Origin of the sequence: Microbispora sp. H11081 (genome assembly GCF_012999535.1) — a bacterium.
Classification (GTDB): Bacteria; Actinomycetota; Actinomycetes; order Streptosporangiales; family Streptosporangiaceae; genus Microbispora.
In genome coordinates this window covers 115,344-343,502 of the sequence record NZ_JABBWV010000006.1, presented here as the reverse complement: position 1 = coordinate 343,502, position 228,159 = coordinate 115,344, and the positions used below count along the sequence as shown (strand labels likewise).

The window sequence follows — 228,159 nt, the reverse complement described above, 5'->3', positions numbered from 1 at the left end:
CTCCTCCCCCAGCTCGGGGATCGGCAGCGTCTTCTCCGACAACACGGTGATCAGCGCGTCCTGCACGTCGGACGGCATGCGGGTGAGCTCCTCGACCCTGGCCAGCCGTCCCTCCGTCATCGCGCGCATGACCGGGCTCGGCGTCAGCGCCGCGCGGGACGGGCCCTCCGACAGCAGCCGCGCGTAGTTCCACCCGTAGCGGACGGCCTCCTCGGACGTGCCCGCCGTGCCCTGCACGAGCAGGGCCGAGTCGCCGCTGATCGCCGCGGCGAGGTGCTCGGACAGCCAGGTCTTGGCCGTGCCGGGCACGCCGAGCAGCAGCAGCGCCCTGTCGGTGGCGAGCGTCGCCACCGCGACCTCGACGATCCTGCGCGGGCCGACGTACTTCGGCGTGATCTGGCCGCCGTCCCCCAGCACGTACGTCGTCACCGCCCAGGGCGACAGCCGCCAGCCCGGCGGGCGCGGCCGGTCGTCGGTCTTCGCGAGGATCGCCAGCTCGTCGGCGAACTGGTCCTCCGCGTGCGGGCGCAGAACGGTGGTCACTGGAGCTCCTTCAGCATGTCGAAGCGGAACCGCAGGGTCTCGGCCAGTTCCGGGACCTTTCCCGCGTGCTCGTGCATGGCGGGGTCGAACCGCTCGCCGGCCAGCCGGGTCAGCTCGCCGGCGTTCCACGGCTGCGTCCGGAAGGTCTCGGCGATCCTCTCGAGCACGGCCACGGCCAGCCGCCGCCCCCACGGCCGTGGCACGCCGCCCAGCATCATCACCATCTGGCCGTCCACGGGATGGCCCGCCACCAGTTCGGCCGCCCGGCGGGACCGCTCGCCGGGCGGGAGCACGGTCAGCAGATCGGTCAGCGGCTCGATCTCGAACAGGGCGCGCGCCCACGTCGGGTCCCGCTGCAGGATCGCGGCCCGGGTCCAGCCCATGCGGACCTCCCGCTCCCACGCGCCGATCCGGGCCCTGACTATCTCGTCCGGCCGCATCGCGAGATGATCCGGCCAGAACGACAGCGGCGTGTGCGCGACGACCTGCTGCAACCACCACCCCCGCGTCTCCATGCCGGCCGGCGGCCTGGCCCTGACGCCGTCGCGCTCCATCGCCGTGTCGCAGGCCGCAGGCGGCTCCGCCCGCAACCGGCCGCCGTGCCCGGTCACGGACCGGCGCGCACGCGCGGTCATCCGGAGCGCCAGGCGCGAGCCGGGCAGGCGGGTGAGCAGGTCGGCGGCGGCCTGCCGCACCTCGCGGCGCCGGTCGTCCAGCACCGCCTCGAGGAACGGCTCGTCGGCCATGCCGAGCCCGTCGGCGAGGATCGCCACGAACGCGGCCCTGTCCTCCGGCGTCTCCGCGTCCCAGCCGCGTTCGAGCAGTTCCCTGGCGGCCGCGGGGTCGGCGCGGCGCAGCGCGGTCAGGAAGGCCCGCCTGTCGCCGCTCGTGCCGAGTTCCCACACCTGGTCGGGGGGCACGTGCGCGGGCTCGGCCAGCAGGTATGCCCAGCGGGGATTGAGACCGGCGAGCCAGCGGCCCCTGGCTCCGGTGACCGCGCCCAGGTGCGCACGGATCGAACGGTCCCGCGCCCCGAGGTCGAGCAGGCCGGGAACCAGCGCGGCGGGGACCCGCACCCGCCGCGCGGCGGCGGTCTCCAGCCACTCCGTCAGCAGCCTGCTCTGCTGTCCTGCGAGCATCCGCGCCAGCCGCTCCGCGGCCGCGGCGGGCACGGGCGGCAGCGTCTCCTCAGGGGCGACGGCCGGCAGCCCGGCCCTGCCCGTCCGCCGTCCCGCGCGCATCCGCACCACCTGCTCGGCCGCCCGCTCCAGCAGGATCTCCGGCGGGACGGCCCGGCGTCCCGCGCCCACCAGCGCGGTGGACACCAGCTCCTCCCACGGACCGCTCATCGGCGCCACCCCTCATGACCGCGCACCGGGCGTGACCGCACACCGCTCACAGCCGCACCGCCCCGCCCCGCTCGTCCCAGACCGTCAGGGGGAGCAGCCCGCGTGGCGTCCATTCGGCGGCGACCGTCACCGGCCGCCCGCCGGAGACGGCCAGCAGCCGCCAGGGGACGCCCGCGGCCGGGTGCAGCGGCAGCGCGTTCCCCTCGCCGTCGGCGACGCCGTCCATGCCGGGGACGGCCCCGGCGAGCACCAGCGGCCACGAGTCGGTCCAGGGGTCGGCCGCGAGCACCTCCGCGATCAGCGCGGGCGCCTCGGAGACCGCCGTCCCCGGGGGCGGGCCCGCGTCGACGGGTCCTCGCTGCCCCGCCACCAGGGCCCGCAGCGGCGACGCCCCGGGATAGAAGGCGAGGTCGGCGTCGATCGTCGCGCCAGGCGGCGGGAACGGCTCGGCCGGCTGCCCTGCGGGCGAGAAGGACAGCACCATCGCGCGCCGGCCCGTCGTGCGGCCCGCCAGCCACACGCGCCGGGCGACCAGCCGCTCCTGCTCCTCGTCCCGGTCTCCGACGACGTGCCAGTGGTCGCGAACCGCCGGGGTCGCGAGCACGGACTCCCTGGTGACGGGGAAGCCGACCCGCGCCCGGACGGTCTGCCGCAACGGCTCGGGCAGTGCGGCGGAGCGGCGATGGGCGACCGCGAGCAGATGGAGCAGCGCGTACTCCCCGAGGAGAAGGCCCGGCCAGTCCTCGGCGCCGAGCACCCGCGAGAGCCGGGTGACCGTGCCCGCCACGCCGGGCGCCTGTGCGTCGACCAGCCGCCTGGCCAGGTCGTCCCAGTCGGACGGTCCCGTCTGCCGTGCCTGCGCGATGCCGTGCCCGACCTGGTCGGCCAGCCACCGCTCAAGCTCGGACAGGCCCGCGGCGACCCTGCTCTCCCGCCGCTCGGCATGGGTGCGCCTGTCCGCGGCCCGGCCCGCGGCGTCGGCGCCGGTCCCGTCGCGGCCCGTCCCGGCGTCGCCCGTGCCCCGGATCGCGGCCTGGCCCCACCTTTTCGTCACCCGCCGCACAGTAGCCAAGCGCTCCGACATTCGGCCTCGCCCGCGGAGCCGGGAACCGTCCGCCCGGTCCTGGCGGGACGGCGCCGGTCATGAGAACGCTCCGGTGCGGCGGACACCGCCGCACCGGAGCTCATTGGTGACGAAGGGAATCAGGAGGCAGAGACGGCCGGGGTCACCGCCGCGTCAGCTCCGTGTCCACTTCTGGTTGTTGCCGCCCCAGCACGAGTACAGCTGGAGCTGGGTGCCGTTGCCGGTGCCCGAGTTGACGGCGTCCAGGCACAGCCCCGACTGGACATTGGTGATGGTGCCGTCGGAGTTGACGCGCCACTTCTGGTTGCTGCCGCCCCAGCAGCTGTAGATCTGGACCCTGGCGCCGTTGCTGCTGCCCGCGGCGTCGAGGCACTTGCTGCCGTAGACCCGCAACTCCTGGTCGGAGGTGGAGTTCCACTGCTGGTTGCTCTGTCCGTTGCAGTCGTACAGCTGCACCTGGGTGCCGTCGGAGGTGCTGGCGTTGGGCACGTCGACGCATCGGCCGGAGGCGACGCCCTTGATCGGCCCGCCACCGCCGCTCGGGGGAGGCGTGGAACCGCCGCCGCCACCGTCGCCACCGCCACCACCGGTGGAGCCGCCGATGGTGATGTTGGAGTTGCCGCTGCTCTGGTAACCCTCGGTCGCGAGGATCATGTAGTCGTGGCTGCCCAGGCTCATGCCGGCGCGGGCCCAGGCGTCGAAGTGGTTGCCGGAGGTGATGGTGCCGCCGGTCTTCTTCTGCTGCCGGACGCTCCAGTACTGGTTGAACGTCTTGGTGCCCTCGATGGACGGGGCGTTGTACCGCGTCGTCTGGTAGATGTCGTACGTGCCGCCGTCGCTGGTGACCGTGCCCTTGTAGGTGCCGGTCGGCCGGTAGGTGCCCCAGTTGTCGACGATGTAGTACTCGACGAGCGGGTTCCTCGTCCACCCGTAGAGGGTCAGGTACGCGTTGCCGGACGGGTTGAAGCTGCCCGAGTAGCTCACGGTCCTGCGGCCGCCGGTGCTCCACCCCTTGCCGGCGACGAAGTTGCCGGTGTTACGCCACGAGGTGCTGTAGTTGCCGCCGGACCCCAGCTCCATGGAGACGGTCCCCTGGCTGTCGGTCCAGAACGAGTAGAAGTACCCGTTGTTGTTGCCCGTCTGGTTCGTCGTCACGGCCGCCTCGGCGACGCCCGGGAGCATCGCCACGGCCGCCGCCAGCGCGACGGCGCAGGCGCGGGCGATGAGCACCCTCATGCCTCCGCGTCTGCGGCCCTTCCAAGGTACGGGGGCATCGATCATGTGCGCGCTTCCTCCTCATGAAGGCCTGCGGGGCCGGATGTGGCGGTGCGTCCGAAGCGGCGGCCACCGCACCTAGGCGTCCGCTTCGCCGAAAGTATCGGCGAGATGGCGAAAGTATCGGACCACCTGACGTCAGCGTCAATGGCCTGTGAAACATCGCGGAAACACATCGCCCGCCCCGGACCTAGCGGGAGGCCGTGTTTCGCCTGATGGACGGACCATCCCGCAGGGTGGGCCCTGCCCTGTTCAGATCATGTTCCGCTGAAAGTTGCACGGCCCTCCCCCAGGCGCGTCGGGGGCCGGGCGCGGCGGTGCGCGGTCACCCTTCGGGCGTGAGAGCGTTCCGTTTCTGTCAGGGCCGCGTGTCATACTCACCTGCGTGGTCGCACGAACGCCCCAGAAAGCGCTGATCGGGCGTGCCGCCGAGCTCGATCGGCTCGCGGGCGTGCTCGACGCCGCTGCGGGCGGCCTGGCGGGGGTCGCGCTGGTGGGCGGCGACGCGGGGATCGGCAAGACCCGGATCGTGACCGAGCTGTGCGGCCTCGCGCAGCGGCGGGGGTTCGTGACGCTCGTCGGCCAGTGCGCCGAGCTCGGCGACGCGCTGCCCTACCTGCCGCTCTCCGACGCCCTGCGCGGCGCCGCCGCCGACCCGGACGGCCCGGTGGGCGCGGCGGCGGCCGCCCGTCCCGCGCTGCGGCGGCTGCTGCCCGGCGACGAGGCCGGCCCGGCGGAGGCGACCACCGGCGGGCTGGCCCAGCAGCGCCTGTTCGGTTCCGTGCTCGACATGCTGTCCGAGGTGGCGGGGCGGCAGCCGGTCCTGTTCGTGTTCGAGGACCTGCACTGGGCCGACCGCTCCACGCGGGACCTGCTGGTCTTCCTCACCCGGATGCTGCAGAGCGAGCGGGTCTGCCTCGTCGGCACCTACCGCACGGACGACCTCCACCGTCGCCACCCGCTGCGCCCGGTGCTGGCCGAGCTGCGGCGGCTGCCGCTGGTGACCTCCGTCGAGCTTCCGCCGCTCGCGGACGAGGAGATGGCGGAGTATCTCGGCGTTCTCGACCGGTCCGGCGAGGGCCCGGCTGAACCGGGGTCGGGGCGGGGCATGACGACCGTGATCGAGCGCGCGGGAGGCAACCCGTTCTTCGCCGAGGAGCTGCTCGCGGCGGGCGCGGAGCGGGCGCGGGTGCCTGGAACGCTCTCCGACCTCCTGCTGGCCCGGGCGGAGACGCTGTCGGACACCGCCCGGCAGGTGCTGCGCGTCGCCGCCGTGGCCGGCCGCAGGGTCGGCCACGACCTGCTGCGCGACGCCACGGGCCTCGGCGACCTGCCGCTGGAGGAGGCGCTGCGCGAGATCGTCTCGCGCGGGCTGCTCACGGCGGGCAGCGACGGCTACGCCTTCCGGCACGCGCTGCTGCAGGAGGCCGTCTACGACGACCTGCTGCCCGGCGAGCGGACGCGTCTGCACGCCACCTTCGCCGCACTGCTGGAAGAACGCGGCGGCTCCCCCGCCGAGTTGGCCCATCACCATCTCGCCGCGCACGACCTACCGGGCGCGCTGAGGGCGTCGGTGGAGGCCGGGCGGCTGGCCGCGGGGCTGGGCGCGCCGGCGGAGGCGCACCGGCACTTCGAACGGGCGCTGGAGGTCTGGGAACGCGTGCCGGAGGCCGAGCGGCTGGCCGGGGAGACCCGGGCGAGGATCGCGCTGGACAGCGCGGCGGCGGCGGCCGCGAGCGGCGACTACCACCGCGCGGCCGAGCAGCTGCGACGGCTGCGGCGAGCGGCGAGCGACCCGGCCCTGATCGCCGAGACCGGCGAGCGCCTGTCCTACTACCTCGCGGACGCGGGCGGCGACGAGGCCGAGGCGATCACCGTGGCCCGGGAGGCGGTGGACATCGCGCCGCACAGCCCGCTGCTGGCCAGGACCCTGGCCACCTACGCCCGCGCCCTGTTCCGGCAGTACCGCTACGAGGAGGCGGCCGCGACGGCGTCCAGGGCGCTGGATGTGGCCCAGGCGACCGGCGCGCGCGACGCGGAGGCCAGTGCCCTCATCACGCTCGCCCTGATCGAGGAGGAGTCGGCGAGCCGCGTCGAGCGCGCGGTCGACCTGCTCACCCGTGCCACCCGCCGGCCCTCGGGCGACCTGTCCATCGACCTGCGGGCGCACTTCAACCTCGCCCGCGTCCATTACGAGAACGGCGCCCTCGCGGTGGCCGCCCGCATCGCCGAGGACGGCGTACGGCTCGCCGGGGAGACCGGGCTCACCTGGAGCACGTACGGCACCGACCTGCGGTTCCTCCACTACCTCGCGCACTACGCGGGCGGCGACTGGGACACCGCCGAACGGCTGGCCGGAGGGTTCGGCGTCCGGGTCGGCACCCTGGCGGAGGCCCGGCTGTCGTCGTTCGCCCTCTTCGTCGAGGTGGGCAGGGAACGGCCGGGCGCCGACGAGAGGCTGCGGTGGCTGACCCGGTTCTGGTCCGACGAACTGGTCGGCTACATGGCGCGCGGCATGGCGGCCGAGCAGGCCCTGTGGCGCGGCGACCCCCAGGCCGCGCTCGACCATGCCGGCGCGGTCATCGCGACGCTCGATCCGTTCGACCCCGGGGTGATCCGCATTGCGGCCACCGGCCTGTGGGCGCTCGCCGACCTCGGCCGGACCGGCGAGCCCTGCGACGACCTGCTGCGCCGGGCGCGGTGGGCGGCGCAGAACGGGCCGAACGGCCCGCGCGCCCGGCTGGGACCGGAAGGCGGCGCCTGGCTGGCGCGGGCGGAGGCCGAGTGGCACCGCGCCCACGGCACTGCGGACCCGGAGGTCTGGCGGCGCGCCACCGACGCCTTCGGCTTCGGCTTCGTGTACGAGGAGGCGCGGTCGCGGTGGCGGCTGGCCGAGAGCCTGCTGCGGGCGGGCGATCGAGCGGCGGCCCGCGCCGAGTGGGAGCACGTGGTGCGCGTCGCCGCCACTCTCGGAGCCCGGCCCTTCCTGGAGACGCTCAGGTCGGTCGGCGCGCGGGCGGGCTTCCCTGACCCCGCCGCGACCGGCACGAAGGACGTCACGAAGGGCGGCCCGGCCGTCCCCGCTACGGAGGTCCTCGCCGCAGACGGGACCTCCGCTCCGGCCGCCCCCGCGGGCCCGGAACCGGGCCGGCTGGCCGCGCTCACCGCGCGCGAGCGCGAGGTGCTGGTCCACGTCGCGGACGGCCTGGCCAACCGGGAGATCGGCGAGCGGCTGTTCATCTCCCAGAAGACGGTCAGCGTGCACGTCTCCAACATCCTGGCCAAGCTGGGAGTGACCAGCCGCACCCAGGCCGCCGCGGTCGCCCACCAGGAGGGCCTGTCGCCGGGCGCCGAGCCTGGAAATACTGTGTAATCGAGGCTCGGCACCAGCAACACTTCCGGAGGTCATCGGTGGCTCGGCAGATCGTTTCCGTCGTCGCGGGTGAGGAGCTCTCCTCGGGCACGCCGTACGAGTCGGTGAACCCGGCGCGGCCCGCGGAGACCGTGGCCACCGTCCTGCTCTCGGACGCGGACGGCTTCGCCGGCGCCTGCCGCGCCGCGGCGGCCGCCCAGCGGGAGTGGGCGCGCGTCCCCGCCCCCGTGCGCGGACGGGTGATCGCCTCGATCGGCCGCCTGGTCGAGGCCAACGCCGAGACGCTGGCCCGGCTGGTGACCGAGGAGATCGGCAAACCGTACGCCGAGGCGCTGGGCGAGGTCCGCGAGATCGTCGACACCTGCGACTTCTTCCTGGGCGAGGGCCGCCGCCTCTACGGGCAGACCGTGCCGTCGGAGATGCCGGACAAGACCCTGTTCACCTTCCGGGTGCCCGTCGGCGTCGCGGCCGTCGTCACGGCGGGCAACTTCCCGGTGGCGGTTCCCTCGTGGTACCTGGTGCCCGCGCTGCTGTGCGGCAACGCGGTGGTGTGGAAGCCCGCGGAGTACGCCGCGGCGTCCGCGCACGCGCTCTACCGCCTGTTCGCGGCGGCCGGCCTCCCCGACGGCGTGCTCAACCTCGTCTTCGCCGACGGCGACCAGACGTACGCGGGCCTCGACCGGGCGCTCGGCGAGGGCACCGTGCAGAAGGTCGGCTTCACCGGGTCGAGCGCGGTCGGCCGGGCCGTCGGCGAGCTGTGCGGCCGGCACCTGCAGTCGCCCTGCCTGGAGCTCGGCGGCAAGAACCCGATGGTCGTGATGCCGGACGCCGACCTCGACCTCGCCGCCGAGGGCGCCCTGTTCTCCGGGTTCGGCACCGCCGGGCAGCGGTGCACGTCCCTCGGCACGGTCATCGTCCACGAGGATGTGCACGACGAGTTCCTGCGCCGGTTCACCTCCGCCGTACGCGACGCGAAGATCGGCGATCCGAACGGCGACGTGCTGTACGGCCCGCTGCTCGACCACAGGTTCGCCGAGCGGTACGAGGAGTACCTGGGCTGGATCCAGCCGCACCACACCGCGCTGCCCGGGCCGGTCGGGCGGATGGACGGCGACGGCCTCTACTACCACCCGGTGGTCGTGGACGGCGTCCGCCCGGACGACCGGCTCTTCCTGGAGGAGACGTTCGGCCCGATCGTGGGCGTGACGACGTTCTCCACCCTCGACGAGGCGATCGACCTCGCCAACCGGCCGGGATACGGCCTGTCGTCGTCCATCTACACCACCGACCCGAAGGCGGTGTTCCGCTTCCGCGAGGGCGTGTCGGCCGGGATGGTCAGCGTCAACAACTCCACCTCGGGCGCGGAGGCCCACCTGCCGTTCGGCGGCAACGGCAAGTCGGGCAACGGCAGCAGGCAGAGCGGCATGTGGGTGCTCGACCAGTTCACCCGCTGGCAGGCGATGAACTGGGACTACTCGGGCCGCCTGCAGAAGGCCCAGATGGACGTGACCGAGATCACGCCCGATCCGGGCTTCCGGCTCTGACTCCGGAGCGCCGCCGTCCCGCGCGGGGCGGCCCACCGGGGATCGGTGCGGTGACTCACGCCTCGGGACCTCGCCGGCCGTCGTAGCCGAGGAGCCGCATCGCGACCTCGGGGTCCATGGCCGCCGCGAGCAACTGGGCCCGGTCCGCCGCCCGGTCCCTGGCCTCCTCCGCCCGCCGCCGCCCCGCCTGGTGGGAGCGGACCAGCAGGATCGCGACGGCGATGCCGCCGATCACCGCGACCAGCGCGACGGCCAGCAGCACGGCCGTGCCCGCGGGCACGGCGCCGACCGCGGCCGCCCCGGGGGCGCCCTGCGGCGGGGTGAGGACCAGCGCGCCCAGCAGCACGAACAGCACCACCGCCACGACCGTTCCGAAGACCGCCCACAGAGCGCCGCGCGACCTGCGGGGCGGCGCCGCGGGCGCGGCGGCGTAGTGCGCGGCCGGGGTGACCGGTGGCGACGCGCCGCCGCTCCACGGCACGAAGTCGGGCGGCGCCGGCGGCGCCGGCTGGACCGCCGTGGCGTGCCCGTTGCCGCCGGTCACACCGTTCGGCGGCGGGGCGACCAGCAGCGGCAGGGCGCCGCCGCCGGTGGACGCCGTCACGACCGACGCCTCGATCACCCGCGTGTGCGGCAGCGGAAGCTCGACCGGGACCGCGCTGTGCGCCTTGTGCGCCGCCACCGCGGCCGTGTGGTACGCCTCGATCTCCTCGTAGAACTCGTCGGAGGTGTAGACGGTGCCGTCGATCAGCGGGCCCGTCCTGCCCTCGATGACGGCGACCACGTCGTCGCCGTTGAGCGTCTTGTGCTGTTCGAGGGCGTGCGCGACCGACAGCACCTCGCGGCGGTTGTCCCGCAGCAGTTCGGCCGTCTTCTCCAGCAGCCGGCTGAGGTTGAACTCGATCCGCTCGGGGAGCATGTCGGGCATCATCTCGTCGCGCCGGCCCGCCGGTGTGCCGGTGAAGCCGATGCCGCCGCCCCCGGGCTGCGGCTGGGCCGCCTTGCCCTCGCGCAGGCCGAGCTCCTGGAGCGCGGGCAGCGAGGCGACCCCGATGCCCATGCCCCAGTGGGCCTCCATCAGGCCGGTGATCGCGGTGGCGCTCTGCAGGTCGCCGGAGACGCCGGAGGAGTTGTCCTCGCCGAAGAACATCCGCTCCCCCGCCAGCGAGGCGAGCGAGACCATGATGTCGGCCTCGTACTCCGACTTCCACCGGGTGAACTGGTCCTCCGGCTTGATGCTGGCCACCATGCCGAGGTAGTCGGCGCCCTTCTCGATCGTCGCCAGGTCGATCTCCAGGTGGTGGCGGGTGCGGTAGGCGGCGACCGCGTGGCACGCCTCGTGCACCGCGACGGCGTGCCGTTCGCGCTCGATGTACTCGACGTCCTCCGGCGGCCCGAGCTGCTTGAGCCGCTTGGCCCGCATGACGTCCGACCAGGTGATGGTCTCCCTGCCGTCGCGGATCGCGGTGATCAGCGACTCGTTGACCAGGTCCTTGATCGTCGCGCCGGTGGCGTACGGCGTGATCGTGGCGAGCTTGTCGATCTGGTCGTCCGTGAGCTCGTGACTGACCTTGTCGAAGTAGCCCCGGTACGTACGGATCCGGCCCGCCTTGGAGGGGTAGCCGACCTTGTAGATGCGGTCGATCCGGCCGGGCCGCAGCAGCGCCTCGTCCAGGGCCTCGGGCAGGTTGGTGGCCATCATGATCAGGATGCGGTACTTCGGCGGCGGCTTGGGGCGCATGCCGAGCAGCCTGCGCACGTGGCGGTTGACGAAGCCGCGCGGCTTCTTCAGCCCGGAGATCTCGGTGAGCAGCGCCTCCAGCGTGCCCATCCCGCCACCGCCGCCCATGCCCCCGCCGTACATCAGGCGGTTGACGAACGCGCCGGTGCGGGGCATCCGCGCGGGCGCGGCCTCGGAGGCCGGGCCCGCGGCGTGACGGCCGAGCACGGTGCGGGTGTGCGGGTCGAGGTAGGCGAAGCCGTTGCAGCCCGCCCCCTCGAAGGGCGCGGGCGCGGAGCGGCCCCAGCCTCCCGGACCGCCCTGCGCGAGCGCGCCGCGGTTGCCGAGCGAGTCGGCCTCGTCGAAGAACACGATGACGCCGCCGTACCGCAGGGCCAGCTTGCGCAGCTTGCGGAACAGCGACTTCACCTTGAGCACGCCGACGCCGAAGAACATGTTGATGAACGCCCCCGGGTCCACGAACACGTACGGCTTGCCCGTGGAGCCCGCGACCGCCTCGGCCATCAGCGTCTTGCCGGTGCCGGGCGGGCCCCACAGCAGGATGCCGCTGGGCACGTAGCCGCCCCTGGCCTCGATCTCGTCCGGCTTCTCCAGGAAGACGATGTTCTCCTTGACCCGCTCGACGACGTGGTCCTGTCCCCAGACGTCGGCGAACCGCGTCTTGATGTCGTCGGGGTAGTAGACGTCGACGCCGCCCCGCGAGAGGAACCAGAAGATCGCCACGAACTGCCCCACGGCGACCACCATGATCAGCATGAGCTGCAGGACCATGGGGAGGAAGCCCCACACGGTGGCCGGCACGCTGAACAGCGCCTGCAGCGGCGAGACCTGCTGCACCTTGCCGAGCACCAGCGCGATGACCGCGATCCAGACGGCCCACTTGATCGCGCGCGAGATGCGGTAGCGGTTCCAGTCGTTGAACCTGCGGTGGGTCCACCGGTTCCAGCCGCCGAAGACGGTGCGGGTCCAGAACCGGTGATAGCCGGCCGACCGCTCGCTGATCAGGAAGTGGATCTGCCTGAGCAGTTCGGCGCCCGCCAGCCACAGGACCCAGGAGGCGTTCGTCACCGTGAGGACGACCGCGTCGTACGGCGAGATGATCCCGGAGAACGTCGCGATCTCGTTCCACACCAGCACGCCGAAGGCGACGGCGAGCAGGATCAGGAACTTCGTCCTGTCCCACAGGGGGAGACGCTTCCTGGTGAGAGGGTCGCGGTCCACGGGACCCGACCCCGGTTCGCGAAGCCCCTCATGGTGCTTCGGAGGGAGGGCCGTGCTCATATGAGGGGCTCCTTCACGGGTTGATGGGGCGCTTGACCTTGAAGGACTTGACGACGGTGTCGATCTCCGCGGCCCGCTGGCGGTAGCACGCGGGCGAGCAGCGGATCAGGAGGGTGGAGACCGTGGTCCCGTCGGCGGACAGGTAGGCGGTCTCGTCGAAGGTCTGCACCGGGCCCCCCAGCAGCCGGTAGTTGAACACGCTGCGCACCCCGCGCACGCCGTCCGAGACGGGCAGCACCTCGTCGGCGAGCAACTCGAAGCCCTTGTAGACCGTGGACTCCTCCATCTTTTTGCGCGTCTCCTCCGACACGGCGACATAGAGCCCGCTGGAGTTGCGGAGTTCGTTGAGCGACACCGCGTTCTGCGCGTCCTCGGTCAGCTTCTCCACTTTGGCGAAGACGAACGGCTGGTCCTCGTCTCCGGGCGACCCCTGCAGCAGATGCCCGGCCGACGGCCGGGCGTGGGCGTCGAATGCCGTCGTCCACACGAGCTGTTTCACGGCCTGCGCGGTGGCCGACTCGGTTTCGCCGTAGACCGCCTCGTCGAGCGTCTTCTGGTCGATTTGCCGCCACGACGCCGGGACCTTGAAATAGGTGCCGCCTGTCTCGTCGCGGACGTACGTGTATTCGGGGCCGGCACAGCCGGACAGCAAGGAGGCGGCCATCGCCGCCCCCACGACCGTGCCTATCGCCCCAGCCCCAACCCGCGGTTTTTCCACCAGGGCCCAACCTCCGCTTTGCGGGCCTACGAGGGAGTAGTGCCTGTTTCCACCCTGTCCATCTCACGGTAAGACGGCGACACGCCAGAAAACTAGACCAAATCTTTTCCGAATTCTGATTCCCCTTGTTACGCGGAGGTTGCATTTCCCCCAGCCGGCCGCGGCACCGGAACTCCGGCGGCGGCGCGCTCCTCCGCTCTGGCGATACCCAGTGGAGGACCGCCGGAAGCGCACGCCGCGCATCGGACGGCCATGCCGGATGAGCGGATGATGTAACGCCTGACTGCCTGGAACACGACAACTTGATGCACGACGTCAGGAATCGCCGTGGGAGAGGCTGGGGGACATGAAGCAGGTCGACGAGGAGGACGGCGCCGGCGAGGGGCCGGACGGCTTCTTCGGCTCTACGGCGGAGCGCATGTTCTCCGAGGTGTGGTCCCGGCAGGTCCTCACGGTCAGGGAACGGCGGTTGCTGCTGCTCGGCCTGCTCGTCGGCCAGGACATGGAGGACATGCTCGTCCTGCACCTCGACACCGCCCTGCGCTCGGGCGAGCTGACCCCGGCCGAACTGCGCGAGACGGTCGTGTTCCTCACGCTCTACGCCGGGTGGCCCCGCGCCGCCCGCCTGAACGCGAAGGTGGAGGAGCTGATCAGCCAGACCACGGAGGCGTGACGCCCGGCGGCCGGACGGACGGACCCGCGCGGTCGGTACGCTGCCGTCATGCCCACCGCACTCATCACCGGCGCGACCGCCGGCATCGGCGCCGCCTTCGCGCGCCGTCTGGCCGCCGACGGATTCTCCCTGGTCCTGCTGGCCCGCGACGGGGAGCGGCTCGCCGCGTCCGCCGAGGCTCTGCGCAAGCGGTACGGCGTGGCGGTGGAGACGCTGCGCGCCGACCTGACGGAGGAGGAGGGGCTGGCGGCGGCCGAGGAGCGGCTGCGCTCCGGGATCGACCTGCTGGTCAACAACGCCGGGTTCGGGCACCCCGGCGGCTACCTGGACACTCCCGTCGAGGACGAGGTGCGGATGCTGCGGCTGCACTGCGAGGCGGTGCTGCGGCTGACCCAGGCCGCCATGCCGTACATGATCTCCAAGGGGAGGGGCGGGGTCGTCAACGTGGCCTCGGTCGGGGCGTTCCTGCCCGGCGGCACCTACAGCGCCACCAAGGCGTGGGTGGTGACCTACAGCGCCTCGGCGGCGAACGAGGTCAACGAGCACGGCGTGCGGGTGATGGCGCTGTGCCCGGGGTTCGTGCGGACCGAGTTCCACGACAGGGCCAGGCTCGACATGTCCGGGCTGCCGCGCTTCGCGTGGCTGACGGCCGACCGGGTCGCCGCCGACGCGATGCGCGACCTCGCCCGCGGGGCCTGGGTGAGCGTGCCGTCGGCCCGTTACAAGGCGGTCGCGGCCCTGCTCAGACTGCTGCCACCCAAGCTCGTCGGCCGCCTGGCGAAGTCGCGCCACCGCTGACTCAGAGGCGTTCGACGTTCGGGCCGCGGCACAGGCCCCGGGTGTCGAAGACGAACCTGCTCGCCCGCTGGACGAGGTCGTAGTCGTAGCAGTCCTGCCCGCCCAGCACGACCACCGCGTCGGCCCGCGCCAGCTCGGCGGCGTCCGGCTCCACGATCTCGACCCCGGCCGGTACGACGAGGTCGGGGGCGCCGCAGTCGTCGACGCGGGGGTCGGCGGCCCGCACCCGGGCGCCGAGCCGGCACAGCGTCTTGGCGACCTCGACCGGCGACAGCCCGAGCAGCAGGATCCTGCTGCCCCTGATCGAGCGGCACCTCCGGTTGAGCGCGAGACCCAGCCGGTCGACCACCTGGGCGGGCATGTGCGCGTTGACGTCGTTGGCCGCCTCCACCAGGCGGAAGGTCCGTCCCACCGAGCGCCTGATCCCCCACGGCAGGTACGCCACGTCGAGCGGCAGGCAGGGGTCCTCGGATCCGGGGCCCGGCGTCATGGCGGCATGGCCGAAGGGCGTGGTGGCCGCGGCCCCGAGCGCCTCCCACACGTCGACGCCGAGTTGCGCGGCGAACATCGACAGTTCGTTCGCCAGGGCCGCGTCGACGTGCGCGCGGGCGCTCTCCAGCAGGGCGCACAACTCCGACACCCGAGGCGAGGAGACCGGGACGGTCTCCCGCACCAGCCGGCCGTAGAAGTCCGTCACCGCACGCAGCGAGGCCGCGTCGACGCCGGAGACGACCTTGGGCGTGTTGCCGACCCGCCAGCGCGGGTTGCCTGGCGCGGCCCTGCGCGGGCTGTGGCCGAGGTGGAAGTCGTCTCCCGCGCACAGCCCCGATCCGTGTTCGAGCAGTGGCCGCAGGAACTCCTCCGTGGTGCCGGGGTAGGCGACGCTCTCCAGCACCACCGTCGCACCCGGCCGCAGGAACGGGGCCGTACGGCCGGCCGCCGTGCCGAGCGGGCCGAGGTCGGGGGCGCCGTTCCGCACGGGCACGGGCACGGTGAGCACGCAGACGTCGAAACCGGACGCGTCGGCCACGTCGGCGCTCGCCGTGTACCGGCCTGAGGCGTGCGCGGCGGCCAGCGCGCCCGCGCCGACTCCCTCGACGCAGGGCTCCCCCGCGTTCAGCCGCTTGACCCGCCACTCGTCCTCGTCCAGGCCGACGACGCGGAACCCGGCCTCCACGGCACGCATCGCCAGGGGCAGCCCGGCCGCGCCCTGGCCCACGACCACCAGCTTCTCCGCCACGCTACGACTGTAGGGACGACCCCGCCGTCACCTGCGGGATTGGCGTACCGGTCCGCTTTAAGGCTTGGGTACGGATTGGGAAAAGTCTCTTCCGGCGGCGTCCGCGCACCCCGTCGGCGGTGGGAACAGGGGCTAGCTTCTCCACATGATCAGGGAGGAGCCAGCATGAAACCGGACGACCGGATTCGTGTCATGGAGATAATCGCCCGGATGAACGTGAGCGGTCCCGCCACCCAGGTCACCGGGCTCTGCGAGCGGCTCAGCGCGGTGGACTTTGACCACCGTCTGTACACCGGCTACGTCGACGGCGGCGAAGGCGACCACCTGCAGCTTCGCGACGCGACGATCCCGGTCCACCGGGTGCCGGGCCTCGGCCGCGCGATCAAGCCGGCCGACGACTACCGCGCCCTGTTCAGGCTGACGAACGCGATGCGCGAGTTCCGGCCGCACATCGTGCACACCAGGACCACCAAGGCGGGCACGCTCGGCCGCCTCGCGGTGCGGCTCTCCGGTGTCGGGGCGGCACGGGTGCACAGCTACCACGGCCACCTACTCGACGGGCAGCTGTCCCGTCTCCGGCGGGCCGTCTACGTCCGCATCGAGCGCGGGCTCGCCAGGATGACCGACCGCATCGTCACGGTCGGCGCCCGGGTGCGCGACGACCTCCTCGCGGCCGGCATCGGCCGGCCCGAGCAGTACGTCGTCATCCCACCCGGCACCGGACTCGGCCCGCTGCCCGAGCGCGCCCCGGCGCGCGCCGCGCTGGGCGTCCCGCTCGACGCGCCCGTCGTGGCGTACATCGGGCGGCTGAAGAAGGCCAAACGGCCCGACCGGTTCGCGGAGGTGGCCAGGGCGGTGCTCGCCCGGCTGCCCGGCGCCCGGTTCCTCGTCTGCGGCAGCGGCGAGCTGAAGGAGGAGGTGGAGCGGGCCGTCATGCCGATGTGGGACTCCTTCCGGCTGCTCGGCTGGCGCCGCGACGTCGAGACGGTGTACGCCGCGGCCGACGTCGTGCTGCTCACCTCCGACAGCGAGGGCACGCCGCTCGCGCTCGTGGAGGCCGGCATGGCGGGCCTGCCGGTGGTGGCCACCCGGGTCGGCAGCGTCCCGGAGATCGTCATGGACCGCCGCACCGGGTTCCTGACGGATTTCGACCCCGACGAGATGGCCGACCACGTCGTCCGCCTGCTCGTGGATCCGGGCCTGGCCCGGAGGATGGGCGAGGCGGCCCGCGCGTGGACCGGGCGCGCTTTCAGCACGGACCGGCTGGTGGCCGACACCGAGGCCCTCTACCGCGCGCTGCGCGGCGCGACGCGGTCGGAGGTGGGGAGCCTTTGACACCCGTTCCGGCGCTGGCGCCCGTGCTCGCGGGCGCCACCGCCTGCCTGCTCGCCACCGTGGGGCTGCGCCCGGTCCGCCGTACGATCCCCTATCTCGGCGGGATGACGCTGGTGGCGGCCACGGCGGGCGCCGCGATGGCGATCCTCGGCCTGCCCGACCGGCGGGTGAGCGCGGTCCTGCTGGCCGCCGCGGCGGTGGCGCTGCTCGGCCTCATCGCCGACGTCGGCACCCTGCCGCTCGCCACGCGGCTCATCGTGGAGTCGGTGGCGGCGGGCGGGGTCGTGCTGTGCGGCGTTCAGGTGACCTTGACGGGCGACTGGCTCGACGGGCCGGTCAGCGTCATGTGGATCGTCGCGATGACCAACGCGTACGGCCTGCTGGACCGGCTCGGCGGCGCGCTGGCCGCGGTGGCCGCGGTCACCGGCGCGTTCCTCACCGGGACGGCGCTCGTGCTGGGCGACCCGTTCCTCGCGGTGCTCACGGCCGCGCTCGCCGGGGTGCTTCTCGCCGCGCTGCCGTACGGCAGGACGCCGGGCAGGGTCCGGCTCGGGCCGTCCGGCTCGCTGTTCGCCGGGTTCGTCCTGACCTGCACGGCCGCCGCGCTGACGGCGGGGCGGGGCACCGCCGTGATCGCGGCCGGGCTGCTGCTGCCGGCGCTCGCGGCCGTCGTGGGGGCCTCGGCCTACGCCGTCCGGCGGCCGTGGCGGCCCGGGCAGGCGCGCGGGGCCGCGCCCGCCCTGTGCGGCGTCGCCGCCTGCGCCGGGACGGCCGGGCTCGCGGTCGCGCTCGGCTGGGTGCCCGCGGGGCCGGCGGCGACGGTCACCGCCGTCACCTCCGCCGCGTTCCTGTCCCACGCGTGCCTGGCGCGCCGCATGCGCCGCGATGGCTCGCGGGCGCTCGATCGGCGCGGCCTTCATGCCCACCCCCGGCGCGACGAGGTCGCACGCGGGACGCCGGTGGGGGTCTCCGGGCGGGCGCCGTCCGGAGACGCACGAGAGCGCGGGCGCGTGCCGCGCCCGCGCTCCGCGGGAAATCCCCCGCCGCCACACGTGCGGCGGGGGTGACCGGGGTCAGCGGCCGATGTTGGCCTCGTGCCCGATGGACAGGCCCGAGTCGACGTCGAAGAAGTGCAGGTTGTGCGTGTCGACGACCAGCTCGATCTCCTGGCCGGGACGGACGTGGCTGCGGGCGTTGACGCGCGCGGTCCACAGCGACTTGTCGCCGGTCAGCGGCAGCGTCGTCTCCTCGTCGTCCCCGTCGTTGGCGGCGGCGACGGTGTCCTTGTGCTCGACCGGCGGGGCGTCGATCGTGAACAGGACGTTGATCTCGGAGCCCAGCTCCTCGGTGACGTTGGCGCGTACCGGGATGCGCACCCACCCGGAGCTGTTGCCGCTGGCCGAACCGGCGTCCTCGAAGTCGGACGGCCGGATACCGAGGATGATCTTGCGGCCGATGTAGCGGTCGAGGCCCGGCTTCTCGGCGAAGCTCGAGTCGGGAACGGGGAGGCGGTAGCCGGCGAAGGCCACGGCCGCGCCGCCGTTGTCGCGGACCAGCTCGGCGTAGGTGAAGTTCATGGCCGGGGAGCCCATGAAGCCCGCGACGAACAGGTTGACCGGGTTGTCGAACAGGTTCTGCGGGGTGTCCACCTGCTGGAGCACGCCGTCGCGCAGGACGCAGACGCGGTCGCCGAGGGTCATGGCCTCGACCTGGTCGTGGGTGACGTACACGGTGGTGACGCCGAGGCGCTCGTGGAGCTGGTTCAGCGAGGCGCGCATCGAGACGCGGAGCTTGGCGTCCAGGTTGGACAGCGGCTCGTCCATGAGGAAGGCCTGGGGCTCGCGGACGATGGCGCGGCCCATGGCGACACGCTGGCGCTGACCACCGGACAGGGCGGCCGGCTTGCGCTTGAGGTACTGCTCCAGGCCGAGCATGCGAGCGGCGTCGTTGACGCGCTTCTGGATCTCCGTCTTGGACATCTTGCGCAGCTTGAGGCCGAAGGCGAGGTTCTCCTCGACCGTCATGTGCGGGTACAACGCGTAGTTCTGGAAGACCATCGCGATGTCGCGGTCCTTCGGGGGAAGGTGGTTCACGACGCGGTCGCCGATGACGATCTCGCCGCCGCTGATGTCCTCCAGGCCGGCGATCATCCGCAGGGCCGTGGACTTGCCACAGCCCGACGGGCCGACCAGAACCATGAACTCGCCGTCCCTGATCTCCAGGTTGAGGCCGTTCACGGCCTTGACCCCGCCCGCGTAGATCTTGTCGACGTTGTTCAGAACGATAGAAGCCATGCCAGTCCTTCGCGCTTCCGGGACAAGAGGAAGTGGATACGTTTTCATGACTGTCCCGTGAAATGCCGCCTATTGTCAAGATTTAGGCGACTCAGGGCATGGAACTATGGTGGAATCGTTTCCATGAACGGTCCAACGCAGCGGCGGATAACGATCAAGGAAGTGGCGGAGGCGGCGGGGGTCGGGGTGGCCACCGTGTCCCGGGTCCTGTCGGGCGGCTCGGCGAGCGCCGAGACCCGCGAGAAGGTGCTGGCCGCGGCGGCGCGCCTCGACTACCGGCCGAGCGCGCTCGGCCGCAACCTGAGGCGCCAGCGGACGGGCGGCATCGGCCTGCTGGTCCCCGACATCACCGACAGCTTCTACGCGCGGCTGACCGACGGCGTGCTGGCGTGCGCCCGCTCGTACGGCGAGCCGGTCACGGTGGGGGTCACCGGCGACGACCCGGAACGCGAGGCCGAACTGATCGGCACGCTCATCGAGCAGAGTATGGACCGGCTGATCGCGGTGCCGTCAGGAGACGGGGACATGTGGGCGCCGGCGCTGCGCGCGGGGCTGAACGTGGTGTTCGCCGACCGGCGGGTGCGGCCGGACGTGCCGAGCGTGGTGCCCGACGACCGGGCGGGGGTGCTGACGGCGGTGGAGTATCTGGCCGGGCTCGGGCATCGGAAGATCGCCTACCTCGGCCGGCACGGGCAGTCGCAGCGGATCGCCGCCTTCACCGCCGCGCTCGCCTCGCTGAAGCTGCCCGCCGACCGCGAACTGGTCGTGCAGGCCCGGTCGAGCCGTGACTCCGCCTACGCCGCCGCCGCGGGGCTGCTGCAGAACCGGCCGGACGTCACGGCGGTGATCGCGGGCGGCAACGTGCTCGGCGAGGCGGCCGTCCTGGCCGCCAGGGAGCTGGACGTGCGGATTCCCAGGGACGTGTCGCTCATCATGTTCGACGACGTGCCGTGGGCCGAGCTGTGCTCCCCGCCGCTGACGGTGATCGCCCAGCCGGCCCAGGACATCGGCTACCGCGCCGCCGAACTCGTGCTGCGGCACGGCAGACGGCCCCCAGCCGTCACGCTGCCCACCCAGCTCGTCGTACGGGCGAGTTGCGGGCCCAGGGTCGCGACCTCTAGGAGATGACCTTCTCGATCGCCTCGACGACCTCCGGGGCCTCGGGGACGACGCGGGGGCGGAATCGGGCGACGACCCGGCCGTCGGAGCCGACCAGGAACTTCTCGAAGTTCCACTGGACGTCGCCCGCCTCGCCCGCCGCGTCGGGGACGGCGGTCAGCTCGTCGTAGAGAGGATGCCGTCCTGGGCCGTTGACCTCGGTCTTCTCCAGCAGCGGGAAGTCGGCGCCGTACGTCGTGGAGCAGAACTCCTTGATCTCCTCGGCCGTGCCGGGCTCCTGGCCCCCGAACTGGTTGCAGGGCACGCCGACGACGGTGAGGCCCCGGCCGGCGTACGCCCGCTGGAGGGCGGCCAGGCTCTCGTACTGCGGGGTCAGCCCGCACCTGGACGCCACGTTGACGACCAGGGCGGCCCCGCCGCCGAGCAGTGCGCCGAGGGTCGTGCCCTCTCCGTCGATGGTGGTCACCGGAATCTCGAGAACACTCATGTCCGCACCCTAAACGAGGGCCCTTCGCGCACTCGCCGCGGGGCGCGCCGGGCGGCCGCACGGTAACCCGAGCCTCCGAGGAGGGTCGGCGTTGGGGGGTGGATCGGCAAAGAACCGGCCGCGGTGTGTCGCGATGCCACCGGCGGAGCCGCCGTCCGTATTTCAATCCGCGTGAGGACCCGTCGCGGTGCCCGCCGGAAGTTCTTGATGATCCGGTGCGGGCCGAGCGGACGGCGGCGCCCACGCCATGGGCGCGGCCGGACGGAGGGCGCCACGCGCGCCCGCTTCCGCACGCGACCCGACGACAAGGACCGATTTGGACAGCAGAAGCGTTCTACGCAACACAGTCGCCGCCCTGGTCGCGGTCACCGTGACCGCCGGCGGAAGCGGAGTGGCGTTGGCCGGCGAGTGGACCGCCCCTGAGCGGCCCCAGGAGACCGGGTGGCCCGGATGGCCGGAATGGGCCGGCTGGGCCGGGCAGACCGCGTCGGCCGGGGACACCGCGTGGACCGGCCGGCCGGAGTGGGCCTCCGAGGCAGAGCGGACCGCTGACACCCAGCGAACCTCTGACACGCAGCGGACCTCTGACATCCAGCAGACCGCTGACACCCAGCGGACCGCGGAGACCGCGCGGACCGCGCGGAGCGTCCGGCCTGTCACCCACGTGGGCACCTGGACGACGCGGGCGGCGGCACAGCCGCCCAGGGTTCGCCGGGCCCCGGCGAAGATACGCAGCAAGGCGTACGCCTTCCGGCTCGTCACCCGCCGCACCTGGTCAGGCCAGCAGTTCCAGTGCCTGGACAGCCTGTGGACGAGGGAGAGCAACTGGAACCACCGGGCCTACAACCACGGCTCGGGCGCCTACGGCATCCCGCAGGCGCTGCCCGGGCACAAGATGGGCTACGAAGGCAGCGACTGGAGGTTCAACCCGCAGACCCAGATCAGGTGGGGTCTGCGCTACATCAAGGGCCGCTACGGCTCGCCGTGCGGCGCCTGGGGCCACTTCCGGTCCCACAACTGGTACTGAGAACCCGGTGCGGGTGACCGGCGGCCTGCCGCCCGTCGCCCGCACCGCCGGTTCCGACCTCCTGGAGGACGCGGCCCACTCCCCTCGCCGCCATGGGCGACCGGCCGGTTCACGCCGGTGGCCAGGACGTTCCCGATGCCCCGCCGCACGCCGAATTCGGGATTGGCGGCGATTGCCCCGCCTGTGCGGAATCCTTGCCATACTCCTGTCTTCGTGACAGTGGAGTTGCCGCCGAGCGGCCGCAGGCCTCGCCGCCGGATCGCGGTAGGGGTGATCGGCCTGGTCGCCTTCCTGCTCGCCGGCCTGGGGGCGTACGCCGTCGCGCGCCACGACCGCCTCCAGGACACGAAATACTGCGGCCACGACTGCGTTCCCGGCATCGGGATCGGCACCGTGGTCGAGGCGCTGCAGGGCCGGGGGCACACCTGCGTGGACAACAGGCAGTTCTGGTCGTGCCGGCTGAGCATCGGCAGAGTGCGCTTCGAGGCCGACCTCTTCCGCTCCGTCAGCGGGGCGGATTTCTCCGAGTACATCAGCAAGGTCGAGGCCAGGATCGTCAATCCGGACAGCACCACGGCGGCGGCCGGGCTGGATTACACGTCGTGGTTCGCGGCCCTGCCGCACCGTGACGATCCCTCGACAGCCGAGAAGGTCCGTGGCTGGCTGACCGAGCAGATCACCGGCGACGGGGACGTGACGTTCATCATGGACTGGGAGTACACGCTGGAGCGCGAGGCGAACACCAGGTCCGTCGAGCTCACGATGAGCAGGAGGCACTGATGGGGGCGCCGCCCGGCCGGCCGTACTCGCCCGACGGCAGGTTCTGGTGGGACGGCGCCTCCTGGCAGCCGGTGCAGCCGCCCCCAGGACCCCCGGCCCAGCAGGGCCCCGGCGTGCCACCTGCTCCGGCGCCTCCCGGCATCGCCCCCGCAGGACGCCGCGGCGGAACAGCGGTGTTCGTGCTGGTCACGGTGGGCACGCTGATCGCGGCGCTGGCGCTGGGCGGCGTCACCGGCGCCGCCGTAGGCCTGACGACCACGGAACCGGTGACGGACGCCGCCGCGCCCGCCTTCCCCGAGAGGTTCCCGGCGGGCAGGCAGCGCTACCTGCCCAAGGCGACGGTCACCATGGTCACGGTGGACTGGCTGCGGGCGGCCGGCTCCTGGAGGTGCGCGAAGACCGCGGCGCCCGACCCGCTGACCGGCGCGAAGACGGGAATGATCTGCCGGCCCGGCGACGCCGCCGGCCGCCGGATGTCCGTCTTCATCTGGTACGACGCGCCCGACCGGCTGGTGTCGGTGAAGGCCGACTGCAAGCTCGGCCCCGGGACGAAGACGTGCGCGAACCTCTTCGCGAAGATGGCGGGCACACTGCTGTCCCCCGACCCGGCCCTGCGCGCCAAGGCGGAGGCCTGGGCCGGCGAGAACGCGGACAGGGCGGCGGTCACGGCCATCGGCGGCATCCGGCTGCAGACGAGCACGCGCCCGCACAGCATGGAGGCCGTGCCGGCGATCTGAGAGCTCCTCCGTCGTGATCCGCCGGTGCGATGCCGCTCCTCCTCACCGCGCGCGGGCGACGGCCCGCTCCCGGTCCGGCGGCCGGGGGCAGGGTCACCCGGCCAGGGCCAGCACGAGAATTAGCGCCGCCACGGCGACGGCCAGCGCGCCGGCCCAGGCGACGACCACGTCCAGCCGGTGGTCGAGCGGGTGACCATGCCTCAGCGCCCGTTCGAGGCGGCTGTGGCGCGTCCCGGTGCGCACGAGCAGGACGGCCCCGGCCAGCCCGGCGGCCGCGAAGAGGGCGGCGGAGCCCGGCCGATCGTGCCGTACGGCGAGCCCCGCCATGACCATGCCGGAGCACGCCATGGTCATGGCGGTGCGGACCCAGGCCAGCCGGGTCCGCTCGCTGTGCAGGCCCGGCCTCTGCGCTTCGCCCACGGGAGCGGTCACCTCGCCAGGAGGACCAGGACGAGGGCGAGTACGGCGACCGCCGCCACGCCGAACCCGAACACGGGGGCCAGGGCGGGCGGCGGAAGCGCGCGGTCCTGCCGGAGCGCCCGGTCGATGTGCCGCCAGCGGGGATAGGCCGAGCCTGCGGCCACGGCGGACAGCAGCACGAGCACGACGGCGAGCAGAGTGCGCACCCACGGCACGAAGACGTGTTCGGGGACGACCGCGATGCCGATGCCGCCCGCGCTCAGCGCGAGCGAGGTGGTGATCCAGGTGAGAAACGTACGCTCGTTGGCGAGGACGAAACGAGGGTCTGGTTCGTTCTCTTCCATACGAGAACGCTATTTTCGCCCCTTTTCCCCTCGCCTTGTCGGGGTTGCCATTACCGTCTCCCCGGCCCGTGGAGGCTAGAGGCAGGCCTCGCCGGCCTGGCGCAGATAGGTCGCGCCGTCGGTGGCGACCTTCTGCGCCGCGTCCACCGCCGCGTTGGCGTCGTCGACGTTGAGCTTCTGCAGACTGTCGGCGAGCCCCTGGAGCGCGTCCCTGAGCGTGGTGTCGGCGGCCTTGTTCGCCATGTCCTCCAGCCCTGTCGCGCCCTCCTCGATCTTCCGCTGCATGGTGGCGGGGTCGCTGACGGCCTTGCCGATCTCGCTGACCGTCCGGCTGATCAGCTGCGTCGCCTCTGCGCACGACTGGGCCTTGTCCACGGTCGCGCAGCCGGAGGCGAGCAGGACGGCGGCCGCGCCTGCGGCGGCGAGCGGGAGGAGTCGCATGCCGATCACCCTACCCAACCACCGCCCGCCGCCGCGGAATCCGGAACCGGGCTCCCGTTCACGGCCCTCCGCCCGCTGGTTCCGGAACCGGCTCCCTCCGCCCGCGCCGCCGGAAACCGGAGCCGAGTCCCCTCGCCGCCGGAAACCGGAGCCGGGCCCCCTCGCCGCCGGAAACCGGAGCCGGGCCCCGCGCCGTCCCCTCCCTCACCGCGCCATGACCTCGGCGACGACCCCGCGGAAGTACCCCGCGACCTCGCGGACGAAGGCGGTGCGCGACACTCCCGCCGCGCGCAGCGCGTCGCCGTGGCCCAGCACGACGACCGTCAGCACGCCCGCCAGCAGCCACCACCACACGGCCCTGGCGACCGTCCGCGGTAACGGGGACGATCTCAGGAAGGACCGCCGCAGCCGGTCCCGGTGGAAGGGCACGTGGCGCAGTTCGTCGGCGAGGATCCGGCCCGCGACCTCCGAGGCGAGGAGGTCGCCGACGCCGTCGCGCACCGCGCGGTAGTAGCCGAGCGCGACGACCTCGGCGAGCATCAGGACCATCAGCTCCGTGCGCAGCCCGAGGAGCCGCCGCAGCCGGACGAAGACGGCGTCGGTCCAGTGACCGGAGATCGTCGTGGCGCCCGCCGACTCCAGGAGCAGGCCGAGCAGGCGGGCGTGCTCCCGCTCCTCCGCCACGAACAGGCGGACCGCCTCCGCGTACACGGGGTCGCCCGCCCGGCGCGCCTTGTCCAGGAGGCGGGCGCCGTCGCCGTCCTCCCCCACCTGGAACCGCTGAAGGCTGCGTACGAGGGCGGGCGCCAGCCGCGCTCCCGCGCTCCAGTCCGGGTCGCCCCAGGTGCGCCGCAGCAGCGCCGCGCCCTCGAAGTCGTGCAGCCAGGAGGTGAAACCGCCGGTGTGCGCCATCGTCATGGCCCATCAACCTACGGAGGCCGTGTGCAGATTCGGATGGGCACTTCGTAGAGGTTCGGTGCGAGCGGCCCCGCGACCGGGAGGCGCCGGTCACCCGGCCGAGCGCCGTAGCATCTGCGGCATGGGTAACTGCGAACACATGCTCGTGACCACCGACCACGAGCCGCTCACGCCGGAAGGCTGCCAGGAGTGCCTGGAGCGCGGCATGCGATGGGTCCACCTGCGCAAGTGCCTGGAGTGCGGTCACATCGGCTGCTGCGACTCCTCTCCCGGCAAGCACGCCACCGCCCACTTCAAGGAGACCGGCCACCCGGTGGTGCGCTCGTTCGAGCCGGGCGAGGACTGGCGCTGGTGCTTCGTGGACCAGCGCCTGGGCCAGACCGTGTCCTGAGCGTCCCGAGCGTCCTGAGCGTCCCGAGCGTCCTGAGCGTCCCGAGCCCGATCAGCCGCGTTCGAGTGCCGCCTCCTCGAAGTCGAGCTCCTGCATGACCCGGTGGAGCACCTCGTCGTCGATGCGCCGCTCGTCCCGCATCCGTACGAACACCTCGCGTTCCGCGGCGAGCATCTCCCGGCGCAGCCGCCGGTAGAGCGAGGCGGGCGTCTCCTCGCCCTCGGGGCCGGTGCCGCCGCCGAGCCTCTCCCAGGCGTGCATGGCCCGGCGCTCGGCGCGGCCGCGCAACTGCTCGACCACCTCTTCGTGCACGTCCAGCACGCCGTCGGCGGTGAGCTCTTCGAGCCGCGCCAGGGCCGCGGCCGCCGCGGCCTGCTGGGCGCCCGCCTCCGCGAGGTCGTCGCCGTAGCGCTCCGCGGCGGTGGACACGCCCAGCCGCCTGATCAGCCACGGGAACGACAGGCCGTGGACGATCAGCGTGCCCACGACGATCGTGAACGTCAGGAACAGCAGCAGGTTGCGCTGGGGGAACTGCTCGGGCAGCGCGAAGGCCGCGGCCAGCGACACCACCCCGCGCATCCCCGCCCAGCTCGTCAGCGTCACGTTCTGCCAGGACGGGGTCTTGGGCTCCCGTGCGCGCACTCTCTTCGACAGCATCCGGGGCAGATAGGTGCTGGGCGGCACCCAGGCGATCCGCACGAGGACGACCACCAGGAACAGCACGACCGCGTACGTCGCCAGCTCCGCGGGCCGCTGACCGTCCAGCCCCGCCACGATCGGGCGCAACTGCAGTCCGATCAGGGCGAACACGATCGACTCCAGCACCATGTCGACGACCTTCCAGACCGCGCCCGACAGCAGCCGCGTGCCGTACGTCGTCCGGCTGAGCTGGTGGCCCAGATAGATGCCGACGATCACGACGGCGATCACGCCCGAGGCGTGCACGGCCTCGGCCGCGAGATAGGCGGCGTACGGCACGAGCAGCGAGACGCCGTTGGCGATCAGCGGGTCGCCGAGCCGCCGCAGCGCGAGCCCGGACAGGTAGGCGATGACGAGGCCGATCGCCACGCCGAGGCCGGCGGCCAGGAGGAACTGCCCGCCGATGTCGAGCAGTCCGGCGGCGGCGCCGGCCACCGCCCCGACCGCGACCCGGTAGGCGGTCAGCGCGGTGGCGTCGTTGAACAGGCTCTCGCCCACGAGGATCGTCAGCGCGCGTCTCGGCAGGCCGAGCCTGCGCCCGATGGCGACCGCCGACACCGCGTCGGGAGGCGCGACGATCGCGCCGAGCGCGAAGGCCGCGGCGAGCGGGAGATCGGGGATGATCGCGTGCGCGACGAAGCCGACCACCACCGTAGTCACCAGGACGAGACCGACGGCCAGGAGGCCGACGGGCCTGGCGGCGTCGCGCAGCCGCAGGTACGAGCTGTCCAGTGCCGCCGAGTACAGCATCGGCGGCAGGAAGACCACCAGGACGATGTGCGGATCGAGGCTGTAGTCGGGAATCCCCGGCAGGTAGGACGCGGCCAGCCCGGCCAGCACCAGGAGCAACGGGGCCGACCAGCCGCGCCACGCGGCCAGGGCGGCGACGCAGAGAGCGCCGGCCGGGAGTAGGAGGAACTGCAGTGCTGTTGACGTGTCCATCAGACAGCGAGATTACTTACAGTTGGAACCCCACTTGACCGGAGCCTCTCACCAGCCCCGGGAACCCTCCCAGCCGTCCCCGTTATCGTCCGCCCAGGGGATCGGAGAGTCCGGGGCTGGCTGTGCCGCCCGGCGCCCCGCGCGGCGCTCGTGCTCCGCGCGCGGGTCGGAGGCCTGGCCGCCCGGCCACTGGTCGGGCCGCAGGCGCTCGCCCGTGGTGTAGATCGGCGGCTCGCCGCCGTAGGCCTCGTTGCCGTAGACCTCGTTGGGATAGGCCTCGTGGGGATAGGCCTCGTTGGCGTGATGCCGGACCCCGCCGAGCCCGAGCGGGTCGCTGGGGTCCACCGGAACCTGCTGCGCGGCGGAAGGGTACGGCGCGTGGGCGCCGGTCTGGGGACCAAGGTGGGGGGCCGACGACGCGACGAGGCGGTCCTGGGTGGGCGGTGTGCCGCGGGCCACGAGGACGTCGTTGGGGCCGAGCGCGGCGGGCGCGGGGTAGGCCTCGGGGGCCGGGGCGGGCGGCGGCACGGGCGGGCGGGCGTACTGCCCCGTCCCCGGGTAGTCCGGATAGTCCGGGTAGTCCGGGTACTCGTGGTCGGCGTGCCCGGCGGGCTCGGGGAACCCGGCGTCCCGCCTCCCGCGACCGTAGCCGTCGTCCGCCTGCGCGTAGCCGTTCTCCCCGTACGCGTACTCGTCGCGGGCCCTGCCGTAGGCGTCGGGGGCGGAAGCGTGGCCGTCGGCGGCGTACCCGTCCCTGGCCTGGCCGTACGGGTCCTGGGGCGCGCCGCGGGGCGTGCCGTAGGGGTCCTGGGGCGCGTACCCGTCACCGGGCTGCCCGGCGTAGGCGTCCTGGACGCGCGCCGGGTACCCCTCAGGGGTGTCGGCCGCGTACGCGTCGTGGACCTGCGTGGCGTACGGGTCGTGGACCTGGGTGGCGTAGGGGTCCTGCGCCTGGTCCTGCGGAGGCGCGGGGTAGGCCGCCTGAGGGGCGTAGCCCTCCTGGCCCGCCGCCCCCTGCTGGGGGAAGGGACCCGTTCCCGCGTCCTGCTCCGGACCACCCGCCTCGGCGAAACCCTCGTCCAGGGTGTCGATCAGCCGTCCCACGTCGTCCATGGGCATGCGGAAACTCGCCGTGCACATCTCGCCCCGCCACAGGCTCAGCACCAATGTGCCGTCGTGCCACGTGACCCGGAGCACACGGTCCTGGCCTCGCGCGTCGAAGAACACCTCGCCGAACGATGGCAGTGGGACAACTTCCGACATGGCAGACATAGTGCCTTTACCTGCCCTTTTCCGTCCACTCGATCTCGGGAAACCCTCGCGAAATATCCCGTTTTGTCCCTTTTTGACCTCAATGGGTAGATCGCTGTTGACCTTGAGAGCACTGACACTCCAGTGTGCCACGCGAGCCGGGAGGGAGTTTCTGGAACGCCAGGATGTGGTGGGACGGACACGCACCGGATGTCGGTGGCAGCGGGTAGCGTTCTTCCGTGCCCAAGGACCGTCCGGAACTGCCGCCAGTCGAAGAGCTCCTCGCCACCGCCGTGACCGCGCTGGGCGGCGTCGAGCGGCCGGGCCAGGTCAAGATGGCGCAGGCGGTGCGCGACGCCGTCGAAAGCGAGGAGCACCTCGCGGTGCAGGCGGGCACCGGCACCGGCAAGTCCCTGGCCTACCTCGTGCCCGCGATCAGGCACGCCGCCGAGAGCGGCGAGGCCGTGGTGGTGTCCACCGCCACCATCGCGTTGCAGCGCCAGCTGGTGGACCGCGACCTGCCCCGGCTCGCCGACGCGCTGGAGGGCCTGCTGCCGCACCGCCCCGAGTTCGCGATCCTGAAGGGCCGCCGCAACTACCTGTGCCGCCACAAGATGGCCGCGGGCATGCCCGACGACGAGGAGGACCAGCTCTTCGACCCCCGCGAGGTCAGCGCCACCGGCCGGATGGTGCAGCGCGTCCAGGAGTGGGCCAACGAGACAGAGACCGGCGACCGCGACGAGATCGTGCCCGGCGTGAGCGACCAGGCCTGGCGGCAGTTCTCCGTGACGGCCAGGGAGTGCCTGGGGGCGCAGCGGTGCCCCAGCGGCGCCGACTGCTTCGCCGAGCTCGCCCGGGAGCGCGCGGGCGAGGCCGACGTCGTGGTGACCAACCACGCGCTGCTGGCGATCGACGCGATGGAGGACTTCGCGGTCCTGCCCGAGCACGACGTGGTCGTGGTCGACGAGGCGCACGAGCTGGTCGACCGGGTGACCTCGGTGGTCACCGGGGAGCTGTCGGAGAGCACGGTCGGCCTCGCCGTACGCCGGGTGGGCAGGCTCGTCGAGCAGGGCATCGCCGACCGCCTGCAGGAGGCCGCAGAGGACCTGCGCGCCCTGCTGGCCGCCGCGCCGCCCGGCCGGATCGACACGCTGCCGCAGTCGCTCGGCCTGACCCTCGCGCTGGTCAGGGATGCCGCGTTCGCCTGCATCACCGCGCTCGGGCCGCGCAACAAGGACAAGGACGACCCGGAGAACGCCGGGTTGCGCAAGGCCGCCTTCACCGCGCTGGACGACGTGCACGACACCGCCCAGCGGATGCTCGACGCCTTCGGCCCCGCGGCCGCGGACGAGACCGAGGACACCGATGACGCCTCCGCGGCGGACGCCGGGCAGGAGGAGGTCCACCGGGCCGAGGTGGTCTGGCTGGACGAGGGGCGCGGGCGCGTTCCCCCCACGCTGCGGGTCGCGCCGCTGTCGGTCGGCGGCATGCTGCGCGACAAGCTGTTCGGCGACAGGACCGTCGTCCTCACCAGCGCCACGCTCGCGCTCGGCGGCTCGTTCGACAGCCTGGCCCGCCAGTGGGGCCTGCGCGCGGGCGAGTGGACCGGCCTCGACGTCGGCTCGCCGTTCGACCATCCGCGCCGCGGCATCCTCTACGTCGCCACGCAACTCCCCCAGCCAGGACGCGACGGCCTGCCCGAGGCGTACGTCGAGGAGATCGCCGAGCTCGTCGAGGCGGCCGGCGGCCGGACGCTCGGCCTTTTCTCCTCCATGCGGGCCGCCAAGGCCGCCACGGAGGCGCTGCGCGAGCGGCTGGACGTGCCGCTGCTCTGCCAGGGCGACGACTCGACCTCGCAGCTCGTCAAGCAGTTCGCGGCCGACCCCGCGACCTGCCTGTTCGGCACGCTGTCCCTGTGGCAGGGGGTCGACGTGCCTGGCCCGTCGCTGACGCTCGTGATCATCGACAGGATCCCGTTCCCTCGCCCCGACGACCCGCTCGCCTCGGCCAGGCAGCGGCATGTGGCGGCCACCGGAGGCAACGGCTTCATGGCGGTGGCGGCCACCCACGCCGCGCTGCTGCTGGCGCAGGGCGCGGGCCGGCTGCTGCGCTCCATGGACGACCGGGGCGTGGTCGCCGTGCTCGACCCGAGACTCGCCACCGCCCGCTACAGCGGATTCCTGCTCAACTCGCTGCCGCCCTTCTGGCGCACCACCGACCCCGCGAAGGTCCGCGACGCGCTGCGCCGCCTCACCGCCGGCTCCTGAGCGAAGCCGGCGGGATCACATCCTCGTGACGGCTCCGAAGGTCTCGCCCGAGTCCAGCCTGGCGTGCAGTTCGACGTGCGACATCTCGTGGGAGGCGATCACCGGGTCCACGCCCGCGGGCGAAAGCATGACCGCGCGATTCAGCACCGCGACGCCCCGTTCGCCGCCACCGCCGATCCGGCGGGAGCAGCGGTCGCTGAGGCAGGCGAGGATCCGGGGAGAGGTTCGCCTGCCGCCGTAGAAGGCGCCGACACGCCGCTCCGCCTCCTCCACCGCGGACAGCACCTGCCGTCCCCGGGACGGCGGCAGTCCCGATTCCGCGTAGACGCCGGAGGCCAGCCGCTCCAGCCCGTAGCAGCCAGGGCACGTCGCCGCGGCCGATACGCCGGCGTAGTAGCCGGATCGGCGCGGGACCGGGTCAGGGAGAGGGAATCGGGGGCAGCGGGCTGAGGCCAGGGCGCTTGGGCGGGAGGCCGTCGCCGGACGACGTGCCGCGAAGGCGCCGCCCGATCCACGGGCCGAAGTGCTCCCTGAGCCACTGCACGTCCTCGCGCCGCTTGGCCCTCGGGTCCACCTTCTCCCGTGGCGGCCAGGTCTTGCGCCAGTCGTCCTCGCCGGGCACGCCCAGCACGTGCAGGACGCGGGCGGCGACCAGGCGGTGGCCCTCGGCGTTCATGTGCAGCCGGTCGCCGCTCCAGGCCCGCCAGTCCCGCAGCCCCTGCATCGACCACATGTCCACCAGATGGCAGCCGTACAGGTCGGAGATCGAGCGGATGTGCAGGTAGAAGATCGCGAACTTGCCCCGCACCCGGCGCATGATCGGGGTGTCCCGGGGGTCGGTGCCGGTGAACAGCACGACGTCCGCGCCCGTGGCCCGCAGGTCGCGTACGGCGGCGGCCAGCGTCTTGGCCATCTCGTCGGGGTCGCTGCCGGGGCGGATGAGGTCGTTGCCGCCGGCGCAGAAGCTGATCAGGTCCGGCTTCAGGCCGACGGCCACGGGCACCTGGTCGGCGACGATCTGGTCGATCAGCTTGCCCCGCACCGCGAGGTTGGCGTAGCGGAAGTCCGGCTCCAGCGCGGCGAGCCGCTCGGCGACCCGGTCGGCCCAGCCCCGGTAGCGCACCGCCTCCCCCGGCGCTGGAGGGGGCGCGTCCGGGAGGGGGTCGTTGAGCCCTTCGGTGAAGCTGTCGCCGACCGCCACGTACGACCGGTAGCCCATGGTCCCTTCTTTCGTCACTCGCCCATGTCCGCGATCGCGCGCAGCGCGAGCTCGTACGACCGCATGCCGAACCCCGCGATCGTCCCGGTGGCCACGGCCGCCACGACCGAGGTGTGGCGGAACTCCTCCCGCGCGTTCGGGTTGGAGATGTGCACCTCGACCAGCGGGGCCGTACGCTGCGCGATCGCGTCGCGCAACGCGTACGAGTAGTGGGTGAAGGCGGCGGGGTTGAGGACCACGGGGGTCCTGCTGTCGGCCGCCTCGTGGACCCAGCCCACCAGCTCCGCCTCGTCGTCGGTCTGCCTGACCTCGACCGACAGGCCCAGCTCGCGGCCCGTCTCGCGGCACAGGGCCGCCAGGTCGTCGAAGGTCTGCGCGCCGTAGACGTCGGGCTCCCTGCTGCCGAGACGGCCCAGGTTGGGCCCGTTCAGGACGAGCACCTGCCTCATCGGGCGACCTCCCGGTACGCGGCTTCGAGCAGTTCCTCCGACGGGTTCTCCAGGCGGGCCGGCCTGCCGATGTCGTCGAGCACGACGAACCGCAGCACCGCTCCTCTCGCCTTCTTGTCCACCCGCATGTGCTCGCGCAGCCGCGGCCAGGCGTCGGCGCGGTAGGAGGTGGGCAGCCCGACGGACTCCAGGATCGAGCGTGTCCGCTCCACGACGTCGCGCCCGACCCGGCCGTCGAGCCGGGACAGCTCCGCGGCGTAGACCAGCCCGATGGCCACGGCCTCGCCGTGCCTGATGCGGTAGTCCTCGACCCGCTCGATGGCGTGGGCGAGGGTGTGGCCGTAGTTCAGGATCTCCCGCAGGCCGCTCTCGCGCAGGTCCGCGCCGACGACGTCGGCCTTCACCCGGACCTTGCGCTCCACCAGCTCGCGGGTGTGCTCGCCCTCGGGCGTGCGGGCGGCGGCGGGGTCGTCCTCGATCAGCATGAGGATCGTGGGATCGGCGATGAACCCGCCCTTGATGATCTCGGCCAGACCGGCGACGTAGTCCTCGCGCGGCACGCTCGCCAGCGTGGCGAGATCGCACAGCACGCCCCTGGGCGGGTGGAAGGACCCGACGAGGTTCTTGCCTTCCGGGGTGTTGATGCCGGTCTTGCCGCCGACCGCCGCGTCCACCATGGCCAGCAGCGTGGTGGGCACCTGCACGACCTGCACGCCGCGCAGCCACGTCGCGGCGGCGAAGCCGGCCAGGTCGGTGGTCGCCCCGCCGCCGACGCCGACGACCGCGTCGGAACGCGTTATGCCGTACCGCCCGAACGCGGACCACAGCTCGGCCGCCACCTGGACGGTCTTGGCCTCCTCGCCGTCCGGCACGGGCAGGGCGACGACCTCCAGCCCCGCGCCTTCGATCGTCTCCCGCACCGGCCTGGCGATCTCGGGCAGCCCGGCGGGGTGGATCAGGGCGACGGTGCGCACGCCCGCGTCCAGCAGGCCCGGCAGCTCCGCCAGCACATCGGTGCCGACGACCACGTCGTACGGGCTCTCGCCCCGCACGGTGATGCGCGTCGCGGTCACAGCGCCGCCTCGATCTCGGTCACGACGTCCTCGGGCTCGCGGCCGTCGGTCGCGACGGTGATCGCGGCCAGCGCCTCGTAGACGGGGCGGCGCTCCTCCATCAGCTGCCTGAGCCGGCTGCGCGGGTTGAGCACCAGCAGCGGCCTGGCCGACCCGAGCCCGACCCGCTTGACCGCCTGGTCGAGGCCGACCTGGAGGTACACGACCCGATGGCCGGCCAGCAGCTTGCGCGTGTGCTCGTGCAGGATCGCCCCGCCGCCCAGCGAGAGCACGCCGGGGTGGGTCTCCAACGCGTCGCGCACGGCCTGGGCCTCCAGCTCGCGGAACCTCTCCTCGCCGTCGTCCACGAACACGTCGCTGACGCTCTTGCCCGCGACGGCCTCGACGTCGGCGTCGGTGTCGCGGAACGGCAGACCGAGGCGGTCCGCGAGGAGCCGCCCGACCGTGGACTTGCCCGAGCCGGGCGGGCCGATGAGGACCGCGGCGGGGCCTTTTGACGCGGATTGCATGATCACGAACCTTATTACTTGACGACCAGGGACGACAGGTAGCCCGCTAGGTTCCGCGCGACCTCTTCCACGGAGTCGCCGCCGAACTTCTCGACGGCCGCGTCCGCGAGCACGAGCGCCACCATCGCCTCGGCGACGATCGCGGCGGCCGGGACCGCGCAGACGTCCGAGCGCTCGTGGTGCGCCTTGGCCGCCTCGCCGGTCAGCACGTCGATCGTGGCGAGCGCGCGGGGCACGGTGGAGATGGGCTTCATCGCGGCGCTGACCCGCAACGGCTCGCCGTTGGTCATGCCGCCCTCGACGCCGCCGGCCCGATTGGTGATCCGGCGCACGCCCTCGGAGGTGTTCTCGATCTCGTCGTGCGCCCGCGATCCTGGGCGGCGGGCGGTCTCGAAGCCGTCGCCGACCGCGACGCCCTTGATCGCCTGGATGCCCATGAGCGCCCCGGCGAGGCGGGCGTCGAGGCGCCGGTCCCAGTGGGTGTAGCTGCCGAGGCCCGGCGGCAGGCCGTAGACCACGACCTCGACCACACCGCCGAGGGTGTCGCCGTCCTTGTGCGCCTTGTCGATCTCGGCGACCATCGCCGCGCTCGCGGCCGGGTCGACGCAGCGCACCGGGTCGGCGTCCACCGCCTCCATATCGCCGGGACCCGGCAGCACGCCGGCGGGCGCGCTCGCCTCTCCGATGGAGACCACGTGGCTCACGATGTCGACGCCGAGCGCCTGCTTGAGGAAGGAGCGGGCGACCTGTCCGAGCGCCACCCGCGCGGCGGTCTCCCGCGCGCTGGCCCGGTCGAGCACCGGCCGGGCGTCGTCGAAGCCGTACTTCTGCATGCCGGCGAGGTCCGCGTGGCCGGGCCGGGGGCGGGAGCGCGGCGCGTTGCGCGCCTGGCCCTCCAGCACCGCCGGGTCCACCGGGTCGGCGGCCATGACGGTCTCCCACTTCGGCCACTCGGTGTTGCCGACGCGGATAGCGATGGGCGAGCCGAGCGTACGGCCGTGCCGTACGCCGCCGGAGATCGTCACCACGTCCTGCTCGAACTTCATCCGCGCACCGCGGCCGTATCCGAGACGGCGTCGGCGCAGCGCCTCGGCGAGGTCGGCGGTGGTCACCTCCACACCGGCGGGCAGGCCTTCCAGGATCGCGAGAAGCTCGGGGCCGTGTGACTCCCCGGCAGTCAACCAGCGCAGCATGGTGACAAGTCTTCCATGTTCGTCCCAGTGCGCCGCCCCCTGACACCCCCTTTACCCATTCGCGGGTGCCCCGCACCGGGAAACGGGCCGTCCTATATATCCGGAAAAGCCAGCGCCACGAGCGCGCCCGCCAGCATGAACGGGCCGAAGGGGAACTCGGTCGTACGGGTGGCCCTGCGCGCCAGCAGCAGCCCGACGGCGTACAACGCGCCGAGGACCTGGCCCGCCATCCCGGCGGCGATCGTGGCCTGCGCGCCCAGCGCGCCGGTGACCAGTCCGATGAGACCGGCCAGCTTCACGTCGCCGAGCCCGAGGCCCGTGGGGCGGGCGAACCACAGCACCGCGTAGACGGCGCAGAGAGCGCAGCCCGACGCCAGCGCGGGCAGCAGCCGGCCCGACGGCGCGAGCAGGGCCAGCAGGATCGGGTACGACGGCAGCGTGATCGCGTCGGGCAGCCGCCACGTCCTCCGGTCGATCTCGGCGAGGGCCGCCCCCACGACCACGGCGTACAGCCACGCGGCGAGCACCCAGCCGTCGTGGACACGCCAGGCCACCAGCGCCGCGGCCAGCGCGGTCGCGCCCTCGACCACGTACGGCGGGCGGGGCAGCGGCACGGTGCGGGCCGCCGCGGCGAACGCCCGTGGCGCCTCCCCGAGAGGGTGCTGGGGCTCGGGGCCGAACCCGGAGGCGAGCGCACGCGCGTAGGCCCCGGCGATCAGGCCGAGGACGGCGGCGGCGAGGACGACGAGGGACACGCGGCCGACCCTAACGCCCGTGCGCCGCCGCGACCCGTGCCTCGGGCGCACCTGTGGACGACCACTCCCCTGTGGACGAACGCGCTCTTGCGTCCCTGGGCTTATGGGGACGGAACCCGCGGCGGGTCAGGAGCGGCGGCGCCACCAGCGGCGCTTGTCCCCCGTGCTCCCCGGACGGCCGGCGGTTCCCAGACGGGCCACCGTGGCGCCCGGCACCTCGCGCGCGAGCCGGTCGACGGCGGAGGCGTCCCGCTTGGCCTCCTCAACCGTGGCGAGTGCCTGCAGCATGCCGCCCTCGATCACGAACGGGACCGGCCCGGCCACGTCCACGACCACGGCGGCGGCGCTCTCGTGCCGCGCCGCCTGGCAGATCTGCGGAGCGGTGGCCTGAACCGGCCGGGCGTCCGCGCGCCATCGGCGCATCGGCTCCACCCCGGTGAAGGCGAGCACGGCCTCACGGCCGTCCTTGCCGACCAGTTTCGGGAGAGCCATCTCGCTCTCCTTCTCCTGGCGCAGGCCGTGCTCCCCCACTTCCGACTCGGTCAGCAGCGCGACCACGGGCACCAGCAGCCTGGTCCCGGCGAGCGCCGCCAGGACGTCGGCCGCCGTCGCCGTGCCGGCCTGGAACGCCGCCAGCGCCGCCGCGACGGGCGCGTCGGCGCCGCCGTCGTCGTCGGGACGCAGTGGCTGGGGAATCGTTGGCACGTCTCCCGACCCTACCGCCAGCGGCGGCCGCCTCCGGACTGCAAGGTCACGAAGGACATCGCCGCAGGCGGGGGCACGTACGCCCGGATTTCTGCATGATCACTAAAGCTTCACGCGCAGGCCGGGCGGCACCGATGCGACAAACTACAAGATCACGCGAGGTCGGCGATGGCGATGACGGGGCCGCCGCCGGAGGGGCCCTGGTGGACCGCCGCCACGGAGACGAACACCGCCGGGTCACCGGTCACGCTCGCCGCCACCCCGCCGACGGTCGCCTTGATCTGGCGGTGCCAGTGGACGTCGGAGTCGTCGAGCATGATGTTGCGCCGCCCGCGTACGCGGCCCGACGGGTCGGCCTCGCACTTGATGAACAGGTTGACCAGCCGGTCGCCGAGGTCATCGGGGCGCGGGCGCTCGGGCAGGTCAACGCCCGCGCCGCGGATGGCCTCCCAGATCCCGTCGGTGTCGAGGGCGTCCTTCATGACCGAGTGGCCGGCGCGGTAGCGCCCGCCGATCCCGCGCACGTTGCCCACCACGACGATCTGGGCCCGGTCGAGCTCGACCCCGCTGGAGCACGAGGCGACCGACGAGTAGAGCGACAGGTCCTTGTGTATCCGCTCGGCCGACGGCATCTCGATCTCCCCGAGCGCGACCGCGATGCCGAGCGCCGTGGTGGAGTTGGAGATGTCCATCGACTTCAGCGTGTCCTCGGTGACGACCGTCTGACCGCGTTCCTTCGCGTCGGTGATCGTGGACAGCGTCAGCAGCGGCGTCTTGGTCTGCACATAGTGGACGTCGGCGGGGTCGTCGATACCGGCGGTCTTCATCGCCTCGCGCACCCCGGCGGCCACCTTCTCGACCATCGCGGGCCTGCCGATGTCCTCGGGGAGGATCACCTCGCTCATCGCCACGCCGACGCTCACCCGCGGCTCGTCGGTGCGTACGGCCGTCGCCGGGTCGATCGTGGCGAAGATCGTCGCATGCGGGCTGAGCACGCCGTCGGTGCCGCCCGACCACACCAGGGGGACCTGCGCGACCTCCTCGGCGGTGCGGGTGCCCCTGGCCATGAGCACCTCGCGGAAGGCCCGGTCGGCCAGGATCCGCGTGTAGTCGTTCACGCCGCCGTTGCCCTCGGTCTTGCCGATCACGGCAAGCACGCGGTCGGCCTCGATCACGCCGTCGTCGATCAGTTTCGCCAACCCGGAGGCGTCGGTGACGCTCTCGATGGGGACCTTCCGTACCTCGATCGGATCCGGCACTATGCCTCCACCCCTCTGTACACCCTTGTACCGACATTTCCTGACAGCGCGGCACCGATGTGGCGCAGCGAGGTGATCACCGCCCGTCCCCCGCCGGCCTCGGCGAAACGCAGAGCGGCGTCGATCTTGGGACCCATGCTGCCCTCGGCGAAGTGGCCCGCGGCCCGCAGCTCGCGCAGGGCGGCGACCTCTATCTCCCCGATCGGGCGAGCGTGGGGCGTGCCGAAGCCCACGACGGCGTTCGGCACGTCCGTGGCGATCACGAGGTCGGTGGCGCCGACGGCGGCGGCCAGCGCGGCGGCGGCGAGGTCCTTGTCGATCACGGCCTCGATGCCGGTCAGCGTCCCGTCCGCCTCGCGCACCACCGGCACTCCCCCGCCCCCGGCGGCGACGACGGTGAATCCCGCCTCGATGAGCGCGACGGCCGCGGGGGCGTCCAGGATCTCCACGGGCCGCGGCGAGGCGACCACCCTCCGCCAGCCGCGCTCGAAGCGCCGCCAGACCTGGCCGTGCCCCTCGAAGCGGCGCGCCTCGTCCTGCCCGAAGTACCGCCCGATCGGCTTGACGGGGTCCTGGAACGCCGGGTCCGCCGGGTCGACGAGCGTGCGGGTCACCACGGTCGCGACCCGTGCGTGCCCGAGTTCGCGTTGCAGGGCGTTCATGACGAGCGTGCCGATGGTGCCCTGCGTCTGCGCCACGCACCAGTCCAGCGGGACGGGCGGCACGACGTGCGCGGCGAGCTGGTTCTTCAGCAGGATGTTGCCGACCTGGGGGCCGTTGCCGTGGGTGAGCACCACCTCCTGCCCGGCCCTGATGAGCGCCGCCACGTGGCGCATCGCCTCGCCGATCGCCCGGTGCTGGTCGGCCGGGGACGCGCTCCCGTCCGGAGCCGTCATGGCGTTGCCGCCCAGTGCGATCAGTACGCGTCCGCCCACATCCGGAAACTATCCAGCTCTACCCGGGGCTTCATTGGCGAGTCTCGCCCACCCCTGTCACATCCATGGGCACATTTCACCCAAGCTCGGCACCACGCGGCACGGTCCGGACGGTCAAGAAGCGGTGAAGCCGCGCAACACGCTCGCGATCTCGTCGACCTCCGTGAGCTTTCCCGACGCGACCGCGATCACCAGGTCGTACGCCGAGTCGTCGTCCGTATCCACTTCCACACCGTTGTAGGCGAGGAAGACCACGGTGGAGACCCAGGCCACTCGCTTGTTGCCGTCGATGAACGGGTGATTGATCGCCAGTGAGTGCAGCAACGCGGCGGCCTTGGCGAGGAGGTCGGGGTACGCCTCCTGGTCGAACATCCGGGCTTGAGGCCGATGCACGGCCGAATCGAGCAGCCCGAGGTCGCGAAGCTGGGGTGTGCCCTCGACGGCCAGTTCGGCCAGATCCAGAACCTGCTCGACCGTCAGATAACGGGTCACTGGGCGAGGCGGTCGAGCACCGGCTTCCAGCGCCGCACCGCCTCGACACCCAGGCGGTGCACTTCCTCATCAGCGGTGTGCCGGGCGAGGTACTCCTCCACCGCGGCGACCACGATCTGCTGCATGCTGCGGCCTTCCTTCTCGGCGCGCCGCCGGAGGGCCTCAGTCTGCTCGTCGGTCAGTCGAAGCGTCATGGCCATGCCTCCATGGTACGGCGCGGTATCATGGTGATACCACCAACGGAGAGTATACGACCGGTAACACCTCGTCACGAACGAGGTTTCGTTCAGCCGGCGCCCAGACGGCGCAGGCGGGTCACCGCCTCGTCGATGACCTCGTCCCGCTTGCAGAAGGCGAACCGCAGGAAGTGGCGGCCACGCGCGGGGTGGTCGTAGAAGACCTGGGTCGGGATGGCGACCACCCCGGCCAGCTCGGGAAGCCGCCGGGCCAGCTCCAGCCCGTCGTCGAAGCCGAGCGGCCGGATGTCGGTCTGCACGAAATAGGTGCCCGCCGGCCGGAGCACGTCGAAGCCGGCCTCGGCCAGGCCGGTAACGAGACGGTCCCGCTTCCCTTGCAGGGCCTCCCGCTGCGCCGCCACCCAGTCCATCTCCTCCCGCAGGGCGTACGCGACCGCCGTCTGCCAGGGGGCGTTCGCGGTGAAGGTGAGGAACTGCTTGACGGTCTGGACGGCGCCGGCGAGGGGCGCCGGGGCGCACACCCAGCCGGTCTTCCAGCCGGTGACGCTGAAGGTCTTGCCCGCCGAGGAGATCATGACCGTGCGCTCGCGCATGTCCGGCAGCGTGGCGAGCGGCACGTGCTCGACGTCGTCGAAGGCGAGGTGCTCGTAGACCTCGTCGGTGACCGCGATCAGGTCGTGCTCCCGGCAGACCCGGGCCACGTGCTCCAGTTCCTCGCGGGTGAACACGGTCCCGGTCGGGTTGTGCGGCGAGTTCACCAGGATTGCCCGGGTGCGGGGCGTGACCGCGGCCTCCAGTTCGGCCGGGTCGAAGGTGAACCGCCCCTCGTCGACCCGGAGCGTCACCGCCCTGCGTACGGCGCCCGCGAGCGCGATGGCCGCGGCGTAGGAGTCGTAGTAGGGCTCGAAGACGATCACCTCGTCGCCCGGTTCGCAGAGCGCGAGTATCGCCGCGGCGATGGCCTCGGTGGCCCCGACGGTGACGAGGACCTCCCCGTCTGGGTCGTAGGCGAGGCCGTACCACTGCTTGCGGTGCTCGGCGACCGCCTGCCGCAATTCGGGGATGCCCGGACCTGGCGGGTACTGGTTCAGCCCGCTCCGCACGGCCTCGACGGCCCGCTCCAGCATGCGCTCAGGCCCGTCCGTGTCCGGGAAACCCTGGCCCAGGTTGATGGAGCCCGTCTCCACGGCCAGCTTCGTCATCGTGGCGAACACGGTCGTGCCGAACTCCCGCATCCGCCGCACCAGCGGCTCGCTCACAGCCGTCACCTTATCGGGCGCCCCCGGTCCCCGGCCCCGCGCCGGACGGCGGGTGGGGCGTTTATCGTGATTTCGCAAAGCCCGGGGAAACACGCCGGTGCGACCCGGCTCGCGAAGGGAATTACGGGTGAGCGAACCGCGGGACCGGATCCGGCGGGTTGACGCGCTGCGCGGGTTCGCCGTAAGCGGGATCATGCTCGTGAACGCGTGGCAGCAGACGGTGCGGCGGACGCCGACCTCCATCGACTGGGTGATGGCGAACCTGTTCCAGAGCCGCTTCTACCCGATGTTCGCGTTCCTGTTCGGGCTGTCCTTCGCGCTCTTCCTGCGCTCGGCGCGGCGGCGCACCCGGCGCCCGCGCCTCGTCATGCTCCGGCGCCTGGCCGTGCTCGCCGTGATGGGCGCCGCGCACATCCTGATCGACCCGGGCGAGGTGCTGCTGCCGTACGCGCTGCTCGGGGTGTTCGTCCTGCTCCCGGCGAGTTTCCTGCCCCGGTGGGCGGTGCTGCTGGCGGGCTGCGGCACGCTGGTCGCCGCGGTGCTCGACGCCCGCCCGTACGTGCTGATCACCGCGCTGTTCCTGCTCGGCCTGGCCGCCGCCCCCGTCTCAGAACCGGGGCGGGGCAGGACGCGGCTCGGCGGAGCGGACGGCCTGGGCAGCGGGCCGTTCCTCGGCGTCGTGTGCGGGGTCTCGGCGGTGCTCTCGGTCTGGCTGACCTGGTGGTGGAACCACGCGCCGCCCGGCGGCGGGGTCTACCAGGCGGCGGCCCTGTGCGGGGCGGTCGCGTACGCGACGGCGTTCCTGCTCGTCGCCGGGCGCGCGGCCGTGTTCGAGACGCTGGGGCGGACGACGCTGACCAACTACGTGACGGGCACGACGGTGATCGTGGTGGCGATGCCGCGGCTGGAGGCCGACCGTACGGGAGCCGCCGTCGTGGTGCTCGCGGTCGTCACCGTCGTCGCGCAGGCGGTCTTCTGCCGGTGGTGGCTGGCCCGGCACCGGCACGGCCCGCTGGAGTGGGTCTGGCGCACGCTCACGTGGTGGGGCACTTCCCGGGGCACCTGGTGGGGTGTGGCGACGACCGGGCAGACTGTGATCCGTGACCCGCGTAGCGCTGTGCCAGATCCCCGTCGCCCACGACCCGGAGACCAACCTCGCGACCGTGCGTGACGCCCTCGCGCGGGCACGGGGAGCGGACCTCGCCGTGTTCCCGGAAGCGACGCTCACCCGGTTCGGCCCGGGGATCCTTGAGACGGCCCAGCCGCTCGACGGCCCGTTCGTCACCGGCCTGGCCGAGGCCGCGCGCGAGCACGGCACCGCGATCCTCGCCGGCGTCTTCGAGCCCGCCGCCGACGGCAGGGTCTGGAACACCGCGGTCGCCCTGCGCGAGGACGGCTCGCTCGCCGCGGCCTACCGGAAGATCCACCTGTTCGACTCCTTCGGCGCGAAGGAGTCGAAACTGGTCGCGCCGGGGGACGCGCCGGCGGTCGTGGAGCTGGCCGGGCTGCGGATCGGCCTGATCACCTGTTACGACGTCCGGTTCCCCGAGTTGGCCCGCGCGCTGGTCGACCAGGGCGCGGACACGTTCGCGGTGATCGCCGCCTGGGGCTCGGGACCGCTGAAGGAGGACCACTGGACGACCCTCGTCAGGGCGAGGGCCATCGAGAACACCACCTGGACCATCGCGGTCGGCCAGGCGCCTAATCCCGCCATACCGGACGGGTTCGGTGTCGGCCGCAGCATGCTCGTCGACCCGATGGGGGTCGCCCGCCATGACCTGGGCACGGGCCCCGGCGTGCTGCTCGCGGAGATCGACGCGGCGTGGACCGAGGCCGCTCGCGCCACCCTCCCCTCACTCGAACACCGCCGGCTCGGAGTCCACAGATCGTAAACTTGGCCCCATGAGTGAGCCGGGACACAGGACGCGGATGCAGAAGGTGGTTCCGCCGCGGCTTCTCGTGCCCTACCTGTCGGGCCGTAGGACGATCATCTCCGGATACGTCTACCGCGTGCAGGACTGCGACCGCCTCACCACCCCCGCCGCGCTCGTCGAGGCCCTCGACCTGTGCTTCGACGGATCGGAGCTGACGCCGGACGTGCCGGAGTTGTACATGATGCGCTGGGACGCGCGGGACATCGACACCTACGTCGTCCCCTACGGGCCGCACATGGGCGGTGATTGGAGCGATGCACCGCCCTTCACCGGGAACGGCTTCACAGCCTCCCGCGAGCAGGTGGTGCCGCAGTTCCACACGATGCCCATGCCGATCCCGGCGGGCGCGGAGATCGTGCACCTCACCGCGGCCGGGGAGCGCCCCTTCGCCGGATACGACGGCCTGACCTGGCGGCCGGCCCGATGAGCGAGATCGAGCCGGTCGGCCTGGGATTCGTCGCCCGCTATCGCGACCGTGACTACGCCGCCGCGGTCGGGCCTGACGGCGACGACGTGGTGCTGTTCAGCGAGACCCCGCAGGAGGGGTTCACCGCCGCCGGGGGCTACTGGCGGCTGCGGGTGAACCGGTCCACGCTGGATCGACTCACCCTACTGCGCACGGTCGGCGCGTTCGGCGGCGAGCCGTGCCTGGTGCTGGACGAGGACGACGGCGGCGACGGCGGGGAAGGCGGCCTGCACATCGCCTACACCGGCCACAACGGCCTCAAGGCCGAGGCGCTCGGCTACTGGCTGGTGGACCACGGCGCGTACGAGGTGGTCGTGCCCCGTGACGAGGTGCACGCGATCCGGGTGGAACGCGTGCCCGTGCCGCTCACTCCTGACCGGGTGGACGGTCAGGAGAGCTCGTAGCAGCACAGCGGGCGGTAGCGGGCGAACCGGACCGCCGGGACGAGGTCGTCGCGGTCCGGCCCCCGTGCCCCCCCCTACCGCCGTGCCAGGTCAGTGGTGGATGCGACGGCCGCGCCACTGGTCCATCAGCCGGCGGAGCCGCTGCTGGTGCTGCGGATCACGCGCCATCGTCTTGACCTTCTCGACGTTCTCCCGGCCCTTGGGGGTCTGCAGGTAGTCCCTGATGCGCTGGACAATAGACGCCATTTGCAACTCACCATCCCTTTTGGTCCGTCACTGTTCGGCTACCCACGGACACCGCCGCCAATCACCGGTGCGGAAGCGCGGCGGAACGGTACGGTGCGCCCCGGGGACGACCTGCGGAGCCGGTACGCGACCTTGGGGGGCGAGACGTGGGATCGGATGCGCCGGGCACGGGCCCGCTGTCACGGGACTTCAGCGGCATATCCCCCGAGCCCATGAACCGTTTCGTGAAGGAGCTGGAGCACGCCCGCGGGGTCATCGGGGAACGCACCGAGGTCGTCCGGCGGGTGTTCGCCTCGATGGGACTGCCCGCCGCGGCCCTGAGCCCCGTCAGCGAAATCCAGCGGTGGATCGACGAACGCCTGCCCGACCTGCGCCGCCGTCACCGGCTGGCGGTGCGCCTGGATGACGCGCCCGGCTGGTCTCCGGGCTCGCTGGTGCCGTACGACGAGAAGAACCTTCTCGGGGCGGCCGAGGCCCGGCGGCTGGGCGGCGCGCTCGCCGCGACGTACCTGGACGTCGATCCGGACGCGCCGTTCGACTTCCACCTGGTGGACAAGTACAGAGAGCTCGTGGAGGACCTGGCCGCGCACGCCGACGACTCCGAGTTCACCGCCGCCCTCTTCGCCGGCATCGGCGTACGCCGGACCGTCGAGCTGCCCCGGCGGCTGCGCCAGGTGCTGCAGGAGAACGTGGACGAGGCCGTACGGACCGTGAGCCGGGCGTTCGGCTCGGCGGTGAGCGGAGGGTCCGCGGTCCCCGGCTTCGCGGCCGTCGCCGCCGCCGCGCGGACCAGAGCGGACGACGAGGAGGACCGCAGGGGCATCGGCGAGTTGCTGTCGGCGGGGCGGCTGCCCACCGAGTGGCTGACCGAGGTGGTGACCACACAGGTCTTCCTCCCCGGGGAGAAGACGAGCGGCGCGACGCTCGCGCCGTACCTCGAAGCGCTGGCCGCCGATCCCGCGGCGGCACGGCTCGCGATCGCGCTGGCCACCAGAGACAGCCCTCTGCCGAGGGACACCGCCGGCCTGCTCCCCCGCCCGGGTCTGCTTCCCCGTGACCGGCGGCCCGACCTTGTGACGTTCCTGCGGGACCTGAATGACCGCGCGGCCGTGGACGCCACCTCTGCCGGCGCGTTCGGGCGGATGCTCGCCGCCGCATCCGGCGCGTACGACGAGAGGGACGGAGCCCACAGCGATGTCGCGGCAAGGTTCGCGTTCGCCGTCGTCACCGGGACAACGGGGTTCCGCTTCGCCCCGCCCACCCGTGTCCACCTCGCCGAGATCGCGGGCGCGTACGCCACAGAGATGACCGAGGGCGCGAACCTCGGTGACTCCAACCACCTGCTGCCCAACGCGTTCGGGCCGGTCGAGTCGCGGATTGCGGGACTGTCGCCGGCGTTCCGGCTGAGCCCCGAGGACACCTTCCGGTTCCTGCTCGCCTTCGCCGGCGACGAGCGCGACCGCAGGCCGTTCGACGAGGGCATGGGTGACCTCGCCAAGCGCCTCATCGGCGTGAACGTGCCGCCGATGCTCAAGGCCGCGGACCCTTCCCGCCTCGACGACGTCTTCGCCGCGCTGGGCAATGTCCGCGGCCTCTCCTCAACGCCGGGTTCCCCGCGATCGTGTCGCCGAAGGACTACCAGGCCGCCTGCCCACCCGGTGTCGCCATCGCCGACGGAGAGGGCGGCCTCCGTCCCTTCCCCGAGATCGCGCAAGCAGGCAACCGCGGCCTGCGCGCCCTCGACCAATGGTTCATCACCAACGGCCTCGACAGCGGGGACGATCTTTCACTGGGAGAGTCGTCACAGCGCTGGGCCGACCGCTTTGACGGCAACAAGCAACGCGCGCAGACGCGCGCAAAGCTGTTCGCCGGCTAGGAAATGAAGAGGCACTGGGTCTCCCCCTGCACCTGATATAGACCTTTCTCGCTGGAGCTCAGCCGCAGAATGGTGTGCGTAGACCGATTGATCACTACCACCGGACTTTGCGCGCCGGATGTCTCCGATATCTCATAGTCGCCCACGCGTTTCAAAGCGCCGACAAGCATGTCGTTGAGCGCAGCGGGTTCCGTGCCTGGCCAGTTGTCTTCTCCTACGGCGGCGAAAGTCTGCTTGGCCTTGCCGTCGCCGCAGGGGATGTTCCTGCCGCCGGGGTCCGTGATGCTTACGTTCTGGGCGTTGCGCTCCTTCAATAGTTGAAGGACGTGCTTTTTTAAGGTTTGGCCTGCTTGTGCTGCCGTGGGGGAATCATCTGATGTGCAGGCGGTCGAGGTGACAAGCCCCAGCAGGAGTACGGCAGCGATGGGGCGTAGCCGTACGGAAAAGGGCGCGCCGGGCATCGAATCCGCCTCCGTGTCTCGCCGAAACCATATCCGGCCACATAATCTCAAGGGCTAGCACGGCACGACCACCTTTCTCCACTGCCACAGAAAACGGGAGCCGCAAACGTGCCCACGGACGACGACCTGGTGCCGAACCCGAAGTACGACGACCTGCGGGCCGCGCTCGATACGGTCCGGGAGCACGTTCACGTCCTGGAGACGGCCCTCGACGGGGCCTGCGCCCAGTTCGGCGGCGAACCGGTATGGGTGGGCCCGGCGGCTCGCGCGTTCGCCGAGGAACTCAACGGCCGCCGGGCGCGGCTGAGGAGCGCCGTCCAACACGTGATCGCCGAACTGGAGGCGGAGTTGCGCGTCACACCCGCGAAGGTCTCCCGCTCCGCCGCCGTGAGCGGCTGAGACGAAGAAAGGCACTCCCCGGCCTGCCACGCGGCGCACGTCCGGACGGCTGTGCGCTCCCCGGCGAGGCCGCCCACCGAACGGCGGCCTCGCCCTCCTCGCACGGGGCACACGCGGGACGATCCTCGGCGGCGCGTGTCAGAGGGTGTCGACCTCCGCGTGCGGGAGGCCGCCGGAGAGTTTGGGATACCCCGGGCCTCGGTCGAAGAACGCGGCGGGGCGCGTCTCGCGCAGCCGCTCCCGCAGGCGCTCGGTCGCCTCCACGTCGACCGCGACGTCGTCGCGGCCGCCGGTCAGCACGACGCCGTAGTCCTCCCGCGCGCCCTCGAACGACACCTTCCCGTCCCGTACGTCGGCGGCCACGGTCTCGGCGGGCCGGTCGTACGGCGAGCCCCAGCCGCCTCCGCCCGTCGTCCGGACGCGGATGATCTGCCCGGCGCGTACGGGGAAGTCGTCGACCAGGCCCTCCATCTCCACACCGTCCACGGTGACCTGGAAGGGACGGCCCGCCCGGCCGCCGTTCACGCCCCAGCACGACAGGATCGAGCGGTCGGCGATCGACATGAAGGAGGCGTCGCGCAGCATGCGGATGTGCTTGTCGTAGCCGAGCCCGCCGCGGAACTTCCCCGGGCCGCCGCTGTCGACGGCCAGGCCCAGCCGCTCGACCCGGAACGGCCAGCGCGCCTCGGCGAACTCCACCGGGATGTTGCGGCTGTCGGGCACCACGTGGATGGTGTCCTCCCCGTCGGCGTACCAGCGCCCGCCCGATCCGCCGCCCAGCACCTCGCGCATCAGGTAGGGCCCGTCGTCCGACTCGCCGTACACGCCGGTGTAGCGGATGGTCTCCTGGTCGGCCGGCATCCGGCCGCCGGTCGCCTTGGCCAGCACGCCGGCCAGGACGCCCAGCAGACGCAGGATCACGAACGTGCGGGCGTTGGTGGGCGCGGGGAAGATCGGAGTGAGCAGGGTGCCCTTCTCAGGGAAGACCATCTTGATCAGCGGGACGACGCCCTCGTTGACGTCGAGCTCGGCCATCCGCTCGGGGGTGTCGGCGAGGTTGCGCAGGATCGGCGCCAGCCACTTCTTCAGGAAGACCCCGTCGGCGTAGTCGCCCGCGTGGTTGATCGGCCCCTTGGCCTGCGGCGACGTCCCGGTGAAGTCGAGGGTGAGCGGCGGGTCCGCCGAGTGGTCCACGGTGAGGGTGATCCGCTGGGCGTGCAGGCGCGGCTCGTCCACGCCGTCGTGTTCCGCGTAGTCCTCCCAGACGTGCACGCCCTCCGGGATCTTGGCGAGCAGCTCGCGGCGGAACGTCTCCGTCGTCTTGCCGATGATGGCGTCGAAGCACGCCTCGACCGCCTCCCTGCCGTACCGGCCGAACAGCTCGCCGAGCCGCCGCGCGCCCATCAGGCAGGCCGAGCACTCCGCGTCGAGGTCGCCGGCGAGGCTGTCGGGCATGCGGGAGTTACGGGTCATGATCGTGAGCGCGGCGCGGTTGGGGACGCCCTGGTCCCACAGCTTGATCGGCGGGACCATCAGGCCCTCCTCGAACGCGCTGCGCGCGTGCGACGGCATGGAGCCGGGGACGGCGCCGCCGATGTCGTCGTGGTGGCCGAACGCCTGGACGAACGCGACGACCTCGCCCTCGTGGAAGACCGGCACCGTCACGCACAGGTCGGGCAGGTGGCCGATGCCGCCCTCGGACAGGTAGACGTCGTTGTGGAAGAACACGTCGCCGGGCCGCATCGTGTCCACCGGGAAGTCGCGGACGACCGGCTGCACCAGCGCCGAGTAGGAGCGCCCGGTCAGCTTGCGCATCCGCACGTCGTGGATGCCGGCGCGGAAGTCGTGGGCGTCGCGGATCATGGGCGACCTCGCGGTGCGCGCGATCGCCGTCTCCACCTCCTTCTCCACCGAGGCGAGCGTGCCTTCCACGATCTCCACGAGCACGGGGTCGGCGGTCCTACCGGTCATCGCTCACCACCACGAGGTTGCCGTAGTCGTCCATGGTCGCCGTGAAGCCGGGATGCACCGGGAGGGTCGAGCCGTACTCCTCGATCACGGCGGGGCCGCGCACGACCGCGCCAGCGCCGAGGTCACCCCTGCGGTAGATCACGGTCCTGCCCCACCGCTCGTAGTGCACGTCGCGGGTCGCGACCGGGCTCGGCTCGTCTTCCTGCCGCGGCCTGCGCGCGATCTTCGGCCGTACGATCGGGCCGATGCCGGAGACCCGGAGGTTGACCCACTCGACGGCATGCCGGGGATCGTCGCGGTAGCCGTACCCGTAGAGCCTCTCGTGCTCGGCGTGGAACCGCTCGGCGACCGCGCCGAGCCACGCCTCGTCCACGGGGCCGTCGGGGGCGGGCACCCGCACCTCGTACGCCTGGCCGTAGTAGCGCAGGTCGGCGCTGCGCGCGTACACGTGCTCGGCGAAGCCCTCCCGGTCGAGCGCGGCGGCGGCCTCCGCCTCCAGGTCGCGGAGGATCTCGGCGACGGCCTCGCGCGAGGGGTCGCGGGCGACGTACGTGCGGACGTAGTCGTTCTTCACGTCGACGGTGAGCAGGCCGAACGCGGAGACGTTCCCGGGGTCGGGCGGGACGATCGCGGCCCGCAGTCCGAGGATGTCGATGAGGCGGCAGGCCAGCAGCGGCCCCGAGCCGCCGAAGGCGACCATCGGGAAGTCCCGCACGTCGAGGCCGCGCTGCACGGTGATCCGCCGGATGGCGTTCGACTGGTTGAACGCGCTGATCTCCAGGATCCCGGTGGCGCAACGCTCGGGGGTCAGCCCCAGCCGGTCGGCCAGCGCCGTCACGCCCGCCCGCGCGGCGGCGACGTCGAGGGGGATCTCACCGCCGAGCAGATGCGGGGGCACCCGGCCGAGGAAGACGTGCGCGTCGGTCACCGTCACCTCGGCGCCGCCCCTGCCGTAGCAGAGCGGGCCGGGGTCCGCGCCCGCCGACCTCGGGCCGACCTTCAGCGTCCCCTCGGGCGAGATCCAGGCGATCGACCCGCCGCCCGCCCCGACCGTGACGATGTCGATCATCGGGATCTTGCACGGATAACGGCCGATGCTGCCCTCGGTCGTCAGCGACGGCTCCCCGTCCACCACGACCGCCACGTCCGTCGAGGTGCCGCCGCCGTCGAGGGTGATGACGCTCGGATGCCCGGCGGTCCCCGCGACGAGCGCCGCGCCGAGCGCCCCCGCCGCCGGGCCGGACAGCACGGTCGTGATCGGCTGGTGCACCACCTCGGCCGCCGACAGCACGCCGCCGTTGCTCTTCATGACCGAGAACGGCCGGCCGAGCCGCTCCGACAGGTTGCCGATGTACCGCCGCATGGTCGGCTTGACCGCCGCGTCCACCAGCGTGGTCACCGAGCGCTCGTACTCGCGGTACTCCCGCAGCACGTCGCTCGACAGCGACACCACCGCCTCGGGGTGCTCGCGCTCCAGCACCTCGCGCATCCGCCGCTCGTGCCCGGGGTTCGCGTAGGAGTGCAGGAAGCACACCCCCACCGCGGTGACGCCCTGCTCCCTGAACCATCGGGCGACCCGTACGGCCTGGTCCTCGTCGAACGGCCGGACCTCCCCGCCGAGGTGGTCGAGCCGTCCCCCCACGGTCCGCACCCGGTGCACGGGCACGATCCGTGGGGGTTTGACCCAGAAGTAGGAGTTGCCGTATCCGTCCGGCACGCTCTGCCTGGCGATCTCCAGGACGGACTCGAAGCCCTCCGTGGTGACGAACCCCAGGTGTGAGGTGCCGCCCGGACGGTCCTCCAGCAACTGGTTGGTGGCGACGGTGGTGCCGTGGACGAGGGCGGAGACGGCGTCGAGGGCGTGACCGCCCGTGTGGGCCTCCAGCACCTTGTGCACGCCTGCCATGAACCCGTCGGCGGGATTGGCGGGAGTCGACGGAGTCTTGGTCGTCACGATACGGCCGGACTCCTCGTCGACGAGTACGACGTCGGTGAAGGTGCCGCCCGTGTCGACCCCGATGCGGACGCTAGGCATGCTCCGTGTCTACCGATCGCCGCGGATCGGAAGAACCGGCGCACTCTGCCGAAGAATCGCCGTCCTGTCGTCAGACCCTGCCCGGACGGGCGGCTCAGACCGCGCAGGCGCCGTCCTCGCCCGCCGTTTCGGGCGCCCTCCGGTCCCCCGCCGTACGCGCCTCGACCTCGCGCAGGGCGGCCACGAGCGTCTCGACGGGCTGCGCGCCTGAAACGGCGAACTTCTCCTCGAACAGGAACAGCGGGACGGAGCGGACGCCGAGCGCGCGGGCCCGGGCCAGGTCGGCGCGCACCTCGTCCGCGCCCTCCCCGGTGTCCTCGACGCCGGTCTCGGCGGCGAGCCTGCCCAGCGTGGCGGGGTCGCCGATGTCGAGTCCGTCGGTGAAGTGGGCGCGGAAGAGCCGGTCGGCCATCTCGGCGTCGCGGCCCGCGCGCCCGGCGAGCCAGATCAGCCGGTGTGCCTCGAACGTGCCGGCCGCGATGGCGCGGTCGAAGCGGAGGTCCAGCCCGTCCTGCGCGGCCACGCCGGCGACGCGCCCGGTCATCTGCGCCACCTGGGCCTCCCCGCCGAACTTGCGCCCGAGCGCGCTCAGCAGCGGCTCGCCGCTGGAGACGCCGTCCGGGTCGAGCTGGAACGGGCGGCGGGCGACCTCGACGTCCCCCTCGTACAGGCGCACGGCCTGCTGGAGCCGGTGGTGGCCGATGTAGCACCAGGGACACACGACATCGGAGAAGATCTCTACTTTCACGCCATGTCCAACCGGTGTCACCGGCGGCCGATTCCCTGGCGCCGGCGGCTAACGGCGGCGGCTCTGGCGTCCGAGGAGCCAGCCGATGGCGGCGCTGCCGAGCGCCACCCCCGCGCCGGTCCCGAACGCCGCGAGCATCGTCCAGGCCGGCACGCCCTGCCGGGGTGCGGGCCGGGTCTCGCGGGTGAACACCCTCGGCGCGGCCTCCCCTGTGACGGGCGCAGTAAGGGGCGCAGTGACGGGCACTGTGACGGGCGTCTCGGCGGCGGCGGGCTCGGCGAGGGCGGCGGGGGCCGACAGCAGATGCCGCTCGACGGCGGCGAAGAACTCGCCCGCGGTCCTCTTGGCGACCGAGACGAGCATCCGCTGCCCCACACCGCCGATCATGCCGCCGACCACGGCCTCGGCGTCGTAGTCGATCCGGGTGCCGCCTCCGGCGTCGCTGAGCCGTACGGCCACGGTCGCCTCTACCGTGCCGGGGGCGCCCTGCCCGCGCGCCCCGAGGGTGAACCGGTCGGGCTCCTCCTGGTCGCTCAGCGCGACCTCGCCCTGGTAGACGCCCTTGATGGAGGCGACTCCCGCGGTCACCGTCATCGCGTACACGTTCTCGCCGGTCGTCTCCAGGCGCTCGCAGCCGGGGATCGTCCGCACCAGGACGCCGGGGTCCTGGAGCGCGTCCCAGACCCGCTTGCGCTCCGCGGCGACCAGCGCGCTGCCCGAGACCTTCATGAGCCACCTCCGATGCCGAGCACCCTAGACAACCACCTGTCCGGCGAGAACGGCAATATCTGCCCCGGCGCGGCGTGATCTCTCGGCAGGTGTCGCGGCGAGCGCCGTACGCCGGCAACCGGGTACGGCCACGCGGCCGGGCGGGGCCCGATGGACACCCCGGGACGGCACGCCGGCGCGGGTGACGAGGTGGCTTCCGCCCGTTGCTCTCAACCGCGCGGCGTACGGGCGAATCAGCCGAGCGGCGGACGCGCCGCACGGCGACATCCGGCCATTGTTGACTCCATGCCTCCGCAGGGGGCGCTCCGGGCGGGACGGGACAGACGTCCCCGGCCGCCGGGACGATCCGGCCGCGCCCGCCGGTGCCGCGAGAACGGGGTCACGGCCCCGCGATCCGGGATCCGGGCGGCCTGCCGGACGGTTGTGACGAAGATCGCACATCGCGAGGCCCTAATGCTCTACAGCTTGTAGTACTACTGGCTATAGAGCTACGAGCCGCGGGGCTCCGTCATGGGGGAGACATGGACGCGCTTGACCTGGCACGGTGGCAGTTCGGAGTGACCACCGTGTACCACTTTCTCTTCGTACCCCTGACGATCGGACTGGGCGTCTTCGTCGCCGGGCTCCAGACCGCCTGGCTGCGTACGGGCAAGGAGCACTACCTCAGGCTGACGAAGTTCTTCGGCAAGCTCTTTCTGATCAACTTCGCCATGGGCGTCGTGACCGGCATCGTCCAGGAGTTCCAGTTCGGGATGAACTGGAGTGAGTACTCGACCTTCGTCGGCGACGTGTTCGGCGCGCCGCTGGCGCTGGAGGCGCTGCTCGCGTTCTTCCTGGAGTCGACGTTCCTCGGACTGTGGATCTTCGGCTGGGACCGGCTGCCCAAGCGAGTCCATCTCGCCTGCCTGTGGGCCGCCGTCATCGGGTCCAACCTGTCGGCGTACTTCATCCTCGCGGCCAACGCCTGGATGAAGCACCCGGTCGGCTACGAGGTCGTGGACGGCAGGGCCAGGATGACCGACCTGTGGGCGGTGCTGACCAACTCGACGGCCCTCGCCCAGGTGCCGCACGTGGTCGCCGCCTCGTTCGTCGTGGCGGGCGGCTTCGTGGTCGCCGTCGCGGGCTACCGCATCCTGCGCGAGCGCGGCCTCGGCCTGCTGCCCGGACGCGAGAACAGGCGCGGGAACGGCCTCGGGCACGACCGTGTGAACGGCCTCGGGGCCGCCCAGGACGTGACCGTGCCGGTGCGCCGCGGGCCGGACATGTGGCGGACCAGCCTGCGCGCCGCGCTCGTCATGACGGCGATCGCGGGGGTCGTCGTCGCCGGGAGCGGCGACCTGTCCGGCCAGCTCCTGCGCGAGCAGCAGCCGATGAAGCTCGCCGCGGCGGAGGGCCTGCGCCACGACACCGCCGGCGCGCCGTTCTCGATCGCGCCCGGCGTCGAGGTGCCCGGCCTGCTCAGCCTGCTCGCCGCGCACGACCCCGCCGCGACGGTCCAGGGCGTCGACGACATCCAGGCGCGGTACGAGCAGACCTTCGGGCCCGGCGACTACACCCCGAACCTGCCGGTCGTCTTCTGGTCGTTCCGCGTCATGATCGGCTTCGGCATGGCCACGGTGGGCCTGTCCGTGCTCGGCCTGTGGCTGACCCGGAGCCCCCGGCGCCGGCGCGGCGGCCCGGCCCGGCCGGTGCCCGGCTGGTTCGCCCGCCTCTGCGTGCTGGCGCTGCCGCTGCCCACCATGGCGATCATCGCCGGCTGGCTGCTCAGCGAGATCGGCCGTCAGCCGTGGACCGTCCAGGGCGAGCTCATGACCGCCGCCAGCGTGTCGCCCGGCGTCTCGCTCACCGAGGTCGCGATCACCCTGGCCGTCTTCACGGTCCTGTACGGCGTGCTCGCCGTGGCCGAGGGCGTGCTGCTGGTGCGGCACGTCAAGGCCGGCCCAGAACTGCCACCCGCCGTCACGGACCCCGCCGGCGTGGCGCCCGACCACTCCGACGAGACGCGGCTCATGCCGACGCTCATGTACTGAGGAGTCACGAGATGACGACCTTCTGGTTCATCGTGATCGCGTTCCTCTGGACGGGTTACTTCGTCCTGGAGGGGTTCGACTTCGGCGTGGGCGCGCTGCTGCCGCTGCTGTCGCGGTCGGAGGCCGAGCGCAGGCAGGTGCTCGGCACCATCGGGCCGGTGTGGGACGGCAACGAGGTGTGGCTCATCACCGCGATCGGCGCCATGTTCGCCGCCTTCCCCGCGTGGTACTCGGGCCTGTTGAGCGGCTTCTACCTGGCGGTCTTCCTCGTCATCACCGGCCTGGTCGTCCGCGGGGTGGGCCTGGAGTGGCGGGGCAAGGTCCGCTCCAGGCGCGAGGTCGCGCTGTGCGACGCCGGGATCGTCACGGGCAGCGTGCTGCCGGCGTTCCTGTGGGGTGCGATCTTCGGTCACCTGGTGTTCGGCACGGCGCTGGCGACCGTGCTCGGCGGAGCCCTGTCGCTGTCGGTGGCCGTGCTGCACGGCGCGGTGTTCCTCGCGCTCAAGACGACCGGCGCGATCCGCGCCCGCGCCCGCAGGGCCGCTCTGCTCGCGGCCGTCGGCGCGCTGCCGGTCGCGATCGGCACGCTGCCGTCCGTGCCGGGCAGGGGCCCGGCGTGGACCCTGGGGACGGCGCTGCTCGCCGCGTCGGCGCTGGCCGCCGGGGTGACGCTGGTCTGGGGCCGCCGGGAGGGCTGGGCGTTCACCGCGACCGCCACGTCGATCGCCGCGACGACGGCCACCGTCTTCGGGGTGCTGTGGGCGGCCCCGCTGCCCGGGCTGACGCTGGCGGAAGCGGCCTCGGCGCCCTACACGCTGACCGTGCTCACCTGGATCGGCCTGCTCGCCCTGCCGGGCGTCATCGCCTACCAGGCCTGGACCTACTGGGTCTTCCGCAAGCGCCTCACCGCCCAGGTCCTCTGACGGCAGGCGGGAGAAGAACTCGCCTTCCGGGTCGCTCAGATGATCGGGCCATGACGGTGGTCACCGCTCCAGGCGCAGGTGGTGGAGGTCGGACGGGGAGATGGGCATCCGGTCGATCGCGATGCCCTCGGCGTCCTCGACCGCGGAGGCGATGACGGCGGAGACGGGGATCACCCCGGCCTCCCCCGCGCCCTTGATCCCGAGCGGGTTCAGCGGCGAGGGCGTCTCCAGGTGGGCCGTCTCGATGTGCGGCACCTCCGTGGCGTACGGCATGAGGAAGTCCATGAACGAGGCGTTCAGCAACTGACCGTGCTCGTCGTAGGCCATCTTCTCGTACAGCGCCCCGCCGACGCCCTGGGCGACCCCGCCGTGGATCTGCCCCTCGACGATCATCGGGTTGATCAGCTTCCCGCAGTCGTGGACGACGGCGTACCGCAGGATCCTGATCTCGGCGGTGTCGGGGTCGGTCTCCACGATCGCCGCGTGCATGCCGGCCGCGAAGGTGGACCTGACCGGCGAGTAGTAGTCCCTGCCCTCCAGCCCCGGCTCCTCCCCCTCCGCCACGGGCGGCCGGTCGTCGGAGCCGGCCCCGGCGAACTGCGTGGCCCGCCTGGCCTCCTCGTCGAAGGCGTACCGCAGCGGGTTGGACAGCACGGCGACGGTCGCCAGCGGGATCGACGCCGACGGCACGCCCGCGACGTGGACCGTCCCGTCGGTGATCTCCAGGTCGCGCGGATCGGCCTCCAGCGCCTCCGCCGCGATCCGCAGCGCCTTCTCCCTGACCTTCCGGCAGGCGAGCGCGATCGCGTTGCCGCTCATCACGGCCGCCCGTGAGGCGAAGGTCCCCACGGCGTAGCCGAAGCGCCGGGTGTCGCCGGTGACCACCGACACCTTCTCGATCGGCACGCCGAGTTCGGTCGCGGCGATCTGCGCGAACACCGTCTCGTGCCCCTGCCCCTGCGAGGTGAGCCCGGTCGAGACGTGCACGCGGCCGTCGGAGGTGATCTGCACGTGCCCGCCCTCGTACGGGCCCACGCCGGTGCCCTCGACGTAACAGCCGACGCCGATGCCGATCCTGCGCCCCTCCGCCGCCGCGCGGGCCTTGTCCTCCGCGAAGGAGTCCCAGCCGATCAGCTCCTTGAGCATGCGCAGCGCCTCGGGGTAGTCGCCGCTGTCGTAGATCAGCGGACGCCCGTCCTGGAACATCAAGCCCTGGTCGTACGGGAACTCGCCGGGCTGGATGAAGTTGGCCGCGCGGACCTCGGTGCGGTCCTTGCCGAGGTACGCGGCGATCTTGTCCATCGTCCGCTCCATGCAGAACACGCCCTGCGGGCGGCCCGCTCCCCGGTACGGCGTGACCTGCACGGTGTTGGTGTAGAGCGAGGAGAACTCGACCCGGTAGGCCCCCACCTTGTACGGCCCGAGCAGCTGGGTCGAGGTGATGATCGGCACGATGATCCCGTACGGCGTGTAGGCGCCGTGGTCGTGCAGGATCTCCACCTCCAGGCCGAGGACGCGCCCGTCGTCGTCGAACCCGGCCCGCACGCGCTGGACCTGGCCGCGCTCGTGCGACGAGGAGACGAAGTGCTCGCGCCTGTCCTCGGTCCACTTCACCTCGCGGTTCAGCAGCCGCGCCGCCCACGGCACGAGGATCTCCTCGGGCCACGGGTGGACGATCTTGACGCCGAAGCCGCCGCCGACGTCCGGCGCGACGACCTCCACCTTGGGCAGCGGCAGCCCGAGCTTGGCCGCGATGGCCATCCGCACGCTCGTGGAGGTCTGCGTGGAGGAGTAGATGCGCAACGAGCCGTCGTCGGCGTCCCAGCGGGCGTACACGCCCTTCCCCTCCAGGGGGGTGCACGCGCTGCGCTCGATGTCGAGGCGGAACTCCAGCCGGTGCGGGGCCGCGTCGACCGCCTCCCGCGCCGGCACGCCGCCGTGGCCGGGCACCTCCTGGACGAGGTGCGCGCCGACGTTGCCCGGCACGTCCTCGTGCACGAGGTGGGCGCCGCCCGCGGCCTCCTCGATGCCCACGACCGGCTTGAGGATCTCGTAGTCGACCCGGATCAGCGCGCAGGCGTCCTCGGCGAGGTAGCGGTCGGGGGCGACGACCATGACGACCGGCTCCCCGACGTGCCTGACGATCTCCTTCGCCAGCGGGTACGCCGTGCGGCCGTGGGTGAGCGCGGGATGCGGGATCAGCAGCGGCAGCGGTTCGGCCAGCGCGCCCGGCAGGTCCTCCCACGTGTAGATCGCGACCAGGCCCTCCACGTCGAGGGCGGCCGACACGTCGATGTCGAGGATCCGCGCGTGGGCGTGCGGAGACCGCACGAAGGCGGCGGCCAGCGCGCCCGCGCCGAGGTCGTCGAGGTAGCGGCCGCCGCCGGTGACGAGCCTGGCGTCCTCCCGCCGCTGGACCGGCTCGCCGAACAGCCTCGTCGTCATGCCCCGCCCTCCTCCGCCTGGATCTCGGCCGCCTGGATCTCCGAGGCCTGGATCTCGGCGGCGCGGTGGACGGCCTTGAGGATGTTCTGGTAGCCGGTGCACCGGCACAGGTTGCCCGACACGGCCTCCAGCGCCTCCTCCTCCGACGGGGCGGGGTTGTCCCGCAGGAACGCGGTCACGGCGCACAGGAACCCCGGCGTGCAGAACCCGCACTGCAGGGCGTGGCACTCGGAGAAGGCCCGCTGCACCGGCGACGGCTCGCCGTCGCCGCGGGCCAGGCCCTCCACCGTAGTGATCTCGTGGCCGTCCGCCGTGACGGCGAACATCAGGCACGACCGGACCGGCTCGCCGTCCAGCAGCACCGTGCAGGCGCCGCAGACGCCATGCTCGCAGCCCACGTGGGTGCCGGTGAGGCCGAGGTCGTGACGCAGGCAGTCGGACAGCAGCCGCCGCCCCGGCACCGTCGCCTCCCGCACGACCCCGTTGACCTTCAAGGTCACCCGATGGCGCGTCTCGTTCACGCTTCCTCCCCGTGGGCCGCCGCGGCGGCGTCCCGCAGCGCCCGCACGGCGAGCACCCCGGTTAGGTGCCGCCGGTAATCCGCGGTCGCGTGGATGTCGCCCTCCGGCTCGATCCGGTCCCGTACGGCCGCCGCCGCGGCCTCCCAGCCGGCCGAGCCCGCCGGGCGCGGGCCGCACGCCGTGGTCACGTCCACGACCACCGGGACCGGTCCCACGCTCACGCAGGCGACGCGGGCGGCGGTGACCCTGAGGTCCTCGTCCAGCGTGACGGCGGCGGCCACCCCGGCCACCGCGTAGTCGCCGTGCCGCCTGGACACCTCGTGGAAGGCCGTGCCCGACCTTCCCGGCAGCGCGGGGAAGAACGCGGACACGGCCAGTTCGCCCGGCCGCAGCGCCGACTCCATCGGTCCTGTGAAGAAGTCCGCGGCGGCCACCTCCCGCTCGCCGCCCCTGGCTGCCAGCCGTACGGACCCGCCGAGCAGGGCGAGCACGGCCGGCATCTCGGCGGACGGGTCGGCGTGCACGAGGCTGCCCACCACCGTGCCGCGGTTGCGGATCACGGGGTGGGCGACCAGTCGCAGCGCCTGGCGCAGCAGCGGCAGCGCGGCGGCCTCAGGCGAGCGCTCCACGGCGGCGTGCCTGGCCAGGGCCCCGACGCGTACGCCGTCCTGCCCGGCCTCGATCCCGTCCAGGCCGGGCACGCGGTTGACGTCGACGATGTGCGCGGGCGCGGCCAGGCGCATGTTGAGCAGCGGGATCAGGCTCTGGCCGCCCGCCAGCACCTTCCCGTCCGGCCCGGCCTCGGCGAGGACGTCCAGCGCCTCGCCGAGGGTGACCGGGCCGTGGTAGTCGAACGGGGGCGGCTTCACCGCGCCGGCGTCCGGGGGTCCCGCCGTACGGGCCGCGCCCGCACGTCAGACGGCGGCGTCGCGTTCGAACCCGATCTCCCCACCGGAGACCTCCTTCGCTGGTCTGCCCGCGATGGCGCGGAGCAGGTGATAGCCGGCGAGCACCACGATCGTCCCGAGCGCGATCCCGGCGAGCGAGAAGTCGCCGGTGATCTGGTGGGTGACCGGGCCGATCGCGAGGATGATGCCCGCGCCGACCGGCACCATGTTCACCGGGTCGGCGAAGTCCACCCGGTTCTCCACCCAGATCTTCGCGCCGAGCAGACCGATCATGCCGTACAGGATGACGGTGACGCCGCCGAGCACGCCGCCGGGCGTGGCGGCGACCAGCGCGCCGAACTTGGGACAGAGGCCGAACAGGATCGCGATGACCGCGGCGATGTAGTAGGCGGCCGTCGAGTAGACCCGCGTGGCCGCCATGACGCCGATGTTCTCCGCGTACGTCGTGGTGGGCGAGCCGCCGACGGCGGTCGCGACGGCGGTGCCGACGCCGTCGGCGATGACCGCCTTGCCCATCTGGGGGTCGACGTCGGTGCCGGTCATCTGGCCGACCGCCTTGACGTGGCCGACGTTCTCCGCGATCAGGGCGATCACGGCGGGCAGCACGACCAGCACGGCCGACGGCTGGAACGAGGGCGCGTGGAAGTGCGGCAGCCCGATCCAGTCGGCGTCGAGGACGGCCTGGAAGCTCACCCGGGGGTGCGTGTCGACCTGCCCGGTGCCCGCGTTGAAGGCGGTGATGTCCCCGAAGACCCGGTCCGCGAGCCAGGACAGGACGAACCCGAAGACGAGCCCGAGCAGCACGCCGATCCGGCCGAGGAACCCGCGGAACAGCACGATGAACACGAACGTCGCGACCATCGTGATCAGCGCGATCCACGGGTCCTGCGGCCAGTAGACGTCGGCCACGACGTACGCCAGGCCGAAGCCGATCAGCATGACCGCCGCGCCGGTCACGACCGGGGGGAAGACCCGGTGGATGATCTGCACGCCGAGCACGTGGATCGCCACGCCGCACAGCGCGAGCACCAGGCCCGCGACGAGGATCGCCCCGGTCACGACCTGGTCGGCGCCGGGGGTGTCGCCGCCGAACGCCGCGCGCACCGCCACCACGCCGCCGACGAACGACGCCGAGGTGCCCAGATAGCTGGGGATCCGGCCCTGGGTGAAGAGCAGGAACAGGATCGTCGCGACGCCCGACATCATCACGGCGGTGTTCGGGTCGAGCCCCATGACCAGGGGGAAGACGAAGGTCGCGCCGAACATGGCGATCACGTGCTGCGCGCCGATGCCGACCATGCGGGGCCAGCTGAGTCTCTCGTCGGGTTTGACGACGTCCCCGGGCGCCAGCCCTCTCCCGTCGCCGTGCACTGTCCATTTGAAAGCCATTAACGCCCCTCTTGCTACCGGGCCGTGGGCCGGTCGGCCACCCCGCAGGCGTCCCTCCGCGGCGCTTCTAGACCGTTTGGGGCACTTTAGGACTGGCGTGCGCGACAGACATTGTCATGATCTGCCAAAGCGGCGGACTCCTGGGCGTCACACCACGCGGATCGTGTACCCGTCGCCCGCGACGACCTGCCCCGCCCGGATTTTGCAGGCCTTGCGCAGCTCCACATGCCCGTCGACGCGCACCAGCCCTTCGGCGACGAGGTGCTTGGCGGCGCCGCCGCTGTCGGCGATCTGGCAGAACTTGAGGAGATCGCAGAGCGGGATGTGGTCGCCGTCCAGCTCGAAGGTGATGACAGGGGCCTTCGCATCGTTCACGCCGCCAGCTTAGATAGCCGGGGAGCGTCCCGGGGACTCGCCGTGGCGACCGCGGCGGGGATCCGAGGGAACGATCTAGATGCCCCTCATGCGCAGCACGTGCAGGGCGAGGGTGAGGTTGAGCCGCAGGTGCGCGTCCTCGGTGAAGTTGCCCAGCATGCGCTCCAGCTTCCCGATCCGGTAGCGCAGCGTGTTGTAGTGGAAGTGCAGCCGTCGCGCGGTCTCCGCGACGTTGAGGTTGGTCTCCAGCAGCGCCTGGAGGGTGCGCCGCAGGTCGGCGTTCTCGGCGTCGTCGTCGCCCGCCAGCGGGCCGAGGGTCTCCCGGACGAAGGCGTGCAGCTCGTCGGTGTCGTTCACCAGCGAGAGCAGCCGGTAGACCCCCAGCTCGTCGAAGTGGGCGACCGCGCCCGCCCCGTGGAGCTGGCGGCCCACCCGGGCGGCCTTCAGCGCCTGGCCGTACGCGCCGGGCAGGGCGTCGGCGCCGGCGGCGACCCGGCTGAGGCCGGTGGAGAACGTGCCGTCGGACACGGCGGCGAGCGCGTCCCTGGCCACCCTGGCGGGGTCGGCCGCCTCCCCGACGATGGCCACGACCTCGTGCGAGTAGCCCGCGACCGCGCCGCGCGGATCGTGCTTGCGCACCGACGCCTGCCAGGCCGCGAGCATGCGGTCCTGGACCGGCCGTTCCTCGGCTTCCGGGTCGATCTCGGCGACCAGCACGCTCACCGGGCGCTCCAGGTCCCAGCCGAACGCCTGGGCGCGCTCGGCCACCCGCAGCCCGCCTCTGCCGGTGAGCACGTCCCGCAGGAAGTCGGCGCGGTACTTGCTCTCGACGGCGGTGACCGCCTCCTGCTTGGTGATCACCAGGGCGGCGACGGTCGCGGCGCGCTCCAGGATTCCGACGTCGCTGGGGGTCAGCGTGCCGTGGGCGCTGTAGACCGAGATCCTCCCGTGGTGGTGCCCGCCCGCGACGATCGGCACGGCGGCGTGGTGGCCGTCGCCGCCCCGCGGGACCGCCTGCGACCGCGCGAGGGCCGCGTCGGCCTCCCGCAGCCGGGCCACCTGGGCGGGCTCCCCCGCCGTGGCGAGGAAGTGGCCGGCTGCGTCGGTCGCCCCCACGGCCACCTTGAGCAGCCCGGCCACCTCCGCCGTGACCTCTCGCATCCCGCCGCCGGCGAGCACGATCTGCACGAGCGCCCGGTGCGCCTCCTCCGTGCGCGCGAGTATTGCCGCCTGCCGGTTGAGGATGTCGGTGAGCACCTGGTTGAGGATGTCGTCGAAGCCGACGTGGTTGGGCAGCAGGATCAGCGGGAAGCCCAGCCGGTCGGCCTGCTCCACCATCTCCCCCGGGAGCTCGTCCAGGTAGCGGCCGAGCTTGATCGCCAGAGCGGCCAGGCCGCGCTCGTCCAGGTCGGCCACGAGCCGGTCGAGCGACTGCGGCGTGTTGCGCAACGGGTAGCCCGTGGTGAGCAGCAACTCGTGCGGCTTCACCCAGGCGAGGATGTCGGGCACCTCCATCACGTTGAGCCGCTGCACGATGCGGTCGAGGCCGCCCCGCCCGGCGATCAGGCGGGCGTCCGCCAGCGTCGAGACGCCGAGCACCTCGCCCACCGACACGCCGTGGAGGATCGTTCCGGTGCTCGCCAGGCGCATCGTCGGCGGGGCCGGGTCGTTGTGCATTCCGTCTCCGGTCCCTGCTCGCTGGACAGTGCTCTCCGAACTGGCGTCACGACGTCCCGGTGTCATCGGTCGCTCACCGCTCCTCGCTCGCCACGCGGGCCGCCCGTACCTCGCGGACCACTGCGCTCAGGGCGTCGGGCTCGCTCCGGGGACGTCTCACGCCGATTGTGCCCGAGCACCGGTCCTGTCAGGAAGAGCCAACCATTCGACGGACTGTTGGCATCTTTCTCCGTACGGAGGGGGGAGACCTGGCCTTAGCGTCGGCAACGACTGGCTTCGGGAGGTCCGGTGACTGTTGGCACGCGCCCGAGAGCGCGGCGGGCGGCCGCTCCCGCGGCCCGACCCCCCGCGGACCCCGCCTACGTGGGCGGCGCCGCGAGTGTGGCCGTACGGCCCGCCCTGGAGGCGCCCCGCCGCCCGGCACGGGTGCTCGCGGCCTTTCCCCTCGCGCTCTACCTGGAGATCAGGAGCGAGACCGAGCCGTACGTCGTGGCCGTGGTGACGGGGGAGGCGACCCGGCTGCCCAACTCCGTGGTGCTCGCCGGGCCCGTCGAAGGGGTGTCCGCGGGCGACGACGCCTGGGTCGGGGACGGCTCCGTCGAGGTCGGCGGCCTGTCGATCCGCGTGCGCCGCTGGTGGGACCCCGCTCCCCCGCTCGCCTCCGCCGACCCTGTCAGGCTCAAGGCCGCGTCCGGTCTGCTCGGCCGTGCCCGCGCGGGCTCGCCCCGGCGGCCGGGGCTGGACCCGGACGGCGCCCCCGCCCTGCTGGAGCGCGGCTGCCTGGCGGGCTCGCTGCTGGAGAGCATCACGGCGGCCGAGCGGCTGATCGGCCTCGGCCCCGGACTGACCCCGAGCGGCGACGACATGCTCGCCGGCCTGCTGGTCGCGCTGCGGCGTCTCGGCGCGGCGGCGGACGTGCCGCGCGCCGTCTGGCTGGCCGACTGGCTGGCCGCCGCGGTCACCTACGACGCCCGCAGCAGGACCACGCCCGTCTCGGCCACCCTGCTGCACTGCGCCGCGAGGGGCGAGGCGAGCCCCGAGGTCACGGCGGTGCTGCGCGGCGTGGCCGGGCACCAGCCACTCGAACCGGCCGTGCGCCGCCTGCTCCGCCTCGGCCACACCTCGGGCGCCGACCTGGCGTGGGGCGTGCAGATCGGCCTGTCCGCGGTCCTCGCCCTACGGGAGGGACGTTGAACGACCTGGTCGAGGTGCGCCCCGGGGTCTACCGCGACTCGGTGACGCTGATGCGGGTGAGCCGGGCGATCACCGATCTGCCGGGGGTGACCGTCGCCGTCGTCGCGATGGCCACGGAGCTCAACACGGCGCTCGCCCGCGATCTCGGCTTCGCGGTGCCGCCCGCGACCCCGGGAGACCTGCTGGTGGCGGTGCGGGCCGCCTCCCCCGCGGTCCTGGAGGGCGCCGCCGCCGAACTCGGCCGGCAGCTCGCCGCGCGGGCGCAGGCGAGCGGTACGGGGGACGTGGCGCCGCCGCGCACCACGCGGTCGGCGGCGCGGGGCTTCGAGGCGACGCTGGCGCTGGTGAGCGTGCCCGGCGAGCACGCCTTCGCCGAGGCGCTCGACGCCGTGGAGGCCGGGCTCTCCGTGATGATCTTCAGCGACAACGTGCCGGTGGAGCAGGAGATCCTGCTCAAGGACCTCGCCGCAGCCAGGGGCGTGCTCGTGATGGGCCCCGACTGCGGCACCGCGGTCGTCGGCGGAGCGGGCCTGGGCTTCGCCAACGTCCTGCGCCCCGGGCCGGTCGGCGTCGTGGCCGCTTCGGGCACGGGCGCGCAGCAGGTGACGAGCCTGCTCGACCTGGCCGGCGTCGGCGTGTCCCACGTGCTCGGCGTGGGCGGCAGGGACCTGTCCGCCGAGGTCGGCGGGCGCTCGGCCGTGCAGGCGCTGCGCGCGCTCGACGAGGACCCCGCGACCGAGCTGATCGTGCTGGTCTCCAAGCCGCCCGCTCCCGAGGTGGCCCGTGCCGTACGGGACCTCGACCTGGCGACGCCGGTCGTCGCCGCGCTGCTCGGGCCCGGGCAGGACGACCTGACCACCGCCGCGGAGAAGGTGCTGCGCGCGCTCGGCCGCGACGTGCCCGAGTGGCCCTCCTGGCCCGCCCCGCCCGCGCCGCCCGCGCCGCCCGCCCGGCAGGACGCGGCGGACGAGGCGGCCCCGCGCGGGCCGCTGCGGGGCCTCTACGCGGGCGGCACGCTGTGCGCGGAAGCCGCCCTGGTCGCCGGCGACGGGGAGTTCACCGACTTCGGCGACGACTCCTACACCCGCGGCAGGGCCCATCCGATGATCGACCCGGCGCTGCGCCTTGACGCGCTGCGCGGCGTCGCGTCCGGCGTCGTGCTGATGGACGTCGTGCTCGGGCACGGCGCCGACCCCGACCCCTCCTCCTCGCTCGCGCCCGCCGTCCGCGAGGCCGTGGCCAGGGGCGTGGACGTGGTCGTCGCCGTCGTCGGCACCGACGGCGACCCGCAGGGGCTGCGCGCCCAGGCCGCCCGGCTCAACGAGGCCGGAGCGGCGGTCTTCACCTCCAACGCCGCGGCCGCCAGGCACGCCCGCCTCCTGGCGGGCGGGTGACGGGCCGGGCCGCGCCGACCTGGATCGGAGCCAGATGACCCTTTCCATGCTGTACGGCGAGCCGCGGGTGATCACCGTGGGGGCGCAGGTGCTGGGCGAGGCGCTGGACCTCCAGGCCGTGCCGCGGTGCGAGGTCGACTGGCGTCCGCCGCTGCCGGGCACCGCCGCCGCCCTCGCCCGGGTGCTCGCCGACCCCCGCCGCGAGAGCGCCAACGCCACCGCCGTCGGCAGGATGCTGGCGGCGCGTCCCATGCTGACCGGCGTGCGCCCGGCGCACGCGGTCCTTGGCCTGCGGGCCGGGGAGTTCCTCCACGCCGGTCCGCCGATCACCTGGGAACGCGCCTCGGGCCCGATGCGGGGCGCGCTCGCCGGGGCGATGCTGTTCGAGGGCCTCGCCGGCACCCCCGAGGAGGCGGAGCGCCGCCTGGCCTCCGGCGCGGGGATCGGCCTCGACTCCTGCCACCACCACCGCACGGTCGGCCCCATGGCGGGCGTCGTCAGCCCTTCCATGTGGATGCTGGAGGTGACCGACGCCGAGCACGGCGGCACGGCGTACTGCTCGCTGAACGAGGGGCTGGGCAAGGTCCTGCGCTACGGCGCGTACGGACCCGAGGTGATCGAGCGGCTGCGCTGGATGGGCGAGGTGCTCGGGCCGGTGCTTGCGGCGGCGCTGGAGCGCTGCGGCCCGCTCGACCTGCGCACGCTCATCGCCCAGGCGCTGCAGATGGGCGACGAACTGCACAACCGCAACCGCGCGGCGACCTCCCTGCTGGTGCGCGAGATCGCGCCGGCGATCGTGGAGGCGGCCCCTGACCACGCGGCCGAGGTGCTGCGTTTCATCAATGGAAATGATCATTTCTTCCTGAACGCGGGAATGGCCGCGGCGAAAGTCAGCGCCGACGCGGCCCGCGACGTGCCGGGATCGAGCCTGGTCGTCGCCATGGCGCGCAATGGAACGGATTTCGGAATACAGGTGTCGGGTCTCGGCGACCGGTGGTTCACCGGCCCCGCCGGGGTGCCCGACGGCCTCTACCTCGGGGGGTACGGCCCGGACGACGCCAACGCCGACATCGGCGACTCCACGATCACCGAGACCACCGGCCTGGGCGGCTTCGCGATGGCGGCGGCCCCCGCGATCGTCCGGTTCGTCGGCGGCGAGGTGTCCGACGCCGTCGCGGCCACCACGACGATGTACGAGATCACGATGGCCGAGCACCCTGCGTACCAGATCCCCGGGCTGGGCTTCCGCGGCACGCCGGCCGGCATCGACGTGGCGCTCGTGGCCAGGACCGGTTCGCTGCCCGTCGTCAACACCGGGATCGCCGGCAGGATCGCGGGAACAGGGCAGGTGGGAGCGGGTCTGGTGCGTCCTCCCGCCGAGGCCTTCACCGCCGCGCTCGACGCGCTCGCGGGTGGATGAATTCCCTTTGACCGTCATCAGACCGTAATATCGTCGTCAACCTCAGATATCCGATGCAATTCGCACGGTCCGAGCGGGGGATCCTGCGGATCGAGCGTGAATTGGGGACCTTATCTATGACGACGGATCACCTGCTCGGTATGGTCCCCCCTATGCCAGAGGGTCAGGGGCCCATGGGCCGAGCCCCCTCCGGGGGCGTGCCCGAAGGGCAGGGACGTCTCGTCGGCCGGCGCTACCGGCTGCTGTCCCCGGTGGGGCGCGGCGGCATGGGGATGGTCTGGCACGCCCACGACGTGCTGCTCGACCGAGACGTCGCGGTCAAGGAGCTGCTCCTGCCGTTCGGGCTCGACCACTCGGGCGCGCAGACCGCGCATCGGCGGATGCTGCGTGAGGCGCGTTCGGCCGCCCGGCTCAGCCATCCCGGCATCGTCACCGTCCACGACGTCGTGGAGGAGGACGGGCGGCCGTGGATCGTCATGGAACTGGTCCGCGCCTGGTCCCTTGAGCAGGCCGTGCGGCAGAGCGGGCCCCTGCCGGTCGTGCAGGCCGCCGAGATCGGCATCCGGGTGCTCGACGCGCTGCGCCACGCCCACGCCGCCGGCATCCTCCACCGGGACGTGAAGCCCGGCAACGTGCTGCTCACCGCCGACCGCGTGGTGCTCACCGACTTCGGCATCGCCGCCATCGAGGGCGACGTGACGATCACGCAGACCGGGCTGCTGATGGGCTCTCCCGCGTACATCCCGCCGGAGCGCCTGCAGGGCCGCCCGATCACCCACGCCGCCGACCTGTGGTCCTTCGGCGCGACGCTGTACGCCGCCGTGGAGGGCCGCCCGCCGTACGAAGGGCCGGACGCGGTCGCCGTGCTCGGCGCGGTGCTGACGCAGGAGCCCAACCGGCCGCGCCGGGCGGGGGCCCTGCTGCCGGTCATCGAAGGGCTGCTGCGCAAGAACCCGGCGGACCGGCTTCCGGCCGCGCAGGTCGCGGAGATGCTGGAGCGCGTGCTGCACAGCCACGGCGCCGGGCTGCCCGGCCGGGCGGGGACGCCGTCCACGGTGCCGACCCCGCAGGACTCCACGCCCGCGGGCCTGCTGCCGCCGCTCGACTTCCCCTCGGGGCCGGTGCCCTCGCGCATCATCGAGACGCCCTCAGGGCCGGTGCGGGTGCCGCTCACGGCCGAGAGCCTGCCCGGCGGTGCCGCCGCGCGCCCCGCGGAACCCCACTCGGTGGGCGTCCGGCCGGACGAGCCCGCGTACGAGCCTCCCGGCGCTTTCGGGCCCGCGTCCGCCTTCGGGCAGGCGCACTCCCCCGACGCGGCCTTCGACCCGCTGTCGTCCCCCTCGGGGTCGACGCACGCGCCCGAACGGCCGAGGGAGGCCATGTGGCCGACGCCCACCTCGGGCGACATGCCAGGGGATCTGGGCGCGCCCGCGCAGCCGCCACGGCGGCAGGGGCGGTACGCCGCGCCCTCCCAGCCGACCGGCCCGTCGCAGGCGGCCGGCCCGGCACCCGCGGCGGAGACCACGGGCCCGCACCGGCCCGGGGTGGGGCGCAGGCGCAAGGAGCGGGCCGACGACGGCGCCGGCCGCGACGGCCGGTCGAAGCTCCTCCCCATCGTCGCCGGCGTGGCCGTCGTCGCGGTGATCGTCGCGATCGTGTTCGTGCTGCTGCCGGGCGGCCCTGACGACGACACCGCCGCCGCCCGGCCTGACGCCACGAGGTCCGCGGCGTCCTCGTCGGGCAGCCGTACGGCCGAGCGCCCGGCCGCACGCGTGCCCGAGGGCTACCGTCAGGTGACCGAGGGCGGCGTGTCGCTGGCGGTGCCGAAGACCTGGTCCTCCGCCCAGGACGACGGGGTCGTCAGGCTCACGGGCCCGAAGGACAGCGGGCAGAGCATCACGATCAAGAGGATCCCGGACGGCGGCCTCTCGGCGCTGCGCGCCGCCGAGCGGAACCTCGACATCAGGGACTTCACCGACTACACGCAGATCCAGTTGCGGCAGGTGGACTACCACTACCCCGCGGCCGACTGGGAGTACACCTACACCAACGCCGACGAGGTCACCGTCCACGCCGTCATCCGCTATCTGGAGACGGACGGCGGGCGCGCCTACGCGGTCATGTTCGCCTCGCCCGACTTCGACTGGAACGAGTCCGCCGCGGCGGTGCGGCAGGCCCTCTGGAGCACCTTCCGCTCCGTCTGATCCCCGAGGCCGGGCGGCCCGCTCACTTGGCGTCGGCGTAGCAGCCCACCGCCACCGCCTGCATCGGGAAGCGGACCTCGGTGTCGCCGAACAGCAGGCGGGTCGCCTCCTCCGCCGCGCGCCCGACCGCCTCGCGGACCTCGTCCGCGAGGCCGAGCGGGCAGTGCACCATCACCTCGTCGTGCTGGAAGAACACCAGCCTCGCCTCGCCGGGCAGGAGCCCCCGCAGCACCGCGAGGAGCGTCAGCGCCCACTCCGCCGCCGTGGCCTGCACGACGAAGTTGCGGGTGAACCTGCCCCGGTCCCTGGCCGCCCTGGCTCCCTCGGGACCGGCCACCAGGCGCCGCCACCGCTCCGACGGGGGCGGGCAGGTGCGGCCGAGCCACGAGCGCACCAGCCGCCCCTCCTCCCCCGCTCGGGCCGCGTCCTCCACGAACGCGTACGCCTTCGGGAACCGCTGCCGCATGACCGCCAGCAGCATGGAGGCGTCGCCGCTGGTGCCGCCGTACATCGCGGACAGCATCGCGATCTTGGCGGACTCGCGGGCCCCGCCGAACGCCTGGGCCAGCGCGGCGTACAGGTCGATCTCCCCGGCGGCCCGCGCGAGCCCGCGGTCGCCGGACAGCGCGGCCAGCACCCTGGGCTCGAGTTGCGCGGCGTCGGCCACCACGAGCGTCCAGCCGTCGTCGGCCACCACGACCCTGCGCATCACCTTGGGGATCTGCAGCGCACCGCCGCCGCTGGTGGCCCACCTGCCGCTCACCACCCCGCCCACGACGTACTCGGCGCGGAAGCGGTGGCCGCCGACCCACTGCGCGGCCCAGGTCCAGCCGTGGGAGCTGTGCAGCCGGGCCAGCTCCTTGTACGCGAGCAGCGGCGCGACGGCCGGATGGTCGACCGTCTTCAGCACGTGTGAGCGGGTGGACGGGACCTCGATCCCCGCCGTCTTGAACGCCCTGACGAGCTGCTGCGGCGAGTCGGGGTTGACGAGATGGCCGAAGGCGGCGGACACCTCGTCGGCCAGCGTCTGGAGCTTGGCGGGCCGCATGCCGTGGGCGGGGCGCGGGCCGAGCAGCTCGGTCAGCAGCGCGTCGTGGACGTCCTCGCGCCACGGCATGCCGTCGTGGGCCATCTCCGCGGCGATCAGCGCGCCGGCCGACTCCGCGGCGACGAGCAGCCGGAACCGCGCGGGATCGGCCGTGCGCGCGATGCGGCGGCGCTGGTCCTCGAACACCTCGGCGACCATGTCGGCCTCCGGCACGCCATCCCCGGACGGCGCGGGCTCGAACAGGCTGCCCTGCGTGCCGCCCGCCTGGTGCGCCTCCGCGGGCTCGTGGGGGTCGTCGGGCACGGGAAGGCCGTGCAGGCGCGCGTAGGCCGCCCTGACCTGTCTGGGCTCTCCGTGACGGCCGTCGGCCGCCAGGAGCAGTCCCTCGGTCAGCGCGACGTCGTGGCAGCGCGAGAGCCGTACGCCGGCGGACAGCAGCGCCGGGTAGACGCGGCGCGCGTCGGCCCACACCCAGCGGGGCCGCTCGGCGGCCTCCAGGGACCACACGGCCGCCGCGAGGCCGGGCAGCGGGACCCTGGGCCCTGGCCCGCCGTTCGCCGGTGGCCGCGCGGCCGGACCCTGGGGTGCGCCGGAATGACCCGCGCGGTCTTCCGGCCGCGCGCGGTCTTCCGGTAACCCGGCGGCGAGCGCCTCGGGAGCACGCTCCCCGGGCCGGCCGGGATGCCCGGGGTGCCCGTGCTCGCCGAGGGGCCGGATCGTCCCGCCTCCCTCGGCGTCGGCCGCCACCACAACGTGCACCCCACCAGCGTGCCAGGCGCCACCGACAGTTCACCCACCGGCGGCTCACCCCGCCCACCCCCTGCGGCCCCGGCGCGGGTTCCGCCGCCCGCGAGGGCGCCCGTACGGAGGTCAGAGCGGGATCTCGACCTCGTCCTCCAGCGGGGGCTCCTCCTCCTGCGGCAGGCAGCCCGTGGCGGCGAAGCAGCGCAGCCGGAGCGTGTCCCCGGTGACCGACAGGTGGAGGAAGCTCTTGAAGAAGGGCGGGGTGTCCCAGTCGGACAGTTCGGAGATGTACCGGTGGAAGACCCGGCCGACGGGCAGGCGGAACGGCATCGGCCAGCCGCCGAGCAGGCGGGCCGCCCACCTCACCCGCGCGCCGGTCGGCGCTCCCGGCGTGGGCCGGGGCGGGGTGTTGCCGATCCGCCGGGACATGAGGGCCAGCCCCTCCTCCGGGGTGATGTAGAGCCCGCGCATCCGCAGCCTCCTGCTGTAGAGCAGGCTGTAGAACGACAGCGAGTCGCCGCGCAGCGGATAGCACTTGAAGTCGTCCTCGTGCACGCCCGCCACGTCCACCCGGGGGATGGTGTGGGTGGCGTGCATGAACGCCCCGCCGCCCCCGGACACCACGTACTGGATGAGCCGCCCGTCCACCCGCACGGGATAGCGCTGGTAGTTGTGGACGTCGCCGCCGATCGCCGCGACGTAGTTGTTCGCCGGGTCACGCACGACGTCGTCCACCGTGCCGCCGCCCTCGATCGGGCACGGGTGGTAGTCGTTGTTCACGTAGATCGGCTTGCCGGTGATCAGGATCTTCGGCCGCGGGTCGGCGGAGACCCGGCGCAGCCACTCGCCCTGCTCGCGGTCGAGCGCGCCCTTGATGCCGGTGTCGATCCCCACGAGCAGCAGGCGGCCGGTGTCGAGCACCCAGTAGGGCCCCGGCAGCGCCGGGCCTGGATCGGGCCGCATCTTCCTGGCCTCGGCGAGCGCCGCCTCGTCGATCGCCTCCGGCTTCTTCCACAGCAGCCCGCGCAGCCCGCCGGGCGACAGCCGGAACCCCCGGCTCTCGGCGGACAGGGGGCGGGCGTCGCAGAAGACCCGCATGAAGCCGCCCAGCCCGTCGTACCAGTCGTGGTTGCCGGGCACCGCGAAGATCGGAGCCGGATAGTCCTTGTACGGCCGGAAGAACTTGTCGCGATACTCGTCGCCCGCGCCGGTCGGGTAGATCACGTCGCTCGCGATGACCGCGAACGCGGTGCCCTGGCCGAGCTTGAGCAGGCCTGGCACCACCGAGTACTGCGAGGCGTCGCCCTCCCCGGTGTCTCCGAGCAGCAGGAACGTGAACTCCTCGCCCAGGTCGAGGCGCACCCGGAAGTCCTCGTCGACGCCGCGCTCGCGCTGCGAGGCCACCCAGCGGCGGCGCACCCGGGGCGACGGGTCGCCGAACAACTGGGCGAGCACCTCGTTGCGCGAGCGCCACAGCGTCGCGGGATTCAGCCAGCTGAAGGAGTCCTGGTCGGGCCGCAGCGCCTGGAAGGAGCCGATCTCCTGGCAGTCCCAGCCCGCTCCGGCCTGCGACACCCGTGAGGAGACCTGCTTGCCTCGCGCGGCGGCCGCGCCCACATCGATCATGGGAACAATTTTGGCGTTCCCGGCCCCTCGGCCGACGGCGTTTGCCCGAACTGTGCCGCACCCCGCGAGGAGCCCTCGCGGGGTGCGGCGACCGGTTCAGGGGATCAGCACGCCCGGGTTGAGGATCCCCGCGGGGTCGAGCCGCTCCTTGATCCCCCGCAGGATCTCGACGCCCAGGTCGCCGATCTCCTCGGCGTACGCCTCGCGGTGGTCGCGGCCGACGCCGTGGTGGTGCGAGATCGTGCCGCCCGCCCGCACGATCGCCTCGTTCGCGGCGCGTTTGGCCGCCGCCCACTGCGCGAGCGGGTCGCCGGTCTGCGCGGTCACCACGGTGAAGTACAGCGAGGCCCCCGTGGCGTAGACGTGGGAGATGTGACACATGACCAGCGGCGAGCCCAGCGCACCCAGCAGGGCGAGCCGTACGGCGTCGTACAGGCGGGGCAGATCCGACCAGAAGCCGGCCGTCTCCAGCGTCTCGACCGTCGCCCCCGCGGCCAGCAGCGAGTCGCGCAGATAAGGCGCGGAGAAACGGCCCTGCGCCCACTTCTCCCCCGGCTCAGGCCCCAGGTGGACGCCGCCCTCCTCGGCCAGCACGGCCGCGGCCCGCTCCCGCCGGTGCGCCACGTCGCACGTGTCACCCTCGTAGCCCGCCACCAGCAGGCACCCGGAGTCGCGGCCCGCCGCTCCGAGATCGGTGGGCTTCGCCAGCCCCACCATGGTCTCGGTCTCGTCCGACAGCCGCAGCACCGTGGGGGGCCTGCCCTCCTGCGCGAGCCGCCGCATGGCCGCCGTCCCCGCCGTGAAGCTCTCGAACCGCCAGCCCTCGTACGCCCTGACGGCCGGGGCGCGGTGCACCCTCAGCCGCAGCGAGGTGATCACTCCGAAGGCGCCCTCCGAGCCCAGGAACACCTGGCGCAGGTCGGGCCCGGCGGCCGATCGGGGCGCGCGGCCGATCTCCAGGGCGCCCCTGGGCGTCGCGACGGTCATGCCGGCCACCATGTCGTCGAACCTGCCGTAGCCCGCCGATGCCTGACCGCTTGACCTGGCCGCCGCGAACCCGCCGAGCGTCGCGTACTCGTACGACTGGGGAAAGTGCCCGAGCGTCAGCCCGTGCTCCGCGAGCAGCCGCTCGGCCTGTGGCGCGCGCAGGCCCGGCTCCAGCTCCGCGATCATGGACACGGGGTCGACGGAGACGAGCCGGTCGAGCCTGGCCAGGTCGAGCGCGACCACGCCCGCGAAGCCGCGCCGGGCCGCCACGAGCCCGCCGACCACCGAGGTGCCCCCGCCGAACGGCACCACGGCCACCCGGTGCTCCGCGCACAGGCGCAGCACGGCGGCCACCTCGTCGTGGGAGCCGGGGAGCACGACGGCGTCGGGTGCGTCCGAGGCGTCCCCCGCGCGCATCAGCAGCAGGTCGGGGGTGGACTTGCCCCGGGTGTGCCGGATGCGGGCGTCGTCGTCGGCCCGCACGTGCTCGTCTCCCACGATCGCGGCCAGCGCGGCCTGCACGGGCGGCGGCAGCGCCGCCGCCGGCAGCCGCACCTCGCCGAACGTCGCCGCCGGCGCGGCGGGCGCCCGTACGCCGAGGAGATCGCCGAGCAGGCCGCGCACCGGCGCGGGAAGCTCGGCGGCCTTCGCGGGATCGCCCCAGCCCGACCAGAGCATGGGTTCCGCGGGAGTGAGAGGGGTTTCCTTCACCGTCACGCCTCCAGGTAGGTTACTCCAGGGTAATGCGCGAGTAGTGGAGGGGACATGAACTCCTCACTGAACGCCTCACGGCGGCTGTGGGAGCTCGGCGAAGCACGCGCCGAGGTCGTCGACGTGCTCGTGGTCGGCCTGGGGGCGACGGGGGCGGGAGCGGCGCTCGACGCCGCCTCACGCGGGCTGTCCGTGGCCGCCGTGGACGCCCACGACCTGGCGTTCGGCAGCTCCCGGTGGAGCTCGAAGCTGATCCACGGAGGGCTGCGCTACCTCGCGAGCGGACAGGTCGGCGTGGCCTGGGAGAGCGCCGTGGAGCGCGACGCCCTGCTGCGCTTCACCGCGCCGCACCTGGTCTCCGCCCATCCGTACCTGCTGCCGCTGACGCCGGCCGTCTCCAGGGCGGGGGCCGCGACCCTCATGACGGGCTACCGCCTGGGCGACGCGCTGCGGGCCGCCGCGGGCACGCCGCGCCGGCTGCTGCCCGGGCCCTCCCGGCTGGGGGCGGAGCGGGCGCGCACGCTCGCGCCCGCCCTGCGCGAGGACGGCCTGCGCGGCGCGCTGCTGTCGTGGGACGGCCGGGTCGTGGACGACGCCCGCCTGGTCGTCGCGCTGGCGCGTACGGCCGCCGCCCACGGCGCGCGGATCCTCACCCGCTGCCGGGTGCTGACGCTGACGGGGGACGGCGCCCGGGTCCGTGACGGGCTGACCGGCGAGGAGTTCGACATCCGGGCCCGCGCGGTGATCAACGCGACTGGCGTGTGGGCAGGCGAGCTGACGTCGTCGGTCGCGCTGCGCCCCTCGCGTGGCACGCATCTCGTGCTGCGCCCCGGGGCGCTCGGCGCGCTGCGCGCGGGGCTGCACGTGCCGATCCCCGGCGAGCGCGCCCGCTTCGCGCTGGTGCTCCCCCAGGCCGACGGCCGCGTCTACGCCGGGCTGACCGACGAACCGCTGGACGGCCCCGTCCCCGACGTCCCCGAGGCGCCGGAGAGCGACATCGCGTTCCTGCTCGACGTGCTCGGGACCGCGCTGGACCGCCCGCTGTCCCGCGCTGACGTCGCCGGCGCCTTCGCCGGGCTGCGGCCCCTGGTGGAGACGGCCGACACGACCGGCGCGGCCGGCGCCAAGGCCACCACCGCCGACCTGTCCCGCCGCCACGCCGTCCTGCGCGCGCGGGACGGCGTCGTGACGGTCGTGGGCGGGAAGCTCACCACCTATCGGCGGATGGCCGAGGACGCGGTCGACGCCGCGTGCCCGCAGGCGCGCGCGAGCCGTACGGCGCGGCTGCCCCTCGTCGGCGCGGGGCCGGTGCGGCCGGGCACGCCCGGGCGGCTGGCCCGCAGGTACGGCTCGGAGGCCTGGGCGCTACGCGACCTGATGCGCAGGGACCCCGCGCTGGCCGAGCCGGTGGCGCTGGGGATCACCCGGGCCGAACTGGTGTGGGCCGTACGCCACGAGGGCGCGCTGGACGCGGCCGATCTGCTGGACCGGCGGACGAGGATCGGCCTGGTGGCGGAGGACCGGGCGGCGGCCCTCCCCGCGGCGGAGGCCGCCCTCACCTACTCCTGACGCACGCCCGCGTGCGCACCGCCGGTCCCCGGGCGGTTCCGGCGTCCTTGAATCCCCGGATTCGGACGCTCACCTCACTATCGGGGCATTCCGGATTTGACAGAGATTTACAGCCCCGACTCGGCACCCCCTCGCGCGACTCGCTAAGGTAAGTCTTACCTAAGAAACGTGAGAGAGGGACGGGACCGGATGGCCAACGGGTGCGAGCACCCCGCCGCCTGCCACTCGGGGGAGGCGCCGATCCTGGCGAGCGCGACCAGAAAGGGCCGGTTCTGGCTGCTCATCGAGCACGCCGGGCCCTGGGCCGCGGAGCTGGAGGAGTGCCGGCTGCCCGAGGACGTCCACCGGCTCATTTCCCGCGCCAGGGCACTGGACATCCGGCCGCAGCTGATCCGCCGTCCTGGCCGCCGGGAGGCCCGTACGGGCCCCCTGCACGTCTACCTCGCCGCCGCCGCGGTCGACGAGCCGTGGCTCGCGGAGGGCTTCCTGGAGCGCCCCGACGATCTTGACCTGGGCGCACTCGTGCACGGAGTGGTGCCGGAGTCCTGCATACTGGTGAACGAGCCGATGTACCTGGTCTGCACGCACGGCCGGCACAACGCGTGCTGTGCGCGTCTCGGACTCCCGCTGGCCCGGTTCCTGGACGAGAACCTGCCCGGCGAAGTGTGGGAAACCACACATGTCGGCGGCGACCGATACGCCGCCAACCTCGTATGCTTGCCACACGGGCTTTACTACGGCAGCATGTCTCAGGCTGCTGCGATCGCGGCGGCAAACGCGTACCGGCACGGCGAGGTCGTACTCGACCGTTTCCGGGGACGCGCGGGTATCCCTGAGCCACTGCAGGCCGCCGAGCACTTCGTCCGGGCGCATACCGGCGAGATCTCGGTCGGCGGGGTGGCCGTGGAATCCTCCCGGTCGGTTGACGACACCACGATCTGCGTCGTGCGGCGCACGACGGAGCGTGGGACGTCACGGTTCCGAGTCGTGGTCGAACCCGCGGTGCTCACGGCGCCGTGCGGGATGACCTGCGCCGACGGAATCCCGACCTACAGGTTGGCCGGGCTGAGCGAGCTCACACCGGTCCTGACCTGAGGTCTCCTGCCGGAGCCGGGAACACCACGGCCTGTCCCGGCGTTGGCACGAGGGACGCCACAAGCGTCCAAAGCGGCACGAACACTGAAATACCTCTCACCAAAGGTGGTTTCTCATGTCTCAGGTACGTCGGCAGCTCGCCCGCCCGCGCCCCAGTTGGGGTTGGCAGGATGATGCCGCGTGCCGGGGAGAGGACCTGGTGCTGTTCTTCGGTCCTGACGGTGAGCGTCAGCCCGAGCGCGACATCCGGGAGCGCAAGGCCAAGGCCATCTGTGCTCAGTGTCCTGTGCGAGCGGAGTGCCTCGACTACGCGCTCTCCCGCCCGGAGAAGTACGGCACGTGGGGCGGCCTCAACGAGGACGAGCGCGCGTCCGAGCGTCGTCGTCGTATGCGCCGCGCCGCCAGCGCCGGCATCAGCGCAGTCGCCTGAGCGTTTCCCCCTTCCCCGACACGCGTCACCGCTGGGCGCCCCGCGTCCCGTCCCCCGGTAGAGGTGGACGGCGCATTGGGGCGCCCTTCTGGTGTCTTCCGTCCCGCCGGGTCCCGCCGCGACCGGTGGGGACCGCATGCCGCCACAGGCCAGCCGGAGCAGCCGGAGCGGCGCCGGGTCCCGCGGGCCCGCGTCCCGCGCGACCCGGCGATCAGCGCCCCGGCCCTGGCACGGCCCGCGTACGGCGGCCGTGCCCGCGTCGTCTTCACGCCCGGGTCATACCCGGAGCCGTGGGTGCGGAAGCCCCCGACGTGGCCGCCGTCCGCTAGGGGCGGCTGATGCCCCGCATCTGCTTGTGGATGACCTTCCACTTCCGCGTCTCCTCGGCGCGCAGCCGCGCGTCCGTGCGGCGGGCCATCCAGGCGGCCTCGCGCTGCAGCCGGTTCCAGCTCTCCAGCCGCCTTTCGGGCAGTTCGCCCGACTCCACCGCGGCAAGCACGGCGCAGCCCGGCTCCTCCCGGTGCCGGCAGTCGGAGAACCGGCAGTCCTCCGCCAGTTCCTCGATGTCGGAGAAGACCAGGCCCACGCCCTCGCTCATCTCGTACAGTCCGACCCGGCGGATGCCGGGGGTGTCGATGACGAGCCCGCCGCCGGGCAGCGGGATGAGCTGCCGGTGGACGGTCGTGTGCCTGCCCCGCCCGTCGGCGGCCCTGACCTGCTGGGTCTCCATGACCTCCGCGCCCGCGAGCGCGTTGACGAGCGTCGACTTGCCCGCGCCAGACGGGCCGAGGATCACCGCGGTCCCGGCCGCGCCCAGGTGGGCGCGCACCAGGTCAACCCCGTCGCCGGTGAGTGAGCAGACCGGGTGGACGTCGACGCCCGGCGCCGCCGCCACGACGTCGGCGAGGAGATCGCCGAGCCCCCGGTCGAAGAGGTCGGCCTTGGTGACGAGCACGACCGGACGGGCGCCGCTCTCCCAGGCGAGCGCCACGAGGCGCTCGATCCTGCCGAGATCGGCGAAATCCGTCGCGTGCATGGACGGCTCGGCCACGAAGACCACGTCGACGTTGGCGGCCAGGACCTGGCCCTGGCCGTCGCCCGACAGCCCTCCGCGTGAGTCGCGGCTCACCCCGCCCCGGATGAAGGCCGTACGGCGGGGCAGCACCTCCGCCAGTTCGTAGCGGCCCTCGTTGGATGAGGACATGTCGAGCCGGGTGAGCGCGACCCAGTCCCCCACGCACGGAAGCGCGAGCGGGTCGGCCGCCGCGGCCCTGCGTACGGGGGCGGCGAACCGCGCCTGATGGGTTCCGTCGGCGGCCATGACCTCGGCGGCGCCGCGGTCGACCCGCGCCACACGCGCGGGCACGGCACCGCCGGGCAGGTCGGGAAGCTGCTCCGCGAGCCCTTCGTGCCAGCCGAGAAGAGAAAGATCGTTCGACACTGGTGGTGACACCCTTCGGGAAACCGGGTGTCCCAGCGAGAAGAGGCTAGGCGGGCACCCGGGAGTTGACGGACGGCATGGTCGTCAGAAAGACCCGCATAGTCCTCACCTCCCAGGTCCTGGCCGCACCGAGTCGCGGCGACGGACGGAACACTAACAGCGCTCCACTCACCCCCCGCAACCCATTTATCCCCCCACCACCCTTGCCGTGATCTTGTAGTTTGTCGCAGAACGAAGAGAAAGCGCAGGTAGACGACATAACAGCGCAGTCGTGATCTTGCACGGATTCATCGAATCGGTCGTCGACCTGGCCTTTTAGCGCCCGTGATCTTGCAGTCTGGTGGAGGCTGCAAGATCACGCTGCGACTATCGGCAGGCCAGGTGGGCAGTCACGGCATCTCGTGCAAGATCAAGCACACGGAAGGCGCAGGTCACCGGCTGTCGATGCGACAAACTGCAAGATCACGAGGGTGCGGTGCGCAGGTCTGCCCGCACTCTTGCGACAAACTACAAGATCACGGTGGTTGGGAGGGTCAGGAGAGGCCGGGGGCGGGGAAACGGCTCGTGAGCTCGGTGACCTCGCCGTGCACCCGTGCGATCACGTCCTCCGCGTCGCCCTTGGCCACCGCGGTGACGACCTCGTCCATCCACGCGCCGATCTGACGCATCTCCGCCTCGCCCATCCCCCGCGAGGTGACCGACGGCGTGCCGATGCGGATGCCCGACGGGTCGAACGGCTTGCGCGGGTCGAACGGCACGGTGTTGTAGTTGGTCTCCAGGCCCGCCCGGTCGAGCGCCTGCGCCGCCGGCTTGCCCCCGACGCCCTTGGACGTGAGGTCCATCAGGATCAGGTGGTTGTCGGTGCCGCCGGAGACCAGGTCGAAGCCGCGGGCGAGCAACTCGTCGGCGAGCGCCTTCGCGTTCTGCACGATCCGCGCGGCGTACGCCTTGAACTCCGGCTGGGCGGCCTCGTGCAGGGCGACGGCGATGGCGGCGGTGGTGTGGTTGTGCGGGCCGCCCTGCAGGCCGGGGAACACGGCCTTGTCGAGTGCCTTGGCGACCTCGTCGGAGTTCGCCATGAGCATCGCGCCGCGCGGGCCGCGCAGGGTCTTGTGGGTGGTCGTGGAGATCACGTCCGCGTGCCCGACCGGGGAGGGGTGGGCGCCACCGGCGACCAGGCCCGCGATGTGGGCGATGTCGGCCGCCAGCACCGCGCCGACCTCCTTGGCGATCTCGGCGAAGGCCGGGAAGTCGATCGTGCGCGGGATCGCGGTGCCGCCGCAGAAGATCAGCTTGGGCCGGTGCTCGATCGCCAGCGCGCGCACCTCGTCCATGTCGATACGGCCGGTGTCGCGGCGCACGCCGTACTTGACGGAGTTGAACCACTTGCCGGTGGCGGACACCGACCAGCCGTGGGTGAGGTGACCGCCGAACGGCAGGCCCATGCCGAGCACGGTGTCGCCCGGGTTCAGGAACGCCAGGTAGACGGCGAGGTTGGCGGGCGAGCCCGAGTAGGGCTGGACGTTGGCGTGGCCCACGCCGAAGACCGACTTGGCCCGCTCGATGGCCAGCGTCTCGATCTGGTCGATGACCTGCTGACCCTCGTAGTAGCGCTTGCCCGGGTATCCCTCGGAGTACTTGTTGGTGAGGACGGTCCCGGTCGCCTCCAGGACGGCCCTGGACACGTAGTTCTCGGACGCGATCAGCTTGACGGTGTCGGCCTGCCGCCGCTCTTCCGCCCTGATCAGCTCGGCGATCTCGGGATCGACGACGTTCAGCGAGTTCTCAGCCATGGCGCCTTCCTTCTCCACGTCGACGGCGGCGGTGACCCAGGCGCACGGCCTCCGCGAATTCGCTCCCCGGTGGTGCCCCACCTTCTGTGCCTCGCCCGCCCGAACCCCGGCGGTCGCGGCACCAGCGACGCGCGCCCGCAGGAGCACGTCAGCGCCAGTCGCGACCTCCCCACTTTATCGGAGCGGGACGACCCCCTCAGTCCGGCGAGCCGGGCACGCCCCGGGGACGCCGACGACGGGTCAGTCTTTGACGGACTTGCGGTGATGGTGCTCGTGCCGGCTGGCGCCGCCGAGCGGCCAGAGCCGGTCCACCTCGGCGTTCAGCGTCGCCCCGATGAGCACGGCGAGCGCGGTGATGTAGAGCCACAGCAGCACGGCGATCGGCGCGGCGAGCGAGCCGTAGATCGACAGCGGGGTGAACCATGCCGCCAGCAGTTCACGCAGGAACGTGGCGCACACGATCCAGATCACCAGCGCCAGCACGGCCCCCGGGGTCTCGCGCCACCATCGCGTCCGGTGCGGCACGCTCACGTGGTAGAGCAGCGTGAGCATCAGCACCGAGCCGATCACGACCACGGGCCAGTAGAGGACGGTGACGAGCACGGCGTACTTGGGCAGCGCGTCGGACAGCAGGGTGGGCCCGATGACCAGGACCGGCATGATGACCAGCCCTATCAGCAGCGCGGCGAGGTACAGGCCGAACGACAGGACCCGGGTCCTGATGATCCCCCTGCTCTCCCCCAGCCCGTACGCGATGGAGATGAGGTCCACGTAGACGAACAGGGCCCGGGAGCCCGACCACAGCGACAGCAGGAAGCCGACGGAGATCAGCGAGACCTGGCCGCCGCTCAGCACGTCGGCGAGCAGCGGCTCGACGACCCGTTGCACGGTGTTGTCGGTGAACAGCAGCTCGGACTGGTCCACGACCCAGCGCCTGATCTCGGCGATCGCGGCCGGGCCGAGCATCCCGCTGAGGTGGCCCATGACGCCGAGCAGCCCGAGCACGAACGGCGGCAGCGACAGCAGCGCGAAGAACGCCGCCTCGCCCGCGAGGCCGGTCACCCTGTAGTTGACGCCGGCCATGGTGGTCGCCTTGACCAGGGACCATACGCTCGTCCCGCGCAGCCACGACAGACGCGCCCGGGCGAGCGTCATGCCCTTGCGCGTGTTGCGCCGGGGCCTGCGCGAAGGCGCGTCCGTGGAGGTCATGGCACCCAATCGGTCATGAGAACTGGGCTCTACCCGCTGCCGGGGCCCTTACTACGTGACCTGCGAGCGGATTGTCGCCGCCAAGAAGCGGTTTGTCGCCGCCAAGAATAGGGCTCCCCGCACGCCGCCGCGAGGAACCCTTACGCAGCCAGTTCACCGCGCGCCCTGTCATCCTCTCGTAACCGGGCGTGAACAATGGAGAGATGATCTGCACAGCGTGCGCGGACCATCGGCACGATGACTGCCCCGGCGGCTCCTGGTGCGACTGCCAGCACCAAGACCCGGACGAGCAGGACCACGAGGCCGAGCCGCCGGAGAACTGGATGCGCAAGGGGTGACGACCCGGCGTCACACCGCTGTCGTAATCCCGCATCCTGGACACGAACTTGGACATCCAGGATCCCAGGGGTATCGTTTGGGACATGCCAGCGGACCCGTTGCTCGTCGTGCGACGCCACGTCGACCTCCTGCGTGTCCGTAGCGCGATCTGTATCGACGCCGGCTGACCGTCGCCCTCCGCTGAATCCATCCGGGCGCTCGGCCAGGCGTCGTTTTCGTATGCCCTCACACTCGACGGCGAGGTGAGAGGCCGCCTGCGCCGGCGTCCCGCCGAACACCGATCTCAGACCGAGTCTCGGAGAAGGACGTGTGCCCATGAGCACCCCGGCCCGCCCGGCGAACCGCCACCACAAACGCCCGCGTGGCGAAGGTCAGTGGGCTCTCGGTTACCGTGAGCCGCTGAACAAGAACGAGGAGAACAAGAAGGCCGATGACGGGCTGAACGTCCGCCAGCGGATCATCGACATCTACTCGAAGGGCGGGTTCGACTCCATCGACCCCGCCGACCTGCGCGGACGCTTCCGCTGGTTCGGCCTCTACACCCAGCGCAAGCCCGGAATCGACGGCGGCAAGACGGCGATCCTGGAGCCGGAGGAGCTGGACGACCGCTACTTCATGCTGCGCGTCCGCATCGACGGCGGGCAGCTCAGCCTGGAGCAGCTCCGGGTGATCGCCGACATCTCGAACGAGTACGCCAGGGGCACCGCCGACATCACCGACCGGCAGAACATCCAGCTCCACTGGATCGACATCGAGTCGGTGCCGGACATCTGGCGGCGGCTGGAGGCGGTCGGCCTGTCCACCACCGAAGCGTGCGGCGACACCCCCCGCGTCATCCTCGGCTGCCCGCTGGCCGGGATCGACGCCGGTGAGGTGATCGACGGCACGCCGCAGATCCAGGACGTCTACGACCGGTACATCGGCGACAAGGCGTTCTCCAACCTGCCGCGCAAGTTCAAGACCGCGATCAGCGGCTGCACGGCCCACTGCACCGTCCACGAGATCAACGACGTCGCTTTCGTCGGCGTGGTCAACGAGCAAGGCGAGCACGGCTTCGACGTCTGGGTGGGCGGCGGCCTGTCGACCAACCCGATGTTCGCCAAGCGGCTCGGCGCGTTCGTACGGCCCGAGCAGGTCCACGAGGTATGGGCCGGGGTCGCGGGCATCTTCCGCGACTACGGCTACCGCCGCCTGCGCCACCGGGCGCGGATCAAGTTCCTGGTCAACGACTGGGGCGCGGAGAAGTTCCGTCAGGTCCTCGAGACCGAGTATCTGAAGTACGCCCTGCCCGACGGCCCGGCCCCGGAGGCGCCCCGTGGCGGCCGGCGCGACCATGTCGGGGTCCACCCCCAGCGGGACGGCGGCTTCTACGTCGGCTTCGCCCCGCGCGTGGGCAGGGTGGACGGCGACACGCTGCACCGCATCGCCGACATCGCCGAGCGGCACGGGTCCACCCGGGTCCGTACGACCGTCGAGCAGAAGATGGTCATCCTCGACGTCGCCGCCGACAAGGTGGAGTCGATCGTGGCGGAGCTGGAGGCGGCCGACCTCCAGGTGAACCCGTCCACGTTCCGCAGGCAGACGATGGCCTGCACCGGGATCGAGTTCTGCAAGCTCGCGATCGTCGAGACCAAGGCCACCGCCTCGTCCCTGATCGACGAGCTGGAGCGGCGCCTGCCCGACTTCGCCGAGCCGCTGACGATCAACGTCAACGGCTGCCCGAACTCCTGCGCGCGCATCCAGACGGCCGACATCGGCCTGAAGGGCCAGCTGGTGGTCAACGACAGGGGCGAGCAGGTCGAGGGCTTCCAGGTGCATCTGGGCGGCTCCGTGGGCCTCAACCCGAGCTTCGGCCGCAAGGTGCGGGGGCTCAAGGCCACCGCCGAGGAACTGCCCGACTACGTCGAGCGGGTCGTACGCAACTTCCAGAAGCAGAAGAACGAGGGCGAAACCTTCGCCGAGTGGGTCCAGCGGGCCGACGAGGCCGACCTCAAGTGAGTGAGCGGGCCGCGCCGTTCTACTGCCCGTACTGCGGCGACGAGGACCTGGAGCCCTACGTGACCGAGGAGGAGAGCCACGGATGGTACTGCAGGTCCTGCACCCGCGCCTTCCGGGTGAAATTCCTCGGCCTCGGCGTGCGTTCGTGAACCCGAAGGCTTTCATCCAATCATCCGATGAGTCAGTGAACGACGTGTGAGGAGTAACCGATGTCGGTGGCGGAGATAGAGGCAGGACTGGAGCGGCAGCGGGCCACGCTGGACCTCCAGGGCATCGTGGAGTCCGCGGCGCGCTTCCTTGAGGACGCGCCCGCCCGGGAGATCATCCGTTGGGCCGCGGCCACCTTCGGCGACCGCCTCTGTCTCACCTCGTCGATGAGCGACGCGCTGCTGATCGACCTGGTCAGCCGGGTGAAGCCCGGCGTCGACGTGCTGTTCATCGACACCGGTTACCACTTCGCGGAGACCATCGGCACCCGGGACGCGGTCGAGGCCGTCTACCGGGTCAACGTGATCAACGTGAAGCCGTCCAGGACCGTCGAGGAGCAGGACCGCGACCTAGGGCCGCGCCTGTACGGGCGCAACCCCGACCTGTGCTGCTACCTGCGCAAGGTCGAGCCGCTCAACCGGGCCCTGGAGCCGTACCTCGCGTGGATCTCCGGCATCCGCCGCGACGAGTCTCCCACCAGGGCGAACACCAAGGTCGTGGAGTGGGACGCCAAGCGGCAGATGGTGAAGGTCAACCCCATCGCCCGGTGGACCCAGGAGGAAGTCGACAACTACATGGCCGACAACGGCGTTCTGATCAACCCGCTGCACTACGACGACTACCCCTCCATCGGCTGCGCGCCCTGCACCCGCAGGGTCGCGCCGGGCGAGGACCCGCGCAGCGGCCGCTGGGCCGGCCTCGGCAAGATCGAATGCGGCATCCACCTGTGACCCTGCCGCACGCTGACGCGCCGCTGGTCGCGGTCGCGCACGGGTCCCGCGACCCGCGCGCCGCCGCGACCGTCGAGGCGCTGCTCGACGGGGTGCGACGGGCACGGCCCGGCCTGGACGTCCGCGCCGCGTACCTCGACCACGCCACGCCCTCGCTGCCGCAGGCGCTGTCCGGGCTGGACGAGGCCGTCGTGCTCCCCCTGTTGCTCACCGCCGCCTATCACAGCCGCGTGGACATCCCCGCCGCCCTGCGGGAGGCGGCCGACCGCGCCCCGAGGCTGCGGGCCTTCTGCAGCCCGACGCTCGGCCCGCATCCGCTGCTCGTCCGGGCCCTCGAACGCCGCCTCGCCGAGGCCGGCGTGGACCTCGGCGACCCGGAGACGGCCGTCGTGATCGTCTCGGCGGGTTCCAGCGACCGCCGCGCGAACGCGACGATCGCCGCCGTCGCCCGCGAATGGGCGCGCACCCGCCCCTGGCGGTCGGTCACCGCCGCCTACGCCTCGGCCGCCGCGCCCACCCCTCGGGACGAGGTCGTACGGCTGACGCGCGCGGGCGCCCCCAAGGTCGTCGTGGCTCCTTACCTGCTGGCCCCCGGCTACTTCGCCGACAGGGTGGAGCGTGACGCCCTGGAGGCCGGGGCGCACGCCGTGGCCGGCGTGCTGGGCCCTGCCCCCGAGTTGGTCACGCTCCTGCTCGAACGCCACGCCCAGGCCGTACGCGCCGCCTTCGCGGCCGCCTGACCCGCGGGCCGGGCTAGGCGAAAAGGTCGTCGGCCGAGGTGACGGTGGCTGCCCTGCGGACCCAGGTGCTGAGCTGGCTCAGGTCCTCACACTGGCGGATCCGCTCACGCGCTTCGTCGGAGATCTCCAGACCACGGGCGTCGAGCACCATGAGAATCGAGTTGATCTCGCCCTCCGCACGGCCCTCCTCACGGCCTTTGTCGAGCCAATGGGAGAAGTACTTCTCGCCGAGGTAGTCGAAGTCCTGAATGGTGGTCACCATCTCCTCCGCGGTGTCGCACTTGTGCTGCGATCGCAGCGTCGCGACGTAGACCGGCCAGCTGAACCTCTTGCCGGCGTCCCGTCCGAGCTGCACCTCCACGATCACGGCCAGGACCGCCGTTCCGGTCTCGTCCCGGACGACCACCACCGAGTCGGCGCGGCGTTCGATCGGTCCCGGCTGGGTGCAGTCCGCCGCTTCGACACGAGCGGCGACGAAGGGCGGCATCGGCATCCCGGTCACATGGCGCAGCAGCTCGAGCGCGGTCTCCGGCCGGTTGCGGATGAGCTCGATCGGCATTTCGTGATCGATACCAGGCATGGCCGATACGTTACGTAGAGCCGTCGGTCAATCACACAGGGTTCGCAAAAATGGCGGCGAATGACGGCTATAAAGACCCGGATCAGCGCGGCCCGGTCAGTGCAGGCCGTGGTTGCCGCGGTGGTCGGGGATCTCGTACCCGCCGTGGCCCGGCTGCCGGCGGCGCTCCTGCCACCACCCGCTCCACGCGTGCCAGCCGCGCCTGATCGGCTTGGCCCGGGAGTCGCCGATGACCTTCACGTCGCCCATGAGCACGTACGCCGTGACCCTGACGACCGGGGCGGACTGGCCTCGGGGGGCCTCGACCACCTGGACCTTCTTGTCGCCCAGGATCGTCACTCCGGAGAGCTCGACGTCGACGCCGTCCGGCACGATGATCTTGATGTCGCCCATCACGCACGTGGCGACGATGTCCACCTCGCGCCCGCGCACCTCGGCCTCGCGCAGGTCGAGGACCACGTCGCCCATCACGGAGACCGCGCCGATGCCGCCGTCGATCCGCCACGTGCCCGTCCTCTTGGCGTCGCCAAGCAGCGCCACGACCCACTTGCGCGCTCTGCCCCCCTGGGCGGGCGGCGCGAAGGGGACGGAGGTGGGGGCGGCGCCCGGCAGGTCGGCGGTGACCTGGGCGAGCTCGCCCTGGGTCTGCGCCAGGTAGGCGGCCTCGGTCCGCTCGCTCAGCTCGGCGAGGGTCAGCCGTCCCTCCGTGGACGCCACCCGAAGCCGCTCCACCACGGCCTCGCGTTCGGCGTCCGATGCCCGCATACCACCCGGATCAGTCACGTCCTTCACCGTATCCCGGCAGGCGCCGCTCCCCCATCCTCCTCCGGAACGATCTCGGGACCGTCCCCTGGGGTGACGGGAGGACGATCCCTGACGACGACGCCGCCCGGGGCTGTGTGAGCATGGAGAAGTGACCCGCAGCAGGTTGCTCGATGCGATAGCGGGAGGGGACGTCACGCGGGTGGCGGCGATGCTGCACCCGGACACCGCCGTGGACCCCGCCCAGGGGACGACGCCGCTCTACCGCGCGGCCGTCGGCGGCCACCACGACATCGTCAGGCTGCTCCTGGAGTACGGCGCGGACCCCGACCGGCGGAGCGGAGGGCTCGAGGAGGGCCTGCCGCTCTGCGCGGCGGCGTGCTGGGACCACGCCGAGACGGTGCAGGCGCTGCTCGACGGCGGCGCCGACCCCGACGCGGCGGAGGAGGGCGGCTGGACGGCCCTGCTGTGGGCCGCGGCGAGCGGCCACCTGGACGTGGCCGACATCCTGCTCGACGCGGGGGCCGACCCCGGCAGGGCCGACGACGACGGCGACACCCCGCTGACGCTGGCCGCGATCTTCGGGGCGTACGGGATCGCCTGGTCCCTGCTCGAACACGGCGCGGACCCGTCCGCGCCCGGCTGGGACGGCGCGACTCCGCTGGAGATCGCCGCGCGGCTCGCGGCGGTGGATCTCGAAGCCCTGCTGCGCGAGGAGGTCGCCATGCGGGTGGAGGGCGAGCACGCCCTGCTGGTTGCGTACGGCTCCGCGCCCGACGGCACGCGGCGGGTCACGGTCGAGGCACGGGGTTCCGGCGGCGGCTACTCGATCACCCGCCAGCGCGGGCACGCCGCCGTCACGACGGTCCTGGAGTCGGCGCTCGGCCTGCGGCCGCCCGTGGACGCGCTGCTCAGGCGGGTGCTGCCGTACCGCGACCTGGACGAGGACGACGAGACGTGGTGGGCGGCCGTCCACGCGCTGCAGTCCCGCCACGACGAGGAGACCTTCCTCGCGCTGGCCCGGCTGTGCGAGAGCGACGACCCGGTGGAGCGGGAGTTCGGCGTCGACGTGCTCGCGGAGTTCGGCCAGGAGACGCGGCCAGGCCGGGAGACCGGGATCACGCAGGAGACGCGGCCGGGACAGGAGACCGGGGCCGCCCGTGAGACCGGGCCGGGTCTGGACGCGGCGCCCGCACCCTACCGGGACAGAACGCTCGCGATCCTCCGCGACCTGGCCGGGCGCGAGAGCGACCCGGCCGTCGTGGAGGCGCTGCTGCACGCGTTCGGCCACCACGCCGACGAGCGGGCGCTCCCCGAGGTGCTGGCCATCGTCGACGCCCCGGGCCGGCGGCCGACCGTCCACGACCCCGTCGCGCTCGCCGCCGTCCTGCCCCCGGACGACGAGGACGGGCTGGCCACGCTGATCCGGTTGAGCGAGTGCCAGGACGACGAGGTGCGCGGCCGGGCGACGATGGGCATCGCGGGCCTGGCCGCCGACACCGCCCGCATCAGGGACGCCCTGGTCACCCGGCTGGCGGACGGCGATCTGACGACGGTGGCCGAGGCCGCCCGCGGCCTGGCCGGACGCGGGGACCGGCGGGCGCTCGACGGCATCCACCGGGTGCTGTGCGAGGCCGGCGCCGACCAGGACTACGCCCGCGATCTCGCCCTGGAAGCGGCCCAGGAGCTCGGCCTGGAGATCTCGGGCGCCTGACCGCACCCGGACCCCGCCCGGTGTTTGTCACGGTCGCCCGGAGTGTTGAGATGGAATCCCGGCAACGTCGCGATCCCCGCACCGTGGACGTCCGCTTGGACGAGTTCCGGCATCGAGCGCAGGAGGACCCAGTGACCCACGACGTGACCAACCAGGTGCCCCCGCTGACCGGCCACGACGTCTCGGCCGATCACGCGCTGCTGGAGGGGCTCGCCAGGGAGGGGGCCGACTGGGCGACCGGAGAGCTGCGTCAGCTCGGCCTGCTGGCCGGGTCGGCGAAGGCGCAGGAGTGGGGACGGCTCGCCAACGAGCACCCGCCCGTCCTGCGCACCCACGACCGGTACGGCAACAGGATCGACGAGGTCGAGTTCCACCCCGCCTGGCACGAGCTCATGGCGGTCGCGGTGGAGAGCGGCGCGCACGCCGCGCCCTGGACGTCCGCGCGGCCGGGGGCGCACGTCGCCAGGGCCGCCAAGTTCTTCACCTGGTCCCAGGTCGAGGCCGGGCACGGCTGCCCGATCTCCATGACGTACGCCGCCGTGGCCGCGCTGCGGCACTCGCCGTCGCTGCGGGCGGAGTGGGAGCCGCTGCTGGCCTCCAGGACGTACGACTTCGGGCTGCGCCCGCCGCAGGAGAAGCGGGGCCTGCTGGCCGGGATGGCGATGACCGAGAAGCAGGGCGGCTCGGACGTACGGGCCAACACGACCAGGGCCGAGCCGCTGGGCGACGGGAGCTTCGCGCTGACCGGCCACAAGTGGTTCAACTCCGCCCCGATGTGCGACGTGTTCCTGGTGCTGGCGCAGGCGCCTGGCGGGCTGTCGTGCTTCCTGCTCCCCCGCGTGCTGCCCGACGGCACCCGCAACGCGATGCGGCTGATGCGGCTGAAGGACAAGCTCGGCAACCGGTCGAACGCCTCGGCCGAGGTCGAGTACGAGGGCGCCGTCGCCCATCTCGTCGGCGAGGAGGGCCGTGGCGTCCGGACGATCATCGAGATGGTGAACATGACCAGGCTCGACTGCGTGATCGGCTCGGCCGCCGGCATGCGGTACGGCCTGACCCAGGCGCTCCACCACGCCCGCCACCGCAGGGCCTTCGGGCGGACGCTGGCCGACCAGCCGCTGATGCGCTCGGTGCTGGCCGATCTGGTCCTGGAGTCCGAGGCGGCGACCACGCTCATGATGCGCCTGGCCGGGGCGACCGACCGGGCCATCGGGGGCGACGCGGCGGAGGGGCTGTTCCGCCGGGCCGCCCTCGCCGCGGGCAAATACTGGGTGTGCAAGCGGGCTCCGGTGCACGCGGCCGAGGCGCTGGAGTGTCTCGGCGGCAACGGGTACGTCGAGGAGTCGCAGATGCCCCGTCTGTTCCGCGAGTCGCCGCTGAACGGCGTCTGGGAGGGCTCGGGCAACGTGGCCGCCCTCGACCTGATGCGGGTGATGGCCAGGGAGCCGGAGGCGGTCGAGGCGTTCTTCTGCGAGGTGGCGCTGGCCCAGGACAGGAGGGTCGCCGACGCCGCCGAGCGGCTGCTGAAGAGGCTCGCCTCCGCGGGAGAGGCCGACGCGCGCCGGGTGGCCGAGGAGATGACGCTGGTCCTGCAGGCGTCCCTGCTCGTACGGCACGCCCCCGCCGCGGTGGCCGACGCGTTCTGCGCCTCGCGCCTGTCCGGCGACTGGGGGCGGGCCTTCGGCACGCTGCCGTCCGGCCTGGACCTGGAGGCGATCCTGGACCGCGCGGCGACGGCCTGAGCCGACCGGGCACGCCGGTGAGCCCGGCACACCTGCGGCGGCGTTAAGGTCACTGTGGATAGGCTTCGCTTACTGAAGGGATATCGCCATGGCGACCACTCGTACCGCGACGACGCAGTGGAAGGGCGCGCTGCTCGACGGTTCGGGCACCGTCTCGCTCGACTCCTCCGGCGTCGGCACCTTCGACGTCTCCTGGCCCTCCCGGGCCGAGCAGGCCAACGGCAAGACGAGCCCGGAGGAGCTGATCGCGGCCGCCCACTCCTCGTGCTTCTCGATGGCCCTGTCCCACGGCCTGGCCCAGGCGGGCACCCCGCCGCAGTCGGTCGAGACCCGGGCGGACGTGACCTTCCAGCCGGGTGAGGGCATCACCGGCATCGTGATCTCCGTGCGGGCCCAGGTGCCCGGCCTGTCCGCGGAGGACTTCCAGCAGGCCGCCGAGACGGCGAAGGCGAACTGCCCGGTGAGCAAGGCGCTCGCCGGCACGACGATCAGCCTCAACGCCGAGCTCATCGGCTGAGCCGCTCAGCGGGGAGCCCCCGCCGGACCCGGTCCGGCGGGGGCTCCCGCGTTCGCGTGCGAGAACAGGGGTCGTCGCGGGTGCACGATTCGCCCCGGCCGTGGAGAATGAGGTTACATGCGCGAGGTTTGGCCTGGAGAGCCCTACCCGCTCGGCGCCACCTGGGATGGTGTGGGCACCAACTTCTCGGTGTTCTCGGAGGCGGCCGAGCGGGTCGAGCTGTGCCTGTACGACGACGGAGGCGCGGAAAGCCGCGTCGATCTGCCCGAGGTCGACGGTTTCGTCTGGCACGGGTACGTGCCGGGGATCATGCCGGGACAGCGGTACGGCTACCGCGTCCACGGGCCCTACCGGCCCGAGCACGGGCACCGGTGCAATCCGTCCAAGCTGCTGCTCGACCCGTACGCCAAGGCGATCGAGGGCTCGGTGCGGTGGAACCAGTCGCTGTTCTCCTACCAGTTCGCCGATCCCGCCCGGCTGAACACGGAGGACTCCGCGCCGTACATGCCGAAGAACGTGGTCGTGAACCCGTTCTTCGAGTGGGGCAACGACCGGCCGCCCCACACGCCGTACCACGAGACGGTGATCTACGAGGCGCACGTGCGGGGCCTGACCATGCGCCATCCCGCGGTCCCCGAGGAGCAGCGGGGCACCTACGCCGGGCTCGCGCACCCGGCCGTGCTCGACCATTTGCGGTCGATCGGCGCCACGGCGGTCGAGCTCATGCCGGTCCACCAGTTCGTGCCCGAGCACTTCCTGGTCGCCAGAGGGCTGACGAACTACTGGGGCTACAACACGATCGCCTACATGGCGCCGCACAACGCGTACGCCTGTTCCGGTCAGCGCGGCGAGCAGGTCCAGGAGTTCAAGGCGATGGTGCGCGCCCTGCACGAGGCGGGGATCGAGGTGATCCTCGACGTGGTCTACAACCACACCGCCGAGGGCGACCACATGGGGCCCACGCTGGGCTTTCGCGGCATCGACAACGTCGCCTACTACCGCCTGCGCGAGGAGGACCGCCGCTACTACCTCGACTACACGGGGTGCGGCAACTCGCTGAACGTCCGCTCGCCCCACGCGCTCCAGCTGATCATGGACTCGCTGCGCTACTGGGTGCTCGACATGCACGTGGACGGCTTCCGCTTCGACCTCGCCGCCGCGCTGGCGCGGGAACTGCACGACGTGGACCGGCTGAGCGCGTTCTTCGACCTCATCCAGCAGGACCCGGTGATCTCGCAGGTGAAGCTGATCGCGGAGCCGTGGGACGTCGGCCCCGGCGGCTACCAGGTCGGCAACTTCCCGCCGTTGTGGACGGAGTGGAACGGCAAGTATCGCGACTCCGTGCGGGACTTCTGGCGCGGCGCCTCCCAGACGCTGCCCGAGTTCGCCTCGCGCCTGGCCGGGTCGAGCGACCTGTACGCCAGCAGCGGCAGGCGCCCGGTGGCCTCGATCAACTTCGTGACCGCCCACGACGGGTTCACCCTCACCGACCTCGTCTCCTACGACCACAAGCACAACGAGGCCAACGGCGAGGGCAACCGCGACGGCACGGACGACAACCGCTCCTGGAACTGCGGCGCCGAGGGCCCGGTGGAGGACCCCGAGATCGTACGGCTCCGCCGGCGGCAGCGGCGCAACCTCCTCACCACGCTGTTCGTGTCCCAGGGCGTGCCGATGATGCTGGCGGGCGACGAGTTCGGCCGCACCCAGCACGGCAACAACAACGCCTACTGCCAGGACAACGACATCTCCTGGATCGACTGGTCGCTCGTCCGGCAGGAGGGCGACCTGCTCGACTTCGTCCGCCGCCTGGCCGCGTTACGGCGGGCGCATCCCGTGTTCCGGCGCCGCCGGTTCTTCCAGGGCCGCACGGTCGGGGACGAGAGCAGGGACATCGTCTGGCTCACGCCCTCGGGCACGGAGATGACCGACGGCGACTGGCACACGGGCTACGCGAAGTCGCTGGGGGTGTACCTCAACGGTGACGCGATCAGCGAGCCCGGCCCGCGCGGCGAGCGGATCAGGGACAAGTCGTTCCTGATGCTGATCAACGCGCACCACGAGAGCATGACGTTCGCCCTCCCCGGCGCGGAACTGGGCGCCGCCTGGCGTCCGGTCCTCGACACCGCGGAGGAGGACGTCCGCGACGACCCGTACGCCGAGGAGCCGACCCTGCCCGCCGGGGCCAAGGTCGGCGTCACCGACCGGTCCATGCGGGTCTTCGTCCGCGCCGGCTGACCCGCCGGTGGCGGCGACCGGGTCCCGGCGGGGCACGCTGCGGCCCGGTAGACCGTACGGACCCCTGAGGACGGACCCGGCACTGACCCCACTAAGGGGATTAGCCGCCCAATTCGTTACCCTCAGGCGGGTGACCAGGACATCAGTGCAGGCCGGGCTGCCGCCGAAGCCCAGGGCGGCGGTGGTGCGGGACGCCCTCGGCGTGGGCACGGCCGTCGGCCTGTCCGGCTTCGCGTTCGGCGTCACGTCGGCGGGCGCGGGCATGAGCGTCGCGCAGACCTGCGTGCTGTCGCTGTTCGTGTTCACCGGTGCGTCCCAGTTCGCGCTGGTGGGCGCGCTCGGCACCGGCGGGAACCCGTTCGCCGCCGCGGCGGGCGCGTTGCTGCTCGGCGTACGTAACGCCTTCTACGGGCTGCGGCTGTCGCAGTTGCTCGGGCTCCCCAGGGCGGTCCGCCCGTTCGCCGCGCAGTGGGTGATCGACGAGACCTCCGCCGTGGCCCTCGCCCAGCCCGACCGGCGGCTGGCCAGGCTCGGGTTCACGATCACCGGGGTCAGCCTCTACGCCGGCTGGAACATCACCACGCTCCTCGGCGCGCTCGGCGCGTCCGCGCTCGGCGACCCGGCGGCGTGGGGCCTCGACGTCGCGGGTCCCGCCGTCTTCCTCGCCCTGCTCGTGCCGATGCTCCGGGCCCGCACCGCCGGTCCCGGAGCCGGGGGGACCGGAGCATCGGGGACCGGAGCATCGGGGACCGGGGCCGCCGAGACCGGAGTGTCCGCCGCCGGGGCCGAAGCCGCGAGGAACGGCGCCGCGGGGTCCCGGCCCGGCGGCGTCTCCGGCCGGGAGCCGGTCACGAGGACGGGCGATGCCGGCGCGGTGACGTCCGGGGAGGCGGGCTTTCCCCGCCAGGAGGCGGCGGTGGCGGCGCTGGCCGTCGTGCTGGCGCTCGCCTGCGTGCCGTTCGTGCCCGCGGGCGTGCCGGTGCTGGTGGCCGTGCTCGCCGCCCCGGCCGTGCTCGCCGTGGCCCGCCTCAGTGCCGCCCGCTCGACCAGGGAAGGCCGCCGATGATCTGGGCCGCGATCGTGATCACCGCAGCCGGATGCTACGCGGTTAAGCTGCTCGGGCTGTCGGTCCCCGCCGCGGTGCTCGAACGGCCGCTCGTGCGCAGGCTGGCCGCGCTGGTGCCCATCGCGGCGCTGGCCGCGCTGATCGCCCTGCAGACCTTCGCCGACGGCCCCACGCTGGTCGTCGACGCCCGGGCCGCCGGGCTCGCGGCGGCAGCCGTCGCTCTGCTGCTGCGCGCGCCGTTCCTGGTGATCGTCGCGGTCGCCGTGGTCGTCACCGCCGCGGTCCGCGCCCTCACCGGCTGACCCGCCGCCCCGGCCGGGACCTGACGGGCCTGCCGGGACCGCGTATGCCGGCACCGGGCCGACACCTGCCCTGCCGTGACCGGGCCGCTGCCGTGGCGCGCCGGCGCCGGGGCGGGACGTCAGCGGGCGAGGATCTCGTCGAGGTCGTAGCTCACCGGGCGGTCGAGCTGCTCGTAGGTGCAGGACGACGGCGTGCGGTCCGGGCGCCACCGGCGGAACTGGGCGGTGTGGCGGAACCGGTCGCCCTCCATGTGGTCGTAGGCCACCTCGACGACCCGTTCAGGCCGCAGCGGGATGAACGACAGGTCCTTCTTGGCGTTCCACCGCGACACGGCGCCTGGCAGGCGCTGGCCCTCGGCGCCGCCGCCCGCGACCTCGGCCCAGTGTCCCCACGGGTGCTCGCGCGGGTCCTCCACCCGGTACGGCGCGAGCTCGTCGACGAGCTCCTCCCTGCGCTTCATCGGGAACGACGCCGCCACGCCCACATGGTGCAGCCGGCCGTCGGGCGAGTAGAGCCCGAGGAGCAGCGAACCGACGATCGGCCCCGACTTGTGCTCGCGGTAACCCGCCACCACGCAGTCGGCCGTCCGCTCGTGCTTGACCTTGAACATGACGCGCTTGTCCGGCGCGTACGGCTGGTCGCCCGGCTTCACGACGATGCCGTCGAGCCCCGCGCCCTCGAACGCGTCGAACCACTCGGCGGCCCTGCCCTCGTCCCGGGTGACCGGCGTGAGCCGTACGGACCGGCCCGCGCCCGACAGCGCCTCCTCCAGCCGGGCCCGCCGCTCGGAGAACGGCGCCTCCATGAGGTCCTCCGTCCCGGTAGCGAGCAGGTCGAAGGCGACGAACGACGCGGGCGTGTTCTCGGCCAGCAGCCGCACCCGGGACTGCGCGGGGTGGATGCGCTGCTGCAAAGCGTCGAAGTCGAGCGACTGCCCCCTGATCAGGACGATCTCGCCGTCCACGACGCACTTGGGCGGCAACTCCCGCCTCACGGCCTCGACAAGCTCGGGGAAGTAGCGGGTGAAGGGCCGCTCGTTCCTGCTGCCCAGGAACACCTCGTCACCGTCGCGGAAGACGATGCAGCGGAAGCCGTCCCACTTCGGCTCGTAGTAGAGCGTGCCGTCCTGCTTCGGCAGGCCCTTCACGGCCTTGGCGAGCATCGGCGCGACCGGCGGCACGACCGGCAGCTCCAGGTCGGGGACCTGCGGATCAACCGGAAGCTTCATCCTGCGCCTCCCTGACGTATCGGCAGAAGAGGAAGCCGTCCTCTTCGAGCACCTGGGCGAGGGTCAGCGGCGTGCGCGACGCGACGCCGTCCAGTATGCGCGCCGCGTCGCCGCCGACCAGCAGCGGACTCACGGTCAGCGCCAGTTCGTCGACCAGCCCGGCGGCGGCGAGCTGCGCGTTCACCCGGGGGCCGCCCTCGCACAGGACGCGGCCGAGCCCCCGGGCACGCAGTTCGCCCATGGCGGTCGCGAGGTCGACGAACTCGTCGCCCGCGACGATCAGGTCGGCCTTCGCCGCCGCCGCCTCGCGGAGATCCCTGGGCGCGGACTCCGTCGTGATCACGATCGTCCTCGCGTACGGCTCGGCCTCCGCGAACAGCGGGGCCTCCAGGTCGAGGTCGAGACGGCGGGTGACCACGGCGATGGGCGGCGCGGGGGGCCTGCCCTCGCGCAGCGCCCGCCACGACTCCCGGGGGCGGGCCGGGCGGTATCCCTCCGTGCGGACCGTCGCGGCGCCCGCGAGCACCACGTCGGCCAGGCCGCGCAGCAGTCCGAAGATCCGCTTGTCGGCCCGGCCGGACAGGCCCTCAGAATGGCCCTCCACCCAGGCCGCGCCGTCGGCGCTGGCCACCATGTTGAGGCGCAGCCAGTGATCGCGGGGATAGGCGTAGGCAGCGGGGATGTCCGGATCGTCCTCGAAGCAGGGGTGGATGCGACGCACGCCTCCTACAGTGGCACACCCCACCGACAGGACCGCCCACGACGCCCCGGGGCCCCGCCGCCACGGCCCCCTGTCCCGGTGGCCCTGCAGGCGGACGGTGCGGCGCGCCACGTTCGTCGGACGGGCGCCACCGGCACCACCCGGCGCCACCAGCGCCCCCGGGCGGCACCGGCAACACGCGGGCGGCGATCCGTCGGCCGGACAAGCCGTCCGCCTGGATGAGCCGTCCGTCTGGATGAGCCGTCCGTCTGGATGAGCCGACTGTCAATGACGGGCCTCGGCCGCCTCCGTACCCAGCAGCCGCGAGGTCACCTCGCGCAGACGCCGGGCGCGGCCGGGGTCGAAGTCCTCCCCTTCGAGAGGCAGCGGCCTGCCGCGCATGAAGGCCGTGACCGGTTCGGCGGGTGGCCGGTCCAGCAGCCGGATGATGGGCGGGATCGCCTTGTCCACCGATTGTGCGAAGACCGTCGCCAGCGATTTGGTGAGCAGCCGCTGGTGCCAGGGCAATGGGTCGGCCATGCCCGTCCGGACGAATCCCGGGTTGTAGAGCACATAATGGGTGCGCGCCCCGGGATGGCGGCGCGGGAAGTCCACGCCCAGCAGGTCGTTGCATCGCGACGACTGCATCGCGGCCCGTCTGCCCCGGTAACCCTCACGCAGTTGCAGGTCGTCCCAGTAGACGACGCCGGGCAGGCCGCCGGGACCGGCGATGTTGACGATGACCGGCGCCTCGGCCCGTTCGAGGGCCGGGACCAGCCCGTGTCCGAGCACATACCGGCTGAGGTAGCCCAGCGCGAAGGTGAACTCGAACCCGTCCTCTGTCTCCTCGCGCCGGGGACGGAACCGCTGGGCTCCGAAGACCAGCCCGTCGACGGAGTCCGTGACCGTCGCGATCTCAGCCAGGGCCGCGCGCATCCCCGCCAGCGTGCTGAGGTCGGCGCGTACGAAGACCGCCCGGTCGGCGGCGGCCATCCGCTCCGCCTCGGCGAGCAGAAGCCGCCCCTTGGGCGCGCCGTCGGCCACGGCGATCACGCGATCGCCCCGGCCGAGAAGCCGCAGCGCCAGCCCTTTCCCCATTCCGTCGGTGCCACCAGTGATCACAAAGGTGCGCATCGGTCTCCCTCCCGGGTTCGCCACTAAGTCATCGACCGATGACTGAAGACGCTAGAAGGCCCTCAGCAGATAAGTCAACAACTGATGACTTATGCTGACCGCATGACCGAGAAGCCCCCACCAGACCCGCGGCGTCGCGACCGCGCCGCCACCCGTGCCGCGCTCCTGGACGCCGCGCGGCTGCGGTTCTCCCGGCAGGGCTACGACGGCACCGGCATCCGTGAGATCGCCGCCGACGTCGGCGTCGACCCGGCCCTGATCTCTCGCTACTTCGGCTCGAAGAGGAAGCTGTACGCCGAGGCGGTGCGCGTCGACATCCCCGCGGGCCTGACCGCCGATCCGCACCGTCCGGTCCCCCACATCGCCGACGCCCTGCTGCGCGAGGTGGTCTTCGGCGACTGGGAGATGTTCCACGGCGAGCATCCGTTCCTGGTGATGCTGCGGTCCTCCGGCAATCCCGCCGTACGCGACCAGTTGCACATTCAGCTGTGCGAGGGCTACCTGCGGGACTTCGCCGGCCGTCTCAAGGGCCAGGACGCCGCGCTGCGTGCCGAGCTGATCGGCGCACTGCTACTCGGCATGGGAGTGATGCGCTCGATCGTGGGCTCACCCGCGCTCAGCGAGGCATCGTTCGAGCAGACGCGCCGCCTGGTCGCCCGGCTCGTCCACGCGCTCTCCGCCGAGTGATCACCACTCCCCGGCCCGGCGGCCCGCCTCCGCCGTCACCGGCGCCGCCGACACGGGCCGAAATCCGCGGCACGGCGGCCTCCTCGTTCTAGTGTTTGCGCCGATCGGAACGCCGATCGGAACGCCGATCGGAACAGGGACGCGACGACGAGCGGGGGCGGCGATGCGGGGGCCGAGCAGGCGGGAGATGCTGGCGTCGGCGATGTGGGGCACGGCGGCGCTGGTGCTCGGGGCGGGCGGGACGGCGGCGTACGCGGCCCCGGCCGGGCCGCAGGCCCGCCGGAGGGTCGGCGACCTGACCAAGGAGCAGTGGGCCGCGTTCGTCCGGGCGGTGCGCGCGCTCAAGGTGCGGGGGACCTACGACGTGCTGGTCAGGACCTACGCGGACGGCTTCGCCGCGACCCACGCCAACGGCTTCTTCCTGCCGTGGCAGCGCAGGCACCTCCTGCACTTCGAGCGGGAGCTCCAGCGCGTCGATCCCGCCGTGTCCGTGCCCTACTGGGACTGGCCCCTCGACGGCCGGGCGCCGGAGCGCTCGGCGGTGCTGTCGAAGGCCTTCTTCGGGGGCAACGGAACCGCCGGGCGCGATCAGGCCGTGCTCGACGGCGCGTTCGCCGGCTGGACCGCCGGGGTCCCGCGGGCTCATCCGCTCCGGCGTTCCTACGCCGACGGCGACAGGATTCCCTCGTGGGCCACCCCCGAGCTCGTCGCGAACATGCTGAGAACTCCGGATTTCCAGACATTCAACATGCAACTGGAGATCCACATCGGCGCGGTGCTGATGGGCGTCGGGGGCGACCTGGCCCAGACCACCGCCCCGAACGACCCGCTCTACTGGGTCATCGCCTGCTTCGGCGACCTGCTGTGGCAGATGTGGCGCTCCCGCCATCCCGGGGCCCCGGTCCGGTCGGCGTACGGGAACGTGACCGAGCAGAGCCGGCTGCCGCGGTACGGCGACACCGTCGCGGGCGTCCTTGACATCGAGAAGCTGGGTTACCGCTACGCCGAGGCGTGGCCGCGCCCGCGGTGACGCCCGGCCACTCCCCCAGGTCGCCGGGGCGCGTACAACCGGGCGCGGATGGGAACGGCAGACATCGGGGCCGTGGCGGTGAAGCCAGGCCGGCGGCGGTCGGCAAGCCCGCGAGCCGGCCCGGTGATCAGCGGGTCGTACCGCCGCGGCTCCACCGGCACGGGACGCCGGGCGCGCCGACGCGACGGGGGGCAGGACACATGTGCCGCTGGCTGACCTACACCGGCTCGCCGATCGCCCTGGAGAGGCTGCTCTACGAGCCGGAGAACTCACTGATCGACCAGAGTCTCCACGCCAGGTACGGCGAGGAGACGGTGAACGGCGACGGGTTCGGCGTCGGTTACTACGGCGACGGCGCCCTCACGCCCGCCGTGTTCAAGGACACCAAGCCCGCGTGGGGCGACCGCAACCTCCGTGAGCTCGCCCGCCACGTCCGGTCGTCGCTGTTCATGGCGCACGTGCGGGCCTCCTCGGGAACGGCGATACAGCAGACGAACTGCCATCCCTTCAGGTACGGCTCCTGGCTGTGGATGCACAACGGCGCGATCCGCGGCTTCGGCCTACTCAAACGGGACCTCGTCCTGGCCGTCGACCCGGACCTGTTCCCGTCGATCGAGGGGTCCACGGACTCGGAGGTCATGTTCTTCCTTGCGCTCACGCTGGGGCTGCGCGAGGACCCGCCGGGGGCGGTGGCGCGGATGGTCGGGCTGGTGGAGCGGACGGCCGGCGTCCACGGCGTGGACGACCCGCTCCAGATGTCGCTGTCCATGTCGAACGGCGAGTCCGTGTGGTCGTTCCGCTACTCCAGCGACGGTCGCTCGCGGTCGCTGTTCCACAGCGCGAACACGCAGACGCTCCGCCACCTGCATCCGGAGGTGTTCGGGGCGATGGAGCTCTCGGACGACGCCCGGATCGTCGTGTCCGAGCCCCTGCGCGACCTGCCCGGCCTGTGGGTGGAGGTGCCCGAGTCGACGTACACGATCGTCAAGCCGAGCTTCTTCGATATGCACCCGTTCAAACCAGTTGCTCCATAAATGAAGCGAGATGCCGGGTAAATGCGCCTTTGGCCATCGCCTGCCCCGCCTGTAGTCGCGGCCTGCGAGACTCGTTCGAGGGGGCGGCGGAAGGAGCGGACCGGTGACTTCAGAGGAATGCAGGCAGGCCGGGCAGCGTCCGTTATGGGTCAATCCGCTGTTCGGGGCGACCGACCCCGCCTCCGGCATCACGGCGGTCCCTCCCCGGCGCAGGCTGCCGGAGGAGCCGACGGCGCCCGCCACCGTGGCCCGGATCATCCGCGACGAGCTGATGCTGGACGGGAACCCGCGGCTGAACCTCGCCACGTTCGTGAGCACCTGGATGGAGCCCGAGGCGCACGCGCTGATGGGCGACATGGCCGACAGGAACCTCGTCGACAGGGACGAGTACCCCGCGACCGCGGAGCTCGAGCAGCGCTGCATCCCGATGCTCGGCCACCTGTGGAACGCCCCGGACCCCGACGCGTCGGTGGGAACGTCCACCGTCGGGTCCAGCGAGGCGTGCATGCTCGGCGGGATGGCGCTCAAACGCCGCTGGGCGCGGCGCAACGCCGCCCGCTACGACGCCGGGACGCGGCCCAACCTGGTCATGGGCGTCAACACCCAGGTGTGCTGGCAGAAGTTCTGCAACTACTGGGAGGTGGAGCCCCGCATGGTCCCCATGGAGGGCGACCGCTTCCACCTGGGCGCCGAGGAGGCCGCCGGCCAGTGCGACGAGAACACCATCGGCGTCGTCGCCGTCCTGGGCTCCACCATGGACGGAAGCTACGAGCCGGTCGCCGGCATCTGCGCGGCGCTCGACGAGCTGGAGGAACGCACCGGGTGGTCCGTGCCCGTGCACGTGGACGCCGCATCGGGCGGGATGATCGCTCCCTTCCTCGAACCTGACCTGGTGTGGGACTTCCGCCTTCCGCGGGTCGCGTCCATCAACGTCTCCGGGCACAAGTACGGCATGGTCTACCCCGGGCTCGGGTGGATCCTGTGGCGGGACAGGGACGCGCTCCCCCGCGACCTGGTGGAGCACGTGGACTACCTCGGCGGAGACGTCGCGACGTTCACGCTCAACTTCTCCCGGTCCGGATCGCAGGTCGTCGCGCAGTACTACAACTTCCTCCGACTCGGTTACGAAGGGTTCCGCGAGGTGCAGGGGGCCCTGCGGCGGGTGGCGACCCACCTCGCCGAGCGGATCGAGGGCATCGGCTGCTTCCGGCTCCTCACGCGGGGCGACCAGCTGCCGGTCTTCGCCTTCACCACGGGCGACGACGTCACCCGGTTCAACGTCTACGACGTGTCCAGGCGGCTGCGGGAGTGGGGCTGGCTGGTGCCCGCCTACCCCTTCCCGCCCAACCGCGCCGACCTGCACGTGCTGAGAGTGGTGTGCCGCAACGGCTTCTCCCTCGACCTGGCCGACCGCCTGGCGGACGACCTCCGCGGCCTGCTGCCCTGGCTGCGCAGACAGCCCGCCCCCATGTTCGGCCCGGAGGCCGCGACGAGCTTCCACCACTGCCCCTGACCCCGAGCGTCCCCGCCTCTCCCGGGACCGGGAGAGGCGGGGCCGTCGCGTGTTCGGTGTGTCCGCCGTGTCCGGCGTCGCCGGAGGCGGGCGCCTCACGGCCCCCGGCGGACACACACGGCCCCCGGCGGACGCGGCCCCCGGCGGACGCGGCTGGCGCCTCAGTCCCCCCGGACCGCGGCCGGCGCCTCAGGCCCTGGACGCCGCGGCGCGGGCCCGGCCCGCCGTCTGGCCGGCGGTCTCCCGCTCCCTCTCCTGCGCCTGCCTCTCCTGCGCCTGGCGATCCTGCGCCTGGCGAGCGGACCTGGACAGATCCTCCAGCTCGTGCGCGGTCTCCTCGAACTCCTGCGCGGCCTCCCTGCTCATCTTGCTGACAAGCCTGCGGCCGCGGACGGCCATGTCCTCGTACACCTCGCCCGCCTTGGCCAGGGCGTAGGGGCCGACGCCGGCGAGGGCGCAGAACGGCTTGGACATCGTGATCCTCTTGACCGGTGTTGTCACTTGGTCACTCTCCATACATATCGGTCTGGCGGCGGCTTCCACCTGTTCCAGTCAGGGGTGACGCGTTCTCCGGGCTCACACCTCGCGCGGCCCCGCCCCGGGCCGTCCCCGCGTCCACGCCTGACGCGGGACCGGGACCCGGCGTCAGGAAGGTGGCGTGCCGTCCGGTTCCGTCCCCGGCCTGACGTCGTCACCGGCCCGCGCCGGGCCGGTGTCCCCGCCCGTCGAGGCCTCCCGCGGGTCCGTCCCCGTGGTGTGGCCGGGATTCCCGTGGTCGTCGTCAGGCTCGCCGCAGCCGCAGCTCAGGCACATCCGGATGTCTCCCCCGCTCGCTCTCGTACAAGGCGGCCCCGCCACCGGCAGCGTCGCCGGAGGCGGGGCTCTTGGGTGTTCCAGGTTCGTCCGTACGCGGTCTTGCCCGGGGACGAGCGCCCGCTCCCCCGTCGCGAGCGCTCACCGGGACCATCCCCGCGCCCGCCTCCAGGGACACCGGACGGAGATGCAAGAGCCGATCAAGAGCGGAGACAGGCGGACAAAAGCCAGATCGTCCCGGTCGCGATCAGCCGGCCGCCTCGCCGGACGGCCTGGCCTTGCTGGGCTGCACCCGCCTCGGCTCGCCGGGCATCTTCGGGTAGTTGGGCGGATAGGGCATGTCGCCCCGGTGGTCGGCGTCGTACCACTCCAGCAGCGTGCCGATGTCGCAGGACCGGTCGTCGATCGCCCGCTGCACGTCGCCCAGCCTGGCGAACCGCTCCGGCATCGTCCTGATGTCGAAGTCACGCGGGTCGCAGCCCGCCAGTTCCTCCCAGGTGACCGGGGCGGAGACGCGGGCGTCGGGCCGCGCCCTGACCGAGTAGGCGGCCACCACCGTGCGGTCGCGGGCGTTCTGGTTGTAGTCGATGAAGACCTTCTCCCCCCGCTCCTCCTTCCACCAGGCGCTCGTCGCGAGAGGCGAGCGCCGCTCGACCTCCCGGGCGAAGGCGATCGCGGCGTGCCGCACCTCCGTGAAGGTCCAGCGCGGCTCGATTCGCACGTTCACGTGGATGCCGCGGCTGCCCGAGGTCTTCGGAAAGCCCGTCATGCCGAGTTCGTCGAGGATCTCCTTGGCCGTGAAGGCCACCGTACGGGCCTGCTCGAACGAGGTGCCGGGCTGCGGGTCGATGTCGATGCGCAGTTCGTCGGGGTGGTCGAGGTCGGCGCGGCGCGCGTGCCACGGGTGGAAGTCGATCGTGCCGAGGTTGGCGCACCACGCGATGGCCGCCACCTCGGTCGGGCAGAACGCGTCGGCCGTGCGACCGCTCGGGAAGCGCACCGTGACGGTCTCGATCCAGTCGGGATGCCGGGGCATCCGCTTCTGGTAGATCGCGTCGGTGCCGACGCCGTCGGGGTGCCGCTTGAGGTAGGTCGGCCGCTCCCGCAGGGCGCGCAGCACGCCGTCCCCCACGCTCACGTAGTACTCCACCAGGTCGCGCTTGGTGGCGCCGATCTCCGGGAAGTAGACCTTGTCGGGATTGGTGACCTTGACCGTGCGGCCACCCACCTCTATCTCGATGTACGGCGAAGCCATGGACCGACCCTATAGGGAGGAGGGGGTCCGTCCCGGGCTGCCGACGGCGGCCGGACCGCGCGCTCCCACGGCCGCGCCCATCGGCGCAGGCGCGTGGTCGCGTACGGCGCTCGCGTTCGGACTGCGCCGCACGCGACGGGACGGACCACGACGGCCGCCCGAGGGCGGCCTCCTCCTCACCGTCCGGCGGCGTCCAGCACGGGTCGGGTGCTTCGCTGCCCTGACGGTGGTGCGGGCGGACCGCCCCCGCGGGTGCGGCGATCAGCCCCTCGTTAGTGAAGACGCAGGAAGACCGCGGAAAGGATGCCTCGGCCCGCGAACATCTGCGGGGAAGATCCCGGGCCTCCGTGGAGTTCCTCAGTTCGTAAGCCCCGCGAGGGGCCGCGAGAAGCAGGGTGGTGAGCATGGAGAAGGTCGTCAAGAGCGACGCCGAGTGGCGCGTGCAGCTTTCCCCCGAGGAGTACCGGGTGCTCAGGCAGGCGGGGACGGAGCGGCCGTTCAGCGGCGAGTACGTCGACACCAAGACCGTGGGCGTCTACTCCTGCCGGGCCTGCGGGACGGAGCTGTTCAGGTCGGAGACCAAGTTCGAGTCGCACTGCGGCTGGCCGTCGTTCTACGAACCGTCCGGGTCGGACGCCGTCACGCTGCACGAGGACGACTCGCTCGGCATGCGCAGGGTGGAGGTGCGCTGCGCCCGCTGCGACTCGCATCTGGGGCACGTGTTCCACGGTGAGGGTTATCCCACGCCGACCGACGACAGGTACTGCATCAACTCCGTCAGCCTGACGCTGCGGCCGGCCGAGTGACGATCACTTCGGCCTGGGGTAGGTGACCCGGCAGTCGTCGTCGTCCGGGCCGAGGATGTTGGCGAGAACGGGATTGCCGTTCTCGCCGAACCGGGACTGGACGAACACCACGGGGTTGGCCTCCCCCCGCTCGGCCAGGTACTCCAGGCCGCGCTTGCACAGCGTGATCGCGGTCTTGGAGTTGTCGGCGTTCTCCGGCAGGTTCGTGTAGATGCGCAGGTAGCCGCCCTCGGTGCGGATGTCCTTGACCCGCTTAACGGTCTTGTCGTTCCACCTGCTGCGGAAGTAGGCCTCCGCCTTCGTGTCGGTGTACTTCGACGGTCCCGACGCCTTGTGCTCGGCCGCCTTCTTGTCCTTCTTGTCCTTGGCGTCGGCCTTCTCGCCGGTGTCGACGCTGGCGACGGTCAGCTCCCCCGCCGGGGACGCCTGTGGCGCGGGCGCGGCGACCGCGCGCTCGGGGAGAGCCTCGTCGGAACGGGACGCAGGCCAGGCGATCACAACGGCCCCGGCGGCGAAGGCCGCCACCCCCAGCGACACCTCGACGACGTGCGAACGGGCCCGCCTCTTGCGGCGGCGCCCCCTGGAACGTGCCAGCCCGCTTGTCACTCTGCCTCACATGGACGTCGATCCTTCGTCACAGTATGGCAAAGTCTTCCGGCCGCCAAGACCGTTTCCGACGCTTCGTACAGGATCCGCCAGAATGTCCTTTCTGAACGGGTCAGTGGTGCCCGCCGTTCGGAGGGAGGGTGCGTGCCGGCCGTCATGTCCTGGCTCGTGTTCGGGCTGGCCTGCGTCCTTGTCGCGGCAGGCGGGGCGCTGGGCGGCGCCGACCCGATGGACGCGGCGCTCGCGCTCGGTTTCACCCCGCTCGGCGCCTACCTCCTGTCCCGCCGCGAGGGCGGGGCGGTGGGGCCGTGCTGCCTGGTGACCGTGCTCGGCGCGGCGGCCTATTTCGCGGACTCCTACGCCTCGCGGCCGGATCTTCCCGGCACCCCGTGGGCCGCCTGGGTGGGCGCCTGGGTCTGGGCCCCCGCCCTGCTGACCGTGAGCGGCGTCCTGCTGCTGCTCGTGCCGGACGGCCGCCTGCCCGGCCGGGCCTGGGTGCCGGTGGCGGCGACGGGAGTGGCCGCCACCGCGGCGTTCACGGTCGTGGCCGCGCTGGTGCCGGAGGACGTGGCGCGGCCGTTCTCCGTCGAGGCCCTCGCGCCGGTGCGCGACGCGCTGCCGGCGGTCATCGTGATCCTGGCCGCGACCTCGCTCGCCTGCGCGGCCGGGCTCGTCGTCCGTACGGCGCGGGCGCAGGGCGAGCAGCGCACCCAGCTGCTGTGGATCTGCCTCGGCGCCGCCGCGTTCGTGGCGGGAGTCTTCCTGCCTGCCGTCGTCCGGCTGCCCGCCGCCGGCGTGCCGTTCATCCTGGCCCTGCCGGCCTGCGTCGGCGTGGCGATGCTCCGCCACGACCTGTACGGGACCGGCCCGTGGCTGCGCCGCGCGCTGACCCTGGGGCTGCTGGCGGGGGCGCTGGCCCTGCTGTACTTCACCGTCGACGGGCTCACCGGGGCGCACGTCGCCGCCGCGGCGGCCGTGGCGGTCGCGGTCGAGCCGCTGCACCGCTGGCTGCGCCGGGCCTCCGGCCGCATCCTGTACGGCGGCGGGCCCGACCCCGAGGCCGTCCACGCCCGGCTGGGCGCCCGGCTGGCCGCGACCTCGGAGCCCGGGGAGATCCTCGCCGCCGTCGCCGACGCCGTGGCCGAGGCGACCCGGGCCACGTACGTACGGGCCGAACTGGGCACGCCGGGCGAGCCGCTGAAGGTCGTCGAGCGGGGAGCGCCCGCCCCGCTCGGCGTGTCGGTGCCGCTGCGCTTCCAGAACGAGGACCTGGGCGCTCTGGGCGCGTCGGGAGGCGACTCACGGGTGCTCGCCCCGCTCGCGTCGCACGCCGGGGCCGCGCTCGCCGCCGCCCACCGCGCCGCGGCGCTGCAGCGTTCGCGGACGCTGCTGGTCACGGCCAGGGAAGAGGAGCGGCGGCGGATCAGCAGGGACCTGCACGACGGGCTGGGCGCCTTCCTCGCGGGCATCGGCTTCACCGTCGACGCCGCGGGCAACGCGCTCAGGGCCGACCCGGATCGGGCGCGGAACCTGCTCACCCAGATCAGGACCCAGGTCGCCGAGGCGGGCGCGGGCGTACGCCGCCTGGTGCGGGGGCTGAGGCCGCCCGAGCTGGCCCAGCTGGGCCTCACCGGCGCCGTGGAGCACACGGCGGCCACGCTGGGCGACGGCGGGGTCGAGATCGAGATCACCTCGGAGGACGTGGGCGGCCTGCCGGCCGCCGTGGAGGTCACGGCCTACCTGGTGGCCCGCGAGGCGCTCACGAACGCGGTGCGCCACGGCGCGCCCCGCCGCTGCGCCGTACGGCTGGGCCGGGTCGCGGGCGGGTTCGAGCTGAGCGTGCGCGACGACGGGCGGGGACTCGGGCCGGAGGCCGTCCCGGGAGTCGGCCTGACCTCGATGCGGGAGCGGGTGGAGGAGCTGGACGGAAAGCTGACGATCGACGCCGCCCCGGGCGGCGGAACGGTGGTGACCGCGTGGATTCCCCTGTGATCAGGCTGCTCGTCGTCGACGACCACCCCGTGGTCCGTGACGGTCTCGGGGCGCTGATGTCGACCGTGGAGGGCATCGAGGTCGTCGCGGTGGCCGAGGACGGCCGCCGGGCGCTCGCGGCCGTCCGCGAGCACTCCCCCGACGTCGTGCTGATGGACATCGCGATGCCGGACATGGACGGCATCGAGGCGACCCGGCGCCTGTCCGCCGGGCCCCGCCCGCCCAGCGTGATCATGCTCACGATGTCGGACGACGACCTGTCGCTGCTGGCGGCCGTCCGCGCGGGGGCGAGGGGTTATCTGCTCAAGAACGCCGCCCAGGACGACGTGGTCGCCGCCGTGCGCGCGGCGGCCCGGGGGCAGGCCGTCTTCGGGACCGGCGCCGCCGAGGCCGTGATCAAGCTGCTGCACGCGCCGCCCCGGGTGTCCTCCCGGCCGTTCCCCGCGCTCACCGAGCGGGAGTACGAGATCCTCGAACTCGTCGCGCAGGGCCTGGGCAACCAGGCGGTCGCGGCACGCCTGGGCGTCAGCCCGAAGACCGTGGCCAACGCCGTGTCCGGCGTCCTGGTCAAGCTCGGCGTACGCGACCGCGCCGAGGCGGTCGCCGCCGCGCGGGCGGCGGGACTCGCGCCGGGCTGAGCCCGTTCCCGCGGGGCCGGGAGGCGTTCCCGGGTCCGCGGGACCATCGGCTCCTCCGGCCGGGAACGTCGCGGCCCGAATCTGGACGGGCAACGACATCACCCTCCGGAGGAGAACCTCATGGACGCCACCGCGTCGCCCCACACCCCCGCCACCGCGCACCCTCGGGCCGCGCGTACGGACGACCCGGCGGGCGGGAGGCCCGCCGCCGCACCGCTCGTCGCCGCACCGCTCGTCGCCGCCGCGGCGTCGCTGGCGCTCGGTGTGACGCAGCTCCTGCACACGCAGACGGTGCCGTTCGCCTCGGCGGGCGACTACCTCGTCGAGGGCGCGTACGCCCTCTACCTGGTCGCGGCGATCGGGGCCGTCCTGGCCCTGCGCCGCGTCCACCGCCCGGCGCGGGGCTGGGGGCGGACCGGCGACGCCGGGGCGCTCCTGTACGGCCTCGGCCACGCGGTCGTGGCGGTCCCGGTGACCACCACCTTCGTCCTCGCCACGAACCCGCCGGACCCGCTCGGCGTGCTGTTCATGCCGGGGATCGTGCTGTGGCTGGCCGGCCTGGTCCTGCTCGCGGTCGCGGTCTTCCGCTGCGCGCTGGTCCCCCGTGCGGTCGCCGTCGTCCTCCCGGCGACGCTGCCGCTGACGATGGCCCTGGGCGCGGCGGGCCCCCTGGTCGAGGCCCTGACCTGGGCCGTCCTGGCGTTCGCGATCGTCAGGGCAGCGCGGCGACGAGTTCGCTGACCGGCTTGCGGGTGCCCGTGTAGAAGGGGATCTCGACCCTGGTGTGCCGCCTCGCCTCGGCTCCGCGCAGGTGGCGCATCAGGTCGACGATGCGGTGCAGCTCGTCCGCTTCGAAGGCCAGCATCCACTCGTAGTCGTTGAGCGCGAAGCACGCGACCGTGTTGGCCCGCACGTCGGGGTAGTCGCGAGCCATCTTCCCGTGCTCGGCGAGCATCGCCCGGCGCTCGGAGTCCTCCAGCAGGTACCACTCCAGGGACCGTACGAAGGGGTAGACGCAGACGAAGCCCCTGGGCTCCTCCTCGGCGAGGAAGGCCGGGATGTGGGACTTGTTGAACTCGGCCGGGCGGTGCAGGGCCATGGCCGACCACACCGGCTCGCTCGCGCGGCCGAGCGTGGTGCGGCGGAAGCGCGTGTAGGTCTCCTGCAGGTCCTCGGGCGTGAGAGCGTGCCACCAGAACATGTAGTCGGCGTCGGCGCGGAACCCGGCCACGTCGTAGCAGCCGCGGGTCGTCACGTCCTTGCCGGCCGCCTGCGCGAGCACTTCCCCGACCTCGTCGGCCACGCCGTCGCGGGCGGCGGGAAGCTGGTCGCGCAGCCGGAAGACCGACCACATGGTGTATCGGATGACCAGGTTGAGATCGCGCGCCTTGGGCCGCGGGGCAGGCTCCGTCATGGCTCCATTCTGCCGGTACCACCGGGTGGTCCGGCCGCCGGGTGCCTTCTCACGCACGCCTCCCGGGCGGCTCCCGGACGACCCTCTGACGGCTCCGCGACGCCGCCGGGAGGCCCGCGAACGGCCCCCGGCAGCGCCCCCGGCCGGTCGGACGCCGCTCAGGCGCCGGAGGCCGCCTCACGGACGGCCCGCAGGTGCTCCACCACGAGCTTCGCGGCGGTGCGTGCGGTCGCGACGCAGGCCGGGATGCCCAGGCCGTCGTACGCGGCTCCGCAGACCGCTAGGCCGGGCTGTCCGGCGATCGCTGCGCGCACGCGGGCGACCCGGTCGAGGTGGCCCACCTCGTACTGCGGGAGCGCGCCGCCCCAACGCGTCACCCGGGTGTCCAGCGGCAGGCCGCGCACACCCATCGTCTCGGCCATCTCGTTCATCGCGATGGCGGTCAGCTCGGCGTCGTCGCGCTGGAGCACGAGTTCCTCGCCGAGGCGGCCGACCGAGCACCGCACGATGACGACGTCGCGGCCGGCCTCGGCCAGGTGCGGCCACTTGACGCTGCTGAACGTCGCGGCCTTGACCGGCCTGCCCTCGACAGGCGGCACCAGGTAGCCGCTGCCCTCCGGGGCCTCGGGGAAGGCCGACCTGGGATAGGCGAGGGTGACGATCGCCATGCTGGCGTACTCGATCGCGGCCAGCTCAGCCGCCGCCTTCGGCACCTCGCGCCGCAGCAGGCGGGAGGCGGGCCGCGCGGGGACCGCGAGCACGACGGCGTCGGCGTCGATCACCTCCTCGTCCCTGGTGGGACCGGTGACCAGCCGCCAGCCGTCCTGCGTCCTGATCAGGTCGCGTACGGTGACGCCGGTGCGGATCTGCGCGCCCGACTCCTTCGCCACGGCGGGGGGCAGCGAGCCCAGGCCGTTCCGCAGCGTGGTGAACACCGGCCCGGCGTCCGCGGGCGCCTCGGCGGCGATGCTCCTCGCCGCCTGCAGCAGCGACCGCTCGGTGCGGGCGACGGCCGCGATCCGCGGCATGGTCGCGTCCAGCGACAGCATGTCGGCCCGGCCCGCGTAGACGCCGCCGAGCAGCGGCTCGACCAGCCGGTCGACGACCTCGCTCCCCATGCGCGCCCGGATGTAGGCCGCCACGGAGACGTCGCCGGTCACGAGCGTGGGCGGCAGGAACTGGTCGAGGGGCACCCGGGCGAGCCCGGCCGGTGACAGGACGCCCGAGCGCGCGAGGGCGACCACGTCCGAGGGGACGCCCATCACCTGCTGCCTGGGCAGCGGGCGCAGCGACCCGCGCGACAGGACCGCGGCCCTGGTCGTGCCCGGGTCGACCAGGTCGTCGCCGAGACCGGCCAGCCGGGCCAGCTCCTTGCCCTCGGGCCGCCGCGCCAGCATCGACTCGGCGCCGGCGTCGACCTCCACCCCCGCCACCTGGGAGGCGTACAGTTTGCCGCCGACCCTGGGCGCCGCCTCGAGCACCGTGATCCGCAGGCCGGCGTCGGCCCGGTTGAGGTGCAGCGCCGCGGCCAGACCCGCGATGCCCCCGCCGACGACGACTACATGACCACCCGCGATCCCGTCCATGGGGAAAAGCTACCGGCCCGTACGGGCGGGTTCCGCACCGGCGCGGCGTGTCCCGCCCGGGAAAGCGGGGAACCCCGCCGCCAGAAGCGCACAGGCAGTCACCTACTGTCACATTGCTCGACAAAGCGGTCCGGTAAGCAAGATTCTCAGAAACTTTTCACCTGTCGGGCAAAAAGTAAGGGATCACTGTAATAAAGTTGACGGTGTCGGAGCAGAAGTAGAGTCACTTCTGGTACGCACCCAAGTCCCCGACCCGAAGAGCGGCATGAAGCGTATGACGGCTCGCCCCGAGAACCCGCACCAGGCGCGGCTCCTGCGCCTCCTGCGTCAGGACGGCGCGCGCTCACGCGCCGAGCTGGGCGAGGTGGCCCGTCTGTCACCGTCGAAACTCGCGCTGGAGCTCGACCGGCTGACCAAGCTTGGTCTCATAGAGACCGGCGGTCTCGCGGCCTCGCGCGGCGGCCGGCGGTCGGGCATCGTGCGGATCGCCTCACACCTGCGTTTCGTCGGCATCGACGTCGGCGCCACGTCCATCGACGTCGGGGTGACGAACGGCCAGCTTGAGGTGCTCGGCCACCTGTCGAGGCCGGCCGACGTGCGGGACGGCCCCGAGGCGGTGCTTGAGCAGGCCCTCGACCTCGTCGGCAAGCTGCTCACCGGCGAGACGACCGAGATCCACGGCGTCGGGGTCGGGGTGCCTGGCCCGGTGAGCTTCCTCGACAGGACGCCGGTCTCTCCCCCGATCATGCCCGGCTGGGACCGCTTCCCGGTGCGCGAGACGCTGAGCCGGGAGTTCGGCTGCCCCGTGCTCGTGGACAACGACGTCAACATCATGGCGCTCGGCGAACTGCACGCAGGGCTCGCCAGGTCCGTCGGCGACTTCCTCCTCGTGAAGATCGGCACCGGCATCGGCTGCGGCATCGTGGTCGACGGCGAGATCTACCGGGGGGTGACCGGCAGCGCCGGCGACATCGGCCACATCCGGGTGTCGGACGAAGGCCCCGTGTGCACGTGCGGCAACACCGGCTGCCTCGAGGCCTACTTCGGCGGCGCGGCGCTGGCCCGTGACGCCATGGCCGCGGCGGAGTCCGGCGAGTCCCCCTTCCTCGCGGAACGGCTCACGCACGAGGGCACGCTGACGGCCGAGGACGTCGCGGCCGCCGCCGCCTCGGGCGACGCCACCGCCGTACGGATGGTCCGCGAGGGCGGCAGGCACGTCGGCCTGGTGCTCGCGTCGCTCGTGAGCTTCTTCAACCCCGGCCTGGTGATCATAGGAGGCGGGGTCGCCGGCCTTGGCCACACGCTGCTCGCGGAGATCCGCAGCGTCGTCTACCAGCGCTCGCTGCCGCTGGCGACCGGCAACCTGCCCATCGTCTTGTCCGAGCTCGGCGAGACGGCCGGGATCGTCGGGGCCACCCGCCTGATCAGCGACCACGTCTTCTCCGTCGAGTGAGCCGCGCGGCCCGCCAACGCGGGCCGGCCGCCGCCCCCACGGGACGGCGGCCGGCCTGAGCAACGCCTTCAGCGCTTCAGCAACTGCGTGAGCAGGCCCTTCACCTCGGTCGCCGCGTAGGCGTCCTTGTCGAACGGGCCCAGCAGCACCGGCCCGTCCGCCGTGGAGTCGGGCAGGCGGCCGTGGCTGCCGCGCACCGGGGCGGGGTCGAGCGGCACCACGGACATGCTGTAGCGGAAGCCCAGCTTCTTGCGGGCGAGCGCGGTGCCGGCCCGCAGCTTCACGAGCGGGTCTTCGGGATCCATGAACAGCTCAGCCGGGTCGTAGCCGGGCTTGCGGTGGATCTCCACGAGCTTCGCGAAGTCGGGCGCCCGGTCGCCGGACAGCCAGTAGTAGTACGTGAACCAGGCGTCCGGCTCCGCCACGGCGACCAGGTCGCCGGCCCGCTCGTGGTCGAGGCCGTACCTCGCCTTGCCCTCCTGGCCCAGGACCTCGTCCACGCCCGGCAGTTCCGCCACGACGTCGCGTACGCGCGGCAGGTCGGCCGAGTCGTTGACGTAGACATGGGCGACCTGGTGGTCGGCGACCGCGAAGGCCCGCGAGGCCCAGGGGTCGAGATACTCCATGCCGTCCTGGGTGTAGACCTCGAGCAGCCCGGCCCTGCGCAGCGCCCGGTTGATGTCGACCGGGCGGGACGCGTTGGTGATGCCGTACTCCGACAGCACGACCACCGTGGCGTCCTCACGCAGCAGCGGCGCGAGCGCGGCGTCGACCTCCCGGGCCGCCGCGACGGCCTGCGGCGCGTCCGGCCCGAAGCGCTGCAGGTCGTAGTCGAGGTGCGGGATGTAGACCATGAGCAGGTCGGGCCGCTCCTTGGCGAGGATCCGCCGGGCCGCCGCGATGATCCACTTGGACGAGGTGATGCCCGCGTTCGGCCCCCAGTAGGTGAACAGCGGGAACTCGCCCAGCTCGGCCACCAGGTCGTCGCGCAGGGACGGCGGCCTGGTGTAGCAGTCGGGCTCCTTGCGCCCGTCGGCGTAGTAGATCGGGCGCGGGGTGACGATGAAGTCGCTGGTGCCGCCCATGGCGTACCACCAGCAGACGTTGGCCGTGCGGGTCCCCGGCACCGCGTCCCACAGCTGCTCGCCCTGGATGAGCCGGTTGTGCTGCCGCCACAGGAAGACCTCGCCCAGGTCCCTGAAGTACCAGCCGTTGCCCACGATGCCGTGGTCGCGCGGCATCGAGCCGGTCAGCAGCGTGGCCTGCATAGAGCACGTCACGGCGGGCAGTACGGGTTTCAGGGACGCGGCGGTCCCCACCTTGGCCACGTTCGGCATGTGCGCCAGCAGGCGCGGGGTCAGGCCGACGACGTTCACGACGACGACGGGCGCCATCAGATCTCCTTAAGTCCGAGGGCGGCGAGCCGCCGCCGGGTCCAGTCCAGCTCGGCCGCGACGCCCTCGGCGACGTCGACCTCGCCGGGCAGCACGCTCCAGGTGTAGGTCTCCACCTCGAGGTGCCGCGTGAGGGGCGCGGTCCGCCCGTCCGGGGTCAGGATCCGTCCCAGCAGGTCCTCCAGGTACGGAGCCGTCGTGGTGAGCGGCGGCGGCGCCGGGGCGTGCAGCGGCATGTGGAAGTGCGTGCGCCACGGCAGGTCCGCCGGGAGTCCCCCGGCCAGCGCCTCGGGCAGGTCGTCCGCGTACCCGGCCGCGCAGCGGGTCTGGTGGAGGTACCGCTCCTCCTCGTACGCCGCCAGAGCGGCCTGGGCGCCCGGCGGCGCCTCGACGGCGGCCGACACCTGGAGCTTCACGATCGGCAGCCCAAGCGCGGCGGCGTCGGCGGGCTCCTCGAGGCCTACTGCCAGGTGGCAGGCGTCCAGGCAGACGCCGAGATACTCAGGGTCGGCCCGGCCGAGCAGCGCGACGGCCTGCGGGGTGGTCTCCACGACGCAGCCCGGTTCCGGCTCGAAGCCGACGCGGATCGTCTTCCCCGTGCGCTCCGCCAGCGCCCGCAGGCCGCGGGCGAGCGCGTCGAGGTTGGCGTCGACGGCCGCGGCCTTGTCCGGCGTCCACTCCGTGCGCCAGGCGAGGGGCAGCGTCGAGATCGAGCCCTCCTGAACGTCGTCGGGCAGCAGCGCGGTGAGGATCTCGGCCAGGTCGAGGGTGTAGGCGAGCCGTTCGGTCCCGGCCCAGTCGGGCCGGTACACCCGGAGCTTGACGACCTGGTCGTGGAAGCCCTGGTAGGGGAATCCGTTGAGGGTGACGACCTCCAGCCCCAGCTCGTCCAGCCGGGCGCGCAGCCGGGCCAGCTCGGCGGGGTCGGCCCGCAGCGCCCGCGCGGCGCGCGACGACAGCCACAGCCCGAGGCCGAGGACCGGCGCGCCGGTCAGCTCCCGCACCCGGGCCGCGACCCCGGACAGCTGCCCGTGGATGCCTTCGAGGTCCTCGGCCGGATGGACGTTGGTGCAGTAGGCCAGGTGGACCACGGCACCGGAGGGATGCAGCAGGCGCATGGTCAGCGCGTCCCGCGCAGGATCGTGTTGCCCTCGAAGTCGCCGCCGGACTCGACGTCGTCCAGGCGCAGCCGCCCGCTCTGGCCGTAGAAGGCGACCGGGTTGCGCCACAGCACCTGGTCGACGTCGTCGTCGGAGAACCCGGCCGCGAGCATGGCATCGCCGACCTGCCGGGTCTTGAGCACGTCGCTGCGTCCCCAGTCGGCGGCGGAGTTAACGATCATCCGCTCGGTGCCGTACTCCTTGAGTATCGCCACCATGCGGTCCGGGTCCATCTTGGTGTCCGGGTAGATCGAGAAGCCCGCCCAGCACCCGGCGTCGCGGACCATGCCGACGGTGAGCTCGTTGAGGTGGTCGACGAGCACCTTGCCCGGGTCCATGCCCTTGACCACGTCGAGCGTGCGGCGGGTCCCCGCGGCCTTGTCGCGGTGCGGCGTGTGCACCAGCACCGGCAGGCCGTGCTCCTCGGCGAGCGCGAGCTGGGCCTCGAAGACGCGGTCCTCCTCCGGCGTCACCGAGTCGTAACCCACCTCGCCGACCGCCACGACGGAGTCCTTCAGCAGGTAGCGGGGCAGCTCGTCCAGCACGCCCGCGCAGCGCGGGTCGTTGGCCTCCTTGGGGTTGAGCGCGAGCGTGCAGTGGTGGCGGATGCCGTACTGCGCGGCCCGGTACGGCTCCCAGCCCAGCAGCGCGTCGAAGTAGTCGAGGAAGCTGCCGACGTTCGTGCGCGGCTGGCCGAGCCAGAAGGCGGGCTCCACGACGGCGCGGACCCCGGCGGCGTACATGCGCTCGTAGTCGTCCGTCGTGCGGGACGTCATGTGGACGTGGGGGTCGAAGATCCTCATCCGGAATCAGAGCCTCTCGAGAACGTCGGGGGGTACGGGCCGTCCGGCCGCGCGGCGCTCGGCGGCGAAGTCGGCGAGCATGCGCCGCAGTTCGTCGTCGATACGCCGGTCGAGGCCCTCGACGGACGCCAGCGGAACGGACATGAAGACACACTTGAGCACGCCCTGGCGGAAGGCGTGGTCGTCCAGCCAGGTCGAGCCGTACGCGCCGAGCGCGGCGGCGACCAGCCGGGTGTCGTTGGTGCGCAGGGCGTCGTGGACGAGCGGGAGAGCCTCAGGGCCGAGGTCGAGCCGCGCGAGCGCCTCGAGGATCTCCAGCCGCTCCCCGGCGTCGCCCTGCCAGTAGAGCTTCGTGATGGCCGCCACCGGGTCGGGCAGGGCCGTTGTGAGCGCTCTCAGCAGCTCCGCGCGCGCGCCGGGACCACCCTCGCGCACGGCCCGCGGGAACAGCGCGTAGACGGTCTCGGGGTCGCGCTCAACGTCGGCTACGGCCCGCGCCAGCCAGGTCATGTGCCCTCCTCAGGAATTCGATCGACCTTCGCGCCACGTCGGGCGCCGCATGGCTGTGCCTGGCCAGTTCGACGGCGACCAGCCCGCCGAAGCCGTCGAGCGCGGCGAGCGCGGGCGGGAAGTCGATCTCGCCCTCGCCGAACTCGAGATGCTCGTGTACGCCCCGCCGCATGTCCTCGATCTGCACGTGCACGAGGTGCGGCAGCGCCCGCTCGACGCATTCGGGCACGTCGTACGGCTCAAGGCAGCGGCAGTGCCCGATGTCCAGAGTGAGGCCGAACCTCGGGTGCCCGCCGAGCAGGCCGCGCAGCCGTTCGTATCCGGCCAGGTCGGCCACGAGCATCCCCGGCTCCGGCTCGAACCCGAGCGTGACGCCCACCTCGTCCGCCTCGGCGAGCAGGCGCTCGCAGTGGCGGACGAGCCGGTCCCACGCCTCGGCCTCCGGCACCTCCGGCGGCCGGATGCCGCTCCACAGGTGCACCACGGGGGCGCCGAGGTCGGCCGCGATCCGCATGGCCTCGCCCACGAAGCGCACGCGGGCCTCGGCCTCGTCGTGCAGCAGCGTGGGGAAGTGCTTGCGCCGGGGGTCGAGCGTGTACCTGCCGCCCGTCTCGACGACGAGGGCCAGGCCGAGCCGCCGCGCCAGCGCCGCGATCCGCCCGACCTCCGCGGGAGAGGCCCCCGGCATGAGATGCCCGTGGTCGAGGGTGACCGCCGCGCCCGTGTAGCCGAGGTCGGCGAGCACCTCCAGCGTCTGGTCGAGCGGATGGTCGCGGAAGCCGTTGGTGCAGTAGGCCCAGTTCATGAGCACGCTCACGACGTGGCCACCTTCGCCGACAGCCAGCGGCCGGCCGGCAGCGCGGCCAGCAGCGCCGCCGCCTGGGCGAACCTGCCCCGTCCGGCCACCCCCGCCGCCTGCAGCGGGATCAGGCCGAGGATGCTCATCCGCACCGCCTGCCGCACCTGCTCGGGGTCGGGGTCGGCGCGCAGCGCCAGCTGGGCCCGGCCCGCCGTGGCGAGGTAACCGGCGATCATGGCGGCCGCGCCGAGCCGCCCGCCCGTGTCGCCGTGCCGGCAGGCGACGGCGGCCAGCGCCGCGGACGCGCCGGTCGCGGTCAGCGACTGGGCGATGGTCGCGGGGGTGGCGCCGTCCACCTCGGCCCGGCCGAGCAGGGTGATGCCGTAGGTGTGGGCGCCGACGGCCAGCGCCATGGGGGCGGCCGCCCGCGTCCCCGGTCCCGCCCCGAGCAGCACGTCGAGCGCGCGGCAGGCCGCCATCGCGGCCGGGCCCGCCGCGGTGTGCTTCAGACGCAGGTCGTAGGCCCACGCCGCGCCGGCGAGCAGGCCGGCGATCGCGAACCCGCGCCGTCCGCCGGAGATCGCGGCGGTGGCCACCCCCGCGCCGGTCAGGGCGACGGCGAGGCCGAGCGCCCCCTCCGGGCTGATCCGGCCGGAGGGGATGGGCCGTTCCGGGCGCTCCTTCGCGTCGAGCTTCCGGTCCGACCAGTCGTTCAGCGCCATCCCGGCCCAGTAGAGCAGCACGGACGCGGCGGCGAGGCCGGGCCGGGCCGGCCTCGCCGCCGCCGCCGCGCCCGCGAGCGTGTCACCCGGGACGGACAGCGCGGCGGGCGCGCGGACCAGCTCCAGCCAGGCCCTCACGGCCGTTCACCCGTCAGTGACCGTGCGAAGTCCACCAGCCGGGCGTACTGCGTGGGCAGGTCGTGGCCCGCCCCGCCCAGCGGGTCCTTGAAGAAGTAGCCGAGCTCGGGAAGCACGCCGCCGTGGCCCGCCTCGTGGGCCCGCGCGACGAGGCGGGCGAGGTCGAGGATGAGCGGGGCGGCCAGCGTCGAGTCGCAGCCCTGCCAGGTGAACTGCATGGTCATGCGGACGCCGAGGAAGCCCTCGAACGTGATGTGGTCCCAGGCGGTCTTCCACTCGCCGAGGTCGGCGACGTAGTCGATGTGCGTCAGGCCTTCGACGTCCTCGCCGACGATCGCGGGGACGGCACGCGCCTTGCTCGCCGACTTGCTCGCCCGCGCGGCCGGGTCGGCCAGCGTGGCGCCGTCGCCGCCGCCGAGCAGGTTGAGCCCCGACCACGAGCGCACGCGCAGCGCCCGCCCGGCGAACATCGGCGCGAGCGCGCTCTTGACCAGCGTCTCGCCGGTCTTGCCGTCACGCCCCGCGTACGGTACGCCGTTGCGCCGCGCCAGCTCGTCCAGGGCGGGCGGCGTCGGGCCCGCGGAAGGAGTGAAGGCCACGTAGCCGCAGCCGGCGGTGAAGGCCGCGTAGGCGTACAGGGAGCTGGCGGGCAGCGGGTCCTGCCCGGAGGCGAGCGCCTCCTCCAGCTCGGCGAGCCTCACGTACGGCACCTCGGCGGGGGGCTCGGTCGACGACAGGTCCACCACGACGACATGGGACAGGCCGCGCCGCTCCCTGAAGTCCGCGATGTCGCCCGCCAGCCGCCGCGCGGCGTCGGCCTGGCTCTCCTCGCCGGGCAGGTAGCCGTGCCTGATCTCCGCCTCCGCGGCGTCGAGATCCGCGGCGAGCAGGGTCGTCAGGAAGGGAGGGACCACACCCGCCTGGGCGAGCATCTCGGCCCTCTTGCGCAGCGGGGTTCCCACTACGTCGTGACCGCCGAACACGAGGTCGCCCAGGGGCGCGAAGCCCGAGGGGAAACCGGTGGTCTCGATGACGCATCCGGTGGGCGGAGCCGCTCCCGCCCGAACCGCCGCCGCCCCGACCACCGCCGTGGTCGCGACGGACCCCCGGGCGCCGACCAGCCAGACACCGATGGGCACTGTAACTCTCCCGTCAACTCGGGTATGAAGGATGACCCCGGAACATTCGGATACTAAGAGGCATCTTTCGTCGCTGACAAGAAAAAGTTTCTAACAGGCTACGGAAAGTTCAATCGCGCCGCTCCTGGAGCGTCAGCCCCGGCACCGACCGCCCGGGCACCCAGGGAGCGCCGCCGCGCGCCACCGCGCCCACGCTGCCTTTCCCTCTCCCTCACAGCCACTTTGTCCTGCGTGATAACAAAGTTAAAACGATCACGACCGAACTTCTTTCCAATGCGACAAAAGTGTCGTAGCTTGCTGGACAAGTGCACCAGCGGCCCAGCCGCGTCATCGGGGGATCACGTTCTTCAGGCAGATGGAGTTGGCAGACGATGAGTGTGTACGAAGAAGAGATGGAATCAGCGGGCAAGCTGGGGCGCCGGCTGGGGCTCAGCCGCCGGCAGCTGCTCGCCGCCACGACCGGCATGGCGGCGGCCGCCGCCATCACGGCCGCCGGCCCGATGAAGTCGGCCGCGCAGGCGGCGCCCTCGGGGCCGGGCCCGAACGGCCTCCTCATCCCGCCGCCGCGGCGCGGCATCATCCTTTACACGGTGCGCGACGCCATCTCCCGTGACCCCCTGTCCAGCAACCTCCCCTCCGGCTTCCGCGCCGTGTTCGAGGAGCTCGCCAGGATCGGCTACGCGCAGATCGAGTTCGCCGGCTACAGCCAGCACCCCAACGCCGAGGGCGGCGCCAGCCTGGAGAACGTCGAGGGCGCCAGGCTGCTGCGCAGCTGGCTGGACGACAACGGCCTGGTCGCCCAGGGCAACCACGGCTTCATCCCCAGCTCCTGGCCGCTGACCCAGGCCGACCTGGACCGCTTCAAGCTCCACCTGGAGATCGCCAACATCCTCGGCATGGGTCACGTGGGCACCGGCAGCGACCCGACCGGCACCGCGTACAAGGCCGACTGGGACCGGGCCGCGGAGAAGTGGAACGCGCTGGGCGAGCTCGCCACCGCCGCGGGCCTCAAGCTGTACACGCACAACCACGACGTGGCCTACAGCTTCCTGCTCGACAGCGGCCCGCTCGACGCCCAGGGCCGGCCCACCCGCTCCTCCGGCATCCGCCGCCTGGAGTACTTCCTCCAGATCACCGATCCCAAGCACGTGTGGCTCGAGATGGACATCTACTGGGCCCACGTCGCGCAGTACAAGCACAAGACCTTCACCGCGCCCGACGGGTCCACCCAGACGCAGATCTTCGACCCGCTCGCCGTCGTGCGCGCGCAGACCAAGCGGTTCCCGCTGTTCCACGCCAAGGACGGCAAGATCAACACCGGCACGGCCAACGGCTACGACATGGTTCCGTTCGGCACCGGCGACATCGACTACGCCAAGTTCTTCCGCGGCATGGGCGCCAAGGGCTACCACCACCCGATGTACGAGCAGGACACCGCGCCCGGCGGCAACGCCAACCCCGCGCAGTCGCTGCAGTACGCGGCGCTGAGCTACGACAACATGTCCGCTCTGCGCGGCTGACGACTTCGACGAGTAGGGCGGACCGCCACGCGTTTGACCCGTTCCAGCGGCACGCGGCGGTCCACCTTTCCCCCTGCCACCCCCTGACAGAAGAGGCGCAGCAGAGTTGAATCGTACTACTCGCACATTCATCGGCGGGCTCGCCGTCGCCCTGGCACTGCCGTTCACGGCGGCGCTCACCGCCGCACCCGCGCAGGCGCACGAAGACGCGCTGCACTGGGAGAACTACGAGAAGGTCACGCTCACCAAGGACGTCGGCGAGCCGATCGACATGGCGATCCTGCCGGACGGCCGTGTCCTGCACACCGCCCGCAACGGCGACATCCGGATGACCGACCCGGCCTCCGGCGTGACCAAGATCATTAACAAGCTCGACGTCTACAACAACTCGGAAGACGGCCTGCAGACGATCGGCGTCGACCCCGGCTTCGCGAGCAACAAGTGGGTCTACGTCTACTACGCGCCCAAGACGATGACCGCGCCGTATCCGGCGACCACTCCGACGGGCTCGGCGCCCAACTCCCTGCCGGCCGGCGCGGACGAGTCCTACTGGGACCAGTGGAAGGGCTACAACCAGCTCTCCCGGTTCAAGTGGGACGGCGACAAGCTCGACCTGTCCACCGAGCAGGTCATCATCAAGGTCGAGACCAACCGCGGCCAGTGCTGCCACGTCGCCGGCGACTTCGACTGGGACGACGAGGGCAACCTCTACCTGGCCACCGGTGACAACACCCCGGCCAGCACGCCCGGCGCCAGCGGCATGGCTCCCAACAACGACGCGCCCGGGATGAACCCCGGCTTCGACGCGCGGCGCGGCGCGGGCAACTCCAACGACCTGCGCGGCAAGATCCTGCGGATCAAGGTGCAGGAGGACGGCTCCTACACGATCCCCGAGGGCAACTTGTTCCCGGAGGGCACGGCCAAGACCCGGCCGGAGATCTTCGTCATGGGCGCGCGGAACCCGTTCCGCATCGACGTCGACTCGGCGACCGGGACGGTGTCGTGGGGCGACTACGGCCCGGACGCCGGCGCCGCCAACCCCGACCGCGGCCCCATGGGCTACGTCGAGTGGAACGTCACCCCGATCACCAAGCCGATCAACGCCGGCTGGCCGTACTGCCACGGCGGCAACTTCAACTACAACAACTGGGACTACGCGACCTCGAAGCCGCGTGAGTGGTTCGACTGCGACGCGGGCCCGGCGAACACCTCCCGGTGGAACACCGGCCTGGCCCAACTGCCGCCCGCGGTTCCCGCCGACCTGTACTACGGCGACCGCGCGGCCGACCAGCCCGCGGAGTGGGCCGGGCTGACCGAGTGGGATGCGCAGGGCGGCCAGGGCCCGATGGGTGGTCCGGTCTACCACTACGACGCCGACAACCCCTCGCCCATCAAGTTCCCCGCGTACTGGGACAAGAAGTTCTTCTTCGCGGAGTTCTCCCAGGACTACCTGGCGGCGTTCACGGTGACGGGCTCCGACGGGCCGGTGACCAAGCTCGAGCACTTCCTGCCGAACGCCGAGCTGACCAAGATGGCGATGCCCATCACGGACAACCCGATCGACATCGAGTTCGGCCCCGACGGCGCGCTGTACGTGCTCGACTACGGCGACGGCTTCTTCCGCGCCAACCCCGACTCGGGCCTCTACCGCATCGACTACTCGCCCGGCAACAAGGCCCCGCAGGCGAAGATCACCGTGGACAAGACGTCGGGCAGCAACGCGCCGCTCACCGTCGAGTTCAGCGGCGCCAAGTCCACCGACGCCGAGCCCGGCGCCCTGACCTACCAGTGGGACTTCGACGGCAACGGCTCCTTCGACGCCACGGGCGTGACGGCGACCCACACCTACACCGAGCGCGGGCAGTACACCGCCCGGCTCCGCGTCACCGACGCGGGCGGCAGGTACGGTCTCGCCACCATCGAGATCACCGTCGGCAACACCGCCCCCGTGGTCAGCATCGAGACTCCCGGTGACGGCAGTTTCATCGACTGGGGCAACGCGGTTCCGCTGACGGTCAAGGTGACCGACGCGGAGGACGGCGACAACCCGACCTGCAGCCGGGTGCAGTGGACCTTCGGACTCGGCCACGACACGCACGCCCACCCGATCACCACCGGCACGGGCTGCACCGTCACCTGGGCGACCCCGGCCGACGCTCCCGAGCACGGCGTGACCGAGAACATCTTCGGCGTCGTCGTGGTCAGCTACCGCGACAACGGCGCCAGCGGCATCCCCGGCGCCTCCAGCGACGCGAGCTTGATCCTCAACCCCAAGCTCATGCAGGCCGAGCACGGGGACGACAGCGAGGGCGTCACCAAGACCCAGGACGAGACCGCCTCTGGGCTCAGCAAGATCACCTCGTTCGACGCGGGCGACTACATCGCCTACGACCCGGTCAACTTCGCCGGCATCACCGCGGTGAAGACCCAGGCCAGCGGCGCGGGCACCCTGTCGCTGCGCTGGAACTCGGCGACCGCGACCCCGTTCGCGACCGTCGCGATCCCGGCCGGCTCGGGCTGGCAGACGGTGACCACCCCCCTGTCGAACGCCCCCACCGGCACCGGCAAGCTCTACGTCACCTCCACGGGCGGCGTGGACGTGGACGCGTTCACGTTCGTGGGCGACGGCGTCGCCGACAAGACCCCGCCGACCGTGACCGCCACCCTCAACCCGGCCCAGCCGACCGGTGAGAACGGCTGGTACCAGGGCAACGTGTCGATGACGGTCACCGCGACCGACAACGGCACGGTGGCGAGCCGGCAGTACTCGGTCAACGGCGGCACCACCTGGGCGAACGCCAACAACGCGGTGACGCTGAGCACCGAGGGCACCACCGAGGTGCGCTACCGCGCGACCGACAGCGCCGGCAACGTCTCGCAGATCGGCACCATCACGGTGAAGATCGACAAGGCCGCGCCCGCGCTGACCGTGAGCGGTGTCGAGCCCGGCGACTACGGCAACTCGGCCTCGATCACGCCGGTGTTCTCCGCCACGGACGCCACGTCCGGGGTGGCGAGCGTGACCGCCGCGATCGGCGACCTGCAGGTCACCTCGGGTGAGCCGCTCCCGCTCTGGAAGCTGCCGCTCGGCGAGAACGAGCTGGTCGTGACCGCCAAGGACAACGCGGGCCACGTCACGGAGAAGAAGTCGGCCTTCACGGTCACGACCTCCTTCGACGACCTGGACGCCCTGCTCGAGGCCTTCCAGGCCGCCGGCACCGTGACGAGCAACACGGGCAACGTCCTGATCGCCCAGTTCGACCAGGCGGTCAAGGAGGCAGGCAAGGGCAAGAAGGACGACGCGATCAAGGCCCTGGAGCGGTTCGTCGGATTCGCCGGCGACACCAACCGGGTGACCGACCCGGCCGTCGCCGCCGCGCTCATCCGCGCCGCCGAGGGGATGATCGAGCAGCTGCGCGACTAGCAAGACGTCCCGTGGGTTCCGGCCCGGCCCGGCCGGAACCCACGGGATCCCATCCCGGCGAGGCGCCGGCGAACACGGCGGCATCGTGACGCCATCGTGATCGCCGGCGCCGAACTCCGCCCGCCGGGGATCCGATGTAGTGGGTATGAAGCGAATCCGGTACAGCGCGACGGCCCTGGCGGCCGTCGCTTTTCTGTTGACGGGTTGCGGCGGCTCGGCTGACCTGTCGAGCGGCGGGGCGGCCGACAGCGCCCCCGCACCCGCGGCACAGGCCGCGGAGCCCGCCACTGCCAGGGCTCAGGATCAGAGCGCGGAGCGGGGAAGCGACGCCGACGGCGGAAGCGGCGGGCAGCGGAAACTCAGGATCGACCCCACCGAGCGCGCGATCATCTACCAGGCCGAGGTCACCGTCGAGGCCAAGGACGTCACCGCGGCGGCCGACCGGGCGAAGGCGATCGTGACAGGCGCGGGCGGGTACGTCGCCGAGGAGCGCGGGGAGTACGCCTCCCGGGGCGACCTGTCGGTGCTCACCTTCAAGGTGCCCCCGGCCCGTTACGCCGACGTGCTGGCCCAACTCGGACGCGACCTCGGCAAACGCAGGTCGATGCGGCAGAACGCGCAGGACGTCACCGAGGAGGTCGCCGACGTCGCCAGCCGGGTGAAGTCGGCCGAGGCCACGCTCGGGCAGTTCCGCACGCTGCTGACCAAGGCGAACAAGATCGGCGAGATCCTGGAGATCGAGCGGGAGATCGCCAACCGCGAGGCCGAACTCGAGTCGCTGCAGGCCAGGCAGAAGGCGCTGGAGGCGCAGACCGGCATGGCCACCGTCACCCTCACCCTCGTGCTCCCGCCGGAGCGCTCGGCCACGAACACGGGGAAGGAGGACCCGTCCGGCTTCCTCGGCGGGCTGCGGACCGGATGGAACGCCCTCACCACGTCGACCGTGGTCGCGCTGACCGTGCTGGGCGCCCTGCTGCCCTGGCTCGTCGTGGCCGCGCTGGTGTGGCTGGCCGTACGGACAGTCGTGCGCCGGATGCGCCGCCGCACCGGTCCGCCGCCGGGTGCCGTGTCACCAGGAGCCGTGCCACCCGGTCCCGTACCACCGGGAGCCATGCCACCGGGAGCCATGCCACCGGGCCCCGTGCCGCAAGGACACGGGCCCGGCTCCCCCGTGGGCGCTCCGGTCCCCGTGGCGCCGCACGGGCCGGGAGGCGAGCCCACGGGACCGCCCGTGACGCGCTCACCGGACTCTGACGACGCCCCCTGACGGCACCGACGCGGCGATGCTTTCGGCCCGCGCCGAGGCGCGGGCCGGGAGCACGCGGAGGCGGGACCTCATCGGGCCGACGACTCGTGGACGAAGTCGGTGAGGCGGGCGAGCTGGTCGGGGTCGGTCGAGGGAAGCACGCCGTGGCCGAGGTTGAACACGTGTCCCTCGGCCACGCGGCCGCGTTCGAGCACGTCCCTGGCCCGCCGCTCGACGACCTCCCAGGGCGCCAGCAGGATCGCGGGGTCGAGGTTGCCCTGCAGTGCCTTGCCCGCGCCCACGCGGAGCGCCGCCTCGTCGAGCGGCACCCGCCAGTCGACGCCCACCACGTCGGCGCCGGCCTCGCCCATGATGCCGAGCAGCTCGCCGGTGCCGACGCCGAAGTGGATCCGCGGCACGCCGAGATCCGCGAGACCGGCGAAGATCCTGCTGGTGTGCGGCAGGACGTACGAGCGGTAGTCCTGCGGCGCGACCGCGCCCACCCACGAGTCGAAGAGCTGGACGGCCGAGGCGCCCGCCGCCACCTGGACGCGCAGGAAGGCGAGCGTGATCGCGCCGAGCCGCTCCATCAGCTCGTGCCACAGCTCGGGCTCGCCGTACATCATGGCCTTGGTGCGGTCGTGGTTCTTGGAGGGGCCGCCCTCGATCAGATACGACGCGAGCGTGAAGGGCCCTCCGGCGAAGCCGATCAGCGGGGTCCCGCCCAGCTCCCCCGTGAGCGCGCCGATCGCCTCGGTCACGTACGGGACGTCGTCCGGCTCCAGGGGGCGCAGGACCTCCATGCCGGACTTGTCGCGGATGGGGCTCCCGACGACGGGGCCGACGCCCGGCTTGATGTCGAGGTCGACGCCGATGGCCTTGAGCGGCACCACGATGTCGCTGAAGAAGATCGCCGCGTCCGTGCCGTACCTGCGGACCGGCTGCATGGTGATCTCGACCACGAGGTCGGGCGTGGCGCAGGCGGTCAGCATCTCGACGCCCGCGCGCACCCTGCGGTACTCGGGCAGCGACCGCCCGGCCTGGCGCATGTACCACACCGGCGTGTGCGGAACGGGCTGGCGCCGGCAGGCGCGGATGAAAGCGGAATCGGCGAGCTGGGGTTTCACGGCACCAGCCTGCCATGTCCCACAGCCGCCCGGCGCCCGGACCCACTACCTGGGGTTCCAGAACGACGCGAGAAAGGCCGCTGATCGCGTAAGGTGAATCCCATCCCCTCCCGTGAGTCATCTCACAGCTCGGCAATGTGTTCGCCAATCGGCCATCCGGCATCGATTCCAATACCACTTTCGAGACACGCCGAGTGCGATGCGGGGAAATGTCGCCGGGACGTGCCAACGTCGGATCAGTCCCGAGCGACCGCCACGACCGTGGATCCGACGAGAGGCCCCGGAGCGATGACTTCGATGTGGAGTTCCCCCGAACGCCGCACTGAGCACTGTGCCGGCAGTGACGCCGCGCGCCCCGCCCGCCCGAGTCGCGCGGCACGCGCGACGGGACCGCGCGACCGCCGGGATCGCACGATCGGACGCGCCCCGGCACGCACGTCCGGCCCCGTGACGGCTCGACTGGCGGCGACGGTGTGACGACCTGCGATGCCCCCCACAGCCACCCCCCTGCTTCGCGCTCTCCCGAATCCGACCTACTCTTCCGTCATGACCCTCGGTGAACCGCCGGCGCCTCCAGCCGCCTTCAGGCGTGCGCTGGAGACGCTGCGCCCTGCCGGGGTACGGCCGGAGATCGAGCTGGAGGACATTCCCGCACCCCAGCGGCTCGCGCCGTACTCCGGAGCGGTCGGGGCGTCCGTGTACCGTGAGGACGACGAACTCGCCGTCGGCCGTCTGATCATGCTGTTCGACCCCGAGGGCCAGCGCGGCTGGGAGGGACCGTTCCGCCTCGTCGCCTACGTACGCGCCGACATGGAGCCGGAGATGACCACCGACCCACTGCTGGGGCCGGTGGCATGGAGCTGGCTGACCGAGGCGCTCGACGCCCACGGCGCGCGGTACGCCGCGGTGGGCGGCACGGTCACCCGCGCCGTCTCCGAGGGGTTCGGCGGCAAGGCGGACGACCCCGTCACCACCGAGATCGAGCTACGCGCCTCGTGGTCCCCGCTCGACGAGGATTTGTCGCCGCACGCGGCCGCGTGGTGCGACCTCATGTGCCTGGCCGCGGGCATCCCCCCATTGCCGCCCGACGTCGCGACGCTGCATCCGCGTCCCGCCCGCCGAGATGATCCGAAAGTTCCGTAGCCCGTGACAGAACCCGTAGTCCAGCCATTGTTGGAGCCGCGTGAGGGCATCCCGCCGGTCATCGAGGACTCCGCCGCGCTCGCGGCAGCCGTGGACGCCTTCGCCCGCGGGACGGGACCGGTCGCCGTCGACGCCGAGCGCGCCTCCGGATACCGCTACAGCGGCCGCGCCTACCTGGTGCAGGTGCGCCGGGCCGGCGCGGGCACCGCGCTGATCGACCCCGTCGCCTGCCGAGACCTGTCCGCGCTGGACGAGGCCGTGAGCGACGCCGAGGTCGTCCTGCACGCCGCGAACCAGGACCTGCCGTGCCTGGCCGAAGTGGGCTTCCGCCCGCGGCGGCTGTTCGACACCGAGCTGGCCGGGCGGCTGCTCGGCTATGAGCGGGTGGGCCTCGGGACCATGGTCGAGCTCGTCCTCGGCCTCCGGCTGGAGAAGGGGCACTCCGCGGCCGACTGGTCGACCCGCCCGCTGCCGGAGGCCTGGCTGCGTTACGCGGCGCTCGACGTGGAGGTGCTGGTCGAGCTGCGCGACGTCCTGCACGCGGAGCTGACCGCCACCGGCAAGCTGGGCTGGGCGATGGAGGAGTTCGCGGCGATCCTGGCCGCCCCCGCGCTTCCCCCGCGCACCGACCCGTGGCGGCGCACCTCGGGCATCCACCGCGTGCGCACGCTGCGCGGGCTCGCGGTGGTGCGGGAGCTGTGGACGCTGCGCGACCAGGTCGCGCGGGAGGCCGACCTCGCGCCCGGACGGGTGCTGCCCGACTCGGCGATCGTCCAGGCCGCCCTCGACCAGCCGCGCACGACCAAGGCCCTCACCGAGATCACCCAGTTCGTCGGCCGCAGCGCCCGCCGCCACCTCAACGACTGGCTGGCGGCGGTGAACCGGGCCCGCACGATGCCGGAGGAGTCCCTGCCGCAGCCCGTGGGGCCGGGCGACGGCCCTCCCCCGGCCAACCGGTGGGCCGACAGGGACCCCGCCGCCGCCAAGCGCCTCGCCGCGGCGCGGGCCGTCGTGGCCGCGCTCGCCGACGAGCACCGCATGCCGACGGAGAACCTGCTCCAGCCCGACGCCGTACGCAGGCTGACCTGGGAGCCGCCGACGCCGATCAGCGAGGAGACGATCGGCGACCGGCTGCGCGAGCTGGGCGCGCGTGACTGGCAGCTCGGCCTGACCGTGCATCCGCTGACCAAGGCGCTCGAACGGCTGGAGATCAAGGGCGAGGTCTGACATGCGGAGATGCGGCCCGGACGTGGAGCCCCCCTTCGCCTACGTCCTTCACCACGTGCAGCTCGCCATCCCGCCCGGCGTGGAGGACGACTGCCGCGGCTTCTACGTGGGCCTGCTCGGCATGACCGAGATCGGCAAGCCCCCCGCGCTCGCCGCGCGCGGCGGCCTGTGGGTGCGGGCCGGTGCCCTGGAGATCCACCTCGGTGTGGAGGAGGACTTCCGCCCCGCGCGCAAGGCGCACCCGGGCATCCTGGTGACCGGCCTGGACGACCTCGCCGCGCGTCTGGAGACCGCCGGAGTCGAGGTCGCCTGGGATCCGCACTTCCCCGGCCATCGTCGCTTCTACGCCCACGACAACGTCGGCAACCGGCTCGAGTTCCTTTCCCCGGAGACCTGACCGGCGCGTACGACCGGCGATTGGAAATGAAGCATTTCGGCCTGGCTCGGTAAGTACAGGTGACCGCAGCCGCCAGGAAAGGCCGAGATGCATGACAACTACCCGCGAAGTCGTCGCGGCGGATGATGCGACTCTCATCGGGAGATCGCTGCACGAGCCGGAGGTCTTCGCCGTCCTGTTCGACCGGCACGCACCACTCCTCCACCGCTATGTGACCAGGCGGCTGGGGCCCGGCGAGGCGGAGGACGTCGTGGCCGACACCTTCCTGGCCGCCTTCCAGAGCCGGGACGGCTACGACCTGGGCCGCCCCGACGCCCGCCCGTGGCTGTACGGCATCGCCTCCAACATGATCGGGAAACGGCGGCGCGCCGAGGCCGGTCTCTACCGCGCGTACCTCCGCAGCGGCGTCCACCCGGGGGAGATACCGGGCGCGCAGGTGGAGGACGGAGTCAACACCCTGGCCGTCAACCGGCCGCTGGCGCGGGCCCTGCTGCGGCTCAAACGGGCCGACCGCGACGTGCTGCTGCTCGTCGCCTGGGCCGGGCTGAGCTACCAGGAGGTCGCCGAGGCGCTCGCCATCCCCCAGGGCACGGTCGCCTCGCGGCTCAACCGGGCCCGCAACCAGATTCGCCGGGATCTACCAGAAGGAGAACGGCAGTGAACGCGCTCACCAGCATGTGGCAGGCCGTACCCGCGGCCTCGCAGGACGACCTCGCCGGGGCCAGACGGCGGCTGCTGGAGGGGATGCACGCCCCGCGGCCCGTCCTCGCCACCTCCCGGCGGCGGGTCGTCACCGCTCCCCGGCTGCTGATCGCGGCCGGCGTCGCGGCGGCGGCCGTCACCGCGCCGCTGGTCGCCGGCGGCGGGACCCCGGCGTACGCCGTGACGGAGAACCCCGACGGCACGATCACGGTGGCTCTCAACGAGATGCGCGACCCGGAGGGCCTGCGGGCCGATCTGGCGGCGGCCGGTGTCACGGCCGACGTGTCGTTCCTGGCGCCGCACACGCGGTGCGCCGACTCCCGGTTCGAGGGCGTGGACCCTTCGTACGGGTCGCGGGGCCACTCGGAGGCGCGGTTGCGGAAGGGCGTGGAACGGTGGCGCTCGTTCGAGGCGGCCCAGGTGGTCGACGTCCGCGAGATCAGGATCCGGCCGGAGTTCATCCGGCCGGGCGAGACGCTCGTCCTGGAGTTCCGCGACAACCAGGACGCGCGGCGGCCCTGGCGGCTCGGCGCCTGGCTGGCCAGGACCGGCTCGCCCGTGAAGCCCTGCGCACCCGTCCCTGACGCCGGCTGAACCCGCCCGCGCCTTCCCCGGTACGGCCGGAGGCTCCCGGACGTACGCGACCGGCGGTGGCCGGCGTACGTCCGGGAGCCTCCTCTCGCTGCAGGGGCGTCGTGATCAGACCGCGTCGTCGTCGTTCACGACGAGCCGGGTGAAGCCGCCGCCGATCGTCGCGTTGACCGGCACCGAGGCGACCACCTGGTAGGACTGCGGCGCGGACGCCACCGCGGTGTCGCCGGCGATCGGCACCTGGAAGGCCGCCTGGACCGACCCCGCCGGGATGACGACCTCCTGCGCCGCCGAGGCGACCACCGGGGCGGCCCCGGTCGCGATCGTCTGGATCTGGACGGTCACCGGCGTGACGCTCTTCCTCGACAGCCGCACCGTCATCGTGGCCGTGCCCGGGCCGTCGCCCTCGTCCACGGTGACGCCCTCCACCGACACCTGCGGCAGCCTTTCGGTGCGGGCCTCACCCGCGGCCGCCGTGGTGAACGCGAGATCGGCGAGGTAGACCGCCCCCTGCTGGCCGGCGCCCGAGATCCGGATCTCGCTGATCTGCTGCGGCTTGACGCCGGTGAGCGAGCTCAGCGGGACGCGCACCGTGCGCAGCCAGGTCTTGGGCAGCGGCGAGGCCGTGCCGGGGAACGCCGTGAGCGCGTCGCTGATCTCGGACACCTTGACCGTCTGGGACGCGCCGTGCTTGTCGACGATCGTGACCGCGAGGTCCACGTCACCGGTCGCCGTCTCGTCCCTCGCGGCGCGGAAGGTGAGCGCGTCATAGCGGGAGACGTTCTGGTCCCGCTTGTCGAGCGGCACCGTCACCGTGCCCGTGGGGTCGTTCCAGGAGAACCGCAGCACCGGCGTCGAGGCGACGTTGCCCGCGTACGTCGCGGGCGTCCAGGACGGCGCCTGCGCGGTGGTCAGCCTGGAGGCGCAGGACGGCAGGCCGCTCTGCGGCGAGCGGTCGAGCATCCCGGCGCAGACGACCGCGGTGGCCGAGCCGGAGACCCGCGTGGACGGCGCGAGCGAGGTGAAGGAGGCCACGTCGAGGCGCTTGCCGGTGGGTGCCTGGGCGACGGCGTGCACGACGGCCCGCCCGGCGGAGGCGGGGATGGCGCCGCTGCCGTCGAACAGCGGCATCAGGCCCCGCTCACCGCCCTGCACCAGGCGGAAGAAGCCCGCGATGTACGCGGTGCCGACGGCGTACTGCTCGGCGGCGGTCAGCCGCGACGGCGCGGTGCCGCCGCAGACCGGGTCGTTGCGGTTCGACCAGTCGTCGGACGCGGGCGCGTGCGCCACGCCCGGGGTCCACTCGGTGTTGAAGAAGTTGTGGTCGGCGCCCATGACCATGAGCGAGGAGCGGAAGGCCGGGTCGTCGTCCACGGCGTACCGGGAGTCGTCGTAGAAGTGCTGGCCCTGCTGGTTGGAGACGTCCCCGTCGCAGTAGGGCAGGATGACGGCCATCGGCGTGCCGGGCAGGGTCGCCCGCGCGAAGTCCGTCGGCGCGAGCGGGAGCACCGCCCTGATCCCGTACGGCCTGGGCCGGCCCGCGTTCATCAGCGCGGCCTTGACGACGCCCTCGCCTCCGCGCGAGTGGCCCATCAGGCCGACGTCGGCCATGTCGAGGCGGCCCTTGAACAGGCTCACCAGCTTCGCGTCGCCCACTCCCCTGTCGGCGTCGGCGAGGAGGTCGAGGTGACGCATCACGACCTCGCCCCGGGCGAGGGCGCCCCGGTCCTCGCTGTAGGGGTTGTCGGCGGCGTTGACGCCGTTGGCGCTGACCGACACGACGACGTAGCCGTTGCTCGCGAGCACGTCGGCGGGGCCGTCGTAGCCCGCGTAGCTGGCGATGGGCTGCTGCCCCGCCGGACAGGGCCACTGCGTGTTGGACGACGTCCAGGCCGTCGGGTTGTAGCAGGCCGAGTGGCGGCCGTGCAGGAAGACGACCAGCGGGCGCTTGCCGCGGGCACCTTCCGGCAGGTAGACCTTCGCCCGGATCTCGGCCTGACGGCCTCCGAGCCCCTCCAAGGTGATGGCGGTGTCGCCGAGGTCGTACTCGTCGTGGGTCACGGCGTACGGACCGGGCGTGGCGGGGTCGACGGGCCCGGAACCCGGCTTGACGGGAGGCTTGAGCGGCGGCTTGGCCGGCGGATCGGCGGGCGGCTTGGGGGGCGTCGGCGCGGCCTTGCCGAGGGCCGCGGCGACGGTCTCGGGCACCTCTCCGTTCCAGGCCACCTCGACGGACGCCGCCGTGGCGACGGAGGGGTCGGGGGTGACGAGGGTGAGAGTCATGCCGTCGGGAGACTCCTCGGCCGGGCCGAGCGACCGGCCGTCCGCCGCGAGCTCCGGGACGGCGGCGCGGACCGGCAGCGGCGTCTTGAGATGAAGGGTGACCCGGTGGCCGCCGCCCACGGGTTCCACGGTCCAGGTGCCGTCCGGGCCCGCCGAGGCGGCCGGGCCGGGCGGCTCCGCGTACGCGGGTCCCGCGAGGAGGGGGGTGGACAGGGTCGCGGCCGTCACGGCCGCGGCGAGCGCCTTGGTCAAGGCGCGCACAGGGGAGCGCATTGGTTCATCTCCGAGTGCAATGCCCCAAGAAATCCGCTTGCGAGAGCTAGAGGAGTGATTCCTGAGGTTTGAGGGGTTACATCCCGAATAAGATCGCGATCGGGGACATGCACTGATTCGCGCCAGTTTCTGATCAGTTAACGATCAATCACAGGCTCGGCGGAAGCACCGTTCGGGGCCGTCCGGAACTCGCGCCGGAGCCGCGCTCGCCGACGAGCACCGCATGCCGACGAGAACCTGCTCCAGCCCGACTCCGTACGCAGGCTGACCTGGGAGCCGCGGTGCCGATCACCGAGGAGACCGCAGCCGACCGGCTGCGCGAGCCGGGTGTGCGCAAGTGGCAGATGAGCCTGACCGTCCACCCGCTGACCAAGGCGCTCGAACGGCTGGAGATCAAAGGCGAGGTGTGAACTGCGGGGTCACGGCCCGGACGCCGAGTCCCTCGTCGGCGACCGCCCGGAGTTCCGCGTCACGCGACGTCGGGCCGTGTCATCAGCGGCGACCACAGGTGAACCGCCAGGCTGGGGCCGGTCAGGGGCACGATGTTCCACGTCGCCACCGCTGTCCCCGCGTCGGCGTCGACCACCAGCCGGACCCGGTGCGGGGTGGTGATGACGTAAAGCTCGGCGACGAACGTGCCGCCCTGCCAGGCGCCGGCCGCGACGACGGGGCGGCCGAGCGGTGAGCTCTCCCGCCATTCGCCGTGGCCGACCTCGACGTCGAGGAACGACCCGAACCGCAGGAGCCATCCGCCGTCCACGGGATCGACGATCACCGTGGTCCCGTCGGGCAGAGCCGAATCCCCGGCGGAGGCGCCGAGCCTCGCCTTGACGGCACGCTCCGGGACGGCCGAACCCGGCACCGGCGCCAATGACAGCCGCCGCAGCCGATCGGCGAGGATCTCGTCGTCCCCGGCGCTTTCCGCGCGGTCCATGCCGGGCATCAGGCACTCCCACATCGCGTCGAACACGGTCTGCGCCTGCCTGTGGGCGCCGGTCACGACGACCACGAGATCATGCGACGGGACGACCACGCACTGCTGGCCGAAGGAGCCGTCACCGTGGTATCCGTGCCGCGACATCCAGAACTGGTAACCGTAACCGCACAGGTAGTCGGCGTTCCCCGATCCGTCCTCGAACGGCAGGGTGTCGATGTGCCGCCTGGTGGCGAGTTCCACCCATTCGCGCGACACGAGCCGCCGGTCGCCCCAGAGCCCTCCGCGCAGCAGCAGTTCGCCGAAGGCGGCCACGGCCTCGGTCGTGAGGTGCAGTCCGTGGAATCCGAAGGCGGCACCGCTCGCCACCCGGTCCCATTCGGCGTGGTCGATGCCCATCGGCGTGAAGAGGCGCTCGTCGAGCAGTTCCGGGAGGCCGCGGCCCGTGACCCGCTCCACCATCCGGGCCAGGATGAAGGTGGTCGAATTGTCGTAGGTGTGCCGAGTGCCCTCGGCCTGGGCGAACGGTACGCGCAGGAAGCCCTTCACCAGGTCGCCCGGTTCCAGTCGCCAGGCCTCGGCGAGGCTGTCCGTACCGTGCCCGCACGTCATGGACAGCAGGTGGTGAACAGTGAGGCGGCGTCCCTGCTCCGAGAGGTCGGCCGGAACGTGGTCGGGCAACACGTCCACCACCCGGTCGTCCGGCGAGAGCAGCCCGTCGGCGATCGCGAGCCCCACCGCGACCGAGGTGAACGACTTGGTCAGCGAGTAGAGAAGGTGCGGGCGTTCGGCCGAGTACGGCGCCCACCAGCCTTCGGCGACGACGTGACCGTGGCGTACGACCATGAGGGAGTGACACTCGACGGATCGCGCTTCGAGCCGGTCGATCAGCGCGGCGATCGAACGGGACGAGATCCCCGAGGCGGCCGGTGTCGAGCGCGGCAGCAGGGGGCGCTGCGCAGCCATTCGGGCACCCTAACAACTCCGCCCGATCGTGTTGATCGATTTTTCGCCGGTGGACGATCATTCAAAGGCCCCACCGATCCAGAACCGGTTACCGACCAGTAGCATGGGATGCCGGAAGCTACCGACAAGTAGGAGCGAACCCCGTGCCTGCGTCCCGTGAAGTCGTCTTCGTCGACGGCGTTCGGACGCCTTTCGGCAAGTCGGGCCCCAAGGGCCTGTACGCCGAGACGCGTGCCGACGACCTGGTTGTCCGCGTCATCCGCGAGCTGATGCGGCGCAACCCCGGCCTCCCCCCGGAGCGGGTGGACGAGGTGGCCGTCGCGGCCACCACCCAGATCGGCGACCAGGGCCTGACCATCGGCAGGTCCGCGGCGGTGCTCGCCGGCCTGCCGAAGTCGGTCCCCGGCTACGCCATCGACCGCATGTGCGCCGGCGCGATGACCGCCGTGACGACGGTGGCGGGCGGCATCTCCTTCGGCGCGTACGACGTGGCCATCGCCGGCGGCGTCGAGCACATGGGCCGCCACCCCATGGGCGAAGGAGTCGACCCCAACCCCCGGTTCCTGTCCGAGCAGCTCGTCGACGGCTCGGCACTGGTCATGGGCATGACCGCGGAGAACCTGCACGACCGCTACCCGTCCATCACCAAGGACCGCGCCGACGCCTTCGCCGTGGCGTCCCAGGAGAAGGTCGCCAAGGCCTACGCCGACGGCAAGATCCAGCGCGACCTGGTGCCGATGGCCACCCGCAAGGCCGCCGAGGGCTGGGGACTGGCCACCGCGGACGAGGGGCCGCGCCCCGGCACGACGCTGGAGGGCCTGCGCACGCTCAAGACGCCGTTCCGCGCGCACGGCCGGGTCACCGCGGGCAACGCCTCCGGCATCAACGACGGCGCGACCGGCTGCATCGTGGCCGCCGAGGACGTCGCGCGGGAACTGGGCCTGACCCCGCGCATGCGGCTGGTGTCCTACGCGTTCGCCGGCGTCGACCCCGAGGTCATGGGCGTCGGCCCGATCCCCTCCACCGAGCGCGCGCTGCGCCTCGCCGGGCTGTCCATCGGCGACATCGGCCTGTTCGAGATCAACGAGGCGTTCGCCGTACAGGTGCTGGCCTTCCTCGAACACTTCGGCATCGCCGACGACGACCCCCGGGTGAACCCGTACGGCGGCGCGATCGCCTTCGGCCACCCGCTGGCCTCCTCCGGCGTGCGGCTGATGACGCAGCTGTCGCGCGAGTTCGCCGAGCAGCCGGACGTCCGGTACGGGATCACCACGATGTGCGTCGGCATGGGCATGGGCGGCACGGTCATCTGGGAGAACCTCGCATGAGCACGATCGAGACCAGCAGGGCCCTCCTGGAGGGCAAGAACGCCGACGAGGTCGTGACCAAGGCGCTCGTGCGCGACGTCGAACTGCCGTACGGCGCGGGCACGATGGCGCTGATCACGCTCGACAACGGCCTCGACCACACCAAGCCGAACACCTTCGGCCCGCGCGGCCTGCTCGCGCTGAACGACGTGCTCGACGCGGTCGCGGCCAGATCCGACCTGGCGGCCGTCGGCGTCGTCGGCAAGCCGTTCATCTTCGCCGTCGGGGCCGACCTCAACGGCGCCGCGGCGGTGTCCTCCCGCGAGGAGGCGCTGGCCATCGGGCGGCTCGGGCACCACGTGTTCCGCCGTCTGGGCGAGCTGGACGTGCCGTCGTTCGCGTTCGTCAACGGCGCGGCGATGGGCGGCGGGCTGGAGATCGCCCTGCACTGCACCTACCGCACCGTGTCGTCCGGCGTCCCGGCGATCGCGCTGCCCGAGTGCTTCCTCGGCCTGGTGCCCGGCTGGGGCGGCACCCAGCTTCTCCCCCGCCTGGTCGGCCCGGAGAAGGCGCTCAAGCTCGTCATCGAGAACCCGCTGTCGCAGAACCGCATGATCAAGGGCCGCGACGCGTACGCGCTCGGGGTCGCCGACGCGATGTTCGAGCCCGCCGACTTCCTGGAGGAGTCGCTGCGGTGGGCGGCCCAGGTGCTGCGCGGCGAGGTGACCGTCGAGCGGCCCGACCACGCCGCGGAGGACTGGACGCCGGTGATCGACCAGGCCAGGACCCTCGTCGACCTCAAGCTGCGGGGCGCCTCCCCCGCGCCCTACCGGGCGCTCGACCTCATGGCCCTGGCCCGTACGGCGTCGCGCGACGAGGGCTTCGCCGCGGAGGACGAGGCGCTGGCCGACCTGCTCATGGGCGACGAACTGCGGGCGGGGCTGTACGCCTTCGACCTGGTGCAGCGGCGGGCCAAGCGGCCGGCCGGCGCGCCGGACAGGTCGCTGGCCCGTCCGGTCACCAAGGTCGGCGTGGTGGGCGCGGGGCTGATGGCCTCGCAGCTCGCGCTGCTGTTCGCCCGCCGCCTGGAGGTCCCGGTCGTGCTGACCGACCTCGACCAGGCCCGGCTCGACAAGGGCGTCGGCTACGTCCACGCCGAGGTGGACAAGCTGCTGGGCAAGGGCCGGATCTCCGCCGACCAGGCCAACCGGCTGAAGGGGCTGGTGACCGGGTCGCTGACCAAGGACGCCTTCGCCGACGCCGACTTCGTGATCGAGGCGGTGTTCGAGGACCTCGGCGTGAAGCGGAAGGTGTTCGCCGAGGTCGAGGAGGTCGTCTCCGAGACCTGCGTGCTCGCCACCAACACCTCCTCGCTGTCGGTCACCGACATGGCGGCCGGGCTGCGGCACCCGGAGCGGGTGGTCGGGTTCCACTTCTTCAACCCGGTCGCGGTGCTGCCGCTGCTGGAGATCGTCCGCGGCGACGCCACCGACGACGCGACGCTGGCCACGGCCTTCGCGGTCGGCAAGTCGCTGAAGAAGTCGTGCGTGCTGGTCAAGGACGCCCCCGCGTTCGTCGTCAACCGGCTGCTGACCCGCTTCATGGGCGAGGTCACCGCGGCCGCCGACGAGGGCACCCCGCTGGAGGTGGCCGACCACGCGGTCGACTCGCTCGGCCTGCCGATGACGCCGTTCGCGCTGCTCCAGCTCGTCGGCCCCGCCGTCGCGCTGCACGTCGCCGAGACCATGCACGCGGCGTTCCCCGACCGCTTCGGCGTCTCGGAGAACCTCGCCAAGCTGGTCGCGGCGGGCAAGCCCGGCCTCTACGGCCCGGACTTCCAGATCGACCCGGAGGCGCGGGCGCTGTTCGAGGGCGGCTCGTCCCCCTCGACCGCCGACGAGGTGCGGCTGCGCGCGCTGCGGGCCCTCGCCCAGGAGATCAGGCTCATGCTCGACGAGGGCGTGGTCGCCGCGCCGCAGGACATCGACCTGTGCATGATCCTCGGCGCGGGCTGGCCGTTCCACACCGGCGGCATCACGCCGTACCTCGACAGGACGGGCATCTCCGAGGAGGTCACCGGCTCCCGCTTCCTGGAGCCGGGCGTCGCCTCCGTACCGGCCTGACACACGGGTGAGAACGGCCCGGGCCCTGCTACAGGGGCGGCCCGGGCCGACACCCGAATGCCGTCCGGCGGCCCTGCCGCGTGCGGACGGCTTTCCTGAGCCTTCCGCCACGGACCCGCGAACCACGAAGACCGCGGATCCACCAAAGCCCTTCATCCAGGGCCGCGCGGAACACCCGGTCCCGCACCACCGGACCTCACCCGGGCCGCCGCGCCACACCCGGCGCGGCGGCCCGGCGTCACGAGTGGCGGCGGCATTCCTGCTCTGCCAGGCCGGAAGATGTCGTCCCTTCTCTGTACGCTCTATAAGCGGGAAGGGAGCAGGCCATGACAGCGCAACCGCACGACTTCGTGTCCGGCGAGACGCCGTTGCCGGAGAAGAACCTGCGGGCCATACGCGCCGCGTTGATCATCTCTCAGGACCGCGAGGCGTTCGACGCAGGGCTGAAGGCGGTGCTCGACGAGGTCAGGGTCGACCTGGACCTGGGTGCGCTGAACGCCTTCATACACCGGTGGTGGATCTCCGCCTGCGACTCGGTGCGCGATCCCGAGGGCCGCCGGCGGATGCACGAGCGGGCCGAACAGGTCCTTGCCGGCGGACCCCGTTCCGAGGGGAAGCCGTGGCGCGAGATTCTCGCCGCTCGCGGGATCGATGTGTAGGTGTACAAGCTCGCCCTCGATCCCATAGCCGAAGAGCAGATCGCAGCTGTAGAGACCAGCAGGCGGACATGGTTCGTGTCCAGGAGCCATTCCTCGGTGAGGCGTTCGCCCGTGATGCGCTCAGCCAGGGCCAGGGCGGCGGCCTGGCGGGCAAGCGGCTCGTTCCCGGCCGTGGACGCGACGGGCACCGCATGCGCCGGGCGAGCCGCAAGCGCGGCGAGGACGGCCTTCTACTCGGCCCTCCAGAAGCTCCTGAGCCGGAAACACCGGGCCGCGAAGCGAGCCGCCGCGCCACACCCGGCGCGGCGGCCCTGGACGCCCAGGAGGGTTCAGGCCGCGTGGCGGTAGGCGGGGTAGGTGAGATAGCCCGCGTCGCCGCCCTGATACCAGGTGGACTCGTCGTCCGGCGCGATGGGGAGCCCCTGGCGCAGCCGCTCCACGAGGTCGGGGTTGGCGATGAACGCGCGGCCGAAGCTGATCAGGTCGGCGCCGAGCGCCAGCCAGTGATCGGCCGCCGCCTTGTCCGCCTTCCGGGGACCCATCGGGAGGACCGGGTTGACGACGAGCGTGCCGGGCCATGCCTTGCGGAGTTCGACGAGCACGTCCTCGTCCGTAGTGGCCTCAAGGTGAATGTAGGCCAGGTCCAGGGGGGCCAGCTCGGCGAGCAGCGCGCCGTACAGCTCGGGGACGTCGCTCTCCTCCGCGCCCCAGAAGGCCGCGCCCGGCGATAGCCGGATGCCCGTACGGTCGCCTCCCACCGCCTCGGCCGTCGCCGTCACGGCCTCCACGGCGAAGCGGATGCGGCCCGCGATCGACCCGCCGTAGGCGTCGGTGCGCAGGTTGGCGGTGCTCGACAGGAACTGGGAGATGAGATATCCGTTCGCGCCGTGCAGTTCCACGCCGTCGAAGCCGGCGTCGACGGCCCTGAGCGCGGCCCGCGCGTAGGACAGGGCGTGTTCGGGCACCTCGGCGGTCTCCAGCGCCCTCGGCACGGGCGGTGGCTTGGGTCCTGACGGGGTGAACACCTCACCGGGAGCGGGGACGGCCGACGGGCCCACCGGCCGCGTCCCCGTGGTGTCGGGGTGGGATACGCGGCCCCCGTGCATGAGCTGGGCGAAGACGCGACCGCCGTTGGCGTGGACCGCGTCGGTGACCGGCCGCCACGACGCGACCTGCTCGTCGGTGTGCAGCCCCGGAGTGCCCGGGTTGGACTGCCCCACGAGGCTCGGCTGCACTCCTTCCGTCACGATGAGCCCGGCGGTGGCGCGCTGGGCGTAGTAGGCCGCCATCGACGGTGTCGCCAGGCCGCCCGCTGCGGCGCGGACCCGGGTCATCGGGGCCATCACCACACGGTTGGGCAGGGTCAGCGCGCCGAGCCGGTAGCGGTCGAAGAGGGTCGTCATTTCTGGACGCCTTTCGGAGTTCTCTGCGATGGGCGTGCCCGCCGGCTGGACACGCGACTACGCTAAGACCTGACATTGACGTCAGATGCAAGCGTTTGAGGCGAGATTTTCCGGAAGGAGGCGCGATGCGGATTGGCGAGTTGGCGTCGCAGGCGGGGGTGAGCGTCCGCTCCCTGCGCTACTACGAGGAGCAGGGCCTGCTCACGAGCACGCGCAGCCCGAGCGGCCAGCGCCACTACACCGAGGACGAGGTCGAGCGGGTGCGGCTCATCCAGCGCCTGTACGGCGCGGGGTTGTCGAGCCGTACGATCGCCGAGGTCATGCCGTGCGTCGACACGCCGAGCGAGCGCAACTCCGACGAGGCGTTCGAGCGGCTGGTCCAGGAGCGTGACCGGATCAGCCGGCACATCGACGAGCTCGCCCAGGCCCGCACCGCCCTCGACCTGATCATCGCCACCAACCGCGCCCACCGCGCCCGCAGCGCCGATCATGCCCACCTGACGCGCGGCTGACCTCGGACAGCACGCCACGACCCTCCCGCGCACGCACGGGAGGGCCGCCGCGTAGACCGGGGTCAGCGCTTGAACAGGCGCGGCGCCAGGTCGATGAGGTTCTTCTGCCACACGTCCCAGCCGTGCGGCCCGGGGGTGACCCCGTCGAACTCATAGCGGATGCCGAGATCGTTCAGCGTGGTCAGCGACCCCATGAAGAACGGCTGCACGAAGTCGGTCTGGTCGCCGACGTACAGGCGCAGCATCTTCGTCCCGCTGTTGATCGCCGCCGCGTCGACCCCGGCGCCGTCGCCGAACCAGGCCGAGAACGCCGCGACGTAGGCGAACCGGCCCGGGTACGCCTTGAGCACCCCGAGCGTCTGCACGCCGCCCATCGAGAGACCGGCGAGCGCCTGCTGCGACGGGTCGCTTGAGATGTTGTAGCGGGCGCGGGCGGCCGGGACGATGTTCTCCAGCAGTTCCTTGTTGAAATCGGGCACGTTGCCGTTGCCCATCACGACGACCATCGGCACCAGATCCCCGTCGAGGAACTGGTGGTCGAGGATCTGCTTGGCTCGGCCCATCTCGACCCAGTCCGTGTAGCTCTGGCCGCTGCCGTGCTGGAGGTAGAGGACGGGATAGGGCTCGGCGCGCTCGGCGTCGTAGCCGGGCGGGGTCCACACCAGCGCGGTCCTGTCCTGGTTCGCCACCGTGCTCGGGTACGTCAGGCTCTCGACCTTCCCGCCCTGACCGGCAGGAACGTCGGACAGCAGGCGCGACCTCTCACCCGGGATGAAGAAGGAGCTCCAGTTGGGCTCGGAGGTCACCTTCGTGGGGTTCGAGGTGTCCTTGAACGCGACCCGGTCCACGATCCACTGGTAGTAGTAGAACCACGGGTCCAGCGGACCCACGGTCACCCGCCACCGGTCCCCCGCACGGGACATCGGAATGCGCAGCCAGCTTCCGCCGGGAGCGTCGTTCGCCCACACCGTGACGTGCTTGGCGTCCTTGAAGTCCGTCGTGGTCTCGAAGGTGACGAAACCGTCCCGCACGAACGGCGTCGGGGTGGTGCCTGCCGCCGGTGGCTTGAACTCGCCCTTCAGCGGCCCGTGCCCGGCGCTCGGACCATGCTCCGGCGTCGTGCGGAACAGCCGCGGCAGGAAATCGGCCAGGTTCTCCTGCCAGGCGGTCCAGTTCGCCCCGCCGTCCGGGTTGACCCCGTCGAACTCGTACGTGACGTGCGCGCGGTCCAGCGCCTTCGTCAGGCGGACCGTCGCGTTGTACGCGGGATCGGTCACGTTCCCGGTGTAAAGCCGCAGCAGCTTGACACCGGGGTTCGGCCCGGGGCCGGGCTTCCCGCCGGCGACTTCCGTGAGGAGGCCGGAGAACGACCCGGCGTACGCGAACTCGCCCGGCTTGGCCAGCGCGGCGCGCAACGCCTGCGACCCGCCCTCCGCCACCCCGGCGATCGCCTGGTGCGCCGGATCGCGCAGCACCCGGTAGTTGTCCGCGACCGCCTTGCGCAGGTCCTTCAACTCCCCGTCGCGGGCCGGTCCGCCCCCGCCGATCACGACCACCATCGGCTCGATGGAGCCCTGGGCCGAGAGGTTGTCGAGGATCTGATGGGCCCTGCCGAGGTCCAGCCAGTCGGTGGCGCTCTGTCCCTCGCCGGACCGCAGGAACAGCACCGGATAACCCTTGGGATCCTTCGGCCCCTTGGGACCGGCCGGGCCCTTGGGGTCCTTGGCCCGGTAGCCCGGCGGCGTCCACACCAGCGCCGACCGCTCCTGCTTGCCCGCCCGGTAGGTCAGGGTCTCGACGCTGCCACCCTGCCCCTGCGGCACGTCCGCCAGCAGACGCGCGGAATCACCCGCGACGAGGAACGTGCTCCACAGGGGCTTGGACGCCACGCCGGCGCCGTTCGTCGGATCCTTCAGACCCTTGGTGTCGTCACCCGTGACCTGATAGGAGTACAGCCCCGGCTTGAGCGGGCCGAGCGCCCCCCACCAGACGTCGCCCCTGCGGGTCAGGCCGTACTCCGCCCAGGCGGACGAGGGGCCGAAGTTCCCCTCGACCATCACCTCCGACACCGGGCCGACCTCGGCCTCGACGGAGGCCGCCGGGATGCTGATCGACACGTAGCCGTCGTCGGAAACGGTCAGCCACGGCGTGTCCGCCGCCGCCGGCCGCGGCGCCGACGACACCGCCGCGATCGCCATGGCCCCGACGGCGACCACCGCCGAGAGCCGGCGCACGCCCCTGGGGTGCGGGCCGCCGTGCTGGAACAACGTCATTCCGAAACCCCCTTGATGACCGGCAGTGGCCGCCCCGGCCAACCGGCCCGACTCATCCGGTGAATGTGCCGCGAATTCCGCGCCCGACCCTCCCCTGCCATGGGGTGCATTCGCCGTCTTTTCGCGGCGAGCGTTACCGGTCGCGATTTCACCAAGTCAAGGTAATTGATACCCTTTGGCGGCACAAGCCCCGTCTCGGCGTCTCGGCCCGCCGGCGCGCACGCCGGAACGGCACCGCGTAATCACACCGTACGACCAGGACAGGGCGGCTCAGACGACGCCGGATGGGGATCTGTCGCGTCACGGGAGCACGGCGAATGCGGCACGGAATGGCGGACGCGAAATCGGCCTCGCACCCGCCCACCTACCGGCGGCGGCCGGCGTCGGGCGGGCCGGTGTTCGGCGAGCGCCGCATCCGGCGGCAGAAAATGTTTTCACCGGAAAGGCGACCCGTAATTCTTACGGCGTAATCGCGCCGGTGTTCGACCGGTCCCGCTGCCGCCGCATCGGCGGCCCGCCAGGAGGCCCTGTCTTCGTCACGATCCTCAGCCGGGGGTGGCCGCGTCGCGCGGAAGCGTGCGCCCCCGGCGTACGGAGCGGGTCCGCTCCGCCCACGCGGCCACCGGAGGCCCGGCCGCTCCCAGGCCCGCGAACAACGCGCCGAGTGTCAGCCATCCCGCGTGCCCGAGCGCGAGGACCGCTCCGGTCAGGAGCACGGGGGCGAGTGCCTGGCCCGCGTCGAAACCGATGCCGGCGAGGCCCTGATACTGCCCTTGGGCATGCTCCGGGGCGAGGCCGAAGCCGAGCGCGAAGCCGGCCGACGACTCCCACACCTCTCCGACGCTGTGGACGCACACGGCGAGGACGGCGAGCGCCGGTGCGACCCACGTGGGCACGTCGGCCGTCAGCGCCATCAACGGACAGCTGACGAGGAACAGGAGCCCGGCGCGGCGGAACGCCCGTCCGCCCTGCAGGGGGGTCTCCACCGTGGAGCCGAGCCTGCTCTGCAGCAGCACGCAGACGCCGCTGTTCACCGCGTAGACCGCCGCCACGGTCCAGCGCGGTGCGTCGGTGTGCGCGGTGAGCCAGATCGGCAGCAGCAGGGAGATGGTCTGGTACTGCAGGCCCATGGCGCTGTGGAGCGCGACGAAGGACACGTACGGCCGGTCGGCCAGGACGGACCAGTGACGGTGTTCCGCGGGCCTGGCCAGCGGCCGGTAGCGCGGGACGCCCAGGAGCGCGATCAGCCCGGCGCAGGCGAAGCTGGCGGCGTTCGCGAGGATCAGCGCGGTGTAGGCGGGTCGGGTGTCGATCTGGATGGCGAAGGCCGCGCCCAGGGTGCCCACGACGACGCCGAGATTGACGAAGGTGCGGAGCCTGGCCCGGAAGGCGGCGGGACGTTCACCGCCGACTCTGGCGATGAGGGCGCCGCCCGCGGCGGCGCTCGCCGTGGCGGCCAGCCGGTCCAGGGTGGCGACGAGCGTGAACGCTAGCCAGCTGTCCACGAAGACGAAGGCCGCCATCGTGGCGGCCTGCAGGGCGAGGGTCGTCAGCCAGATCGTGCGCGGCCCGTACCGGTCGGCCAGGTTCCCGGCCGGAATGCCGGCCGCCAGGCCGCTGAGGCCGGCGATCGTCAGGCCCGCTCCCACCTGCGCGGCGGGCAGGTGCACCACGAGCGTGAAGTAGAGGATCGCCGCGGTGTTGAAGAGGCCGTTGCCCACCCTGCTGACGAAACTGGCGACGATCAGCGCTCGCTGCGGACCGGATTCGGGGCCGCCGGGCGTCCGTCGCCAGGCCCCCTTCCCGATCACGTCGATCAGGCTAACAGGCGGCGCCTCGCGTACCTCGGGCCGGGTCTAACGTCAGCCCAAGGACCAGGCCGACGTCCTCCCGATCGGGTTCAAGTAACCTCTCGTGCGGACAAAGCGGGAGGTTCTGTGCCGGAATTGCTCATGGGGCTCAGCCTCGGCCTGGGGGCGGGAGTCACCCCCGGGGCGCTGCTGACGCTCGTCATCACGGCCAGCCTGCGCGGCGGCTTCCGCGCCGGGGTTCGCCTGGCCTGCGTGCCGCTGCTGTCCGATCTGCCCGTGGTGCTGATCGCCGTGACGGCCGTCGGGGCGCTGCCGCAGGCGCTCCTGCGCGGCCTGGCGGTCTGCGGCGGGCTCTACGTCGTCTACCTGGGCGTGGAGACGCTGCGCGAGGCCCGTACGGCACTGCCGCCCCGGCCCAGCGACGACGCGCCCTCCTCGGCGCGGGAGGTCCTGCGCGGCGTCGTGGTGAACCTGCTCAACCCGCACCCCTGGCTGTTCTGGATCGCCGTGGGCTCCCCGATCTTCGTGTCGGCGTGGGACCAGGCCCCGGCATACGCGCTGGCGTTCGTCGGCGGCTTCTACCTGGTCCTGGTGGGGTCCAAGGTTGTGCTGGCGGGAGCCGTGGGGGCCGGCCGGCACCGGCTGACCGCACGCGGCTACCGCCTGCTGCTCGGGGCGAGCGGCGTGCTGCTGGCCGCCGTCGGCGCCGTGCTCACCGTCCGAGGACTGCTTCCCCGGGCGTTGTAGCCGCCACCCTGCTGCGGCGGTGGCCGTACAGGAAGTAGACGGCCGAGCCGACGGCCATCCAGACCAGGAACCGGATCCAGGTCTCCACGGGCAGGTTCAGCATCAGGTAGATCGACGCCAGCACCGACAGGATCGGCACCAGCGGCACCAGCGGCGTGCGGAAGGAGCGGGGCAGGTCGGGGCGGGTCCTGCGCAGGATCATCACCGCCAGCGCGACGATCACGAACGCGAACAGCGTGCCGATGTTCACCAGTTCGGCGATGGCGCTGAGCGGGATCAGCGCCGCCAGCAGCGCGGTGGCCACGCCGATGACGATCGTGATCCGGTACGGCGTGCGGAACACGGGGTGGACCTTGGCGAGGGAGCGGGGCAGCAGGTTGTCGCGGCACATCGCGAACAGCACCCGGCTCTGGCCGAGCATGAGGATCATGACGACCGTGGTGAGCCCGGCGATGGCCCCGATGCTGATCAGGGTCGCCACCCATGTCTGGCCCACCTCCCGGAACGCGTCGGCGAGGGGGGCCGTCTCGCTCAGCCTGGAGTAGTGCTGCATGCCGACGACCACGAGCGAGACCGCCACGTAGAGGATCGTGCAGACGACCAGCGAGGCGATGATCCCGATCGGCAGGTCGCGCTGGGGGCGGCGGGTCTCCTCCGCCGCGGTCGCCACGACGTCGAACCCGATGAAGGCGAAGAACACCAGGGCGGCGGCCGTGAAGACGCCGAAGACGCCGTACGCGACCGGCTGCACGCCGAACAGCATCTGGATGAGCGGCGCCTTCATGCCCTCGGTCGCGGGCATGGCCTGGGACGGCGGGACGAACGGCCGGTAGTTGGCCCCCTTGACGAAGAACAGCCCGGCGACGATCACGAGCAGCACCACGGCCAGCTTGACCGCCACCATGGCGCTGTTGAACCGGGCCGACATCTTGATCCCGGCCACCAGCACCCCGGTCAGCAGGAGCACGACCAGCGCCGCGGGGATGTTGAAGACGGCCTCGTCACCGGCGATGGACGGCGGCAGGTGGATGCCGAAGTTCTTCAGCAGCGACGCGAAGTAGCCCGACCAGCCCGACGCGACCACCGCCGCGCCCAGGGCGAGTTCCAGCATCAGGTCCCAGCCGATGATCCAGGCGGGGAACTCGCCGATCGTGGCGTACGCGTAGGTGTAGGCGGAGCCCGCCACCGGAACCGTGGCGGCGAACTCGGCGTAGCACAGGGCCGCGAGCGCGCACACGACCCCGGCGATCACGAAGGAGATCGCGACGGCCGGGCCGGCCGTGTTGCGCGCCGCCACGCCGGTCAGGACGAAGATCCCGGTGCCCACGACGACACCGACGCCGAAGACGGTCAGGTCGAGAGCGCTCAGACTGCGCTTCAGCCGATGCTCGCCGCCCTCGGCGTCCGCGATCGACTGCTCAACCGGCTTCGTCCTGAACAGGTGCATCCGCAGGCTCCTCGTCACGTCGATGACCTGCAGACTTCCCGGTCACACCGGGATTACTCCTGGTTGTCAATCGGTGGGCTGGGCCAGCCGCGCCGGATGGCTCTCCATCACCGGCGACCTGCGCGCCACCGCCTCGGTGATCTGACGGGCGAGGTCCTGCCCGGTGAGGCCGATCTCGGAGAGGATCTTCGCCCGCTTGGCGTGGTCGAGGAAGCGCTGCGGGATGCCGTAGGTGCGCACCGGCACGTCCACGTCGGCGTCGCGCAGCAGGCGCGCCACGGCGTCGCCGACGCCGCCGACCCTGCCGTTGTCCTCCACCACCACGACCAGCTTGTGCGCCGCGGCGGCCAGCACGAGAGCCTTGTCCAGCGGCTTCACCCAGCGCGGGTCCACCACCGTGGCCGAGATGCCCTGCGCGTCGAGGAGGGTCGCGGCCTCCATGCAGATCTCGGCCATCGGGCCGACCGCGACCAGCAGCACGTCGGCGTCGCCCGCGCGGAGCACGTCCATCTCGCCGAGCTTGCCGACGGCCTCGACGTCCGCGGGCAGCGCGCCCTTGGGGAAACGGACCACCGACGGGCCGTCCTCGATCGCGACCGCCTCGGCCAGCAGTTCGCGCAGCCGCGCGCCGTCGCGGGGGACGGCGACCGACAGCCCGGGGATCACCTGGAGGATCGACAGGTCCCACATGCCGTTGTGGCTCGGCCCGTCGTCGCCGGTGACCCCGGCCCGGTCGAGCACGACGGTGACCGGCTGCCGGTGCAGCGCCACGTCCATCAGGAGCTGGTCGAAGGCCCGGTTGAGGAACGTCGCGTAGACCGCCACGACCGGGTGGACACCGCCCATCGCGAGCCCCGCGGCGCTGGTCAGGGCGTGCTGCTCCGCGATGCCCACGTCGTAGATCCGGTCCGGGTACGCCTCGGCGAACGCCGCCAGGCCGGTGGGGTGGAGCATCGCCGCCGTGATCGCGACGACGTCCTTCCGCTCGGCGCCGAGCTTGACCATCTCGTCGCTGAACACGTTGGTCCAGCTGTGCGGCCTGGGCCGCTCCTCGCCGGTCTCGATGTCGAAGGGCTGCGGCGAGTGGAAGCAGTCCTCGTCGTGGTTCTCCGCGTGCGTGTAGCCGTTGCCCTTGCGGGTGAGCACGTGCACGATGACGGGTCCGCGGAAGGCCCTGGCGCGGCGCAGGGCCGCCTCCACCGCTCCCTCGTCGTGCCCGTCGATCGGGCCGACGTACTTCATCCCGAGGTCCTCGAACATCGCCTGCGGGGTCAGGATGTCCTTCAGGCCCTTCTTGATGCCGTGCAGCGTGTCGTAAAGGGGCGTCCCGACGACCGGAACCCTGGCGAGGTTGGTCTTCACCAGTTCGAGCACGTGCTCGTAGCCCTGGGTCATCCGCAGGGACGACAGGTGGGAGGCGAGGCCGCCGATGGTCGGCGAGTAGGAGCGGCCGTTGTCGTTGACCACGATGATCAGCGGCAGGTCCTTGCGCCCGGCGATGTTGTTCAGCGCCTCCCAGGCCATGCCGCCGGTCAGCGCGCCGTCGCCGATCACCCCGACCACCGTGCGGTCCGTCTCACCGCGCAGCACCATGGCCTTGGCCAGCCCGTCGGCGTACGACAGGACGGTGGAGGCGTGGGAGTTCTCGATGAAGTCGTGCTCCGACTCGGACCGGCTGGGATACCCCGACAGGCCGCCCTCCTGGCGCAGCGTGCCGAACTCCCCGGCCCGCCCGGTCAGCATCTTGTGGACGTACGCCTGGTGGCCGGTGTCGAACAGGATGGGGTCGCGCGGTGAGTCGAAGACCCGGTGGAGGGCGATGGTCAGCTCGACGACGCCCAGGTTGGGCCCGAGGTGGCCGCCACTCCTCGCGACGGAGGACACCAGCAGCTCGCGGATCTCCGCCGCCAGTTCGGGCAGCTCTCCGGTCTCAAGACGCTTAACGTCGAGCGGGTCCTTGATCGTCTCCAGAATCCCCACCACTCATCCTTCCGCTCGCCATTGAACGGATCGAGTCTAGTTCTAGGTAGGCCTGTGGGTATCAGGGGTGGCGCCCAACCTCCACAAGACCTTTTCCGTGACGACATCGAATCCGCTTTACCGGTGACCGCCCCCTGCCCTACCCTCATGATCCGCGCGGGGAAAATCCGCATTACTGTGCCTTCGGGCCCCTCGCCACATTCCTGACTATCTCTCTGTCCGCTTGGGATGCCCACTCATGATTCACATAAGCCTCCGTTCGGTGGCCGTCGCGGTCACGGCGGTGGCCGGAGTCCTGTCCCTCACCGGCACGGCGGCCACGGCCGCCGCGACGGCGACGCCGGCCGCGTCACCGGTCTCGTCGCCCGTCGTATCGCCGGTCACCTCGCCGGTCACGGCGGCGGCGCGGCCTGTTCCCAGGGGCCCGGGGGCGCTGACGAGAAACCCCCTCTACAGCACCGGCGAGTTCGAGTTCTTCGCGTGCAGTGAGCTGAGCCGCAGGCCTGGAGACATCGATACCTACCGCATTTACCTGGACAATCTGCTCGACTGCCTCAACCGGACCTGGACCGAGGAGTTCCGGCAGGCCGGACTGAAGTTCTCCCCGCCCAAGGTGCGTTACATCACCAAGAGCGTCGCGACGGGCTGTGGCAAGTACCCGGCCGGCTACGCGGCGGGCCTCTACTGCCCCAGGAACGGGACGATGTGGATCATGCTGTCCAAGTGGCAGCTGTCCGACCCCAACGAGTTCGGCCTCTTCACCGTCATCGCCCACGAGTACGGCCACCACGCGCAGGACCGCGCCGGCATCCTGCTCGAGTACGCCCGGCAGTACCCCAGGCTGAGCAAGAAGCGCATCGACGATCTCAACCGCCGCATCGAACTGCAGGCCGAGTGCTTCTCCGGCGCGTTCATCGGCAGCGTCTGGCGTTCGCTCGGCCGCGACCAGGTCGACTGGGACGACCAGCTCAAGTGGATCATCGGCGACAAGTGGCACGGCAAGGCGTCCAACATCCGCTACTGGCTCAAGCGCGGCTGGTACGGCAACGGCCCGAAGGTGTGCAACACCTTCTCCGCTTCCGCGGCGCGGACGGCCTAGCGGTCACGCCGCCCCTGCTCCGATCCCTCCCCCGGGCGGGCGGCCTCGGACAGGGCGGCGATCGCCTCCTCGGCGGATCCGCCAAGGCGGACCACCGCGGCGAGATAGGCGCGGGCGTGGCCCCTGATCAGCTCCGTCCGCGCCGTCCCGGGTTCCGATCGCGGGAGGACCCGGGTGCCGCCGCCGCGTCTCCCCGACACGTATCCGGCCTGCTCCAGCTCCTTGTACGCTCGCGCCACCGTGCCCGCCGCCAGGCCGAGGTCGGCGGCGAGCTGGCGTACCGGAGGGAGCCTGGCCCCGGCGGCCAGCGCCCCGCACGCGATCAGCTCCGCCAGCTGCGCCCGGATCTGCTCGTACGGCGGTGTGGGACCGGTGACGTCGACCTCGATCATGACGCTCTGACGACCGGCCGGTAGAGCAACTCGGCCAGGTACCAGACAGCCGAACCCGCGGCGACGACCGCGATCCCCAGGAGACCGGACGCCGCGGGCACCGCCCACCCGGCGAATTCGCCCTGCCGGCGGAGAACCCCCGCGGCGACGACCGCGACGCCGGTCAGCGGCAGGGCCACGCAGAGTCCGTAGGCCGCGGTGACCACGCGAGCGGTGTGGGCGCGCCGCACGTCGTCCACCGCTCTCGCCACCGCGTCCAGACCCGGGCGGCCACGCCGCACGACGCGATGCACCACCGACGAGGAGAGCAGGAACGCGGCCGCGAGCGCGGCCAGCAGGGGCCACGCGTAGAACCAGCCAGGCCACGGACCGGTCGCGCCGCGCACCGTGCCGTCGGCGCTGGTCATGGCGAGCACCCGGCCCGCGCGCCCCAGGTCGTCGGCGCTCGCGGTGACGGACGTGATCGACAGCAGCAGGACGGTCACCACCGTCAGCGCGCCGGCCAGCCGCGCCGAGAACCCGGGAAGGTAGTCGCGCGCTCTTCTGATCTCCAGCGACGCTCCCCGGATCGGCCCGTGGGGGCGGGGTGCGGCGAGCTCTCCCGCCAGTGTGCCGAGCAGCAGGCCGATGCCGAGGACAGGGGCGGCCAGCATCGGGCCCCTGCCGAGGTCGTCCCGGCTCAGCACGGACCAGGAGGCCGCGAGGCCGATCCCCAGCCCGGCGAGCCGGGCCCAGAGGAGCCGTGCCGTGATCACACGCGGCACCGGCAGATCGGCGGGGGCAGGCACCGAGACCGCGCGCCTCAGCGACGTCAGCACGGCGAGGAGAGCGACGACCGGCACCAGCGGCACCGCGAGGGCGAGGATTGTCACGGGGCCCACAATCTTCTTTGTACCAATCAAGTGGTACAAATTCTGCCCGGCGGCGCCACGCGCAGCAACTTTTCGCGAGGCGGTCCGGGGTCACGGTGATCCGTGGAGCGTTCCGCACCCGGGGAAGAACCGCGAGGCTCTCAGGGAGCGACCCGGGACAGCGCTTCGAGGGGGTCGGCGAGCACCCGGGCGAAGGCCAGCTCGGCGGCCCCCATCAGGGTCGCGTCGTCGCCCAGGGCCGAGGTGCGCAGCCGCACCTGCTCCCGCGTCGCGCGCAGGGTGCCGGTCGCGATCCGGCTGCGCACCTGGGCGGCCGAGCCGAGATAGATCTCCCGCAGGATGCCGCCGAAGACGACCATCTCGGGATTGAAGACGTTCACCAGGCTGGCCACGCCGAGCCCGAGCCAGTTCCCCACGCGCGCGAGGGCCTCCTGTGCCATCACGTCGCCGCGGTCGGCGGCGTCGACGACGGCGCGGACCGCGTCGCGTCCGATGATCTCGCCGTACCGGCCGGCGTGCTCCATGAGGGCGGGCTCCCCCACCTCGGCCTCCAGGCAGCCGCGCGAGCCGCAGGCGCACCGGCGGCCGTCCGGGTTGACCACCATGTGGCCCACCTCGCCGCCGTACCCGCCGTATCCCCCGAGGAGCTGGCCGTTGACGATGATGCCGCCGCCGATGCCCACGTCGCCGTGCAGGTAGACCATGTCGCGGCAGCCGGCGCCGATTCCGCGGGTGTGCTCGGCGAGCGCGCCCAGGTTGGCCTCGTTCCCCACCGCCACCGGAAGCCCGAGCGCGAGCCGCTTGGTCAGCTCCTCCCCCAGCGGCACCTCGAACGCGCCGATGTTGGGGCCGATCCTGACCACGCCGTCCGAGGCGCGGACCACGCCGGAGACCGCCGCCGCCGCGCCGACACAGATCGTGTCCTCACGCGTACGGCGCCGCATCTGCCGGGTGAAGCCCGCCAGCGTCCCCACGACCTGGGCCAGGTCGAAGGGCCGGCGGTCCCGCACGGTCTCACGGCGGTCGAGGATCACGCCGCCGAGCCCGATGCGCGCGGCGGCCAGCCGGTCCACCCCCACCTCGAAGGCGAGCACGTAGACGCGGGCCGTCTCCGGGCGGACGACCAGCGAGGGCCGTCCCGCCCGGCCGGTGTCCTTGGGCAGTTCCTCCCTGACGAGGCCGGCCGCCGTGAGGTCCGCCGTGAGCGCCATGATGGTGCTGCGGTTCAGCCCCATCAGCGCGGTCAGCTCGGCCCGCGAGGTCGGCCCGCCCAGGTGGACGTGCCGCAGAAGCGTCCCGAGGTTGTGCTTGCGGATCTCCTCCTGTGAGGGACCGGCGCGCATCATCGGGGCAGCCTCGCGGATTCCGTGGGGGGCGGTAGGGGGCGCCCGAGAGAGAACTCAACGGGCCGGGATCACCTTAGCGGTCCCGATCTGGTCATCTTCTGCCGGTAGCCGCCGCACGCTTCCTCGACAGCGCGTCCACGCCCGCGGCGAGCAGGAGCACCAGTCCGGTGACGACGAACTTGACGCCGGCGCTGTAGCCCATGAGGCCCATGCCGTTCTCGATGACCGCGACCACCGCGCCGCCGAGCACCGCGTCGAGCGCCCGGCCCTTGCCGCCGAAGAGGCTGGTGCCGCCGATGACGGCCGCGCCGACCGCGAACAGCAGCACGTTGCTGCCGCCGGTGTTGGGGTCGACCGAGTTGGCCCGCGACGCCGCGATGATGCCGCCGATCGAGGCCATGAAGGAGCAGATGACGAAGGCGGAGATGCGGATGCGGTCCACGTTGATGCCGGCCCGGCGGGCGGCCTCGGCGTTGCCGCCGACCGCGTAGATGTGCCGTCCGTACGCCGTGCGCCGCAGCACGAAGGTCCAGACGATCAGCAGGATCACGATCAGCGGGACGACGATCGGCACGCCCTTGAGCGACACGATCACCGCATTGCGGCTGCGCTCCAGGTTGAGCACCCACACCGCCGCCCCGGCGACCACGGCGAGCGTCAGGACACGGGCGGCGATGACCGCGATCGGGGTGGCGACCAGGCCGCGGGACAGGCGCCGGCGCGCCTGCACGAACTGCAGCGCGGCGTACGCGGCGACGCCCACGACCAGCGCCACCCAGCCGGCGACCGGGGGGACGTTCTTGTTCGCGATCGCGAGGATGGTCTCGTCGCGGATCGAGATGTTGGTGCCGTCCTTCACCAGCAGCAGCACGACGCCCTGGAAGGCCAGGAACGCCGCCAGCGTGACCACGAAGGACGGGATGCCGAGCTTGGCCACCAGTGATCCGAGGACCATGCCGATGACGGCGCCGGTGACCATCGCGGCCAGGACCGCGAGATACCAGGGCCAGCCCTGGAGGGTGAGCAGCACGGCGAGCACCGCCGCGCAGACGCCGCTCGCGAACCCGGCGGACAGGTCGATCTCGCCGAGGAGCAGCACGAAGATCAGGCCCATGGCGATGACGGCGACCGCCGCGCCCTGGGTGAACAGGTTGGCGAAGTTGACCGCCGACAGGAACGCCGGGCGCAGGACGGAGAAGACCACGCAGAGGATGACGAGGCCGAAGACCGCGGGCAGCGCGCCCAGCTCACCGCCCTTCACGCGCTCGAGGTAGCCCTTGACGTGCGTGCCGATCGAGGACTCGGTGTTCTCCTGCTTCGGGAGCGTTTCGGTTGTCATGATGCCGCTCCGTTGCCGTTCCTGAGCCCGAGCTCCCCGCTCCGCCCGGAGGTGATGAGTTCCACGACCTGCGAGTGGGTCACCTCGGAGGCCTTGACCTGAGCCGCCATCCGGCCCAGGTACAGCGCCGCGATACGGTCGGACACGGCGAAGACGTCGTTCATGTTGTGGGAGATGAGCACCACCGCGAGGCCCCTGTCGGCCAGGCGGCGGACCAGCTCAAGCACCTGGGCGGTCTGCGCGACGCCGAGGGCGGCGGTCGGCTCGTCCAGGATGACGACCTTGCTGTTCCACAGCACGGCCTTGGCGATCGCGACCGTCTGCCGCTGACCGCCGGACAGGCTGGAGACGTGCTGGCGCAGCGACTTGACGGTGCGGACCGACAGCCCGGCCAGGGTCTTGGCCGCCATCTCCTCCATCGTGTCCTCGTCGAGGACCAGCCCGCTGCGGCGCTCGCGGCCGAGGAACATGTTCTGCACGATGTCGAGGTTGTCGCAGAGGGCGAGGTCCTGGTAGACGATCTCGACGCCCAGCGTCGCCGCGTCCCTGGGCCCGCTGACGTGGACCCGCTCGCCCTCGAAGAAGTACTCGCCCGAGTCGATCGGGTGGATGCCGCCGATGCACTTGACCAGCGTCGACTTGCCGGCGCCGTTGTCGCCGACCAGTGCTGTCACCTCACCCGGGTAAGCCGAGAAGGCGACGTCGTGAAGGACCTGCACGGGGCCGAAGCTCTTGTTGATGCCGCGCAGTTCCAGGATCGGTCCCTGGGACACGATGGGCTACTCCGTAGATCGATGGGGCCGGTACGGCGCCGTTCTCCGGGCCGCCACTCGTCGCTCCGGGCGGTGTGGGGGCCGCCCGGTCCCTTTCCGGGACCGGGCGCCCCGCACCGTGCTCGTCGCGGCTCAGCACGTCACCCGCTCAGGGGGTCCGCGTCACCGTACGCACCCGGTGGATTGATGGGTTAGCTGATACCGGCCTCGGTGCACTTGTCGGCGAACTCGCCGGTGCACAGCTCGTCCTTGCTCACGAAGCCGTCGGCCACGACGTCCTTGACGTTGTCGAAGAAGATGGCCTGGGGCTCCAGCAGCACGGACGGGACGTCGCGGTTGCCCTCGGTGTCCTTGACCGTGCCACTGGCCTGCGGCTGCTCGCCCTTGGCCAGCGAGACCGCGAGCTGCGCGGCGGCGTCGGCCTCCTTCTTGATGGCCTTGTAGACCGTCATGCACTGGTCGCCGGCGAGGATGTTCTGCAGGCCCTGGACGGTGGCGTCCTGGCCGGTCACCGGGACCTTGCCGTTCAGGTTCTGCTTCTTCAGCACGGAGATGGCGGCGTTGCCGAGGCCGTCGTTGGCCGCGAGGACACCGGCGATCTTCGGCTCCTGGGTCAGCATCTGCTCGAAGATCGTGCCGGCCTGCGTGTTGTCCCAGTCCGGAACCGACTGGTCCGGGCCCTTCTTGTACTCGCCGGAGTCGTACTTCGGCTGCAGCACGCCGTCGTAGCCCTGCTTGAACAGCGTGGCGTTGTTGTCGGTCGGCGAGCCGTTGAGCTCGGCCACGATCGGCTTGTCGGCCTTCTTGTCGGTCAGGCACTTGACCAGGCCCTCGCCCTGCAGCTTGCCGACCGCGGTGTTGTCGAAGGACACGTAGTAGGAGGCGCTGCCGCCGAGCGTGAGGCGGTCGTAGTCGATCGTCGCGACGCCCTGCGACTTCGCCTTGTCCAGCACGGCCTTGCCGGTGCCGCTGTCCAGGTTGACGATCATCAGGACGGTCGCGCCGTTGGTGATCATCTGGTCGGCGATCGTCTGGAACGCGGTCTTGTCGCCCTGGGCGTTCTGGATGTCGTACTCGACGCCGGCCGTCTTGAAGGCCTCCTCGAGGTACTTGCGGTCGGCGGTCTCCCACCGGGCGGAGGACTTGCTGTCCGGCAGGATGACGCCGACCTTGCCGGGCTTGGCGTCGCCGGCGGCGGCCGACGGGGCGCTGCTGGTCTCCGCCGAGGTGTCACCGCTCTCGCCCCCGCAGGCGGTGAGACCGAGGGTGAGCGCCGCGGCAGCGGCGCCGATGCTGAGGATCCCCTTGCGCATGATGCGTGGGTCCTTTCTTTGGCTGGGGGTCTATGAGGGGGTGCGGCCGAGCCGGCGCCTCTCCCGCCGTATGGGCGAATCCTGTCGGTCAAGGGCACTTCGGCCACCCGGTACGGCAGGGCCGGGTCACGGCTTTCACCGCTCCAGGAATGTTGTTTGAGACAACGTAAGCCCAAAGGGGAGGTGGTGAAAGACACAGGACGGTAACGTTTGTTGTCTGCGGTAACAATGAAGAAACGCGGCATCAACCCGGCATCAACATGGGATGCCGGTTCACCGGCGCGCGCCGGCCCGGCTGGGCGCATGATCGGTGCGTGCCCGGACACCGCCGCTTCCCGCTCCCGGGGCGTACGGCGGGGACCGCGTTAAGGGGCGAGACCCTGCCCCAGCAGGACGCACGCGGAGACGGCGGCCACCGTCAGGACGCCCGCGCGGACCCGTCCGCCGTCGAGATAGCGGCGCAGCGGTCCCGACACCGCGAAGCCGAGCAGGACGAAGGGCACCAGCGCCGCCCCTGCGGCCAGGGCCCGCCCCGGAAGTCTGTCGAGGGCGGCGAGGATGACGAGCGACTGGGCCGCGCTCACGCAGAAGAACATCGCGAGCGTCGCTCGGATCTGGGGGCCGCGGGCGCTCTGGTAGACCAGGGCGATCGGCGGGCCGCCGATCCCGGTGGCCGTGCCGGTGATCCCCGAGACGAAGCCCGCGACGGTCAGCGTCGCGCCGTTGCGCGGCACCGCGACAGCGCGGGCCGTCAGCGCCACCGCGACCAGCACCATCACGCCGACCAGCACGCCGAGCGTCGCCGTGCTCACGTAGACGACCACGAGAGCGCCTGCCACGCTGCCCGGCAACCGGCCGAGCAGGGCGAACCCCGCCCCCCGCCACTCGGCCCTGCGCCACTCCCTGGCCAGCGTGAACATCGGCATCACGAGGTTGACGACCTGGACCGCCCCAGGCATCACCGAGGGGTCGAGCAGCGTGATCAGCGGCGCCGCCACCAGGCCGAGCCCGAACCCGACCCCGCCCTGCACGACCGCCCCGATGAAGACCGCCACTCCCCCGATGAGCAGCAACGCCACGTCGTGATCCATGCGCGGACCCTAGCGGCGCGGCCCACCACCCGGGCAACCGGTTATCCGGGGCCGGAAACTCAGACAATCACCGTCAGTAATCGAGAAGTGTCGCGACAGTCATCAGACGGTCCGTAAACTCGGCGATGGCGACATCGCCATAGCGCTTTTTGTAGACAGGATCGTAGCCTCGCGGTATGGGCAGCGAGCAACGCCACACGACGATCCGGGTCAGCACTTTTACTCGCGACAAACTCGCGGCGATCGCCAAACAGGAAGGCAGACCCATGACAGCAGTGATCGACGATGCCGTCGCCGAGTACGAGCACAGGAAGTTCTGGGAGGAGATGCGAGCAGCGGTCGAGCGGACTCGGCGGGAGGACCCCGAGGGCTGGGCCGACTACCTGGCGGAGACAGCCGTCTTCGACGACGCCGCTACTGACGGTCTCGAACCGGAGGACTGGTCCTCACACCTGCCCCCGAAGGAGCATGATGCGGATAACGCGCGGTGACCTCTGGTTGGCGCACTACGGTCGGCCGACGGGCCGAGAGCAGGGCGGGCAGAGGCCCCTGGTGGTCATGAGTGGTCGCGCGGTCAATGACGTGCGGCTGGGCCTGGTGTTCACCGTGCCGCTGACCACCACTGAGCGTGGCTGGCCCAGCCATGTCGAGATCGCCCCCGGCACGGGTCTGGAGAAGCAGAGCTGGGCGATGGTGGAGCAGTTCCGCGCCATCTCCGTGCAGCGGCTGACCAGGAGGATCGGCTGGGTGGAAGAGCCTGCGCTCGAGAAGATGCGCGTCGTCTTGAACCATCTCATCAGGGCGTAGCGTGGCAGGCCCGGGCCGGCAGAGTGACTGCCGGCCCGGGCCGCCCGCGGCGGCTCAGCTCTTGGCGAGCAGGGAGCGCAGGACGTACTGCATGATCCCGCCGTGGCGGTAGTAGTCCGCCTCACCGGGCGTGTCGATACGCACGACGGCCTGGAACTCGACGTCCCCGGCGCGTACGGTGACCGTCGCGGGGGTCGAGCCGGTGTTGAGCTCCTCGACGCCCGTGATGTCGAAGGTCTCCTCGCCGGTCAGGCCCAGCGACTCCGCGGTCTCACCCTCGGGGAACTGCAGCGGCAGCACGCCCATGCCGATCAGGTTCGACCGGTGGATGCGCTCGTACGACTCCGCGATGACGGCGCGCACGCCGAGCAGCGCGGTGCCCTTGGCCGCCCAGTCGCGCGACGACCCCGAGCCGTACTCCTTGCCGGCCAGGACGACCAGCGGGATGCCGGCGGCCTGGTAGTTCTGCGACGCGTCGTAGATGAACGCCTGCTCCCCGTCCCTGGTGAAGTCGCGGGTGTAGCCGCCCTCCACGCCGTCGAGCAGCATGTTGCGCAGCCGGATGTTGGCGAACGTGCCGCGGATCATCACCTCGTGGTTGCCGCGGCGGGAGCCGTACGAGTTGAAGTCCCTGACCTCGACGCCGTGCTCGCGCAGGTAGCGACCTGCCGGGGTGTCGGCCTTGATCGCGCCCGCGGGCGAGATGTGGTCGGTCGTCACGGAGTCGCCCAGCTTGGCCAGGACGCGGGCGCCGCTGATGTCCGTCACCGGCTCGGGCTTGGCGGGCATGCCGTCGAAGTACGGCGCCTTGCGGACGTACGTCGACTCCGGGTCCCACTCGAAGGTGTCGCCGGTCGGGATCGGCAGCGACTGCCAGTGCTCGTCGCCCTTGAACACGTCCGCGTAGTCACGCTTGAACATGTCCTGGCTGATGGACTCCGACACCACCGCCGCGACCTCCTCGGGCGACGGCCAGATGTCCTTGAGGAAGACCGGCTGCCCGTCGGCGCCGACGCCGAGCGGCTCGTTGTTCAGGTCGACGTCCATGGTCCCGGCCAGCGCGTAGGCCACCACGAGCGGCGGCGAGGCCAGGTAGTTCATCTTGACGTCGGGGTTGATCCGGCCCTCAAAGTTGCGGTTGCCCGACAGCACGGCGGTGACCGCGAGGTCGGCTTCCTGGATCGCCGCGGAGATCTCCGGCTCGAGCGGGCCGGAGTTGCCGATGCAGGTGGTGCAGCCGTAGCCGACGAGGTTGAAGCCCAGCTTGTCGAGGTACGGCTGGAGGCCGGAGCGCTCGAAGTAGCCGGTGACCACCTGGCTGCCGGGGGCGAGCGAGGTCTTCACCCACGGCTTGCGCGACAGGCCCTTGTCCACCGCGTTCTTCGCCAGCAGGGCCGCGCCGAGCATGACGTACGGGTTGGACGTGTTCGTGCAGGACGTGATCGCGGCGATCGTGACGACGCCGTGGTCGATCTCGAAGGACGTGCCGTCCGACAGCGTGACCGGCGTGGGCCTGTGCGGCCGCTCTCCGTTGCGGCGGACGGCGTGCGGGACGTCGCCCGCGCCGCCGTGCGAGATCGCCGGGGAGTCCGAGGCGGGGAACGACTCGGCCGACGCCTCGTCGGTGGGCCCTTCCACGCTGTCGTCGGTGACGTACGTGCGGACCGCCGCGCGCCAGGCCGACTTGGCGTCGGCCAGCGGGATGCGGTCCTGCGGGCGCTTGGGCCCGGCGATCGACGGGACGACGGTCGACAGGTCGAGCTCGATGTACTCGCTGAAGACGGGCTCGGGCGCCGAGGGGTCGAGCCACAGGCCCTGCTCCTTGGCGTACGCCTCGACCAGCGCGACCTGCTCGGGCGAGCGGCCGGTGAGCTTGAGGTAGTCGACGGTCTGGCCGTCGATCGGGAAGATCGCGCACGTGGAGCCGAACTCGGGGCTCATGTTGCCGATCGTGGCGCGGTTGGCCAGCGGCACGCTGGTGACGCCCTCGCCGTAGAACTCCACGAACTTGCCGACCACGCCGTGCTTGCGCAGCATCTCGGTGATCGTGAGCACGAGGTCGGTCGCGGTCGCGCCGGCCGGCAGCTTGCCGGTCAGCTTGAAGCCGACCACCCGCGGGATCAGCATCGAGATCGGCTGGCCGAGCATCGCGGCCTCGGCCTCGATGCCGCCGACGCCCCATCCGAGGACGCCGATGCCGTTCTCCATGGTGGTGTGGGAGTCGGTGCCCACGCAGGTGTCCGGGTACGCCTTGCCGTCGCGGGTCATGACGACGCGGGCCAGGTGCTCGATGTTCACCTGGTGGACGATGCCGGTGCCGGGCGGGACGACCTTGAACTCGTCGAACGCCGTCTGGCCCCACCGCAGGAACTGGTAGCGCTCGCGGTTGCGCTCGTACTCGCGCTCGACGTTCCGCTGGAAGGAGTCGGGGTGGCCGAAGAAGTCCACGATGACCGAGTGGTCGATGACCATCTCGGCCGGCGCGAGCGGGTTGATCTTCGCCGGGTCGCCGCCCAGGTCGCGTACGGCCTCGCGCATCGTGGCGAGGTCGACGACGCAGGGCACGCCGGTGAAGTCCTGCATGATCACGCGGGCGGGCGTGAACTGGATCTCCACGCTCGGCTGGGCGTTGGGGTCCCAGCCGGCGATGGCGCGGATGTGGTCGGCGGTGATGTTCGCGCCGTCCTCCGTGCGGAGCAGGTTCTCCAGCAGGATCTTCAGGCTGTACGGGAGGCGCGCCGACCCCTCGACAGCGTCCAGCCGGTAGATCTCGTATGACGCGTCGCCGACGCGCAGCGTGTCACGGCTGCCGAAGCTGTTCGCGGACACGAAGTTCGCCTCCCCAAGGTTTCCGGGCTTGTCACAAGTTTCGTCTGCATCCTCCCGCACACACGGGACACTCCTGACAATCAGGTTGCCCTTACCTGTGCGGCTCGACGGATGTCTCGATGTCAAGATATCCCGCGAGATATCTCGACATCAAGTTACTAGTGGGTAGAGAGCCAAAGCGGCCGGTGGACCGCCGGGGTTCGCGGAGCCGTTCGCTCAGGCGGGCATCAGCCGCAGGCAGAACAGCGCGATCACCGCGATCGACAGGGCCGGGCCGAGGAACTGCTTCTCGAACGCCTTGCCGGTCTTGATGCCGATGTCCCACGGCAGCAGCCAGCGCCCCTTGATCGGCCATAAGACGGGGCAGCCGCGCTCTGTCAGGCAGTCGCCGATGACATGCACCAGGCAGCCGACCCCGATGGCCAGGCCGAGCCAGGCGTAGGTGACCCCGAGCGTCATGAACGTGAAGAACAGCGCGGCCGTGAGCCCGATGTTCACGATGGCGGAGGTGAGCGTCCTGCCGGGCACGCCGATGCCCACGGCGCGGATCGCCAGGCCGATCATCAGCACGACCAGGATGTCGCGGCCGATGGCGTAGTGCTCCCCGAGCAGGTGCGCGCCCACCCCGGCCAGGGCGCTGAACAGCAGCGAGTGGGTGGCCTGCCGGTGCCCGCCGCTGACGAAGTTCACACCCTTGCTGAGCAGCCAGGTCACCGGCCCGAACGTCTGGGCGATGGTGGCGCTGGGATGGTCGAGATCGGGCAGCATGGCCGCACCGGCGCAGACGACGGCGCCCGCGACGAGCTCGGGCGGGGTCAGGATCGGCCCCGTCAGCGTCGCCAACTCCGGGTGCCCCACAGCGTCGGGCAGCGCCATCAGGGCCGGCGCGACCGCCAGCCACACCGCCGCCCCGCTGAGGGCGTGCGAGTGCCCCATCATGACAAGATCACGCTTGAAGACTGTACGGCAAAGCACCGACAAAGTCCGCGAAGCGCCCAGCAGGCCACGGCCTCGTGTCGCACTCCGCCCCGGCGACCCCCGGTATGACAAAGACGGGATCGTCCCGCTCCAAGAGCACCCCCCAGCCCTCTCAGAGCAGAACGATCCCGTCTTCGGTTGAGATAACGCTACGGTCTCGGACGCTGTTCCCCACTCGGGGAGAACTTTTCGGTGAACTAGGTCACTCTTCCCAGGGCGTTGCCGCCGGAACTATCGCGATATATCGTTGAAGCATCGAGAACAGATCGCAAGCCAGAAGGGGGCACTGCGATGAGTTCGGCACAGGCGATGGGCCCGCCCTGGGCCCACCCGCGGTTCAGACAAGAGTTCAGGCGAGAGTTCAGACGGCAGATGCGGCGCGCCGTGCGCGCGAGTTTCGTCCGGGGGGCGGCCATGTGGCATCAGGAGCAGGGCGGAGGCCCTCACGAGCACCGGCACAGGGGCGGCATGCGGGGGCGCGGCCCATGGGGCGGTTTTGGGCCAGGCGGCCCCTTCGGGCCGCTCGCGGGCGGCAACTTCCCGTTCGGCCCCCGGGGGTTCGGCCGGCCGAGGAAGGCCAAGCGCGGCGACGTCCGGGCCGCGATCCTCGCCCTGCTCGCCGAGGAGCCGCGCAACGGCTACCAGATCATCCAGGAGATCGCCGAGCGCAGCCAGGGCGGGTGGAAGCCCAGCCCCGGCGCGGTCTACCCGGCGCTGCAGCAGCTCACCGACGAGGGCCTGGTGCGAGCGGAGGAGACCGAGGGGCGCAAGACGTTCCAGCTCACCGAGGCCGGGCGCGCCTACGTGGCGGAGCACGGCGACGAGGTCCGGGCGCCGTGGGAGGAGATGACGCCGGACATCGGCGACGACGTCCACGAACTGTTCGACCTGTCGAGGCAGGCGGCCTCCGCGCTGTTCCAGATCGCCCACTCGGGCTCAGAGGGGCAGGTCGGGCAGGCCAAGCAGGTCCTGACCGAGACCAGGCGGCGGCTCTACCGGATCCTCGCCGACGGCGACCCCGCGGAGGAGTGACGATGGTCTCCCCCGACCGGCCCGCACCGGGCCCCCACGGCGGCGGCGCACATGGCTCCCACGGCGGCGGCGCACCGGGCGGGGGCGCACCGGGCGGCGCGTCCTCCGGCCACGCCCCGCAGGGCGGTCCCGCGTACGGCGGGCCGCCGAACGGCGGTCTCCGCATCGGCGACAGGGAACGCGACGAGGTGACCCGGCTCCTCCACGACGCGTTCGCGCAGGGCCGCATCACCAGGGAGGAGCTCGACGAGCGCCTCGACGCGACGCTCTCGGCCCGCACCGCGGAGGACCTGCGGCGGGTGACGGCCGACCTGCCCGGAGCCTGGCCGGACGACCCGCGCCCCGCGGGCGCCCACGACGGCGGACGCCCGGCCGGGGGCCCGTGGCGTCCGGGTTTCCCCGGCCCGGGAATGCCGGGCACAGCGCCGCCGGGCATGGGCCTGCCGGGCATGGGGCTGCCGGGCATGGGGTCATGGCGGCACGGCCCGCCCTGGCAGGGGGTCGCGCCGGCCGGCGGGCAGGGCCCGTACGGAGGACCCGCGCAGGCCCGGTTGCACCGCCGCCACCACGGCCCGGTCTGGGGGCCCCGGCCGGGGGGCGGCCCCGCGCCGCTCGCGCTCGCCGGCGGGGTGCTCATGGTGGCCGGAATGGTCACGGGGGTCTGGCCGCTGTTCGTGGTCGGCAGGCTGCTGCTGGTCGCCTGGCTGGTGATGACCGTGGTCGGCCTGATCCGGCGCCGTCGCCACAGGCACGGCATGGGATACCGGTGAGCGGCGGGGGCGTGGCGCCGTCCTAGGGCTCCACGCCCCCTTCGCCGGAATTGGGCCTTGACCCGGGGTCGGGAGCGGCCAACGATCGTCATGGCGCCCTCGGGGGAGTGTTTGCGGCCACGCCGACGAACGGAGGGTGAGTTGAAGCCGATCGAGCCAGAACCCGACGTGGAGCAGGAGACCGAGACGGCGGGGACGAGAACGATGAAGATCAGGCTGCTGGACGCGACGGAGACGGCCGTGTGCAGCAACTCGACGGGGAACTGACACCCACCAGACGTAGGCGGAAAGACCCACCGCGCGCCATGTGTCCAGGATCCGGGCCGGGACATGACGCGCTCCGACCAGCGATTCGGCCGCGGCCGAGGGAGGCTCCATGCCCGGAGAAGCGTTCGAGCACGTCAGTCAGGCAGCGGGAGAGGTGCTTCCCGCCGCGGAGTACCGGACCGAGCTCTACCGTCACCTGCGCGAGACCGAGGGCGTCGTGTGGAAGCTGGAACGCGCCCAGCACTTCCACGAGCCCGACATCCCGAGCTGGGCCGCGATGATGAGCGGAGACTGGGACCGGTCGCTCGCGCTGATGGACGAGATGCGCTTCTCCGAGGACCTGCCGCCCCGGGCGGAGCTGCGCCGGCTGCGGATCGTCGAGATGCCGCCGACGCCGTACCTGCAGTGGGAGATCGTCCTGCTCGCGGCGCGCACCCGGGCGGGCGAACGGGTGCGGGCGCTGCAGGCCCGGGCCGTCCGGCCGCTCGAGATCCGCGCGCCGCTGCCCGAGTTGCTGGTCGTGAACCCCGGCCTGATGTACGAGATCCTCTACGACGAGATCGGCGCCCACGTGGGCGGGCGGCGGATCACCGACCCCCGGGTCGTCGAGGGCTGCGCCCGGGGCATCGCCGAGCTGTACGCCCTCGCCGAGGACATGGTCGCCTTCCACGACCGCGAGGTGGCGCACCTGCCGCCGCCGGACGCCGGGCGCGCCCTGTCCCGTCACCGCCGCCCGTGACGGCCGCGGTCACAGGTGCGCCGCGCGGAGGCGGGCCATCTCGGCGGCGATCGCCTCCAGCGTCCAGTGGGCGTTGAGCCCGCTGGGGTTGGGCAGGACCCACAGCGCCGTCTCGCCGATCGTGTCCTCCTGCGGGCCGATCCCGGCGGCGGGGCGGGCGAAGGCCACGCGGTAGGCCGACACCCCCGCGACCGCGAGCACGCGGGGGCGGACCTCCGCCACCAGCCGCGCGAGCCGGGCGCCGCCCTCGCGCAACTCCTCCGGGGCCAGCTCGTCGGCCCGGGCCGTCGCCCGGGCCACGACGTTGGTGATGCCGAGGCCGTACGACGGGAGCAGGTGCTGCTCGGACGGCGCGAGCCTGCGCGGCACGAGCCCGGACAGGTGCAGCGCGGGCCAGAACCGGTTGCCCGGCCGTGCGAAGTGGTGTCCGGTGGCGGCCGAGTAGAGGCTGGGGTTGATCCCGCAGAAGAGCACGTCGAGGGCGGGGCCGAGCACGTCCTCGATCGTCGTGTTCTTGGCCGCGTCCAGGTCGGCCTTGGTCGGAGCCATGCCGTGATGCTAGACGCCGGGGTCAGTGGAAGGGCCGCGCCATCTGTTCGAGGGCCTGGTCGATGATCTGCGGGAGCGGCCGGAACTCCTGCTCCTCGGTCCAGGCGTGGGTGGCGATGCGCAGCGCGACCAGGAAGGCGGCGGCCATGACCCGCGACCTGAGGTCGGCGGCGGGATCCTCCGCCCGGTCGCGTTCGCCGATCGCCTGGACCAGGTCGCGCTCCAGCGCGGCGTGGTTGGCGAGCTGCCGGGCGAGCAGGGACGGGTGGCGCTTGGTGAGCGCGGTGCGCACCGCCCACTCGCGGTCGATCTCGCCCATGGCCTCCAGCATGTCGCGTACGGCCCCGCGCAGCGCCTGCCAGCCGGACTCGCCCGCCGGCCGTTCGCGGACCGCGCGGACCAGGAACCGGACGCGCTCCTCCTCGCCGTACAGGAGGGCGTCTTCCTTGCTGCCGAAGTAGTTGGAGAAGGTCCGGCGCGAGATGTTGGCGGCCTCGACGATGTCGTCGACGGTGACGTGGTCGAGCCCACGCTCCACGGCGAGCCGCAGGGTGGCCTTGTGGATGGCCTGCCGCGTCTCGGCCTTCTTGCGTTCGCGCAGTCCCGTGGTCGGTTCCATGGTGCGTTCAGCTTAGCCGCGCGGAAACATTGCCCACTGCGCAAAGTTGCCTAGTGGGCATGTATTGTGGGCTTATTCCCTCTAGAACTCGCATTGGAGGCTGCGCGTGACCGCATCCACGCTGCCGGACACGGGGGCCAAGAGCCACCGGCAGATACTCGAAGCGCTGAGCGGCCTGCTCCTCGTCCTGTTCCTCGCGATGATCAGCAGCACGATCGTGTCGGTCGCGCTGCCGCAGATCATCGGCGCGCTGGACGGCACACAGTCCCAGTACACCTGGGTGGTCACCGCGGCCCTGCTCACCACCACCGCCTCGACCCCGATCTGGGGCAAGCTGGCCGACCTGTTCGACAAGAAACTGCTGCTCGAGGTCGCCATCGGCATCTTCCTCGTCGCCTCGCTCGCCTGCGGCTTCGCGCAGAACACGCCCATGCTGATCGCCTTCCGCGCGGTGCAGGGCCTGGGCATGGGCGCGCTGCAGATCCTGGTGCAGGTGGTCATCGCCGCCATGATCAGCCCGAAGGACCGGGGCAGGTACAACGGCTACCTCGGCGCGGTCATGGCCGTGGCCACGGTCGGCGGCCCGCTGCTGGGCGGCCTCATCACCGACACGTCCTGGCTGGGCTGGCGGTGGTGCTTCTTCCTGCCGATCCCGTTCACCGCGCTCGCGCTGCTCATCCTGCACCGCACGCTCGACGTCGCCTCGGTCCGCCGTCCCGGCACCTCGGTGGACTACCCCGGCGCGATCCTCATCGCCGCGGGCGTGAGCATCCTGCTCATCTGGGTGACCTTCGTCCACAACTCCTTCGACTGGATCTCCTGGCAGACCTTCGCCATGGTCGGCGCCTCGGTGGTGCTCCTCGGCATCGCCGTCTGGGTGGAGTCCGTGGTCCGCGAGCCGGTCGTCCCGCTGCACGTCATCCGGCGGCGCACGCCGGCCCTCGCGATCCTCGCCAGCCTCGCCGTGGGCATGGCCATGTTCGGCGGCGCGGTCTTCCTCGGCCAGTACTTCCAGATCGGCCGCGGCTACAGCCCCACCGAGGCGGGCCTGCTGACGATCCCGATGATGCTCGGCGTCCTGGTCTCGTCCACGGTCTCGGGGCGGATGGTGTCCCGCAGCGGCCGGGTCAAGCCGTACATCCTCGTCGGCTCCATCGTGCTCACGATCGGCTTCCTCGTCCTGTCCACCATGGACCACGACACGTCGCTGGTCCTCGTCGGCGGCGGCATGCTCGTGGTCGGCGCCGGCGTCGGCATGTCCATGCAGAACCTCGTGCTGGCCGTGCAGAACACCGTCCCGCTGCGCGAACTGGGCGCCGCCAGCGGCGCGGTCACCTTCTTCCGCTCGCTGGGCGGCACGATCGGCGTCTCGGTCCTGGGCGCGGTGCTGGCCAACCAGGTCACCGCGAACATCACCACGGGCCTGGCCAAGGCCGGCATCCCCGCGCCCGCGTCCCAGAGCGGCGGGGCCAGCCTCAACATGGGGGCGCTGCCGGAGCCGATCCGCACCATCGTGCGCGCCGCCTACGGCGACGCCACCGGCCACATCTTCCTCATCTCGGCCTGCATCGCGGTCGTCGGCATCCTCGCCGTGCTGTTCCTCCCGCAGGTGCGACTGCGCGACAGCCTCGACCTGGCCGAGCCGGCCGCCGGACCGGACGCGCCCGCGGCGGCCGAGACCCGCTGATCCGCCCGTCCGGGCACGGCCACGGCCCCCGCCGCACGGCTCCCGCCACACAGGCGGGCGGCCGTGCCGGGGCCGTCAGGCCGGTGACACGGGCCGTCAGGCCACAGCCGCGGCCGTACGGTCACAGCCGCGGGTCGACCGGCTCGGACTCCAGCGCGAGGACGGCGAACACCGCCTCGTGGATCCGCCACAGCGGCTCGCCCTCCGCCAGGCGGGCCAGCGCCTCCAGGCCGAGCGCGTGCTCCCGCAGCGCGAGCGACCGCTTCCTGCCGGTGGACCTGCGCCGCAGCACGTCGAGCGACTCGGTGTAGTCGGGGCCGTAGATGATCCGCAGGTACTCGCGGCCCCGCACCTTCACGCCCGGCTGCACCCGCCCCTCCACCCGGCCGGACGGGTGAGCGGCCGGTTTCACCACCATGCCCTCGCCTCCCGCTCCGGTCAGCTCCGTCCACCACGCGACCGCGGCCTCCCGCTCCGCCGGCGAGCCGAGCGAGACGAAAACGTGCCTGGTCGGCGCGACGAGCGGCGAGTCCATCAGCCCGAGTGTGTTCAGGTGCCACTCGTGCGGCTCCTCCACCGCCGTCGCCCTGCCCTCGCACGCGAGGATCTGGAACGGCGCTAGCCGTACGCCGTCGAGGCCGGATACCGGCCAGCAGTAACGGGCATAGGCGTCGCGGAAAAGGGCAGCGTTGTGGGCACGGCGGCGGGTGCGGTCAAGCAGAGGGCCTACGTCCAGGCCACGTCCCGCCGCCACCTCAAGCGCGGCGACCGCCTCGGGCAGCGCGGCCCGGGCGGCCGCCCCCACCGACGCGTACTGGTCGCGGATCAGCCCTTCGGCCTTGGCCGACCACGGCAGCAGTTCGCAGTCGAGCACCAGCCAGTCGGTCTCCAGCGCCTCCCACAGCGGCGCGGCGGCCTCGCGCAGCCGGTCAACCAACTCCGGCAGGCGCTCACCGAAGAAGGGCCGCCCGGTGCGGGTGTAGACGCTGCCCGTCGTGCCGTCGCGCACGCCGAAGCGGCGCGCCGCGGCCTCCGGCGTCCTGGCCAGCACGGCGATCGCCCGCGAGCCCATGTGCTTCTCCTCGCACACGACCCGGGTCACCCCCGCCCTGGCGAACTCGTCGAACGCCTCGTCCGGGTGCTCCAGGTAGCCGTCTCGCGCGGAGGTCTCCGGCGGGGCCATGGTCGGCGGAAGGTAGACCAGCCAGCGGGGGTCCACGGCGAACCGGCTCATGATCTCCAGCGCGGCGCGGGAGTTCTCCTCCGCGATCCTGATCCGGCCGCCGGACCGCGTCTCCACGAAGCGGGTGCCGTCCACGTCGCCGATGTCCAGCACGCCGGGATCGCGGGCGGGGGCGGCCGGGGCGAGCGGACGCGCCGGCTCGTACCAGACCCGCTCGGCCGGGACCGAGACGATCTCGCGCTCGGGGTAGCGCAGGGCGGTCAGCCGCCCGCCGAAGACCGCGCCGGTGTCGAGGCAGATGGTGTTGTTGACCCATTCCGGCTCGGGCACCGGGGTGTGGCCGTAGACGACCATGGCCCGCCCCCGGTAGTCGTCCGCCCAGGGATAGCGCACCGGCAGGCCGTACTCGTCGGTCTCCCCCGTCGTGTCGCCGTACAGGGCGAACGCCCGCACGCGCTTGGAGGCACGCCCGTGGTAGGCCTCCTTCAGCCCGGCGTGCGCGACCACCAGCCCGCCGCCGTCGAGGCGGTAGTGGCTGAGGAGCCCGTCCATGAACGTCCTGGCGGCCTCGCGGAACTCCGCGGGCTCGGCCGCGAGCTGCTCAAGCGACCGCTCCAGGCCGTGCGCGACCCGCACCTTGCGTCCGTCGAGCGCCCGGACCAGCTTCTGCTCGTGGTTGCCCGCGACGCACAGCGCGGTCCCTGCCGCGACCATGCCCATAACGAGCCGCAGCACCCCCGGCGTGTCCGGACCGCGGTCGACCAGGTCGCCGACGAAGACCGCCGTACGCCCCTCCGGGTGCGCCGCGCCGTCCGGCCCGACCTCCCAGCCGAGCTTCACCAGCAGGGACTCCAGCTCGGCCCGGCAGCCGTGCACGTCGCCGATGACGTCGAACGGCCCGGTGAGGTCGGTCCTGTCCGACCACGCCTTCTCGTACGTGAGGCTCACGTCGTCCATCTCGTCGCCGCGCAGGACGTGGACCCGGCGGAAACCGTCCTTGGCGATCTTGCCGAGTGACCTGCGCAGCTCCTTGCGCTGCCGGGTGATCACGTGAGGGCCGAAGGCCCGGTCGGGGCGGGCCGCGTTGCGGGCGCGCGCCACCTCCTCCGGCACATCGAGCACGATCGCGTCGGCGAGCACGTCGTGCGACCTGGCCAGCTCGATGAGCTTCCTGCGGGCCTCCCACTGCACGTTGGTGGCGTCCACCACCGTCAGCAGGCCCCGGCGGAGGCGGACGCCCACGATGTGATGGAGCAGGTCGAACGCCTCGGGCGTGGCCGTCTGGTCGTTCTCGTCGTCGGCGACCAGGCCCCTGCAGAAGTCGGACGAGACGACCTGCGTCGGCGCGAAGTGCCGGGCCGCGAACGTCGACTTGCCGCTCCCCGAAACGCCGACGAGCACCACCAGCGACAGCTCGGGCACGCTGATCTCGGTCACGGCCGCTCCTCCCTCCTGCCGAAGACCGCCATCTGGGTGGGCGGGCCCACCTCGGGGTCGTCCTCGCCGACCGGCCGCAGATCGGCCGCGTAGCCGTACGTCTCGCACACGCCCGCCACCCACCGGGCGAACTCCGCCCGGCTCCACTCGAACCGGTGGTCGGGGTGGCGGCGCGCCCCGGCGAGCAGGTCGTACCTGACGTTGTGCTCCACGTTGGGCGTGGTGACGATCACGTGCGCGGGCCTCGCCGCACCGAAGACCACGCGTTCCAGCGCGGACAGCCTCGGCGGGTCCACGTGCTCCACGACCTCCATCAGCACCGCCGCGTCGTAACCCGACAGGCGCGTGTCGGTGTACGTCAGCGAGCCCTGGAACAGCTCCAGCCTGGCCCGCTTGGCGTCCGGCATCCGGTCGGCGCGCAGGCGGCGCCCGGCCAGCGCCAGCGCACGGGCCGACACGTCCATGCCGGCCACCTTGGCGAAGGCGGGTCTGTCCAGCAGCGCGGAGAGCAGTTGCCCCGAGCCGCAGCCGAGGTCGAGCACGGTGCGGGCGCCGATCCCCTCCAGCGCCGCCACGACGGCATCCCGGCGCAGCGTGTTCAGCGGCACCCGCGCCTCACCCGCCCGGTCGCCGGGCTCGGCGGACGGCTCAGCGGACGGCTCGGCGGCGGGCTCGGTGGAGGGCTCGGTGCCCGGCTCGGTCGCGGGCTCCTCCTCGACCGGCGGGTCGAGGCTCTCCTCCACGTCGTCGCCGAGTTCGGCGAGCCGGGCGAAGGCGGTGCGGGTGAGCGCCCATCGCCGGCCGAGGTATCGGCGGGTGATCAGTCCCTTGTCCGGATGGCCGGCCAGCCACCCCTCCCCCGCGCGGATGAGCTTGTCGACCTCGTCGCCCGCCAGCCAGTAGTGCTTGGCGTCGTCCAGCACGGGGAGCAGGACGTACAGGTGGTTGAGCGCGTCGGCCAGGCGTACGGTCCCGCGCAGCGCGAGCCGTACGTACCGGGACTCGCCCCATTCGGGGAAGCCGGGGTCGAGCGGCACGGGCGCGGCGTCGACCTCCCAGCCCAGCGGCCCGAACAGCCGGTGCGCCAAGTCGGCCCCTCCCCGGCAGGGCAGCGCGGGCAGGCCGATCTCCAGGGGGATCGGCCCGTCCGCGAGGTCCTGCCGCGCGGCGCACCGGCCGGCTCGTGCCGTGCGGAACACGTCCGCGAGCGCCGAGGCCAGCAGCGAGGACGCGGCGTACGGCCGGTCGTTGACGTACTGGCCGAGGGAGAAGTCGGGTGAGGACGAGCCCCGGGAGCGGGCCAGCCGCACCGGGTCGACCTCCAGCAGCAGCGCGGCGGTGCACCGGTCCTCACCCGCCTCGGGGTAGAACACCCTGGCGGTGCCGAACGGCCGCTCGAACTCCTGCACCCGGTCGGGGTGCTTGTGCAGGAGGAAGCCGAGGTCCGTGGCGGGCCGCAGCGTCGTCGAGATCGTGAGGAGCACCCGGCCAAGTGTGCCGGATGCCCCTTTTGGTCAGCGACTGGAATTCCGTCCGCTCCCGCCGCCCGAACCGGGGATCAAGCGGTGCGGGCCGGGCGGCGGGCCAGAGGGCTCAGACCGCCGACACCTGCGGCAGCACCTCGGCCGCGATCAGCTCCAGGTGCTCCAGGTCGCCCATGTCGAGGACCTGGAGATAGAGCCGCTCCGCGCCCATCTCGGCGAACCGGCCGATCTTGTCCACGATCTCCTGCGGCGTGCCCGCCAGCCCGTTGACGCGCAGCTCGCCGACCTCGCGGCCGATGTTCGCGGCCCGCCTGGCGATCTCCGCCTCGTCCCGCCCGGCGCAGACGACCTGCGCCGCCGACAGCAGGACGGTCTCCCGCCCCGCGTCGTCGCATGCCCGCCTGACCCGGTCGAAGGCCGCGGCGGTGTCCTCGGGGAGGTGGAACGGCACGTTGTACTCGTCGGCGAACCGCGCGACCAGCCGCGGGGTCCGCTTGGCGCCGCCGCCGCCGATGATGACCGGCGGCCGGGGCCGCTGCGCCGGCTTGGGCAGGGCGGGGGAGCCTTCCAGCCGGTAGTGCGCGCCTTCGTACGAGAACGGCTTGGCCGCCTCCCACAGCCCTGTCACGATCTCGAGCTGCTCCTCAAGGCGCTCGAACCGCTCCCCCAGGGAGGGGAAGGGAATTCCGTACGCCGTGTGCTCCTCCTCGAACCAACCGGTGCCGAGACCCAGCTCCACCCGGCCGCCGCTCATCTGGTCCACCTGGGCGACGCTGATCGCCAGCGGGCCGGGCAGCCGGAACGTCGCGGCGCTCACCAGCGTGCCGAGCCGGATGGTCGAGGTCTCCCTGGCCAGGCCGGCCAGGGTGATCCACGCGTCAGTGGGGCCGGGCGCGGGGTCTCCTTCACCCATCCGCAGATAGTGGTCGGACCGGAAAAAAGCGTCGAATCCGAGCCGCTCGGCGGCCTGTGCCACCTTGAGCTGGTCGTCGTAGCTCGCCCCCTGCTGGGGCTCAGTGAAGATCCTCAATTTCATCCGCCCATTATCCCCTCCCCCATGTGCCGGGCTTGCTAGAGTGCGAGCCGCCTGTGCGCACTGTAGTCGTATCGCAACTCAGGGTGGTGAGCGTGGACTCCGCACGTCATTCCCGCGAAGCGGGCCGCCCTCCGCGATCCCTCGTCCTCCTGGCGTCGGCCGCGCTCGTCGCGGGCACCGGCGGGGCGCTGTGGGCGCTGCCCGCGGCCCCGCCCGGCGGGTGGAACGTCTCGTCGGGCGTGATGCCGGGGACCGGGCCCGCCGGGGACCGGACCCCCAGCCCCGCGACATCGGAGACGCTCGTCGCCGCGCGGCAGCCGGTCACCGCGTCGCCCACCCCGCCCGCGGCCCGCTACCGGGCCTTCCTCTACGCCGCGGGCAGGCCGCACCCCGAATTGGCGGCGGCGGGCGTGCGCTCGTTCGCCATGGGTCACATCGTCGTCGGCCCCGGTGGCTGCGCCCCGCACTGGGCGGGCGTCCGGCCGCGCGGCGGGGAGGCCGTCGCCGCACGGATCCTCCGCGTGCGGGCCGAGGGCGGCGAGGTATGGCCGTCGTTCGGCGGGCCGTACGGGCAGGAGCTGTCGGTCACGTGCGAGGACCCGGCGCTGCTGCGCTCGGCCTACCGGCGGGTCGTCACCGCGCTCACCGCTCCCGGCGTCGACTTCGAACTCGCGGACCCGGCGGATCCGGCCGGGGAGCCGGGATGGGCCGGCGCGGCGGACCCGGACGGCGAGGCCGTCGTCCGCCGCCGCGCCGCCGCGCTCGCCCGCCTGCAGGAGGAGGCCCGGACCGGGGAGATGCCGGCCGGCTCGCTGCGGGTCACCTTCACGGTCCCCGCCTCCCGCGACGGCCTGAGGCCGGCCGACCAGGAGGCGTTGCGGATCACCCGGGAGGCGGGAGTCGAGATCGACTCTGTCGGCCTGCTCGTGCCGGTGGACCCCGGCCCTGCCACGCTCCACGGCCTGGCCGTCGCGGTCCGGGCGGCGCGCCCGCAGATCGCCGCCGCGCTGGGCGTCCCGCCCGACGCGGCGTGGCGGCGCATGGGGCTGACGCCCGTCCTGTCCGGCTCCGGCGACCTCGGACCGGGCGACGCGGCGCGGCTGGCCGCGTTCCGCGCGCGCAGCGGCCTGGCCTGGCTGTCCCTGCGCGGCGCCAGGCCGGCCGACGACGTCGTACGGATCCTGGCCCGGCCCGACCGGGGTGTCGCCCTCCCCGAGGTCACGCCCGGCACCCCGCCCGTACGCCCCTGGTGACCCTGCCGGCCCGTGCGCCCGGCGACGCCGGGGTCAGTCCCTGACGAGCAGCGCCACGCACTCCACGTGGTGGGTCATCGGATACTGGTCGAAGGCCCGCAGTTCCTCCAGCCGGTAGCCGTGCCCGGCGAACCAGGAGACGTCCCTGGCCAGGGTGGCCGGGTCGCACGAGACGTAGACGACGCGCGACGCCTCGAGTTCGGCGACACGATCGACCACGGAACGGCCGAGGCCCGACCGGGGCGGGTCGGCCACCACCAGATCGGCCCGTTCGATCCGCAGCCGGTCAAGCGCCTCCTCGACCCTGCCGCGCTCGATCTGCGCCTGCGGCAGGTCGCGCAGGTTGAACCGGGCGTCCTGCGCCGCCTGCGGCTCCGACTCGATGCCGAGCACCGCACCCTCCGGGCCGACTGCCTCGGCCAGCACGGCCGCGAACAGACCGGCGCCGCAGTACAGGTCGAGCGCCCACTCCCCCTGCTGTGGCCGGCCGAGGCCGAGCACCGCGTCGAGCAGCGTGGCCGCGGCGCCGGGGTGCACCTGCCAGAACCCGCTCGCGGTGACCCGGAAGTCGCGTTCGCCCACCCGCTCGGTCAGCGAGGCCCGGCCGCGCAGCGCGCGGGTGCCCCGCCTGCCCTCGTCGAGCAGGACCGCGGCGTCCACGTCGGGGACGACCGCCCTGCGGCGCGGCTCGGGTTCCACGATCACGGCGCGCTCGCCGCCGGAGGCCGCCACCACCTCGACCGAGGCGGCGCCAGGCCAGGCGAGGCGTTCCGCGCCGACGGCCTCCACGCCGGGGTGCGCGATGAGGCACTCGGTGATGTGCTCGATCTCGTGCGACCGGTGCCTGCGCAGCCCGGCCGTGCCGTCCCGGTCCACGGCGAACCGTACGCGGGTGCGCCACCCGAGGCCGTCCTCCGAGCCCGGCACCTCCTCGACCACGACCTTGAGGTCAAGGCCCGCCAACCGCCGGAACTGCTCGGCGACGACGTCGGCCTTGAGCCGGCGCTGTGCCTCCAGCGACGCGTGCTGCCAGTCGCAGCCGCCGCACCGGCCCGGGCCGGCGAACGGGCAGGGTGGCGTGACCCGGTCGGGTGAGGGCTCCAGGATCTCCACGGCGTCGGCCCGCAGGAACCGCGCGGTCTCCTCGGTCACCTCGGCCACGACCCGCTCGCCGGGCAGGGCATGCCGGACGAACACCACCCGGCCCTCGTGCCTGGCCACGCACCAGCCGCCGTTGGCGACGGCGTCCACCGTCAGTTCGAGCCGTCCCTTGTTCATCCGGTCGGCCTCTCTCATATAGATCATCGGTCTTGAGTCGTGCGGCACGCCGCAACGGTCGCAGGGAGGACGGATCGTCACATCTTGATCTGCGTGTCCTTCGACGGCGGGTGGTAGGAGCGGCGGGAGGCGCCGGGCGCGGCCGGCTCCCTGCGGCCCTTGAGGCGGTCGGAGGAGGCGAGCTGGAACGGCACGCTCGTGACCATGACTCCGGGCTTGAACAGCAGGCGGCCCTTGAGCCGCAGCGCGCTCTGGTTGTGCAGGAGGTGCTCCCACCAGCGGCCGACCACGTACTCGGGAATGTAGACCGTCACGACGTCGCGCGGCGAGCGCCGCCGCAGCGACTTCACGTACTCGAGCACGGGACCGGTGATCTCCCGGTACGGCGAGTCGAGGATCTTCAGCGGCACCTCGATGCCGCGCCGGTCCCATTCCTCCCTGAGCCTGTTCGCCTCGTCGGCGTCCACCATGACGGTCACGGCCTCCAGACTCGACGGGCGGGTCGCCCTGGCGTACGCGAGCGCGCGGAGCGTGGGCTTGTGGACCTTCGAGACGAGCACGATCGCGTGGTTGCGGGCCGGCAGCATCGACTCGTCGACCTCGCTCTCCTCCGGCGCGGCAAGCTCCTCCGCGACCCGGTCGTAGTGCCGCCTGATGCCCTTCATCATGAGGAAGAGCACCGGCATCGCGATGCAGACGATGTAGGCGCCGTGTGTGAACTTGGTGGCGAGCACGACGACGAGCACCAGCCCGGTCAGGACCGCGCCGACGCCGTTGATGAGCCGCGAGCGCATCATGTTGAACCGCGTCCTCGCGTCGCTCTCGGTCCTCAGGTGGCGGGTCCAGTGCCGGACCATGCCGATCTGGCTGAGGGTGAAGGAGACGAACACCCCGACGATGTAGAGGTTCAGCAGCTTGCTCACGTCCGCGTCGAACGCCCAGATCAGCAGGCAGGCGCCGGCGGCGAGAATGACGATGCCGTTGCTGAAGGCGAGGCGGTCGCCCCGGGTGTGGAGCTGGCGAGGCAGGTAGCGGTCCTGGGCGAGGATCGACCCGAGCACGGGGAAGCCGTTGAACGCGGTGTTGGCCGCCAGGAACAGGATGAGGGCGGTCACTCCGGCGATCAGGACGAACAGCACAGAACCGTGCCCGAAGACGGCCGACGCGACCTGCGCGATGATCGGCTGCTGGTAGTAGCCGGGCCCGGCCGGCTGGCCGTTGATGACGATGTCCCTGAACGCCGTGGCGGGGTCGGCCATCTTCACCCCGGACTCCAGGCCGAGGAAGATGATCCCGCTGAACATCGTGACCGCGATGAGGCCCATCATCAGCAGCGTCGTCGCGGCGTTCTTGCTCTTGGGCTTGCGGAAGGCCGGCACGCCGTTGCTGATCGCCTCGACACCGGTGAGCGCCGCGCAACCGGAGGAGAAGGCGCGCAGCACCAGGAACGCCAGCGCGAAGCCGGCCAAATCCGCCTGCTCGGCGATGAGCGTGTAGCCCGCCGTGGGGGCGCGCAACTCCTCGCCCAGCACGAGCAGGCGGAACAGGCCCCAGAGGATCATGCCGATGACCGCCGCCATGAAGGCGTAGGTCGGAACGGCGAACGCGACACCCGACTCCCGGATGCCGCGCAGGTTCATGATGGTCAGGAGTACGACGATGGCTATCGCCACCAGGGGGCGATGTTCCGCGACGAAGGGAATCGTCGCGCCGACGTAGTCGGCTCCGTTGGCGACCGACACCGCCACGGTCAGCACGTAGTCGACGAGCAGCGCGCTCGCGACGGTCAGCCCCGCCGTCGGTCCGAGGTTCGTCGTGGCCACCTCGTAGTCGCCGCCGCCGCTGGGATAAGCGTGCACGTTCTGCCGGTAGGACGCCACCACGACGAGCATGACGAGGACGACCCCGCCCGCGACCCACGGGCTGATGCTGTAGAGGCCCACTCCGGCGATCGACAGGATGATGAGGATCTCCTGCGGCGCGTACGCCACAGAGGACAGTGCGTCACTGGCGAACACCGGCAGCGCCACGCGCTTGGGCAGCAGCTGGTGGTGGAGCGCGGTGCTTCGCAGAGCCCGCCCCACGAGGAGCCGCTTGACAAGATCTGGCGCCTTGGACACGTCTGTTGAGCCTAGTCCCCCCGTGCCGCGCCCGAGTCATGCGGTGTGTCATGAGGGCGACATACTGTTCTGCATTAGGAGACCGCCACAACCCACGGCGGGGGAGCATGCATATTGTGATCATGGGATGCGGACGGGTCGGCTCGACCCTGGCGCACATCCTTGAGGACAACGGGCACTCGGTCGCCGTGATCGACCGTGACCCGCAGGCGTTCCGGCGGCTGCGGGCGGGCTTCCGCGGCCGCAGGGTGACCGGCATCGGTTTCGACCGCGACGTGCTCGAAGAGGCCGGCATCGCCTCGGCCGCCTCCTTCGTCGCCGTGAGCAGCGGCGACAACTCCAACATCATCTCCGCCCGGGTGGCCCGCGAGATGTTCGGGGTCGACAACGTGGTCGCCCGCATCTACGACCCCCGCCGGGCCGAGGTCTACCAGCGGCTCGGCATCCCCACGGTGGCGACGGTCCGCTGGACCGCAGACCAGATCCTGCGCCGGGTGCTGCCGGAGGGCGCCGAGCCTCTCTGGCGGGACCCCACCGGCACGGTCGTCCTCGCCGAGGTGGCCTTCCACCAGGGCTGGATCGGCACCAGGGCCAGGGACATCGAGAGCGTCACCGGCGTGCGCGTGGCCTTCCTCAACCGCATGGGCGAGGCGGTCGTGCCGAAGGACGCGACCGTCGTCCAGGAGGGAGACCTCCTCCACGTGGTCGCCGCCGAGAACGACATGGACCGCATCAACAAGGTGCTGTCCGCCCCGCCGTCGGACGAGGAGCACTGATGCGCGTCACCATCGCCGGCGCCGGAGCCGTCGGCCGCTCCATCGCGGCGGAGCTCCTGGAGAACGGCCACCAGGTCCTGCTCATCGACATCGACCCCCACGCCATCAAGATCGACAGCGTGCCGCGGGCCGAATGGCTGCTCGCCGACGCCTGCGAGATCTCCTCGCTGGACGAGGCCGGGCTGAACACCTGCCAGGTCGTGATCGCCGCCTCCGGCGACGACAAGGTCAACCTCGTGGTCTCGCTGCTCGCCAAGACCGAGTACGGCGTGCCGCGCGTGGTCGCCCGGGTCAACCACCCGAAGAACGAGTGGCTGTTCAACGAGTCGTGGGGCGTGGACGTCGCCGTCTCCACCCCGCGCCTGCTGTCGGCCCTGGTCGAGGAGGCGGTCAGCGTCGGCGACCTGGTGCGCCTGATGACCTTCCGGCAGGGCCAGGCCAACCTGGTCGAGCTCACCCTGGCGGATGACGCGCCCGTGGTGGGCCAGCGGGCGGGCTCGGTGCCGTGGCCGGTGGACGCCGCGCTCGTGGCGATCCTGCGCGAGGGCCGGGTGCTGGTCCCCTCGGCCGACGACCCGCTGGAGGCCGGCGACGAGTTGCTGTTCGTGGCCAGCCAGGAGGTCGAGCACGAGCTGACCCATCTGCTGTCGGCCCACGGACGTTCCTGACCCCGCGCGAACACGCGAAGGCCCCGGGCACGCGCCCGGGGCCTTCGCGTGTGTCACATCAGACGGACGGCTGCGCGGGTGGCTGCACGGGCTGCTGCACGGGCGGCTGGACGCCGGGCTCGATCGGCGTGCGGCCCCGGGCCAGGACCCACACCATCGCGGCCAGCGCCGCCACCTGCAGCGGCCAGCCCAAGGCGATCTTGGCCACACCGAGGGCGGTCACCTGGTCCGCCCAGTAGAGCGGCAGCTGGATCACCACCCGCAGCAGGCAGGGCAGCATGAGCAGCCACGTCAGCCGTGAGCACAGCCGGACCAGCGCGGAGTCGTTGTGCCAGGCCGTCGGGTCGCCGGTCACGGAACCGATCAGGAACCCCACGACCGGCCAGCGGACCACGATCGACAGCAGCATGCCCGCGGCGTACGCACCGTTGTAGAGGATCCCCGGCAGGAACACGTCCTTGGCGTCGCCGGTGCGGGTCGCGAAGAACGCCCCGATGCCGATCCCGACGAGGCTGTTGAGCACGAACTGCGGCGTCGTACGCTGCGCGAGCCGCAGCAGGAGGAGCACCACCGCCGAGGCGATGCCGACGATCAGGGATGCCTTCAGCTCGTTGGTGCCCACCCACGTGCCGGTGAAGGCGATCGTGGGCACGGCCGCCTCGACGATCCCGCGCCTGCCGCCAAGCGCCTTGCTCATCTGGGCACGAACGGCCGCCTCTACGGTGGCGTGCGCCGCGGGGGCCGTCATGTCCGCTGTGCTCATACGGTCTCCTGAGAGATCAAGGGCCACCGGCCGGGCGTAGCTCGTAACGGGGGTTGAACATGACCTTGCGGCCGTCCTGGACGCTGACCAGTCCTTCGGCCCGCACCACCCGGCCGGGCTCGATGCCGGCGATCTTCCGGCGGCCGAGCCAGACCAGGTCGATGACGTCCGATCCGTCGTACAGCTCCGCCTCGAGGGCGGGCGCGCCGCCGCGTGGACGGAGGGTGACGGTGCGCAGCGTGCCCGCGACACAGGTGCGCTGGCGCTCACCGCACCGGGCGATGGGTGTGGCCCCCTGCTCCTCCAGGTCCTCCTGGAGCTCGGCTGCCTCCAGCTCGGCCTGGCTGGTGGTCAGCCGTCGGAAGAAGCCCCGCAGTCCGCCTCGTTTGGCAGGCTCCGGCGTGCCCATCGGTCACTCACCCAGCTTCCTCCCCCTCCAGGGGGATTCATCGTCCCGGCTTCCAGCCTAGGTCGTGTCCGACACGTCATGCCCTGGCCGCGCGTGCGCCCAGGCTCGCGACAGGCGGCATTCGTCGGACGCTCCCTGGGCCCGTCATTTCCCACCGCAGCATACGTGAGCCTCGTGCGGGTCATAAGGACGGCCGGGGCAGGGCTTGCTCCCCGATTCGGTCAACCGGCGCACCGACCCCGCCGGGGTCAGCGGATCTCGCTGATCTCGGGACCACGCTCGAACGGCCGGAGCTCCTCCTGGCGGGCCCCCTGCTCCTCCATGGCCTGCCGCGCCTCGGCGGGCAGGCGGAGCTGGATCGCCTCCTTGGGCGGCATCGGCTCGTCGCCGCGCACGACGACGATGCCACGCACGACGTCCTCCAGGATCCGCGCAGCCTCCGGGTCGACCGCCGCCCTGCCGCTGATGACGGCACGCAGGAACCAGCGCGGCCCGTCGACACCGACGTAGCGCACCGGCTGCCGTCCCTGCGCCTGGCCCTGGGCGGGCACCTCGGCCGCGATCTCGGGGCCGAACGGGCCGTCCCTGTCCTCGGCCGATCCTCCGGCGGCCACCACCTCGCGGGCGAGCTCGGCCCGCACCTCGTCCCAGATCCCGCTGCGCTTGGGCGCGGCGAACGCGTTCACCTGCAGCGCGCTCTCCTCGACCAGGACGATCACTCCGTCGACCTGGTCGCCCGCCATGCTGAGCTGGATCTCGAACCCCGGGCCGACGGGCAGGCGCAGGCCCCCCAGGTCCACCCGCTCGGCCTCCGGATAGTCGTCGGCGGAGTCCCAGGGGCCGCTCGTCCGCGCCGGGTCGAGGGCCTCCTTCCGCATGACGGCTGGTGCGGTCTCCTCCTCCACACGTCGCCGGCGTCGCAACACTTGTCTCACTCTCCTCGCATCGTGGCCCGTTTCCCGGGCCCCGCGTGTCAGCTCCCGGTCGAGCCGAACCCGTTCGTGCCCCGTACGGAGCCGGGCAACCGGTCGACCTCGTAGAACGCCGCCCGTTCGACCCGCTGGACGACCAGCTGGGCGATGCGGTCGCCGCGCCTGAGCCGCACCGCGTCCTTGGCGTCGGTATTGATCATCGTCACCCTGATCTCGCCCCGGTAGCCGGCGTCGATCGTGCCCGGCGCGTTCACCAGCGTGACGCCGTGCCGGGCCGCCAGGCCCGAACGCGGATGGACGAAGGCGGCGTAGCCGTCCGGCAGCGCGATGGCCACGCCGGTCCGCACGACCGCCCGCTCACCGGGCAGCAGTTCGACGTCCTCCGCCGCGTACAGGTCGGCTCCCGCGTCGCCCGGATGGGCGTACGACGGGAGCGGAAGGTCCGGGTCCAGCCGGTGGATCAGGATCTCGACGCTCATCTGGCGGCCTCGATCCCGCGAACGGCGGCCGTGGCGCGTGCCCCGTCTTGCGTGCGGCGGCTCATGCCGCCTCCCCGTCTTCCGCCCGGAGTCCGGTCGTGCCGGAGGCGCGCGATCCAGCACCCCGCCGGGAGCCGTGTTCCCTGGTTCGCTCGCTACGCTCGCTCATGAGGCAAGACCCTACCCGTTGTGCCGGGGGACACCGCCTCTCCCGCTCCGGTCGAGGGGCGCGCCGCCGGCTCCGGTTCCCGCCCGCCGCGCTCCGGGGAGCCGGGCTCCGTGTCCGGGGAAGCGGACTCCGCGGCCGGGGAGCCGGGCTCCGCTTCCGCGGGCAGGGCCCGCGCGGCGCCGGGCTCCTCGTCCGGGGGCCCCTCCTCCCCTCCCCCGGGCGCGGCGTCTCCGGCCGGTGGCTCGATGGCGGGCTGGCCCCGGCGCAGCTCGGGCAGCGCGCGGTAGATGACCGCCGTGAGCGGCACGGCAACCACGGCGCCTCCGATGCCGCCGAGCACGCCGCCCACCGCGAGGACGAGGATGATCGCCAGCGGGTGGAACTCCAGGGCCCTGCCGACGATGAGCGGCTGGAGCACGTGGTTCTCCAGCTGCTGCTCGACCACGAGGATGCCGACGAAGATCAACGCGTAGACCCAGCCCTGGGAGCCGAAGGTCACCAGCGTCGCGATGGCTCCCGCCAGCAGGATGCCGACGACCGGGACGAAGCTCGCCAGGAAGACGAGCACCGCCAGCGGCGCCCACAGCGGCACCCGCATCCCGGCGAGCACCACCCCGATCACGAGCCCGTGGATGGCCGCGACCGCCACCGTGCCGTGCACGTAGTGGGAGATCGTCGCCCATGCCGCCCGGCCGGCCCGGTCCACCCGCGGCGCGGTGTCGCCGAACGCGCGCAGGAACCAGGCCCAGATCCGGTCGCCATCCTTGAGCAGGAAGAAGGTCACGAAGAGCATCAGCACGATCGAGGTGAGCACCTCGATGACCGCGGTGGCCCCGCTCAGCACCGTGCTGGTGATCTGGCTTCTGTACTGGGTGACCTGGCTGCCGAGCTGGTCCACGAAGTCGGCGATCTGCGCCTCCTTCAGCTGGAGGGGGCCGTGCAGCAGCCAGTCCTGGACGTTGCGCGCGGTCTCCTGGATCTGCAGGACCAGCCGGGGGAACTCCTCGTTCGCCCGCACGCCGATCAGGTATCCGATGCCCCCGATCAGCGCGAGGCCCAGCAGCATCGTGACCCACGTCGCGTAGATCGGCCGGAGCCCGGCGACGCGCAGCCGCCGGGTCAGCGGGTACAGCAGGGCCGCGAGCAGCAGCGCCACGACCACCGGCATGACGACGAAGCTGATCCTGCCGATGATCTGCCACAGGAAATAGATCATCGCGCCGAGCAGCAGCAGCCGCCAACTCCACGCGGCCAGCGCGGCCAGGGTCGGCGGGACCCTCTCCTGAGTACTGCGGTTAGACGGGATCACGGGTCCAGCCTGGCATGTCGGCGGGCACGGCGCGCGGTCGTTTTACCCGTGGTTGGCGATCGGTTCGGTGTCATCCGGCCGGCCGCCGCCGTGCCCGGGGGTGGCGTCGTCAGGCGGTCAGCTCCGCGACCGCGTCAAGCGGCGCGTCACCTGGTTCGAGGACGAACTCCTCGACGTTGCCCGCCGCGCACAGGTCGTCCTGGCCCAGCCGGACCAGCTCCGCCCGGTCCCCCGACACAGTCAGCCGCGAGACCTCCGCGCGCATCGACAGCCGCGCCCCCGACTTGGCCCGCCGTACGTCGCGGAGCACCTCGGCGACGGCGTCGAGCACCGCGGGATCGCCGAGCCGCGCCTCGGGCAGCTCGCCGGCGGACGGCCAGGCGGCGCGGTGCACCGAGCCCTCCCGCCACCACGACCAGACCTCCTCGGTCACGAACGGCAGGAAGGGCGCGAACAGCCGCAGCAGCACGCCGAGCGCCCGCCGCAGCGCGGCGACGGCGGAGGCGTCCCCGGCGTACGCGCGGGCCTTCACCAGCTCCAGGTAGTCGTCGCAGAACGACCAGAAGAACCTCTCGGTCCGCTCCAGCGCCCGGGTGTAGTCGTACGCCTCGAACGCCTCGGTGGCCTCGCCCACGACCGCCCCCAGCGCGGCCAGCATGGACAGGTCGACCGGCTCGGTGACCTCGCCGCCGCCCTCGGACCGGAATCCGAGCACGAACTTCGACGCGTTCAGGACCTTGATGGCCAGCCGGCGGCCGATCTTGATCTGCCCGGTGTCGAACGCCGTGTCGGTGCCGGGACGCCCGCTCGCCGCCCAGTAGCGGACCGCGTCGGAGCCGTACTCCTCCAGCAGGCCCATGGGCGTGACCACGTTGCCCTTGGACTTCGACATCTTCTTGCGGTCGGGATCGAGGATCCATCCCGAGATCGCCGCGTGCCGCCAGGGCAGCCCGCCGTGCTCCAGGTGCGACCGCACCACCGTCGAGAACAGCCAGGTACGGATGATCTCGTGGGCCTGGGGCCGCAGGTCCATCGGGAAGACGCGGCGGAACAGGTCGTCGTCGCGCTCCCACCCGGCGGCGATCTGCGGGCTCAGCGAGGAGGTCGCCCAGGTGTCCATGACGTCGGGGTCGGCGACGAAGCCGAGCGGCTTGCCCCGCTGGTCCTCGGTGTAGCCGGGAGGCACGTCGCTGGACGGGTCGACGGGCAGCGACGACTCCGGCGGGACGATCGGCGCCTCGTGGATCGGCTCGCCCTCGGCGTCGAGCGGATACCAGACCGGGATCGGCACGCCGAAGAACCGCTGGCGGGAGATCAGCCAGTCGCCCGCCAGGCCCTCCACCCAGTTGTCGTACCTGACCCGCATGTGCGGCGGGTGCCACTCCAGCTCCCTGCCGCGCTCCAGCAGTTCGGCGCGCAGCCGCGCGTCCCTGCCGCCGTTGCGGATGTACCACTGCCGGGTGGTGACGATCTCGAGCGGGCGGTCGCCCTTCTCGTAGAACTTGACGGGCCGCCGGATCCCGCGCGGCTCGCCGTCCAGGTCGCCGGACTCGCGCAGCATCTCCGTCATGCGCTCGCGCGCGCTGTGCACCGTCTTGCCCGCCAGCTCCGCGTACGGCTCGGCGGGCACGCCCTGCGGCGGCTCGGGGAGCAGCCTGCCGTCCCAGCCGATCACCGGGCGGGTCGGCAGGTCCAGCTCGCGCCACCAGACGACGTCGGTGACGTCGCCGAACGTGCAGATCATCGCGATGCCCGAGCCCTTGCCCGGCTCGGCGAGGCGGTGGGCCACGACCGGCACCTCGACCCCGAAGACCGGGGTGCGGACGGTGGTGCCGAACAACGGCTGGTAGCGCTCGTCGTCGGGGTGGGCCACCAGCGCCACGCAGGCCGGGATCAGCTCGGGGCGGGTCGTCTCGATCCACACCGTGTCCTGCGCGCCGTCCTGCGCGCCGTCCACGCGCCGGAACCCGACGCGGTGGAAGGCGCCGGGCCACTCCCGGTCCTCCAGCTCGGCCTGGGCCACGGCCGTGCGGAACGTCACGTCCCACAGGGTCGGGGCCTCGGCGACGTACGCCTCGCCGCGGGCGAGGTTGCGCAGGAACGCCCGCTGGGACGCCGCCCTGGCGCCCGCGTCGATGGTCGCGTAGGTCATCGACCAGTCCACCGACAGGCCGAGACGGCGCCACAGCTCCTCGAACGCCTTCTCGTCCTCCGCGGTCAGCCGCTCGCACAGCTCGATGAAGTTGCGCCGCGAGATCGGCACCTGCCGCTTGGCGTCCGGCTTCTCCGGCGGCGTGAAGTCCGGGTCGTACGGCAGGGAGGGGTCGCAGCGCACGCCGAAGTGGTTCTGCACGCGGCGCTCGGTGGGCAGGCCGTTATCGTCCCACCCCATCGGGTAGAAGACCTCGCGCCCCCGCATCCGCTGGTAGCGGGCGATCGTGTCCGTGTGCGTGTAGGAGAAGACGTGCCCCACATGGAGGGACCCGGACACGGTGGGCGGCGGGGTGTCGATGGAGTAGACCTCGTCCCTGCCCCGGGACCGGTCGAACCGGTAGGTGCCCTCGGCCTCCCAGCGTTCTACCCATACCGCTTCCAAGCCGTCGAGTGTGGGTTTCTCGGGCATGGCTGCGGGGAGTCGCTGTTCGGTCATGCCACCACATGGTATGGCGTGGACCGCTACCCCGCGCGGAGACACTAAGGTCGTTATCGAGGAGGAATCATGGCGGACATGGCTCGGGAGGCCAAGCGCGAACTCGGCGCGATGGAGAAGCCCGACATGCAGTGGCGTATCGTCGGCGGCCTGCTGGGCTTGGCGGTCGGCTTCTGCTCGCGCAAGGCGCTGGCGTTCGGGTGGGAGAAGGCCACCGGCAAGAAGCCGCCGGCGAGCGTCGACTCGCCCGAGATCGGGCTCGGCGAGGCGATTGCGTACGCCGTGGTGATGGGTTTGGGCATGGAGATCACCCGGATCGTCGTCACCCGGTCGGCCGCGAAGAAGTGGCGCAACTGGAAGGACGCCGCCCGGGATCTCACTCCGTAGGGGCCACCCTCTCCCCGGACTCCAGGGCGGTGAGGAAGTCGCTGGCCCACCTGTCCACGTTGTAGGTGGCGACCCTGCGCCTGAGCGAACGCATCCGGCGTCCCAGCTCGTGCGGGGTCGCCCGCATCGCCGCCAGCATCGTCCGCTTCATGCCGTCGATGTCGTACGGGTTGACCATGTAGGCCTGGCGCATCTCGTCGGCGGCGCCGGCGAACTCGCTCAGCACGAGCGCCCCGCGCAGGTCGTGGCGGCAGGCGACGTACTCCTTCGCGACGAGGTTCATGCCGTCGCGCAGCGGCGTGACGACCATGACGTCGGCCGCCAGATAGAGCGCCGCGAGCTCCTCCTTGTTGTACGACTGGTGCAGGTAGGAGATCGGCATGCGGCCGAGCATGCCGTGCTCGCCGTTGATGCGGCCCACTCTGAGCTCGATGTCGTTGCGCAGCCGGATGTACTCGGCGACGCGCTCGCGGGTGGGCGTGGCGACCTGGACGAAGACCGCCTCGTCCGGCTTGATCGCGCCGTCATCGAGCAGCTCGCCGAACGCCTTGAGCCGCTGGCCGATCCCCTTGGTGTAGTCGAGCCTGTCGACGCCGAGCAGCACGTGCTCGGGATCGCCCAGCTCGGCGCGGATCTCCTTGGCCCGCTCCTGGACGCGCGGTTCGCGGACGAGCTGGTCCAGCTCGCCGAAGTCCACCGAGATCGGGAACGACTCCGCGCGCACGGTGCGGTCTTCGAGGTGGATCTCGTTGCGGAGGTACTGCACGCCGAGCAGGCGGCGGCACAGGCGCATGAAGTTGGCGGCGCCGCCCGGCCGCTGGAAGCCCACGAGGTCGGCCCCGAGCAGGCCCTCCAGGATCTCGTTACGCCAGGGCAGCTGGTAGAACAGCTCACCCGGCGGGAACGGGATGTGCAGGAAGAACCCGATCTTCAGGTCGGGCCGCAGCTTCCGCAGCATCGCGGGCACGAGCTGGAGCTGGTAGTCCTGCACCCACACGACCGCGCCGGGCGCGGCGGCGTCGGCGGCCGCGCGTGCGAACCGGTCGTTGACCGCCCGGTAGGCGTCCCAGAGCACACGAGAGTAGACGGGGGTGGCGACCACGTCGTGGTAGAGGGGCCACAGGGTGGCGTTGGAGAAGCCCTCGTAGTAGAGCTCGACCTCGAGCTCGGACAGCGGGACGGGGATGAGGTGCATGCCGTCGTGGTCGAAGGGCTTCAGCTCCTCTCCGCCCGCCCCGGTCCAGCCGAGCCAGGCGCCGTCACGCCGTTGCATCACGGGCGCGATGGCGGTGACGAGCCCTCCCGGGCTGCGCCGCCACTCGTTCTCGCCCACGCGATCGACCGGCAGCCGGTTCGCGACGATCAGAAACGAGCTGGTTCCACGCATGCATCCCCTCCAGGTGGTCGCCTGTGACCACCATACGGAAAGTCACCAGCTACCCCCATACCCGTAAGGACGTGCACAATTCCCACCGGTTGTTGTGAGAATGATCTCACGCAGCTCACCCCGGGTCGGCAAGTGGTTTAGACCAATTGGGTGACACTTCCCTACCCGGAAGATCAGGACGGCCGGAGACCGCCGATTGGGACGGTCAGCTGGGCTGATGCGCGTTTTCGCGGGCCGTACGGAGAGGGGGGCGCGGGCCGCGGACGTTCAGGAGGGGCGGCCCCGTATCGGGGGTGCTGGAAGGGGTCAGCCCTTGATCGGGGACGTGTGACCGGTGGGCAGCGCCTGCTGGCGGCGCAGGTCCGCGCGGACGGCGGCGGCGAGCTTCTTGGTGGCGACCCGGTTCAGCGCGCCGCCGGCCACGGCGCCGGTGAGGAAGGGCCCGAGCGTGGTGAGGTGCCGGCCGAGCGTGCGCATCAGGCGGTTACGCAGCGCGGTCTTGGCGGCGGCGCCGAGCGCCAGCGTGGCCGAGCCGGGGGCGAGGGGGTTGACGCCCCGCTGCTTGGACCAGGCGAGCGCGAACGCGGCAGCCCTCTGGCTGCCGTTGCCGGGGACCCGGACGCCGTACACCTCGTGCAACTCCGCGAGAAGCTTCACTTCGATGGCCGCGACGACCAGCGTCTCGGCCACGATCTGGGCGGGTGCGGACAGCAGGAGCGGCGGCGCGGCGAACTCGGCCGCGGCGAGCGCTCCGCCGAGGGCGCCGACGGTGGTCGTCGCCTTCGCGGCGGTGCGCACGAGGTCGTCGGCGAGTTGCTCGCCGGTGAGCCCGTAGTGGTGTTCCCGGAGGGTCTCGAGGTCCCTGACCGGTAACCGCGGAGCGATGTTCATGAAGATGTCCGCGAGCCATCGGCCCCGGCCCACTCCACTTTCCCGCGCCTTCCCCGCGGACCGTGCCAGAGCACCCCCGAGGCGGCCGAGCAGCCGACGCCGCTCGGCCCCGTCCGTCTCCTCAGAGGCGACGAGCTTGCCGACCAGGTCGGCGACCTCGTTGTTTGAATCATCCGCTGCTGAAGTCACGGACCCTCCCAAGGGTCTCCTAGGCGGCGCACTCGCGGCAGACCTGCTGGCCGTTCTTCTCTGATGCCAGCTGGCTGCGGTGGTGCACCAGGAAGCACCGCGAGCAGGTGAACTCGTCGGCCTGGCGAGGTATCACCCGCAGCGAGAGCTCCTCGTTCGACAGGTCCGCCCCTGGCAGCTCGAGCGACTCGGCGAGATCGGTCTCGTCGATGTCGATGCTGCCCGACGACTTGTCACTCCTACGCGCCTGCAGTTCCTGGAGACTGTCCTCATTGATGTCGTCGTCGGTCTTACGCGGGCTGTCGTAGTCGGTAGCCATCTGCTACTCCATCCCCCTCATCTATCTGCCTGCGCCTGTGTCGCGCGTGGATAACGCTCGAGAGGCCGATGTTGTGCCCGCGGGGGCCGGTAAATTGTGCAATCGGTACCCGCTTGGACGAACACTGAACCTCCCGACACGCGAGGGGCCTCCCGCCGGAAGCTGCGGTTAGCCAAATATGGCGAAAACCACAGTATCGGCGGGTATCCCTACCGCGTTCGACGGCACATCCAACCACATGTACGGCGCGCTCGCTCCATCAGCGCGCCGACTGTGGCATCCCCGGAGACGTCCCGCTCCCGGATAGGCGCACCGTCACCACGAGGCCGCCCCCGTCTCGGGGAACGGCGGCGACCGTCCCGCCGTGCGCGCGGACGATCGCGCGAACGATGGACAGGCCGAGACCCGCGCCCTTGGCGGACTGGACCCGGTCGGCATTCAAACGCCGGAACGGCTCGAAGAGACTCTCCACCTCGTACGCGGGAACGTGCGGTCCCGTGTTCGCGACCTGAACAACCGCACCCCCGTCGACAATTCCCGTCCGCACCCATACTTTCCCGGTCTCACCAAGATTGTGTTTGATGCCGTTTTCGACCAGGTTCGAGACGCAGCGTTCGATCAGCACGGGGTCGCCCGTCGTGGCCGCCGGATGGAGGTCGTGCTCCACCGTGACGCCCTCCTCCGCGGCGAAGGGGGCCAGTTGCTCCACCGCCGTCCTGGCGACCTCCTGGACGTCCACGGGCTTGCGCACCGACAGCTCGCGCTCACTGCGGGCGAGCAGGAGCAGGCCCTCGATCAGCCGCTCGTTGCGGGCGGTGGTCCCGAGGAGCGTGCGTCCGAGCACCTTCAGGTCATCCGAGGCCTCGGGGTCGGACAGCGCCACCTCGAGGACCGTGCGGTTGATCGCCAGTGGCGTGCGCAGCTCGTGCGAGGCGTTGTCCACGAACCGGCGCTGCGCGTCGAAGGCGGTGTTGAGCCGGGTGAGCATGGCGTCGAAGGTGTCGGCCAGCTCCTTCAGCTCGTCGTCCGGGCCCTGCAGGGCGATGCGCTCGTGGGCGAGCGAGGTCTCCGACAGCTTGCGCGCGGTCGCCGTCATCTTCATGACCGGCCGCAGCGCCCGGTCGGCCACGAGATAGCCGAGCATCAGGGCGAAGATCCCGACGCCCAGCAGCGCCAGCAGCGACCGCTTCAGCAATTCGCCGCGCGCCGCCGCGGTCACCGCGGCCTGCGACTGCGCGAACTGCCTGTTGACCTGGTCGACCCACTCCTGCGGCACGATCCCGCTCGGAAGATAGATCTTCGGCACGTTCTGCCAGCCGGCGTCGATCGCCTGGCCCACGAGCACGTACATGACCATGACCAGCAGCGCGCCCGCGACGAAGACCAGTGCGGCGTACGTGAGGGTCAGGCGCCACCGGATGCTGACGCGGTTCTGCAGCGACCTGATCTCGTCGAGCAGCTTGCCCCGCTGCACCGGGTGGGCGACCAGCGGCGGCGGCCCGTCCCAGGCGGGCGGGCCGCTGGGCGGCGGCGGCACCTGGCTGCGGTAGGGGCCGGTGCCCATCGGGTTCGTCATCCTGCGGGCGGGACCCACCGGCTGCGCACCCGGCGAGGCCGGCGGCGAGCCGGGTTGGGGTCCCGCCTGGCCCTGACCCGGCGCGGCGGGGCCGGCTCCGCCGGGCGGCGGGAGGATCCGCGGCGTCCCCTCGGAGGCGTCACGTGGTTCTGTCACAGGACCCCCTCCCCCGGGGAAGCGCTGGAGACGGCGGCGCGGATCGTCACAGCCGGTACCCGACGCCCGGCACGGTTTCGATGACCGGCGGGTCGCCCAGCTTCTTGCGCAACGTCATCATGGTCACCCTGACCACGTTGGTGAACGGGTCGATGTTCTCGTCCCACGCCTTGTCGAGCAGGTCCTCCTGGCTGACGACGGCGCCCTCGGCCCGCATCAGCTCCTCCAGCACCGCGAACTCCTTCTTGGTGAGGTGGATCTCCGCCCCGTCCCTGGTCACCTGACGCTTGCCGGGGTCGAGGCGGATGCCCGCGCGTTCGAGCACGGGCGGCAGCGGCGGCGCCGACCTGCGGCCGAGAGCGCGCACCCGGGCCACGAGTTCCATGAACACGAACGGCTTGGCCAGGTAGTCGTCGGCGCCGATCTCCAGCCCCTCGACCTTGTCGTCCACGTCGCCCGCCGCCGTCAGCATGATGATCCGGGAGGCCGACCGCTGGGCGACCAGGCGGCGGGCCACCTCGTCACCGTGCACCCTGGGCAGGTCACGGTCGAGCACGATCACGTCGTAGTCGATGTAGCCGGTCTTCTCCAGAGCGGCGGCGCCGTCGTAGGCGACGTCCACCGCCATCGCCTCCCGGCGAAGGCCGGTGGCGATCGCGTCCGCGAGCACCCGCTCGTCCTCCACCACAAGCACGCGCATCAAGTCCTCCTAGCTGGCGTGACGCCCTCATTGTGGTCATAAACGGCGTAAGCCGCCGGTAAGCGGTCCCGGCGCTCTACGTGGCGTAGGGCACACAAATTCATAGGTTTATGGTCGGTCCAGACATGGGTAAGGCAGGTGACACCCTCCATTGTCGTGTGCCGGGGAAGGCCGTGCTCCCATCGCGGGACCAGTGCCGACGCCCCCGTGACACGTTTCGCCCCCTGAGAAAGAAGGTGAGATGGGCGAGTTCACGACCACGATCGAAACCAGGCTCGACCAGGCCTACAAGGGTCTTGAAGAGGCCACCACGAGCGGGGACGACTTCCTCGCCGACACCCTCACCGCCGAGATCGAGGATCTGCACCGTCTCGCCGAGGATCACGGCATCTCCATCCCGCGCTGATCGCTACGAACACTGACGAGGGGCCCGCCGATGGCGGGCCCCTCGCCTGTCCGGGGTCGTTTCTTCGCGCCCGTACGCCGCGCCGCGTTACTCGCGCTCGGGGCATGAGCGTTACTCGCGCTCGGGGCGTGAGGCGCTACTCGCGCTCGGGGTCGAGCGGGACGAGCAGGTCGTGCAGTTCCTCGAACAGCCCCGGGGCCGCGCACAGGACCATCTCGGGGCTGACCGGCCTGCCGTTCAGGCCGCCGATCCGGGCCCCCGCCTCCACGGCGATCAGGCCGGCCGCCGCGTGGTCCCAGTAGTTGGCGCCGCGCTCGTAGTAGGCGTCGACCCGGCCCGCCGCGACGGAACAGAGGTCGATCGCGCAGGAGCCGCCCCGCCTGATGTCCCTGACCCTCGGCACCACCTGCGCGACCACCTCGGCCTGCACCCGGCGGCGGGCGGCGCCGTAGCCGAAACCGGTCGCGACGAGCGCCCGGTCGAGCGGGACACCGGTGTTGCAGCGCAGCCGCTCCCCCTTCAGCCACGCGCCCCCGCCCTTGGACGCCGTGAACAGCTCGCCGCGCGGCACGTTGTGCACCACCCCCGCGACGATCTCGCCGTCCACCTCGACGCCGATGCTCACCGCCCAGTCGGGCATGCCGTACAGGAAGTTGACCGTGCCGTCGATGGGGTCGACGACCCATCGGACGCCGCCCTCGCCCGGGGTGTCGCCGCCTTCCTCGCCGAGGATCGCGTCGCGCGGCCTGGCCTCGGCGATCCTGCCGCGGATCAGCTCCTCCGCGGCCCGGTCGAGGGCGGTGACCACGTCGGTGGGGCTCGACTTCGTGGCGAGCACCTCGGGCCGCGCGGGCCGCTTGGCGAGGAGCATCTGGCCGGCCTCCTCCGCTATGCCGGCCGCCAGCTCCAGCAGTTCCTCCGCCCGCGCCCGGTCCTGCCGGTGCTCACGCTCGTCCATCCTCGCCTGCCCCCTCGTCGTACGTGCTCGTGAACCGAAGCGCGGCCGGCACCCGGACCGGGCACCGGCCGCACGGACGACATCCTCCCAAACCAGGATGTGCCGCCACTCGACGGTCAGCTCAGGGACGGCGGCCGGGTCCACTCCCCGCCCAGGACGTGCTGCGAGAGGAAGGCCAGAACGGTCTCGTACCAGGCGATCGCGTTGCCGGGTTTGAGCACCCAGTGGTTCTCGTCGGGGAAGTAGAGGAACTTCGACTCGACGCCGGAGCGCTGAAGGTCCCACCACAGGCGGAGCCCCTCGCCGATCGGCACGCGGTAGTCCTTGTCACCGTGGATCACCAGCATCGGCGTCCTGATCTCGCCGAGCCACCGGTGGGGCGACAGCCGGGCGTAGCGGGCGGACCCCAGTGCGCCGAACTCCCGCTGCCAGAAGTTCGCGCCGTCGGTGGTGCCCGCGAACTGGTCCAGATGCCACAGGGAGGCGTGCGTCACGATGGCGCGGAACCTGTCGGTGTGCCCGGCGATCCAGTTCGCCATGTAGCCGCCGAACGAGCCGCCCATCGCGGCCGTCCGCTGCTCGTCGATCTCCGGCCGCTTGAGGCACTCGTCCGTGATCGCCATGAGGTCGGCGTGGGTCACCGGTCCCCAGTCGCCCCAGCCCCGCTTGATCATGTCCTGGCCGTACCCGGTGGACATGCAGGGGTCGGGCAGCAGCACGGCGTAACCGTGCCTGGCCATGATCCAGGGGTTCCAGCGCCAGTTCCAGTCGTTCCAGCTCGACACGGGGCCGCCGTGGACCCACAGCAGGAACGGCGCGGGGTCCTCGGCGGTCGCCTCCGCGGGCACGACGAGCCAGCCGCGGATCTCGGTCCCGTCCTCGGCCGTCGCGGTCACCTCGGTCAGCCTGCCGGGCAGGTCGAGCCGCGGCGTGGGCGACGGCAGCGCCGTCACGGAGCCGTCGGCGGCGATCCGCACCGGCCGCGGCGGCGAGTCGATCGCGCCGCGCAGGGCGTAGACCGTGCCGTCAGGGGCGGGGCACAGCTCGGCGTAGGCGCCGTCGTCCGCGGTCACCCGAGTGACCGCACTGTCGAGGGCGACGCGGAACACCGGCCGGCGGCCCTGGTGGTCGGCGGCGAAGAAGAGCTCTCGCGAGGAGTGCGCCCACGAGACCGACGTGGGGAAGACCTCGGCGGCGACCGCGCGTCCCTCGCCCGTCTCCAGGTCGATCACCCACAGGTCGAGCGAGATCGGCGTCTCCTCCGTGCCGTGCCGCTCCCGCAGGCAGGCGACCATGCGCCCGTCGGGCGACACGACGACGGGACCGCCGAAGTCGTGCTCGTCCGACGTCGCGAGCGTGCGCCGGGACCCGTCCGCGACGTCGATCGCGACGAGGTCCCACCGGACGTCGCCCTTCGGGAGCGGCGTCCGCCAGGTCGCGACCACGGTGCGCCCGTCCGGGGTGACGTCGAACGACATGTTCTCGTCCAGCGCGCCGCCGGGCTCGGGCGTCAGGTCGCGCACGTCCTCCAGGCCCTCGCCCGCGGCGCGGCCGGCGAAGATCCGGGTGTGCTCCGTGCCGAGGTCGTGGTCCCAGGAGCGGACCGGGTAGCCCTCGTGCAGGATCGCGGTCACCCCGGCCTCGTCGCGGGCCTTGCGGCGCTCCTCCTCGGTGGCCGCGTCGCCGGGCAGCACCTCGGAGGTGAGGACGACCGTGCCCCCCGCCGCCCGCACTCCGGAGATCCCGCCGGGACGGGTGGCGACGCGCACCGGCTCGCCGCGCTCGGGCAGCAGCCACAGCGCGGCGGTGTCGCCGCCGCTCTCCTTGGCCGTCTCGTCGGCCCTGCGGGAGACGAAGAACAGCGTCCCGTCGGCGGCGAACTCGGCTCCCGCCTCTCCCTTCGCCGACCTGGTCAGCCTGCGGGGCTCGCCTCCCGGGTCCTGGGGAACGTCCCAGAGGGCGGTGCCGTACGACTTGCCGTCCGGGCTGAGCGACTGAACCACGGCCACGAGCCGAGTCCCGTCGGGCGACAGCCGGAGGGAGTTCACGCGCGGCAGGGCCGTGTATTCGCGGATGTCCGGAAATTGGCTCATCGCTCGAACTTACTCCCAGACGCATCGCCCACCCAACCTGTTAAGGCGCGGGCCGGACTGTCGCACCCCCCGCGTATGGTGTGGCGCATGGGGAGCACCAACGGATACGACGCCCTGCTCGTCGTCTCCTTCGGAGGGCCGGAGAAGCCCGAGGACGTCATGCCGTTCCTGGAGAACGTCGTGCGCGGCCGGGGGGTGCCGCGGGAGCGCCTGCTGGAGGTCGAGGCGCACTACCAGAGGTTCGGCGGGGTCAGCCCGATCAACCGGCAGTGCCGTGACCTGATCGCAGCGCTCGACGTGGACCTGCCGGTCTACCTGGGCAACCGCAACTGGCACCCGTTCCTTGAGGACACGGTCCGCCGGATGAGGGAGGACGGCGTGCGCAAGGCGGCGGCCTTCGTCACCGCGGCCTACAGTTCCTTCTCGAGTTGCCGGCAGTATCTCGACGACATCGCCCGCGCCCGCGCCGCCGTCCCCGGCGCCCCCGAGATCGTCAAACTGCGTCACTACTACGACCATCCCGGGTTCGTCGCGGCGATGGCCGACCACACCAGAGATGCGCTCGACCGGCTCCCCGAGGGCGCCCGCGAGGGGGCCAGGCTCGTCTTCACCGCGCACAGCATCCCCGTCTCCATGGCCCGTACGGCGGGGCCCGCGGGCGGCGCGTACGAGGCCCAGCTCAGGCGGACCGCCGAACTGGTGACGGCCCAAATCGGTGAGGCACGGCTCTGTGACGCACGGCTCGGCGAGGGCCGGGCCTGGGACCTGGTCTGGCAGAGCCGCAGCGGCCCGCCGCAGGTGCCCTGGCTCGAGCCCGACGTCTGCGACCACCTGGAGGCGCTGCACGCCGAGGGCGTGCGGTCGGTCGTCCTGGTGCCCATCGGTTTCGTCTCCGACCACATGGAGGTCGTCTACGACCTCGACACCGAGGCGGCGGCCACGGCCGAGAAGCTCGGCATGGCCCTCACCAGGGCCTCGACGGCGGGCACCCATCCCCGGTTCGTGTCGATGGTGGCCGAGTTGCTCGCCGAGCCGGAGCCCGCGCCGTGCCCGGCGACCTGCTGCCCGGCGCCCGTGCGGCCCGCCCGCACGGCGGCGGAGTGACGGCCTACGCCGACAGGGTCCCGGCGACACGACGACGGCCGGTGAGGCGGCCGGGTGCTCCTCGTCAGGAGGCGTACGCGCGGGCGTAGGCGTCCGCGAGCGAAAGCACCTTGTTCACGTAGTCCCAGGAATGGTTGTAGAACCACACGGCCTTCCTGAGCTTGTCTCCGCCGGCGCCGGCGCCGTTCGCGCACAGGTAATTGGCGGCCGACGGCACCGCGTCGTACGGGCTCCAGATGTCCGCCTCGCCGTCGCCGTCGCCGTCCACGCCGTACGCCTTCCAGGTGGCGGGCATGAACTGCATCGGCCCGAGCGCCCCGGCGGACGAGGGGCCGTTGTTGCGGCCGTGGCTGCTCTCGACCTGCCCGATCGCGGCGAGGACGGTCCACGAGAGGCCGGGGCAGACGGTGGCGGCCCGCTGGTAGAGGTCCAGATAGCTGCCGGGCCGCCCCACGAGGACCTGTCGCGGCGTGGCCGTGGCCCGCGGCGCCACCGCGGCCTGGCCGACCCTCACGACCTGGGCGTCCTTACCGAGCAGGCGCTTGACCGCCGTGTCGCTCACCTTGCCGGGATCACCGTGGACCAGCACCACGACACCGCTGGGGAAGCCGAGCCTGCGGCCCAGGTCCTGACTGACCAGCCCGTCCACACCGGGCAGCCCGAGCGAGGCCGAGGCCGCGACGCGCAGCCTGGGCCCGCGGTCGATCTGGTACTCCGCGCCGAGCACCATGCCGAGACGCTTGATCGTGGCCGCGTCGGCGACCAGTTCGCCCCTGGCGAGCGCGCTCCACACCTCCGGGTGGTCGGCCACGCGCTTGGGCGTCCACGAGCGGAACGTGGCGGGGTCGACCGCGAGCAGCCGCAGGGCCGAGCCCGACACGTGGACCGCACCGCCGTCGGCGACCACGACCTTCTGCACGTGCTTCAGCTTGGCGATCTTGAGCAGGGTGCGCTCCGGCACCCGCTTGGAGGCGATCGCCAGCAGGTGCGGCAGTGTGACCTGCACGCCAGGCCCGCCGACGACGGGGGAACTCGACGGCAGCGTGCGGTCGGGCACGAGGCTTCCCGCCGTCGCCCGCGCCGCCGGTCGGGGATCGCCCGCCGGCGCATCCGCCGTGTCCTGTCCCGCCCGGCCGCCACCCGCCGCCAGCGCGCCCCCGCCCGGCCAGGTGACCAGGAAGGCCGTGCCCGCGGTCATGACGCTCACGATCACGACGGCGAGGCCTGTCACGATCGGGCGGAGCCGCGCGGAGACGGTATGCCTTGGTGTCCTCACCTCAGCCCCTGCACCCCCGACGCGGAAAAATCACTTGCCCCATGATAGATGGGTAGGCGATAACCAAACCGCAGATAAACGCCGTCCGCGTGTCCCGGCTCACCCGGGACCGCCGCCGCAGTCGTACGGCCGGCCCGGACGCACACGCACCACCGTGCGGAAGGGAAACGCATCATGGTCGGGCCGTATCGAGGGCTATTCGGCACGCCCGGAGTCAAGGGCTTCGTCATCTCCGGGTTCATCGGGCGGGCTCCCATGTCGATGCTCGGCATCGGCGTCATCCTGCTGATCTCCGCCACCACCGGGTCGTACGCGACCGCCGGGGCCGTCGCGGCGGCCGTGTCGCTGGCGTTCGCGATCGCCGCGCCCCTGTCGGGGCGGCTGGTGGACCGGTTCGGCCAGTCGAAGGTCCTCGTCCCGTTCATCCTGCTGCACGCCGTCTCGATCACCGCGCTGATGCTGTGCGCGCACGGCGGCGCCCCGCAGTGGACGCTGTACGCCACGGGCGTCGCCTCCGGGGCGACCGGCCTGTCGCTGGGCTCGATGGTCCGTGCCCGCTGGTCGCACGTGCTCAAGGACTCCGGCCGGCTGCACACCGCGTTCTCGTTCGAGTCGGTGGCCGATGAAGTGATCTTCGTCGGCGGGCCGGCCTTCGTGACCGCGCTCACCACCGGCGTCAACGCGTACGCCGGGCTGATCGTCACCATCGTCCTGGCCGTGGCGGGCACCCTCTCCTTCGTCTGCTTCCGCAGCACGGAGCCGCCGGCCGTACGCCACCGCAGCGCGGGCCGGTCTCCGATCGCGATCCCGGGGGTCGCGATGCTGTCGACCGTCTTTCTCGCCATGGGGGCGGTGTTCGGCTCGATCGACATCATCACGGTCGCCTTCGCCGACGAGCGCGGCAGCAAGGCGGCGGCCGGCTTCCTGCTCGCCTCGATCGCGGCCGGCAGCATGGTCTCCGGCCTGTGGTTCGGCTCGCGCCAGTGGAAGATCAGCCTGCGCAGCCGGTTCGTCCGCGGGCTGTCGCTGTTCGCCGTCATGTTCACGCCCGTGCTGCTGATGGACGACATCCGGGCGATGGCTCCCGCGCTCTTCCTCGCCGGACTGTCGATCTCCCCCACGCTGATCACGGGCTTCTCCCTCGTCGAGCGGATGGTCCCGGCCGAGCAGCTCACCGAGGGCATGGCGTGGATCTCCACGGCCCTCGGGCTCGGGGTGGCCGCAGGCGCGTGGGCGGGCGGGCGGCTGACCGACCTGTTCGGCGCGTCCAACGCGTACGGCTTCTCCTACGCCTGCGCGCTGCTCGCGGTGGTGGCGGGCCTCGGCGGGTCCGCGCTGGTCCGGAGGCGTCAGTACACCGGCTGAGGGCGGGTCCGCACCCATAGGCAGCGGGACTGATCATGAGTAGTGTTCATGTCCACGCCGGGCAGGCGCCGGGGTGAGGAGGATCATGGACACCTTCGTCAATTGGGCCCGCAACCAGTCGGTCACCCCCGCGGAGGTCCGCACGCCCGCGTCGGCGGCCGAGGTCGCCGACGCCGTACGGGACGCCGCCAGGACCGGCCGGCGGGTCCGCATGACCGGCACCGGGCACTCCTTCACCGGCGTCGCGCTCACCGACGGCATCCTGCTGCGGCCCGGAGCGCTGACCGGCGTGCTCGACGCGGGCGACGGATGGGTCAAGGTCGCCGCGGGCACCCCGCTCCACGCGCTCAACGAGGAACTCCACCGGCGCGGCCTCGCACTGGCCAACATGGGCGACATCACCGCCCAGACCGCCGCGGGGGCGATCCAGACCGGGACCCACGGCACCGGCAGGAACGCCGGCGGCCTCGCCGACCAGGTCGTCGGACTCGAGATGGTCCTCGCCGACGGCTCCGTGAAGACCGTGCGCGAGGGCGACCTGTTCGACGCCGCGCGGGTGGGCCTCGGCGCGCTCGGCGTCCTGACCGCGGTCACCTTCCGGGTCGAGCCCGCGTTCCTGCTGCGGGCCCGCCGCGAGCCGATGTCGTTCAGCGGGATCCTGGAGACGCTCGACGAACTGACGTCCGCCGACGACCACCTCGACTTCTTCTGGCTCCCCCACACCGACACCTGCCTGGTCAAACGCAACAACCGCGACGCCGGACCCGCCAGGCCGCCCGCGGCGTTCAAGCGGTGGCTCGACAACGTCTTCCTGGAGAACAGGCTGTTCGGCGCGGCCTGCGCGGTCGGGGCCCGCTTCCCCGGCGCGGTGCCGGCGATCAACGGGATCTCCGCGCGGATGCTCGGCGCGTCGGAGTGCGTCGACGTCTCCTACCGGGTCTTCACGGCGGTGCGCGAGGTCCGCTTCCTGGAGATGGAGTACGCCGTGCCGCACCACCGTCTCGCCCAGGCCCTGCGCGAGACCAGGGACCTCGTGGAGCGGTCGGGCTGGCCGATCACGTTTCCGGTCGAGGTGCGGGTCACGCCGCCCTCGGACGCCTGGCTGTCCACCGCGTACGGCAGGCCCACGGCGTACGTCGCCTGCCACGTCTACCGCCAGGCCCCCAACCCGGCGTACTTCGAGGGCGTGGAGGAGATCATGGTCAGGCTGGGGGGCCGGCCCCACTGGGGCAAGCTGCACACCCGCGACGCGGACTACCTGCGGACCGTGTATCCGAGGTTCGGCGACTTCCTCGCGTTGCGCCGCGAGATGGACCCTGACGGGCTGTTCGCCAACGATTACCTCGACCGGGTGCTCGGCGCGTCGCGGGAAGCCTGACCCCATCGCCGCGTAAAGTCCCTCTCCACGGTCCGGCGTCTTCCGCGTGTCGCGTTGCCCGCGCCGGCCCTCGGGCAGGCACATTGCGGAGCACGGGCACACCTGAGCCCGGCGCGCCACTCGAACCCGAGGGAGCAAGCAGAATGAGACCCTCCCGCAGGTCCGGCCGCACGGCGTACGGCACGGCGCCGTGCGCCGCGCCCGTGCCGCACGGACGGGCGGTGGGCGCGCACCACCTGAGGAGACACGACCCTCGCTCTCGCCTTCTGAGCCGGATCGGCGGCACGGCCGTCGTCCTTGTACTACCGCTCCCACACGACCGGCAGGTTGTGGAAAGGTGAACACGAGAAATGTGACCGGGGTCACAACACCCGCCTCGCCACCTGGTGAGGCGATGTTCGGACATGCCGGGTACGGTGCTGGAAGGCAACCGGTTCACGCGAGAGACTCAAGGGTCCGGGGGAAGACAGAGCACGACGACGAAGGGACTCGCATGCAGGAGCTCCGTCTCGTCGCGGTAAGTGAGGACGGAACGTACCTCGTCCTGGCGACTGCCGGGCGGGGCACGCGCTTCACGCTGCCCGTCGACGACCGGCTCCGTGCTGCCGTCCGCGGCAACTTCTCCCGTCTCGGCCAGTACGAGATCGAAGTGGAGAGTCCGTTGCGTCCCAAGGAGATCCAGGCGCGCATCCGTGCGGGCGAGACGGCGGAGGAGATCGCGGCCACCGCCGGCATTCCGGTGGAGAGAGTCCGCTGGTTCGAGGGGCCGGTTCTCCAGGAGCGCGAGTACATGGCCCAGCAGGCCCAGCGGGTCCCGGTCCGGATGCCCGGCGAGACGACCCCGGGGCCGACGCTCGGCGAGCTGGTGGCCGAGCGGCTGACCCGGCGCGGCGTGCCCGCCGACGAGATCGACTGGGACTCCTGCAAGCGGGACGACAACCTGTGGCGGGTGAAGCTCGGCTTCGTCTGGAACGGCCACACCCGGCACGCCGAGTGGCTCTTCGACCCGCGCCGCCGCCACATCACCCCCAACGACGACGAGGCCATGCGCCTGTCCGCGGCGGAGTACGTCGAGCCCGAGCGGGACGACGCCACCGTGCGGCCCTTCGTGCCCCGGCTCGCGTCCAAGCTCGCCCCGGTGCCGCCGCTCCCCCAGGAGACCTCTCCTGGCCGCGACGCGCCCGGTTTCGACCTGCCGCCCTCCGTGCGCTCCGAGCCTGCCGTACGCTCCGAGCCTGCCGTACGCTCCGAGCCCGCCGCGCTGGCCGAGCCCGTGCCGCCGCCGCGGCTGAACCCGCCGCTGCGCGCGGAGTCCGGGCGCGCTGAGGCCGCACGAGCCGAGGCGGCACGAGCCGAGGCCGCCCGGGCGGACCGGTACGCGGACGAGTTGGCGGCGTACCGGCCCGAGCTGACCCCGGTGCCCTTCCGGCTGCCGCAGTCGCTCGTCGCCGCCCCTGCCCCGGTGCCCGCGCCGCCCGCCGAGACCACTGTGGAGACCCCGGCAGGGATCACCACGGACACCACCAGGGAGCCGGCCGCCGAGTCCGCCCGGGTGGTCACTTACGACGCGGCCACCACCCAGTCCGTTCCCGACCGGGAGGCGTCCGCGGACAGCGCCGGCCGCGAGGACGGTCACGACGCGGCTGGACGGCAGCCCGCGCCGCAGCCTGCGGTGGGTGGCACGTCCGCGAACGCCGGTGTGCCCGGTCCCGCGGATGCCGCCTCCGTCCTGCCCGCCACGCCACTGCCCGCACCTGCGGCGACCACCGTGGAGACCGCTGCGGGAACCACCGCGGCGAGCGTCGAGGAGACCGCCGTCGCGGCACCCGCGTCCGGCCGGCGGGAGCCCGCCACGATGCCGTCCGGCACACCGGTGGACGGCCGCGAGGCCGCCGAGAACTCCCCGGCGACCACCGGCACCACAACCACCGGCACCACGACCACCGGCGTCGGCACCACGGCGACGCCGGAACCCGCTCGGGCCGACACCGCGCCCACGGGCACCGGGACGGACACTTCCGGCGCTTCCCGCCTCGAAGCCGCCGACGACGCCTCCGGCCACGACGGCACGTCCGCCGCGACAGCGGCGTCAGGCGCTCCCGCCGACACGGACGTCCCCGGCGCCGCCGACACGTCCCGCACGGCCGCCGAGGCCGAGCGGCCGGCCGCGTCCGGCGCGGGCACGGCGGGAACGGTGGAAACCGGCACGGGCACCACCCAGGACACGGCCATCGTCACGGAAGCGGCCACATCCACCGGCACGCCCGCCATCACGACCACGGACACCGCTGCGATCGCGGAGCCCGCGGGCGCCGCCGCCTCGGACCCAGTGTCGACGGCCGCCGTTCCCGCACCCGCTCCACCGGCGGAGCCGGTAGCGAAGCCGGTGGCCGAGCCCGCGACGTCTGTCGCGCCCCAGCCTTCGGCAGAGGCCGCTCCGGCCGGCGCTCCCGCTGCGACGGGGGACACCCGCGAGACCGGGGCGACCGGGGACACCCGGGAGACCGGGGAGACGCCCGCCGCTTCGGCCCCTGCGACTCGGCCCGCCGCCACTCCGGCCCCTGCCGTACCCGCCCCTGCCGCACCGCCCGCCGCTGCACCTGCGGCGAAGACGGAACCGGCGGCCGGGCAGGCGGAGACCACACCGGCCCCGCAGGCTCCCGCACGGCCCGCCGCCGAGGCCGCACCCGCCCGGCAGGCTCCTGCTGCCGCCCCGGCGCCCCGTACAGGGGACGCCGGCAAGCGCGCGGGTGCCGGGGCCAAGGACGGCGCGAACGAGGCGCAGGAGGGCCAGAAGGACACCAAGCCCGAGACGCCCGCCCCGCCCGTGCCGAAGCCGGCTCCCCCGCGCCCCCGCAAGTCGCGTGGACGCCGGGCCTCGGTGCCCACCTGGGACGAGATCATGTTCGGTGCCCGCAAGCAGGACTGACCTCGTGGGACACCGGGCCCCGACCCGGGCGGCTGCGGCCACGTGACCTGACGCCATTGGGATCGGAACAGACCGTCATCCCGGCGGCATAGCCCCGGACCCTGCGTTTTGTCACCTGCCTTTGTTACTGTTTCGCCGGATCACGCCGAAGCAGGGCTGGGGGGATCGACATGTCAGGGTCCCGCAACGCGCCTCCGCAACCGGACGGCCTGACCAGCCCGGCCGAGTTCGTCGCCGCGCTGGGCCGTCTCCGCCGGTGGTCCGGCCTGACCTATCGGCAGGTCACCGCCGCCGCGAAGGCCGCGGGGGACGTGCTGCCCACCAGTACGGTCGCAGGCGCCCTGGGCCGCGCGACCCTCCCCAGGGAGGAGTTCGTGGCCGCCTTCGTCCGCGCCTGCGGGCTCGGCGAGGCCGAGACGGCACGCTGGGTGGCGCACAGGAAGCGACTCGCCGCGGACATGGGCCCTCCGGCCGCGGCCGCTCCGCCGAGCGAGGCCGCAGGCCAGGTTCGCCCGCCCGGCATGCCGGGCGGTCTCATGCCGGGCGACCCGCCGGGGCATGCCGAGCGTCCCGGACGCGCCCAATCCGGCGGGTCCAACCAGCCCGGCCTGGCCGGTCCCACCAGCCCCGTACCGCCGGACGACACCGCCCCGCCGGACGATCCTGCCCCACATGACGAGCTTCCCCCTCCTGCCGACCCGGCCGGACCGCGGCAGCCCGCCGTACGGCCCAAGATCGGAACGCTGCCGAGGTTCGCCGTGGCGGGCGCGGGCCTCATGGTCCTGCTGCTCGCCACCGGCGCGGTCCTGCCGGAGCTACGCGCGTCCTTGACCGGCGGCCACGCGCGGCCCTCGCCCGCCGCCGCTACGGCAGGGAACCACCCCACACCGTCCTCCACCGCGACGGCCGCAATCGGTCATATGCCACTCGACGGGTGGTATCAGATGATTCCCTCGCACGTCGCCGTACGCGACTTCTGCGTCGGGGAGGGACGCGAACGCAACAAGCGGACCGATCGGGCACTGGCCGTGCAGCGTCCCTGCCGGGGCCTCGTCCCCGACACCTACCTGCGGGCGGCCGGCGGCGGCGCCTACGAGATCCAGTGGCACCATCCGGAGAACGGCGTCGGCTGCCTCACCGTCGACGATGCGCTGACCGGTCCGGGGGCGCTCCTCGCTCCCGCGGACTGCTCCGGAGCGGCGCACCAGCGGTTCCTGCTGAAGCCCGGCCGGGTGGGGTTCACCCTGCGGTCCCTGCACAGCGACCTGTGCCTCGGCGCACTGTACGGCGACGCCGACGTCGCCCCCGGCGCCGAGATCGCCCAGCAGCGCTGCACCGGGCGGCCCGACCAGGTGTTCCTCTTCCGCCCCGCGCCCGCGCCGGCGTGGACGCTCGCCGGCAGCGCCCACATTTCCTAGCCGGCCGGGGGCCGGGGGGAGAGGAACGGCGCGAGCCACTCGGGGGTGACCTCGGCGGCGAAGGAGACGCCCTGCTCCTCCCCCGCGTCGACCACTTCGTAGCCGCCGCTGCCCGCGCCCACCCCGGCGACCACGGTCAGCAGGCCCGCCATCCGTTGCGGGAGCGTCTGCCGTACCGTCCACCCGACCACGGCCTGACGCTCCACGACGACCTGACTGCGGCGCAGGGAGCCCGACCTGACCGACAGACGGACGCCGTCGTACGCGTGCCCGAGCGAGCGGTAGCGGTCGAGAGCCAACGGCACCCCCGCGACGGCGAGCACGAGCGCGACGAGCGCGACGAGGTTCCAGCCCGCGAGCAGGGCGGCCACGGCGACCGCGAGCCACGGCGCGACCGCGCGCACGAGCCTGCGACGACGGGCGGCGGGCGGATGACGGCGCAACGGCGCCCGGATCGGCCCCACCGCCTCCGCGGCCACCCCGGTGGCGAACGGCCTGGGCGTCACGGGCAGCAGTTGTCCCCTGCTCTTTGCATCCCCCAGCCCGGTGACCAGGGCCCACAGCCGCACGACCCCGGCGCGCCGCTCGATCAGGCCGTCGGCCAGTTCGTATCCCCTGATCCTGCGCCGCTCCAGCGACACCGCCCTGCGGGTGAACAGGCCGCGCTCCGCGACGAGGTGCCCGTCCCGGACGCGCAGGGTGAAGTCCCAGTTGAACAGCGCGTACGTCATCCCGCCCGCGACGGGCATCGCCGCCACGAGCACAACGGCGACGGCGATCAGCAGGCCGGGCCGGTCGGACGCCCACTCGAACACGCGTACCGCCGCCTGTTCCGTGACGCCGAGCTCGCGCCGCCACTGCCACACGAGGCCCACCGCTCCGGCGACCAGCGCGAACGGCGTGAGGAGATAGGCGCCAGACAGCGGGCCGTACATCAGCCAGGCGCGCGGCACCCTGGCGAGCACCCGCGGCGGGCCGCCGTCCTCGCCGCCTTCCCCCGCGGCCGCGACCACGGTGCCCTGTCCGTCAGGGCTCCGCTGGCCTTCAGGACTCCGTTGGGCGGTGTCCTGAGGATGCTCCGTACCGGCCACCGCGGGGAGGACCCGGCGGGCGAGCAGCAGGGCGCGCAGCGCCTCCGCGCGCTCTGCCGTGAGCGCGTCCAGCACGCCCTCCTGCTCACCGCCTGTGGCACCGGTGTCCAGCCGGAGCACGGCCAGCCCAAGCACCCGGTGGAGGGGCGAGGCGCTGACGTCGACGCCCCTGATCCGCTCCAGCGGGATCGTGCGTATGGAACGGCCGACCAGCGCCCGGGTCAGCTCCAGCCTGCCGCCCGCGATCCGGTAGGTGAACGTCGCCCATCGGAGCACCGCGTACACCACCGACCCGGCGACCCCGGCGGCCGCCCAGCCGAACGACGCAGGGGAGAAACCCCCGGCGAGCAGCACACCCGCCAGCGGCAGGACCAGCGAGGGCAGCAAGCGGATGGGGTCGATCAGCAGCACCCGCGGGCTCAGCCGCGCGGCCCCGAACTGCTCTCCTTCCGGCTCCGGCGCGCCCGAACCGGGAGGAGAACCGCCGGGAGGGACGGCGGCGGGCGGCGGCGGGCCGGTCATGTGGCGTCGTCCCTGAGTTCCTCGGCCCGCCGGGCGAGATCCTCCGCGAGGCGCGCCGCGACCTTGTCGTCCAGGCCCGAGATCGTGGACGAGCCGGCGTAGGAGGCCGTACGGATCTCCACGGTGGCGAGCCCCAGCATGCGTTCGAGCCAGCCCTGCGCGCGGTCGACCGTCTGGATCCTGCTCACGGGGACGAAGACCCACCGCCTGCTCAGCCACCCCGCCCGGGCGTACACGACGTCGCCGGACAGCTCCCACCGGTGCACGGCGTACCGCAGCAGAGGTTCCAGGACGACGAAGGGCGCCATGACCACCCCGACGGCGACCGGGAGCAGCCAGGCGTGCTCGGACAGCACGTCCGGGGGCCAGCGCGCCCCGCTCAGCCAGGCGGCCGCCACGGCCGTGCCGCCGACGAGCAGGACGAAGCCGATCAGTGCCTCCACCAGCCACAACACGATGGCGCGGCGCGACACCCGGTGGGCCGGGTCGCGGAGGGGACCTGTCACGCCTCCCACCCTAAGGAAGCCGTCAGCGATATGTCAGCGACAGCACCCACCCCCTCCCCCCCTCCCCCACCGTGATCTTGCAGTTTGTCGCACAGAAGGCTCCCACCTGCGCCTTTCCCTTCCATGATCTTGCAGTGAAGGCGTCCATCCCCTTTCCCACCTGGGCATACACCCTCCGCGATCTTGCAATTGCATGATCACGGACTCCGAAGCCGCAGGTCAGCCGTCGACACTCGCCGGAGACTGCAAGATCACAAAGGCATAAGGCGCAGGTCAGCTAGGACGCCTGCGACAAACTACAAGATCACGACGGTGGGGAGGGGATGGGAGGGGGACAAGGGGGGTGTCAAGCCTCAGATGGTCATACAACGGCTCTCGGGGCACATCGATCGATTCTGGAAGACACCGAGGTCAACAGCCCGCGCGACCCCGATCATCGGTACGGATCACCGCGATCCGGTCGGGGCACCTGCCCATTCCGCGTAGCATCATCCGGCATGGGGTCGCCGAGAAAATCAGCGGTCACGCGAGCCGCCGTCGCGGTGACGGCGCTTACGATGGCCGCATCGGGCTGCGGAATCCTTGGCGGAGGATCGCCGAGGAATCTCGACGTCATCAGCGTGTCGAGCCCGCAGTTCCGCGACGGCGCCCCCCTGCCGGACGACTACTCCTGCAAGGGGGGACAGGGCAATCCGCCTCTCCGCTGGTCGGGCACGTCGGGCGCCAAGTCGGTGGCCCTCGTGGTCGACGACAGCAATCCTCTCAGTGGCCCTGAGGTGCACTGGGTGGTGTTCGACATCGACCCCGCGACCACGGAGCTGGGTATGAACGACGTCCCCCGGGGCGCCCGGCAGGGCAGGACGACGAGCGGGAAGGTGGGCTATGCGCCCCCATGCCGGCCCGGCGGCAGCTACCGTTTCACTGTCTACGCGTTGAACGCCAAGGAGCTCGGCCTGGAGCAGGGGGCCGATCTCACCAGGACCCTGGAGAGCATCGCGAGTCACACCATCGCCCGTGGGCGCCTCACGGCGAACACGATCGAGTGACATGCCGAGCACCGGAGGTAATCGTGCTACACCAATCTTCGCCTAGGGTGTGACAACGGTCATTGTGGTCGAGCAGAATCGGATCCAATTGCTGAGCGCAGGTGATCAGAGGGGGCAGGTCGCGTCGATGGCCGCGCGATCTCACCGGCGCCGCAGAAAGGCCATGGCCTTGAGGGTGGTGCTATGACTGCGGTCATTTCGGGTCTTGTCGCCGTCGTGCTTCTCGTGCTGCTGGTCGTGGCGCTGGGCATGCGGTCGATGAACCGCAGGGAGAGTGCTCTCTCCGCCGAGCGCATCAAGGCGATGGCCGAGAACAAGGGCCCCAAGCCCCGGCGGCCCGCCGAGGAGACGTTCTTCGAGAGCTTCCCCAAGGGCTTCGACGCCTTCGAGGAGCCGGAGAAGGAGAAGCCGCGTCCCGCCCCCCGCCCCGGCGGGCGGCAGGCGGCCCGGCCCGCGCAGCGCGGCGGCAAACAGCCCGCCGCCGCCCGCGGCAAGCGCGGCGTCGACGAGTGGGGCGAGGCCGACGACTACGACGACGACTACTGGTCGCGCGTACGCGCCGACGACGGCGGCTTCGGGGGGACGATCGCCGCAAGGATGGCCACCCCCCGGCCGGTGAACGAGCCCACGGGCGCGGCCGGTCCGGGCTTAGGCGCCGGTGCGGGCGCCCAGGCGACCGACCCCGACGCCGTGACCGTGCAGGCCCCCCTGCCGGGGCGCCGCTCCTCCCGCGCCGGCGGCTCCGAGCCCGTGACGCCCCCCGCCCCCATCTCCGCCTCGGCGGTCGCCGACCAGAAGACCGTCACGTTCTCCGCGCCGACGCCCGACCTGCTGGACGCCTCCGCGTCCGCGGCGGGCGCTCCCTCGACCGGCCCCTTCGACGCGAACCGCGCGACCGGCCCGTTCGACTCGCCCGCGGTGAGCGACCCCTTCCCGGCCGCCGCCGGGCCTCAGCCGGGTGCCACAGGCGCGTCCGGCAGGCCGTCCAGGTCCGGCCGCTCGTCGCGGGCCGCGGCCCGCCGCGCGGCCGCCGCTGCCGCCGCCGAGACCGGGGCTTCCTACGACAGCCCGCGCGGCACGGGACCGTTCCCCTCGACCTCCAGCGCCGGCTCGTACGGCACGCAGTCCGCCGACCCCCTGGGGATCTCGGCGAGCACCGGACCGTTCGGCGCCCCCGTGTACGACACGCCGGCGGGCACCGGGCCGTTCACGTCGCAGGGCGACGCCACCCCCGGGCCCTTCGTCCCCGGCCCGTACGACGCGGCCCGCACGAGCGGCGCGTTCGAGACGCCCTCCGTCTCGCCGGGCGACGCGCTGTCCGACCCCTCGCCCCGCTCGACCGGTGGCTCCTTCGACGCGTGGGCGGCCTACGAGACACCGCGTTCCGACGCCTACGACCCGTCAGGCGTCGCGACCGGCCCGTTCCGCGCCGCCGACAACCCGGCGTACCCGCCCAGCGCGGCGTCCGCCGGTGCGACGCCCGACAGGGGCGGCGCCACCGACCCGGGCTGGCCGGTCACGGGCGGTTATCCGCCGGTCCCCGCGCCCTCAGGTCCGACGACGGGCCCCTCCTGGGCGGGAGCCCGCGACGTGCTCGACGATCCGGAACCGCCCCGCGAGGCGTCGTCCTGGCCCAACGCGGAGACCTACCAGACCCCGGCCTACGAGGGCTACACGTCCGGCTACGCGGCCGGCTCGACGCCACCGGCGCCCTCCACCCCGTCGTACGAGGTGAGCGCGGGCTGGGCGACGATCGACGCCTCCGACACCGTGACGGGCCAGGGAACCGCCTCGCCGTACGAGTCCGCGGGCTACGACGCCCCCTCGGGGCAGAGCCAGTACGGCTACGACGCGCAGCAGCAGGGATACGGCGGCTCCCAGCAGCCGTCGTCGCCCGAGGGCAACACCGGCGGAAGCTGGCCCTCCTACGAGGAACTGTACGGGGACACCTCCACCTCGGCGAGCGGGCGGCGCGGCAGCCACCGCAACCCGGAGAACGACTATCCCGACTACTACCGGTGATTTTCCCGTTCCATTCCTGGTGACGGGCCACGTGGCTGACATATGGTCGGCCCATGACAATCAGTGACGACGCGATTTCACGCCGTAACTGGAAGTCCGTGCTCCAGCATGACGTTCCCGCTTCGCTGGTGGTCTTCCTGGTGGCGGTGCCGCTCTCGCTCGGCATCGCGGTGGCATCGGGTGCACCGGTGGCGGCGGGGCTCGTCGCCGCCGTCGTCGGCGGTGTGGTGGCCGGCGCCCTCGGCGGGTCCGTCGTCCAGGTGAGCGGCCCGGCCGCCGGGCTCTCCCTGGTCGTCGCCGAGCTCGTCCACACGTACGGCTGGCGGGCCACCTGCGCCATCACCGTCATGGCCGGCGTCCTCCAGCTCGGGCTCGGCTGGCTGAAGGTGGCGCGGGCGGCCCTCGGGGTCTCCCCCGCCGTCGTCCACGGCATGCTCGCCGGGGTCGGCGTGGTGATCGCGCTGTCCCAGCTGCACATCGTGCTCGGCGGCTCGCCGCAGCGCTCCGCGCTGGAGAACCTCCTGGAGCTCCCCGCCCAGATCCTCGCCAACCACACCCACGGCGTCGTGATCGGCCTGCTGACGATCGCGGTCCTCCTCGTGTGGGGGCGCATCCCCCGGGTTCGTGCGGTGCCCGCCCCGCTCGCCGCGCTGATGGTCGCCACGCTGACGGCGGCAGCGACGGGCTGGGACCTGACGAAGGTCGACCTGAAGGGCGGGTTCTCCTCGGTCGAGTCGCCGCTGATGCCGCAGGGCGACTGGCACGCCATCGCCGGGGCCGTCCTGCTCGTCGCCCTCCTCGCCGGGGTGGAGTCGCTGCTGACCTGCGTGGCCTCCAACCGGCTCCACGACGGTCCACGCGCCGACCTCGACCGCGAGCTGACCGCGCAGGGGGCGGCCAACGTGGTGTCCGGCGCCCTCGGCGGCCTCCCGGTGGCGGGCGTCGTCGTCCGTACGACGACCAACGCGCGGGCGGGCGCGCGCAGCCGATGGTCCACCGTGCTCCACGGGGTGTGGGTGCTGCTGTTCACCGCGGGCTTCGCCTGGATGATCGCGCTGATCCCGCTGGAGGCGCTCGCGGCGCTGCTGCTGTTCATCGGCGTCCAGATGGTCAACCTCGGGCACGTACGCAACCTGCGCAGCCACCGTGAGATTCCGGTCTACTTCGTGACGATGGGCGCGGTCGTGGTGGTCGGCCTGGCCGAGGGGGTGGCGATCGGCCTCGGGCTGGCCGCCCTGCTGGCCCTGCGCCGCCTGGCCTGGGTCTCGGTGGACGTGCGGCAGGCCGGCGAAGGGCGCTGGCGGGTCGTCGTCACCGGATCGCTGACGTTCCTCGGCGTGCCGCGGCTGACCGAGGCGCTGCGCGGCATCCCGGCGGGGTCCGCGGTCGAGCTGGACCTGCACCTCGACTTCATGGACAACGCCGCCTTCGAGGCGCTGCACGCCTGGCGGCTGGAGCACGAACGCGCCGGCGGCGTCATCGACGTGGACGAGCCGCACAACGAGTGGTACTCCGCCGCGATCAGCGGCGCTCGCGTGAACCCGGTCAGGATTCCGCCCAGGCACGACCGGTGGTGGCTGCCCTGGGCCTACCGGCGCCGGTCCCGCCCGATGGGCTCCCGCGGCGAGGGCGCCGGTTCGTACGAGGTGCTGCGCGCGAACGGCGCGGGCGGCGGCCACGACGACGTCGCGGGGACCCCAGAACGGCAGGGCATGCCCGACCTGCTGGAGGGGACACGGGAGTTCCAGCGCCGGACGGCGCCGATGGTCCGCCCGCTGCTCCACCGCATGGCCCGCGGACAGTCGCCCTCGCATCTCTTCATCACCTGCGCGGACTCCCGCATCGTGCCGAACATCATCACAGCGAGCGGTCCCGGCGACCTGTTCACGCTGCGCAACATCGGCAACCTCGTGCCGCGCGCGGGATCCGTCCCAACGGACGACTCGGTCGCGGCCACGATCGAGTACGCCGTGCAGGTGCTCGAGGTGCGCACGATCACGGTCTGCGGGCACTCGGGCTGCGGCGCGATGGCCGCCCTGCTCGACGAGGTGCCCGACCTGCCCGCGCTGCGCGACTGGCTGCGGCACGGGCGGCAGAGCCTGGCCAGGTTCGTGGCCGAGGAACGGCCGGAGGACGACGCCGGCCCGCTCGACCGGCTCTGCCGGGTCAACGTGATCCAGCAACTCGACAACCTGCGCACCCACCCGTTCGTGGACTCCCTCGTACGGGCGGGCAGGCTGGAGCTCACGGGCCTCTACTTCGACATCGGCGCGGCGCGGGTGCACGTGCTGGAGCACGAGCGCTTCACGCCGGTCCCCGAACTGCGCACCGGCTGAGCCGGGCCGCCGTACGGCCGTTCCCGGCCGTACGGCGGCACGCCGATGCGTCCGCTGTGTGTCCGCTGTGTTGTCCGCTGTGAGCGGATGGTGTCCGCTCATCGTGAAACGCGGCAGACGCCCGGCGCCGGCGGGCCAAGGATGTCCGTATGAAAATTCTGGTCATCGGCGGTTCCGTGTTCCTCGGCCGCGCCATCGTGGAGGAGGCGCTGCGGCGCGGTCACGAGGTGACGACGTTCAACCGCGGCAGGAGCGGGACCGACCTGCCGGGTGTGGAGGCGGTCCGCGGCGACCGCGAGGTCACCGACGACCTGCGACGGCTCGCCGACGGCAGGCAGTGGGACGCGGTGGTCGACGTGTGCGGGTTCGTCCCCCGCGTCGTCCTTGAGTCCGTACGCACACTGTCGGGGCACGCTCCGCACTACACGTTCGTCTCCAGCATCTCCGCCTATCGGGACTGGCCCGGGAAGCAGGGGGTCGACGAGACCTTCCCGCTGTTCGACTGCCCGCCGGACGCGGACGCCGAGTTCGGCGACTACGGCGTGCTGAAGGCCGGCTGCGAGCGGGCGGTCGAGCAGCACTTCGACGGCGGCGCCCTTGTCATCCAGCCCGGCCTGATCCTCGGCCCGCACGAGAACGTGGGCCGGCTGCCCTGGTGGCTCACCCGGATCTCCCGGGGTGGGCGGGTGCTCGCCCCCGGCGACCCCGACCTGCCGATCCAGCTCATCGACGCCCGCGATATCGCGGCGTTCACCCTCGACCAGGTGGCGATGGGCACGACCGGCCGCTACATGACCGGAGGGGTGCCGGGCGACATCACGTTCGGCGGCTGGCTGAAGGACTGCCTGGAGGTCACCGGCTCCGACGCGGAGTTCGTCTGGGTCGGCGACCGGTTCCTGCTCGACCAGGGTGTGCAGCAGTGGACCGAGCTTCCCCTGTGGGCGGCCGCCGGGGAGAGCGAGGGCGTGTGGACCCACTCTTCGGCGAAGGCCATCGCGGCCGGTCTCACCTGCAGGCCGCTGCGGGAGACCGTACGCGACACCTGGGAGTGGCTGAAGGACATCCCCGAGGAGCGACGCAGTTTCGGCGGCCTGCGGCTGAGCCATGGCATCGACCCGGAGAAGGAGGCGCGCATCCTCGCCGCGTGGGACGCCCGCACCTGACCGCGCCTGACCGCGCCTGACCGCGCCCGACTGTGACGCGGGCCGGGGCCGGGGCCGGTATGAGGCACGGATTCGGCTGCTTCGCCGTCCATGCGGGGCTTTAGGCTGTCGGTCATGATCTGGGTGGTGTCGGCGATGGCCGTGCTGGTCGTGTTGTTGGTGGCGCTCGGCGTGACCGGTCGCCTGCCCGGAGTCTCACGGGGGCGGCCCGCATCGCGTCCCTCGGGCCGCCCGCCGGGCCGTACCGGCGGGCAGCCAGGGCCCTCCGGACGGGGCACGGCCGGCACCACGCGGCGAGGCGCCAAGCCAGGCAGCGGCACCGGTTCCGGCACGGGGTCCGGCACCAGGCCGGGCACGAGACCAGGCACAGGGCGCGGCTCGTCCGGCCCCGGCGGCGGCCGCCGGACGACGGGCGGCGGCGCGGCCACGCAGGCAGGCCCGCGCCCCGGTGACATCTGGTGGGCCGACGTTCCCTTCGAGGACGGGCCCGGCCACAAGGTGCGCCCGTGCGTGGTGCTCAGGACCTACCGGGGCGGCGCAGAGGTCCTGAAGATCACGAGCCAGGATCGCCGCGACCGCGACGACCACGTGGAGATCCCCACCCGCACCTGGGATCCCGACGCCGCCCACAACAGCTTCCTCGACCTCACCGGGCCGGTCCGCGTCCCCGTCGCCGACTTCCAGGACAGGGCGGGCACGCTCGACGCGCGCGTCTGGCGGCAGGTCTGCCGCCTCCACGAGATCACCCCGAACTGACCCCACCCTGCCGCTCCCGGTGAGCGGAACCGATGCGTGCCGTCAGCGCGGTGACGCGGGCCCCACCTGGCCGCCGCGCGCCGGCAGACTCGCGGCGATGCCGCCGAGCAGCCGGTCCAGGCCGTACGCGAAGCGGTCGTCGGCGGTGGTGTACTCCCGCCCGGCCTCCTTCGTCACCCGCTCCAGCATGGGATAGTTCCCCGTCGCGATGAGCGACTGGATGTAGGACAGGTGCCGGGCCAGTCGCTGGGCCAGGGTGAGCCCCAGCCGCCGCGTCGCCTCGACCTCGGCCAGTTCGCTCTGGATGTGACCGTGCACGTACGCGAAGACCGCGCCGACAAGGGTCAGCATCTCGTCGACGGTGAGGCCGAGACCGTCGAGCATCCCGAGGGCGGTCTCCATCAGACGCGCGCTGTTCGGGCCGGCCTGCGGCCGGCCGGCCGCGAGCGACGCGAGCCACGGATGCCGGAGCATGGTGCGCCGCGCCTGCCAGGCGAGCAGGCGGAGTCCTTCGGCCCAGTCGCCAGGCGGCTGCCGGTCCTCCGGCAGGTACTCCCCCACGGCAGTGTCGATCATGAGATCGAACACCTCGTCCTTGCCCGTGACGTAGCGGTACAGGGACATCGTGCCCGCCCCGAGATCGGCGGCGAGCCGCCGCATGGAGATCGCCTCCAGCCCTTCCGCGTCGGCGATCCTGATCGCGGCCTCGGTCAGAGCGGCTCGGCTGAAGCTCGGCCGCGGCCCCCGCGCGGGGTGCTCGGGTCGCGTCCACAGGTTCTCGTGGTCTTGCATCGTTCGTCGTCCCAGGTCGTCGCACTATTGCGTACACCGTACCGGGTATGTACGCTCACCTCAGGAAAGTGAGTACGCCGTACTCGGTTTTGGCCGCTCCGACGAGGGGACCTCATGCCCGCGATCCTCGCCGAGGACGACTTCACGGTTCCCGGTCCCGAACTGTTCGACTTTCCGCCGCTCTGGCCCGGCGCGCCGTTCTGGCTGACCAAGCCCGTGGTGCTGGCCGTGGCCGGCGTGGTCCTGCTGTGCGCGCTCGCGTGGGGGGCGTTCGCGCGGCCGTCGCTGGTCCCCCGCGGCCTGCAGCATCTCGGCGAGTACGCCTACCTGTTCGTCCGCGACCAGGCGGCCAGGCCGTTCCTCGGCGCCGACGCGGAGAGGTGGATGCCGTTCCTGCTCAGCCTGTTCTCGGTGATCCTGCTGTGGAACCTGTTCGGCGTGATCCCTGGAGCGCAGTTCCCGGTGAACTCGCACATCGCGTTCCCCGTGGTGTTCGCCCTGGTCGTGTACATGATCAAGCTCTACCTCGGGCTTCCGGCACCACGGGGTGGGCGGCTATCTCAAGAGCCTGATGTTCCCGCCCGGCCTGCCGAAGCCGCTCGCGCTGTTCCTGTTCGCACCGCTCGAACTGCTCTACACGTTCGTCACCGCGCCGTTCACGCATGCCGTACGGCTGTTCGCGAACATGTTCGCGGGGCACCTGCTGCTCGCGTTCTTCAGCGCGGTGGGGTTCTGGTTCCTCGTCGAGCACCCCACGGCGGCCGGGTTCCCCGTCGGTATCCTCGGCGTGGTCATGGCCGTGCTGATGACCGGCCTGGAGATCTTCATCCAGTTCCTGCAGGCGTTCCTCTTCACCATGCTGGCGGCCATGTACATCGGCAACGCCCTGCGCCCCGACCACTGAGACGGGGATCCGTACTCACCGGTAACTGAGTATCGGCGCTCATGCCCGGCAGGCGGGTGCCGCGGACGATGACACCATGACGCAACCGGTTAAAACCTCGACGACGACAGCCTTCTACATCCAGGCCGTGCTGTCGTTCGCGATCTCCCTAGCGGGCCTGGCCGCCGGCATCCTCTACCTTCCGGTCACGGCCTGGGTGCGCTCCTTTCTCGCGCTCGGGCTGATGTACGTGGTGACCTCGACGTTCACGCTGGCCAAGTGCGTACGGGACCGGCAGGAGGAGGCGAGCGTCGTCAACCGGGTGGACCAGGCCCGGCTCGACAAACTCCTCGCCGAGCACGACCCCTTCCGGACCGACTGACAGGACCAGGTCGGCCGGGCGACGGGCGGCACACGCTGGACCTTCATGGGGGCCTCGGCAGGGCGGAGCGGGGTGGAGGGCACACGAACCGATCGCGACCTTAGCAGCCTCACACCACTTAATCCATCCATGTGACGAAGTCTTCTCGTCAGCGAATTTACTTCTTGACATGACAGGCCCCACTACCGCCTAATTCTCTCGAAAGTATCAGAGATGCCGTCAAAAGCATCACCTGTCACCGCCCGCTGCCTGCAGCCCGGACCGGAGCGCGCCGCGTTCCCTTCCGGCAGACACGACGTCATCCCGGCCGGCTCGTCACCGCCCGCGGAGGCGGAGCTGTCCGGCGCGGACACGGGACGTCGTCACGATTGAGGGAAACCATGTCCGAGGTAGGCAGGGGCACGAGGCGGAGCGTGTTCTCCCGGCGAGCCTTCACCACGACCGCCACCGCGGCGGCGTTCGCCCCGCTGGTCATGTCGGGCCAGGCGAGCGCGTCCCCGCCGGACAAGACCGCGCCCGCGCCGCCCTCGCCGCCCGGCCCGAAGAACCCCCGCCGCATCACCCTCTACGCGGAGAACCTGCCGAACGGCGACATGGGCTACGGCCTGGAGCCCGGCAAGGCGACGATCCCCGGACCGCTCATCGAGATGGTCGAGGGCGAGACCCTCGAAGTCGAACTGGTCAACAACTCGGACGTGACCGCGAGCCTCCACGTCCACGGCGTGGACTACGAGGTGAGCAGCGACGGCACCCGGATGAACAACAGCGTGGTGGAGCCGGGCGGCCGGCGCACCTACGTCTGGCGCACCCATGCGCAGGGCCGCCGCCCCGGCGGGACCATCGAGCCCGGCAGCGCGGGCTACTGGCACTACCACGACCATGTGGTGGGCTCCGACCACGGCACGGGAGGCATCAAGAAGGGCCTCTACGGGCCGCTGGTGGTCCGCCGGAAGGACGACGTCCGGCCGGACAAGACGTTCACCGTCGTGTTCAACGACGTGATGATCAACAACATGAGAGGGCAAGGGCCGCACTTCCTCGCCAAGATCGGCGAGCGGGTGGAGTTCATCGTGATCACTCACGGGAGCGCCTTCCACACCTTCCACATCCACGGGCACCGGTGGGCCGACAACCGCACCGGGCTACTGGAAGGGCCGCAGGACCCGAGCCGGATCATCGACACCAAGACCACCGGCCCGGCCGAGTCGTTCGGCTTCCAGGTGATCGCCGGGGAGCGCGTGGGCCCTGGGGCGTGGATGTACCACTGCCACGTGCAGAGCCACTCCGACATGGGCATGGTCGGGGTGTTCATGGTGGCCGACGAGCACGGCAACGTTCCCGACCACGACATGGGCGGGATGGACCCGGATTCCGGCATGGGCACCATGCCGCACTGACCCCCGTCCCGCCCTTGACCGCGCCGGGCGGGCCCGTTCGCGACTCGGGCCTGCCCGGCGCCCCATCCGGGGCGGGACGCCGCGCCGCCGAGCAACGAGGTCAGTAGGGTGCGGCCCATGACCAGCGACGCGTACGGGCGCCGGCGAGCGGACGTCACCGCCGCCCCCGGAGCAGGGGCGGCTCTCGACTACTACCTGATCATGTCGGGGACGGGCGCCGAGGGAGTCGTCGTCGAGGAGTTCGCCCTGGCCGGCGACTTCAGGACCATCGGCCTGGACACCGCGGGATGGACCGCGGCCGACGGCGTGTGGTGGAGTTCGGCGGCCTTCGGGCGCGCGATGCGCGAGGATCCCGATCTGCGCGCCCGCGTCCGCGCGGTCAGCCGCCGCGAGGCCGAGGACGGGTATCGCGATCTCGGCGGCGGCGACCTGCCCGGCGAGGCGGGGCTGCGGGCGATGTTCCACGACTGCCTGCCCCTGCCGGACTCCCCTCCTCTGCGGCTCGGCCCGCCGGGGGTTCCCGCCGGCTTCCACGACACGCGGGTCTACCGCCTGCTGTTCGCCGGCGAGCCGAACCTCTCCCGTCTCGCGGAGGCGGTGACGCTTGTGGCGGAGGCCGGCGACCCGCGGACCCGGGTCGTCGGCACCGGTGTGCTGCACACGGCCTCGGACGTCTTCACCTGGAACGTACGCAGGATCGGGCCCGGCGCCGCCTGGTCCGTCGACCTGACGGCCCACCTGGGGACCACGTCCGACGAGGCCCTCGGACCGCTGCTGCGACGGTTGACGACGATCATGCGCCAGGCGGGAGCGGTCCCCGTGACCGTCGAGCGTTTCTCCTGACCACGCGGGCCGCACCGCCTCGCGGCCGGCGGCAAGCCGCCGCCGGAGCGCGCGGTCACTGCTCGCGCATGCCCCAGGGGGAGCCGTACGCGGTGAGCAGGTCGAGGAAGGGCCGGGGCGACAGGGCCTCCGGACCCAGGACGCCGGCCCCGGACCAGACGCCGGTGGCCATCAGTTCGAGGGCCACGACCGGGTTGACGGCGGTCTGCCACGCCACCGCCTGCGAGCCGTACTCGCGCATGGACCACTCGTTGTCGACCACGTGGTAGAGGTAGACCTCGCGCCGACCGCCGTTCTTGGTGCCCTTGACCCAGGTGCCCGCGCACGTCTTGCCGCGCATGCGATCCCCGAGGGTCGCCGGGTCGGGCAGGCACGCCGCGACCACGTCACGCGGGGAGACCTTGACGGTGGCGCCGTCCGCGGCGACGACCCGGACCGGCTCGGTGCGGTCCAGCCCCAGCAGGTGCAGGGTCCGCAGGGTGTCGATGAACTCCGCGCCCATGCCGTACTTGAAGGTCACCCGCTCGGCGCCGATCCAGCGCGGCATGAGCAGGACCTCCTCGTGTTCGACGTTGACGCACTCGACAGGGCCGATGCCCTCGGGGAAGTCGAACACCTCCGGCTCGCTGAAGGGCGGGGTGGTGAACCAGCCCCGGCCGGCCTCGTACACGATCGGGGGGTTGAGACACTCCTCGATCGTGGTCCAGATGCTGAAGGACGGCGCGAAGTCGTACCCGTCGACGGTGAGGTTGGCGCCGTCGCGGACGCCGATCTCCTCGATGTGGTCGAAGAGTTCGTCGGCGGCGTACCGGGCGAAGACGTCCGACAGTCCCGGCTCCACCCCCATGCCGACCAGCGCGAGCCTGCCCGCCTTCTCCCACTCGCCGGCCATCTCGAACTGGGCGTCCCCCAGCTTGACCCCGCACACCTCGTAAGGGCGCTCCGGGTCGGGCCGCGACAGCGACATCGCCATGTCGAGATAGTGCGCTCCGGCCGACAGCGCCGCCCGGAACAGCGGCATCACGAACCGCGGGTCGGTGGCGTTGAGCAGGACGTCGCAGCGGTGTTCCGCCAGCAGCGCCGTCACCGCGGCCTCGTCGCCCGCGTCCACCCGCAGGGCGCCGAAGCGCGCGCCCGCCTCCCCGAGCGCGGCGACCGCCGCCTCCGCGCGGGACAGGTCGTAGTCGGCCACGAGCATTTGGTCGAAGAAGGACCGGCGGGCCGCGATCCGGGTGATCGCCGTACCCACCGCACCGGCACCGACAAGCAGAACACGCATGACAAAAACTCCCTTTCCAGGACAAAACGTCTTGGTAGGCCCGATCCAACGCCATCCCCGCTGATAACGTCAATGGTGTTGGCATAAGGACGCAGAGAGGAGGAGCGGCGTGCCCAAGCCCGTCGTCCCTGAACCGGCGCGCAGACGACGCCGCCCGACGAAGAACGGCGTGGTCCTCTCCGAGGACCTGATCGTACGAACCGCTCTGCGCATGCTGCGCGAGCACGGCTCCGCAGGACTGACCGTACGGCGGCTCGGCATCGCCCTGGGCGCGGACCCCAGCACGCTCTACCGCTACTTCGCCGGAATCGACGACCTCACCCTGGCCATCGGCGACATGCTCATCGGCCGGGCCATGGCCGGCTGGCGCCGCACCGGCGACTGGCGCGCCGACCTACGCGAACTGGGCCTGCTCATCCACGCCGCCTACCTCGAACACCCCCAGGCCGCGGTGCTGACCGCCAGCCGCATCAGCGGCAAGTCCCACGAGATCGCGGCCGACGAGGCGATCCTCGGACTGCTGCGCGGCGCCGGGTTCCCCGACCGTGAGGCGGTCCGCGTCTACCACGCCTTCATCGACACGACGCTGGCCTTCGCCGCGCTCGACGCGGCCTCCCTCGCGCTGCCTGAAGAGGCACGCAGGGCGGACGAGGAGATCTGGCAGGCGACCTACGCCCGCTTGCCGGCCGACACCCACCCCAACATCGCGGCGGTCGCGCCCCTGCTGATCGCCGACATGAACGACAGCGCCTACCCCGCCACTTTGGACATGCTGCTCGACAGCGCCGCGTCACGCCTCGACGCCGTCTCCGTACGCTCCTGACCCGCGAGCCGGTACGACCCTGCCGGCCGCCCGGCCTCAACGAGGGGTCAGAACGCAGAACTCGTTGCCGTCGGGGTCCGCCATGACCACCCAGCCGGCATCGCCCTGACCGATGTCGATGCGCTTGGCGCCGAGGGAGACGAGACGGTCGACCTCCGATTGCTGGTCGCCATCGGCGGGGGGAGCGATGTCGAGATGCAGCCGGTTCTTGCCGTTCTTCGGCATCAGCGGCGGGCCACCCCAGGTGATCTTGGGGCCGCCGTGCGGCGAGCGGATCGCGGTCTCCTGGTCCTGGTCCCAGACCAGCGGCCAGCCTAGCGCCGCGCTCCAGAAGTATCCGACCTCCTGCGAACCGTCGCAGGACAGCGCCCCGACGAATCCGCAGTCGGCGAGGAACTTGTTGTCCGGCCCGATGACGCAAAACTCGTTGCCCTCGGGGTCCGCGAGCACGATGTGGTCGTCCTCCGGGCTCTGCCCGACGTCGATGTGCCGGGCGCCGAGTTCGAGCGCCCTCGCCACCTTCTGCTGCTGATCTTCGAGGGACGTGCTCGTCAGGTCGAAGTGCGCGCGGTTCTGGCCGGATTTCCGCGCCAGGGTCGGCAGGAACCGGATCCGGAACCCGGTGTCGTCGCCGGGCAGGAGCGCGATGTCGTCCTCGGCCGTCTCCCAGCCCAGGAAGTCGCCCCAGAACTGCGCGAGACCGACCGGGTCGTTCGCGTCGAAGCAGAGCGCGACGAGGTGACTGGTCATGCCGCTCCGCACCTCCGATCTGAGTGCTCGGCAGGGCACATCCAGCGCGCCCACGGAGAGGCTCAACGCTAGGCGCTCCCGCCCCCGTCACGCCAAGCGTTTTTCGGCGGGGACGTCCTCCCGTGCCCACGGACTCGATCGCCGTTCGGCACATGCCGGCCGTTCCGGAGGCTCTCGCGCTCCGGCGGCCTTCGTCGCGGCGCGCGGGCGGCCTGGAGCGGCTCGCGGGGGGACGAGCCGCGCCCGTCGCCGACATGGCGCGACGGGTTCACGGCTGGAAGTCGCCCACCCTGCCGACGTCGCGTGCCGGGTTCACCAGGAGTGCCAACGGCGACCTGTCGGGACGGTCCGCGGTCTGCCGCTGGTGCGGGTAGGCCGGTCGCGGTCCCGGACGATGCGGCCAGCGGTCCGGGAGTGAGCCGAGGTAGGGGGGCCGGTGATTCGGGCGGGGCGCCGAGGACGCGGGCACGCAGTCGTACTGCGGGCACGGCGTGGTGAAGCACTGCTTGTGCGAAGGCACGCAGACGCGGCCCGGACCGCAGTTGACCGCCGCACACGGCGATCCCGGACTACAGGCACCCGCCTTCTGCCCGGCCGGCGTGGCCGCGATGACCGCCTGCGCCGATAGAGCCGCCCAGGCTGAGGTCATGGCGGCCGTCGACGCCGCCGCGGCCACGCCCATTATCAGGATCAGTTTTCCGAGCATGTCTCCCCCGGCTGCGGTGATCGCTTCTACCTCTCGCGATGCTCGCACCGGCCACACCCGCTGACGGCAAAACGGCTCTCAGCAAGTCGCATGTCTTGCCGTACGTTGTCTGTCGCGCCTGGATCGACTCGTCCACTTGTTCCGCCGTCTGATCCACGACCCGTATTGGGTGGCAGAGGTGATCTGTACTGAATGATGCTGTACCGGTGTCATCGGCGCTGACCGCGGCGGAATATGAGAGCACGGTTGCCCTGTTGCGGGGCAGGTGTATTCAGAGGGTCATCTACTACCCCCTGATGAGCGGGGAGGACGGTTGCGAAGTCGAAGACTGGGACTTCGGGCCGTGGCACCAGCCGACCATGGGCGTCGAGTTGCTCACCGGCGACGGCGCTCGATTCTCGGCCGTGTGGGGAAGCAGCTTCGAACACTACGGGCTTGAACTCTTCCTTCAACCGATCACCGCTCACCTGGTAAGGATCGGAGAGCCAGGCGGCTCGGCGGAGGTGGACGTGACCGATCACTTCCGCTGGTCAAGCCTCATCGACAGGAAACTGACCCGCGCCGACATCGTCTGGTCCGAAGACCGCGAAGGCGGCATCCGACTGCCGGTCGCCATCCGGCTGTGTTCGAAGGAGAGGACAGTGTGGATCGCCGCCGGCCGACCGGTGGACTGGCCACCAGGCGACGTCTACCACCTGGGTACCGACGATGTCATGGTCGTCTTCACCCCCGAGTTCGCCGCCAAGGCAGGCATTCCCGTCAGCGGCGTGTGGGAGTGATCGAGCCGTCGGCCGTTGATCCGCATGCGCCGAGCCGACTCTGGGCCCGACAGTTCCCGAGTGTCCGCCGTTCGCCCACTGGCTAAGCAACTCAGGACTTCCAGCCCAGACAATCACTGCGTGAGCTTCGCGCGTTCCCTCTCGGAGCCGGAGCGCCCCCGCCGGAGGCGTCACCCCCGCGCCGCGCAGCACTGGCGGCTGTTCCAGCTCAGCCCACCGCCCGTGATCAGACCTGTACTGTCGCGCGGCGGCCCGCCTCGACTCGTCCGCGCCAGCCGTCCGGCGTGGTTTCAGCCGGCCGCCGGAAGCGCCAGCGGGAGGCGGCGGCGTGCCGTGACGGCGGCGCGTACGGCCCGGCTTCGGGCCGCCTTAAGACGTACAGAACGTTCTCACAGGGCCCAAGCGCCACTCGTCGAAGCAGCCGACGGCACCTGTGCTCCCGGAACTCAAAGCTGCGCGGAGCCGCAACTGTGTATTGTTCCGCGCCGGAGTTGTAGGCCGGGTTCTTCTCCGACCCGCGGCGGATCTCCGGAACCAGGCCTGGGCTGGAATTTCGCGCCCCAGAATTCGCCAACAGTTTTGGGGATCGCTGACGCTTCGACGGAACAGAGACGGAACGAATGGCCGGATCCCGGTTCTCTCCCCTTTCCCGCCCTCTGGAGCACCGATCCATCGACCTCGGGCTGATGAAAGCCGTCTTTTGAGGATATTCGCGACCCCCTTGCCGTGCGACTGTAACTGCACGACAAGGAGGGATCGTTTCATGACTGTCAAGGCATGGAAGGGCAGATCGGCCGTGGTCACGCTGCTGACCGCGGTACTCGCATTGGCGCTGCCGACCGGCCCGGCCGGTGCGCAGACCGGGAAGACCTACCGCGGCACCGCCAGCGTGGTGGTCGACGTCTACGACTACTGCGGTGGCCAGTTCGGGGGGAACCGACGATTCGTCGGCACCAGCCGCTACAGGGCGGCCGCCCAACTCATCACCGGCACTCGCCAGTCCGCCGGCCGCCAGGTCGAGCGCAATCCGTTCCACTGGGAGTTCTACGTCGGCAAGATCGGCGCCGTTGGTTCGTTCCAGCTTGGTTCGTCCACCATCGTCACCGCTTCGGGCCGGGACATCGCCGGCAACCCGCGCGATCCCAGGCTCCTGCTCGGCTACTGGGTCACGGGCCGATCGGGCGCCTCCTGGTCCGGCAAGCTGGTCGACGACCATCGCGCCGAGGGCGCCTCCTTCAATCACTTCTGGGCCCAGACCCCGCTCGTGCCCTGCCGTGATCTCGGTTCGATCGTGAACCTGCACTCCTTGAAAGAGGGTGCGACGATCTCGGGCCGGGTGAGCTCGGGCGGCGCTGCGTTCACCATCCGGGGCGCCACCTACGACGGCCTCTACCGGTTCCGCATCGACTTCAGCGGCTGACCTGGGCTTTAGGGGACCCGCTTCTACGACCTGAGGCACTTCTACGCGTCGAGTCTCGTCCTCGCGAACCTGAACCCGAAGGTCATCCAAGCGCGTTCGGGGCACGCCACGATCGCCGAGACGATGGCGAAACCATGATCGCTGGGGGCTGGCGGAACAGGGCCGGACAGCGGCACCTGGTCCACTCCTAGACCCAGGCGAGAGGCGTGAAGGTGGACGAGTCGGCCCGTAGGCCGGGTTCAGCGGGCGTAGGTGCCGACGAGATGTAGGTCGCCCCCGAAGCTTCGCGCGACCACCACGCCCCCGTCGAAGACGAACTCCGCCTCCACGCACTGGACCGGGTCCACGGTGTCGAACTCCTCGGTCACACGCACAAGTCGCTCCCCGATATGCCGCACGAAGGGAACAGCGGCAGGGGCAGGGACTATGTCGACGCGGCTGCCCAGCCCCTCCATCGCATAGCTATCCCCTGGTTCGCTCGGCGTGATCCGGAGTGCCCAGTCGGACGCGACATAGACCAGGACGATTATCGCCTCAAGGTGAAGCCAAACGTGCTGGAGTTCAGGGGCGTCGGACTCGTGGGTGAACAGGGCCGCGGTCACCGCGACCAGGCGTTGATGCTCCAGGCTGGGCAGATCCACCGCTCCACTATCCCCGGACCGGGGCCGGACGGCTCCGCCGATATGGCCATCCAGATGTCGGAGATCTGATCCGTCCTGCTGGCTGACCTGCGACGGCTGCTCGGCTCGCGCGTTGAGCCGGCCTTTTATGCGCCCTGACTTGCCCCGCCCTGACTGTGTCCTCCGGATTTTGTGACAAGATCGCAGGGTGCTACGCCTCACCGATTTCATCATCGACTGCCCGGACACGATGAAGCTGGCGGCTTTCTACTCCGAAGTGACGGGCCGCCCGATCAAGGAAGGTAGCCACGAGAACTGGGCCGGTATCAAGTTCGGCGAGGTCGAGCTGGCCTTCATCCGGGTGGACGACTACCGCGCTCCGCAGTGGCCCGACAGCGAGCACCCCAAGCAGTTCCATCTCGACTTCGAAGTGGACGAGATCGAGTCCGAGCAGCGCCGCGTCCTCGACCTCGGCGCGACGCTGCGGCAGGACTGCATCGGCCCCAACGGCTACGGCTGGCGGGTCTACACCGACCCGATCGGCCACCCCTTCTGCCTGTGCCGCAACAAGGGCTTTGATTGGACCGACCAGGGCCCGATCCTGCCCTAGCCGTCACCGCTCTGACGGAGGGCTGAAGGTGGACGAGTCGGCCTGTAGGCCGGGTACAAATTTCGCACCCTCCCTACGTGCACGCTTTCGCCCCACCTCCGAAGCGACCTGCGATGACGTGACGCTTCCGTTCGTTGTCATCGCTTGCCAGCACTTTCCGGTGCCATGTGCCCCCAAAGTGCCCCGACGGATGCATCACGCTACGACTGATCGTGGTGGAAGACTTCGTGTAGCCAGTGATCGAAGTACCTGCGTGCAGCCTCGCTGTCCCGAGGATTCAGCGCCAGCCACTCGCGGGCGGCCCGAACCATCTCGGCCTTAGCAAGGTCTTCCTCGGCTGGCTTGAGCTCCACCCAGTCGGTGAGCTCACCCCACAAGTTGTACATGCTGACCGCGTACCCGTACTCGCCGGTGGTGATGACCTCGATCGTGTCGCCCATGAATTGCAGCCCAACCTCGTAAGGGTCGTCCGCGCGAAGGAGCTGTCCCGCGAGCTCGCGGGTGTGCTCGAGATAGGCAGGCCAAACCTCGTCGTCTGAGCAGCTCACGGGCCGAGGATCACACGTCGCCGTGCGCCGCCGTAAATCCTGGTGGACCTCTTCCTTATCAGGTAGCGGCAAGAGGTGCTCGAACTGATCTCGCGGCGTCTCTCCCTGCAAACACACTCCGCTGCCGTCCGTCAGCGTCCGGTGTCGTCTGTGGGCGTTGTCACGCAGTTGGTCACGCAGCGATCCGGTAAGCGGTCCCGCCTGGAGTCGCCGACGGAGTCCGTAAGCTATCGCCCATGTTGCCCGGATTCGCTTATCATCCCGATCCACTAGCAACAGGATCTGTGAAGGTCTCCGAGAGCACGTGCGTGTATTGCGGGGAAGCTCGGGGCTACACATATGTCGGCCCTGTCTTTTGCGCGGAGTCCCTCGGGAACCGGCCGTGCCCCTGGTGCATCGCCGATGGGAGCTTCGCAGCTCGCTACGAGGCCGAGTTCACAGACTTGTACGACGTTCCGAGCACCGTCTCGATGGAAACGATCGAGATCATCAGCCGACGCACACCCGGCTTCTCCAGCTGGCAGGATGGGCGTTGGCTCTTTCACTGTGGCGACGGGGCCGCTTTTCTCGGGCCAGTGGGGGCGCGGGAGCTCGCCGCCTTCCCAGACGCGACAGAGATGTTGCGTCATGAGGCATCTGAAGGGTGGCCCCCAAACCACGTGGAAGACTTCATCACTGCTCTAGACAAAGACGGCGATCCGACTGCCTACTTGTTCAGATGCCGCAAGTGCGGAACTCACCTGGCCTACGCGGACTACACCTGATCGCTCTTCCGGTGCGGTTCGATAGCAGGAGCCCACATCAGGCCGGCCACCTGATCACCACCGAATGTCTGCGCTACCTGCCCGAGGACGTCTACGCCTGGGTGCGGGAGCAGGAGTGACGGTTACCGACCGGTGGCACAAGTCCCACCCGAAGAAGGGTGAGCCTTTCTGTCCCGAGCACAAGCGCGTCCCTACACGGGAGCACGGTCGTGGTGACCGGTGGCTCGTTCGGTATCGGGACGAGAAGCGTCTCCAGCTCAAGCGGAGCTTCGATCGCAAGGCTGACACTGACCGCTTCGACGCTGCCCGCAAGGCGGACACCGCCCGTGGGGACTGGATCGACCCCAAGCTGGGTCAGACGAAGTTCGGCGACTACGCGCCGGAATGGTTGGCCGCGCGGCTGCACAAGCCGACCACCGAGGAGACCTACAGGAACCACCTGCGCAAGCACATCTACCCGGCCTTCGACCGCGTGCCCCTCGCGTCGATCCGGCCCACCGCCGTGCAGCAGTGGGTCAAAAGCCTGCGGGCCAAAGGGCTCGCTCCTCGCACGATCTAGACCGTCCACACGATCTTCGCGAGCATCATGCGCGGGGCTGTACGTGACGGTCTGATCAGCAAGACACCTTGCCGGGACATCCGTCTGCCGCACGCCGACAAGACCGTGATCCGGCTCCTGGTGTCCTATCAGGTCATGAGGGTGAGCCGTGCCATGCCGCCGAAGTACGGGCCGTTGGTGCTTCTGGGCGCGGCTGCCGGTCTGCGGCAAGGGGAAGCGTTAGGGCTCTCGGTGGATCGCGTCAGGTTCGCCGATCAGATGATCAGGATTGATCGTCAGGTGGTGATCGATCGTCGGCCGACGATGGCGACTCCGAAGAGTCCGGCGTCGGTGCGTGAAGTGCCCATGCCGGTGTTCCTCGCCGAAGCGCTGGAGAAGCACATCGCCGACCACTCCCCCGCCGATCTCCTCTTCTCGACCTCGCACGACAACCTGATGCGGCGGGACTACTTCAACGCTCGCATCTGGAAGCCAGCGATCAGAGCGGCCGGTCTGCTGCCGGACACGACCTTTCACGACCTGCGGCACACCTTCGCGAGCACGGCCCTTGCTGAGGGCGTTCCGATCTCCGAGGTGTCCCGATGGCTCGGCCACGAGTCGATCACCACGACGGTCGATCTCTACGGGCATCTCGTGCCGGAAGCCTCCGAGCGGGCTCGTACGGCGCTAGATTCGGCGTTCCGTTCCGCGCTCGATGTGCCCCCGATGCGCCCCGAGCAGGAGTGATCCGGGAGTCCGCCCAGCTCAGAGGGGCGGAAGGTGGACGAGTCGGCCTGTAGGCCGGGTTCTGTGGTCAGCCGCGAGGGCTGACCGGCGGCCATCCATCTAGGACCGCCGTTACCGGCGGCCTCAAGCGGTCTACCCGCGCGGCTCGGGCGGGCAGCCCTCGAACGTCGCGCGCGGGACGTTCCGGAGAACGTCCCTTCTTGACCTTGCTCCGGGTGGGGTTTACCGAGCCGCCCACGTCACCGTGGGCGCTGGTGGTCTCTTACACCACCGTTTCACCCTTACCCCCGCGAAGGGGGCGGTCTGTTTTCTGTGGCACTGTCCCGCGGGTCGCCCCGGGTCGGCGTTACCGACCACCCTGCCCTGTGGAGCCCGGACCTTCCTCGGCAGGGCCGGAGCCCTGACGCGGCCGCCCGGCCGGCTCGTCCACCGTGCAGGTAAGCCTAGCGGCTCCGGGACCACTCCCCGCCCCGGCCGGCGGTCATGTGAAGAGTCTCAGAGTTTCGCCCGCGAGACGGGGTCGGAAGACCACACCGGCGCAGGTCGCGGGCGGACGGCTCACAGGGATCACACAGAAGCTCCCAGAGACCACGCAGACCGGTGAGCGAGCCTGCGTCCATGATTGAGTTGCGGCAGCTGACCAAGAGGTACGGCGAGGCAGCCGTCGTGGACGGCCTCACCTTCGACGTACGGCCGGGCGTCGTCACCGGCTTCCTCGGGCCGAACGGCGCGGGCAAGTCGAGCACGATGCG

206 protein-coding genes, 1 other RNA gene and 1 pseudogene (2 of these 208 running past the window's edge) are annotated in these 228,159 nt (G+C 72.1%); 99 read left to right on the top strand and 109 right to left on the bottom strand.

The window, feature by feature from the left end; translation table 11 throughout:
- The 4 genes from HHX31_RS18590 to HHX31_RS34455 all read right to left on the bottom strand — a co-directional run.
- Positions 1–543: the 5' portion of an AAA family ATPase gene (locus HHX31_RS18590; protein ID WP_169949542.1), read on the bottom strand. It extends 525 nt beyond the left edge of the window; the window shows 543 of its 1,068 coding nt (coding positions 1–543); the start codon lies at positions 541–543; the stop codon falls past the left edge of the window.
- Positions 540–1,892, bottom strand: coding sequence for a DUF5691 domain-containing protein (locus tag HHX31_RS18585; protein ID WP_169949541.1), 1,353 nt, complete (start codon positions 1,890–1,892; stop codon positions 540–542). The genes HHX31_RS18590 and HHX31_RS18585 overlap by 4 nt, the downstream gene beginning before the upstream one ends.
- A 46-nt stretch (positions 1,893–1,938) precedes the next feature.
- A complete protein-coding gene (locus HHX31_RS18580; RefSeq protein WP_169949540.1) occupies positions 1,939–2,946 on the bottom strand; it encodes an SWIM zinc finger family protein in 1,008 nt (335 codons plus the stop codon).
- Between the two features lie 183 nt (positions 2,947–3,129).
- On the bottom strand, positions 3,130–4,257 hold the full coding sequence (locus HHX31_RS34455; protein ID WP_169949539.1) for a glycoside hydrolase family 11 protein: 1,128 nt from the start codon (positions 4,255–4,257) through the stop codon (positions 3,130–3,132).
- A gap of 379 nt (positions 4,258–4,636) precedes the next feature.
- Between HHX31_RS34455 and HHX31_RS35185 the strand changes: the two genes are divergently transcribed.
- Both HHX31_RS35185 and HHX31_RS18565 read left to right on the top strand, forming a co-directional pair.
- Positions 4,637–7,624 carry a helix-turn-helix transcriptional regulator gene (locus tag HHX31_RS35185; RefSeq protein WP_169949538.1) on the top strand — a complete coding sequence of 996 codons (2,988 nt, stop codon included), beginning with the start codon at positions 4,637–4,639 and terminating at the stop codon, positions 7,622–7,624.
- A gap of 38 nt (positions 7,625–7,662) precedes the next feature.
- Positions 7,663–9,168 (top strand): aldehyde dehydrogenase family protein, encoded by a 1,506-nt coding sequence (locus HHX31_RS18565; protein WP_169949537.1) that lies wholly within the window; start codon positions 7,663–7,665, stop codon positions 9,166–9,168.
- Between the two features lie 55 nt (positions 9,169–9,223).
- On the opposite strand, the gene HHX31_RS18560 is transcribed toward HHX31_RS18565, so the two are convergent.
- The gene (locus tag HHX31_RS18560) at positions 9,224–12,190 is read right to left on the bottom strand and encodes an AAA family ATPase (protein ID WP_169949536.1); all 2,967 of its coding nucleotides are present in this window, start codon (positions 12,188–12,190) and stop codon (positions 9,224–9,226) included.
- A gap of 13 nt (positions 12,191–12,203) precedes the next feature.
- Positions 12,204–12,854, bottom strand: coding sequence for a hypothetical protein (locus HHX31_RS18555; RefSeq protein ID WP_169949535.1), 651 nt, complete (start codon positions 12,852–12,854; stop codon positions 12,204–12,206).
- A 400-nt stretch (positions 12,855–13,254) separates the two neighbouring features.
- On the opposite strand from HHX31_RS18555, the gene HHX31_RS18550 reads away from it, so the two are divergent.
- Both HHX31_RS18550 and HHX31_RS18545 read left to right on the top strand, forming a co-directional pair.
- Positions 13,255–13,581, top strand: coding sequence for a carboxymuconolactone decarboxylase family protein (locus HHX31_RS18550; RefSeq protein ID WP_169949534.1), 327 nt, complete (start codon positions 13,255–13,257; stop codon positions 13,579–13,581).
- Positions 13,582–13,629: 48 nt separating this feature from the next.
- Positions 13,630–14,379 carry an SDR family oxidoreductase gene (locus HHX31_RS18545; protein ID WP_169949533.1) on the top strand — a complete coding sequence of 250 codons (750 nt, stop codon included), beginning with the start codon at positions 13,630–13,632 and terminating at the stop codon, positions 14,377–14,379.
- Between the two features lies 1 nt (position 14,380).
- Here the strand turns inward: HHX31_RS18545 and HHX31_RS18540 are convergent, their stop codons facing one another.
- On the bottom strand, positions 14,381–15,619 hold the full coding sequence (locus tag HHX31_RS18540) for a nucleotide sugar dehydrogenase (protein WP_169949532.1): 1,239 nt from the start codon (positions 15,617–15,619) through the stop codon (positions 14,381–14,383).
- Positions 15,620–15,784: 165 nt separating this feature from the next.
- Between HHX31_RS18540 and HHX31_RS18535 the strand changes: the two genes are divergently transcribed.
- Positions 15,785–16,954 carry a glycosyltransferase gene (locus tag HHX31_RS18535; protein ID WP_169949531.1) on the top strand — a complete coding sequence of 390 codons (1,170 nt, stop codon included), beginning with the start codon at positions 15,785–15,787 and terminating at the stop codon, positions 16,952–16,954.
- Positions 16,951–18,021 carry a hypothetical protein gene (locus HHX31_RS18530; protein ID WP_169949530.1) on the top strand — a complete coding sequence of 357 codons (1,071 nt, stop codon included), beginning with the start codon at positions 16,951–16,953 and terminating at the stop codon, positions 18,019–18,021. Before HHX31_RS18535 ends, HHX31_RS18530 begins: the two co-directional genes overlap by 4 nt.
- 6 nt (positions 18,022–18,027) lie before the next feature.
- Here the strand turns inward: HHX31_RS18530 and HHX31_RS18525 are convergent, their stop codons facing one another.
- Positions 18,028–19,248, bottom strand: coding sequence for an ABC transporter ATP-binding protein (locus HHX31_RS18525; protein ID WP_169949529.1), 1,221 nt, complete (start codon positions 19,246–19,248; stop codon positions 18,028–18,030).
- A gap of 123 nt (positions 19,249–19,371) precedes the next feature.
- Between HHX31_RS18525 and HHX31_RS18520 the strand changes: the two genes are divergently transcribed.
- Positions 19,372–20,376, top strand: a complete 1,005-nt coding sequence (locus HHX31_RS18520) for a LacI family DNA-binding transcriptional regulator (protein WP_169949528.1) — start codon at positions 19,372–19,374, stop codon at positions 20,374–20,376.
- Here the strand turns inward: HHX31_RS18520 and HHX31_RS18515 are convergent.
- Entirely contained in the window at positions 20,366–20,854 is a 489-nt protein-coding gene (locus tag HHX31_RS18515) for a glutathione peroxidase (RefSeq protein WP_169949527.1), read from the bottom strand. The two genes, HHX31_RS18520 and HHX31_RS18515, sit on opposite strands and share 11 nt — an antisense overlap.
- A 316-nt stretch (positions 20,855–21,170) precedes the next feature.
- Between HHX31_RS18515 and HHX31_RS34440 the strand changes: the two genes are divergently transcribed.
- The 3 genes from HHX31_RS34440 to HHX31_RS18500 all read left to right on the top strand — a co-directional run bounded on the left by HHX31_RS34440 (position 21,171) and on the right by HHX31_RS18500 (position 23,398).
- The gene (locus HHX31_RS34440) at positions 21,171–21,881 is read left to right on the top strand and encodes a transglycosylase SLT domain-containing protein (RefSeq protein WP_249346110.1); all 711 of its coding nucleotides are present in this window, start codon (positions 21,171–21,173) and stop codon (positions 21,879–21,881) included.
- Positions 21,882–22,094: 213 nt separating this feature from the next.
- On the top strand, positions 22,095–22,661 hold the full coding sequence (locus tag HHX31_RS18505) for a hypothetical protein (protein ID WP_169949526.1): 567 nt from the start codon (positions 22,095–22,097) through the stop codon (positions 22,659–22,661).
- The gene (locus HHX31_RS18500) at positions 22,661–23,398 is read left to right on the top strand and encodes a hypothetical protein (RefSeq protein ID WP_169949525.1); all 738 of its coding nucleotides are present in this window, start codon (positions 22,661–22,663) and stop codon (positions 23,396–23,398) included. The genes HHX31_RS18505 and HHX31_RS18500 overlap by 1 nt, the downstream gene beginning before the upstream one ends.
- Positions 23,399–23,491: 93 nt before the next feature.
- Here HHX31_RS18500 and HHX31_RS18495 read toward each other — a convergent pair whose 3' ends face one another.
- From HHX31_RS18495 to HHX31_RS18480, 4 genes are all read right to left on the bottom strand, one after another.
- Positions 23,492–23,818, bottom strand: a complete 327-nt coding sequence (locus HHX31_RS18495; RefSeq protein ID WP_169949524.1) for a DUF202 domain-containing protein — start codon at positions 23,816–23,818, stop codon at positions 23,492–23,494.
- 8 nt (positions 23,819–23,826) lie between these two features.
- The gene (locus HHX31_RS18490; protein WP_169949523.1) at positions 23,827–24,162 is read right to left on the bottom strand and encodes a YidH family protein; all 336 of its coding nucleotides are present in this window, start codon (positions 24,160–24,162) and stop codon (positions 23,827–23,829) included.
- A 75-nt stretch (positions 24,163–24,237) separates the two neighbouring features.
- Positions 24,238–24,603 (bottom strand): hypothetical protein, encoded by a 366-nt coding sequence (locus tag HHX31_RS18485; RefSeq protein WP_169949522.1) that lies wholly within the window; start codon positions 24,601–24,603, stop codon positions 24,238–24,240.
- Positions 24,604–24,807: 204 nt separating this feature from the next.
- Positions 24,808–25,521, bottom strand: coding sequence for a ferritin-like domain-containing protein (locus HHX31_RS18480; RefSeq protein ID WP_249346109.1), 714 nt, complete (start codon positions 25,519–25,521; stop codon positions 24,808–24,810).
- 121 nt (positions 25,522–25,642) lie between these two features.
- On the opposite strand from HHX31_RS18480, the gene HHX31_RS18475 reads away from it, so the two are divergent.
- Positions 25,643–25,912, top strand: a complete 270-nt coding sequence (locus HHX31_RS18475) for a ubiquitin carboxyl-terminal hydrolase 14 (protein ID WP_169949521.1) — start codon at positions 25,643–25,645, stop codon at positions 25,910–25,912.
- Positions 25,913–25,963: 51 nt separating this feature from the next.
- Here HHX31_RS18475 and HHX31_RS18470 read toward each other — a convergent pair whose 3' ends face one another.
- Together HHX31_RS18470 and HHX31_RS18465 are read right to left on the bottom strand one after the other, a co-directional pair.
- Positions 25,964–27,553 (bottom strand): Na+/H+ antiporter, encoded by a 1,590-nt coding sequence (locus HHX31_RS18470; protein WP_169949520.1) that lies wholly within the window; start codon positions 27,551–27,553, stop codon positions 25,964–25,966.
- 48 nt (positions 27,554–27,601) lie between these two features.
- Positions 27,602–28,816, bottom strand: coding sequence for a hypothetical protein (locus HHX31_RS18465; RefSeq protein ID WP_169949519.1), 1,215 nt, complete (start codon positions 28,814–28,816; stop codon positions 27,602–27,604).
- A gap of 227 nt (positions 28,817–29,043) precedes the next feature.
- On the opposite strand from HHX31_RS18465, the gene HHX31_RS18460 reads away from it, so the two are divergent.
- Positions 29,044–31,071 (top strand): ATP-dependent DNA helicase, encoded by a 2,028-nt coding sequence (locus tag HHX31_RS18460; protein WP_169949518.1) that lies wholly within the window; start codon positions 29,044–29,046, stop codon positions 31,069–31,071.
- A gap of 15 nt (positions 31,072–31,086) precedes the next feature.
- On the opposite strand, the gene HHX31_RS18455 is transcribed toward HHX31_RS18460, so the two are convergent.
- The 13 genes from HHX31_RS18455 to HHX31_RS18395 all read right to left on the bottom strand — a co-directional run bounded on the left by HHX31_RS18455 (position 31,087) and on the right by HHX31_RS18395 (position 41,116).
- Positions 31,087–31,356: a hypothetical protein gene (locus HHX31_RS18455; RefSeq protein ID WP_211589873.1), complete on the bottom strand. Its 270-nt coding sequence runs from the start codon at positions 31,354–31,356 to the stop codon at positions 31,087–31,089.
- Positions 31,357–31,489: 133 nt separating this feature from the next.
- The gene (locus HHX31_RS18450; RefSeq protein ID WP_169949622.1) at positions 31,490–32,290 is read right to left on the bottom strand and encodes an SGNH/GDSL hydrolase family protein; all 801 of its coding nucleotides are present in this window, start codon (positions 32,288–32,290) and stop codon (positions 31,490–31,492) included.
- Positions 32,291–32,304: 14 nt separating this feature from the next.
- Entirely contained in the window at positions 32,305–32,739 is a 435-nt protein-coding gene (gene aroQ / locus HHX31_RS18445) for a type II 3-dehydroquinate dehydratase (protein ID WP_169949517.1), read from the bottom strand.
- Complete coding sequence (gene aroB / locus HHX31_RS18440) at positions 32,736–33,812, bottom strand: 3-dehydroquinate synthase (protein WP_169949516.1); 1,077 nt, start codon at positions 33,810–33,812, stop codon at positions 32,736–32,738. Before aroB ends, aroQ begins: the two co-directional genes overlap by 4 nt.
- Positions 33,809–34,321: a shikimate kinase gene (locus tag HHX31_RS18435; RefSeq protein WP_169949515.1), complete on the bottom strand. Its 513-nt coding sequence runs from the start codon at positions 34,319–34,321 to the stop codon at positions 33,809–33,811. Before HHX31_RS18435 ends, aroB begins: the two co-directional genes overlap by 4 nt.
- Before the next feature lie 14 nt (positions 34,322–34,335).
- Positions 34,336–35,514, bottom strand: a complete 1,179-nt coding sequence (gene aroC / locus HHX31_RS18430) for a chorismate synthase (RefSeq protein ID WP_211589872.1) — start codon at positions 35,512–35,514, stop codon at positions 34,336–34,338.
- A gap of 92 nt (positions 35,515–35,606) precedes the next feature.
- On the bottom strand, positions 35,607–36,269 hold the full coding sequence (locus HHX31_RS35735; RefSeq protein ID WP_169949514.1) for an A24 family peptidase: 663 nt from the start codon (positions 36,267–36,269) through the stop codon (positions 35,607–35,609).
- Between the two features lie 126 nt (positions 36,270–36,395).
- Positions 36,396–36,974, bottom strand: a complete 579-nt coding sequence (locus HHX31_RS18420) for an SseB family protein (protein ID WP_169949513.1) — start codon at positions 36,972–36,974, stop codon at positions 36,396–36,398.
- 152 nt (positions 36,975–37,126) lie between these two features.
- Positions 37,127–38,233 (bottom strand): ring-opening amidohydrolase, encoded by a 1,107-nt coding sequence (locus HHX31_RS18415; protein ID WP_169949512.1) that lies wholly within the window; start codon positions 38,231–38,233, stop codon positions 37,127–37,129.
- Complete coding sequence (locus HHX31_RS18410) at positions 38,233–39,168, bottom strand: carbamate kinase (protein ID WP_311931991.1); 936 nt, start codon at positions 39,166–39,168, stop codon at positions 38,233–38,235. Before HHX31_RS18410 ends, HHX31_RS18415 begins: the two co-directional genes overlap by 1 nt.
- A 114-nt stretch (positions 39,169–39,282) precedes the next feature.
- Positions 39,283–39,660 (bottom strand): type II toxin-antitoxin system death-on-curing family toxin, encoded by a 378-nt coding sequence (locus HHX31_RS18405; protein WP_169949511.1) that lies wholly within the window; start codon positions 39,658–39,660, stop codon positions 39,283–39,285.
- Positions 39,657–39,860 carry a ribbon-helix-helix protein, CopG family gene (locus HHX31_RS18400; RefSeq protein WP_076434728.1) on the bottom strand — a complete coding sequence of 68 codons (204 nt, stop codon included), beginning with the start codon at positions 39,858–39,860 and terminating at the stop codon, positions 39,657–39,659. The genes HHX31_RS18405 and HHX31_RS18400 overlap by 4 nt, the downstream gene beginning before the upstream one ends.
- A gap of 86 nt (positions 39,861–39,946) precedes the next feature.
- Positions 39,947–41,116, bottom strand: coding sequence for a pyridoxal phosphate-dependent aminotransferase (locus tag HHX31_RS18395; RefSeq protein WP_169949510.1), 1,170 nt, complete (start codon positions 41,114–41,116; stop codon positions 39,947–39,949).
- 127 nt (positions 41,117–41,243) lie between these two features.
- Between HHX31_RS18395 and HHX31_RS18390 the strand changes: the two genes are divergently transcribed.
- From HHX31_RS18390 to HHX31_RS18375, 4 genes are read left to right on the top strand one after another with little or no spacing between them, the layout of a single operon-like run.
- Complete coding sequence (locus HHX31_RS18390; RefSeq protein WP_169949509.1) at positions 41,244–42,287, top strand: DUF418 domain-containing protein; 1,044 nt, start codon at positions 41,244–41,246, stop codon at positions 42,285–42,287.
- A complete protein-coding gene (locus tag HHX31_RS18385) occupies positions 42,217–43,008 on the top strand; it encodes a carbon-nitrogen hydrolase family protein (RefSeq protein ID WP_169949508.1) in 792 nt (263 codons plus the stop codon). Before HHX31_RS18390 ends, HHX31_RS18385 begins: the two co-directional genes overlap by 71 nt.
- Positions 43,009–43,018: 10 nt before the next feature.
- Positions 43,019–43,477, top strand: coding sequence for a hypothetical protein (locus HHX31_RS18380; protein WP_249346108.1), 459 nt, complete (start codon positions 43,019–43,021; stop codon positions 43,475–43,477).
- Complete coding sequence (locus tag HHX31_RS18375; protein ID WP_169949507.1) at positions 43,474–43,920, top strand: hypothetical protein; 447 nt, start codon at positions 43,474–43,476, stop codon at positions 43,918–43,920. The genes HHX31_RS18380 and HHX31_RS18375 overlap by 4 nt, the downstream gene beginning before the upstream one ends.
- Before the next feature lie 90 nt (positions 43,921–44,010).
- Here the strand turns inward: HHX31_RS18375 and HHX31_RS18370 are convergent, their stop codons facing one another.
- Complete coding sequence (locus HHX31_RS18370) at positions 44,011–44,166, bottom strand: hypothetical protein (RefSeq protein WP_169949506.1); 156 nt, start codon at positions 44,164–44,166, stop codon at positions 44,011–44,013.
- A 212-nt stretch (positions 44,167–44,378) separates the two neighbouring features.
- Between HHX31_RS18370 and HHX31_RS18365 the strand changes: the two genes are divergently transcribed.
- Entirely contained in the window at positions 44,379–46,049 is a 1,671-nt protein-coding gene (locus HHX31_RS18365) for a hypothetical protein (protein WP_169949505.1), read from the top strand.
- On the opposite strand, the gene HHX31_RS18360 is transcribed toward HHX31_RS18365, so the two are convergent.
- The gene (locus HHX31_RS18360) at positions 46,039–46,503 is read right to left on the bottom strand and encodes a hypothetical protein (RefSeq protein ID WP_169949504.1); all 465 of its coding nucleotides are present in this window, start codon (positions 46,501–46,503) and stop codon (positions 46,039–46,041) included. The two genes, HHX31_RS18365 and HHX31_RS18360, sit on opposite strands and share 11 nt — an antisense overlap.
- A 108-nt stretch (positions 46,504–46,611) precedes the next feature.
- Between HHX31_RS18360 and HHX31_RS18355 the strand changes: the two genes are divergently transcribed.
- Positions 46,612–46,902 carry a hypothetical protein gene (locus HHX31_RS18355; protein ID WP_169949503.1) on the top strand — a complete coding sequence of 97 codons (291 nt, stop codon included), beginning with the start codon at positions 46,612–46,614 and terminating at the stop codon, positions 46,900–46,902.
- 138 nt (positions 46,903–47,040) lie between these two features.
- On the opposite strand, the gene HHX31_RS18350 is transcribed toward HHX31_RS18355, so the two are convergent.
- From HHX31_RS18350 to HHX31_RS18335, 4 genes are all read right to left on the bottom strand, one after another.
- On the bottom strand, positions 47,041–48,873 hold the full coding sequence (locus HHX31_RS18350) for a hydantoinase B/oxoprolinase family protein (RefSeq protein WP_169949502.1): 1,833 nt from the start codon (positions 48,871–48,873) through the stop codon (positions 47,041–47,043).
- A complete protein-coding gene (locus HHX31_RS18345) occupies positions 48,863–50,908 on the bottom strand; it encodes a hydantoinase/oxoprolinase family protein (protein ID WP_169949501.1) in 2,046 nt (681 codons plus the stop codon). The genes HHX31_RS18350 and HHX31_RS18345 overlap by 11 nt, the downstream gene beginning before the upstream one ends.
- 94 nt (positions 50,909–51,002) lie before the next feature.
- On the bottom strand, positions 51,003–51,656 hold the full coding sequence (locus tag HHX31_RS18340; protein ID WP_169949500.1) for a DsbA family protein: 654 nt from the start codon (positions 51,654–51,656) through the stop codon (positions 51,003–51,005).
- Positions 51,657–51,704: 48 nt separating this feature from the next.
- Positions 51,705–52,385, bottom strand: coding sequence for a carbon monoxide dehydrogenase subunit G (locus tag HHX31_RS18335; RefSeq protein WP_169949499.1), 681 nt, complete (start codon positions 52,383–52,385; stop codon positions 51,705–51,707).
- A gap of 521 nt (positions 52,386–52,906) precedes the next feature.
- Between HHX31_RS18335 and HHX31_RS18330 the strand changes: the two genes are divergently transcribed.
- Together HHX31_RS18330 and cydB are read left to right on the top strand one after the other, a co-directional pair.
- On the top strand, positions 52,907–54,415 hold the full coding sequence (locus tag HHX31_RS18330) for a cytochrome ubiquinol oxidase subunit I (protein ID WP_169949498.1): 1,509 nt from the start codon (positions 52,907–52,909) through the stop codon (positions 54,413–54,415).
- A gap of 11 nt (positions 54,416–54,426) precedes the next feature.
- Complete coding sequence (gene cydB, locus HHX31_RS18325) at positions 54,427–55,338, top strand: cytochrome d ubiquinol oxidase subunit II (RefSeq protein WP_169949497.1); 912 nt, start codon at positions 54,427–54,429, stop codon at positions 55,336–55,338.
- A 60-nt stretch (positions 55,339–55,398) separates the two neighbouring features.
- Here cydB and cutA read toward each other — a convergent pair whose 3' ends face one another.
- From cutA to HHX31_RS18295, 6 genes are all read right to left on the bottom strand, one after another.
- Positions 55,399–57,783, bottom strand: coding sequence for an aerobic carbon-monoxide dehydrogenase large subunit (gene cutA, locus HHX31_RS18320; RefSeq protein WP_169949496.1), 2,385 nt, complete (start codon positions 57,781–57,783; stop codon positions 55,399–55,401).
- Positions 57,780–58,304: a (2Fe-2S)-binding protein gene (locus tag HHX31_RS18315; RefSeq protein ID WP_169949495.1), complete on the bottom strand. Its 525-nt coding sequence runs from the start codon at positions 58,302–58,304 to the stop codon at positions 57,780–57,782. The genes cutA and HHX31_RS18315 overlap by 4 nt, the downstream gene beginning before the upstream one ends.
- Positions 58,301–59,173 carry a xanthine dehydrogenase family protein subunit M gene (locus tag HHX31_RS35730; RefSeq protein WP_169949494.1) on the bottom strand — a complete coding sequence of 291 codons (873 nt, stop codon included), beginning with the start codon at positions 59,171–59,173 and terminating at the stop codon, positions 58,301–58,303. Before HHX31_RS35730 ends, HHX31_RS18315 begins: the two co-directional genes overlap by 4 nt.
- A gap of 45 nt (positions 59,174–59,218) precedes the next feature.
- A complete protein-coding gene (locus tag HHX31_RS18305; protein ID WP_169949493.1) occupies positions 59,219–60,601 on the bottom strand; it encodes a uracil-xanthine permease family protein in 1,383 nt (460 codons plus the stop codon).
- Positions 60,602–60,748: 147 nt separating this feature from the next.
- A complete protein-coding gene (locus HHX31_RS18300; RefSeq protein ID WP_169949492.1) occupies positions 60,749–60,976 on the bottom strand; it encodes an RNA-binding S4 domain-containing protein in 228 nt (75 codons plus the stop codon).
- A gap of 75 nt (positions 60,977–61,051) precedes the next feature.
- Positions 61,052–62,653 (bottom strand): PucR family transcriptional regulator, encoded by a 1,602-nt coding sequence (locus HHX31_RS18295; RefSeq protein ID WP_169949491.1) that lies wholly within the window; start codon positions 62,651–62,653, stop codon positions 61,052–61,054.
- A gap of 288 nt (positions 62,654–62,941) precedes the next feature.
- On the opposite strand from HHX31_RS18295, the gene HHX31_RS18290 reads away from it, so the two are divergent.
- The 4 genes from HHX31_RS18290 (at position 62,942) to HHX31_RS33705 (ending at position 68,865) form a co-directional block, all read left to right on the top strand.
- Positions 62,942–63,847 (top strand): DUF2877 domain-containing protein, encoded by a 906-nt coding sequence (locus HHX31_RS18290; RefSeq protein WP_169949490.1) that lies wholly within the window; start codon positions 62,942–62,944, stop codon positions 63,845–63,847.
- Positions 63,844–65,241 carry an FdrA family protein gene (locus HHX31_RS18285; protein WP_211589871.1) on the top strand — a complete coding sequence of 466 codons (1,398 nt, stop codon included), beginning with the start codon at positions 63,844–63,846 and terminating at the stop codon, positions 65,239–65,241. The genes HHX31_RS18290 and HHX31_RS18285 overlap by 4 nt, the downstream gene beginning before the upstream one ends.
- Before the next feature lie 34 nt (positions 65,242–65,275).
- The gene (locus HHX31_RS18280; protein ID WP_169949489.1) at positions 65,276–66,661 is read left to right on the top strand and encodes a DUF1116 domain-containing protein; all 1,386 of its coding nucleotides are present in this window, start codon (positions 65,276–65,278) and stop codon (positions 66,659–66,661) included.
- A gap of 152 nt (positions 66,662–66,813) precedes the next feature.
- Positions 66,814–68,865 carry a serine/threonine-protein kinase gene (locus HHX31_RS33705; RefSeq protein ID WP_249346107.1) on the top strand — a complete coding sequence of 684 codons (2,052 nt, stop codon included), beginning with the start codon at positions 66,814–66,816 and terminating at the stop codon, positions 68,863–68,865.
- A gap of 22 nt (positions 68,866–68,887) precedes the next feature.
- Here the strand turns inward: HHX31_RS33705 and HHX31_RS18270 are convergent, their stop codons facing one another.
- The 3 genes from HHX31_RS18270 to HHX31_RS18260 all read right to left on the bottom strand — a co-directional run bounded on the left by HHX31_RS18270 (position 68,888) and on the right by HHX31_RS18260 (position 73,948).
- A complete protein-coding gene (locus HHX31_RS18270) occupies positions 68,888–70,672 on the bottom strand; it encodes a bifunctional 3'-5' exonuclease/DNA polymerase (RefSeq protein ID WP_396711223.1) in 1,785 nt (594 codons plus the stop codon).
- A gap of 111 nt (positions 70,673–70,783) precedes the next feature.
- A complete protein-coding gene (locus HHX31_RS18265; RefSeq protein ID WP_169949488.1) occupies positions 70,784–72,283 on the bottom strand; it encodes a metallophosphoesterase in 1,500 nt (499 codons plus the stop codon).
- Positions 72,284–72,379: 96 nt separating this feature from the next.
- Complete coding sequence (locus HHX31_RS18260) at positions 72,380–73,948, bottom strand: FAD-binding oxidoreductase (RefSeq protein ID WP_169949616.1); 1,569 nt, start codon at positions 73,946–73,948, stop codon at positions 72,380–72,382.
- An 87-nt stretch (positions 73,949–74,035) separates the two neighbouring features.
- Between HHX31_RS18260 and HHX31_RS18255 the strand changes: the two genes are divergently transcribed.
- From HHX31_RS18255 to HHX31_RS18245, 3 genes are all read left to right on the top strand, one after another.
- Positions 74,036–75,550 (top strand): glycerol-3-phosphate dehydrogenase/oxidase, encoded by a 1,515-nt coding sequence (locus tag HHX31_RS18255; protein ID WP_169949487.1) that lies wholly within the window; start codon positions 74,036–74,038, stop codon positions 75,548–75,550.
- 168 nt (positions 75,551–75,718) lie between these two features.
- Positions 75,719–76,645: a sucrase ferredoxin gene (locus HHX31_RS18250; protein ID WP_311931982.1), complete on the top strand. Its 927-nt coding sequence runs from the start codon at positions 75,719–75,721 to the stop codon at positions 76,643–76,645.
- A gap of 115 nt (positions 76,646–76,760) precedes the next feature.
- Positions 76,761–77,075, top strand: a complete 315-nt coding sequence (locus HHX31_RS18245; RefSeq protein WP_076434697.1) for a WhiB family transcriptional regulator — start codon at positions 76,761–76,763, stop codon at positions 77,073–77,075.
- Between the two features lie 325 nt (positions 77,076–77,400).
- Here HHX31_RS18245 and rsgA read toward each other — a convergent pair whose 3' ends face one another.
- From rsgA to HHX31_RS18230, 3 genes are all read right to left on the bottom strand, one after another.
- Complete coding sequence (gene rsgA, locus HHX31_RS18240; RefSeq protein ID WP_311931980.1) at positions 77,401–78,516, bottom strand: ribosome small subunit-dependent GTPase A; 1,116 nt, start codon at positions 78,514–78,516, stop codon at positions 77,401–77,403.
- Positions 78,517–79,049: 533 nt separating this feature from the next.
- The gene (glyA, locus tag HHX31_RS18235) at positions 79,050–80,309 is read right to left on the bottom strand and encodes a serine hydroxymethyltransferase (RefSeq protein WP_169949485.1); all 1,260 of its coding nucleotides are present in this window, start codon (positions 80,307–80,309) and stop codon (positions 79,050–79,052) included.
- A gap of 240 nt (positions 80,310–80,549) precedes the next feature.
- A complete protein-coding gene (locus HHX31_RS18230; RefSeq protein WP_169949484.1) occupies positions 80,550–81,518 on the bottom strand; it encodes a YihY/virulence factor BrkB family protein in 969 nt (322 codons plus the stop codon).
- 203 nt (positions 81,519–81,721) lie between these two features.
- Here HHX31_RS18230 and HHX31_RS35170 point away from each other — a divergent pair, with 203 nt between their 5' ends.
- The 6 genes from HHX31_RS35170 to HHX31_RS18210 all read left to right on the top strand — a co-directional run bounded on the left by HHX31_RS35170 (position 81,722) and on the right by HHX31_RS18210 (position 85,533).
- Positions 81,722–81,856, top strand: coding sequence for a hypothetical protein (locus tag HHX31_RS35170; RefSeq protein WP_283244534.1), 135 nt, complete (start codon positions 81,722–81,724; stop codon positions 81,854–81,856).
- An 84-nt stretch (positions 81,857–81,940) separates the two neighbouring features.
- Positions 81,941–82,024 (top strand): putative leader peptide, encoded by an 84-nt coding sequence (locus HHX31_RS35970; RefSeq protein WP_357054749.1) that lies wholly within the window; start codon positions 81,941–81,943, stop codon positions 82,022–82,024.
- 148 nt (positions 82,025–82,172) lie between these two features.
- Complete coding sequence (locus tag HHX31_RS18225) at positions 82,173–83,855, top strand: nitrite/sulfite reductase (RefSeq protein ID WP_169949483.1); 1,683 nt, start codon at positions 82,173–82,175, stop codon at positions 83,853–83,855.
- Positions 83,852–84,004 (top strand): Insertion element protein, encoded by a 153-nt coding sequence (locus tag HHX31_RS18220; protein WP_169949482.1) that lies wholly within the window; start codon positions 83,852–83,854, stop codon positions 84,002–84,004. The genes HHX31_RS18225 and HHX31_RS18220 overlap by 4 nt, the downstream gene beginning before the upstream one ends.
- 60 nt (positions 84,005–84,064) lie before the next feature.
- Positions 84,065–84,793, top strand: coding sequence for a phosphoadenylyl-sulfate reductase (locus HHX31_RS18215; RefSeq protein WP_169949481.1), 729 nt, complete (start codon positions 84,065–84,067; stop codon positions 84,791–84,793).
- The gene (locus HHX31_RS18210) at positions 84,775–85,533 is read left to right on the top strand and encodes a sirohydrochlorin chelatase (RefSeq protein WP_169949480.1); all 759 of its coding nucleotides are present in this window, start codon (positions 84,775–84,777) and stop codon (positions 85,531–85,533) included. The genes HHX31_RS18215 and HHX31_RS18210 overlap by 19 nt, the downstream gene beginning before the upstream one ends.
- Before the next feature lie 13 nt (positions 85,534–85,546).
- Here the strand turns inward: HHX31_RS18210 and HHX31_RS34430 are convergent, their stop codons facing one another.
- The gene (locus HHX31_RS34430; RefSeq protein ID WP_249346106.1) at positions 85,547–86,113 is read right to left on the bottom strand and encodes a hypothetical protein; all 567 of its coding nucleotides are present in this window, start codon (positions 86,111–86,113) and stop codon (positions 85,547–85,549) included.
- A gap of 96 nt (positions 86,114–86,209) precedes the next feature.
- Positions 86,210–86,896 (bottom strand): DUF1707 domain-containing protein, encoded by a 687-nt coding sequence (locus tag HHX31_RS18200; RefSeq protein WP_169949479.1) that lies wholly within the window; start codon positions 86,894–86,896, stop codon positions 86,210–86,212.
- Positions 86,897–87,026: 130 nt separating this feature from the next.
- On the opposite strand from HHX31_RS18200, the gene HHX31_RS18195 reads away from it, so the two are divergent.
- From HHX31_RS18195 to HHX31_RS18170, 6 genes are all read left to right on the top strand, one after another.
- Positions 87,027–88,589 carry an ankyrin repeat domain-containing protein gene (locus HHX31_RS18195; protein ID WP_311931974.1) on the top strand — a complete coding sequence of 521 codons (1,563 nt, stop codon included), beginning with the start codon at positions 87,027–87,029 and terminating at the stop codon, positions 88,587–88,589.
- Positions 88,590–88,720: 131 nt separating this feature from the next.
- Positions 88,721–90,331: an isovaleryl-CoA dehydrogenase gene (locus tag HHX31_RS18190; protein WP_311931972.1), complete on the top strand. Its 1,611-nt coding sequence runs from the start codon at positions 88,721–88,723 to the stop codon at positions 90,329–90,331.
- An 88-nt stretch (positions 90,332–90,419) separates the two neighbouring features.
- Entirely contained in the window at positions 90,420–90,848 is a 429-nt protein-coding gene (locus tag HHX31_RS18185; protein ID WP_169949477.1) for an OsmC family protein, read from the top strand.
- A gap of 117 nt (positions 90,849–90,965) precedes the next feature.
- Entirely contained in the window at positions 90,966–93,086 is a 2,121-nt protein-coding gene (gene glgX, locus HHX31_RS18180; protein ID WP_169949476.1) for a glycogen debranching protein GlgX, read from the top strand.
- A gap of 130 nt (positions 93,087–93,216) precedes the next feature.
- Positions 93,217–94,152, top strand: a complete 936-nt coding sequence (locus HHX31_RS34425) for an AzlC family ABC transporter permease (RefSeq protein WP_169949475.1) — start codon at positions 93,217–93,219, stop codon at positions 94,150–94,152.
- A complete protein-coding gene (locus tag HHX31_RS18170) occupies positions 94,149–94,454 on the top strand; it encodes an AzlD domain-containing protein (protein ID WP_169949474.1) in 306 nt (101 codons plus the stop codon). The genes HHX31_RS34425 and HHX31_RS18170 overlap by 4 nt, the downstream gene beginning before the upstream one ends.
- A gap of 119 nt (positions 94,455–94,573) precedes the next feature.
- Here HHX31_RS18170 and HHX31_RS18165 read toward each other — a convergent pair whose 3' ends face one another.
- The 3 genes from HHX31_RS18165 to HHX31_RS18155 form a co-directional block, all read right to left on the bottom strand.
- The gene (locus HHX31_RS18165) at positions 94,574–95,650 is read right to left on the bottom strand and encodes an ATP-dependent DNA ligase (RefSeq protein ID WP_169949612.1); all 1,077 of its coding nucleotides are present in this window, start codon (positions 95,648–95,650) and stop codon (positions 94,574–94,576) included.
- Positions 95,651–95,666: 16 nt separating this feature from the next.
- Positions 95,667–96,404, bottom strand: coding sequence for a pyrimidine reductase family protein (locus tag HHX31_RS18160; RefSeq protein ID WP_169949473.1), 738 nt, complete (start codon positions 96,402–96,404; stop codon positions 95,667–95,669).
- A 264-nt stretch (positions 96,405–96,668) separates the two neighbouring features.
- Positions 96,669–97,517, bottom strand: coding sequence for an SDR family NAD(P)-dependent oxidoreductase (locus HHX31_RS18155; protein WP_169949472.1), 849 nt, complete (start codon positions 97,515–97,517; stop codon positions 96,669–96,671).
- A 102-nt stretch (positions 97,518–97,619) separates the two neighbouring features.
- On the opposite strand from HHX31_RS18155, the gene HHX31_RS18150 reads away from it, so the two are divergent.
- The 4 genes from HHX31_RS18150 (at position 97,620) to HHX31_RS18135 (ending at position 101,781) form a co-directional block, all read left to right on the top strand.
- Positions 97,620–98,204: a TetR/AcrR family transcriptional regulator gene (locus tag HHX31_RS18150; RefSeq protein ID WP_169949471.1), complete on the top strand. Its 585-nt coding sequence runs from the start codon at positions 97,620–97,622 to the stop codon at positions 98,202–98,204.
- 163 nt (positions 98,205–98,367) lie between these two features.
- Positions 98,368–99,234, top strand: coding sequence for a tyrosinase family protein (locus HHX31_RS18145; protein WP_169949470.1), 867 nt, complete (start codon positions 98,368–98,370; stop codon positions 99,232–99,234).
- A gap of 200 nt (positions 99,235–99,434) precedes the next feature.
- Positions 99,435–100,268 carry a class II glutamine amidotransferase gene (locus HHX31_RS18140; RefSeq protein WP_169949469.1) on the top strand — a complete coding sequence of 278 codons (834 nt, stop codon included), beginning with the start codon at positions 99,435–99,437 and terminating at the stop codon, positions 100,266–100,268.
- Between the two features lie 103 nt (positions 100,269–100,371).
- Entirely contained in the window at positions 100,372–101,781 is a 1,410-nt protein-coding gene (locus HHX31_RS18135; protein WP_169949468.1) for a glutamate decarboxylase, read from the top strand.
- 189 nt (positions 101,782–101,970) lie between these two features.
- Here HHX31_RS18135 and HHX31_RS18130 read toward each other — a convergent pair whose 3' ends face one another.
- On the bottom strand, positions 101,971–102,282 hold the full coding sequence (locus HHX31_RS18130; protein WP_169949467.1) for a hypothetical protein: 312 nt from the start codon (positions 102,280–102,282) through the stop codon (positions 101,971–101,973).
- Between the two features lie 559 nt (positions 102,283–102,841).
- Positions 102,842–103,849, bottom strand: a complete 1,008-nt coding sequence (gene ligD, locus HHX31_RS18125) for a non-homologous end-joining DNA ligase (protein WP_169949466.1) — start codon at positions 103,847–103,849, stop codon at positions 102,842–102,844.
- A gap of 404 nt (positions 103,850–104,253) precedes the next feature.
- Here ligD and msrB point away from each other — a divergent pair, with 404 nt between their 5' ends.
- The gene (gene msrB, locus HHX31_RS18120) at positions 104,254–104,655 is read left to right on the top strand and encodes a peptide-methionine (R)-S-oxide reductase MsrB (protein ID WP_169949465.1); all 402 of its coding nucleotides are present in this window, start codon (positions 104,254–104,256) and stop codon (positions 104,653–104,655) included.
- A 3-nt stretch (positions 104,656–104,658) separates the two neighbouring features.
- Here the strand turns inward: msrB and HHX31_RS18115 are convergent, their stop codons facing one another.
- Positions 104,659–105,261 carry a hypothetical protein gene (locus HHX31_RS18115; protein ID WP_169949464.1) on the bottom strand — a complete coding sequence of 201 codons (603 nt, stop codon included), beginning with the start codon at positions 105,259–105,261 and terminating at the stop codon, positions 104,659–104,661.
- Positions 105,262–105,405: 144 nt separating this feature from the next.
- Between HHX31_RS18115 and HHX31_RS35725 the strand changes: the two genes are divergently transcribed.
- The 3 genes from HHX31_RS35725 (at position 105,406) to HHX31_RS18100 (ending at position 108,632) form a co-directional block, all read left to right on the top strand.
- Positions 105,406–107,253: a sensor histidine kinase gene (locus tag HHX31_RS35725; RefSeq protein WP_169949463.1), complete on the top strand. Its 1,848-nt coding sequence runs from the start codon at positions 105,406–105,408 to the stop codon at positions 107,251–107,253.
- A complete protein-coding gene (locus HHX31_RS18105; protein WP_311931966.1) occupies positions 107,238–107,891 on the top strand; it encodes a response regulator transcription factor in 654 nt (217 codons plus the stop codon). Before HHX31_RS35725 ends, HHX31_RS18105 begins: the two co-directional genes overlap by 16 nt.
- A gap of 120 nt (positions 107,892–108,011) precedes the next feature.
- A complete protein-coding gene (locus tag HHX31_RS18100; RefSeq protein WP_169949462.1) occupies positions 108,012–108,632 on the top strand; it encodes a hypothetical protein in 621 nt (206 codons plus the stop codon).
- Here the strand turns inward: HHX31_RS18100 and hemQ are convergent.
- Both hemQ and hemG read right to left on the bottom strand, forming a co-directional pair.
- On the bottom strand, positions 108,604–109,305 hold the full coding sequence (gene hemQ / locus HHX31_RS18095; RefSeq protein ID WP_169949461.1) for a hydrogen peroxide-dependent heme synthase: 702 nt from the start codon (positions 109,303–109,305) through the stop codon (positions 108,604–108,606). The two genes, HHX31_RS18100 and hemQ, sit on opposite strands and share 29 nt — an antisense overlap.
- 158 nt (positions 109,306–109,463) lie before the next feature.
- Positions 109,464–110,891 (bottom strand): protoporphyrinogen oxidase, encoded by a 1,428-nt coding sequence (hemG, locus tag HHX31_RS18090; protein WP_169949460.1) that lies wholly within the window; start codon positions 110,889–110,891, stop codon positions 109,464–109,466.
- A gap of 274 nt (positions 110,892–111,165) precedes the next feature.
- On the opposite strand from hemG, the gene HHX31_RS18085 reads away from it, so the two are divergent.
- Positions 111,166–112,344, top strand: coding sequence for an ROK family transcriptional regulator (locus tag HHX31_RS18085; RefSeq protein WP_169949459.1), 1,179 nt, complete (start codon positions 111,166–111,168; stop codon positions 112,342–112,344).
- A 68-nt stretch (positions 112,345–112,412) separates the two neighbouring features.
- Here the strand turns inward: HHX31_RS18085 and HHX31_RS18080 are convergent, their stop codons facing one another.
- The 7 genes from HHX31_RS18080 to HHX31_RS18050 are packed head-to-tail and all read right to left on the bottom strand — an operon-like array spanning position 112,413 to position 119,009.
- Complete coding sequence (locus HHX31_RS18080; protein ID WP_169949458.1) at positions 112,413–113,738, bottom strand: nucleotide pyrophosphatase/phosphodiesterase family protein; 1,326 nt, start codon at positions 113,736–113,738, stop codon at positions 112,413–112,415.
- On the bottom strand, positions 113,738–114,856 hold the full coding sequence (gene eboE, locus HHX31_RS18075) for a metabolite traffic protein EboE (RefSeq protein ID WP_169949457.1): 1,119 nt from the start codon (positions 114,854–114,856) through the stop codon (positions 113,738–113,740). The genes HHX31_RS18080 and eboE overlap by 1 nt, the downstream gene beginning before the upstream one ends.
- Positions 114,857–114,858: 2 nt before the next feature.
- Complete coding sequence (locus HHX31_RS18070; protein WP_169949456.1) at positions 114,859–115,701, bottom strand: TatD family hydrolase; 843 nt, start codon at positions 115,699–115,701, stop codon at positions 114,859–114,861.
- A gap of 6 nt (positions 115,702–115,707) precedes the next feature.
- Positions 115,708–116,211 (bottom strand): EboA domain-containing protein, encoded by a 504-nt coding sequence (locus HHX31_RS18065; protein ID WP_169949455.1) that lies wholly within the window; start codon positions 116,209–116,211, stop codon positions 115,708–115,710.
- Positions 116,177–117,028 carry a sugar phosphate isomerase/epimerase family protein gene (locus HHX31_RS18060; RefSeq protein WP_311931962.1) on the bottom strand — a complete coding sequence of 284 codons (852 nt, stop codon included), beginning with the start codon at positions 117,026–117,028 and terminating at the stop codon, positions 116,177–116,179. Before HHX31_RS18060 ends, HHX31_RS18065 begins: the two co-directional genes overlap by 35 nt.
- Positions 117,025–117,870 (bottom strand): SCO3242 family prenyltransferase, encoded by an 846-nt coding sequence (locus HHX31_RS18055; protein ID WP_169949454.1) that lies wholly within the window; start codon positions 117,868–117,870, stop codon positions 117,025–117,027. Before HHX31_RS18055 ends, HHX31_RS18060 begins: the two co-directional genes overlap by 4 nt.
- On the bottom strand, positions 117,867–119,009 hold the full coding sequence (locus HHX31_RS18050) for an inositol-3-phosphate synthase (protein WP_169949453.1): 1,143 nt from the start codon (positions 119,007–119,009) through the stop codon (positions 117,867–117,869). The genes HHX31_RS18055 and HHX31_RS18050 overlap by 4 nt, the downstream gene beginning before the upstream one ends.
- Before the next feature lie 371 nt (positions 119,010–119,380).
- On the opposite strand from HHX31_RS18050, the gene HHX31_RS18045 reads away from it, so the two are divergent.
- From HHX31_RS18045 to HHX31_RS18035, 3 genes are all read left to right on the top strand, one after another.
- On the top strand, positions 119,381–120,529 hold the full coding sequence (locus HHX31_RS18045) for a sugar phosphate isomerase/epimerase (protein ID WP_169949452.1): 1,149 nt from the start codon (positions 119,381–119,383) through the stop codon (positions 120,527–120,529).
- A 106-nt stretch (positions 120,530–120,635) separates the two neighbouring features.
- Entirely contained in the window at positions 120,636–123,953 is a 3,318-nt protein-coding gene (locus HHX31_RS18040; protein WP_211589869.1) for a PQQ-dependent sugar dehydrogenase, read from the top strand.
- 145 nt (positions 123,954–124,098) lie between these two features.
- Positions 124,099–125,220: a DUF4349 domain-containing protein gene (locus HHX31_RS18035; protein WP_169949451.1), complete on the top strand. Its 1,122-nt coding sequence runs from the start codon at positions 124,099–124,101 to the stop codon at positions 125,218–125,220.
- A 68-nt stretch (positions 125,221–125,288) separates the two neighbouring features.
- Here HHX31_RS18035 and hemE read toward each other — a convergent pair whose 3' ends face one another.
- On the bottom strand, positions 125,289–126,326 hold the full coding sequence (gene hemE, locus HHX31_RS18030; RefSeq protein WP_169949450.1) for a uroporphyrinogen decarboxylase: 1,038 nt from the start codon (positions 126,324–126,326) through the stop codon (positions 125,289–125,291).
- 546 nt (positions 126,327–126,872) lie between these two features.
- On the opposite strand from hemE, the gene HHX31_RS18025 reads away from it, so the two are divergent.
- The 5 genes from HHX31_RS18025 (at position 126,873) to HHX31_RS18005 (ending at position 130,389) form a co-directional block, all read left to right on the top strand.
- Positions 126,873–127,469, top strand: a complete 597-nt coding sequence (locus tag HHX31_RS18025) for a DUF3000 domain-containing protein (protein WP_169949449.1) — start codon at positions 126,873–126,875, stop codon at positions 127,467–127,469.
- A 3-nt stretch (positions 127,470–127,472) separates the two neighbouring features.
- The gene (locus tag HHX31_RS18020; protein WP_169949448.1) at positions 127,473–128,696 is read left to right on the top strand and encodes an HRDC domain-containing protein; all 1,224 of its coding nucleotides are present in this window, start codon (positions 127,473–127,475) and stop codon (positions 128,694–128,696) included.
- 22 nt (positions 128,697–128,718) lie between these two features.
- Positions 128,719–129,093, top strand: a complete 375-nt coding sequence (locus HHX31_RS18015; protein ID WP_311931956.1) for a glyoxalase — start codon at positions 128,719–128,721, stop codon at positions 129,091–129,093.
- A gap of 91 nt (positions 129,094–129,184) precedes the next feature.
- Positions 129,185–129,754, top strand: coding sequence for an RNA polymerase sigma factor (locus HHX31_RS18010; protein ID WP_169949446.1), 570 nt, complete (start codon positions 129,185–129,187; stop codon positions 129,752–129,754).
- Positions 129,751–130,389 (top strand): hypothetical protein, encoded by a 639-nt coding sequence (locus HHX31_RS18005; RefSeq protein WP_169949445.1) that lies wholly within the window; start codon positions 129,751–129,753, stop codon positions 130,387–130,389. The genes HHX31_RS18010 and HHX31_RS18005 overlap by 4 nt, the downstream gene beginning before the upstream one ends.
- A 105-nt stretch (positions 130,390–130,494) precedes the next feature.
- Here the strand turns inward: HHX31_RS18005 and HHX31_RS18000 are convergent, their stop codons facing one another.
- On the bottom strand, positions 130,495–132,942 hold the full coding sequence (locus HHX31_RS18000) for a hypothetical protein (RefSeq protein ID WP_169949444.1): 2,448 nt from the start codon (positions 132,940–132,942) through the stop codon (positions 130,495–130,497).
- Between the two features lie 281 nt (positions 132,943–133,223).
- Here HHX31_RS18000 and HHX31_RS35165 point away from each other — a divergent pair, with 281 nt between their 5' ends.
- Positions 133,224–133,352 carry a hypothetical protein gene (locus HHX31_RS35165; protein WP_283244533.1) on the top strand — a complete coding sequence of 43 codons (129 nt, stop codon included), beginning with the start codon at positions 133,224–133,226 and terminating at the stop codon, positions 133,350–133,352.
- Positions 133,353–133,411: 59 nt separating this feature from the next.
- On the opposite strand, the gene HHX31_RS17995 is transcribed toward HHX31_RS35165, so the two are convergent.
- Complete coding sequence (locus tag HHX31_RS17995) at positions 133,412–134,842, bottom strand: serine hydrolase (RefSeq protein ID WP_169949443.1); 1,431 nt, start codon at positions 134,840–134,842, stop codon at positions 133,412–133,414.
- Between the two features lie 143 nt (positions 134,843–134,985).
- Between HHX31_RS17995 and HHX31_RS17990 the strand changes: the two genes are divergently transcribed.
- The 3 genes from HHX31_RS17990 (at position 134,986) to HHX31_RS17980 (ending at position 138,931) form a co-directional block, all read left to right on the top strand.
- Positions 134,986–136,170, top strand: coding sequence for a thiolase family protein (locus HHX31_RS17990; RefSeq protein WP_169949442.1), 1,185 nt, complete (start codon positions 134,986–134,988; stop codon positions 136,168–136,170).
- On the top strand, positions 136,167–138,272 hold the full coding sequence (locus HHX31_RS17985) for a 3-hydroxyacyl-CoA dehydrogenase NAD-binding domain-containing protein (RefSeq protein WP_169949441.1): 2,106 nt from the start codon (positions 136,167–136,169) through the stop codon (positions 138,270–138,272). Before HHX31_RS17990 ends, HHX31_RS17985 begins: the two co-directional genes overlap by 4 nt.
- A 326-nt stretch (positions 138,273–138,598) precedes the next feature.
- A complete protein-coding gene (locus HHX31_RS17980) occupies positions 138,599–138,931 on the top strand; it encodes a DUF6247 family protein (protein WP_169949440.1) in 333 nt (110 codons plus the stop codon).
- Between the two features lie 329 nt (positions 138,932–139,260).
- Here HHX31_RS17980 and HHX31_RS17975 read toward each other — a convergent pair whose 3' ends face one another.
- Positions 139,261–140,334: an alkene reductase gene (locus HHX31_RS17975; RefSeq protein ID WP_169949439.1), complete on the bottom strand. Its 1,074-nt coding sequence runs from the start codon at positions 140,332–140,334 to the stop codon at positions 139,261–139,263.
- A gap of 125 nt (positions 140,335–140,459) precedes the next feature.
- Between HHX31_RS17975 and HHX31_RS17970 the strand changes: the two genes are divergently transcribed.
- The gene (locus tag HHX31_RS17970; RefSeq protein WP_169949438.1) at positions 140,460–140,846 is read left to right on the top strand and encodes a MerR family transcriptional regulator; all 387 of its coding nucleotides are present in this window, start codon (positions 140,460–140,462) and stop codon (positions 140,844–140,846) included.
- A gap of 62 nt (positions 140,847–140,908) precedes the next feature.
- Here the strand turns inward: HHX31_RS17970 and HHX31_RS17965 are convergent, their stop codons facing one another.
- Positions 140,909–143,119, bottom strand: a complete 2,211-nt coding sequence (locus HHX31_RS17965) for an alpha/beta hydrolase-fold protein (protein ID WP_169949437.1) — start codon at positions 143,117–143,119, stop codon at positions 140,909–140,911.
- Positions 143,120–143,664: 545 nt separating this feature from the next.
- Complete coding sequence (locus HHX31_RS17960) at positions 143,665–144,930, bottom strand: MFS transporter (protein ID WP_211589868.1); 1,266 nt, start codon at positions 144,928–144,930, stop codon at positions 143,665–143,667.
- A gap of 126 nt (positions 144,931–145,056) precedes the next feature.
- Here HHX31_RS17960 and HHX31_RS17955 point away from each other — a divergent pair, with 126 nt between their 5' ends.
- The gene (locus HHX31_RS17955) at positions 145,057–145,677 is read left to right on the top strand and encodes a LysE family translocator (protein ID WP_169949436.1); all 621 of its coding nucleotides are present in this window, start codon (positions 145,057–145,059) and stop codon (positions 145,675–145,677) included.
- On the opposite strand, the gene HHX31_RS17950 is transcribed toward HHX31_RS17955, so the two are convergent.
- Together HHX31_RS17950 and dxs are read right to left on the bottom strand one after the other, a co-directional pair.
- On the bottom strand, positions 145,643–147,124 hold the full coding sequence (locus tag HHX31_RS17950) for an amino acid permease (protein WP_283244531.1): 1,482 nt from the start codon (positions 147,122–147,124) through the stop codon (positions 145,643–145,645). The two genes, HHX31_RS17955 and HHX31_RS17950, sit on opposite strands and share 35 nt — an antisense overlap.
- A 66-nt stretch (positions 147,125–147,190) precedes the next feature.
- Entirely contained in the window at positions 147,191–149,104 is a 1,914-nt protein-coding gene (gene dxs / locus HHX31_RS17945) for a 1-deoxy-D-xylulose-5-phosphate synthase (protein WP_169949435.1), read from the bottom strand.
- A 238-nt stretch (positions 149,105–149,342) separates the two neighbouring features.
- Between dxs and HHX31_RS17940 the strand changes: the two genes are divergently transcribed.
- Complete coding sequence (locus tag HHX31_RS17940; RefSeq protein WP_169949434.1) at positions 149,343–150,203, top strand: neutral zinc metallopeptidase; 861 nt, start codon at positions 149,343–149,345, stop codon at positions 150,201–150,203.
- Here HHX31_RS17940 and HHX31_RS17935 read toward each other — a convergent pair.
- From HHX31_RS17935 to HHX31_RS17905, 7 genes are all read right to left on the bottom strand, one after another.
- Positions 150,200–150,595, bottom strand: coding sequence for a GntR family transcriptional regulator (locus tag HHX31_RS17935; RefSeq protein WP_169949433.1), 396 nt, complete (start codon positions 150,593–150,595; stop codon positions 150,200–150,202). The two genes, HHX31_RS17940 and HHX31_RS17935, sit on opposite strands and share 4 nt — an antisense overlap.
- Positions 150,592–151,467 carry a hypothetical protein gene (locus HHX31_RS17930; protein ID WP_169949432.1) on the bottom strand — a complete coding sequence of 292 codons (876 nt, stop codon included), beginning with the start codon at positions 151,465–151,467 and terminating at the stop codon, positions 150,592–150,594. Before HHX31_RS17930 ends, HHX31_RS17935 begins: the two co-directional genes overlap by 4 nt.
- Before the next feature lie 140 nt (positions 151,468–151,607).
- The gene (locus HHX31_RS17925) at positions 151,608–152,813 is read right to left on the bottom strand and encodes an ROK family transcriptional regulator (RefSeq protein ID WP_249346104.1); all 1,206 of its coding nucleotides are present in this window, start codon (positions 152,811–152,813) and stop codon (positions 151,608–151,610) included.
- A gap of 91 nt (positions 152,814–152,904) precedes the next feature.
- Entirely contained in the window at positions 152,905–154,152 is a 1,248-nt protein-coding gene (locus HHX31_RS17920) for a sugar ABC transporter permease (RefSeq protein ID WP_169949431.1), read from the bottom strand.
- Entirely contained in the window at positions 154,149–154,925 is a 777-nt protein-coding gene (locus HHX31_RS17915; RefSeq protein WP_169949430.1) for an ATP-binding cassette domain-containing protein, read from the bottom strand. The genes HHX31_RS17920 and HHX31_RS17915 overlap by 4 nt, the downstream gene beginning before the upstream one ends.
- A 191-nt stretch (positions 154,926–155,116) precedes the next feature.
- Positions 155,117–156,238 carry a sugar ABC transporter substrate-binding protein gene (locus HHX31_RS17910; protein ID WP_169949429.1) on the bottom strand — a complete coding sequence of 374 codons (1,122 nt, stop codon included), beginning with the start codon at positions 156,236–156,238 and terminating at the stop codon, positions 155,117–155,119.
- 365 nt (positions 156,239–156,603) lie between these two features.
- Positions 156,604–157,329, bottom strand: coding sequence for a sulfite exporter TauE/SafE family protein (locus HHX31_RS17905; RefSeq protein ID WP_169949428.1), 726 nt, complete (start codon positions 157,327–157,329; stop codon positions 156,604–156,606).
- A 176-nt stretch (positions 157,330–157,505) separates the two neighbouring features.
- Between HHX31_RS17905 and HHX31_RS17900 the strand changes: the two genes are divergently transcribed.
- Both HHX31_RS17900 and HHX31_RS17895 read left to right on the top strand, forming a co-directional pair.
- Positions 157,506–157,820 carry a hypothetical protein gene (locus HHX31_RS17900; protein WP_169949427.1) on the top strand — a complete coding sequence of 105 codons (315 nt, stop codon included), beginning with the start codon at positions 157,506–157,508 and terminating at the stop codon, positions 157,818–157,820.
- The gene (locus HHX31_RS17895) at positions 157,798–158,136 is read left to right on the top strand and encodes a type II toxin-antitoxin system PemK/MazF family toxin (RefSeq protein WP_311931951.1); all 339 of its coding nucleotides are present in this window, start codon (positions 157,798–157,800) and stop codon (positions 158,134–158,136) included. Before HHX31_RS17900 ends, HHX31_RS17895 begins: the two co-directional genes overlap by 23 nt.
- A gap of 54 nt (positions 158,137–158,190) precedes the next feature.
- On the opposite strand, the gene HHX31_RS17890 is transcribed toward HHX31_RS17895, so the two are convergent.
- Entirely contained in the window at positions 158,191–160,965 is a 2,775-nt protein-coding gene (locus tag HHX31_RS17890) for an aconitate hydratase (RefSeq protein ID WP_169949426.1), read from the bottom strand.
- 216 nt (positions 160,966–161,181) lie between these two features.
- On the bottom strand, positions 161,182–161,904 hold the full coding sequence (locus tag HHX31_RS17885) for a metal-dependent hydrolase (protein WP_169949425.1): 723 nt from the start codon (positions 161,902–161,904) through the stop codon (positions 161,182–161,184).
- 453 nt (positions 161,905–162,357) lie between these two features.
- Here HHX31_RS17885 and HHX31_RS17880 point away from each other — a divergent pair, with 453 nt between their 5' ends.
- The 4 genes from HHX31_RS17880 (at position 162,358) to HHX31_RS17870 (ending at position 164,751) form a co-directional block, all read left to right on the top strand.
- Complete coding sequence (locus HHX31_RS17880; protein ID WP_211589867.1) at positions 162,358–162,975, top strand: PadR family transcriptional regulator; 618 nt, start codon at positions 162,358–162,360, stop codon at positions 162,973–162,975.
- Between the two features lie 2 nt (positions 162,976–162,977).
- Positions 162,978–163,745 carry a DUF1707 domain-containing protein gene (locus tag HHX31_RS17875; protein WP_169949424.1) on the top strand — a complete coding sequence of 256 codons (768 nt, stop codon included), beginning with the start codon at positions 162,978–162,980 and terminating at the stop codon, positions 163,743–163,745.
- Positions 163,746–163,886: 141 nt separating this feature from the next.
- On the top strand, positions 163,887–164,012 hold the full coding sequence (locus HHX31_RS35160) for a hypothetical protein (RefSeq protein ID WP_283244530.1): 126 nt from the start codon (positions 163,887–163,889) through the stop codon (positions 164,010–164,012).
- Between the two features lie 109 nt (positions 164,013–164,121).
- Positions 164,122–164,751 carry a DUF6879 family protein gene (locus HHX31_RS17870; RefSeq protein WP_169949423.1) on the top strand — a complete coding sequence of 210 codons (630 nt, stop codon included), beginning with the start codon at positions 164,122–164,124 and terminating at the stop codon, positions 164,749–164,751.
- A gap of 9 nt (positions 164,752–164,760) precedes the next feature.
- On the opposite strand, the gene mug is transcribed toward HHX31_RS17870, so the two are convergent.
- Both mug and HHX31_RS17860 read right to left on the bottom strand, forming a co-directional pair.
- The gene (mug, locus tag HHX31_RS17865; RefSeq protein WP_169949422.1) at positions 164,761–165,300 is read right to left on the bottom strand and encodes a G/U mismatch-specific DNA glycosylase; all 540 of its coding nucleotides are present in this window, start codon (positions 165,298–165,300) and stop codon (positions 164,761–164,763) included.
- A gap of 22 nt (positions 165,301–165,322) precedes the next feature.
- Positions 165,323–165,919 (bottom strand): TetR/AcrR family transcriptional regulator, encoded by a 597-nt coding sequence (locus HHX31_RS17860; RefSeq protein ID WP_169949421.1) that lies wholly within the window; start codon positions 165,917–165,919, stop codon positions 165,323–165,325.
- A gap of 106 nt (positions 165,920–166,025) precedes the next feature.
- On the opposite strand from HHX31_RS17860, the gene HHX31_RS17855 reads away from it, so the two are divergent.
- Positions 166,026–167,606, top strand: coding sequence for an MDR family MFS transporter (locus tag HHX31_RS17855; protein WP_311931946.1), 1,581 nt, complete (start codon positions 166,026–166,028; stop codon positions 167,604–167,606).
- Between the two features lie 121 nt (positions 167,607–167,727).
- Here HHX31_RS17855 and HHX31_RS17850 read toward each other — a convergent pair whose 3' ends face one another.
- From HHX31_RS17850 to HHX31_RS17840, 3 genes are all read right to left on the bottom strand, one after another.
- Complete coding sequence (locus HHX31_RS17850) at positions 167,728–170,226, bottom strand: polynucleotide kinase-phosphatase (RefSeq protein WP_169949420.1); 2,499 nt, start codon at positions 170,224–170,226, stop codon at positions 167,728–167,730.
- The gene (locus HHX31_RS17845) at positions 170,223–171,710 is read right to left on the bottom strand and encodes a 3' terminal RNA ribose 2'-O-methyltransferase Hen1 (RefSeq protein WP_169949419.1); all 1,488 of its coding nucleotides are present in this window, start codon (positions 171,708–171,710) and stop codon (positions 170,223–170,225) included. The genes HHX31_RS17850 and HHX31_RS17845 overlap by 4 nt, the downstream gene beginning before the upstream one ends.
- 109 nt (positions 171,711–171,819) lie before the next feature.
- The gene (locus HHX31_RS17840; RefSeq protein WP_169949418.1) at positions 171,820–172,746 is read right to left on the bottom strand and encodes an LLM class F420-dependent oxidoreductase; all 927 of its coding nucleotides are present in this window, start codon (positions 172,744–172,746) and stop codon (positions 171,820–171,822) included.
- Positions 172,747–172,838: 92 nt separating this feature from the next.
- Here HHX31_RS17840 and HHX31_RS17835 point away from each other — a divergent pair, with 92 nt between their 5' ends.
- Complete coding sequence (locus HHX31_RS17835; protein WP_169949417.1) at positions 172,839–173,999, top strand: hypothetical protein; 1,161 nt, start codon at positions 172,839–172,841, stop codon at positions 173,997–173,999.
- A 33-nt stretch (positions 174,000–174,032) separates the two neighbouring features.
- Here HHX31_RS17835 and HHX31_RS17830 read toward each other — a convergent pair whose 3' ends face one another.
- A complete protein-coding gene (locus HHX31_RS17830; RefSeq protein WP_249346103.1) occupies positions 174,033–175,295 on the bottom strand; it encodes a class I SAM-dependent RNA methyltransferase in 1,263 nt (420 codons plus the stop codon).
- Between the two features lie 59 nt (positions 175,296–175,354).
- Positions 175,355–177,397: an APC family permease gene (locus HHX31_RS17825; protein ID WP_169949416.1), complete on the bottom strand. Its 2,043-nt coding sequence runs from the start codon at positions 177,395–177,397 to the stop codon at positions 175,355–175,357.
- 107 nt (positions 177,398–177,504) lie between these two features.
- Between HHX31_RS17825 and HHX31_RS17820 the strand changes: the two genes are divergently transcribed.
- Together HHX31_RS17820 and HHX31_RS17815 are read left to right on the top strand one after the other, a co-directional pair.
- Positions 177,505–178,173 (top strand): TrkA family potassium uptake protein, encoded by a 669-nt coding sequence (locus HHX31_RS17820; RefSeq protein ID WP_169949415.1) that lies wholly within the window; start codon positions 177,505–177,507, stop codon positions 178,171–178,173.
- On the top strand, positions 178,173–178,841 hold the full coding sequence (locus HHX31_RS17815; protein WP_169949414.1) for a TrkA family potassium uptake protein: 669 nt from the start codon (positions 178,173–178,175) through the stop codon (positions 178,839–178,841). The genes HHX31_RS17820 and HHX31_RS17815 overlap by 1 nt, the downstream gene beginning before the upstream one ends.
- A 58-nt stretch (positions 178,842–178,899) precedes the next feature.
- Here HHX31_RS17815 and HHX31_RS17810 read toward each other — a convergent pair whose 3' ends face one another.
- The 6 genes from HHX31_RS17810 to valS all read right to left on the bottom strand — a co-directional run bounded on the left by HHX31_RS17810 (position 178,900) and on the right by valS (position 185,552).
- Positions 178,900–179,604 (bottom strand): DUF3159 domain-containing protein, encoded by a 705-nt coding sequence (locus HHX31_RS17810; protein WP_169949413.1) that lies wholly within the window; start codon positions 179,602–179,604, stop codon positions 178,900–178,902.
- Between the two features lie 16 nt (positions 179,605–179,620).
- Complete coding sequence (locus tag HHX31_RS17805) at positions 179,621–180,013, bottom strand: OB-fold nucleic acid binding domain-containing protein (protein WP_142645508.1); 393 nt, start codon at positions 180,011–180,013, stop codon at positions 179,621–179,623.
- 248 nt (positions 180,014–180,261) lie between these two features.
- Positions 180,262–180,939, bottom strand: a complete 678-nt coding sequence (locus HHX31_RS17800) for a DUF3710 domain-containing protein (RefSeq protein ID WP_311931941.1) — start codon at positions 180,937–180,939, stop codon at positions 180,262–180,264.
- A gap of 47 nt (positions 180,940–180,986) precedes the next feature.
- Positions 180,987–181,424, bottom strand: coding sequence for a dUTP diphosphatase (gene dut, locus HHX31_RS17795; protein ID WP_169949412.1), 438 nt, complete (start codon positions 181,422–181,424; stop codon positions 180,987–180,989).
- Between the two features lie 155 nt (positions 181,425–181,579).
- Positions 181,580–182,902 carry an AI-2E family transporter gene (locus HHX31_RS17790; protein WP_311931939.1) on the bottom strand — a complete coding sequence of 441 codons (1,323 nt, stop codon included), beginning with the start codon at positions 182,900–182,902 and terminating at the stop codon, positions 181,580–181,582.
- A 109-nt stretch (positions 182,903–183,011) separates the two neighbouring features.
- Entirely contained in the window at positions 183,012–185,552 is a 2,541-nt protein-coding gene (gene valS / locus HHX31_RS17785) for a valine--tRNA ligase (protein WP_169949411.1), read from the bottom strand.
- A gap of 69 nt (positions 185,553–185,621) precedes the next feature.
- Between valS and HHX31_RS17780 the strand changes: the two genes are divergently transcribed.
- Entirely contained in the window at positions 185,622–185,939 is a 318-nt protein-coding gene (locus HHX31_RS17780) for a DUF4235 domain-containing protein (protein ID WP_169949410.1), read from the top strand.
- Here the strand turns inward: HHX31_RS17780 and HHX31_RS17775 are convergent.
- The 5 genes from HHX31_RS17775 to HHX31_RS17755 all read right to left on the bottom strand — a co-directional run bounded on the left by HHX31_RS17775 (position 185,929) and on the right by HHX31_RS17755 (position 191,157).
- Positions 185,929–187,326, bottom strand: a complete 1,398-nt coding sequence (locus HHX31_RS17775; RefSeq protein WP_169949409.1) for a trehalose-6-phosphate synthase — start codon at positions 187,324–187,326, stop codon at positions 185,929–185,931. The genes HHX31_RS17780 and HHX31_RS17775 overlap by 11 nt on opposite strands.
- Positions 187,327–187,632: 306 nt before the next feature.
- On the bottom strand, positions 187,633–188,406 hold the full coding sequence (locus HHX31_RS17770) for a hypothetical protein (RefSeq protein WP_311931936.1): 774 nt from the start codon (positions 188,404–188,406) through the stop codon (positions 187,633–187,635).
- Positions 188,407–188,425: 19 nt separating this feature from the next.
- Positions 188,426–188,725 (bottom strand): DUF4193 domain-containing protein, encoded by a 300-nt coding sequence (locus HHX31_RS17765; RefSeq protein ID WP_169949408.1) that lies wholly within the window; start codon positions 188,723–188,725, stop codon positions 188,426–188,428.
- 259 nt (positions 188,726–188,984) lie between these two features.
- On the bottom strand, positions 188,985–190,457 hold the full coding sequence (locus HHX31_RS17760) for a HAMP domain-containing sensor histidine kinase (RefSeq protein WP_311931933.1): 1,473 nt from the start codon (positions 190,455–190,457) through the stop codon (positions 188,985–188,987).
- Positions 190,458–190,503: 46 nt separating this feature from the next.
- Entirely contained in the window at positions 190,504–191,157 is a 654-nt protein-coding gene (locus HHX31_RS17755) for a response regulator transcription factor (RefSeq protein WP_169949407.1), read from the bottom strand.
- A gap of 241 nt (positions 191,158–191,398) precedes the next feature.
- Between HHX31_RS17755 and HHX31_RS17750 the strand changes: the two genes are divergently transcribed.
- Complete coding sequence (locus HHX31_RS17750) at positions 191,399–191,563, top strand: hypothetical protein (protein WP_169949406.1); 165 nt, start codon at positions 191,399–191,401, stop codon at positions 191,561–191,563.
- Between the two features lie 136 nt (positions 191,564–191,699).
- On the opposite strand, the gene HHX31_RS17745 is transcribed toward HHX31_RS17750, so the two are convergent.
- Positions 191,700–192,521, bottom strand: coding sequence for an inositol monophosphatase family protein (locus HHX31_RS17745; RefSeq protein ID WP_169949405.1), 822 nt, complete (start codon positions 192,519–192,521; stop codon positions 191,700–191,702).
- Between the two features lie 116 nt (positions 192,522–192,637).
- On the bottom strand, positions 192,638–194,614 hold the full coding sequence (locus HHX31_RS17740) for a prolyl oligopeptidase family serine peptidase (protein ID WP_169949404.1): 1,977 nt from the start codon (positions 194,612–194,614) through the stop codon (positions 192,638–192,640).
- 87 nt (positions 194,615–194,701) lie between these two features.
- Between HHX31_RS17740 and HHX31_RS17735 the strand changes: the two genes are divergently transcribed.
- Positions 194,702–195,718 (top strand): ferrochelatase, encoded by a 1,017-nt coding sequence (locus HHX31_RS17735; RefSeq protein ID WP_169949403.1) that lies wholly within the window; start codon positions 194,702–194,704, stop codon positions 195,716–195,718.
- Between the two features lie 64 nt (positions 195,719–195,782).
- Here the strand turns inward: HHX31_RS17735 and HHX31_RS17730 are convergent, their stop codons facing one another.
- Positions 195,783–196,916: a lytic transglycosylase domain-containing protein gene (locus HHX31_RS17730; protein ID WP_169949597.1), complete on the bottom strand. Its 1,134-nt coding sequence runs from the start codon at positions 196,914–196,916 to the stop codon at positions 195,783–195,785.
- Between the two features lie 252 nt (positions 196,917–197,168).
- On the opposite strand from HHX31_RS17730, the gene HHX31_RS17725 reads away from it, so the two are divergent.
- The 4 genes from HHX31_RS17725 to HHX31_RS17710 all read left to right on the top strand — a co-directional run bounded on the left by HHX31_RS17725 (position 197,169) and on the right by HHX31_RS17710 (position 204,084).
- The gene (locus HHX31_RS17725) at positions 197,169–198,359 is read left to right on the top strand and encodes an MFS transporter (protein WP_169949402.1); all 1,191 of its coding nucleotides are present in this window, start codon (positions 197,169–197,171) and stop codon (positions 198,357–198,359) included.
- An 85-nt stretch (positions 198,360–198,444) separates the two neighbouring features.
- Entirely contained in the window at positions 198,445–199,737 is a 1,293-nt protein-coding gene (locus HHX31_RS17720) for a D-arabinono-1,4-lactone oxidase (protein WP_169949401.1), read from the top strand.
- A gap of 493 nt (positions 199,738–200,230) precedes the next feature.
- Positions 200,231–202,666: a septation protein SepH gene (gene sepH / locus HHX31_RS33695; RefSeq protein ID WP_211589866.1), complete on the top strand. Its 2,436-nt coding sequence runs from the start codon at positions 200,231–200,233 to the stop codon at positions 202,664–202,666.
- Between the two features lie 170 nt (positions 202,667–202,836).
- The gene (locus tag HHX31_RS17710; protein ID WP_169949400.1) at positions 202,837–204,084 is read left to right on the top strand and encodes an XRE family transcriptional regulator; all 1,248 of its coding nucleotides are present in this window, start codon (positions 202,837–202,839) and stop codon (positions 204,082–204,084) included.
- On the opposite strand, the gene HHX31_RS17705 is transcribed toward HHX31_RS17710, so the two are convergent.
- Positions 204,081–205,697, bottom strand: a complete 1,617-nt coding sequence (locus HHX31_RS17705) for a PH domain-containing protein (RefSeq protein WP_169949399.1) — start codon at positions 205,695–205,697, stop codon at positions 204,081–204,083. The genes HHX31_RS17710 and HHX31_RS17705 overlap by 4 nt on opposite strands.
- Positions 205,694–206,203, bottom strand: a complete 510-nt coding sequence (locus HHX31_RS17700) for a PH domain-containing protein (RefSeq protein ID WP_311931926.1) — start codon at positions 206,201–206,203, stop codon at positions 205,694–205,696. The genes HHX31_RS17705 and HHX31_RS17700 overlap by 4 nt, the downstream gene beginning before the upstream one ends.
- Before the next feature lie 620 nt (positions 206,204–206,823).
- Between HHX31_RS17700 and HHX31_RS17695 the strand changes: the two genes are divergently transcribed.
- From HHX31_RS17695 to HHX31_RS33690, 5 genes are all read left to right on the top strand, one after another.
- Positions 206,824–207,249 (top strand): YbhB/YbcL family Raf kinase inhibitor-like protein, encoded by a 426-nt coding sequence (locus tag HHX31_RS17695; protein WP_311931925.1) that lies wholly within the window; start codon positions 206,824–206,826, stop codon positions 207,247–207,249.
- 183 nt (positions 207,250–207,432) lie between these two features.
- The gene (locus HHX31_RS17690; RefSeq protein WP_169949397.1) at positions 207,433–209,271 is read left to right on the top strand and encodes a hypothetical protein; all 1,839 of its coding nucleotides are present in this window, start codon (positions 207,433–207,435) and stop codon (positions 209,269–209,271) included.
- A gap of 53 nt (positions 209,272–209,324) precedes the next feature.
- Positions 209,325–211,607: a SulP family inorganic anion transporter gene (locus HHX31_RS17685; protein ID WP_169949396.1), complete on the top strand. Its 2,283-nt coding sequence runs from the start codon at positions 209,325–209,327 to the stop codon at positions 211,605–211,607.
- Between the two features lie 149 nt (positions 211,608–211,756).
- Entirely contained in the window at positions 211,757–212,770 is a 1,014-nt protein-coding gene (locus tag HHX31_RS17680; protein ID WP_169949395.1) for an NAD-dependent epimerase/dehydratase family protein, read from the top strand.
- A 114-nt stretch (positions 212,771–212,884) separates the two neighbouring features.
- Positions 212,885–213,526 carry a type II toxin-antitoxin system PemK/MazF family toxin gene (locus tag HHX31_RS33690; RefSeq protein WP_211589865.1) on the top strand — a complete coding sequence of 214 codons (642 nt, stop codon included), beginning with the start codon at positions 212,885–212,887 and terminating at the stop codon, positions 213,524–213,526.
- Positions 213,527–213,568: 42 nt separating this feature from the next.
- Here HHX31_RS33690 and HHX31_RS17670 read toward each other — a convergent pair whose 3' ends face one another.
- Entirely contained in the window at positions 213,569–214,318 is a 750-nt protein-coding gene (locus HHX31_RS17670) for a TetR/AcrR family transcriptional regulator (RefSeq protein ID WP_169949394.1), read from the bottom strand.
- A gap of 114 nt (positions 214,319–214,432) precedes the next feature.
- On the opposite strand from HHX31_RS17670, the pseudogene HHX31_RS34415 reads away from it, so the two are divergent.
- The 5 genes and pseudogenes from HHX31_RS34415 to HHX31_RS17650 form a co-directional block, all read left to right on the top strand.
- Positions 214,433–214,792, top strand: a pseudogene (locus tag HHX31_RS34415) (F0F1 ATP synthase subunit A); the annotation flags it as partial.
- Positions 214,793–214,865: 73 nt separating this feature from the next.
- Entirely contained in the window at positions 214,866–215,222 is a 357-nt protein-coding gene (locus HHX31_RS34410) for a F0F1 ATP synthase subunit A (RefSeq protein WP_311931922.1), read from the top strand.
- Between the two features lie 76 nt (positions 215,223–215,298).
- Positions 215,299–215,583, top strand: a complete 285-nt coding sequence (locus HHX31_RS17660; RefSeq protein ID WP_169949393.1) for a YiaA/YiaB family inner membrane protein — start codon at positions 215,299–215,301, stop codon at positions 215,581–215,583.
- A 380-nt stretch (positions 215,584–215,963) separates the two neighbouring features.
- Positions 215,964–216,980, top strand: coding sequence for a multicopper oxidase domain-containing protein (locus HHX31_RS17655; RefSeq protein ID WP_211589864.1), 1,017 nt, complete (start codon positions 215,964–215,966; stop codon positions 216,978–216,980).
- Between the two features lie 117 nt (positions 216,981–217,097).
- Positions 217,098–217,823 carry a hypothetical protein gene (locus HHX31_RS17650; RefSeq protein WP_169949392.1) on the top strand — a complete coding sequence of 242 codons (726 nt, stop codon included), beginning with the start codon at positions 217,098–217,100 and terminating at the stop codon, positions 217,821–217,823.
- Positions 217,824–217,878: 55 nt separating this feature from the next.
- On the opposite strand, the gene HHX31_RS17645 is transcribed toward HHX31_RS17650, so the two are convergent.
- A complete protein-coding gene (locus HHX31_RS17645) occupies positions 217,879–219,102 on the bottom strand; it encodes a saccharopine dehydrogenase family protein (RefSeq protein ID WP_169949391.1) in 1,224 nt (407 codons plus the stop codon).
- A gap of 109 nt (positions 219,103–219,211) precedes the next feature.
- Here HHX31_RS17645 and HHX31_RS17640 point away from each other — a divergent pair, with 109 nt between their 5' ends.
- Entirely contained in the window at positions 219,212–219,925 is a 714-nt protein-coding gene (locus HHX31_RS17640) for a TetR/AcrR family transcriptional regulator (RefSeq protein WP_169949390.1), read from the top strand.
- A 36-nt stretch (positions 219,926–219,961) separates the two neighbouring features.
- On the opposite strand, the gene HHX31_RS17635 is transcribed toward HHX31_RS17640, so the two are convergent.
- The gene (locus tag HHX31_RS17635) at positions 219,962–220,675 is read right to left on the bottom strand and encodes a VOC family protein (RefSeq protein WP_169949389.1); all 714 of its coding nucleotides are present in this window, start codon (positions 220,673–220,675) and stop codon (positions 219,962–219,964) included.
- 152 nt (positions 220,676–220,827) lie between these two features.
- Here HHX31_RS17635 and HHX31_RS17630 point away from each other — a divergent pair, with 152 nt between their 5' ends.
- From HHX31_RS17630 to HHX31_RS17620, 3 genes are all read left to right on the top strand, one after another.
- A complete protein-coding gene (locus HHX31_RS17630; protein WP_169949388.1) occupies positions 220,828–221,049 on the top strand; it encodes a hypothetical protein in 222 nt (73 codons plus the stop codon).
- Between the two features lie 628 nt (positions 221,050–221,677).
- Entirely contained in the window at positions 221,678–222,160 is a 483-nt protein-coding gene (locus HHX31_RS17625; protein WP_169949387.1) for a hypothetical protein, read from the top strand.
- 763 nt (positions 222,161–222,923) lie between these two features.
- Complete coding sequence (locus HHX31_RS17620; RefSeq protein WP_169949386.1) at positions 222,924–223,580, top strand: hypothetical protein; 657 nt, start codon at positions 222,924–222,926, stop codon at positions 223,578–223,580.
- Positions 223,581–223,819: 239 nt separating this feature from the next.
- On the opposite strand, the gene HHX31_RS17615 is transcribed toward HHX31_RS17620, so the two are convergent.
- Positions 223,820–224,221 carry a hypothetical protein gene (locus HHX31_RS17615; RefSeq protein WP_311931919.1) on the bottom strand — a complete coding sequence of 134 codons (402 nt, stop codon included), beginning with the start codon at positions 224,219–224,221 and terminating at the stop codon, positions 223,820–223,822.
- Positions 224,222–224,408: 187 nt separating this feature from the next.
- Here HHX31_RS17615 and HHX31_RS17610 point away from each other — a divergent pair, with 187 nt between their 5' ends.
- Entirely contained in the window at positions 224,409–224,810 is a 402-nt protein-coding gene (locus HHX31_RS17610) for a VOC family protein (RefSeq protein ID WP_169949385.1), read from the top strand.
- A 200-nt stretch (positions 224,811–225,010) separates the two neighbouring features.
- Here HHX31_RS17610 and HHX31_RS17605 read toward each other — a convergent pair whose 3' ends face one another.
- Positions 225,011–225,358, bottom strand: a complete 348-nt coding sequence (locus tag HHX31_RS17605; RefSeq protein ID WP_169949384.1) for a hypothetical protein — start codon at positions 225,356–225,358, stop codon at positions 225,011–225,013.
- A gap of 236 nt (positions 225,359–225,594) precedes the next feature.
- Here HHX31_RS17605 and HHX31_RS35965 point away from each other — a divergent pair, with 236 nt between their 5' ends.
- The 3 genes from HHX31_RS35965 to HHX31_RS17590 all read left to right on the top strand — a co-directional run bounded on the left by HHX31_RS35965 (position 225,595) and on the right by HHX31_RS17590 (position 227,407).
- Positions 225,595–226,122 (top strand): CbrC family protein, encoded by a 528-nt coding sequence (locus HHX31_RS35965; protein WP_169949383.1) that lies wholly within the window; start codon positions 225,595–225,597, stop codon positions 226,120–226,122.
- Between the two features lie 115 nt (positions 226,123–226,237).
- Entirely contained in the window at positions 226,238–226,681 is a 444-nt protein-coding gene (locus HHX31_RS17595; RefSeq protein ID WP_169949382.1) for an N-terminal phage integrase SAM-like domain-containing protein, read from the top strand.
- A gap of 27 nt (positions 226,682–226,708) precedes the next feature.
- Positions 226,709–227,407 carry a site-specific integrase gene (locus tag HHX31_RS17590; protein ID WP_169949381.1) on the top strand — a complete coding sequence of 233 codons (699 nt, stop codon included), beginning with the start codon at positions 226,709–226,711 and terminating at the stop codon, positions 227,405–227,407.
- Positions 227,408–227,441: 34 nt separating this feature from the next.
- Here the strand turns inward: HHX31_RS17590 and rnpB are convergent.
- An RNA gene (rnpB, locus tag HHX31_RS17585) (RNase P RNA component class A) lies at positions 227,442–227,832 on the bottom strand.
- 193 nt (positions 227,833–228,025) lie between these two features.
- Here rnpB and HHX31_RS17580 point away from each other — a divergent pair.
- Positions 228,026–228,159 carry the 5' portion of an ATP-binding cassette domain-containing protein gene (locus HHX31_RS17580; protein ID WP_169949380.1) on the top strand. The gene runs 787 nt beyond the window's last position, so only the first 134 of its 921 coding nucleotides appear in the window; it begins with the start codon at positions 228,026–228,028; its stop codon lies off the right edge, out of view.

What these genes read in the sequence shown, in the direction of transcription:
- HHX31_RS18585 (WP_169949541.1), bottom strand. Translation starts at nt 1,892, where the DNA reads ATGAGCGGTCCGTGGGAGGAGCTGGTGTCCACCGCGCTGGTGGGCGCG.
- HHX31_RS34455 (WP_169949539.1), bottom strand. Translation starts at nt 4,257, where the DNA reads ATGATCGATGCCCCCGTACCTTGGAAGGGCCGCAGACGCGGAGGCATG.
- HHX31_RS18560 (WP_169949536.1), bottom strand. Translation starts at nt 12,190, where the DNA reads ATGAGCACGGCCCTCCCTCCGAAGCACCATGAGGGGCTTCGCGAACCG.
- HHX31_RS18555 (WP_169949535.1), bottom strand. Translation starts at nt 12,854, where the DNA reads ATGGCCGCCTCCTTGCTGTCCGGCTGTGCCGGCCCCGAATACACGTAC.
- HHX31_RS18550 (WP_169949534.1), top strand. Translation starts at nt 13,255, where the DNA reads ATGAAGCAGGTCGACGAGGAGGACGGCGCCGGCGAGGGGCCGGACGGC.
- HHX31_RS18545 (WP_169949533.1), top strand. Translation starts at nt 13,630, where the DNA reads ATGCCCACCGCACTCATCACCGGCGCGACCGCCGGCATCGGCGCCGCC.
- HHX31_RS18535 (WP_169949531.1), top strand. Translation starts at nt 15,785, where the DNA reads ATGAAACCGGACGACCGGATTCGTGTCATGGAGATAATCGCCCGGATG.
- HHX31_RS18525 (WP_169949529.1), bottom strand. Translation starts at nt 19,248, where the DNA reads ATGGCTTCTATCGTTCTGAACAACGTCGACAAGATCTACGCGGGCGGG.
- HHX31_RS18520 (WP_169949528.1), top strand. Translation starts at nt 19,372, where the DNA reads ATGAACGGTCCAACGCAGCGGCGGATAACGATCAAGGAAGTGGCGGAG.
- HHX31_RS18515 (WP_169949527.1), bottom strand. Translation starts at nt 20,854, where the DNA reads ATGAGTGTTCTCGAGATTCCGGTGACCACCATCGACGGAGAGGGCACG.
- HHX31_RS18500 (WP_169949525.1), top strand. Translation starts at nt 22,661, where the DNA reads ATGGGGGCGCCGCCCGGCCGGCCGTACTCGCCCGACGGCAGGTTCTGG.
- HHX31_RS18490 (WP_169949523.1), bottom strand. Translation starts at nt 24,162, where the DNA reads ATGGAAGAGAACGAACCAGACCCTCGTTTCGTCCTCGCCAACGAGCGT.
- HHX31_RS18485 (WP_169949522.1), bottom strand. Translation starts at nt 24,603, where the DNA reads ATGCGACTCCTCCCGCTCGCCGCCGCAGGCGCGGCCGCCGTCCTGCTC.
- HHX31_RS18480 (WP_249346109.1), bottom strand. Translation starts at nt 25,521, where the DNA reads ATGACGATGGCGCACACCGGCGGTTTCACCTCCTGGCTGCACGACTTC.
- HHX31_RS18475 (WP_169949521.1), top strand. Translation starts at nt 25,643, where the DNA reads ATGGGTAACTGCGAACACATGCTCGTGACCACCGACCACGAGCCGCTC.
- HHX31_RS18470 (WP_169949520.1), bottom strand. Translation starts at nt 27,553, where the DNA reads ATGGACACGTCAACAGCACTGCAGTTCCTCCTACTCCCGGCCGGCGCT.
- HHX31_RS18465 (WP_169949519.1), bottom strand. Translation starts at nt 28,816, where the DNA reads ATGTCGGAAGTTGTCCCACTGCCATCGTTCGGCGAGGTGTTCTTCGAC.
- HHX31_RS18450 (WP_169949622.1), bottom strand. Translation starts at nt 32,290, where the DNA reads ATGGGCTACCGGTCGTACGTGGCGGTCGGCGACAGCTTCACCGAAGGG.
- aroQ (WP_169949517.1), bottom strand. Translation starts at nt 32,739, where the DNA reads ATGAGGCAGGTGCTCGTCCTGAACGGGCCCAACCTGGGCCGTCTCGGC.
- HHX31_RS18435 (WP_169949515.1), bottom strand. Translation starts at nt 34,321, where the DNA reads ATGCAATCCGCGTCAAAAGGCCCCGCCGCGGTCCTCATCGGCCCGCCC.
- aroC (WP_211589872.1), bottom strand. Translation starts at nt 35,514, where the DNA reads ATGCTGCGCTGGTTGACTGCCGGGGAGTCACACGGCCCCGAGCTTCTC.
- HHX31_RS18400 (WP_076434728.1), bottom strand. Translation starts at nt 39,860, where the DNA reads ATGGCCATGACGCTTCGACTGACCGACGAGCAGACTGAGGCCCTCCGG.
- HHX31_RS18380 (WP_249346108.1), top strand. Translation starts at nt 43,019, where the DNA reads ATGAGTGAGCCGGGACACAGGACGCGGATGCAGAAGGTGGTTCCGCCG.
- HHX31_RS18375 (WP_169949507.1), top strand. Translation starts at nt 43,474, where the DNA reads ATGAGCGAGATCGAGCCGGTCGGCCTGGGATTCGTCGCCCGCTATCGC.
- HHX31_RS18370 (WP_169949506.1), bottom strand. Translation starts at nt 44,166, where the DNA reads ATGGCGTCTATTGTCCAGCGCATCAGGGACTACCTGCAGACCCCCAAG.
- HHX31_RS18365 (WP_169949505.1), top strand. Translation starts at nt 44,379, where the DNA reads ATGAACCGTTTCGTGAAGGAGCTGGAGCACGCCCGCGGGGTCATCGGG.
- HHX31_RS18360 (WP_169949504.1), bottom strand. Translation starts at nt 46,503, where the DNA reads ATGCCCGGCGCGCCCTTTTCCGTACGGCTACGCCCCATCGCTGCCGTA.
- HHX31_RS18350 (WP_169949502.1), bottom strand. Translation starts at nt 48,873, where the DNA reads ATGACCGGTAGGACCGCCGACCCCGTGCTCGTGGAGATCGTGGAAGGC.
- HHX31_RS18345 (WP_169949501.1), bottom strand. Translation starts at nt 50,908, where the DNA reads ATGCCTAGCGTCCGCATCGGGGTCGACACGGGCGGCACCTTCACCGAC.
- HHX31_RS18335 (WP_169949499.1), bottom strand. Translation starts at nt 52,385, where the DNA reads ATGAAGGTCTCGGGCAGCGCGCTGGTCGCCGCGGAGCGCAAGCGGGTC.
- HHX31_RS18330 (WP_169949498.1), top strand. Translation starts at nt 52,907, where the DNA reads ATGGACGCGCTTGACCTGGCACGGTGGCAGTTCGGAGTGACCACCGTG.
- cydB (WP_169949497.1), top strand. Translation starts at nt 54,427, where the DNA reads ATGACGACCTTCTGGTTCATCGTGATCGCGTTCCTCTGGACGGGTTAC.
- cutA (WP_169949496.1), bottom strand. Translation starts at nt 57,783, where the DNA reads ATGACGACGAGGCTGTTCGGCGAGCCGGTCCAGCGGCGGGAGGACGCC.
- HHX31_RS18305 (WP_169949493.1), bottom strand. Translation starts at nt 60,601, where the DNA reads ATGGCTTTCAAATGGACAGTGCACGGCGACGGGAGAGGGCTGGCGCCC.
- HHX31_RS18295 (WP_169949491.1), bottom strand. Translation starts at nt 62,653, where the DNA reads ATGCACAACGACCCGGCCCCGCCGACGATGCGCCTGGCGAGCACCGGA.
- HHX31_RS18280 (WP_169949489.1), top strand. Translation starts at nt 65,276, where the DNA reads ATGACCCTTTCCATGCTGTACGGCGAGCCGCGGGTGATCACCGTGGGG.
- HHX31_RS33705 (WP_249346107.1), top strand. Translation starts at nt 66,814, where the DNA reads ATGCCAGAGGGTCAGGGGCCCATGGGCCGAGCCCCCTCCGGGGGCGTG.
- HHX31_RS18265 (WP_169949488.1), bottom strand. Translation starts at nt 72,283, where the DNA reads ATGATCGATGTGGGCGCGGCCGCCGCGCGAGGCAAGCAGGTCTCCTCA.
- HHX31_RS18260 (WP_169949616.1), bottom strand. Translation starts at nt 73,948, where the DNA reads ATGCTCTGGTCGGGCTGGGGCGATCCCGCGAAGGCCGCCGAGCTTCCC.
- HHX31_RS18255 (WP_169949487.1), top strand. Translation starts at nt 74,036, where the DNA reads ATGAACTCCTCACTGAACGCCTCACGGCGGCTGTGGGAGCTCGGCGAA.
- HHX31_RS18245 (WP_076434697.1), top strand. Translation starts at nt 76,761, where the DNA reads ATGTCTCAGGTACGTCGGCAGCTCGCCCGCCCGCGCCCCAGTTGGGGT.
- glyA (WP_169949485.1), bottom strand. Translation starts at nt 80,309, where the DNA reads ATGGCTGAGAACTCGCTGAACGTCGTCGATCCCGAGATCGCCGAGCTG.
- HHX31_RS18230 (WP_169949484.1), bottom strand. Translation starts at nt 81,518, where the DNA reads ATGACCTCCACGGACGCGCCTTCGCGCAGGCCCCGGCGCAACACGCGC.
- HHX31_RS35170 (WP_283244534.1), top strand. Translation starts at nt 81,722, where the DNA reads ATGATCTGCACAGCGTGCGCGGACCATCGGCACGATGACTGCCCCGGC.
- HHX31_RS35970 (WP_357054749.1), top strand. Translation starts at nt 81,941, where the DNA reads ATGCCAGCGGACCCGTTGCTCGTCGTGCGACGCCACGTCGACCTCCTG.
- HHX31_RS18225 (WP_169949483.1), top strand. Translation starts at nt 82,173, where the DNA reads ATGAGCACCCCGGCCCGCCCGGCGAACCGCCACCACAAACGCCCGCGT.
- HHX31_RS18215 (WP_169949481.1), top strand. Translation starts at nt 84,065, where the DNA reads ATGTCGGTGGCGGAGATAGAGGCAGGACTGGAGCGGCAGCGGGCCACG.
- HHX31_RS18210 (WP_169949480.1), top strand. Translation starts at nt 84,775, where the DNA reads ATGCGGCATCCACCTGTGACCCTGCCGCACGCTGACGCGCCGCTGGTC.
- HHX31_RS34430 (WP_249346106.1), bottom strand. Translation starts at nt 86,113, where the DNA reads ATGCCTGGTATCGATCACGAAATGCCGATCGAGCTCATCCGCAACCGG.
- HHX31_RS18185 (WP_169949477.1), top strand. Translation starts at nt 90,420, where the DNA reads ATGGCGACCACTCGTACCGCGACGACGCAGTGGAAGGGCGCGCTGCTC.
- glgX (WP_169949476.1), top strand. Translation starts at nt 90,966, where the DNA reads ATGCGCGAGGTTTGGCCTGGAGAGCCCTACCCGCTCGGCGCCACCTGG.
- HHX31_RS18170 (WP_169949474.1), top strand. Translation starts at nt 94,149, where the DNA reads ATGATCTGGGCCGCGATCGTGATCACCGCAGCCGGATGCTACGCGGTT.
- HHX31_RS18155 (WP_169949472.1), bottom strand. Translation starts at nt 97,517, where the DNA reads ATGCGCACCTTTGTGATCACTGGTGGCACCGACGGAATGGGGAAAGGG.
- HHX31_RS18150 (WP_169949471.1), top strand. Translation starts at nt 97,620, where the DNA reads ATGACCGAGAAGCCCCCACCAGACCCGCGGCGTCGCGACCGCGCCGCC.
- HHX31_RS18145 (WP_169949470.1), top strand. Translation starts at nt 98,368, where the DNA reads ATGCGGGGGCCGAGCAGGCGGGAGATGCTGGCGTCGGCGATGTGGGGC.
- HHX31_RS18140 (WP_169949469.1), top strand. Translation starts at nt 99,435, where the DNA reads ATGTGCCGCTGGCTGACCTACACCGGCTCGCCGATCGCCCTGGAGAGG.
- ligD (WP_169949466.1), bottom strand. Translation starts at nt 103,849, where the DNA reads ATGGCTTCGCCGTACATCGAGATAGAGGTGGGTGGCCGCACGGTCAAG.
- msrB (WP_169949465.1), top strand. Translation starts at nt 104,254, where the DNA reads ATGGAGAAGGTCGTCAAGAGCGACGCCGAGTGGCGCGTGCAGCTTTCC.
- HHX31_RS18100 (WP_169949462.1), top strand. Translation starts at nt 108,012, where the DNA reads ATGGACGCCACCGCGTCGCCCCACACCCCCGCCACCGCGCACCCTCGG.
- hemQ (WP_169949461.1), bottom strand. Translation starts at nt 109,305, where the DNA reads ATGACGGAGCCTGCCCCGCGGCCCAAGGCGCGCGATCTCAACCTGGTC.
- hemG (WP_169949460.1), bottom strand. Translation starts at nt 110,891, where the DNA reads ATGGACGGGATCGCGGGTGGTCATGTAGTCGTCGTCGGCGGGGGCATC.
- HHX31_RS18085 (WP_169949459.1), top strand. Translation starts at nt 111,166, where the DNA reads ATGACGGCTCGCCCCGAGAACCCGCACCAGGCGCGGCTCCTGCGCCTC.
- HHX31_RS18080 (WP_169949458.1), bottom strand. Translation starts at nt 113,738, where the DNA reads ATGGCGCCCGTCGTCGTCGTGAACGTCGTCGGCCTGACCCCGCGCCTG.
- eboE (WP_169949457.1), bottom strand. Translation starts at nt 114,856, where the DNA reads ATGCGCCTGCTGCATCCCTCCGGTGCCGTGGTCCACCTGGCCTACTGC.
- HHX31_RS18070 (WP_169949456.1), bottom strand. Translation starts at nt 115,701, where the DNA reads ATGAGGATCTTCGACCCCCACGTCCACATGACGTCCCGCACGACGGAC.
- HHX31_RS18065 (WP_169949455.1), bottom strand. Translation starts at nt 116,211, where the DNA reads ATGACCTGGCTGGCGCGGGCCGTAGCCGACGTTGAGCGCGACCCCGAG.
- HHX31_RS18045 (WP_169949452.1), top strand. Translation starts at nt 119,381, where the DNA reads ATGAGTGTGTACGAAGAAGAGATGGAATCAGCGGGCAAGCTGGGGCGC.
- HHX31_RS18035 (WP_169949451.1), top strand. Translation starts at nt 124,099, where the DNA reads ATGAAGCGAATCCGGTACAGCGCGACGGCCCTGGCGGCCGTCGCTTTT.
- HHX31_RS18025 (WP_169949449.1), top strand. Translation starts at nt 126,873, where the DNA reads ATGACCCTCGGTGAACCGCCGGCGCCTCCAGCCGCCTTCAGGCGTGCG.
- HHX31_RS18010 (WP_169949446.1), top strand. Translation starts at nt 129,185, where the DNA reads ATGACAACTACCCGCGAAGTCGTCGCGGCGGATGATGCGACTCTCATC.
- HHX31_RS18000 (WP_169949444.1), bottom strand. Translation starts at nt 132,942, where the DNA reads ATGCGCTCCCCTGTGCGCGCCTTGACCAAGGCGCTCGCCGCGGCCGTG.
- HHX31_RS17995 (WP_169949443.1), bottom strand. Translation starts at nt 134,842, where the DNA reads ATGGCTGCGCAGCGCCCCCTGCTGCCGCGCTCGACACCGGCCGCCTCG.
- HHX31_RS17985 (WP_169949441.1), top strand. Translation starts at nt 136,167, where the DNA reads ATGAGCACGATCGAGACCAGCAGGGCCCTCCTGGAGGGCAAGAACGCC.
- HHX31_RS17980 (WP_169949440.1), top strand. Translation starts at nt 138,599, where the DNA reads ATGACAGCGCAACCGCACGACTTCGTGTCCGGCGAGACGCCGTTGCCG.
- HHX31_RS17975 (WP_169949439.1), bottom strand. Translation starts at nt 140,334, where the DNA reads ATGACGACCCTCTTCGACCGCTACCGGCTCGGCGCGCTGACCCTGCCC.
- HHX31_RS17970 (WP_169949438.1), top strand. Translation starts at nt 140,460, where the DNA reads ATGCGGATTGGCGAGTTGGCGTCGCAGGCGGGGGTGAGCGTCCGCTCC.
- HHX31_RS17965 (WP_169949437.1), bottom strand. Translation starts at nt 143,119, where the DNA reads ATGACGTTGTTCCAGCACGGCGGCCCGCACCCCAGGGGCGTGCGCCGG.
- HHX31_RS17950 (WP_283244531.1), bottom strand. Translation starts at nt 147,124, where the DNA reads ATGCACCTGTTCAGGACGAAGCCGGTTGAGCAGTCGATCGCGGACGCC.
- HHX31_RS17940 (WP_169949434.1), top strand. Translation starts at nt 149,343, where the DNA reads ATGATTCACATAAGCCTCCGTTCGGTGGCCGTCGCGGTCACGGCGGTG.
- HHX31_RS17935 (WP_169949433.1), bottom strand. Translation starts at nt 150,595, where the DNA reads ATGATCGAGGTCGACGTCACCGGTCCCACACCGCCGTACGAGCAGATC.
- HHX31_RS17925 (WP_249346104.1), bottom strand. Translation starts at nt 152,813, where the DNA reads ATGATGCGCGCCGGTCCCTCACAGGAGGAGATCCGCAAGCACAACCTC.
- HHX31_RS17920 (WP_169949431.1), bottom strand. Translation starts at nt 154,152, where the DNA reads ATGACAACCGAAACGCTCCCGAAGCAGGAGAACACCGAGTCCTCGATC.
- HHX31_RS17910 (WP_169949429.1), bottom strand. Translation starts at nt 156,238, where the DNA reads ATGCGCAAGGGGATCCTCAGCATCGGCGCCGCTGCCGCGGCGCTCACC.
- HHX31_RS17905 (WP_169949428.1), bottom strand. Translation starts at nt 157,329, where the DNA reads ATGGATCACGACGTGGCGTTGCTGCTCATCGGGGGAGTGGCGGTCTTC.
- HHX31_RS17900 (WP_169949427.1), top strand. Translation starts at nt 157,506, where the DNA reads ATGGGCAGCGAGCAACGCCACACGACGATCCGGGTCAGCACTTTTACT.
- HHX31_RS17895 (WP_311931951.1), top strand. Translation starts at nt 157,798, where the DNA reads ATGATGCGGATAACGCGCGGTGACCTCTGGTTGGCGCACTACGGTCGG.
- HHX31_RS17885 (WP_169949425.1), bottom strand. Translation starts at nt 161,904, where the DNA reads ATGATGGGGCACTCGCACGCCCTCAGCGGGGCGGCGGTGTGGCTGGCG.
- HHX31_RS17880 (WP_211589867.1), top strand. Translation starts at nt 162,358, where the DNA reads ATGTGGCATCAGGAGCAGGGCGGAGGCCCTCACGAGCACCGGCACAGG.
- HHX31_RS17875 (WP_169949424.1), top strand. Translation starts at nt 162,978, where the DNA reads ATGGTCTCCCCCGACCGGCCCGCACCGGGCCCCCACGGCGGCGGCGCA.
- HHX31_RS17870 (WP_169949423.1), top strand. Translation starts at nt 164,122, where the DNA reads ATGCCCGGAGAAGCGTTCGAGCACGTCAGTCAGGCAGCGGGAGAGGTG.
- mug (WP_169949422.1), bottom strand. Translation starts at nt 165,300, where the DNA reads ATGGCTCCGACCAAGGCCGACCTGGACGCGGCCAAGAACACGACGATC.
- HHX31_RS17860 (WP_169949421.1), bottom strand. Translation starts at nt 165,919, where the DNA reads ATGGAACCGACCACGGGACTGCGCGAACGCAAGAAGGCCGAGACGCGG.
- HHX31_RS17840 (WP_169949418.1), bottom strand. Translation starts at nt 172,746, where the DNA reads ATGAAATTGAGGATCTTCACTGAGCCCCAGCAGGGGGCGAGCTACGAC.
- HHX31_RS17830 (WP_249346103.1), bottom strand. Translation starts at nt 175,295, where the DNA reads ATGAGAGAGGCCGACCGGATGAACAAGGGACGGCTCGAACTGACGGTG.
- HHX31_RS17820 (WP_169949415.1), top strand. Translation starts at nt 177,505, where the DNA reads ATGCATATTGTGATCATGGGATGCGGACGGGTCGGCTCGACCCTGGCG.
- HHX31_RS17815 (WP_169949414.1), top strand. Translation starts at nt 178,173, where the DNA reads ATGCGCGTCACCATCGCCGGCGCCGGAGCCGTCGGCCGCTCCATCGCG.
- HHX31_RS17810 (WP_169949413.1), bottom strand. Translation starts at nt 179,604, where the DNA reads ATGAGCACAGCGGACATGACGGCCCCCGCGGCGCACGCCACCGTAGAG.
- HHX31_RS17805 (WP_142645508.1), bottom strand. Translation starts at nt 180,013, where the DNA reads ATGGGCACGCCGGAGCCTGCCAAACGAGGCGGACTGCGGGGCTTCTTC.
- dut (WP_169949412.1), bottom strand. Translation starts at nt 181,424, where the DNA reads ATGAGCGTCGAGATCCTGATCCACCGGCTGGACCCGGACCTTCCGCTC.
- valS (WP_169949411.1), bottom strand. Translation starts at nt 185,552, where the DNA reads ATGACCGAACAGCGACTCCCCGCAGCCATGCCCGAGAAACCCACACTC.
- HHX31_RS17780 (WP_169949410.1), top strand. Translation starts at nt 185,622, where the DNA reads ATGGCGGACATGGCTCGGGAGGCCAAGCGCGAACTCGGCGCGATGGAG.
- HHX31_RS17775 (WP_169949409.1), bottom strand. Translation starts at nt 187,326, where the DNA reads ATGCGTGGAACCAGCTCGTTTCTGATCGTCGCGAACCGGCTGCCGGTC.
- HHX31_RS17765 (WP_169949408.1), bottom strand. Translation starts at nt 188,725, where the DNA reads ATGGCTACCGACTACGACAGCCCGCGTAAGACCGACGACGACATCAAT.
- HHX31_RS17755 (WP_169949407.1), bottom strand. Translation starts at nt 191,157, where the DNA reads ATGCGCGTGCTTGTGGTGGAGGACGAGCGGGTGCTCGCGGACGCGATC.
- HHX31_RS17750 (WP_169949406.1), top strand. Translation starts at nt 191,399, where the DNA reads ATGGGCGAGTTCACGACCACGATCGAAACCAGGCTCGACCAGGCCTAC.
- HHX31_RS17745 (WP_169949405.1), bottom strand. Translation starts at nt 192,521, where the DNA reads ATGGACGAGCGTGAGCACCGGCAGGACCGGGCGCGGGCGGAGGAACTG.
- HHX31_RS17740 (WP_169949404.1), bottom strand. Translation starts at nt 194,614, where the DNA reads ATGAGCCAATTTCCGGACATCCGCGAATACACGGCCCTGCCGCGCGTG.
- HHX31_RS17735 (WP_169949403.1), top strand. Translation starts at nt 194,702, where the DNA reads ATGGGGAGCACCAACGGATACGACGCCCTGCTCGTCGTCTCCTTCGGA.
- HHX31_RS17730 (WP_169949597.1), bottom strand. Translation starts at nt 196,916, where the DNA reads ATGACCGCGGGCACGGCCTTCCTGGTCACCTGGCCGGGCGGGGGCGCG.
- HHX31_RS17725 (WP_169949402.1), top strand. Translation starts at nt 197,169, where the DNA reads ATGGTCGGGCCGTATCGAGGGCTATTCGGCACGCCCGGAGTCAAGGGC.
- HHX31_RS17720 (WP_169949401.1), top strand. Translation starts at nt 198,445, where the DNA reads ATGGACACCTTCGTCAATTGGGCCCGCAACCAGTCGGTCACCCCCGCG.
- sepH (WP_211589866.1), top strand. Translation starts at nt 200,231, where the DNA reads ATGCAGGAGCTCCGTCTCGTCGCGGTAAGTGAGGACGGAACGTACCTC.
- HHX31_RS17710 (WP_169949400.1), top strand. Translation starts at nt 202,837, where the DNA reads ATGTCAGGGTCCCGCAACGCGCCTCCGCAACCGGACGGCCTGACCAGC.
- HHX31_RS17705 (WP_169949399.1), bottom strand. Translation starts at nt 205,697, where the DNA reads ATGACCGGCCCGCCGCCGCCCGCCGCCGTCCCTCCCGGCGGTTCTCCT.
- HHX31_RS17690 (WP_169949397.1), top strand. Translation starts at nt 207,433, where the DNA reads ATGACTGCGGTCATTTCGGGTCTTGTCGCCGTCGTGCTTCTCGTGCTG.
- HHX31_RS17685 (WP_169949396.1), top strand. Translation starts at nt 209,325, where the DNA reads ATGACAATCAGTGACGACGCGATTTCACGCCGTAACTGGAAGTCCGTG.
- HHX31_RS17680 (WP_169949395.1), top strand. Translation starts at nt 211,757, where the DNA reads ATGAAAATTCTGGTCATCGGCGGTTCCGTGTTCCTCGGCCGCGCCATC.
- HHX31_RS33690 (WP_211589865.1), top strand. Translation starts at nt 212,885, where the DNA reads ATGATCTGGGTGGTGTCGGCGATGGCCGTGCTGGTCGTGTTGTTGGTG.
- HHX31_RS17670 (WP_169949394.1), bottom strand. Translation starts at nt 214,318, where the DNA reads ATGCAAGACCACGAGAACCTGTGGACGCGACCCGAGCACCCCGCGCGG.
- HHX31_RS17660 (WP_169949393.1), top strand. Translation starts at nt 215,299, where the DNA reads ATGACGCAACCGGTTAAAACCTCGACGACGACAGCCTTCTACATCCAG.
- HHX31_RS17655 (WP_211589864.1), top strand. Translation starts at nt 215,964, where the DNA reads ATGTCCGAGGTAGGCAGGGGCACGAGGCGGAGCGTGTTCTCCCGGCGA.
- HHX31_RS17650 (WP_169949392.1), top strand. Translation starts at nt 217,098, where the DNA reads ATGACCAGCGACGCGTACGGGCGCCGGCGAGCGGACGTCACCGCCGCC.
- HHX31_RS17645 (WP_169949391.1), bottom strand. Translation starts at nt 219,102, where the DNA reads ATGCGTGTTCTGCTTGTCGGTGCCGGTGCGGTGGGTACGGCGATCACC.
- HHX31_RS17635 (WP_169949389.1), bottom strand. Translation starts at nt 220,675, where the DNA reads ATGACCAGTCACCTCGTCGCGCTCTGCTTCGACGCGAACGACCCGGTC.
- HHX31_RS17630 (WP_169949388.1), top strand. Translation starts at nt 220,828, where the DNA reads ATGCCGGCCGTTCCGGAGGCTCTCGCGCTCCGGCGGCCTTCGTCGCGG.
- HHX31_RS17625 (WP_169949387.1), top strand. Translation starts at nt 221,678, where the DNA reads ATGAGCGGGGAGGACGGTTGCGAAGTCGAAGACTGGGACTTCGGGCCG.
- HHX31_RS17620 (WP_169949386.1), top strand. Translation starts at nt 222,924, where the DNA reads ATGACTGTCAAGGCATGGAAGGGCAGATCGGCCGTGGTCACGCTGCTG.
- HHX31_RS35965 (WP_169949383.1), top strand. Translation starts at nt 225,595, where the DNA reads ATGTTGCCCGGATTCGCTTATCATCCCGATCCACTAGCAACAGGATCT.
- HHX31_RS17590 (WP_169949381.1), top strand. Translation starts at nt 226,709, where the DNA reads ATGCGCGGGGCTGTACGTGACGGTCTGATCAGCAAGACACCTTGCCGG.